The organism is Pseudomonas lalkuanensis, from assembly GCF_008807375.1.
Classification (GTDB): Bacteria; Pseudomonadota; Gammaproteobacteria; order Pseudomonadales; family Pseudomonadaceae; genus Metapseudomonas; species Metapseudomonas lalkuanensis.
In genome coordinates this window covers 5,516,294-5,746,979 of the sequence record NZ_CP043311.1, presented here as the reverse complement: position 1 = coordinate 5,746,979, position 230,686 = coordinate 5,516,294, and the positions used below count along the sequence as shown (strand labels likewise).

The window sequence follows — 230,686 nt, the reverse complement described above, 5'->3', positions numbered from 1 at the left end:
CCGCTTTCGTTTGAGTGCTTCGCTTGAAAGTTTGCAAGGTGCGTATCAGCAGGAGCTCGATGGCAATGCAGAGCTTAAGCAAGCGCTAACCACTCTACAGAATGAGTCGAAGAAAACTGAGGCTCTGCTGCTGGACTCTCGTTCAGAATCCGAGGGGCGCGCGCAGCAGCTTAGCCAGTGCAAGGACGAACTGGCGCTTTTGAAGAAGGATATTGATGCGCGCGAAAAAATGATGCAGGAAACTTCGTTCGAGTTACAGCGCGCTCGTGCTTTATTGCATGAAACAATGGAAGAGGCGGATAAGCTGCGGAGCAGATTGACACGAGTCGGCTTGAGCAGAAGTTGGAGATATACCCGATTCCTTAGGAGAATATTAGGGAAGAAGGGGTGATGGAATGAACTACGGTGTGGGTCAAATGCGCGAATATATACGTAAAAAACGGATAGAGAAAAGTGGGCTATTTGATCCGCATTTCTATGTTTCGACATACACAGATGTCGTCGAAAGTAATCTTGATCCACTTTCTCATTATTACTATATAGGGTGGAAGGAGGGGCGTAGGCCAAACCACTACTTCGACACGAAGTGGTATTTGGCAAGATATCCGGATGTAGCGCGCACCGGCGTGAACCCGCTTTATCACTATGCAATGTATGGGATAAAAGAAGGACGATACCCCTCTGGCGAATTTACAGGACGAAAAGCACCGAAAGCGCATGAGTTGGCCGCCCATAGACCTGCATTTCAGAGGCGCTCCACTGGGGACGTCAGTTGTGTTGTAGCGGCACCAGCGGTCGCTAAGCGAGATGAGCTTGCAAGCGGCACCGCGGCTCTTCCAATCGCTGGCAAGAACATGGCCATTTATGTCCATGTTGCCAATGCAGATGACCTGGCTCTTGTGATGCCGCTTCTGGTCGATCAGTCCGATCAATACCGCATCTATCTTTCCGCCGACAGTACCCACTACTCGGCTGTCGTTGAGGGCGCGAAGAAGATATACACGGACATCAGGGTGTCCGAGTTGGCACAAGGGCGGAACTGGTGGAGCTTGTTGCTGCCTCTGCTGAAGGCGGACCGGATGGAGTTCTTCTGCTGCCTGAGTACCCAGCAGCTCCGCACATGGCAGGATCAGGGCCTCAGTCGCTCGCATCAGGAGCGGCTGATCGCCCTCAGCTTCCAGGGGTTGATCGGTTCCAAGGCAGTGCTTTCGAACGTCGTGGATGCCTTTGCGCAAAACCCCGATGTCTGGCTCATTGGCTCTGCGCTGTTCCACCGACCCATGGCCGCCGCAAGGGGCTTTGATCCCGCGGCTGCTCATCCGATTCTGGATCGATACTCTTCCAGCCTGGCGGGTGACTGGGGTTATTTTGCGAACCATATGTTCTGGGCGCGAATCGGCTTGCTGGAGGCGCTTGCGGAGCTATTCAAGGGCGTATCCGAGGCTTCGGATCTGGAAGTCGCGGGTGCAGTAAGCCTGCTGCCATTGTTGTCGGGGAAAAGAGTCGCGCTGCTTCACGCGTTCGATCGCTCGACCCGGGCTCATGGGATAGAGATACCGCAATCTGGCGATGTCCCGTATACGAGCAGCTTGAAGAACACCATCATTCAAGAAATGAACTTGGGGCAGGACTACGACAGACTTTTGTCGAGCTCCATGGTTGATCGGGAGTTCTATCGAACCCAGTGCGACCAGAGCCAGTTCGAAAATTATGATGCGGTACTCCACTATCTCCGATTCGGTGCGCATCTGGGGCTGGACCCCTGCAAGAGTTTTTCTACTCGGAAGTACCTCTGGCGTTATCCGGATGTCGCACGAGCTGGGGTGAACCCCTTGGTTCACTACATAAAGTATGGAGCGAACCGTCAGGCTTCTCCCGTCTTGTCCAGCTCCCGGGGTGATGGTCGATATCGAGTCTTCGTGTCTTGCTGGTTGAAGAACAAGGAGTCGATACACGACGGGCTACTGGAACTCTCCGAAAGGTTACTGGCCGATGGAGTGAGGACGACCTTTGTCACCAATGCTGCGACCTTGCTTTCGGAGCCAGGGGTCGAGGCGCTGTCGACGGATTTCCTGATTTCCAACCTGTACCCCAAGTTGTCTTCCTGCAACGTCAGTTTTCCCGATTGGTTGACAGAGATTGTCGAGATGACGAGGTGTTGGGAAGAGGTAATGATGACGTCGGAAGGTGCGCGGGCAGACGTTGGCATCGAGGCACGAGTCAGATCCGCTTACGCTTTCTGGAAAGTGCTGTTTGAAGAGTTCAAGCCGCGGATGATGCTTATCTGGGGCAGTACCGCGCCGCTGAGCAAGCTCCACTATAGGCTCTGCCTGGATCTTTCCATTCCTTCGTTGATTGTTGAGCGCGGACATTTCCCTGGAACCATTTCGATTGACCTGCTTGCTCAGTTTGGGCGAGGCGGAATCAATCTCCGACCTCACTCCGCCCTGCTCGCCAACGTCAATTGTTCGGAGAGTGACATTCATCACTATGCCGAGTGGGTGCGCAAGAATCAGGAGTCGCCCTATTCGAGCAAGAACTGCAAGGAGAACGTAGAGGAACTACTGTCTACCTTCCGTGCCGAGCAACGGAAAATCGTCCTGTTCATTGGCGTCAACGATCTGGGTTCGGGCACAGCTTATGCGGGACGGGCGGGAGTGGAGGAACACTCAAAACTGTTCAGTTCCTCCTTGCAGGCGTTCCATGCGGTCAGAGATGCGCTGCGCGCTATCGATCCAAAAGCGGTTCTCATGTTGAAGCCGCATCCGTCCGACAAGACGAACTATTCCGCTCTACTTTCGGATGGGGATGTCTTGGTGGACTCCCATAACATCAACCCGCTCATCGTCGCGGCCGATGTTTGTGTTTCCCTGTCCACTACGGCACTGGCCCGTTGCATGCTCGAAGCAAAGGCGACCTTGAATATCGGAATATCCGATATCAGCATGAAAGGTGCTGCCTATGAGTGCTCGAGCCTGACCGATATTCCTGTACAGCTCAGGGCCGCATTGCACGGAGAAGGGCTCGAGGAGCGTAGCCGGAAGGGCTTTGCGTTTATAAAATATATATTTGAAGAGCAGTTGGTTGGTGTCGACGAAACCACTCCTGCGAGACTCGGCATAAGAGATCTGAGTGAGTTCATCAGTGGCCGGATAGCGTCGAGCCCGGTCATGAGTAAAGTTGATGGGCGACTGCAGGGACGGCATCTGCTTCGCCGACTCTTCAATCCTGCCAATCCCATCTTCTACAAGGAAGACTACAGTACCGCTGGCTTGAAGCCCTCTCGTGGTGTGGATGTGGTCATTCCGGTGTACGGTGACGCTGCTATAACCAAGGCATGTATAGATAGTGTGCTCTTGGCCAGGGGGCAGGATGATTACCGAATAGTCGTGATCTTCGATGCCAGCCCTTATGAGGACGTCAAGGCCCTGCTGGAAGACTATCGTTCAACGGAAGGCGTTGTCGTGCTTTTCAATCCCGTTAACGTGGGATATCCCGCTACAGCCAACAGGGGGATGGCCTACTCGCAAGACAGGGACGTCATTCTGCTCAATAGCGATACGCTCGTTACCCCTGGGTGGGTAAGCAGGCTGCAGCGCCATGCGTATTCGTCGGACGAGGTTGCCACTGTTACGCCGTTCTCGAACAATGCGTCCATTTTTAGTCTTGCAGACTTCCCGCGAGGTGCGGAACTCCATGGCGGTCTCGAGGAAGTCGCGAGGGTGAATGAGGCACTGGTTTCTGCCGGCGGCGATACGATCGAAGTGCCAGTGGGGCACGGCTTCTGCATGTACGTGAAGCGCACCGCGGTACGGGAATTGGGCTTCTTCGACGAAATTCTATTTGGGCGGGGCTACAGCGAGGAAGTGGACTTTTGTCTGCGCGCCCGCAGTCTCGGCTTCAAGAACGTCTGCGCTACAGATGTGTATGTCGGCCATGTAGGTGGAGTGAGTTTCGCAGACACCGCCAATGCGCGGAAAGTGGCGGCTCGCAAGATAATCTCGGATAAATTCCCGGACTATTTTCCCGAGATCAAGAAGTTTGTGAGTGCGGACCCGTTCGCCAGCTACAGAAAGCTGGTTTGAAATAGCCATTTTTGACGTTGAGTATTCTTGGTCGTGTTATTTGATCTCCGGCCAGAAAAGGAGGAAGCTTGGTGATTCCCGATCGTAAAATGTTAACCGTGCTGGATTGCACGCTCCGTGATGGCGGCTATTACAATAACTGGGATTATCCGACCGGCCTGGTTCGTCGCTACCTGGAGGTCATGAAACGAGCGGGAATCGACTACGTGGAGCTTGGTCTGAGGACCGAATCTGCGGATTCATTCGCCGGACCGTATGCATTCACGGTCGATGAATGGATCAGGCACATTGGCGTTCCTGAGGGAGTGCGCGTAGGTGTGATGTGCAACGCCAAGGACCTCTTGAAAGGTGGCCCGGGTGCAGTACAGCGAATTTTTGCGAAAGCTGAAGACTCTCCTGTCGAGCTGGTGCGAATTGCTGCCCATTTTGCAGAGATTGATAACTGCACTGAAATTGTTCTGGCTCTGCACGCTCTGGGGTATCGAGTCGGTTTCAACTTCATGCAATCCAATGGTCGCTCTGCAGACGAGCTGAGCAGCAAGGCCAGGCTGCTCTCTGAGTGGCCCGTCGATGTGCTTTATTTCGCCGACTCCATGGGGAACATGTCGGCGAAGGACGTTGCATTTATAGTTGCTGCCCTGCGCGATGGGTGGGACAGGGAACTGGGCTTCCACGCTCACGATAATATGGGATGTGCCCTGAGCAACTGCATGGCCGCCATGGAACTGGGGGTAACCTGGATCGATGCGACGGTACTGGGGATGGGGCGCGGCGCGGGTAATGCCCGGATAGAGAATCTCTTGCTGGCCCTTGCCGAAAATGGAGGTCATGACGCTGACCTCAGTAGCTTGCTCAACCTGGTAGTCGAGGAGTTCCAGCCACTTCAGAAGAAGTACGGCTGGGGGCCCAACCTCTATTACCACCTGTCGGCAATGTACGGGGTGCACCCGACCTATGTTCAGGAGATGCTGAGCGACGACCGATACAAGCCCTCGACGATCATCACCGCACTCCGCCGGCTGGGTGAGTCGGGCGCTACAGGTTTCTCCCAGGACAGATTGCTGGACGCTACGCAAGAACAACGGGATTCCGTGCTGGGTACCTGGAGTCCTAAAGGATGGCTTCAAGGACGGGATGTCCTCATGATCGGTCCGGGCTCGGGGGTAAAACAGCACCTTGAGGGGCTGCTGCACTACATAAGTACGAAGAAGCCATACGTCATTTGCATCAACAGCAATGATTGGTTCCCTGTCGACAAGGTCGACGCGTGGGTTGCCTGCAACCGGCAGCGCCTGCTGCTGGACAGGGACTTTTACGCGAACAATCAGGGAACCCTGGTCGTGCCGGTCGGCTTGATCGACGAGGAAGAGCTTTCCGTGTGGAAAAACTGGAATATCCTCGACTATGGCATGGCCGTTCAGAAGGGCCATTTCGAAGTAGGTGAATTGACTGCCGTTCTACCTGCGGCCCTGTCGGCCATTTATGGTCTCGGGATATGCAGCGTGGCTGGTGCCAATAGAGTCCTGCTGGCCGGATTCGATGGCTACGAGTTGGGCGATCCCCGTCATAGCCAGATGGAAATGGCGTTGAAGTGCTACCGGGATTATCAGGATTCCATACCGCTGGTAGCTATTACGCCAACTTCTCTTTCACTGCCAGAAAAGTCTCCGTACGCACCGCGGATCTAGTTAATTCAATATATGATAGGCTCGGGGGCTACCACCCTCGGGCCTTTTTATCTCAGAGCCTATTTGAAATAATGATAACTTCGAACGGCAGCTCGCCAACCCACAGGAACTGCTTTGATCTGGTCCGGCATTTTGCGGCGTTTATGGTGCTGTTTAGCCATCACTTTGCATTGTCGGGAATGACAGAACCTTCTTTCATAGGGATGCATTCGCTGGGTGGACTGGCAGTTGTAATTTTCTTTTCGATATCTGGCTATCTGGTCACCAAGAGCTTCGTCCGCTCGGCCAACTTCTATGATTATCTGGAGAAGCGGGCGAGAAGGATATTCCCCGGCTTGATTGCCTGCTCTGCGGTAGTCGTATTCGTTGTCATACCTTTTTATGTGGAGCTGGGCTATTTCGATTATCTCAGCGAAGAAAGGACCTGGAAAACCTTCCTTTCTGCCTCCATGCTGCTGGGCATAAGGTATGCGGGTATTTTTTCTGATTTTATCTATAGCGGTACGATAAATGGCAGTCTCTGGACTTTGCCAATCGAGTTTCTGTGCTACCTGATTGTTGGGGTGGCACTTGTTTTTTCCAGAACTGTAAAGGCACCTCTCGCTCTTTTTGTGGTCAGCTTCGTAGGTATGCTGGTCGTTCGGGAGAGCTCCATAAGCTATACATTTTATGCGATTTCCCTCGAAAGGCTCATGATGTTCCTCCTAGTGTTTTCCTTGGGCGGTTTGCTTGCGCTTACCGAATCCATTTGGACGGGTAAGGCTAGCAGGATCTATTTGATACTCGCTTCTCTAGCTGTTCTCTTTGTTTTTAAAGGTCGGCCGGAAATGATGGTTCTTGGTAATATGGCGATCTGTGCCATTGTGATCGTCTTTTGCACATCCTTCTCTGAAAATCTGATTGCCGGGCGGTTCGATGTTTCATACGGGGTTTATATTTACGCCTTCCCTGTGCAGCAACTGGTGATAAATAATTTCCGCTACGGGCTTTATTCCGAAATGGCGCTTTCGGCGTTGTTCACTCTTGTCCTCGCGATTGCGTCCTGGTTGTTCGTCGAGAAGCCGATGCTCAAGCGGAGCAAGGGCTGAAGTGCAGGAAAATACTCAACGTGATTCTCAAGGCGTCATATTTTTGTTGCAGATTCGAGCTGCATGACTAGCGTTTTAATGAGGGGCCTGCGCAAGGTTTCGTCTGTGATGAGGAGCCTGTTCGGTCGTTTGCGCAGGAGCTTCTTTCAGCGCTGGCGAGCGCGTCAGTGGAAGAACAGGCATTCACGTATCTTCATATCCTGCTGGTTGAAATCGACTGAGTCTGTCCATGGTGCACTTGTTCAACTGGAGCGGAGTCTCGCGAGTAAAGGAATTCGGCTGACCTTTGTTACAGACGCCCCCGTTCTTGTGAGTTCTTTACGCCTGGATATCATTCGCTCAGGGTTCTTTGTCAGCTCTCCACGGCGCTATGACTCACCTGTCCCGGACAATGTGGCTCAATGGCTTTCGGGGATATTGAGCTATGAACGGTTCTGGCTCATGTCTTCCGGCAGGCCGTTGCCTGATCTGCAGCGGCATAGAGAGGCGATGAGCGATGGTTATCACTATTGGCTTGAAGTGCTGAGAGAAAGCCGGCCGGCGCTAATGTTGGTTTGGGGAAGCACGGCGCCACTGAGTCAGTTGCATTTGAAACTATGTGGCGAGCTATCGATCCCGGTGCTAGTACTCGAAAGGGGGCACTTCTCCGGAACGCTAATGCTGGATACGGTTGGCCAGTTTGCTTTCGGCGGCTTTGGGCTACAGCCTCAACGGGTGTTGTTCGGTAAGTCGCAAGGGCAAGGCGGATCATATCGCCACTATTCGGAGTGGGTTAGATCAAACACAGCGCTACCTTACGCATCGTATAACGTTGCTGCGCTGTCAGAACTCCGGGAAATGCTGGAAAGTACGAAAAAAAGAGTGATTCTCTTTATCGGGGTCAATGATCTTGGGACTGGCAGTCTTCTCTCTTCTTTTGGGCGTTGGCAAGAGAGTGACAATCCTTTCTCATCGACACGTGCGGGATTGAAGTCAGTCATAGACGCGATGAACGTGGTCGCCCCCAATGACATATTGCTTTTCAAGCCTCATCCATCCGATCGTGGAAATTATACTGACCTAGTCACAGGGAACGTCCATCTTGCCAAAGATGTAAACATTAATTTCCTGATAGAGAGTGCGGACGTTTGCGTTTCTCTTGCGACTACTGCCTTGGCCAGGGTACTGGCCAGCGACAAGCCGCTGGTCACGCTGGGCTTCACCGAACTGAGCCAGCGAGGTGTTGCCTATGAGTGTCGAGCGACGCAGGATGTGTCTGCCATGCTACGGGCTGCGCTCTGCCGTGACAATTTCCCGGAACGCATTACCAACGGGCATGCATACATTGGCTCTCTATTCGAGAATTACCTCATTGCAATCGACCAGAATGTTCCATGCCGGATTGATATGGAGGATCTGTGCGAGTTCATCGTCGAAAGGGTGAGACACTATGGGTAAAGTAATCCAAGGCATCGTCCCTGTGGGTTGCTGCCATGCCTCATGCATGGATAAACCTGAGGGGCAGATATGATTCAGAAAGGCATCGTTTGGCATCAGGGTAATGTGACCCGCCAAGAGCGAGAAGGATTATTGCAGCAGGTCGGCGTCACGATTTGGTTGACTGGTTTGAGCGCATCCGGCAAGTCGACACTGGCATTCGCTTTGGAGCGTCGATTGCTTTCGGCTGGAAGGGCATGCTTCACACTAGACGGTGACAATGTCCGCCACGGTCTGAACAGGAATTTGGGGTTTTCCATTCAGGACCGCTCCGAAAATATCAGAAGGGTGGCCGAAGTTGCTCGGTTGATGAACGAGGCAGGGCTGATAGTGGTGGTTGCGTTGATCTCGCCATTGCGTGCTGATCGGCTCATGGCAAAAGAGATCATTGGAGCGGAGTTCTTCAAGGAAGTGTACGTCAGCACTCCGCTCGAGGCCTGCGAGGCCAGGGATCCGAAAGGGCTCTATGGAAAAGCAAGGGCGGGAGAGCTTGCCGAGTTCACCGGGATATCTTCGCCCTACGAGTCTCCTTCTTCGCCAGATCTGATCATCAATACACTTGACGCGCATATTGATGATGCAGTCGAGCGGCTTTACGGGCTTATCAAGAGTTCCTGATTCGAGGTTTCTATACCTGGCCGGCGATTTGCGTGTTGAGAAACGACTCGATACTGGCCTGAATGACAATTTTCTTGTCGCTGAAATATGCCGGCCACTCATTGAACTCGCTCCACGCGCTGAGGAACACAAAGTCTAGCCCAGCCGCCGTGGCGCACTGATGATCGAAGCGGCTGTCCCCAATGAACAACGCCGGCTTCTGAATGTTTTGCCGTTCGATTTCTCTTTCCAGTATGACGTCTTTTGGCGTTGGGCTGCCAAAGATGCCGCCGTCGAAGTATTCCGTCAGACCGCGGGCCATGAAGACTTCTCGCAGCTCTACCTGATCGCCGCCCGAAACAATTAGCCAGCGGCTATCGGCAGTGATCTCGCGCAGCTTTTCGAGGCCGGGCGCGATGGAGCAGGTCAGGAGTCCATCGCGGACAAAGTTTGCGTAGTTTTCGAGGACGACGTCGAGTTCGTTGTCCCACGATGTTCTGTTCAGGATGTCACGGAAGAAGTACTCAAATTTCCGATAGCGAGAAATACCGCCATTTGCCACGTGGAATTCCACAAGCTTGGTGGCTGGGGCTTTTCCATAGTCCAGCGCCGCTCTGTAGAAGGCATCGGTCTTTATCCGATTGGAGTCCAATATGACCCCGTCGCAGTCGAAGACCAGGCACTCGTAATTTCTCAGAGTGGCATTCATGGGAGCTTACCTTCCTGAATTGCAGCTTCAGCGCGCAGCACGTCCTCGGGATTGTCCACGGCGATTGAGCTGGTGGACAATTCGATCATCCTTACTTCCCAGCCAAGTTCCAGGAAGCGAAGAATTTCGATGTCCTCTATGCTTTCCAGTGGCGTCTTTTTCGTTTGCGAGCTGAAAGCCTCGAGTGCTTTTCGGGGGAAGGCATAAACGCACACTTGGCGATGGCCAGCAATGAATCTGTCGTCTTTCGTTCCGGGAATTGTCGCGCGGGACATATAGAGCAGCCGCCCATCAGGACGGATTACAACTTTCGGTGTACTGGTACTGCGAAAGTGCTCTTCTTCCAGTATGGGGCAGAAACCGTTGAGCACATCACCCGGGAAATCATTGATCTTTTCGATAATTGATATTAGGTCTTGCGGATTGAAGAGGGGCTCGTCTCCCTGGACATTGATGAACACTTCAGAGTCAATCAATCTTGCGCATTCGGCTACCCGATCGGTACCAGTTAGACAGTCTTTTGATGTCATCAGGACCTGTATGCCATGTGCCTCGCAGACATCCTTGATTCTATCGTCGTCAGTTGCGACAAAAATCTTTTCCTGAGGGCAGGCCTTGGCACACTGATCATAGGTCCTTATGATCATCGGGATGCCGCATATCTCTATAAGTGGCTTTCCGGGAAGTCGACTGGATTCATACCGTGCCGGAATAATTACGCTGAAATTGTGCTCTTTCTTCAACTTGAAGCTCTCCGTCGTAGCAAGCTGATCATGGTACACCGGCCCCTGTCTGTGTGGCTACAGTGGCCACAGGGCGGCGCAATGATCGGCGTATGCTCTGAATCTCCGTATAAGTAGTGGCAATGTTCTACGGCACCTTTCGTCGGAAGACGAATTATTCGGACCTGTGGACTTGATTAGTGCATACGCTTTCGGTGCTCATGTATGCATTCCTGAATGCTGTTGGCCCATTGAAGAAGGGCTTGGTTTATCGGAGGTGTGCGGTTGTGCTTTAATAGGCGCCATATTTGAAGCGCACGACTGCCCAAGGTAACGCAGCTGGAAGGGCTGTTAGTTTCGTCAGATATTCTTGGTAAGGATGGGCCCCTGCTACACCCAAAGGTTCTCGCCAAGTGTTTCGTGCTCGAAAGATGAGTGCGCGCTCCTTTCGCTATTTTAAGGGGGCGTTCCGTTCTCTAAAGTCGGGCGCGCAGGGCTTTTGAGCGCGAAGGCAGTGTATGGTCCGGCTGTTATGGGACTTCATTTTACCTAGTTTTTCAGATTTTTCTGGCAGGACGATCTGCCGGCTGTTGGTCCAACTATCAGAGGAAGGGTATGAAAAAGGAACTAATGGCGGTGCTTGTTGCAGGCACCATGTTTAGTTTGCAAGGTTGTAACGATGAGTCAGCTTCGACCAAGGTCGGTACTGCCGCGCCGTCTCTAACCGAAGCCAGCGTAGTATCCGCGGTGGGAGCCACCGTGGTGAAGCGTATCGTCAAGCAGGGAGAGGCTTGCGCCATTAGTCGCTACAAGTTTTCTCGCGACACCGTTGGCATGACGCTGGAGTTCAGTTGCGGCCGCACCAATATTTCCTGGCACAAGGCCGAAGGGGAGTTGGCCAGCCAGGCTAAAGCTGGTCAGGAGCTCGCGCGACGCGCGCTTGCCGCCATGTCTGGCGCCGATGGCGCCGAAGTCGACGCGGCTCTCAACGGGGAAGTTTTCCGCCTCAAGAAACTGAACCAAGGCTTCAAGCTGAGCGGCTCCTGCAATTCCAACACCTGCCTGCTCACGCTCTCGGGCGAGGTCGAGCGGGAGCACGAGGCGGCGAAGAGCAGCAGCTAATCAACGCTTGAGTTTGATTCACGCATCTCGGCGGCAACTCATCTCAACCCTTGGGCTCCAGTTGGTTGAGGGGGGGGCTGCCCATTCGTTTCAGGGGCGCGCGCGATAGCCTGGCGTCGATGCGCTGATTCGATAATTGCGCTGGTCGTCCGCCGATGCTGAGGCGGTTTCTCCCGCAAGCGTCATTTCCCTCACCTTCCAATCGACAACTCGATGGATCGCACTAATCCGTCAGCGGCAAGTCTGGCAGCTGTCTCCCCTCCGCGTTGCTTCATTGCTCTGCTGCGCGGCATATGCAACATGAAAGTTGATTGGCCAGAAATAGGTTGAACACAACCGACTGGCGGCAGGTCTATCACCTCGCCGCAATTGACCAGCAGGAATGCGCAAGGGAATGTCGTTGGTGCTGATCAGCACCTCATTTTTCAACATGGTTGGCTGCAGCGATTCGACGGATCGTAAGATCGTGAAGCCTTCATCAGTCGCGAATGCACTGCCGCTGCAGTTCAAGACAGCGCCCGAGATGATCGATGACTTTGTCGACTATTCTACCGAAAACGGCAGTTTCGAACTGATATCGACTCACCCTTGCAGTTCCAGATTTCGCCAACAGTTGTGGCTGGAGAGAGCCCCGAGAATGTGCGGCGCGAGCTACGCAAAGCGGCGCTATATGGAGTCTATCGGACGTTCATCCACACAGATGTGGTGGCGGTAACGGTAAGAGTCGTGCCAATCGAGATGAATGCGAATATGACGTTGCCTTCCATCTTGGAGAGGAAATCGCGGTTACCCGTAGTCAGGCACTGAGCGCGGTTCGAGCGCTGCTGAGGGTCGAGGGTTTCTCCGAGCTGGTCGTTCCGAAAAAGGTCGGAACGGAGCATGTAGACAATTGGACCACGTCCTTCGAGCAACTCTTTTACAGGGACGATGGCCAAGAGGCGTTGTTCAAGGCGATCGGCGGCGCTGCGGGTGGGACATTGATAGGCAATATGTAAGTGCCTGCGCCGGGCTGGCAAGAAGCGGAAAGCCCGGCAATGCCTGTGTTCGCGTATGAGGCAGACCTTGATCCGTGGTGGTCGAGCGGGCAAGTGGGAGCTGAAGGGAAAATCGGTCCAGCTTGCTACGTGCTGCCGAACAATCGATCAAGTCAGGAGAGGCGGGGCATTCGTTTGCCAAATCCCCGCTTTGTTCGCTACGCAGCCTTCCTGCAGCGGCGGCTGCCTGTCTGCGCGTCATGATATCTAGAAGTGGATGGTGCCGGCACCAGGAATCGAACCCGGGACCTACTGATTACAAGTCAGTTGCTCTACCAGCTGAGCTATACCGGCCAGGAGGGGTCGCCATTATAGCGATTGAGTGTGGCGAGTAAACCTCTTCGATGCTTGTCGGTGCAGCTTCCGGAATCAGCGTGGCGGGGTTTATGCACAAAGGTGCTTCGTCCCGTCTCCTCCTGCCTGAGAATTTGTGCGCTGGGTCTCAGAATTTCGCAACCTCCTGTATTCCTTGGCTTTTCATTTGTCGCGCAAAAAATGAGCAGTCCCTGAATGGTGCGTACAGCAAGGCTTTCCGGGCGTTTGCCCAGATTTCATCAACAAAGTTATCCACAGGTTTTGTGGGTAAGTTCAGCGCTCGGCCAGGAGCAGGACGTTGCGTGGTGTGAGCTGAGGCGGGCAGAAGCTGCCGAGCGTCACCTGGTAGCCCTGTTCTTCGAGGAACAGGGCGCGGTCCAGTAGCAGCCAGAGCTCCAGGGGGCGGCGGAACAGGCTGCGGGGGAGTTCCAGGTTGCGCACCACGGCGAGGCGTTGCCAGCCCGCTGCTTCCAGTGCCTGCCAGTCGCGATTCGCCGGGACGGATAGCCCCTTGAGGGTGCAGAGATCGCGGCAGTAATCGGGGAATGGCTTGTCCAGCCAGCTGGTGGCGAGGGAGGGAATGGGCAAGTACTGGTCCTTGCCGGTCAGTTCTCTCTGCAGGAGGTCAAAGGCCAGTCGTCGTGCCATGGATTGGTCGCGCTGGCGGCGAACGCGGGCGCCGGCCGTGACGGTCTCGCTGAGCGGCAGGCGCAGGTCCGTCTGGTTGAGGTGCAGCGTGGAGCGCCTGGCTATTGCGGAAAGCGGTTGGTAGTCCGGGGTCCGGATGCGGTTGTAGCAGCAGGGCGCCACTGCCAGCTGGCGGCAGCCGGCGGCACTGGCCAGTTGCATCAGGCGCACGTGGAGGTCGCCACAGGCGTGCAGGGCCACCGCCGTGTGTTCGGCGGTGAGGTGGAGACCGGCGTCATCCGCCAGGGCATCCTGTTCGCGGTGCTGCGCCGTGAGGCCCAGGCGCTGGCTGAGTTGCTGGCCGCTGGCGACCAGTTGCGGATCGAGTTCGATGCAGGTCAGTGGCGTGCCGTCGTGGGCCAGGCGGCGTCCCAGATGTCCCTTGCCGGAGCACCAGTCCAGCCAGTGGGCGGGCGCCTGGCGAAAGCCGAGGCGGCTGGCGAAGGCGTCGATCTGCTGCCACTTGCGTCCGGGAACATCCACCGTGAATGCGTTGGGAATTGCATCCGTCCGCGTGGAGGGCAGTTCTTCAATCTGGCTGAGCCTGGAAGATTGCGCCGCAAGCTGTGGATAAGGTGCCGGGGCCTGCAGTCGTTCCGGGTGGTTGTGGATGGCGTCCGCCTCCGCCAGGCTGCGGCCGCGCAACCTGGCGGCCAGTTCGGCGTGCTCGCGCTCCCAGGGGAGTTCCAGCTCGGTAAAGGGTGTCGGGCGCCAGATGTCCTGATGCGCGCGCAGGAAATCGTCCAGGGCGGCGAAGCGTTCCCGCAGGAGCGGGCCTTGGAGGGGCGCAGGGCTGGTCATGTGGCGAGGCGGTGGGAATCAGGGGCGGCGATTATAGCGCCGCCACCTCCGCCCCTCATCCGGGGACGAGGAGCGGTAGCGGGCTCAGCGGCCCTGCAGGGCGTCTACCCGCAACTTGTGTTCCAGCAGGCGGAAGGCCCGAACCAGTACATAGGCGATCAGCAGATAGAACAGGCCTGCGGCGAAGAAGATTTCCACCGGCAGGTAGGTGCGGGCGATGATCGTACGGGCCATGCCGGTGAGTTCCAGCAGGGTTACGGTACTGGCCAGCGCGCTGGCCTTGATCATCAGGATCACTTCGTTGCTGTAGGCCGGCAGGCCGATGCGCGCCGCGCGCGGCAGGATGATGTAGACCAGTGCCTGGAAGCGCGACATGCCCAGGGCCCGCGCCGCTTCGATCTCGCCCGGCGGAACGGCCTGGATGGCCCCGCGCAGGATCTCGGCGATATAGGCCGCGGTGTGCATGGTCATGGTGATCACGGCGCACCAGAATGGGTCGCGCAGATAGGGCCAGAGCGGACCTTTGCGCACCGCGTCGAACTGCGCCAGGCCGTAGTAGACCAGGAACAGTTGCACCAGCAGCGGCGTGCCACGGAAGAAGAAGATGTAGCCGTAGGGCAGGGCACGTACGTACCAGTGGCGCGATGCGCGGGCGATGCCCATTGGGAGCGCCAGGATCAGGCCGGCGATCACTGCGATGGCCACCAGCTCCAGGGTGAGGATGGCGCCCTGGGCCAGTTGCGGCAGGTATTTGACGATGACTTCCCAGTTCATGCTGCGCTCCGCTTGAAGCCGCGGCCTGCGCGCTTCTCAAGCCAATGCATGCCGATCATCGCGAGGATGGTCAGGCCCAGGTAGATGAAGGCGGCCACCATGTAGAAGGTGAAGGGCTCCTTGCTGGCGGTCACGGCGATCTGCGAACGGCGCATGATTTCCTCAAGGCCGATCACGGAAACCAGCGCCGTGTCCTTCATCAGGATCATGAACAGGTTGCCGAGGCCCGGCAGGGCGATGCGCCACATCTGCGGCAGGATCACCCGCCAGAGAATGCGCCCGCTGGACAGGCCAAGGGCCATGCCCGCTTCGCGGTGTCCCTTGGGGATGGCCAGGATGGCGCCGCGGAAGACCTCGGTGGCATAGGAGCCGAAGCACAGGCCAAGGGCGATGGTGCCGGCGGCGAAGGCGTTCAGTTCCAGCGCGGGGTAGCCGAGCGACTCGCCCAGGCTGCGCATCAGGTTGACCGTGCCGAAGTAGATCAGCAGAACCCAGAGCAGCTCGGGAACGCCACGCACGATGGTGGAATAGGTGCCACCCAGCCACTGCAGCGGCTTGATGGAAGAAGTCCTGGCCAGGGCGCCGAGCAGACCGAGCACCAGACCCAATACCAGCGCGGACAGCGCCAGCTTGATGGTCATGAGGGTGCCCGCGGCCAGGGCCGGGCCGAATCCGTGAAGGTCTAGGGTCATGGGAGTTCAGGCGCCGGTGCCGCGCAGGGGCGGCACCGGACGGACAGGTCAGTAGATGCTGAAGGGGAAGTACTTGTCGTTGATCTTCTTGTAGGTGCCGTCGGCAACGATTTCCTTCAGCGCGGTGTTCAGCTTCTCGCGCAGCGGGTCACCCTTGCGCACGGCAATGGCGATCTTGTCGTTGTCGAATACCGGGTCGCCCTTGAACTCGAAGTCCTTGCCGGCGTCGCTCTTCAGCCATTCCCAGTTCACGAACTTGTCAGCCAGTACGCCGTCGAGGCGGCCGGAAGCCAGGTCGAGGTAGGCGTTTTCCTGGGTGTCGTAGAGCTTGATGTCGACAACGTCTTTCATGTTGTCTTCCAGCCAGGTGCCGGCGATGGTCGCGCGCTGGGCGCCGATCACCTTGCCTTTCAGGCTGTCCTTGTCGGTCTTGAAGTCGCTGCTTTTCGGAGCGATGTACTGCAGCTTGTTGGTGTAGTAGGGGTCGGTGAAATCGACGGCCTGCTTGCGCTCTTCGGTGATGGACATGGAGGCGACGAGGAAGTCGAACTTCTTGGCGTTCAGGGCGGGGATGATGCCGTCCCAGTCGGAGGTCACCACTTCGCACTCGACTTTCATCTTGGCGCAGAGGGCCTGGCCGATTTCCACGTCGAAGCCGCCGGCCTGGCCGCTGGCATCGATCAGGTTGAAGGGCGGGTAGGCGCCTTCGGTGCCGATCTTCAGCTTGTCGGCGGCAACGGCGCTGGTGCCGAAAGCGAGTGTGGCGGCCGCGGCCAGCAGAATCTTCTTGTAGTTCTTCATTGCGCTCTTGCTCCGTGTTTTAGCGATTGCTGGACATGAATTGTTTACAGCGCGCCGACTGCGGGTTGTCAAATACCTGCGCTGGCGGTCCCTGTTCTTCTACCAACCCTTGGTGAAGGAAAACCACTTCGCTGGAGACGTTCCGGGCGAAGTTCATTTCATGGGTGACCAGCAGCATGGTGCGGCCTTCCTCGGCCAGCGCGCGGATCACGTTAAGCACTTCTTGTACCATTTCCGGGTCCAGCGCCGAGGTGGGCTCGTCGAACAGGATCACCTTCGGCTGCATGGCCAGGGTGCGGGCGATGGCCGCACGTTGCTGCTGGCCGCCGGAAAGCTGGGTCGGATAGACGTGGCGCTTGTCGGCGATGCCGACCTTGGCCAGCAGGGCCTCGGCGATTTCGGTGGCTTCGGCCTTGCTCTGGCCGAGCACGCGGCGCGGCGCTTCGATGATGTTGTCGAGCACGGTCATGTGCGGCCAGAGGTTGAAGTTCTGGAATACGAAGCCGATCTCGCTGCGCATGCGATTGATCTGCTTGTTGTCGGCGGCAACCAGTTCACCGGTGCGGCTCTGCTTGAGCTTGAGCTCTTCGCCTGCGACCAGGATCTGGCCCTCGTGCGGGTTCTCCAGCAGGTTGATGCAGCGCAGGAAGGTGGACTTGCCGGAGCCGGACGACCCCAGGATGGAGATCACGTCACCGTCGTTGGCGGTGAGGGAGATGCCCTTGAGCACTTCTAGATCGCCGTAGCGTTTGTGCAGATTACGGATTTCAAGCGCTGGCGTGGCTTGGGCCATGGGGGGTCCTCTTATTGTTCGGGGGCACTCTGGCGGTGGGGCGGCCTTCCTGGCGACGGCCAACCTAGCATAGCCCCTTGCCCGGCGAAAGCCGACGGAGAGCCCTGAAATGGCCCTGCGGGCGCGGTTGTCGCATCGCTGCAGTTGCTTGTCGCGGTAGCTAAAAAGGCCCTGAGTCGGGCTGGAATGCCCGAATGCCGCGGTTTTGCACCGCTTTTTCTATTTTTTTCTTTGGAATCAATTGCTTAATTCGTGTTCAGGTGTTGGCCATCCTTTAACAGCGCGATTAAGGCGGAAGCGGGCAGCGGCCGGGCGAAGTAGTAGCCCTGGCCGAAATCGCAGTCCAGGGACTGGAGGATCTGCAGGTGCCGCTCCGTCTCGACCCCCTCGGCGACCGCCTCGATACCCAGGTTGCGCGCCAGGCTGAGGATGGTCTGGACGATCTGCAGGCCTTCCGGGCACTGGTCGAGCTGGGTCACGAAGGAGCGGTCGACTTTCAGGACGTCCAGGCGGAAGCGGTGCAGGTAGCTCAAGGAGGAGTAGCCGGTGCCGAAGTCATCGAGGCTGATGCGCACGCCCAGGTCGTGCAGTTGCTGGAGTACTGCGATGGTTCGTTCGGAGTCGGCCATGGAGACGCTCTCGGTGATCTCCAGGCGTACGCAAGCCGGAGCGATGCCGGTTTCGACGATGATGGCGCCCACCTGTGAAACCAGGTCGTGCTGGGCGAACTGCCGGGCGGAAAGATTGATGCTCACCGTCAGCGGGGCGGGACCGGGATATTCCTCGTGCCAGCACGCCATGCTGCGGCAGGCTTCGCGCAGCACCCACAGACCGAGTGGCAGGATCAGGCCGGTGTCCTCGGCGACCTGGATGAAGTCTCCCGGGTAGACCAGCTCGCCGCTCGGCTTCTGCCAGCGTACCAGTGCCTCGACGCCGGCGAGCCGGCCGCTGGCCAGATGCATGATGGGTTGGTAATGGAGCACGAACTCGCCGTTCTGCAGCGCATTGCGCAGCCGGGTTTCCAGGTTCAGGCGACCCACTGCCAGGTCATGCATGCTGTGGTCGAACAGCTCGAAGCGGTGCTTGCCGAGGGTCTTGGCGCGGTACATCGCGAGGTCCGCGTGGCGCAGGATCTCTTCGGCCGACTCGTAACCCAGATCGCTCGAGGCGATACCGATGCTGGCGCTGATGTAGAGCTGTTCGCCATTGACCAGGAAGGGCGGTTCCAGCGCATTCAGCAGGCGCTCGGCGACGCTCGCTGGCGCCTCGGAGTTGCCGATGCAATCCAGCAGGATGGTGAACTCATCGCCACCCATGCGCGCCAGGGTGTCGGTCTGACGCAGGCACATGCCAAGGCGAGTGGCGACCTGGACGATCAAGAGGTCGCCGGCCAGGTGGCCCAGGCTGTCGTTGACCAGCTTGAAACGGTCGAGGTCGATGAACAGCACCGCGAAGGCTGCCTCGCGATGCCGGTTGCAGCGGGCGACGGCGCGGGACAGGCGATCGGCGAAGAGGGCGCGGTTGGGCAGCCCGGTGAGCGGGTCGTGGAAGGCGTCTATCAGTTGCTCTTCCGCGCGCTTGCGTTCCACCACCCGGCCCATCTGCACGCCGATCTGCGCCATCAGGTGCAGCAGCTTGTCGTCGGGCTCCAGCACGTTGCTGGCGAAGAATTCCAGGGCTCCCACCACTTCGCTGCCCACCAGCACGGGAAAGGCTGCTGCTGCCCTGAGCCCCGCCTGCTCGGCAGCGTCGACGCGGCAGAATTCCGGGGTCTGGCTGATGTCGGAAATCCAGGCCGGGGCGCCGCTGGAAAGCACGCGGCCGGGCAGGCCCAAGCCTGGCGGGAACTCCATGGCTTCGGTCACTTGGCGAAAGTCGCGGAAGCGTTGCTCGTCGGCGTAATGCCAGATGCTCGCCGAGCGCAAATGTACCTCGCCATCGACGTGGTCTATCAAGTAGGCATGGCCGATCAGCCAGCCGGTGTACTGGCAGACGCTGGATACCGTGAAGCTCAGGCCGTCGGCCACCGATGCCGCGCCGTTGGCAGCGTCGGCGATGGATTCCAGCAATTGCAGCTGCAGCTGCTTTTCATAGAGCTCGCGCAGGCCGCGTTCGGCGATCTGCTCCGCTTCCAGGCGCGCCTGGTGTTCGCGCTGCAGGCGGCGGCGCAGCTTGTCGGCTTCCGGGTTGCGCGGTCCGCCATCCATCTTCGGTCAACCCTGGCGTTTGCCGTGGAAAGTGATGCGGCAACGGCATTCCGCATCGCCCTTGTGCATGCAGGAGAGGTGATCGACTCCCAGGGATTCGCCGAAGTGCACCGCGGCGCCCTCGATGAACCCGTGGGCGAGGGCGCAGAGGCGGCGTGGAGAGCGGTAGGTCATCATCAGTGCGCCGTCGGGTTCGTCGCGGAAGCCGAAGGTCGGGACATCCGCCCCCGGATAGATCATGCGGACTTCGGGATGGATGATCTGGTTGACGCTGAGGATGAACGAGCGCGTCGAGTCGTGAGTGTCGAAATAGGCCGGGTAGCGGATGGCCAGAGAAGGCATCGCCTCGCGGCCGAACCAGCGCAACACCTCGAAGGGAGGCATGTCGAGCAATTCGGAGGCGGCCGCAACGAGGCGGAAGATGAACTCGTCGGGATAACTGCCGAGCGCGGTGTAAACGCCGTCGAGGCCGGTGCGTTCCAGCAGGGAGTCCCAGGAATCTTCTCCCTGGTGCCGGACAACCACTTCTTCGAGCAGATTGAAGACGATTCCCTTCATGCCATCCCCCGGGGTTTCCTGCGGCCGTACCCTCTTCGGGGTCGCCTCGAGGCGCTTCGCAGTGAGGTTAGCAGTGCTGTCGGTATCGTGCCCGGCAGGGGAAAGATGAGCCGGAAAACAAAAAGCCCCAGCGCATGGCTGGGGCTCTTTGACGGTATTAGTGGTGCCCAGGGACGGAATCGAACCGCCGACACGGGGATTTTCAATCCCCTGCTCTACCGACTGAGCTACCTGGGCAACGGGGCGCTATTAAACGGATTTGCCGGCACCTCGTCAACACCCTTCCGAAAAAATTTTTAGTTTTTTCGGGCGCTTACGCGCCAGGGGGGACATAACCCTCGGCCTGGGCGTACTCCTCGCCTGAGAGGAACTTGTCCATTTCGGCCTGGAGGAACTTGCGGTCCTCGCCATTCATCATGTTCAGGCGACGCTCGTTGATCAGCATGGTCTGGTGGGCCTGCCACTCATCCCAGGCCTTCTTCGAGACATTGTTGAAGATGTCCTCGCCCTTGGCGCCCGGATACGGCGGACGCTCCAGGCCCGGCAGTTCCTCTTTGTACTTGCGGCACATCACGGTGCGGGTCATCGCGGTTCTCCTGCATTCAATACGTCAGCCGCGCGCTTGAGCAGCTTCTTCACCGGGGCGGCTAGCCCTAAGCGCGGCGGGGTGGCGAGGTTATACCAGAGCCAGTCGCCCTCGGCCACGAGGGGGGCGCTGCCTTCGACGGCGACCAGCCAGGGCTCGATGGCCAGCTGGAAATGGCTGAAGGTGTGGGTCAGCCCGGGAAGTTCGCGACGCTCGCCCAGGTGCAGCGAATGCTGCCTGGCAAGCGGGGCGAGGGCATTCAGGTCGTCCAGCTCCGGCAGGCTCCAGAGACCGCCCCAGAGGCCGCTCGAGGGCCGGCGGTAGAGCAGGATGGCGCCGTCGCGGCTGGCCAGCAGCGGCATCAGGGTGCGCTTCTGCGGCAGCGCCTTGCGTGGCTTCGGGACGGGGTAGGCGGTTTCCCGGCCCAGCGCGTGTGCGCGACATCCGTTCTGCAACGGGCACAGCAGGCAACTGGGTTTGCTGCGGGTGCAGAGGGTGGCGCCGAGATCCATCATCGCCTGGGTGTAATTGTTCACCCGGAGCTGCGGGGTGAAGCGCTCGGCCACGTCCCAGAGCTGCTTCGCCACCTTCGGCTCGCCCGGGTAGCCCTCCTGGGCGACATAGCGGGCCAGCACGCGCTTGACGTTGCCATCGAGGATGGGCGCGCGCAGCCCCATGGAGAGGCTGGCGATGGCGCCGGCGGTAGAGCGTCCGATGCCCGGCAGTTCCGCCAGCCTGTCCACATCGCGGGGGAATTCGCCGCCGAACTCGGCAACCACTTTCTTCGCGGTCTTCTGCAGGTTGCGGGCGCGGGTGTAGTAGCCGAGGCCGGTCCAGAGGTGCAGCACCTCGTCTTCCGGCGCGACGGCCAGGGCGTGAACGGTGGGCAGGGCGTCCATGAAACGGTCGAAGTAACCCAGGACGGTGCTGACCTGGGTCTGCTGCAGCATGATTTCGGACACCCAGACGCGATAGGGCGTGATGCCCTGCTGCCAGGGCAGGTCCTTGCGGCCATGGCTGTCGTACCAGTCGAGTACGGCGCCGGAGAATTGTTCAGGGGTCATCGTTTGAACAGCCCCTTGAGCGCATCCTTGAGTTCCGGGCTGACCTTGTCGCCGAGCTTCTCCTCGATCTTCTCGTTGAGCTTGTCGCCGGCCAGCTTGGCGGCCACCTTGCCCATGCCGTCCTTGTCCAGGCGACAGGCCTTGGCCCCCAGCTCCAGCGGGCCGCGGCAACGCAGCGGCCACTCGAGGCCGACATAGCGCTCGTTGACCTGGCAGGCCGGGTCCGGCATCGCGCTCTTGTCGCCTTCGATGACCACACCGAGGCGGTAGTCCAGGCCTAGCACGCGCAGGTCGACGGCGCCATCGCCCTTGACGCTGAGGCCGGGAATGCTGGCGCGCATGTCGGGGTTGGTGGCCACGCCGTTGTTGAAGGTGAGCGAGCCCTTGAGCTCCTGGAATGGTGTTTCGCTGCCGCCACGGGTGCTGGAGAGCGACTTGCGGTTGAGGGTGGCGATGCCCTGGCAGAGCTGCTGTTCGAGGTTGGCGTCGAGCAGCGCGCCATCGTTGAGGGCGAAGCTGGCGGTACCGTTGAGGCCGTCGACCCAGGCCTTCTGGCTGTTGCCGCTGCTGGTGACATCGGCGGTCATGTCCAGGAGGCCGCGCACCGGAGGCTTCTGCTCCTGGGCCTGGAGGAGTTTTTCCACTGGCACGTTGTTGATGCGCTTGTGCGCCTTGAGCAGCGGTACCGCCGGGCGCGCGTCGATCTGTGCGTTGGCCTGGAAGCTACCGCCGAACAGCCCGCCGCGCAGGTCTTCCAGGGTCAGCAGGCCGGCTTTGCCATTGGCCTTGAGGTTGACGTCATCCATGGGCAGCTTGTCGACCGTGAGCTGGCCGAAGTCCAGGGTGGCTTCCAGGTCGACCTTGCGCAGCTGGTCCACCGGCAGCACCGGGGCTTCGCTCCAGGCTGCCTGGGTCGGCGCGTTGGGCAGCGGCGTGGTGCCCTGGGTCGCAGCGGTCACGGCAGGCTTCACTTCGGCCTGGCGGGCGGTCTGGGCTTCCTGCTTGGCCTTGGACTTGGGCGGCAGATAGCGGTCGAGGTCGAGCTTGTCGCCCTTGAGCTGGACCCGCACGGCCTTCCTGGCGAAATCCGCCACGGCCAGGCGGCCGCTGAAGGTGCCGTCGTCGAGCTTGAGGTTCAGGCCTTCGAAGGCGAGGCTGTTGGCGCTGCCATTGAGCTTGGTGACCAGCTCGAACTTCTGCAGGGCGGTGGCGTCGCTCATGGGCGGCAGTTCGACACCGACGCTGGTGAGGAACTCGCGCAGGTTGAGCGGGGCGATGGACAGGCCGCCCTCCAGGCGCGGGTCCTTGTCCAGGTTGTGCACTTTCAGTTCACCCAGCGCGCGCAGCTGGTTACCGGAGAGTTTCAGACCGTTCCACTCCGCGACGTTGGCGGCCAGGTCGGCCAGCAGCTGGCCCTGGGCGTTGAAGGTCAGGGTCTTGCCCTTCAGGGGCTCGCCCGAGGCTTCGCCGTTCAGCTTGAGGTCTTCCAGCTGGTAGCGCTTGAGGGCGCGTTCGAAGCGCAGGTTGGCGGTGAGGTCGGTCTTGGCGCGCAGTACCGGCTGGTTGGTGCCGAAGAAGGCGCTGAGCTTGAGCGGAATGTTGGCGCCTTCGCGGATGGCGCCGGTGGTCAGCTCGATGCCTTCGGCGGAAAACTGCTTGCCGCTCTTGGCGTCGGTGTAATCGATACGGGCATTGCGCACGTTGAGGCTGTCGATATCCAGCTTGATCGGGCGTGCGGGTTCGTCGGCGGCGGGCGCCTGCTTGGCCTCTTCAGCCGGTGCCGGTGTGGCCGGTGTGCCGGTCTGGGCGGTTTCCGGGGCCTTGGCCGGGCGGCCGATGTCTTCCCAGTTGCCGCGGCCCTTGTCATCGCGCTGCAGGTCGAGGTTGAGGCCTTCGACGCGGATGTCGCTCATCTGCACTTCACGGCGCAGCAGCGGCAGGACGCGGACCGAGAGGCCGATCATGTCGAGGTTGGCGAAGGGCTTTGCCGGGGTGGCGGCGCTGGCCAGGGTCGCCTGGTGCAGTTCGAGGCCGAGCCAGGGGAACAGGCTCCAGCCGATATCACCGTTGAGGGTCAGTTCGAGGTTGGCCTTGTCGCGGGCCAGTTGCTGAATCTCGTCCTTGTAATCGTTCGGGTCGAACAGGTGGGTCAGGGCGAAGCCCGCCGCCACGATGATCAGCAACAGCCCGAGGAAGATGAGGCCCAGGATTTTGCCGAAGGCTTTCATTGGCCAGTCCTTGTGATGGATCGCGTGAATTGAAGGTGCCGAGTATAGCGCCGGGCCATCAGCGATGGCGTTCGGCGACGAGGGCCCGACTCCCGGGTCTGGGAACGTTGGATGGCGATTTGCGCCGTCGGTTCAGCGTGGGATGTGCGCTCGCTTCAGCGGCTTTCCAGCGGCAGGTGCAGGCGGGCGGCGAAGGCCTGGCTTTCCAGGTGGTCCTTCGGCGCGGCCAGGTGCAGCGGCTTGCCCGCATCCCGCGCCAGGCGGGCCACTTCCTCCACCAGGCGGCGGCCGACGCCACGATGACGGGTCACCTTGCGCACACAAAGGTGTGACAGCTGCCAATGCTGCTCGCCGCGCACCACAAGGGCCGCGCCCAGCAGGCGGTCGTTGAAGCGTCCCGCCACCAGCAGACCGTCGGCCAGGCCGCGCGCCACCAGTTCCGCCGCATTGGCGTAGGGCGGCAGCAGCCAGTCCGGGGCGTCGGCGTAGATCTTCGCCAGGTCGCCGCGATCCTGCTCGGAAGGGCTGTTCAGGGTCTCGACGATCACGGGCATGGGGGCTCCTGGAGGACATTGCGGTAGGGTCCGGCAGTGTAATCCCCGCCGACCGCCGTCGGTAGCGGCGCCCAGGGCCAGCGGCCTATAATGGCGCTCTTTTTCGTGAGCCTTTTGTGGAGCTGGTGATGGCCGAACGCACGGCATCCGTCGAACGCAATACCCTGGAAACCCAGATCAAGGTCTCGATCAACCTGGATGGCACTGGCAAGGCACGCTTCGATATCGGCGTACCTTTCCTCGAGCACATGCTCGACCAGATCGCCCGCCATGGCCTGATCGACCTGGACATCGAGTGCAAGGGCGATCTGCATATCGACGATCACCACACCGTGGAAGACGTCGGTATCACCCTCGGCCAGGCCTTCACCCAGGCCATTGGCGACAAGAAGGGCATCGTCCGCTACGGCCATTCCTACGTGCCGCTGGATGAAGCCCTGTCCCGCGTGGTCATCGACTTCTCCGGCCGCCCGGGCCTGCAGATGCACGTGCCGTTCACCCGCGCGGTGGTTGGCGGCTTCGACGTCGACCTGTTCCAGGAATTCTTCCAGGGCTTCGTCAACCACGCCCTGGTGACCCTGCACATCGACAACCTGCGTGGCCACAACACCCACCACCAGATCGAAACCGTGTTCAAGGCCTTCGGCCGCGCCCTGCGCATGGCCGTCGAACGTGATCCGCGCATGGCCGGCCAGATGCCCTCCACCAAGGGCGTGCTCTGATGCAGACGGTTGCAGTCATCGATTACGGCATGGGCAACCTGCACTCGGTTGCCAAGGCCCTTGAACACGTTGGCGCCGGCCGCGTCCTGGTCAGCAGTGACGCCAATGTGATCCGTGAAGCCGACCGCGTGGTGTTTCCCGGCGTCGGTGCGATTCGCGATTGCATGGCCGAGATCCGCCGCCTGGGCTTCGACAGCCTGGTGCGCGAAGTCAGCCAGGACCGCCCCTTCCTTGGCATTTGCGTGGGCATGCAGGCCCTGCTGGAGCACAGCGAGGAGAACGACGGCGTCGATTGCATCGGCCTGTTCCCCGGCCAGGTGCGCTTCTTCGGCAAGAACCTGATGGAGGACGGCGAGCACCTGAAGGTGCCGCACATGGGCTGGAACGAGGTGGAGCAGAGCGTTGCCCACCCGCTCTGGCACAACATCCCCGACCGGGCGCGCTTCTACTTCGTGCACAGCTACTACATCGAGGCCGGCAATCCGCAGCAGGTGGTCGGTCGCGGACATTACGGCAAGGACTTCGCCGCCGCGCTGGCCGACGGTTCGCGCTTCGCCGTGCAGTTCCACCCGGAAAAGAGCCACACCCACGGCCTGCAGCTGCTGCAGAACTTCGCCGTCTGGGACGGCCGCTGGTAAGCCCATGAGCCGCGTGAAGAAGGCTCCGAGTTTGCAGCTCGACGCCGCCCAGACCCAGGGCGCGGTGCTGGCGATCAAGCGTTTCATGGCGGATCGCTTCGAGCTGGAGCTGGGTTCCTTCGAGGCCGAGGAAGTACTCGACTTCTTCGCCCGGGAATTCGCGCCGCATTTCTACAACAAGGCGATCTTCGATGTGCAGGCGCACCTGAAAGACAGGTTCGAAAGCATCGAGAGCGACTTGTGGGCGCTCGAGAAAGACTGAGCGCCGAGCCGAATCCACTGACTTCGAACAGGTTGAACCGATGCTGATTATCCCCGCTATCGATCTGAAGGACGGCGCCTGCGTGCGTCTGCGCCAGGGCCGCATGGAAGACTCCACCGTATTCTCCGACGACCCGGTGAGCATGGCCGCCAAGTGGGTGGAAGGTGGTTGCCGCCGCCTGCACCTGGTGGACCTCAACGGCGCCTTCGAGGGCAAGCCGGTGAACGGCGAGGTGGTCACCGCCATCGCCAGGCGCTACCCGAACCTGCCGATCCAGATCGGTGGCGGCATCCGCTCGCTGGAAACCATCGAGCACTACGTCAAGGCCGGCGTCAGCTACGTGATCATCGGCACCAAGGCGGTGAAGGAACCCGAGTTCGTCACCGAGGCCTGCAAGGCCTTTCCGGGCAAGGTCATCGTCGGCCTGGATGCCAAGGACGGATTCGTCGCCACCGACGGCTGGGCCGAAGTGAGCAGCGTGCAGGCAGTTGACCTGGCGCGCCGCTTCGAGGCCGACGGCGTGTCCGCCATCGTCTACACCGACATCGCCAAGGACGGGATGATGCAGGGCTGCAACGTCGAAGCCACCGCCGCCCTGGCCGCCGCCAGCCGCATTCCGGTGATCGCTTCCGGCGGTATCCACAACCTCGGTGACATCGAGAAGCTGCTAGCCGCCAAGGCCCCCGGCATCATCGGCGCCATTACCGGCCGTGCCATCTATGAAGGCACCCTGGACGTCGCCGAGGCCCAGGCCTTCTGCGACAGCTACAAGGGTTAATCGACGGCAAACGGTGCGCGCGGCGCACCCTATGGGACACTGTTATGGCTCTCGCAAAACGCATCATCCCCTGCCTCGACGTGGACAACGGCCGCGTGGTCAAGGGCGTCAAGTTCGAGAACATCCGCGACGCCGGCGACCCGGTGGAAATCGCGCGTCGCTACGATGAGCAGGGCGCCGACGAGATCACCTTCCTCGACATCACTGCCAGCGTCGACGGCCGCGACACCACACTGCATACCGTGGAGCGCATGGCCAGCCAGGTGTTCATCCCGCTGACCGTGGGGGGCGGCGTGCGCACCGTGCAGGACATCCGCAACCTGCTCAATGCCGGCGCCGACAAGGTGTCGATCAATACGGCCGCAGTGTTCACGCCGGAGTTCGTTGGCGAGGCCGCGGCGCGTTTCGGTTCCCAGTGCATCGTGGTCGCCATCGACGCCAAGAAGGTGTCCGCCCCCGGGGAAACACCGCGCTGGGAAATTTTCACCCACGGCGGACGCAAACCCACCGGCCTCGACGCCGTGGCCTGGGCGAAGAAGATGGAAGACCTGGGTGCCGGTGAGATCCTGCTCACCAGCATGGACCAGGACGGCGTGAAGAGCGGCTACGACCTTGGCGTCACCCGCGCCATCAGCGAAACCGTCGGGATTCCGGTGATCGCCTCCGGTGGCGTCGGCAATCTCGAGCACCTGGCAGCCGGCATCCTCGAAGGCAAGGCCGACGCCGTTCTGGCGGCGAGCATCTTCCATTTCGGCGAATACACCGTGCCCGAGGCCAAGGCCTACCTCGCCAGCCGCGGAATCCTCGTGCGCTGAGCACGAATCTTGCCTAGCATTCGCCCAGGCTGCACACGTGACGGACTTCGCAGCCTGGGCTGCTGATGCCCGAGCCTCGCTCCCGCGAGGTTAAGCTCAGCGCATTTCCCATCTCTCCTGGAAGGTTAATCGCCTATGTCGAAACGCCTGCTGCTGGCGTTGGCCGGTACCCTGATGGTGCTTGCCGGTGCCGCCCGCGCCGAAGTGGATGAGAACTACAGCGTCGTTCTCCTGACCGAAAACTTCCCGCCCTACAACATGTCGATCAACGGGAAGAACTTTGCCCAGGAAGACAACATCGACGGTATCGCCGTCGACATCGTGCGTGAGATGTTCAAGCGCGCCGGGGTCAAGTACAGCCTGACCCTGCGCTTCCCCTGGGACCGGATCTACAAGCTGGCACTGGAAAAGCCGGGCTATGGCGTATTCGTCACCGCTCGCCTGCCCGAGCGCGAGCAGTCCTTCAAGTGGGTCGGCCCGATCGGCCCGGATGACTGGATCATGCTGGCCCGCGCCGACAGCCAGATCGCCCTCGGCAGCCTGGACGAGGCCCGCAAGTACAAGGTGGGCGCCTACAAGGGCGACGCCATCGCCGAATACCTGGCCCAGCAGAAGCTCGAGCCCATCACCGCCCTGCGCGACCAGGAGAACGCCAAGAAGCTGGAGAAGGGCCAGATCGACCTCTGGGCCACCGGCGACCCCGCCGGCCGTTACCTGGCCAAGCAGGAGGGTGTGGGCGGCCTGAAAACCGTATTGCGCTTCAACCAGGCGGAGCTGTTCCTGGCGCTGAACAAGGAGGTCCCCGACGAAGTGGTGAAGAAACTGCAGGGCGCGCTGGACCAGATGCGCGCCGAGGGCTTCGTCGAAGAGATCCTCAACAGCTACCTCTGATTGGTAGCCGCAAGACAGTAGAACCAGACCTCAGCGACCGGCCACAAGCCGGTCGCTTGCCATGGAAGGCAGGACGGGTCGAGTCGTACGTCCGTGGGTGGGGAGCCCACGCAAGGAAGCCGCTTAGCCACAACCACAACTCAAGCGAGCGGTATGACAATGCAGAAGTTGATCCAACGCGCCCTGACCCTGGGCCTGATGTTCCTCGCCTTCACGGCGCGTGCCGAATTGCCGGCGGACTACAAGGTGGTGTTGCTCACCGAGAACTTCCCGCCATTCAACATGGCGGTGGACGACAAGAACTTCGCCCGTGACGACGGCATCGACGGCATCAGCACCGATATCGTCCGCGAGATGTTCAAGCGTGCCGGCATCAACTACAGCCTGACCCTGCGCTTCCCCTGGGACCGCCTCTATCGCCTCACCCTCGACAAGCCCAGCTACGGCCTGTTCTCCACCACCTTCACCCCGGAGCGCCAGCCGCTGTTCAAGTGGGTCGGCCCCATTGCCAAGACCGAGTGGGTGCTGCTCGCCGCGCCGGGCAACAACCTGAGCGTCAAGGACCTGAAGAGCGCGTCCCAGTACCGCATCGGCGCCTACAAGAACGACGCCGTGAGCCAGCACCTGGAAAGCCAGGGCATGGCGCCGCAGAACGCCCTGCGTGACCAGGAGAACGTGAAGAAGCTGCTCAAGGGCCAGATCGACCTCTGGGCCACCACCGATCCGGTGGGCCGCTACCTGGCCAAGCAGGAAGGCGTGACCGGCCTGCAGACCGTGCTGCGCTTCAACAGCGCCGAGCTTTACCTGGCTTTCAACAAGGACACCCCGGACGAGGTCATCGAGCGTCTGCAGAAGGCCCTGGATGAGATGCGCAACGACGGTTACGTCGACGAGATCACCCAGAACTACCTGTAATCGGAGGGGCGCTCGCAGGTTGTGGTTGCGCTGAGCGAAACCCAACGATTCAGGCAGCCTGATGTTGGGCTTCGCCGGCTCAGGCCAGCGTGGCCCGCACCAACCTGCGGCAGGGCCTTGTCCTGCTTCGCGAATGAATTGGCTCCCATTGGGCAGGTGCTCATCTCATGGGAGCGAATTCATTCACCCCTACACGGTGTCCTTGCCGCCTAGCGGTAAACCCCCGCCTTGCCATGGGCCGCCATGGCCCGGTTGCCGCGCAAGGCGATCAGCATTTCCACGTCGATCAGCTCGAAGCCTTGCTGCTTCAGGCGCGGGAGTTCGCGTTCGAGCAACTCCAGGGTCGCCGGGTGCGGGTGGCCGATCATCAGCGCCGAGCCCTGCTTGCGGGCGAGCTTGCGGGCGGCGTCGAACTGGGCGGCCACGGCTGCCGGGCTCTGGTCGTCGTCAAGGAAAATGTCCCGCGAGAGGCTGGCCAGGCCGGCTTTCTGCGCCTCGGCGGCGGCGACGGTGGAAGCGCTGGTGCGGCTGTCGATGAAGAAACGGTGATCCCGCTGCAGGCGCTGCATCAGCCAGGCCATGGCCGGGCGCTGCTCGGTCATGCGGCTGCCCATGTGGTTGTTCAGGCCGCGCGCGTAGGGCACCTGGCGCAGGGCGGCGTCGAGGCGTCTTTCCAGCTCGGCGCTGGTTAATCCGGGGTGCCAGGCGTAAGGGCCGTTGGCCGGGTCCATGGGCAGGTGCAGCATCACCGTCTTGCCGGCGGCGTGGGCAGCTTCGGCCAGTTCGCGGGAGTGCGGCGCGTCCGGAAGGATGGACAGCGCCACCGGGCCGGGAAGGGCAAGGACGCGGCGATCACGGGTGGGATTCTGGCCCAGGTCGTCGATCACCAGGGCCAGGCGGGCGGGCTGGGCGGCCCAGGCGCTGGCTGCCGTCGCGCTCAGGCAGAGCGCCAGCAGCCAGGCCGTCCGGCGCATCCTCAGTTCTCGCGGGTGACGTTCAGGCCTTTCAGCAGGTTGAGGGCCTGACTCAGTTGGAAGTCGTCATCCTGCGGGCGCGGTTCCGCGGACTTCTTGCTCGCGCTCGGACGGTCGGCGCCGCCGTTGCCGTTGCCGAGGTGGCCGGCGAGGTCGGCTTCCTTGAAGGATTCGCCGTCCTGCTCGCGGGTGACCTTGGCGCGCGCCACCTCGATGTCCGGAACAATGCCCTGGGCCTGGATCGAACGGCCATTGGGGGTGTAGTAGAGCGCGGTGGTCAGCTTCAGGGCGCGGTCGTTGTTCAGCGGCAGCACGGTCTGCACGGAACCCTTGCCGAAGCTGTCGGTGCCCATCAGCACGCCGCGCTTGTGATCCTGCAGGGCGCCGGCGACGATCTCGGCCGCCGAAGCGCTGCCGCCGTTGATCAGCACCACCAGCGGCACACCTTCGCTGGCATCGGCCGGGTCGGCGGAGAAGCGCAGCTCGGAATTGGCGATGCGGCCCTTGGTGTAGACGATCAGGCCTTTCTTCAGGAAGTGGTCGGAAACCTCCACCGCCGACTGCAGCACGCCGCCGGGGTTGTTGCGCAGGTCGAGCACCAGGCCGGAGAGGCGGCCGTTGTTGTCCTTGCGCAGCTTGGCCAGGGCCTTGCCGACTTCTTCGCCGGTATTGACCTGGAACTGGGTGATGCGCACATAGCCATAGCCCTTCTCCAGGAGCTGGCTCTTCACGCTCTTGACCTTGATCGCCGCGCGAACCAGCTCGACATCGAACGGGCGGCCGCCGTCGCGCACCAGGGTCAGGGTGATCTTGCTGCCGGCCTTGCCGCGCATCTTGTCCACCGCATCCATCAGCGAAATGCCCTTGGTGGGCTGGCCGTCGATCTTGACGATCAGGTCGCCGGGCTGGATGCCGGCCTTGGACGCCGGGGTGTCATCGATGGGGGAAACCACCTTGATGAAGCCATCTTCGGCGCCGACTTCGATGCCGAGACCACCGAACTCGCCGCTGGTGCTTTCCTGCAGCTCCTGGAAGTCTTCCGGCTCCAGGTAGGCGGAGTGCGGGTCTAGGTTGCTGAGCATGCCCTTGATGGCATTCTCCAGCAGGGTCTTGTCGTCGACCGGCTCGACGTAGGCGGATTTGATGCGATCCAGGACCTCGGCGAAGGTGCGCAGCTCATCCAGCGGCAGCGGCGCCTTGCCGCTCACTGCCGTGGCGGGGAGGGTTGCCGGCTCCTCGGCGGCCAGCAGCTGCGGGGCGCCGCTGAGCAGCGCCAGAGCCATGGCCAGGGAAGTGAGGCGGGACAGATGCGGCATGCGAAACTCCTGCTAGATGAGATGGCGCCTATCCTTGCGCGCGGCACCATTGTGCCGGGTCTGTGGGGCGGCCCTGCTGGCGAATGGCGAAGTACAGCGCGGGCGTGTCCTGCCCGCCACTGTTGCCGACGGTGGCGATGGATTCACCCGCCTTCACGATATCGCCGGCACTTTTCAATAGACGTTGATTGTGTCCGTAGAGGCTCAGATAGCCGTTGCCATGGTCGAGAATGACCAGAAGCCCGGCGCCGCGCAACCAGTCAGCGAAAACCACGCGACCGCCGTGTACGGCCCGAACCGAGCTGCCTTCGGCGGCGCCGATCAGCACTCCATCCCATTTGGCGCGGGAGTCACCACCACGGGCCGAGCCGAAGCGTGCTACCACGCGGCCGTCCACCGGCCAGGGCAGTTGGCCACGGGCCTTGGCGAAGGGGCCGCCGAAATTGCCGCCGGCGCTGGACACCATCGGCCCGTTGGCGGGTCGCGCGGGGCTGCCGGCCGGGTGCTCGCGCAGCTGGCGCTGCTGTTCGGCGAGGGCGCGCTTGCGGGCTTCCTCGGCCGCCCGCGCCTCGCGCTCCTGGCGCGCCAGGGTTTCTTCGATGGTTTTCAGCACCTTGCCCAGTTCGGCCTGCTCCTGCTGACGGGCCTTGAGCTTCTTGTCGCGGTCGCTGAAGTCCTGGTTGAGCTTGGCCAGGGCCTGCTGGCGCTCCTTGCGCGCAGTCGCCAATTGTTCGCGGCGGCCTTCCAGGGCGGCCTTCTGCTCGTTGAGCTGGTCCTGCTGGGCAGTGATTTCCTGCTCGACGTTGGCCAGCTGGCGCAGGGTCTCGTTGAACGCCGAGAGCTGCTCCAGGCGGGCCTGGCTCAGGTAGTCGTAGTAGGTGAGGGTGCGGGCGAACTTCTCGGGGTGCTGCTGGTTGAGCAGCAGCTTGACGTATTCCTGCTGGCCGCTCTGGTAGGCGGCGCGAGCCTGGATGCCGATCAGCCGTTGCTGTTCAGCGCGCGCTTCCTGGAGTTTTTTTTTCTCTCCATCCAGGCGCTGGATTTCGCCTTCGCTGTCCTTGAGCTCCTGCTGCAGGTCCTTGACCTGCTGCTCGAGGTTGCCCATTTCGGTCTCGGTTTTCTTCAGGTCGGCCTGAACACCGGACTTTTCCTCCTGCAATTGCTTCAGGAGTTTCTTCAGCTCGCCAACGTCCCTGGCGGCCTGGTCCAGCTGCTGCTGGGTTTCGGCGCGCTGGTCGGCCATCACCGGGGTGATCAGGCTGGCGAGGATAACGAGGGCGAGGGTGCGAAACATGGGGCGTGGGGCACCAGGGGGGAGGACCGGCCTAGTATGCCCGTGGCGCCGGGCAAAAAAAACGCCCGGAACCAGGGGTTCGGGGCGTTTCCTGATGAGGCGCGCAGAATTTCCGCGCTCGGGCCGCGCCGTGGCGGCGGCCCGGGTCGATCATTGCAGCTCGACGATGGTCTTGCCGGTCATCTCGGCCGGCACCGGCAGGCCCATCAGGGTCAGCAGCGTCGGGGCCACGTCGGCCAGCACACCGCCTTCGCGGATCTTCGCCGGGCGCTTGCCTACATAGATGAAGGGCACCGGCTCGCAGGTGTGGGCGGTGTGCGCCTGGCCGGTCATTTCGTCTTCCATCTGCTCGACGTTGCCGTGGTCGGCGGTGATCAGCGCTTCGCCGCCCACCTTGTCCAGGGCTTCGACGATGCGGCCGACGCAGCCGTCCAGGCATTCCACGGCCTTGACCGCGGCTTCGAACACGCCGGTGTGGCCGACCATGTCGCCGTTGGCGTAGTTGACCACTATCACGTCGTAGCGCTGGTGGAGGATGGCGTCGACGATCTTGTCGGTCACCTCGGGGGCGCTCATTTCCGGCTGCAGGTCATAGGTGGCGACCTTGGGCGACGGGATCAGGATGCGTTCTTCGCCTTCGAAGGGCTCTTCGCGGCCGCCGGAGAAGAAGAAGGTCACGTGGGCGTATTTCTCGGTCTCGGCGATGCGCAGCTGGGTCTTGCCGTTCTTGGCCAGGTATTCGCCCAGCACGTTGTCCAGGGACTCGGGCTTGAACGCGCAGGGGGCGGGGATGCTTGCCGCGTACTGGGTCAGCATCACGTAGCCGGCGAGGTTCAGCTCGCGCTGGCGCGGGAATTCCTTGAAGCCCGGCTCGACGAAGGCGCGCGACAGCTCGCGGGCGCGGTCGGCGCGGAAGTTCATGAAGATCACGGCGTCGCCATCTTCCACCTTCACGGCATCGCCGATACGGGTGGCCTTGACGAACTCGTCGCTCTCGCCGCGCTCGTAGGCGGCAGCCAGGCCTTCGACGGCGGTGGCGGCGGTGAATTCGGCCTGGCCTTCGGTGATCAGGTTGTAGGCAGCTTCGACGCGGTCCCAGCGGTTGTCGCGGTCCATGGCGAAGTAGCGGCCGATCAGGCTGGCGACGCGGCCCTTGCCGAGGCGGGCGAAGGTTTCGTCCAGCAGCTTGATGGAAGGCTCGGCGCTCTTTGGCGGAGTATCGCGGCCGTCGAGGAAGGCGTGCAGGTAGATCTTCTCGGCGCCGCGCTGGGCAGCCAGTTCAGCCATGGCGACCAGGTGGTCCTGGTGGCTGTGCACGCCGCCGTCGGAAAGCAGGCCCATGAAGTGCACGGCCTTGCCGGCGGCCACGGCCTTGTCCACGGCGCTGGTGATCTCCGGGTTGGTGAAGAACTCACCATCGCGGATCGCCTTGGTCACGCGGGTGAAGTCCTGGTACACCACGCGACCTGCACCCAGGTTCATGTGGCCGACTTCGGAGTTGCCCATCTGGCCGTCCGGCAGGCCGACGTCCATGCCGCTGCCGGAAATCAGGCCGTGGGGCTGGGTGGCGCGCAGGCGGTCGTAGACCGGGGTACTGGCGGCGTGGATGGCGTTGTATTCGGGGCTGTCACTGTGACCGAAACCGTCCAGGATGATCAGGACCAGGGGTTTGGGCGTGGCTGTCATAGTGTCCGACTCGTCTGCGGCAATGGGTGGAAAGTTGCGGGCAAGGCCCCGGAAAAAAGACGCGGCATTCTACGGTCTGGTTCCGTCGGCGTCACCGCTGGACGGGGTTTGGCCGACCTGTGGGGCTGTGTATACTGGCCGGCATTTTACCGTCCCGGAAGCCGACGATGCTCGCTAAGCTGATTGAATTTGCCACTAACCACTATGTACTGAGTGGATCGTTCGTGGTGCTGCTGGCCCTGCTGCTGGCCCATGAACTGCGCCGTAGTGGCCGCGCCATTTCCACCCGCGAGCTGACCACCATGGTCAACGGCGGCCAGGCCGTGGTCCTGGACGTGCGCGCCACCAAGGACTTCTCCGGCGGCCATATCGTCGACGCCCTGAACATCCCCTACGAGAAGCTCGCCAGCCGCATCGCCGAGCTGGAGAAGCACAAGGACAAGGCCATCATCGTGGTCGATTCCATGGGCCAGCATGCCGGCACCGTCTGCCGTGACCTGCAGAAAGCCGGCTTCAACGCGCTCAAGCTGTCCGGTGGCATCGGCACCTGGCGTGGCGACAACCTGCCGCTGGTGAAGTGAGATGGCCGAAATCGTCGTCTATTCCAGCGCCTGGTGCCCCTACTGCATCCGTGCCAAGCACCTGCTGGACAGCAAGGGCGTGCGCTATGAAGAGATCAGCGTGGACGGCAACCCCGCAATTCGCGCCGAGATGACCCGCAAGGCCGGGCGCACCTCGGTGCCGCAGATCTGGATCGGCCAGGCCCACGTGGGCGGCTGTGACGACCTGTACGCCCTGGAACGCGCCGGCAAGCTCGACGCGCTGCTCCAGGCCAGCCCGCAAACGGAAACGCACTAGAACAAGGCAGAACCATGACCGAACAAGCAAGCAACGGCGAAAACCAGAATCCCCAGTTCTCCCTGCAGCGCATCTACGTGCGCGATCTGTCCTTCGAAGCGCCGAAGAGCCCGGAGATCTTCCGTCAGGAGTGGGCCCCGAGCGTTTCCCTGGACCTGAACACCCGCCAGAAGCAGCTGGACGGCGACTTCCACGAAGTGGTGCTGACCCTGTCCGTGACCGTGAAGAACGGTGAAGAAACCGCCTTCATCGCTGAAGTGCAGCAGGCCGGTATCTTCCTGATCAAGGGCCTGGACGCGGCTTCCATGAGCCACACCCTGGGCGCCTTCTGCCCGAACATCCTGTTCCCCTACGCCCGCGAAACCCTGGACAGCCTGGTTGTCCGTGGCTCCTTCCCGGCGCTGATGCTTTCCCCGGTCAACTTCGACGCCCTGTACGCCCAGGAACTGGCGCGCCTGCAGGCTGCCGGCGAAGCCCAGGCCTGAGTCATCCGGCCACAAAAAAGGCGCCCTTCGGGGCGCTTTTTTGTTGGGTTGGGATGTGTCCTACAAGAGAACCCCAGTGGAGCTGGGGACTCAGTCCAGGCTGAAAGCATGCTGCCGCCAGGCCTCGTACACCGCCACGGCCACGGTGTTGGAGAGGTTCAGGCTGCGGCAGTTGGGGCGCATTGGCAGGCGCAGGCGCTGCTCGGGCGGCAGGCTCTCGCGTACTTCCTGGGGCAGGCCACGGCTTTCCGGGCCAAAGAGGAAGGCATCGCCCTTTTCGAAGGCCACGTCATGGAACAGCCTGGTGCCCTTGGTGGTGAAGGCGAAGACCCGGGGATGGCCCAGGGCTTCCAGGCAGCTTTCCAGGTCGCTGTAGCGCTTGAGGGTGGCGTACTCGTGGTAGTCCAGGCCGGCCCGTCGCAAACGCTTGTCGTCCAGTTCGAATCCGAGGGGTTCGATGAGATGAAGGTGGCAGCCAGAATTGGCGCACAGCCTGATAATGTTGCCGGTATTCGGCGGAATTTCCGGTTGAAACAGGATGACGTGAAACATGGGTGGCCCCGAGCCCGAAGACGGGCGGCATTCTACTCCTGATGATGATCCGCGACCGAGCCTGTGGCCGCGCTTTTTGTTCTCCCTTGCGCTGTTCGGCCTGCTGGTGGGAATGATGATCGGCCGCCTGACGACGCCCGAGCCCGTGCATCTGGAGCAGATCGAGGTGCGCCAGGATGGCCTCGCACTCTGGTTCGACCAGGAGCCCGAGGTGCGCGCTGAAGAATTGGAAGGAGCCTACGCGCTGACGCTCGGCGCGGACGGACAGTCCGCCCGCGGGCAACTGACCCTCGGCACGGCGCCGGTGAGCTGGAAGGTGTTGCGCTCGACCCATGGCGTGATGGTGCGCTTCGTTGCTGCGCGGCCCCTGCACGGTGAATGGCACGGCGCCGCTGCGGATGGGCGCTGGCGGCTGGAAGTCAGCCTGCGCGCCGAATAAGAAAGGGGATTCCCCGGCCTGCCTGTACCAGGGCCCCCTGAAGGGTGGTCGCCCGCCGTTGCGGGTGACACGGTTCTGCACTGGGTCCTTATGGAGCCCGGCGGCCGGAAGCCAGCGCGCCTGTGAATAAAAGAGGGGATTCCCCGGCCTGCCTGTACCAAGGCCCCCTGAAGGGTGGTCGCCCGCCGTGACGGATGACGCGGTTCTGCGTGGGCTCTTCCCGGAGCCCGGCGACTGGAAGCCAGCGCGCCTGTGGATAAAAGAGGGGATTCCCCGGCCTGCCTGTACCAAGGCCCCCTGAAACCTGGTCGCCCGTGGGCGACGTTGTGCTGCATGCGGCTCTTCTGGAGCCGTGGCGGCTGGTGTTCAGCCTGCCTGTCATAAGAGCGGGGATTCCCTGGCCTGCCTGTACCAGGGCCCCCGAAACCACTGTTAGCTGGACTATTGCAGAGGCCGTGCCAATTTTTCACAGGGCGCCGGATCAGGTTCCTTCGATCGCCTGGAGGCCGCGTGGCTGGTGGCTTTGAGGGAGAAGGGGCGTGATTGGACAGGGCGCCAACGACGGGATTTCAGCGCTGCAAGTGTCTGGGGGCGGGCACTTTTTTGAGGCGTCGCTGTGATTCGGGCACCAGGGATGGTCCTTTTGCAGCGGGATCAAAATGCCTGGCAGATGCAGGAAGACCCCCGGGGCGGGCTCGGTGGCCGTCAGAGTGGAGATAGGCTTCGGTGGACTTGCAGATCCGCGGTCTATTCACCGTGAGCGAGAGGTGCTTTGGCGCACGGACGGCGGCGTGTTGGACAAATCACGAGTCGTGGCGTTGAAAACGGGGAAGGCGGGGCATTGCGCCCCGCCGGAAGGCATCAGGCTTCGTCGCCGTCATCCTCATCGCCGCCATCCACCTTCATGCCCAGTTCCTTGATCTTCCGGGTCAGGGTGTTGCGGCCCCAGCCCAGCAGCACGGCTGCATCCCGGCGGCGGCCGGCGGTGTGCTTGAGGGCGGTTTCGATCATGATCCGTTCGAAGGCCGGCACGGCGGTGTCGAGCAGCCCCGACTGGCCGCGTGCCAGCGAGTGGTCGGCCCACTGGCGCAGGGCCTGTTCCCAGTTGGTCACCGGGGCGGCGTCCTGGGGCTGGGTGAGCAGCTCCGGCGGCAGGTCGTCGACGTGCACCTCGCGCCCCGAGGCCATCACCGTGATCCAGCGGCAGGTGTTTTCCAGCTGGCGCACGTTGCCCGGCCAGGGCAGGTGCTTGAGGTAGTCCTCGGTCTCGCCTTTCAGCAGCTTGGGCTCCACCGCCAGTTCCTGGGCGGCGCGGGCGAGGAAGTGCCGGGCCAGCGTCGGGACGTCTTCGCGGCGGTCGGCCAGGCGCGGGATGTGGATGCGGATGACGTTGAGGCGGTGGAACAGGTCTTCGCGGAACTTGCCGGCCTGCACCAGGTTTTCCAGGTTCTGGTGGGTGGCGGCGATGATGCGTACGTCCACCTTCACCGGTGTGTGGCCGCCGACACGGTAGAACTCGCCATCGGCCAGCACGCGCAGCAGGCGGGTCTGGGTGTCCGCCGGCATGTCGCCGATCTCGTCGAGGAACAGGGTGCCGCCGTCGGCCTGCTCGAAGCGGCCGCGACGCTGGTTGGCCGCGCCGGTGAAAGCGCCCTTCTCATGGCCGAACAGCTCGGATTCCATCAGGTCCTTCGGGATCGCCGCCATGTTCAGGGCGATGAAGGGGGACGCGGCGCGCGGGCTGTGGCGGTGCAGTGCATGGGCGACCAGTTCCTTGCCGGTACCGGACTCGCCGTTGATCAGCACGGTGATGTTGGAGTGGCTGAGGCGGCCGATGGCGCGGAAGACCTCCTGCATGGCCGGTGCTTCGCCGATGATCTCCGGGGTGCGCGCCTGGCTCGGCGGGGCTTCCAGGCCTTGCTGTTCCTGGGCGTGCTGGTAGGCGCGCTTGACCAGGGAAACCGCCTCGTCGACGTCGAAGGGCTTGGGCAGGTACTCGAAGGCGCCGCCCTGGTAGGAGGCGACCGCGCTGTCCAGGTCGGAGTGGGCGGTCATGATGATGACCGGCAGGCGCGGATGCAGGTCGCGGATCTGCGCCAGCAGGTCGAGGCCACTGACGCCCGGCATGCGGATGTCCGAGATGATCACGTCCGGCTGCTGCCGGGAGAGGCGTCCAAGGAGGCTGTCAGCGCTCTCGAAGCTCTGCGTGTTCATGCCTTCCTGCTGCAGGGCCTTTTCCAGGACCCAGCGGATGGAACGGTCGTCGTCGACGATCCAGACGGTTTCACTACGGCTCATGACGAAGAGACTCCTTGTTCCAGCGGCAGGAAGATCGAGAAGACGGTGTGGCCGGGATGGCTCTCGCACTCGATCAGGCCCTGGTGCTGACTGATGATGTTCTGGGCGATGGCCAGCCCCAGTCCGGTACCGTCCGGACGGCCGCTGACCATGGGATAGAAGATGGTTTCCTGGAGCTCGGCCGGGATGCCCGGGCCGTTGTCGATGATTTCCACCTTGGTCACCAGGCGATGGCGTGTGTGCCCGATGGTGAATTGGCGCAGGGTGCGCGTGCGCAGGGTGATGCGGCCCAGGCGCAGGTCGTTCGGCCCGGCGAGGGCCTGCATGGCATTGCGCACGATATTGAGCACCGCCTGGATCATCTGTTCCTTGTCGATGAACACGTCAGGAATGCTCGGGTCGTAGTCGCGCACCAGATTGAGGCCGCCCTGGCTTTCCGCTTCCACCAGGCTGCAGACCCGCTCCAGCACTTCGTGGATGTTGGTCATGGCCAGCGACGGCAGCTTGTTCGAGCCGAGCATGCGGTCCACCAGGTTCCGCAGGCGGTCGGCCTCTTCGATGATGACGTTGGTGTAGTCCTTCAGGGACTCTTCCGGCAGTTCGCGGGAAAGTAGCTGCGCGGCACCACGGATGCCCCCGAGGGGGTTCTTGATCTCGTGGGCCAGGCCGCGCACCAGCAGTTTGGTGGTCTCCTGCTTGGACAGCTGAGCCTCTTCCTTGGTGATCCGCAGCAGGCGGTCACGGGGATGGACCTCCAGCAGCAGCAGGGTTTCGCCACGGTTGGGGATGGGCGTCACCGCGTAGTCGACGGTCAGCGCCTGCCCGGACAGTGAGGTCAGCATGGCTTCGCGCTTGGTGAAGGGGTGCGCCTGCTCCACCGCCTGGCGCAGGGAGGCCAGGGCCTCGGGCGATTCGGTGAACAGCTCGCTGATGAACTGGCCATGGCTGCGCTGGCCACTGACGGCCAGGAGCATTTCCGCCGCCGGGTTCATGTACTCGAGCCGCAGGTCGGCGTTGAGCAGGATCACCGCAGTGGTCAGGTTGTCGAGCAACAGTCGGTGCAGGGCGTCGTTGATGGTCATGGCTTCGGCGCTCGTGGCGATGACAGGAAAATGCAAGAAGCAAACCAAGGCCCTGAAAAGGCGCGGGAAAACAGGGTTTCCGCTGGTCGAAGCAGCTTTTCAGAGCAGATAGTTCGGCGCGGAACGAACCAAAATGGGGAGAGTATAGAAAGCGGTGCAGTGACTCGCACCGAAATGGTGCGTATTGGGCGAGTGGTCGGGCCGGCGGAGCGGAATGTCATCCCGCTCCGCCGGCCACCGGGGAGGTATCAGATGAACGGCAGGATGGCGATATCGTCGTCATCCTCGTCCTTGGGCTTGTCCTTCAGCGGGCATTCGGGGCGCACGCCGTAGTCGTCCTTCTTGCACGGCCGGGCCTGGCGCTTCTGCGACAGCGACATGCGCACGATATGCACCGGCTGGCCGGGGGTGCGTTCCACCACGCGGCCCTGCTCGTCGACGATTTCCACCGCCAGCTGATGGGTGCCGCGATCCAGGTTCTCCAGCGGGAATACCGGGCTGCGTCCCGGCGCGCCCACGGGCTGGCCATCCAGCAGCAATCGATAGTTGTGGTTGCCGCGCAGGCCGGGTTCGCTCATGGCGCTGACGATCAGGTTGCCTTCGCCGTCGCGGATGGTGGCATCGGGCTCGGGCACCAGGATGCGCAGCACCTGGTAGCCCTGCTCGCGGGGAATGGGCTTGGGGTAGAGCGGCGGCGGCTGGATATCCCTCGGCGCGTTCATCTCGTTGGGTGCGGGGGCGATTTCCAGGCGCTTGGCGTTGCCCGGCTTGGGCTGGTCGGTGAAGACGCGGTTACCTTCTTCATCGATGTAGGTGTAGACCTCGGCCAGCACGGGCTGGCCGAGGAGCAGCAGGGCGAGGAGCAGGAAACGGGTCATCGGTCAGTTGCTGGGCCGTGGCGTGGGGGCTGGCGGGCGCAGCGCCGGGCTGCTGGTGTTGACCCGCTGGACGGTAAAGGTAACGGGCGCGCTGCTCTGCACCACAGTGGTGCCAGCAAGGACATCGACTGCCAGGCTGTGCTCGCCACGGTCGGCGTTCACCACTTGCAGGCGCGGCACGTTGGCCGGTTGGCCGTAAGGCTCGCCGTCCAGGCGCAGGCGCAGGCTGTGGCCGGGCTGCAGGCGCGGCTCAAGGCGTACGCCGACACTGAAGGTGCCGTTGTTGGCGCGCATGGCTTCCTCGTCGGGGATGCCGGTCAGCTCCACCACCTGGTAGGACGCCACTTGCTCGGCGCTGGCCTCCGTGTCGGCCGGCTGGCTCTGCGGCTGCGCCTGGATCGCGTTGGTCGGCGGCAGCTCCACCTTCTCGCTGGCGGTGCCATCCGGGGGCTGGTTGGTGAACACCGTGTTGCCGTTGGCGTCGGTGTACTTGTAGATCTGCGCGGCGGCCGGCAGGGCGGCGGCAAGCAGCAGGCAACTGATGATGAGGCGCATGAGGGCGGTCTCCGGAAACCCATGCCAAGCCTTGCACCCGGATGGCGGGCTGGCAAGTCGGGCATTGTGCGACAGCGTCGGTATGGCCGGTGTGCGGTGCAACACGTTGGCACATTTCTACAGGGTGCGGCCGCTCGAATCTCGCTGGAGCGAACCCTCGGGAGCCCGCGCTGTCACTGTTGCCGCCGCTGAGTGCGAAGCCGGTGTCCCGCGTGAGTGGGGGGTGTGCCAGCTTTTGTATGATGCGATTCGCTTTCATCGTTCGTGGGTGCTCCTCCCGTGCCAATACCATCCTTTCCCGCCCTCCGCGTCCTGTTCCCGCTGCTGTTCTGTCTGCTCGTCGGCCTGCTCGTTCCCGCACAGGGCCAGGCGGCGCTGCCCAACCCGCTGGCGGCCAGCGCCTCGAGCAGCGAACAGGTCAGCAATGCCCAGCTCGAGCAGTCGCTCAACCAGGTGATCCGGACCCTGGAGAACGACCAGCAGCGCGCCGACCTGCTGAAGAAGCTGAAGCAGTTGCGCGATGTCACCGGCAAGGAGAAGGAAAGCGAAGGCGGAGTGATCGGTCTGATCGGCGATACCCTGGGCAGCCTGGAAAAGCAGTTCCAGGGCGACAACAGCCCCCTGGTGATCTGGAGCAACCAGTTCCGCCTGGCCCGCGCCGAAGTGGAAGAGCGCCTGCCCGGCTGGCGCGACTGGCCGGGGATCGTGTTCAACTTCGGCGTGGTCATCCTGCTCTGGGGCTGCCTGGCCAGCGCGCTGCTCTGGCTGGGGCGGCGCATGCGTGAGCGCTTCGGCCTGTCGGCGGAGCTGCCGCAGCATCCCAAGACCCGCGACCTGGTGCTCTTTGCCCTGCGCAAGCTGGGGCCCTGGCTGATCGCCTTCTTCATCACCCTCTACCTGTCGTTCGCGCTGCCCAGCTCCCTCGGCAAGACCCTGGCGATGGTGATGGCCTACGTGCTGGTCTGCGGCACCCTGTTCTCCGCGCTCTGCGTGATCTGCCTGTCGATGCTCAGCGGCCCGCACCGGATCCGTGCACTGGATATCCTGCGGCGCCAGGCATTCCGTCCGTTGTGGCTGATCGGCAGCCTGGCCGCCTTGGGCGAAGCAGCCCACGACCCGCGCCTGGTGGCCGGCCTGGGGGAGCACACGGCGCTCTGCCTGAGCACCCTGGCCAACGCCACTGCGGCGGTATTCACCGCGCTGTTCGTCCTGCGCTTCCGCCGCCCCATTGCCCACCTGATCCGCAACCAGCCGCTGGAGCGCCGCCTGAAGCGACGTGGACTGCACGAGCTGGTGGAGCTGGTCGGCTCCCTCTGGTTCGTGCCAGTGCTGCTGCTGGTGGGGACCTCGCTCTTCGCCACCTTCGTGTCCGCCGCCGACAGCAGCGTCGCCCTGCGCCGCGCCCTGGTCTGCGCAGCGTTGGCGGTGGTGGCGATGACGGTGATCGGCCTGCTCAGCCGGCGCTCCGGCCGCGGTGCCGAGGGGCATCGGCGCAGCGCTCCCTACGTCGAGCAGCTGCAGAGCTTCGGCCTCACCCTGGTGCACCTGTTCGTGGTGCTGTTCTTCGTCGAGGTGGGGTTGCGGGTCTGGGGCATGTCGCTGATCCGCTACGCCGAAGGCGAGGGCTCTGAAATCAGCATGAAGGTGGTCAGCTTCGGCACCACCCTGCTGGTGGCCTGGCTGGTCTGGATCCTCTCCGACACCGCGGTGCAACACAGCCTCGGTGTCAGCGGCAAGAGCCGGGCGAACACTCGCGCCCTGACCATGCTGCCGCTGATTCGTAACGTGCTGTTCGTGACCATCGCGGTGATCGCACTGATCGTCGCCCTGGCCAACATGGGTATGAACGTCACGCCGCTGCTGGCCGGCGCGGGGGTGATCGGCCTGGCGATCGGTTTTGGTGCGCAGTCCCTGGTGGCGGACCTGATCACCGGCCTGTTCATCATCATCGAGGACTCGCTGTCCATCGACGACTATGTGGATGTCGGCGGCCACCTGGGCACGGTGGAGGGGCTGACCATCCGTACCGTGCGCCTGCGCGACCTCGACGGCGTGGTGCACACCATCCCCTTCAGCGAGATCAAGAGCATCAAGAACTACTCGCGGCAGTTCGGCTACGCCATGTTCCGCTGGCCGGTGCCGGCGAGCATGCCGATCGACGACGCGGTGGCGCTGGTGCACGAGGTGGCCAAGGAGCTGCGCAGCGACCCGGAAGTGCGCCGCAGCCTCTGGTCGCCCCTGGAGCTGCAGGGGGTGGAGAGTTTCGACAACGGCCAGGCGATCCTGCGTTTCCGTTTCAAGACCGCGCCGATCAAGCAGTGGGAAGTGCAGCGGGCGTTCAACCTGCGCCTGCGCAGGCGCCTCGACCAGACCGGCCTGGAACTGGCGATGCCGCGCCTGAACGTCCAGCTCAGCCGGATGCGCCAGCCACGGACCGAACCGCCGGAAGGGCAGGGCGTGCCGGTGGATGGGGGGATTTGAGCGGAGCAGGCAGATATTTTTTTGTGGGAGCGAATTCATTCGCGAATGAATTCGCTCCCACAGGTTTGACGGGGTGCCGAAGCCGATCCCGGAATCGGTGCGCACAGCGCACCCTGTGGTCCAGGCCGAACGCCTTGCTGCCCCTGCGGGAAGAGCAGCCGCTACCACCGGCCCGGCAATAAAAAAGGCCTCCCGAAGGAGGCCTTAATGTTGAAGCTATTTATAGGTATTCGCGGATCAGACGCTGTAGTACAGGTCGTATTCCAGCGGGTGCACGAAGGTGCGCACCTTGATTTCTTCTTCGCTCTTCAGCTCGATGTAGGCATCGATGAAGTCGTCGGAGAACACGCCGCCCTTGGTCAGGAACGCGCGGCCCTTGTCCAGTTCTTCCAGAGCCTCTTTCAGGCTGCCGCAAACCTGCGGGATTTCCTTGGCCTCTTCCGGCGGCAGGTCATACAGGTTCTTGTCGGCGGCATCGCCGGGGTGGATCTTGTTCTGGATACCGTCCAGGCCGGCCATCAGCAGAGCTGCGAAGCACAGGTAGGGGTTGGCCGCCGGGTCCGGGAAGCGCGCTTCGATACGGCGGGCTTTCGGGCTGTTCACGTACGGGATACGGATGGAGGCGGAGCGGTTGCGGGCGGAGTAGGCCAGCATTACCGGAGCTTCGAAGCCGGGAACCAGACGCTTGTAGGAGTTGGTAGCCGGGTTGGTGAAGCCGTTCAGGGCCTTGCCGTGCTTGATGATGCCGCCGATGAAGTACAGGGCGGTGTCGGACAGGCCGGCATAGCCTTCGCCTGCGAAGGTGTTCTTGCCATCTTTGGAGATGGACATGTGAACGTGCATGCCCGAGCCGTTGTCGCCGTACAGGGGCTTCGGCATGAAGGTCACGGTCTTGCCGTAGGCGTCGGCAACGTTGTGCACGCAGTACTTCAGGGTCTGGACTTCGTCAGCCTTGGCAACGAGGGTGTTGAACTTCACACCGATCTCGTTCTGGCCGGCGGTGGCCACTTCGTGGTGGTGAACTTCTACCACCAGGCCCATTTCTTCCAGGGCGTTGCACATGGCAGTACGGATTTCGTGGTCGTGGTCGACCGGCGGTACCGGGAAGTAGCCGCCTTTCACGCCCGGACGGTGGCCCTTGTTGCCGCCTTCGATGTCGGCGTCGGTGTTCCAGGAAGCCTGCTCGGAGAAGATCTTGAACATGGAGCCGGAGATGTCGGACTTGAACTTCACTTCGTCGAAGATGAAGAACTCCGGCTCCGGACCTACGAATACGGTGTCACCGATACCGGTGGTCTTCAGGTATTCCTCGGCGCGACGGGCGATGGCGCGCGGGTCGCGGTCGTAGCCTTGCATGGTGCTCGGCTCGATGATGTCGCAGACCAGGATCAGGGTCGGCTCTTCGGTGAACGGGTCCAGAACGGCGGTAGCGTCGTCCGGCAGCAGGATCATGTCGGAGGCTTCGATGCCTTTCCAGCCTTCGATGGAGGAACCGTCGAACATCTTGCCGTGCTCGAAGAATTCGTCGTCGGCGTCACGGGCCGGCATGGTTACGTGCTGCTGCTTGCCTTTGGTATCGGTGAAGCGCAGATCAATCCACTTCACGTCGTGTTCTTTAATCAGTTGAAGCGACTTCGACATGTTGTCCTCCGGATGGAAAGGGGGCGGGAACCGTTAACCCCTCAAAGAATTCGTAGTGAAGCCGGGGCGGGATAGTCCGCCAGGGCGACCTGCCTCACAAGGGAGCAATTAGCGTGCCAGTGCCCCGTTATGGGCAGAAGCCCTAAAACTCGCGCCTGGCGGGGGCTTGGCCCTGATTGAGCGCAATTTTGCGCACCTTTTTCGTGCTCGCAGTGGTGCATGTGAACCATTTTGGTGCGATGCGGGCTTTGCTGAAGGAATTTGGTCAAAGCTTGAACAATTTCCGCTATAATCCGCGCCCCTCTTTTTCGGCCGCCGTCCACGCGCTGTTTTTCATGAAACTCATCGTCAAAGTCTTCCCGGAAATCACCATCAAGAGCCGGCCGGTGCGCAAGCATTTCATCCGTCAGCTCTCGAAGAACATCCGCGCGGTCCTGAAAGACCTGGACCCGGAACTCGAGGTGACCGGTGTCTGGGACAACCTTGAAGTCCAGACTCGCCAGACCGAGCCGAAGCTCCTGCGCGAAATGATCGAGCGGCTGACCTGCGTCCCCGGTATCACCCACTTCCTCGAAGTGCACGAGTACCCGCTGGGCGACTTCGACGACGTGCTGGAAAAGTGCAAGCTGCACTACGCCGACCAGATCCCCGGCAAGATTTTCGCCGTGCGCTGCAAGCGCGCCGGCAAGCATGAATTCACCTCGATGGAGCTGGAGCGCCACGTCGGCAGCCGCCTGCGCCAGGAGTGCAACGCCGCCGGCATTTCCCTGAAGAACCCGGAAGTGGAAGTACGGATGGAAGTGCGCGACCAGCGCCTGTTCGTCATCCACCACCAGCACGACGGCATCGGCGGTTACCCGCTGGGCTCCCTGGAGCAGACCCTGGTGCTGATGTCCGGTGGCTTCGACTCCACCGTCGCCGCCTATCAGATGATGCGCCGCGGCCTGATGACCCACTTCTGCTTCTTCAACCTCGGCGGCCGCGCCCACGAACTGGGCGTGATGGAAGTGGCCCACTACCTGTGGGAAAAATTCGGCCGTTCCCAGCGCGTGCTGTTCATCAGCGTGCCCTTCGAGGAAGTGGTCGGTGAAATCCTCAGCAAGGTCGACAACAGCCAGATGGGCGTGGTGCTCAAGCGCATGATGCTGCGCGCCTCCACCCACATGGCGCGCCGCCTGAACCTGGATGCGCTGGTCACCGGCGAAGCCATTTCCCAGGTGTCCAGCCAGACTCTGCCCAACCTCTCGGTGATCGACTCGGCCACCGACATGCTGGTGCTGCGCCCGCTGATCGCCAGCCACAAGCAGGACATCATCGACACCGCCACCCGCATCGGTACCGCCGAGTTCGCCAAGCACATGCCCGAGTACTGCGGCGTGATTTCGGTGAACCCGACCACCAGGGCCAAGCTCGGCCGTATCGAGCACGAGGAAGAGCAGTTCGACATGGCCATCCTCGAACGCGCCCTGGAACGTGCGCGCCTGGTGCCGATCGACCGTGTGATCGACGAGCTGGGCCAGGACCTCAAGGTGGAAGAAGTGAACGAAGCCCTGCCGGGCCAGATCGTTCTCGACATTCGCCATCCCGATGCCCAGGAAGACGATCCGCTGGAGTTGCCGGGCATCGAGGTGCAGGCCCTGCCGTTCTACGCGGTCAACAACCGTTTCAAGGAACTGGACGCCAACCGCCAGTACCTCCTGTATTGCGACAAGGGCGTGATGAGCCGCCTGCATGCCCGCCACTTGCTGAGCGAGGGGCACGCCAATGTGCGCGTTTATCGCCCGGCCTAAACAGCCAGGGCTGTTCGGCGGCAGCATCCGCCATCGCCCACCCGATTGCCGGCCCTGATTCGCACTTCATTCATATGCGCCGCCTAGAATTCGCGGCAAACCGAATCCTCTGATCGAGATACAAACGTGATCGAAAAACTCCGCAATATCGCCATCATCGCCCACGTCGACCATGGCAAGACCACCCTGGTGGACAAGCTCCTGAAGCTGTCCGGCACCCTCGACCGCAAAGAAGCGGAAAGCGAGCGCGTGATGGACTCCAACGACCAGGAAAAAGAGCGCGGCATCACCATCCTGGCGAAGAACACCGCCATCAAGTGGAATGGCTACAACATCAACATCGTGGACACCCCCGGCCACGCCGACTTCGGCGGTGAAGTGGAGCGCGTGATGTCCATGGTGGACTCCGTACTGCTGGTGGTGGACGCCCAGGACGGCCCCATGCCGCAGACCCGCTTCGTGACCCAGAAGGCCTTCAAGGCCGGCCTGCGTCCGATCGTGGTGGTGAACAAGATCGACCGTCCGGGCGCGCGTCCTGACTGGGTCATCGACCAGATCTTCGACCTGTTCGACAACCTCGGCGCCACCGACGAGCAGCTGGACTTCCCGATCGTCTACGCCAGCGCCCTGAACGGCATCGCCGGTCTGGACCACGAGAAGATGGACGACAACATGGACGCCCTGTTCCAGGCCATCATCGACCACGTGCCGGTTCCGGACGTCGACGTCGACGGCCCGTTCCAGATGCAGATCTCCCAGCTGGACTACAACAGCTTCCTCGGCGTGATCGGCATCGGCCGTATCGCCCGTGGCCGCGTCAAGTCCAACACCCAGGTAGTCGCCATCAGCGACGACGGCACCCGCCGCAACGGCCGTATCCTGAAGATCATGGGCCACTCGGGCCTGCAGCGCGTGGAAGTGTCCGAAGCCGAAGCCGGCGACATCGTCTGCGTATCCGGCATGGAAGAGCTGTTCATCTCCGACACCCTGTGCGACCCGCAGAACGTCGAAGCCCGTCCGCCGCTGACCGTTGACCAGCCGACCGTGAGCATGACCTTCCAGGTCAACGACTCGCCGTTCGCCGGCCGCGAAGGCAAGTTCGTCACCAGCCGCAACATCAAGGACCGTCTGGACAAGGAGCTGCTGCACAACGTTGCCCTGCGCGTCGAAGCCGGCGACTCCGCCGAGAAGTTCAAGGTGTCCGGCCGTGGTGAACTGCACCTGTCCGTACTGATCGAAACCATGCGCCGCGAAGGCTTCGAGCTGGCCGTGGGCCGCCCGGAAGTGGTGATCATCGAGAAGGACGGCGTCAAGCAGGAACCCTACGAGAACGTCACCATCGACATCGAGGAACAGCACCAGGGTCCGGTGATGGAGCAGATGGGTCTGCGCAAGGGCGACATGACCAACATGATCCCCGACGGCAAGGGCCGTATCCGCCTGGAATACATCATCCCGGCTCGCGGCCTGATCGGCTTCCGTAACGCCTTCCTGACCATGACCTCGGGTACCGGTATCCTGACCTCCACCTTCGACCACTACGGTCCGGTGAAGGCCGGTGACGTCGCTCACCGCCAGAACGGCGTACTGGTCTCCATGGCCACCGGCACCGCGCTGACCTACTCCCTGGAAACCCTGCAGGACCGCGGCAAGCTGTTCCTGTCCCCGGGCGACGAAGTCTACGAAGGCCAGCTGGCCGGCATCCACAGCCGCGACAACGACCTGGTGATCAACCCCACCAAGGCCAAGAAGCTCGACAACATGCGCGCTTCCGGCAAGGACGAAACCATCCAGCTGACCCCGGCGCTGAAGTTCACCCTGGAACAGGCTCTGGAATTCATCGACGAAGACGAGCTGGTGGAAGTGACTCCGAAGTCCATCCGCCTGCGCAAGAAGCTGCTCAACGAGAACGACCGCAAGCGCTACGAGCGCAGCAAGGTCTAACCTCGCGCAGTGAATTGAAAAGCCCCCGCCGGAGTGATCCGGCGGGGGCTTTTTGTTGGGCGCCCAGCCAGCCTCTGGGTCTTCGGTCCCGTACGAACTCTCCTTCACACAGGCAATAGCGAAATTTCCACTGCTGGCTAAGTTGCCGTCCTGCATACCCCCATACGGATGACTGCTTCCATTCGCATCGGTTTGAACCCAGTCGATTGCGAAGGACTGCCCGTTGCTCTTTTCTCGATTTATCGCCCCCGTTTTACTGCTGGTGACGTTCACGCCGTTGGTTGTACTGGCGGAAGTCTCGCCCGGCGACCGCGACCTGATCCGTGAGCGACAGGAGCGCCTGCTGCAGGAACAGCAGAAGCGCCTGGAAGAGCTCCAGCAACTACCCGGCAGGTCCTTCGAAAGCGCCACGGCGCAGATAGTAGAGGAGGGGCACTGCTTCGAGATCCGCCAGATCGATATCCAGGGCGCAACGCTTCTGGCGCAAGGCGAGCGAGATGAACTGCTGGCCTCCTTCATCGGCCACTGCCTCGGTGTCCCCCGGCTCAACGAACTGCTCAAACTGATCACCGGCCACTACCTGGATCGGGGCTACGTCACCACCCGCGCCTATCTGCCGCAGCAGGACCTCTCCACCGGCAGGCTCGAGATCATCGTCGTCGAGGGCAAGCTGGAAGGCCTCGACAGCTCCGAACTCGCCAGCGAACGCGAGCTGGCCATGACCTTCCCCGGCCGTACCGGCGAGGTGCTCAATCTGCGGGAGCTGGAGCAACTGGTTGACCATCTGAACCGCCTGCCATCCCGCCAGGCGCAGCTGGAGCTGGTGCCCGGCGAACAGGTCGGTGGCAGCCGCATGCACCTCAAGGGCACTCGCAGCAAGGCCTGGCGAGCCTCGGTCACGCGTAGCAACGATGGCGACATCAGCACTGGTGAGCAGCAGATGGGGCTCGGTCTGGATTGGGACAGCCCGCTGGGCCTGGCCGACCAGCTCAGCCTGCGGGCCAATAGCGATGCGGTCAGCGACCAGTGGCGCCACTCCGACAACCAGAGCCTCTACTACAGCCTGCCCTGGGGCTGGTGGACGTTCAGCTACAACTACAGCCAGAGCTACTACCGCACCCGCAATGACAGCTCCGGATTCGCCTTCGCCCTGGATGGCGACAGCAAGACCCACCAGCTGCGCGCCGAGCGCGTCCTGCACCGCGACAACCTGAGCAAGACGGCTTTCAACCTTGGCCTCAGCCATCTGCGCACCCGCAACTACATCGACAACGCCCTGGTTGACGTTTCCAGCACGCGACTCACTGAAAGTCAGCTGGGCTTCAACCATGGCCGTCGCATAGGTACTGCCTTCGTCAACCTGGATGCCGGCCTGCAGCGCGGAATCGGCGCGCTGGACGCTCAGGGATCGGGCGATCCCCATGGCAGCGAGCCGGTAGCTCGCTACACCAAGTACAGCCTCACCCTCAGCTACCTGCAGCCCTTCCAGCTCTGGGGCGAACACTTCAGTTTCGACAGCCTCGCCTACGGGCAGCGCAGCGAAGACGTGCTGTTCGGCCCCCAGCGCGTCAGCCTCGGCGGCCTCAGCTCGGTACGCGGGTTCAAGGACCAGTCCCTGTCCGGGGATAGCGGCGGCTATTGGCGCAATCAGTTGCGCTGGCGTCGGGCGATCACCTGGGAGCCGCTGCAGCCATGGTTCCACGAGTACGGCGCGGCACTGGCCTATGACCTGGGCGTGATCCATGGCAACCGGCACAACCCGCAGGCGCATGGGCGCATGAGTGGCGACGCCATCGAGCTGAACCTGCGCGGGCAGTACCTCGCCGCTTCGGTGACATTCGCCCGTTCGCTGGAGCGCCCCGACCTGATTGAACAGCGCGAGAGCCCGATCTATTTCCGTGTCGACGCCTTCTTCTAGCGAGTCGACCTACCAGACATTTCGCCCCGTTCCCGGACCTTTCCGAGCGGGCTTTGATTCAGCGTTGCGCGGTCGTGTAGCGGCCGCCCGAGAGGAAACACATGGACGTTCGCAGCCCCCTCAACCAATGCATCGCCCTGGCACTGGTCGGTATCCTGTTTCTCGATCCGATCGTTGCTGCCGCCGCCGAACTTGCGGTGGACAAGGCCGCCGGGGGCAACACGCAGCTGGGACAGGCCGGCAATGGCGTGCCGGTGGTCAACATCGCCACGCCCAACGGCAGTGGGCTGTCCCACAACAAATTCCGTGAGTACAACGTTGGCCATCAGGGCCTGATCCTCAATAACGCGACTAACAAGACCCAGTCCACCCAGTTGGGCGGGATCATCATTGGCAACCCAAACCTGCAGGGCCGTGCCGCCAGCACCATCCTCAACGAGGTCACCGGTGGCAACCGCAGCCGCCTGTCCGGCTATACCGAGGTCGCCGGCCAGTCAGCCCGGATAATTGTCGCCAACCCCCACGGCATCACCTGTAGCGGCTGCGGTTTCACCAACACCCCGCGCGCCACCCTGAGCACCGGTAAGCCCGTGGTCGACGCAGGACGGCTCGATCGATTCGAGGTGGACGGTGGTGACATTGCCATCGAAGGCGCTGGCCTCAACGCCAGCAATATCGACCAGTTCGACCTGATCACTCGCAGCGCCAAGCTCAATGCCGAACTTCATGCCCGGAACCTGGACATCGTCACCGGTCGTAATGATGTGAAGGCCGACAGCCTCGCGGCGACCGCGCGTGCTGACGATGGCAGTGCACAGCCCGGACTGGCCATCGACAGCTCCGCCCTGGGCGGCATGTACGCCGACGCCATTCGCCTGGTGGGTACCGAGGCGGGCGTTGGCGTGAGGCTGGCGGGCGACATGGCCGCCAGTGGTGGAGATATCAAGATCGACGCCAACGGCAAGCTGATCCTGGCGCAGGCAGCGGCCAGCGGCGATCTGCGTGTGAATGCCCAAAGCGCCGAACTCATCGGGAAGACCTATGCCGGCGGCAGCGCGACCCTGGTCACTCAAGGTGACCTGGAAAACCACCAGGGCCTCGCTGCCCGCAACGAGGTTCGCCTTTCCAGTGGTGGCCAGCTTGGCAACCAGGGCGTTATCGAGGCCGGAGTCAACCCGGACGGCAGCCGCAATGCCACAGGCGACCTGTATGCCTCGGCAAAGGCCTTGCGCAACAGCGGCAGTCTGGTGGCCAGTGGCAACCTCGACGTCAATGTCAGCCAGACCCTGGGCAACCAGGGCGGCACCCTCAGCGCCCAAGGCAATGCCCGTGTCTCTGCTGGCAAGCTGGACAACCGCCGGGGCCGGGTGCTGACCGGGGGCGACCTGGCGCTCAGCGCCGTCGAACTGGACAACCAGGCCGGGCTGTTGAACGGCGCCAGCCAGGTGCAGGCCCAGCTGGGCCAGCTGGACAACCGGGGTGGTGAGCTGTCCAGCCGAACCGGCGTCTCGCTGCAGGCCGGCAGCATCGACAATCGCAGCGGCAAGGTCATCGGCGAACAGACGCTGCAACTGCAAGCCAGTGGCGCGGTGAACAACCAGGGCGGCAGCCTTGGCGCCAACCAGCAACTGCAGGTCAAGGTCACCAGCCTCGATAACAGCCAGCAAGGCGATGTCAGCAGCCAGGGCGACCTCGATGTGCAGGTAGCGGGCAAACTCGACAACCACGACCAAGGCCGGATTGGCGCCAATGGCGCCGCCAGGGTTCAGGCGGGCTCCCTGGATAACCGCGCCGGTCAACTCACCAGTGGTTCGACCCTGGATTTGCAAACCGGTCTTGTGGATAACCGCAATTCAGGCCGGATCGCCAGCAATGGCAAGCTGACGGCCAGCATCGCCGGGCTGGACCAGCAGGACGGCGGCAAGCTGTACAGCAACTCCGAACTCGACCTGGACCTCAATGGCGGCACCCTGAGCAACAGCGGCGGCCTGCTCAACGCGCCCGGCCGGTTGTTGCTGAAGAACCCGGGTGATGTCCGCAACCAGGGCGGTGAAATCTCCAGCCAGCAGGCCTTCACCCTGGCCGCGCGTAGCCTCGACAACAGCAGCGGCAAGCTACTCAGCGCCCAGTCCCTGACCCTGCGCATCGACCAGACTCTTAAGAATATAAAGGGCCTGATTTCCGCCGCTGCACTCGATGTTCGCAGCGCCTCCCTGGATAACGGCGGTGGTCTGCTGACCGGCACCGGCGACCTGCTGTTGAGGGTTGGCAGCCAGGTAGGCAACCGTAGCGGTGAAATCTCCAGCGGTGGTGTCACCCGGCTGGAAGCCGCCAGCCTGGATAACCAGGGCGGCGACCTGCTGGGCGACAACGGCCTGGTGGTGTCCCTGAGCGGGGCCCTGGATAACCAGGGAGGCACGCTCGGCGCTGGGCACGACCTCGAACTGCAGGCTGCAAGCGTCGACAACCGTCGGGGCACACTGGTGGCGGAGGGAGCGCTGAACGCTCGGGTCAGCGGCCAGTTCGACAACCATGAGCAAGGACGACTGCTGGCACAGGGCTCCATGGCGATTCAGGCCAATCGGCTGGATAACCGCGCTGGCCAGGTCAGTGGCCAGGGTTCGGTCGCGATTGACACCAACCAGCTGAACAATGGCAGTGGCAGGCTTGCGGCGAACGGGCCGCTGGTGCTCCACACGGATCAGCTGGACAACCAGAGTGGCCGCATCACTGCCTCCGGTCCGCTGTCTCTTGAGGCCGAGGAGGTACAGAACGCTCAGGGCCGTATCGCCAGCCAGGGCGACCTGCGCGCGACGCTCGGGACCCTGGCGCAGCACGGAGGTGAACTGGTCGCCCAGGGATCACTCCAACTTCGCGCCCGTAGCCTGGACAACCGGCAGGGCGGCCTGGTGGGCAGCACGAAAGCGCTGAAACTCCAGGTTGGCGAAATCGACAACCGTGGCGGCGAGCTGTCCAGCCAGGCTCGCGTCAGCCTTGTCGGTCAGCGTCTCGACAACAGCGGCGGCAAGCTGTTGGCCGGCAACCAGCTGGCCCTTGCCGTGGATCGCCTGATCAACCAGACAAAGGGGCTGATCTTCGGCCGTCAGGCCACCAGCGTCGACGTCCACCGCCTGGACAACAGCGGTGGCACTCTGGGCAGCGCCACGTCCCTGGTCATTGCCCTGGCGCCCAAGGTCGGCGGGCTGGAAGGCGAACTGGTCAATCGCCAGGGCCTGATCAGCAGTGAGGGCACGCTGGCGCTCCAGGCCAGCCGGATCGACAACCAGGGGGGCGTCCTCTCCAGCGCCGCTGATCTCGGGCTGGTCAGCGCTGCCCAGCTGGACAACAAGGGCGGCTCCATCGTCAGCGACGGCAACCTCGCTGTGGCCAGCGCCAACCTCGACAACAGCGAGGCGGGAGTCCTCAGCGCCAAGGGCAACGCACGTATCGATACCGGGGCGTTGAACAACCGCCAGGGCGGCCAGCTCACCACCGCCGGCACCCTGGACCTGGATGCCGGCCAGGTCGACAACAGCGCCAATGGCCGCATTGCTGCCGGCCAGAGCCTGACCGCCAAGGTCACCGCCCTGGACCAGCACGATGGCGGCGAACTGTTCAGCAAGGCCGACCTCGACCTCGACCTGCAACAGGGCCTGTTGAACAACGACAACGGTGGCCTGATCAACAGTCCAGGTCAGCTCCTGCTGCGCAACCTGGCGCAGGTCAGCAACCGGGGCGGCGAAATCTCCAGCCAGCAGGGTTTTACCCTGGCGGCCCAGCAACTCGACAACAGCGGCGGCAAGCTGCTCAGCAATCAGGCGCTGGTGCTGCGCATCGCCCAGGCCCTGGACAATGCCAAGGGCGCAATCGCCGCGAAGGGGCTAGACGTTCGCGCGGCCAGCCTGGACAACACCGGGGGCCTGATCGACAGCCGCGACCCGCTAAGCCTGGTAGTGGCCGGTCATTTCGCCAACCAGGGCGGCATCGTTTCGGCTAACGGCAAGCTCGACCTGGAGGCGGCCAGCCTGGACAACCGCGCCGGCGAGATCGCCAGCAAGGGCGACGTCCTCGCCGCCGTGGGCAGCCTCGACCAGCGTGGTGGCTTGCTGATCGCCCAGGGCGGCATGCGCCTCGAAGGCCAGCGCCTCGACAACCGTGGCGAAGGTCTGGTCAGCGCCGCCAAGGGCCTGACACTCGACATCGACGACATCGACAACCGCGCCGGCGAGTTCTCCAGCCAGGAGACCGTCCAGATCAGCGGTCGGCAGCTCGACAATAGCGACGAAGGCCGCCTGTTGGCCGGCACTCGCCTGGGCCTTGCCGTCGATCGCGTGATCAACCGCAGCAAGGGCCTGATCTCCGGCAAGACCGGCTTCGAACTCGACGGCCTGAGCCTGGACAACAGCGGCGGCCGCCTGATCAGCCTGCAAACCGTGGATATCGCGCTGCAGGGCGCACTGAGCAACGGCCGGGGCCTGATCAGTAGCGAAGGTCGCCTCGAGCTCAGTGCCGGCAGCCTCGACAACAACGCTGGCAGCTTGTCCAGTGCAGGCGCCATGGCAATCACCAGCCGTGGCGCGCTCGGCAATGACAGCGGTCAATTGGTGACTGATGGCCCCCTGCTTTTGTCCAGCGCCAGCCTGAGCAACCGCCAGGGCGCGTTGTCCGCCAAGGGCCAGACTCAGCTCACCACCGGCGAACTCGACAACAGTCAGGGGCAACTGATCAGCGCCGACACCCTGACCCTGACCAGCGGGAAGCTTATCAACAACGGCGGTCGCATCGGCAGCGACAGCGCGCTCAGCGCCAGCGTCACCCGCCTGGAGCAGCAGGGGGGCCAGCTCTTCAGCAATGCCAGCCTCAGCCTCGACCTCCAGGGTGGCGACCTCGACAACCGTCAGGGCCTGATCAACGCCCCCGACCAACTGCTGCTGAAAAACCTGGGCAACGTGAACAACCAGGCCGGAGAAATCTCCAGCCAGCAGGCCTTCACCCTGGCCGCACGCAGCCTGGACAACACCAGTGGCAAACTGCTCAGCGTCCAGGCCCTGACCCTGCGCCTCGACCAGGTACTGGCCAACCTCAAGGGCCTGATCGTCGGCTCGCAGCTCGACATTCGCGCCGCCAGCCTGACCAACAGCGGCGGAACCCTGACCAGCCGTAGCGATACTCGGATAGATGCCAGCGGCACCCTCGTCAACGACGACAAGGGACTGATCAATGCGACCCAGCAGCTCAGGCTGAATGCCGGCACCCTCGACAACCGAGGCGGTTACCTGCTGGCCGGTAGCGCCCTCGACCTGCGCGCCCAAGGCATCGACAACCGCAATGGCGGCCTGATCAACAGTCAGGGCGGGCTCGACCTACAGGCAGGCAGGCTGGATTCCAGCGGCGGTGGCGAAGTCTCTGCCAAGGGCGCGCTGAACCTCGTTCTTGACCAGTTCATCCAGCACCAGGGCCGGTTGATCGGCGCATCCGGGCTCAGCCTCGACCTGAAGGGCGGCGACCTCGACAACCAGGGCGGCCTGATTCTCGCCCAAGGGCCGCTCAGCCTCTCGCGCCTGCGTGATCTGGCCAACCAGAATGGCGAGATCAGCAGCAGCCAAGGCTTCACGCTTGCCCTGCGCAATCTCGACAACAGCGGCGGCAAGCTGTTCAGCAGCGGTCAGCTCGGTCTGGCTGGTGCGGCTCTGAACAACCACGGTGGTTTGCTCTCGGGATGGCAGGGCCTCAGCGTCAGTGGCCAAAGCCTCGACAACCGCAACCTCGGCACCCTCTCCAGCCGCAGCGGCAATTTGACAGTCGACCTCAGGGGCGCCCTGCAGAACAGCGGTGAAGGCGCCCTGGCTAGTCAGGGCCGACTGAACGTCAAGACGGCCAGCCTGGACAACAGCGGCAAAGGCATTCTCTCCAGCGGGGGCGACCAGCAACTGGACGTCGCCGGGAGTCTGAACAACAGCGCGGGCGGGCAGATCGACAGCGGCGCCACGCTGACCCTGAAGGCCACCACCCTGAACAACACCGCCGGCAGCCTCCAGGCGCAACAGGCGCTGGATCTGGGCGCAACCGACCTCGATAACAGTAGCGGCACATTGGTCGGCAATGGCGCTGTCACCCTGGACCTGCTCGGCACCCTCGGCAACGCCAACGGCCAACTGGCCAGTGTGGGGCCGCTGCTGGTGCAGCGCGCAACCCGGGTCGACAACCAGGGCGGCCAGATCGTCAGCCAGGGTGCGCTCACCCTCAACAGCGGCAACCTGGACAACCGCAATCGCGGCACCCTCGCGGCCAATGGCACCTTGCTGCTGAGCACGACCGGCGCAGTGCTGAACGACAATGACGGTCTCATCTACAGCCGCGATGCTGGCGTGCATATTGAGTCCGCCAGCCTGGGTAACAGCCAGGGTGCCATCCAGGCCCAGGGCGACCTTGCAATCGTCACCGGAGACTTCTCCAACCTGGGTGGGCAAGCACTCAGCCAGGCGGGCAACCTGGATATCGCCGCCAGCAACCTGGACAACCGGGACGGAACCCTGGCCAGCCTGCAGGGCTGGATCAAGGCCCGTCTCGGCGGCTGGCTGAACAATGGCAGCCACGGTGGCAAGGGCGGTACGGTCCAGGGCCAATCCCTGGACCTGGCGGCCAGCGCCGTGGTCAACCAGGGCGGGCATCTCTCGGCAGTGGCGGGTAATGCGCTGCTGGTCACCACCAGCCTGGATAACAGCCAAGGCGGCCTCTATGCCAAGCAACTGCTCCAGGTCACTGGCAACAGCCTCACCAACGCCGGGCAAATTGCCGCCCAAAGCATTGATTTCAGCTTGGCCGGTGCCCTGAACAACCAGCACGGCATCATCGAGAGCGACACCAGCCTGACCCTGGGGGCTGCCTCACTGGACAACCAGGGCGGGCAGCTGCGCGCCCTGGGCGGCAGCGGTCGCACCCAGTTGAACGTGCAGGGTTCGCTGGATAACCGTAGCGGCATCCTGGAAACCGCCAACACCGACTTCGGCCTGGCCGCGGGGAGCTTCCAGAATGCGGGCGGCAAGCTGCTCCATGTTGGCAGCGGCGCCTTCGACATCTCCCTGCCCAATGTGGTCCACGCTGGCGGCAGCATCGTCACCAATGGCGGCCTGACCCTCAACGCCGACAGCTGGACCAACAGCACCGCCATCCAGGCCGGGCGCCTGACGGTGAACGTCGGTCAGTTCCACCAGACAGCCAGCGGCCAACTGCTGGCTGGCAAGGCCTTTACCGGCAGCGGCGACAACTGGACCAACGATGGCCTGATCGCCAGCGACGGCACGCTCAGCCTCAACCTCAGCGGCATCTACGGCGGCAGCGGGCGCGTGACCAGCCTGGGCGACCTCGACCTGAGCGCCACCCAACTGACCCTGCCCACACCCGGTCGCATCACCGGCGGCGGCAACACCAGCATTGCCGTGGTCGGTCAGCTGGACAACAGCGGCGTCATCACCTCCGCCGGCGGGCTCACCGTCAGCGCAGGGGCACTGAACAACTACGGGACGCTGGGTAGCGCGCAGCAACTGCGCCTGGTAACGCCGAACCTGCTCAACCAGAACGGCCTGATCTTCGGTGGCGGGGACATGGCGCTGCGGGTGGGCAACTTCACCAACCGCTACGCGGATGTGTACAGCCTGGGCGCACTGAGCATCGCGGCCAACGATGCTGGCGGCTACAGCACCCTGCTGGAAAACATCTCCGCGACAATCGAGAGCGCCGGGGACATGAGTCTGGCAGCTGCCAGCATCATCAACCGCAAGGATTTCTTCTCTGTATCCGAGCGACTGGTTGCAGGCTCCATCACTTTCCACTGCTACGACTGCAAGGGGCGGCATTACGACCTCGATTACTTCGTCAACGAAGAAATCGAGCGGACCGTGACTGCCGACTCCGCAGCCTCGACCATTGCAGCAGGCAACAACCTCAGCGTCTCTTCCAGCAACTTCAACAACCAACACAGCCTGGTTTCGGCCGCCGGCAACATTACGATCAACACCGGGACTTTCAACAATGAAGGCGCCGCAACGGAGAGCATCGTCCGCTCACGCACATTCCGTAAAACCGACGATACCGAGCCTTCATCGGTGTTCTACGGACTCATCAACGGGCAATTGGCGGAGTACAACCACTACAACTCGAAGTACGTGCATCAGTACACGAAGAAGATTGGAGGCCGGGATCCAGTCGAGATCATCCTCCGTACCGATCAGCAGGTAACCAGTACTCCCAATCCGAACTTCAATCCGAGCTTTGAGCACGGCATACCGGATCGCTTTTACAGCTACATCCTGGCCAGTTCTTCCGAGACCACTATCAACAGCGGCGTTGCGGCGAACGCCATCGTCCAGGCAGGCGGCAACGTTTCCATCAATGCGTCCAGCAGCCTGGGTAATGGCGTCAGCCGTAGTAACGTCACCCATGCGGGCGGTAGCAACAAGGTCTCCGACACCTCGGTCGGTTCTGGCACGGGCGGCACGGTCGTTCAGATCAAGGCCCAGTTACCACCGGATCTGGCCCAGCAGCAGGTCAACCCCCTGACCCTCCCTGGTTTCAGCATCCCCAGTGAACAGAATGGCCTGTTCCGCCTGAGCAGCATCGCCGCCAGTGATACCGACGCGACCCTGGCCGACCAGGGGCCGCAGAGCTGGAACATTGCCGGTGGCAGCATCGGCCTCGCCCAGCGTGAGCGCGACCTGACTGACACCCAAGCGCGCCATGCCCAGATCGACGAGCGGGGACCGGCACGCATCGGTACCGGCCAGATGGAGTTGGGTAACCGCCTGCTCATCGAAGGTGTCAACGTAGGAACCATCCGCGTGGAGACGGGTGGCGCGTCCACCGGCGTCGTAGTACCCGAGCGGACTGACGTGACCGGCACTCCCTCCCAGGGTGATGCCGTCACCGGTGTGCCGGGCGGCACCAGCAATCCACCCACCCAGACTGTAGATCGCGTCCAGGGGCTGCCGGCCACCAGTGGTCAATCTAAACCTCACAAGTACCTGGTCGAAACCAACCCGGAGCTCACTAGCCTCAAGCAATTCCTCAGCTCCGACTACCTGCTCGGCAATCTCGGCTACGACCCGGACCAGGCACAGAAACGCCTAGGCGATGGCCTCTACGAACAGCGCCTGGTGCGCGAGGCCATCGCCGCCCGCACCGGCCAGCGCTTCCTCGATGGCCTCACCTCTGACGAAGCGATGTTCCGCTACCTGATGGACAACGCCGTTGCCAGCAAGCAGCAGCTTGGCCTCAGCGTCGGCGTGAGCCTCTCTGCCGCCCAGGTGGCGGCCCTGACCCACGACATCGTCTGGCTCGAAGAGCACGAGGTGAATGGCGAGAAGGTGCTGGTCCCTGTGCTTTACCTGGCCCAGGCCAACAACCGCCTCGCCCCCAACGGCGCGCTCATCCAGGGCAAGGTCGTGGTGCTGATCTCCGGTGGTGAGCTGAGCAACCAGGGCACCCTGCGGGCCAGCAACAACCTCAGCGCCACCGCCGGCAACATCATCAACGGTGGCCTGATCGAAGCGGGCAACCGCCTCGATCTGCTGGCTACAGACAGCATCCGCAACGCCCAGGGCGGCATCATCTCCGGGCGCGATGTCAGCGCAACGGCGCTCACGGGAGACATCATCAATGAGCGTAGCCAGGGCTCCCTGCTGCATGCCGGGCCCAGTACGCGTCAAGACAGCGTCATGGACAACGCTGCCCGAATCGAGGCGGGCAACAATCTCAGCCTCTCGGCCGGACGCGACCTCGCCAACATTGGCAGCGTGCTGAGTGCCGGCGGTAATGCCAGCCTGAGTGCGGGGCGCGATCTGCTCATCGCCTCCGCCACCGAGGTGGATACCGCCGAAGGCCATGCCAAGAAGTCGCGCTGGACTGAAACCGACATCACCCAGCATCGCAGCGAGGTGCAGATTGGTGGCGACCTCAAGATCGAAGCCGGCCGCGATCTGGCGGTCATTGCCAGTCGTGTCGGCGTCGGTGGCGATGTCGACCTGGCCGCCGGGCGTGATCTCGATATCGCCTCAGCCGCTAACGAAAGCCACTACGAGTACCACTACAAGGGGGGTGGCAAGAAGCTCGATATCCAGAACGACCAGGTCCGCCAGCAGGGCAGTGAAATCACCGCCGGTGGTGGCCTGAGCCTGGTCAGCGGCAACGACCTGAGCATTACCGCCAGCCGCCTCGAAGCAGGCGATGAAGCCTACCTCTACGCCGGCAATGACCTCAGCTTGCTGGCGGCCGAAGACAGCGACTACTCGCTGTACGACAAGAAGAACAAGGGCAGCTTCGGCAGCAAGAAAACCCAGCGCGACGACGTCACCGACGTACGCAACATCGGTAGCGAAATCATCAGCGGCGGTGACCTCACCCTGGTCAGCGAAGGCGACCAGCGCTACCAGAAGGCCAAGCTGGAATCCGGCGCTGACCTCACCCTGGACAGCGGCGGTGTGATTGCCTTCGAAGCAGTGAAAGACCTGCACCAGGAGAGCCACGAGAAGAGCAAAAGTGACCTCGCCTGGACCTCCATGAAAGGCAAGGGCACCACCGACGAGACGGTGCGCCAAAGCGAGCTCGTCGCCCAAGGCGACCTCATCATCCAGGCCGTTGACGGCCTGAAGATCGACCTCAAGCACATCGACCAGCAGACGGTCAGCCAGACCATCGACGCCATGGTCCAGGCCGATCCGAACCTGGCCTGGATCAAGGAGCTGGAACAGCGCGGGGATGTGGACTGGCAGCGGGTGAAGGAGATTCACGACTCCTTCAAGTACAGCCATTCCGGGTTGGGCGCTGGGGCGCAACTGGCGATTGCCATTGTTATGGCGGCGACCGTGGGGCCGGCGGCCGGCGCGGCTGTAGGGGGAGGCACGGGCGGTGCGATAGTCGGAGCGGTCGCGGCCACTGCCGCGACCAAGGGCAGCGTCAGCGTCATCAACAACCAGGGCGATCTGGGCGCCGTGTTCAAGGACGTCACCTCCAAAGAGAGCCTGAAGGATTACGTCGTGGCCGGCGCCACGGCGGGGCTGACCTCAAGCCTCTTCGACAAGTTGTTCGGGACCCAGACCAACACCTTCACGGACAAGGTCAATAACGTCGATCTGGGGACGCTGGAAGGCGTCGGCAACTTCGCCGGCAACCAACTGGCCCAGAGTGGCACGGCGGCGGCGCTGAACAAGCTGATGGGGCGTGATGCTTCGTTCAGGGATGCCTTGCAGGGCGCGCTTTACAACACCCTGGCCGCAGCCGCCTTCAACGCCGTTGGCGACTTCACCGAAGACAAGTGGGTCGATGGCTCCCCGCAAAAGGTGGCTATCCACGCCATCGTCGGCGGCCTGCTCAGCGAAGCCACTGGAGGTGATTTCAAGACCGGCGCCATTGCAGCAGGTGCCAACGAAGCGTTGGTTGTACAGCTCGATGCACTGGTGAAGGGTGATCCGAACCTGCTGACCATGTCCTCGCAACTGGTTGGCCTTGTCGCGGCGGCGGCGGTGGATGGGGACATCGAGAAGGGCGCGTGGGTCGCGCAGAACGCGACGCAGTACAACCGGCAGTTGCATGCGACAGACAAGGAACTAGCCAAGGAACTCGCGGCGCGCAGCGATGGAAAATACACTGCTGAGCAGATCGAAGAGCAATTACGCCTTTCCAAGGTAAACGGCACAGATATTGGTCCTGGCACGGACATCGTAGTCAATAAGGAAAATATATATGACGCCGGAGGAAGCTGGGTGGAACTGGATGATGACCTGTATCTGCAACAGTTCGCCAAGCTCGATCTAGATATCGTCGCCTATATAAAGTCCGCTACTAGCACTTATAGTTGGGCAGCTTTCCCAATAGCCCCCAGTCAGGATTGGAGTAAGACACCTGGTGCTGGCAGTGAGTTGCGCGATCGTTTGACAGGATACGTATTGGATGAATCTGGTAGGTATAAGGTTGGAGTTGCAATTGAGGGAGTTAGTTATTTTCCTAGGTTTTTGCCATGCGCATCTGTCGAATGCATTGCAGTTGGCGCGAATATAGATTTTTCAAGTATTGAGACCTTGCGATATTTAAGAGCTGCTGATGCCAAGTCTCTTAGCGATCTAAGCAAGATATTGGGTGCTGGGGCAATAGTCACAAGCGGTGGGCTTGCCGCAGGTTTAGGGGTTGCTTCTAATATTCCTAGCCTTATGTCAGGTTACCTGAAAGGTGATTTGTCTGGGGCTGCCACCTCCGCAGCATTGAGTGTTGGTTTTGAGTCTTATGCAACTTCAAGAGGCGTCGCGCCGGAAGTTGCTGAAAAATTGGCAAATATATTATCCGTCATGGGGGCTTGGGATGGGTTGGTCGAAAATGGCCGGGAGTTATTTGAATGAGGCTTCTTGAGTTTCTTTGCCGGTACAAAAATTTTGTGGCTTTTTTGATGTGTTTAGGTAGTGCGATTAACTCTGTTAGATTTGTCGGTGAGTGGGACAATTTTTGTGGTGTTATTTCTGTTCAGATTTTTTTTGGTCAAGGATTTTATTGTTATATTGCAAAAAAAACTATTCGCTTGGCGCCTGGCGGGGTAAAGGTTGATCATCCGTGGGAAGTTAGGCTCTTAGTGGGTGGATTGGCACTACTGGTTTATTTGGGGATGTTTGCTTTTAATGGTTACGGCAGGGATTGGGGGTGATTGTTCGTGTGCGTCCGAAAAAAGTGAAAAAGGGGACAGATTTATCTTTCCCACTCTAATTTCAGACATCGCGGGATCGAAACGCGTAGGGAGGTGTATGCCAACCTCCCGGATCATCAGTCTGCCAGATGACTCAGGGAGGGATGTCGACCTGCCCAGGATGGGACGAGTACTGCTGCCCAACTATCTCCACCATATTGTGCAACACGGCCATTACCGTCAGGTCGTCTTTGCGGAAGATGCCCAGAGCTACCTGGCCGATCTTCGAGAGTTGAAGGATGTCTTTGGCGTCAAGGTATGGAGCGGCGGAAGCAGGGCAGGCTTGAATTAGAGTAGAGAAAATAAATCTGTCCCCTTTTTCAGAACCTAGCCAATATTGCTGCTCAAGACTCCCGGTTGGCTGCTGCGGTTAAAGGTAGCGGTACGACAAATCCAAATTTCTCAATAGGACGTGGTACCACTGCGGAGGCAGATCGGTTAGGGAAGATTTGGGTTGGAGATGGAACTCGTCCGATAAGTGGTGTTCCTGGTGGACTGATTAGTGCTGATGGCACTAGGGTTTATAGACCCCCGACTGCGAAACCAAATACACCTATTCAACTTAATCCGACCGGAGTGCAAGCAAACTTCCAAGAGCTGAGCAGCGGAAAGGTTGTTAGCAACGGTCACTTGAGTGTTACTGACTAAATGAAAGCTATTTTGAAATCAATAGATATGAATGGGCTTGTTGGGTTTGATGACTTTCAGCCGGAGGATGAGAAGGATTTTGGAGTCTGGTTGACAGTTCAAGTTGGGCCGGATGATCAAGATGGCGGGCATCTGTTTCAAATATTCATATGCACTCCAAATTGGCTTAAAAAAGAATGTTTGTCTCTTGGTGCTGTATGGGGGCGCCATATGTTGATTGTTTGCGAATATGATAGGGGTCTTATTGTAAAGAGTATTTCAAAATACATTGAAAGTTGCACTGGTGATGATTTTTGGGGGGGTGCTCAAAAAATTTCTCGTATAGGTGCGTGGGAATTCGAAGATTACCAACCGTAAGGGAAAAAGGGGACAGGGAAAAAGGGGGCGGCGGATTCAATCAGCGAAAAGGGGGCAGATTTATTTTTCCTACTCTAAACCTGACTGGTGGGACGAGATTGGAGTGCAGAAAATAAATCTGTCCCCTTCTTTTGAGAGCTGCTGATGCTAAAGCGGTGAGCGACTTGAGTAGGGTTATGGCTGCAGGTGCGGTGGTCACAAGTGGGGGAACTGCGTCTTTCATGGCAGGCGGATCCGCAACTATTGGGCTTATGGCAGGATATCTTAAAGGGGACTTTGTCGGATCTGCTACGTCTGCTGGATTAAGCGCTGGGTTCGAGAGCTATGCTGCATCTAAGGGTATTCCAGTGGACGTCGCGGGCAAAATAGCAAACTCACTTGCGGCTATGGGGGTGTGGGACTCTCTGGTGGAAAATGTACGAGAGGTATTTGCAAGTGGTGAGTAGGGTTGTTAGGTGGTTGCATTGTAAGAGTCAGGTTATTCTTGTTCTTATGGTTTCATTCTCGTTGGTTAATTTGTTGTCGCTGCTGGGGCGGTGGGAGGTGTTTTGGGGGGTGCTGCTTGGGCATTTATGGTTCGGGAACTGTGTTTATTCGTTCGTATGTGGTCGGGAGATTTTTTTTCGGCAGGGGCCAGGGTTGGAAGTGAATCAAACATATATGTAAGGGTTATGGTTGGTGGTTTTTCATTGTTTATATATATTATTTTGTTTTTCTTTAGGAAGTATTAATTCGGGGGGGAGAGGACTGGGGGGGAAAGGGGGCATGAGAAGAAAGGGGACAGATTCATTTTTCCTACTCTAAACCTGACTGGTAGGGCGAGATTAGAGTACAGAAAATAAATCTGTCCCCTTTTTTGCTTCGGGTTGCAGCGGAGGGGCTAGGGTTTAGACGAGTAGCAGAAACAGTTCATGGCGGTCAGTTGGTATACAGAAAAGGAAATTTATATATAACAAGAGACTTGGATGGTCACAACGGTGGCGCATGGAAAATGGCCACTTCCATAAAGGGCCTTTCGAGTAAGGATGCGCGCATGGGTACATATGATAGAAATCTTAATCGTATAGGTGACTAGCTTCATGGATAAAGTATTGAAAGATGAAAGGTGGAAAGTGGCCGGGAAAACAATCAGGCAGTTGATTGTTGAGTTGGAAACTTTTGAGGATAAGGATTTAGTGGTTGAAATGTCGGCTGATGGGGGGGTGAGTGGGAAGTCAATAAGTTTGGTTGGAAAGATAGATGGGAAATGCATGCTGATTCATATCGAATGAGAGCGGGAAAAGGGGACAGATTTATTTTTCCTACTCTAAACCTGACTGGTGGGGCGAGATTAGAGTGCAGAAAATAAATCTGTCCCCTTTTTTTGTTCTATTCCATATGTCATGGTGCCGCTGTCAGTAATGTACTTAATCAGATTCCTGGGTTTAATTCATTTGCAACTCTTCATGATCAGTGGATGATTTCTCTTGAAAAGACAAAGGGGACGGATATGACATTGTTTGAGAATATAGGAAGCATGCCGCCAGCTATTGTTGTGAATTACGGTGCCATCTATGAATGGTATCGTCCTGTTGTAGAGGGTTTGCCTGATGAAAATTCCAAAAAAAGGAAGTAAGAGTAGAGCGGTGGAGTTACTAAGCGTATTAGGGGTAGCAATGATCGTTTCGGGATGCCTATCCTATAGAGCATGGGAGCTTAGTAGGGATGATCTTGTAGGTAAGACATTCAATCCGGCAGTTTCTCTATATGTATGGCCGGAAAGAGGGCTATATATGAGGGGCTTTGGAAGCGAGAGGCGGGGGGTTGATAGGTCTGTGAAGGAGGGTGGGGATACTAGATACTACATAATATATTTGCAGTCTGGCGAAGGGATGCCAATTTGTATTTATTCAATACTGGTTTCTGCCAGTGGGTTGATTAGGTCTTGGCGGCGAGAAACTTCTGATAGGCGATCTTGCTATGTGCTCTAGATTATCTAAAGGGCAGGAAAAGGGGGCGGATTTATCTTTGCTACTATGGCGAAAGGGGGACAGATATATTTTTCCTACTCTAAACCTGACTGGTAGGGCGAGATTAGAGTACAGAAAATAAATCTGTCCCCTTTTCCGCGCTTTTTCGCGGCCTTTTCCGCTGGCAGTTGACGGGCAGCAGCCGCTTCGTGGACGAGATCAGAGTAAAAAGGGGCAGATCTATTTTTCCTACTCTAAAACTGTCCTCTTTTTTGTGGTAGAGGTGTTCATGTTGGAAAGAGTGCTTGCGATTAGTTTCGCTCTGTTGATTTCTGGATGCAGCACTGGTCCATATCTTCATCCTGAGGCGGTGACCGGCGTTCTCCGTTCAGCTAATCGGACCTGTCCTGGTGCTCTTGAGGCCAGATGGTATGGCGTTAAGGATCCTGCGCCTTTTTCGGGAGTGGTAGCTGCGGTTATTCACGCAAAACTACCAGGCACGCCGGAATGGGACCCTGCTACGGAATCAATTATCAGTGCAGTTGATACAAAGTTGATAATTAAATTCTGGCTATATCCGAACAGGGCTAAGCCTTTTTGGGCCTTAAGCACAGAAGACAAGGAAAAGACCAGGAAAGCGTACGATGAACAGCAAAGGGCCGCCGAGAGCCCTGCGGTTATCAGTGTGTCTTCACCCTACATTGTGCTTGTGTCGAGTTATGGGGAGCGGAGAAAAATTAAGATTGATATACCGGGCAGTTTCGATGCGAATAGTCAGGAAAATAAGGCTATTTCTGTGTCTCTATCGAATGGGGAGATTGATAATTTTTTGGTGATTTTTCCTGAATTTTTTGTGAATGGAGAGGTGTTCAATATTTCTCCTGTGAATTATAGGATTAAGGAGGATACGTATGTTCCAGTAATAAATTGCTGATGGCAGGTAACGAGGAAAAAAGGGACAGATTTATTTTTCCCACTCTAATTTCAGACATAGCGGGATCGAAACGCGTAGGGAGGTATGCCAACCTCCCGGATCATCAGTCTGCCAGATGACTCAGGGAGGGATGTCGACCTGCCCAGGATGGGACGAGTACTGCTGCCCAACTATCTTCACCATATTGTGCAACACGGCCATTACCGTCAGGTCGTCTTTGCGGAAGATGCCCAGAGCTACCTGGCCGATCTTCGAGAGTTGAAGGATGTCTTTGGCGTCAAGGTATGGAGCGGCGCAAGCAGGAGGGAAAAGGGGACAGATTTATTTTTCCTACTCTAAACCTGACTGGTAGGGCGAGATTAGAGTACAGAAAATAAATCTGTCCCCTTTTTTTGGACTTCAAAAAAATAAAGAGCGCCGACAAAACTGGTGGCCATGACCTGAGGGTGAAGTGAAATGTTTGAAAAAGTAAAGTTGGTAGACTCCAGGGATGCTTGTATTTGGCATGGGAATATTCTTAGAGCGCGCGGAAAATACCCATACGAAGAATTTGTTGATTTTATGGTTTTTGAGACCCTGTCTGAAGACAGACCCCATGGACTGATTGTTACCTCTGGATACAAGGCCGGTTTGATATTGGTGTACCTACCCAAAGAGAGTTCATCTTTAGACGGGGGGGTGGATAGAGAGTGGGTAGTGTCTAATTGGGATAAATGGATTTATCCTGATTGCAATGTTTCGGATGTTTATTTGATCGACAAATATGAGGCTACACCAATTATTTAATAGGAAGATGCAGCGACCGAAAAAGGGGACAGATTTATTTTTCCTACTCTAATCCTTTGAATAGAGAACACGTTCTTTTAAGTCTTCATGGAGGGAGAAACCTTGCCCAGGGTGGGGCGGGTCCTGTTGGCAAACTACCCGCATCACATTGTGCAGCGGGGCCACAACCGACAAGTCGTGTTTGCCGAGGACACTGATTTCGAGCGTTACCTGGCTGATCTACGCGAGTTGAAGGATGCCTTCGGGGTAAAGGTCTATGCGTTCTGCCTGATGACCAATCATGTGCACCTGCTGCTGGCTCCGAATGATTCGCTCGGTGGACTCAGCCAGTTGATGAAGACCTTGGCCGCTCGTACCACACGCTACCGCAATCGTTTGGAAGGTCGCTCCGGAACTGTGTGGGAAAGCCGCTACAAGTCGAGCATCGTGCAGTCCGATAGTTATCTGTTGGCCTGCAGTCGATATATCGAACTCAATCCTGTGCGTGCGTGCGTGCGTGCGTGCGTGCGTGCGTGCGTGCATGCATGGTGGCGGAGGCTGGGGATTATCCCTGGTCGAGCTACGCCCTCCGTATTGATGCCGCGCCTGGGCAGAACTGGTTGGACGAAGACCCGTGTTTCAAGGCGCTCGGCGTTACGGTTGAGGAGCGACGCCACCGGTATGCCGATTTTGTAAGGCAAGCGGTTCCTTCCGAGGAACTGAGCCTTATCCGAGAGGCCATTCAACGCGGCCAACTTACCGGGACCCGCCGTTTCGTGGATGAAGTCGAGCGTATTGCCGGAGTGCGGATTGAGCACTGGAAGCAGGGCAGACCGAAATTAGAGTAGGGAAAATATATCTGTCCCCTTTTTCCCTTTTTCCTCTTCCCGGGCGCTCCGGACTGCGATTGCGAGTCCCGGCGTGATTTCAGGGTAAGGGGTGAAGAAGCCGGGTCATTCCCAGCCTCCACCACCGGCACGGTGTCCGGCATAGGCGTCCACCAGATCGAGGAACGGGGACAGCAGAGGAAGTTCACAGTCAAGGTCGAGCCCCTGCGCGCGGAGGTCGCGCCTAACGCAAGTCAGTGACGGGGCCTGCCAACGTCCACAGAGCCGTCGCTTGAGGCGGCTCTGTTTGGCAGGGGCGCGATTCACCCCCGAACACCTCACGTTGATCGATCAATTGACGAACTTTTCACGGCTTCGCAGTCATATTCATCGCTTTGCGGCCAGATCGACTGGTCGGGGCTGAACCAGGCGGGTGTTTATGACGATCGGAGTGAAAGGCGCCGAGGATCGGCGATTCGACTGGGCCGGATTAGGCTGGCTCTTTCTCTTTTTCTGGTATTTCTCGGGTGTCACCCAGTTCCTCATCCAGGTAACCGGCACCAGCGGATTCAGCGGATTCCGCCAGGCGTTCCTGCTGAGCGGCCTGTGGCTGATCCCGGTACTGCTCTTCCCGGCGCGCACTCGAGCCATCGCTGCCGTCCTGGGGGCGCTGCTCTGGCTCGCCTCCTTGCCGGCCTTCGGTTACTTCCTGGTGTACAGCCAGGAGTTCTCCCAGAGCGTCATCTTCATCATGTTCGAATCGAACGTGGCGGAAGGCTCCGAGTACCTGACCCAGTACTTCGCCTGGTGGATGGTGCCGGCTTTCCTCGGCTATGCCCTGGGCGCCGTGCTGCTGTGGACTCGCCTGCGTCCGGTCCACCTGCCGCGCGGCAAGGCGATGCTCGCGAGCCTGGCGCTGCTGGCCGCGCTGGTGGGGTATCCGGCGGTGAAACAGGGCCTGGGCAACGAGACTTTCGAGGCGGCCCGCGACAGCTTCGAGAAACGCATGGAACCGGCCGTGCCCTGGCAGTTGCTGGTGGGCTACCGCCAGTACCGCCAGCAGTTGGCTGATATGCATGATCTTCTGGAAGGCAACGCCCGCATCGCGCCGCTGGCCAACTTCAAGGACGCCAACGCTGGCCTGCCGGCCACCCTGGTGCTGGTGATCGGCGAGTCCACCAACCGCCAGCGCATGAGCCTCTACGGCTACCCGCGCCAGACCACTCCGAACCTCGATCGTATCCGCGACCAGCTGGATGTCTTCGACAACGTCATCACCCCGCGCCCTTACACCATCGAGGCGCTGCAGCAGGTGCTGACCTTCGCCGACGAGCAGAACCCCAATCTCTACCTGACCAAGCCGTCGCTGCTGAACATGATGAAGCAGGCCGGCTACAAGACCTACTGGATCACCAACCAGCAGACCCTCACCAAGCGCAACACCATGCTCACCAACTTCTCCAAGCAGGCGGATGAGCAGTTCTACTTGAACAACAACCGCAACCAGAACGCGCGCCAGTACGACGACGATGTGCTGCCACCGTTCGAGAAGGTGCTGGCCGACCCGGCGCCGCGCAAGTTCATCGTGGTCCACCTGCTGGGCACCCACATGAGCTACCAGTATCGCTACCCGCCGGAGTACGACCGCTTCACCGACCGCCTGGGCGTGCCGGCCAACGTCACCGATGACCAGTTGCCCACCTACAACAGCTACGACAACGCGGTGCTGTTCAACGACCATGTGGTGTCGAGCCTGATCGAGAAGTTCTCCGGCAGCCGCGCCAACGGCTTCCTGCTCTATCTCTCCGACCATGGCGAAGCGGTGTTCGACCCGGAGCATCCCGACGTACTGGGGCGCAACGAGGCGGCGCCGACCGCGCCCATGTACACCATTCCCTTCATGCTCTGGCGTTCACCCCAGTGGCGCGCCGAGCACCCGCAGGAGCTGGGAGCCTGCCAGGACCGGCCCTACAGCAGTTCCAGCTTCATCCACACCTGGGCGGACCTGGCCGGGCTCAGCTTCGATGACTTCGACCCCAGCCGCAGCGTCGTCAACGCCGCCTTCCAGCCGCGCCCACTGCTGATCGGCGACCCCTACCAGCCCAAGGCGCTGATCGATTTCAGCCTGATCAAGCCCAAGACCAAGGCTTCCGACATGGAAGTGGTCAGTGGGGAACGTGAAGCCACTGGCAGAAAGGGGCCGCCGGGTTGACCGCCGGGGCGATTTTGTCTGTAGTTCGCCTTCGCCGAATTGCGGCATCAACGCCCCCCACTGCAAGGACACACCATGGCCGGAGCCAGCCTGCTGACCCTGATCGACGACATCGCGACCCTGCTCGATGACGTCTCGGTAATGACCAAAGTCGCCGCGAAAAAGACCGCAGGCGTGCTGGGCGATGACCTGGCGTTGAACGCCCAGCAGGTCAGCGGCGTTCGTGCCGAGCGCGAGCTGCCGGTGGTCTGGGCGGTGGCCAAGGGTTCGCTGGTGAACAAGGCGATCCTGGTGCCGGCAGCCCTGCTGATCAGCGCGCTCGCGCCCTGGGCGGTGATCCCGCTGCTGATGCTGGGCGGTGCTTTCCTCTGCTTCGAGGGCTTCGAGAAGCTGGCGCACAAGTGGCTGCACAGTCACGAAGAGGATGAGCAGGCCCACCAAGCGCTGGCAGAAGCCGTGGCCAACCCGGACGTGGATCTGGTGGCCATGGAGAAGGACAAGATCAAGGGCGCCATCCGTACTGACTTCATCCTCTCCGCCGAGATCATCGTCATCACCCTGGGCACCGTGTCCGATGCGGTGTTCGGCAAGCAGGTGGCGGTGCTCGTGGGCATCGCGCTGATCATGACCGTGGGCGTGTACGGGCTGGTGGCCGGCATCGTCAAGCTGGACGACCTCGGCTTCTATCTGGTGCGCCGGGCCAGTTCGACGGCCCGGGCCATCGGTCGCGGCATCCTCGCCGCTGCGCCCTGGATGATGAAGGGTCTTTCGGTGCTGGGCACCGCCGCCATGTTCCTGGTGGGCGGCAGCATCATCCTTCACGGCATTCCCGCCGCTCATCACCTGCTGGAGCCGATCTTGGCCGCTGCTGGCGGCCTCTCCTGGCTGGTGCAGATCCTGATCGACGGCGTGGCAGGCATCGTCTCCGGCGCGCTGGTGCTGGCCGGGGTGAGCCTGGTGCAGAAGGTGCTGGGCGCTGTCAGGGGCTGACTGATTGCTCCGGAACGCGCGGCGCCCCCTGCGGGTCGGTGAGACGTCGCTTTGAGGTCGATTGGGCTGCTGTGCGGCCCTTTGCGATTGAAAGTGCTCCCACAGGAGAAGCAACGGCTCGACGCTGCGCGGACTGCTCCCTCTGCCTCCGGGAGAGGGTCGGGGGGCGTCAGTCCTTGGGCTTGAAGGCGCAGTAGCCGGGGCGCGGGCCGATGCGCGGGTGGTTGCGGCAAGTTTCCGGGCGCTTGTCGTAGACGGTGCACAGCCGGCTCTTGCGGTCGAGGAAGTAGCAGTCGTTATTGCCCATGCGGGTGAGGGTGAAGATGCCCGACTTCTGGTTGAAGCGCTCTACCACGCCTTCCTTCATCAGCCTTTTCGCAATGTTCTTCGGCGGCTCGCCGCGCTCGAACTCGGCCACCAGTTCCAGGCGGATCAGGTCACTCAGACGCGTTTCGACCGGCATGGTGCAGCAGCTGGAAACGCATGCGTGGCACATGGTCTTTTCGTATTTGATCCAGGTGTCCGTCCGGTCGAGGTCGGCACCGACGATCATCATGGTCTTCATGGTCGGCGAGCAGGCTAGGGGAGAAGGGCGGGCATCATAGCGATGTCGGTGAAAAAGTGAACAGTTTCCCGTCGGGGAACATGAAATTTCCCTTTGTCCCTACGGATTTGTGCCGGTCTTGTGCTGAGCTGTAGGAATCTTCTGTGTCTGTGAGTCAGAGCTCAGGCGTCTCTATTGGGTCGATGCCGGATCTCTTGTAGCTTCTGGTTAATACCGGCCGCGAGGAATGCGGCCCACCTGCCCAACCATCCGAGTAATCGCTGCATGCAATGGATTTTCATGCTGATTGGCCTGGCCTTCGGGGCCGGGATTGATGAGAGCGTCACCGGTGCCCTGCTCGGCGGCCTGATGGGCCTGGGGCTGGGGCAGGCCATTCGCCTGCAATGGCTGGCGCGGGAGAACGCCGAGCTGCGCAAGTCGCTGGCCAGCTTCGCGGCCCGTTTCGACAAGGGCACCCAGGCCATCCATGAGCGCCTGCTCAAGGTGGAGCAGGGCGTCGCGCAGCCAGCCGAGGCGGGGCCTCCCGTCGCCGAACCGGATACGCCAGCGGCGCAGGCCGCGCCTGAACTGGTACCTGACGACAGCGATCTGGTCTGGGAACTGCCGGCCGATGTGCTGGCACAACCCACCGCCGCGGCTGAACCGGCCCCCGAGCCTGCCCCAGCCGCCGCTACAGCTGATGCCTGGGGCCAGGAAGCGCGACCCGAGACACCACGCCGCACGCCACCGATCCCCCCCAGGCCCCGCGAGCCCTCCCTGCTCGAACGGGGCTTCGCCGCCGCCCGCAACTGGCTGTTCGGTGGCAATACCGTGCTGCGCATCGGCGTCGTGCTGCTGTTCCTCGGCCTGGCCTTCCTGCTGCGTTACGCCACCGAAGGCATGGTGGTGCCGGTTGAGCTGCGGTACGCCGGGGTGGCGCTGGCCGCCATTGCGCTGCTGGGGCTCGGCTGGTGGCTGCGTCGGCGCAATCCCAGTTACGGCCTGATGCTCCAGGGCGCCGGGATCGCCGTGCTCTACCTGACGGTATTCGCGGCCATGCGCCTGCATCCGTTGCTCGACCCGAAGATGGCCTTCGGCCTGCTGGTGGCGGTGACCCTGTTTTCCGCGATCCTCGCGGTGGCGCAGGACGCCCTGGGCCTTGCGGCCGCAGCGGCGCTGGGCGGCTTTGCCGCGCCCATCCTCACCTCCAGCGGCAGCGGCGACCATGTGGCGCTGTTCAGCTACTTCGCGCTGCTCAATGCGGGCATCTTCGCCATCGCCTGGTTCAAGGCCTGGCGCCTGCTCAACCTGATCGGCTTCGTCGGCACCTTCGGCATCGGCTTCGCCTGGGGCCTGCGTTCCTATCGGCCGGAGCTCTTCGCCAGCACCGAGCCCTTCCTGGTGCTGTTTTTCCTGATGTACGTGGGCATCGGCCTGCTCTTCGCCCGGCGCAAGCTGGCCGAGGCGGCGGATGCGCCAGAGGAACGGGGCGAGCTGCTGCGCTGGTCGGCGCGCCAGGCGGACACGGTGGACGGCACCGTGCTGTTCGGTCCGCCGATCATCGGTTTCGGTCTGCAGGTGGCGCTGATCCGCCATATCGAGTTCGGCGCCGCCTTCAGCGCCCTCGCCCTCGGGCTGTTCTACATCGTCCTGGCGCGCATCCTGGCGGGCCGCACCGCCGGCCGCGCGTTGCTGCTGGTGGAAACCTGCCTGGCGCTGGGCGTGGTGTTCGGCAGCCTGGCGATTCCCCTGGGGCTGGACGCCCGCTGGACCTCCGCTGCCTGGGCGGTGGAAGGCGCCGGCATCTACTGGCTCGGCCTGCGCCAGGGCCGGCCTCTGGCGCGGGCATTCGCGTTGCTGCTGCAGTTCGGCGCGGCGGTGGCCTTCCTCGGTGGGCTGCGTGCGGGCAGCTACACGCTGCTGGATGGCTCACCCCTGGGCGCGCTGATGCTGGGTGCGGCGCTGCTGTTCGTGTTCTGGCAGCTGCGCCGGGCGCCTGCCGGGGCTGCCACGGAGCTGGAGCAGCGCAGCGCGCCGGTGTTCGCCTGTGCCGGGCTGGCCTTCCTCTACCTGATGGCACCGCTTTCCTTCGCAGCCGAAGGCACGTCCATCGCCTGGGCGCTGGCGGGGCTGGCGACGATTTTCGCCGGACTGCGTCTGCTCTCCCGCGCGTTCCTGTTCAGTGCCTTCGCCGTGCAATTGCTCGGTGGTGCGATCTTCCTGCTCGATCTGGATGGCTCCGGTCTGGGCAGCGGTGCCGTGCCGGGGTGGCGCGGGTTGCTGGTGGCTTCGCTCATCGGCCTGGCGCTGATTGCCGGAATGCTGCTGGCCGCCCGTCACCCGCTGGCACGTGCTGATGTGCGGCTGCTGCGGAGCCTGTCGCTGGTCCTGCTGGCGGGGCTGGCCTTCGTCAACCTGGCGGTGCTGTTCGTGCTGCCCTGGCGCACCGCTGGTGCGGTGTGGGCCGGAAGCGGTTTGCTGATCCTCTGGCTCAGCCTGTATTTGCAGCAGCGCGCAGCGTTCTGGTTCGGCCTGTTCCTGCAACTGCTGGCAGGCTTCAGCTTCCTCGCGGTGAGCCCTCTGTTGCTGGGCGAGTTGATTGGTGAAGGCCTGCGCCCGCTGGGCCATGCCGGTTTCTGGACGCCGGCGGTGCTGGCGCTGGCAGCCTTCATCGGTGCCTGGCGCCTGCAACGGGCGGCGCGAGCGGAGGCGGCCATGGGTGGGCTCAGCCTCGCGCACCTGGCGCAGCTGCTGCTGGCCTGGAGCGCCGGTTGGTGGGCCCTGGCCTGGCTGGCGGAGATCGGCCGCTTCGCAGCGCCCGAATTGCAGGTGCCGCTGGCTCTGCTGCTGGCGTCCGCCAGCGTCGCTTTCACCACCTGGCTGGCCGGCCGCGAACAATGGCGTGCCCTGGCGCTGCTGTGCCTGGTGCTGGCGCCGGCGGGCGTGGTGGCGCTGGCGGTGGCCTGGGAACCGCAGTACCACCCGGCGGCGAGCTTCGGCTGGGCCGGCTGGGGCGCGCTGTGCGGCGTGCACCTGCTGGCGCTGCGCAGGCTGGATGGGCTCCTGCCCGGCGGCGCGCGCAGCGCCTCCCATGTGCTGGGATGCTGGCTGCTGCTCGGCGTCCTGGCGCTGGAGCTCCGTTACCTGTTGATGCTGTTGTCCGAGCAGTACAACGCCTGGCGCTGGCTGGGCTGGGCGCTGCTGCCGAGCGCCTGGCTGTTGCTGGTGGCCTTGCGCCCACGCCTGCCCTGGCCGATGACGGCCTATCCACGGGAATACCGGCTGTGGGCCTCGCTTCCGCTGGCTTTGCTGATGCTGGCCTGGTTCTGGATCGCCAACGCCTGGAGCGATGGTGCCGCAGAGCCGCTGCCCTATCTGCCTCTGCTCAATCCGTTGGAGCTGGGCTTGCTGTTCGCGCTGCTGGGCGTCTACCTCTGGGTGCGCGACTGCCTGCCGCGGTTCGACCTGCCTGACGTGCCGGCCAGGCTGATCCAGGGCGTGGCGGGCGTGTCGCTGTTCGCCCTGGCCACGGCGGCGGTATTCCGTTGCGCGCATCACTGGGGCGGTGTGCCGTACCAACTGGAGGCGCAGCTGGATTCCATGCTGGTGCAGGCCGGTCTGTCCATTGTCTGGACCAGCATCGCCCTCGGCCTGATGGTCGTCGGCCATCTGCGCGCCTGGCGCCAGCTCTGGCTGGTGGGCGCGGTGCTGATCGCGCTGGTGGTGGCCAAGCTGTTCTTCGTCGAACTGGGCAACCGCGGTGGCCTGGAGCGCATCGTGTCTTTCATCGGCGTCGGCGTCCTGCTGCTGATCGTCGGCTACTTCGCACCCCTGCCGCCCAGGCGCGCGGAACCTGAACAGGAGCGGGTCAACGCATGATCGATTTGTCTTCCCTGGGCCGTCCCGGCCTGGCCTTGCTGGCTGGCCTGGGGCTGCTCTGCCAGCCGCTGCTCGCCGCCGAGCAGCCCGAGGATTTCACCACCCGCGTCGAACTGCGCGTGGAAGGCCAGGGGCCCTGGTATCGCATGGACATGCCCATGGCCCTGCACTTTGCCGCACGCCATGCCGACCTGCGCGACCTGCGGGTGTTCAACGCCGAGGGTGAGGCCCTGGCCTACGCCATGACCCGCAGCAGCGCCAGCGAACGTCGTGCCCGTCATGAACATTCCCTGCGCTGGTTCCCGCTGCATGGCTCCATCGAGGGCGCGGCGGGGTTGCCCAGTGTGCGGGTGGAACGCAGCACCACGGGGACGGTGGTGCAGGTTGTGCCGGAAAGCCCGGTTGCGGCTGGTGAGCAATTGCGCGGCTGGTTGCTGGACGCCAGTGGCGTGCAGGCGCCCCTGGAGAAGCTCAGCCTGGACTGGAACGGCGGTGGCGAAGGCTTCCAGCGATTCAGCATCGAGGCCAGCGATGATCTGCAGCATTGGGAGCCCTGGGGCGATGGCCAGGTGGCCCGGCTGTCCTTTGCCGATCAGCGCATCGATCAGCGCGAAGTGACCCTGCCGGGACGCCCGGCGCGCTATCTGCGCCTGCTCTGGCAGAGCCCGCGCCAGGCCCCGGAATTGACCGCCGTGAAGGTGGTGAGTGCCAGCCGCGAGAGCCTGCCGGCGTCGATGGCCTGGTCGGCACCGCTGGAGCCGGTCAGCAGCAAGGATGGCCAGTATGTCTGGGACCTGCCGCTGGGGCTGCCCATCGAGCGTTTGCGCATTGCCGTGGAGCGTCCCGGCAGCCTGTTGCCAATACAGGTGGAGGCGCGTCGCGATGGCGCGCCGCAATGGCAGCCGCTGGCGTCGGGCCTGCTCTACCGCCTGCCCCAGGACGGCAAGGACGTGGCCCAGGAGCAACTGGACCTGCCGGGCTGGATGGCGGTCAAGCAGCTGCGTCTGACGGTGGATCAGCGTGCCGGCGGCTTCGGCCAGCAGGTACCGCGCCTGGAGGTGGGCATGCATGTCACCCAGGTGGTGTTCCTCGCCCGTGGCAATCCGCCGTTCACCCTGGCGCTGGGCAATGCCGAAGCCAGCCGCACAGAACTGCCCCTGGCCACGCTGGTGCCGGGCTTCGACGCTTCCAGCCTGGAGAAGATGGGCCGCGCCGAGGCGGTGGTGATTCCGCCGCAGGTCGGCGAACACCCGGCGCAGCGGCAGACTGCCGGGCAGATCGTCTGGAAGCGCATCGGCCTCTGGGCGGTGCTGCTGTTGGGCGTCGGCCTGCTGGGCGTCATGGCGTTCAGCCTGCTGCGCAGGCCAGCCACGCGTTCCTGATGAGCGTCAAGGCTTGCAGGCGGAAGTGCTGGCATTTTGATGTATCTTTGTCCGGTCATTCCACGGGCCGCAGCAGACGGCCCACATTCAGGTCAGGACGGCCAGTGCCCAGCCTCGAGCAGTTCCATTCGCGCCCCGTTTCCTCGCTTGCCAAGCTTCCCGGAGCCCGGCGATGAACGCCTGCCTGGCCGGTGGCTGGAGCTTCAGCTGGCCTGTGGCGCTGACCCTTGCGGTCGGCATCGGGGTGATTCTCATGGCGCGCTGGGTCAGCCGCCAGCGCCACTTCCCCGGTCGCGAGAGCTTCATCGTCCTGCATGTCGGCATCTGCTGGTGGCTCGCCGCAGCGGGGCTGGAGCTTGCCGCACAAGGGCCGCAGTGCAAGGTGTTCTGGGCCAGCATGGCGTGGCCGGGAATCATTGGCGTGCCGACTTTCTGGGCGGTGTTCCTCTGGCAGTTCGTCAACAGCATCCGTGAACCCCTGACGCTGCGTGGCTTCCTGCTGCTGGGAATCGGCCCGCTGGTCGCCTCGGCCATGGCCCTGAGCAACCCCTGGCACCAGCTGTTCTACGGCCCCGGCACCCTGCCGGTGGACGGCAGCCCGGGCGCAGCGATCCGCTATGACCACGGCCCGCTGTTCAATGCCGTGGCCATCTACGTCTACGTCTTCATGATCTTCTGCCTGGCCGTGGTGACCCGCGCCGCCCTGGCCAGCCACGGCGTGCACCGGCGCCACTACCTGGCCTTCGTGCTGGTCACCTGCGTGCCCTGGAGCGCCAACCTGAGCTACGTGGTCTTTGGCTGGACCCTGTTCGGCTTCGACCCCACGCCATTCAGCTTCGCCTTCACCCTGGTGGCCTTCGCCTGCCTGATCCTCGGCGTGCGCCTGTTCGATCTGCTGCCGGTCGCACGCCACCTGCTGCTGGAGGAACTGCCCGACCCGGTGCTGGTGGTGGACCCGCAGCGCCGGGTGATCGACGCCAACCCCGCCGCCCTGGAGCTTGCCGGACAGTCTGCGGCCTGGCAGGGCACGACCCTGTCCAGATGGCCGGTCTACGGCGTGGAGCTGGACGCGATGCTGACGGCGGGGGAACGCGAGATGCTGTTGATCCCGGCCAGCTCATCGCGCTATTTCGAGGTGCGTTCCCGCGATATCGAGCGGGTGACCCGGAGCGGTACCTTCATCCTCGGACAGATGTTCTACCTGCGTGACATCACCGAGCGCCATTGCAGCGAACTCAAGCTGGCCGAGGCGCTGGCCACCAGCGAGGAGCGCCTGCGCACCATCACCCGCCTGCATGAACAGCTGCAGGAGCAGGCCCTGCGCGATCCACTGACCGGCCTCTATAACCGCCGTCACCTGGGTGAACTGTTCGCCCGCGAGCTGACCCGCTGCCAGCGCGAGCGCACACCCATTTCCCTGGCGCTGATCGACCTCGATCACTTCAAGCAGCTCAATGACCGTCACGGCCACCTGGTGGGTGACGACGTGCTGCGTGCCGTGGCCATCCACCTGACCGGCAACCTGCGTGGCAGCGATGCGGTGTTCCGCATCGGCGGCGAAGAATTCCTCCTGCTGCTGCCCGGCGCCGCTGGCGATGAGGCGTTCGCTCGCCTGCAGGCGCTATGCCAGGCGCTGGCCGGCCAGCCTCTGCCCACACGCGAGGGGCCGCTGTCGGTGACCCTTTCCGCCGGCCTGGCCGTCTGGCCGACCCAGGGGCAGACACTGGAGGAACTGATGCAGGTCGCAGACGCTGCGCTGTACGACGCCAAGCGCAACGGCCGGAACCAGGTGCGGCGATTGGCTGCTACAGGCGCCGACTGACGGCTGAACCAGTGGCCGACGCCAGCGTCAGATGAATTCGCAGCCCCTGACAGGCTGCCCTTACCGCTATTTCAGCGCCTTCCATCCCGCTGAGAGGCATTGCGATACGACTCGCGCTAAACTGCGCGCATTTTTCCACCCTCCGGAGCCATTTCATGTCCCGCGTTACCCTGAGTCGCTACCTGATCGAGCAGACCCGAAGCCATAACACTCCTGCCGATCTGCGCTTCCTCATCGAGGTCGTCGCGCGCGCCTGCAAGGAAATCAGCCATGCGGTGTCCAAGGGCGCGCTGGGCGGCGTGCTCGGCAGCATGGGCACCGAGAACGTGCAGGGCGAAGTGCAGAAGAAGCTGGACGTGATGTCCAACGAGATCCTGCTGGAGGCCAACGAGTGGGGCGGCCACCTGGCCGGCATGGCGTCCGAGGAAATGGACAACGCCTACCAGATCCCCGGCAAGTACCCCAAGGGTGCCTACCTGCTGGTATTCGACCCGCTGGACGGCTCCTCCAACATCGACGTCAACGTGTCGGTGGGCACCATCTTCTCGGTGTTGCGTTGCCCTGAGCAGTACCTCTCGCAGAACGACGCGCTCAACGAGCAGGCCTTCCTGCAGCCGGGCACCAGGCAGGTTGCCGCCGGTTACGCGATCTATGGTCCGCAGACCATGCTGCTGCTGACCCTGGGCGACGGCGTGAAGGGTTTCACCCTGGATCGCGAGCTGGGTTCCTTCGTGCTCACCCACGACAACATCCGCGTGCCGGAAACCACCGCCGAGTTCGCCATCAACATGTCCAACCAGCGTCACTGGGAAGCCCCGGTGAAGCGCTACGTCAGCGAGATGCTGGCCGGCAAGGAAGGCGCTCTGGGCAAGAACTACAACATGCGCTGGATCGCTTCCATGGTGGCCGACGTGCACCGCATCCTGACCCGCGGCGGCATCTTCATGTACCCCTGGGATGCCCGTGAGCCGGAGAAGCCCGGCAAGCTGCGCCTGATGTACGAAGCCAACCCGATGTCCTTCATCATCGAACAGGCCGGCGGCGCCTCCACCGATGGTCGTCAGCGCATCCTCGACATCCAGCCGAACTCTCTGCACCAGCGCGTGCCGGTCTTCCTCGGTTCCAAGGAAGAAGTCGCCCGCGTCACCGGTTACCACCTGGAGTAACCCATGCAGCCCTGGCAGCCGTTGCTCGACTGGTGGTTCGGACCTGAGGCCTCCGCCAGTCAGACCGCGGCGGCGCGCCACGGGCTGTGGTTCGGCAAGAAGGACCATCAGGATGCCGAAGCCCGCGAGTGCTTCGGTGGCCTGGTGGAGCAGGCCCTGGACGGCGGCCTCGCCGACTGGGCCGAACAGCCGGATGGCTGGCTGGCGCTGGTCGTGCTGCTGGACCAGCTGCCCCGCATGATCTTCCGCAACGACCCGCGAGGCTTCGCCGGCGATGCCCGCGCCCAGGCGCTCGTGGCCGAGGGCCTGGCTCGTGGCCTGGAACGGCATCTCAGCCCGATTCGCCAGGTGTTCATCTACCTGGTGCTGGAGCACGCCGAAGACCTGGCCAGCCAGGAGCGCGCACTGTATCGCTACCGCCTGCTGCTGGACGGCGCCGACGCCGCCGAGCGGTCGCTGTTCGAGAACTTCCTCGATTTCTCCGAGCGCCACCGGGTGGTCATCGCCCGCTTCGGTCGTTTTCCCCATCGCAACGCCGTTCTCGGTCGCCCTTCCAGCGACGAAGAAAGCGTTTTTCTGCGGGAACCCGGTTCGCGCTTCTAGAATCGAATGGAACAATCTTGCGACCCGCCCCCTCTGGCGGGTCGTATTCCATCCGCCAAGGAGTGCTTCATGTCGCTGCGTACCCTCGCCCTCTTGTCCTGCTGCCTGGTGCTGGCCGCCTGCAACAAGCTCAACCAGGAGAACTATTCCAAGCTCAAGTCCGGCATGACCAAGGCCGAGGTGGAGCAACTGCTCGGCAGCCCGACCGAGTGCTCCGGCGCCGTCGGCTTCACCAGCTGCACCTGGGGCGACGAGAAGACCTTCGTCAGCGTGCAGTACGCCGGCGAGAAGGTGTTGATGTTCTCCGGAAAGGGGCTCAAGTGAGGCGCGTAGCCGCGCTGTTGGCGGCCCTGGTGCTGGCCGGCTGCGCCAGCCATGGCGAGGGCCCGGTTCCGCCACGCACGGTGGAGGCGGTGGACCTCGCACGCTACCAGGGCACCTGGTACGAACTGGCGCGGTTGCCGATGTTCTTCCAGCGCGGCTGCGCCCAGTCCGAAGCCCATTACAACCTGCGGGACGACGGCAGCCTGGGCGTGCTGAACCGCTGCCGCACGCTGGATGGGAACTGGAAAGAAGCACACGGCAATGCCGTGCCCCAGGTTGACGGGCGCACCGACAAGCTCTGGGTGCGCTTCGACAACTGGTTTTCCCGGCTCCTGCCGGGCATCGCCAAAGGCGAGTACTGGGTGCTCTACGTGGACGACGACTATCGCACCGCCGTAGTGGGCAATCCGGATCGCAAGTATCTCTGGCTGCTGTCACGCACGCCGGTGGTCTCGGAGCGCACCCGCGAGCGGCTTATGGAAGTGGCGGAAGGGCAGGGCTATGACACGGACCTGCTGATCTGGCGCACGCCGGACAGCGCCCTCAACGATTCGGCGCAGCATCCGTAGGTTGGTGCCAAGCGCAGCACGGCCCAACATCTGCCTACCGGCAAATGTTGGGCTCCAGTGGCTCAGCCTCAACCTGTGGAAGTCGGAGTCCGGCGTTAGCGCAGGGCTTCCCGCAGCACCCCGGCAAACGCCTTCGCGGTCTCCGCTTCGGCCTCGTGCCGGCCATCGCGCACCACCCACGTGCCTGCCACCATCACATCGCGCACCTGGTGGTCGCCGCCGGCGAACAGCCAGCGGTTGAGCAGCGCGTCGCCCTCGGCAGTGGCGAGGTAGGGGTCATGGCCGTCCAGCACCAGCCAGTCCGCGCGCTTGCCTTCGGCGAGGGCGCCGACGGGCTGTCCAAGGGCCTGGGCGCCACCGGTCAGGGCAGCATCGAACAGGGTTCGGCCGACCTGCGGCTGATCGGCGCGATAGAGGCGGTTGCGACGCTGGTCGCGCAGGCGCTGGCCATATTCCAGCCAGCGCAATTCTTCCACCACGCTCACCGAGACGTGGCTGTCCGAACCTATGCCAAGGCGGCCGCCCCGGGCGAGGAAGTCCACCGCCGGGAAGATGCCGTCACCGAGGTTGGCTTCGGTGGTCAGGCAGAGACCGGCGACCGCGCCGCTGGTGGCCATGGCAGCGACTTCATCGGCCTCGGCGTGGGTGGCATGGACCAGGCACCAGCGTTCGTCCACCGGTGCGTGCTCGTAGAGCCATTGCAGGGGACGACGGCCGCTCCAGGCGAGGCAATCGTCCACCTCCTTCTGCTGTTCGGCGATGTGGATGTGGATGGGGCGGGCGCCCTGTTCCGCAGCCAGCACCGCATTCAGTTGCTCGGGGGTGACGGCGCGCAGCGAGTGGAAGCACAGGCCCAGTTGCTGGTTCGACCGGCGGGCGATTTCTCCGCGCAGGCGTTCCTGCAGTGCCAGGTAGCTGTCGGTGCTGTGGATGAAGCGCCGCTGCCCGTCATTGGGCGCCTGGCCGCCGAAGCCGGAATGGCTGTAGAGCACCGGTAGCAGGGTCAGGCCGATGCCGGCATCGTGGGCGGCCTGGCTGACTCGCAGGGAGAGTTCGGCCGGGTCGGCGTAGCGGCGGCCATCGGCATCGTGATGCACGTAGTGGAACTCGGCGACGCTGGTGTAGCCGGCCTTGAGCATCTCGATATAGAGCTGCCGGGCGATGATCTCCACCTGCTCCGGATCGAGCCGGCCAACCAGCCGGTACATCAGGTCGCGCCAGGTCCAGAAGCTGTCGTTGGGGTTGCCCGCCACTTCGGCAAGTCCGGCCATGGCGCGCTGGAAGGCGTGGGAGTGCAGGTTGGGCATGCCCGCCAGCACCGGCCCCTGGAGGCGTTCGGCGCCTTCTCCGCTGGCATCGGGCAGCACCTTTTCGATCAGGCCGTCGGAAGAAACTTCGAAGCGGACGTTGCGAGCCCAGCCTTGCGGCAGCAGGGCGCGTTCTGCGAAGAAAGCGGACATGATGAGGCACCGGGGGTGGGTTGTTTTATTTGTATATACATATACAGACGTTTGAGGGTAACGTAAACTCACGTCAGTCGCGCACTTGTCTGGAATTGTCGAATCCGGTACATGCCGGAGGCGGGCAGCCGGTTCGGGGCTACGCCTGTTTGCCATCCAGGGTCCTGCTTCATCGCCGACAAGGAGATTCCCGTGCCCAGTTCGCCCAATGCACCGTCTTCGCTGGCCGCCCAGATAGGGGAGGCCCCCGCGCCCCTTTATGCGCGCGTCAAACAGATGATCAGCCAGCAGATCCAGAGCGGTGCCTGGCCGCCGCACTATCGCGTGCCGTCCGAGAGCGAACTGGTCAACGAGCTGGGCTTCAGCCGCATGACCATCAACCGCGCCCTGCGCGAGCTGACCGCCGAAGGCCTGCTGGTGCGCATGCAGGGCGTGGGCACCTTCGTCGCCGAGCCCAAGGGCCAGTCGGCACTGTTCGAAGTGCACAACATCGCCGAAGAGATCGCCGCACGCGGCCATCGCCACCATTGCGTGGTGGTCAGCCTGGTGGACGAGGTGGCCGGCCCCGAGCGCGCCCTGGCACTGGACATGCGCGAAGGCCAGCGGGTGTTCCACTCGCGCATCGTGCATTTCGAGAACGATGTGCCGGTGCAGATCGAGGACCGCTACGTGAACCCCTCGGCCGCCCCGGACTACCTGAAGCAGGACTTCACCCGCCAGACGCCCTACGCCTACCTGTCCAGCGTGGCGCCGTTGACCGAGGGTGAGCATGTGGTCGAGGCCATCCTGGCCGACGCCGATGAATGCAAGCTACTGCAGATCGAGCGGGGCGAGCCCTGCCTGCTGATTCGCCGGCGCACCTGGTCCGGGCGCAATACCGTGACCAGCGCTCGCCTGCTCTACCCCGGTTCCCGCTACCGCCTCGAAGGACGTTTCGGTTCATGACCCAATCCCGCCTGCTGCGCGCCGCTGAGTACCCCCGTATGCCGTGGAAGAACGGCGCCGGTTCCACCCAGGAAATCGCTCGCGACGCAGGCGACGGTCTCGACGGCTTCGGCTGGCGCCTGTCCATCGCCGATGTCGGCGAGTCCGGCGGTTTCTCTGCCTTCACCGGCTACCAGCGGGTGATCACCGTCCTGGAAGGCGCCGGCATGCGCCTGGACGTGGATGGCCGGCGTTCCCGCGATCTCACCAGCCTGGACGCCTTCGCCTTCGATGGTGGCAGCGCGGTGCAGTGCGAGCTGATCGACGGGCCGATCCGCGATTTCAACCTCATCTACTCGCCCAAGCGCTACGCCGCTCGCCTGCAATGGCTACGGGTCGCGGGCGAGGCCGAATTCTTCTCGTCCGCCAGCACCCTGTTGTTGTTCGCTGCCGAAGGCGGAGTGAGCCTTGCCCACGAAGGCCAGGTGTCAGCCGTTCTGGGTCGGCACGACTGCCTGCACCTGGAGAGCGCCGGCGCCCTGGCCGGGGTGAAGCTGAGCGGCGCCGGCGCGGTCTGCCTGATCGAGCTGACGCCGCGCTGATTCCCAAGCCGGCTCCAACCTTGTAGGGGCGAATGAATTCGTCCCTACAGTAGTAGCCTCTCCTCCGCTCCGTAATCGGGCACATTGGCGCCACAGGGTCTACACCTAACCCTGTCGCCCGCCACGCCTACCGGAGCCACCCATGCCCCGCCACAGCGTTCTCGTTGCCATTGTCCTGTCCCTGGTCCTGCCTGCCTCGCTGGAGGCCGAAGCCGCCGAATGTCCCTATCCCAAGCCGGTGATGCTGGCTGGCCTGAACTGGGAAAGCGGCATGTTCACCACCGAAGTGCTGCGGGTGCTGCTGGAGAAAGGGTACGGCTGCAAGACCGACGTTCTGCCCGGCAACACCCTGACCATGGAAAACGCGCTGCGGCAGAACGATATCCAGGTGATCGCCGAGCAGTGGGCCGGGCGCAGTGAGCTGTGGCGCAAGGCCGAAGCGGCCGGTGAAGTCTTCGCCGTCGGCGAGCCGGTGAAGGGCGCCACCGAAGGCTGGTGGGTGCCGGAATACCTGGTGAAAGGGGATGGCGCTCCCGCCGCCGGACTGCGCTCGGTCAGCGACCTGCCGCACTTCAAGGCGCTGTTCAAGGACCCTGAGTCACCCGGCAAGGGCCGCTTCTACAACTGCCCCACCGGCTGGACCTGCGAAGGGGTCAACAGTCAGAAGCTAAAGGCCTATGGCCTGGAAGACAGCTACGTGAACTTCCGCACCGGCACCGGACCGGCGCTGGATGCGGCCATCAGCTCGGCGATTCGCCAGCAGCAGCCGATCCTCTTCTACTACTGGTCGCCCACTCCACTGATGGGGCGTTACAAGCTGGTGCAGCTGGAGGAGCCGCCCTTCGACCAGAAGGCCTGGGAAACCCTGATCGACCCCAGCAACCCGAAGCCCGTCGGCACCCGATCGTTGCCGGCGAAGATTTCCATCGGCGTGTCCCGTGATCTGCGTGAGAAGGCGCCGGCCCTGGTGCAGGCGTTTTCGAAGGTGGAAATCCCGCTGCCTCTGTTCAACGGCATCCTCGCGCGGATGTCCGAGGAGCACACCGATGCAGGTCCCGTGGCGGATGCCTTCTTCCGTGAGCACCGGGAAATCTGGTCGGCCTGGGTGCCTGCGGATGTCGCCCAACGCGTAGACGCCTCCTTGAAGTGACTGTTACCTAAGGCCCCAATCTGGGGCCTGAGTGCTTCGAAATCGGGCATTTTTCATTCTGGTAACAGATTGCGGCGTCGGCTCCGCTGGCACCGCATGGCTTCCCGATTCTCTCCACCCCCCGTTGCTGAAGGCTTTTCCGTGGATTCACCTCCGCGGCAAAGGAGTTGGCCCTTTGCTTGCTTATGCTTGTATGTACAAGTAGAGATGTGTTCAGACATTCAGCCCGACCTCAATCGCCAACGGAGAAAAGAGATGCCCGAAGAGCTATCGCCAACCTTAGCCTCCTCCCGCGGACCTGCATTGGCCCGGTTGCTGGGCTATAGCCTGATCGGGCTGGTCCTGTTCTTCGTGCCGTTCGAGATCGCCGGCCGTTCGACCATCCTGCTGGACCACGCCGCCACGGCGCTGCAGACGCATGCGCGACCCCTGGTGATCGGTCTTGCGCTGCTGTTCATGCTGTTTGGCGCGATCGAGCCCTGGTACAGCGGCAGTTGGCGCAACGGCACGACCCGGCTCGTGTTCAGCGTGTTGAAGGTGATTGGCCTACTGATCGGCGTGGCCTACCTGTTCCAGTTCGGTCCGGCAGCCATATATCAGCCTGGGATGCTGCCCTTCCTGTTCGACAAGCTGGTGCTCAGCCTGGCCCTGATCGTGCCATTGGGCGCGCTGTCGCTGGTGTTCCTGATCGGTTTCGGCCTGCTGGAGCTGATCGGAGTGCTGATGCAGCCGGTGATGCGGCCGATCTGGCGCACGCCGGGCAAGTCGGCGATCGATGCCGTCGCCTCCTTCGTTGGCAGCTACTCCGTCGGCCTGCTGATCACAGACCGCATGTATCAGCAGGGCCACTACAACGTACGTGAGGCGGCCATCATCGCCACCGGCTTCTCCACGGTTTCGGCCCCGTTCATGGTGATCATCGCCAAGACCCTGGGCCTGATGGACCAGTGGAACCTGTATTTCTGGGGCGCCATGGCCGTGACCTTCGCCGTGACTGCCGTCAGTGCGCGCATCTATCCGCTTTCCCGCTTGCCGTCCGAGCCCATTCCCGAGCCGCAGCTGCAGCCTGGTGTGGGCCGCCTGCGCAGTGCCTGGCAGGCCGGCATGGAGCAGGCGAGCGTCGCGCCGCCCCTTGTGGTCTCGCTGCGGGAAACCTTCGTCGATGGCTTGCGCATGACCGCCGCGATCCTGCCGAGCATCCTTGCCGTCGGCCTGCTGGGCCTGCTGGCAGCCAAATACACCCCGTTGTTCGACGCCGTCGGTGTCCTGCTCTACCCGGTCACCTGGCTGTTCGGCCTGAACGAGCCGATGGAAGTGGCCCGCGCGATTTCTGCCGGCCTGGCCGAAATGTTCCTGCCCGCCATGCTGCTGAAAGATGCCGACGTCGTGGTCAAGTTCGTCGCCGCCATCGTTTCGGTCAGCAGCGTGCTGTTCCTCTCTGCTTCGATTCCCTGCGTGCTCGCCACGCGGATTCCGCTGAGCCTGCGCGACCTGCTGGTGGTCTGGCTGCAGCGCACCATTCTCAGCCTGGTGTTCAGCATCCCGCTGGCTTACCTGGCGCAATTCATGGGGTGGCTCTGATCGCCGCCCCCGCTACTACCCTTTAATGAGGAGTCTGCCATGACCAAATTCCGTGACACCGAAATCCGCGCCCCGCGTGGCAACAAGCTGAACGCCAAGAGCTGGCTGACCGAAGCGCCGCTGCGCATGCTGATGAACAACCTCGACCCCGAGGTGGCGGAGAACCCGAAGGAACTGGTGGTTTACGGCGGCATCGGTCGCGCGGCGCGCAACTGGGAGTGCTACGACAAGATCGTCGAGACCCTGAAGGAACTGAACGAAGACGAAACCCTGCTGGTGCAGTCCGGCAAGCCGGTCGGCGTCTTCAAGACCCACGCCAACGCCCCGCGCGTGCTGATCGCCAACTCCAACCTGGTGCCGCATTGGGCGACCTGGGAACATTTCAACGAACTGGACGCCAAGGGCCTGGCCATGTACGGCCAGATGACCGCCGGCAGCTGGATCTACATCGGCAGCCAGGGCATCGTCCAGGGCACCTATGAAACCTTCGTCGAGGCGGGCCGCCAGCACTACAACGGCAACCTGACCGGTCGCTGGGTACTCACCGCCGGCCTCGGCGGCATGGGCGGCGCCCAGCCCCTGGCCGCCACCCTGGCCGGCGCCTGCTCGCTGAACATCGAATGCCAGCAGACCAGCATCGACTTCCGCCTGCGCAGCCGCTACGTCGACGAACAGGCCACCGACCTGGACGACGCCCTGGCGCGCATCGCCAAGTACACCAGCGAGGGTAAGGCGATCTCCATCGCGCTGCTGGGCAACGCCGCTGAAATCCTGCCGGAGCTGGTGCGCCGTGGCGTACGTCCGGACATGGTCACCGACCAGACCAGCGCCCACGACCCGTTGAACGGTTACCTGCCGATCGGCTGGACCTGGGAACAGTACCGCGACCGCGCGCAGACCGAGCCGGCTGCAGTGGTCAAGGCCGCCAAGCAGTCCATGGCCGTGCACGTGAAGGCCATGCTGGACTTCCAGAAGCAGGGCGTCCCGACCTTCGACTACGGCAACAACATCCGCCAGATGGCCAAGGAAGAAGGCGTGGCCAACGCCTTCGACTTCCCCGGCTTCGTTCCGGCCTACATCCGCCCGCTGTTCTGCCGCGGCATCGGTCCGTTCCGCTGGGCCGCCCTCTCGGGTGATCCGCAGGACATCTACAAGACCGACGCCAAGGTCAAGGAACTGATCCCGGACGACGCCCACCTGCACCGCTGGCTGGACATGGCTCGCGAGCGCATCAGCTTCCAGGGCCTGCCGGCACGTATCTGCTGGGTCGGCCTGGGCCTGCGCGCCAAGCTCGGCCTGGCCTTCAACGAAATGGTCCGCAGCGGAGAGCTGTCCGCGCCCATCGTCATCGGCCGCGACCACCTGGACTCCGGCTCGGTATCCAGCCCGAACCGCGAAACCGAAGCCATGCAGGACGGGTCCGACGCCGTTTCCGACTGGCCGCTGCTCAACGCCCTGCTGAACACCGCCAGCGGTGCCACCTGGGTGTCGCTGCACCACGGCGGCGGTGTGGGCATGGGCTTCTCCCAGCACTCGGGCATGGTGATCGTCTGCGACGGCACCGACGAAGCCGCCGCGCGCATCGCCCGCGTGCTGACCAACGACCCTGGCACCGGCGTGATGCGTCATGCCGATGCCGGTTACCAGATCGCCATAGACTGCGCGCGTGAGCAGGGCCTGAACCTGCCGATGATTGGCAAAGGAGTCTGAGTGTGAATTCGCTGAACCTGAAACCCGGAACCCTGACCCTGGCGCAGCTGCGCCAGGTCTTCCACGCCCCCGTGCGCGTGGCCCTGGATGCCAGCGCCGGCGCGGCCATCGACGCCAGCGTCGCCTGCGTCGAGAGCATCGTCGCCGAGGGCCGCACCGCCTACGGCATCAACACCGGATTCGGCCTCCTGGCCTCGACCCGCATCGCCCCGGCCGACCTGGAAAAGCTGCAGCGTTCGCTGGTGCTGTCCCACGCCGCCGGTGTGGGCGAGGCGCTGGACGACGCCATGGTCCGCCTGATCATGCTGCTCAAGGTGAACAGCCTGGCCCGCGGCTTCTCCGGCATTCGCCGCAAGGTGATCGACGCCCTGGTGGCGCTGATCAATGCCGAGGTCTATCCGCACATTCCGCTGAAGGGTTCGGTGGGCGCTTCCGGCGACCTGGCGCCCCTGGCGCATATGTCCCTGCTGCTGCTCGGCGAAAGCAAGGCCCGTCACAAGGGTGAGTGGCTGCCGGCCACCGAGGCCCTGGCCGTTGCTGGCCTGGAGCCGCTGACCCTGGCCGCCAAGGAGGGCCTGGCCCTGCTCAACGGCACCCAGGTTTCCACTGCCTACGCCCTGCGCGGCCTGTTCGAGGCCGAGGACCTTTTCGCCGGCGCCACTGTCTGCGGCGCCCTCAGCGTCGAAGCCATGCTCGGCTCGCGCGCGCCCTTCGATGCGCGCATCCACGCCGCCCGTGGCCAGCGCGGCCAGATCGACGCAGCCGCAGCCTATCGTGACCTGCTCACCGCCAGCAGCGAGATCGCCCTGTCCCACGAGAAGTGCGACAAGGTCCAGGACCCGTACTCCCTGCGCTGCCAACCGCAGGTCATGGGCGCCTGCCTGACCCAGTTGCGCCAGGCCGCCGAAGTGCTGGAGATCGAATCCAACGCGGTCTCCGACAACCCGCTGGTATTCGCCGAAGAAGGTGACGTGATCTCCGGCGGCAACTTCCACGCCGAGCCGGTGGCCATGGCCGCCGACAACATCGCCCTGGCCATCGCCGAGATCGGTTCGCTGTCCGAGCGCCGCATCTCGCTGATGATGGACATGCACATGTCCCAACTGCCGCCTTTCCTGGTGGAAAACGGCGGGGTCAACTCCGGCTTCATGATCGCCCAGGTCACCGCCGCCGCCCTGGCCAGCGACAACAAGGCCCTGGCCCATCCGGCCAGCGTCGACAGCCTGCCCACTTCCGCCAACCAGGAAGACCACGTGTCCATGGCGCCGAACGCCGGCAAGCGTCTCTGGGCCATGGCGGAAAACGTGCGCGGCATCCTCGCCATCGAATGGCTGGGCGCCTGCCAGGGCCTGGACTTCCGTACCGGCCTGAAGAGCTCGCCGAAGCTGGAAGAAGCCCGCGGCCTGCTGCGCGCCAAGGTCTCCTACTACCAGGAGGATCGCTTCTTTGCCCCGGATATCGAAACGGCAAGCGACCTGCTGGCCAGCGGCTGCCTGAACGCGCTGGTCCCGGCAAGGCTGCTGCCGAGCCTGTGAACCTGAAGTAGGGAGCGGGAGGGCGGGGTGCGAGCGTCCCGTCCAGGTCGGGAAGACCGCAACTGCGTGAGGTACCCGGGACGATCACGAGTCCTTCCGGTCGTCAGAACAACAATTGCCAGTCACTGGCACCGGAAGCCGGCACAACCGGCTTCTGTCGATGAACGAACTGCCTTAACCCCTTACCAAGTTTCAGGAGCGTCGGAACATGCAATTCAAGAAGCGAGTGTTGAGCCTCATGTGTGCGGCGGGTCTGCTGGCCGGAGCGGCTTCCGCCCAGGCGGCGGGCTGGTGCGAATCCGGCAAGCCGGTGAAGTTCGCCGGACTCAACTGGGAAAGCGGCATGCTGCTCACCGACGTGCTGCAACTGGTGCTGAAGAACGGTTACGGCTGCGAGACCGACAGCCTGCCGGGCAACTCCATCACCATGGAGCAGGCCCTGGGCAACAACGACATCCAGATCTTTGCCGAGGAATGGATAGGCCGCAGCGACGCCTGGAACAAGGCCGCCGCCGCCGGCAAGGTGGTGGGCGTGGGCGCACCGATCGTCGGCGCCACCGAAGGCTGGTACGTGCCGCGCTACGTGATCGAGGGCGATGCCAAGCGTGGTATCGAGGCCAAGGCGCCGCAGCTCAAGGCGATCGCTGACCTCGGCCAGTACGCCGAGCTGTTCCGTGACCCGGAAGAACCGGGCAAGGGGCGCTTCTACAACTGCCCGGCCGGCTGGACCTGCGAGCTGGACAACTCCGAAATGCTGAAGAGCTACGGCCTGGAAGAGAAGTTCACCAACTTCCGCCCCGGCACCGGCCCGGCCCTGGATGCGGCCGTGTTGTCGAGCTATCGCCGTGGCGAGCCTATCCTTTTCTATTACTGGTCGCCGACGCCGCTGATGGGCCAGGCGGAACTGGTCAAGCTGGAGGAGAAGCCCGGCGTGGACAAGAGCGTGACCATCCAGGTCGGCCTGTCCAAGACCTTCCATGACGAGGCCCCGGAGCTGGTGGCCGTGCTGGAGAAGGTCAATCTGCCGATCGACCTGCTCAACCAGAACCTGGCGAAGATGGCCAAGGAAAAGATGGATTCGGCCGACCTGGCCAAGGTCTTCCTCAAGGAGCATCCGGAAGTGTGGCGCGCCTGGGTCAGCGAAGACGCGGCGAAGAAGATCGAAGCCGCCCTCTGAGGCCGGGGACTTTCCCCATTCCTGGCCCCTCCTCCGCGGGGAGGAGAGGGCCCACCATCTGACCGGAGCGAGCCATGTTCCCTGAACGCTTCACTTTCTCCATCGCCGATTGGGTCAACAGCTGGGTCGACAGCCTGGTGACCAACTACGGCGACGTGTTCCGTCACATTTCCGACACCCTGCTCTACGCCATCGTCTACCTCGAAGGCCTGCTGCGCGCCACGCCCTGGTGGCTGGTGCTGATCGTGGTCGCCGGGATTGCCTGGCATGCCACCCGGCGCATCCTGCCGACGGTGGTGATCACCGGCCTCTTGTTCCTGGTGGGCGCCGTCGGCCTGTGGGACAAGCTGATGCAGACCGTCGCGCTGATGCTGGTGGCCACCTTCATCTCGGTGCTGATCGGCATTCCGCTGGGCATTCTCGCGGCCCGCAGCGACCGCCTGCGCGCAGTGCTGATGCCTCTGCTGGACATCATGCAGACCATGCCCAGCTTCGTGTACCTGATCCCGGTGCTGATGCTCTTCGGCCTGGGCAAGGTGCCGGCCATCTTCGCCACCGTGATCTATGCCGCGCCGCCGCTGATCCGTCTGACCGACCTCGGCATCCGCCAGGTTGACGGAGAGGTGATGGAAGCCATCAACGCCTTCGGCGCCAATCGCTGGCAGCAGCTGTTCGGCGTGCAGTTGCCGCTGGCCCTGCCGAGCATCATGGCCGGTATCAACCAGACCACCATGATGGCCCTGTCGATGGTGGTGATCGCCTCCATGATCGGCGCCCGTGGCCTTGGCGAAGACGTCCTGGTGGGCATCCAGACCCTCAACGTCGGCAAGGGCCTCGAAGCGGGCCTGGCCATCGTCATCCTGGCCGTGGTCTTCGACCGCATCACCCAGGCGTACGGCCGTTCGCGGCACGCAGCCAGCAAATGAGTGGCGAGAACATGAGCAAGATCGTCGTCAAGAACGTATTCAAGATCTTCGGCCAACGCGCTGATGAAGCCCTGGCAATGATCCAGCAAGGCAAGAGCAAGGCCGACGTACTGGCCAACACCGGCTGCGTGGTCGGGGTCAACGACCTGTCGCTGTCCATCGGCGCTGGCGAGATCTTCGTGATCATGGGCCTGTCCGGTTCCGGCAAATCCACCCTGGTGCGCCACTTCAACCGCCTGATCGACCCCACCAGCGGACAGATCCTGGTGGATGGCGAGGACATCCTGCGCTACGACATGGAACAACTGCGTGAATTCCGCCGCAGGAAGATCAGCATGGTGTTCCAGAGCTTCGGCCTGCTGCCGCACAAGACGGTGATCGACAACGTCGCCTACGGCCTCAAGGTGCGCGGCGAGGACAAGGCCCATTGCCTGGAGCGCGCCCAGCACTGGATCAACACCGTGGGCCTGAAGGGTTACGAGAAGTCCTACCCGCACCAGCTTTCCGGCGGCATGCGCCAGCGCGTCGGCCTGGCCCGGGCACTGGCCGCGGACACCGACATCATCCTCATGGACGAAGCCTTCAGCGCCCTCGACCCGCTGATCCGTGCCGACATGCAGGAACAGCTGCTGGAGCTGCAGAAGACCCTGCAGAAGACCATCGTGTTCATCACCCATGACCTCGACGAGGCCGTACGCATCGGCAACCGCATCGCCATCCTCAAGGACGGCCAGCTGATCCAGGTGGGGACGCCGAAGGAGATACTCCACCAGCCGGCGGACGACTACGTCGACCGCTTCGTGCAGCGCCGCGTGGCCAATCTGTAAGGGACAGCCGAGATGTCGTTACCCGAAAAAATCCTGCTGGGCGATTCGCCGCTGACCTGGCGCCAGGTGGTGGCGGTGGCCCGGCATGGCGCGCGCCTTGCGCTGACGCCGTCGGCCTGGGCGCGCATCGACAATGCCCGAGGCATCGTCGAGCGCATCGTTGCCCGTGGCGAGCGCGCCTACGGCATCAGCACCGGCCTCGGCGCCCTGAGCGAGGTGGTGCTGAGCGCCGAACAGTTCGCCGCGTTGTCGCGAAATACCCTGCTCAGCCATGCCTGCGGCGTCGGCCCGGTGCTGGCCGATGAGCAGACCCGAGCCATCATCTGCTGCGCCATCGCCAACTACAGCCAGGGCCGCTCCGGCCTGCAGCGGCAGGTGGTGGAAGCGCTCCTGGCGCTGCTGGATCGGGGCATCACCCCGCGCGTGCCGTCCCAGGGGTCGGTGGGCTACCTGACCCACATGGCCCATGTCGGCATCGCATTGCTGGGCGTTGGCGAGGTGAGTTATCGCGGCCAGGTGGTGCCCGCCGCCGAGGCCCTGGATGCCGAAGGCCTGGAACCGGTGCGACTGGGCGCCAAGGACGGGCTCTGCCTGGTCAACGGCCTGCCCTGCATGACCGGCCTGACCTGCCTCGCCCTGGACGACGCCGAGCGCCTGATGCGCTGGGCCGACGTGATCGGCGCCATGAGCTTCGAGGCCCTGCGCGGGCAGATCGCCGCCTTCGACCCGGACATCATCGCCCTCAAGCCGCACCCCGGAGTGCAGGCGGTGGGTGCCAACCTGCTGGCCCTGCTGGCCGGTAGCGAAGTGATCGCTGAAAGCCGCGGCATCCGCACCCAGGACGCCCTGAGCATCCGCTCCATCCCGCAGGTGCATGGCGCCTGCCGAGACCAGCTGGCCCATGCCGCGAAACAGGTGGATACCGAACTGGCCTCGGCCAACGACAACCCACTGCTGCTGGGCACGCCGGACGACTACAAGGTGGTGTCCCAGGCGAACCCTCATGGCGAATCGGTGGCCATGGCGGCGGACCTGCTGGCCATCGCCGTGGCCGAGTTGGGCGGCATCGCCGAGCGGCGCCTGGATCGCCTGGTGAATCCGCTGGTAAGCGGCCTGCCGGCTTTCCTGGTGAGCCAGCCCGGGGTCAACTCGGGAATGATGATCGCCCAGTACGTCGCCGCCGCCCTGGCCGGTGAGAACCGCCAGCTGGCGCAGCCGGCCGTTGTGGATAACTTCGTCACTTCCGGCCTGCAGGAAGATCACCTCAGCCTCGGCACCAGTGCTGCGCTCAAGCTGGGCCGGTCCGTGGAGAACTGCCGGCGCATCCTGGCCATCGAATACCTGTTGGCCGCCCAGGCCTTCGAATTCCACAAGCCCAAGGGGTTCGGTGCGGGCACCGGGGCCGCCTGGGAAGCCCTGCGTGAGCGGGTGCCGGCCTATGACCAGGATCGCTGGCTGGCGCCGGACATCGCCCGTGCCGCCGACCTGCTTGCTGACCGCTCGGCGCTGGACGGCATCACCGCGCGTATTGGAGGCCTGCAATGAAACACCTCTGGCACAACTGCCATGCCGTCACGATGCGAGGCGGCAAGTACTCGATCATCGAAGACGCTGTGCTGCTCACCTACGCCGGGCGCATCGAGTGGATCGGGCCGCGTGCCGAACTGCCGTCGATTCCCTATGACGTGGACGTCGACCTCAACGGCGCCTGGGTCACCCCGGGGCTGATCGACTGCCATACCCACCTGGTGTTCGGCGGCGACCGCAGCCGCGAGTTCGAGCAGCGCCTGGAGGGCGTCAGCTACGCCGAGATCGCCGCCCAGGGCGGCGGCATCGCCAGCACCGTGCGCGCCACCCGCGAGGCCAGCGAGGACGAGCTGCTGGAAAGCGCCACCCGCCGCGTCCGCCAGTTGCTGCGCGACGGCGTCACCACCCTGGAAGTGAAGTCCGGCTACGGCCTGGACCTGGCCAGCGAGCGCAAGATGCTGCGGGTCGCCCGGCGACTGGGTGAGACCCTGCCGGTCACCGTGCGCGCCACCTGCCTGGCCGCCCATGCCCTGCCGCCGGAATATGCCGGCCGTGCCGACGACTACATCGATCACATCTGCCGCGAGATGCTGCCGGCCCTGGCCAATGAGGGGTTGGTGGACGCGGTGGATGCCTTCTGCGAGCACCTGGCGTTTTCCCCGGCCCAGGTGGAACAGGTGTTCAAGGCGGCCCGCGAGCTGGGCCTGCCGGTGAAGCTGCATGCCGAGCAGCTGTCGTCCCTGCATGGCTCCAGCCTGGCGGCGCGCTATCAGGCGCTGTCGGCGGATCATCTGGAATACATGACCGAGGACGACGCCATCGCCATGGCCGCCTCGGGCACCGTCGCCGTGCTGCTGCCCGGCGCCTTCTTCCTGCTGCGGGAAACCCAGCTGCCGCCCATCGATGCCCTGCGCAAGCACGGCGTGGCGATGGCGGTGTCCACCGACCTCAACCCCGGCACCTCGCCCGCGCTTTCCTTGCGGATGATGCTGAACATGGCCTGCACCTCCTTCCGCCTGACCCCGGAAGAAGCGCTGGCCGGTGCCACATTGCACGCCGCGAAGGCGCTGGGCCTGGCCGACAGCCATGGCAGCCTGGAAGCGGGCAAGATGGCCGACTTCATCGCCTGGGACATCCAGCGCCCGGCGGAGCTCGCTTACTGGTTGGGTGGCGACCTGCCCAAGCGGGTGATTCGACACGGACAGGAGATCGACTGTGGATAACGTTCTCTCATTCAGCCGCGGCAGCGTGCCGCTGCTGATCAGCATGCCGCATCCCGGCACCCTGCTGACCCCGGCGGTGGAAGCCGGGATGGTGGAAGCCGGCTGGGACCTCACCGATACCGACTGGCACATTCCGCGCCTCTACGATTTCGCCGCCGAACTGGGGGCGAGCACCCTGGCGGCGCAGTATTCGCGCTATGTCATCGACCTCAACCGCCCGGCCGACGACAAGCCGCTCTATGCCACTGCCACCACCGGCCTGTACCCGTCGACCCTGTTCGATGGCGAACCGCTCTATCGCGAAGGCGAGGAACCCTCGGCGGCGGAGCGGGCGCGCTACCTCGCGGACATCTGGACTCCCTATCACCAGACCATCAGCGATGAGCTGGCGCGGATGAAGGCCGAGTTCGGCTACGCCATGCTGTTCGACGCCCACTCCATCCGCTCCTTCGTCCCCCGCCTGTTCGATGGCCGCCTGCCGGACTTCAATCTCGGCACTAACGCCGGCGCCAGTTGCGACCCGGGCCTGGCCGATGCCCTGGTGGCGGTTTGCGCCGAGGCGGAGGACTACAGCCACGTGCTCAATGGCCGCTTCAAGGGTGGCCATATCACCCGCCACTACGGCCAGCCCGACCAGCATATCCACGCCGTGCAGCTGGAACTGGCGCAATGCACCTACATGGACGAGCAGGTGCCCTTCGACTATCGCGAAGACCTCGCGGTGCCGACCCAGGCGGTGCTGATTCGCTTGCTGCAGGCGATGCTGGCCTGGGGGCAACAGCGCTACGGCCGCTGACCACCCTGACGGGCAACGGCGAGCGGTGCTGTTGCCTCAGAGGGCGCGGAGGAAGTCCAGCATCAGCGCGCTGACCTCCTCCGGCCGCTCCTGTTGAACCCAGTGCCCGGCGCCGTTGAGCAGGTGGCACCCCCGCAGGCCGGGCAGCGTTTTCGGGAACGCGGCGATCAACTGGGGAATCACCGGAAAGCCGAGCACCGAGTCCCGGGTTCCAGCCATGAACAGCGACGGCTGGCGGATGATGCAGCCGCGCCAGGGTGCCATCAGTTCAGCGGAGAGGCGCATGGTCCGGTACCAGTTCAGTCCGCCGCGAAAACCAGTGCGGCGGAACTCCCCCGTGTAGTGCGAAATGTCGTCTTCGGTTAGCCAGGTCGGCAGCCGCCTGGGTACTTCCATGTGGTCGAGGAAGCCCTGCCCGGGGAGGCGGCCAAAGGCCGGCACACCGTGCCAATCCCCGGAACCGCAATGGAGCAACCGCCTGATGGCGGCTTCGGTATCCTGCTCCAACTCGGCTTCCGCCACGCCGGGAGCCTGGAAGTACTGCAGGTAGTGATCATGGATACCTCGGTCTTCCAGCGCTTTCAGGATATCCGTGGGGTCGGGTGGCGCGAAGGGCACGCTCATGCCGATGACGGCGTGAAACAGGTCCGGTCTGGTAAGTGCAGCGCCCCAGGCCACTATGGCCCCCCAGTCATGGCCGGCAATCACCGCCTGTCTTTCCCCCAATACCCGGACCAGGTCCACCATGTCCCCGATCAGATGCAGCCGGGTGTAAGCCTCCACCTGCAGCGGCGCGTCGGTCCCGCCGTAGCCGCGCATGTCCGGGGCGACGACCCGGAATCCGGCGCTCGAGAGCGCCTCGATCTGGTGCCGCCAGGAGTACCAGAGCTCCGGAAACCCATGGCACAGCAGCACGAGTGGCCCGGCACCCTGCATGGCGATCCGCATGCGAATGCCATTGACGCTGAGGGTTTCCAGGTGCGGATTGGTCATGTTCGCGTCCGGTGCTCAGGTGAGCATTGCCATCAGCCGCGGCAGGTTTTCCACCCCCCGCTGTCGGGCATTCGCCAGCTTATGGAGCAGGGCATGTCGTTCCGTGTCCTCCGGGCGCAGATCGCGCACGACGGTGGTCATCAGAAACAGGCGTGATTTCCCCAGCCACTGGGTCAATCCCGGATCAGCGCGCCAGCGCACGAAGTTGTTCATGTAGCTCGCCCAGATCCTGATCCAGTCTTCGGGTAACCGGGGCGTGGGAACCGGTTCGCAATAGGCGTTCTTCTCGTGGTTGTCCGCCAAGTGGCATTCGATATAAGCGATCAGCGCTGCGGAAAAGACCGGCTGGTTGTTGCTGACCAGGGTCAGGTTGATCCGTTCGGCGTCGAATACCCGCACCGGGTCCCAGCCGTCGAGGCCCCTTGCGCTGCAGTCCACATGCAAGGCGCCGGTGGGTACGTCGAGGGTGCCCCGCTCGAGCTCGATTCGTCCCGGCGCGATCGCTTGCACATGGCCCAGGCGCACCTTGTGGCGAATGCCGCGCAGGGCGCCCAGTTCTGCTTGCGATACGGTCGCCCCGCGATAGGCCGTCGGTGTGACGGCAGGGTCGATGCGCAGGAGCTGGCCAGACTGCTCCAGCCGGTCGAACAGGTCGGGCAGGGACGTGGCGTCGGCGATGGCGTCGTACTGTGCCGCGACGCTCTGGACCACCTGTTCGAAATACTCCAGGCCGGGCTGAATGTTTGCGCGGTCCACCAGCCAGGCATCCTTGGGCATGATCCAGTAGATAGACTCCGGCGCCACGCCGTTCTGCAGCAACCACACGCAAGTATCGATGCCGGTCTTGCCCGAGCCAACCACCACGTAGGCCGGGCACGGCTGGCCGATTCGCGGCAGGTCATTGGGGGGCACGCAAGCCACCCCACTGGCGACCCGGTATTTCGGGGGGTGGGTGGAAGGCACCTGGGTCCGGGCGTGAGTGGCATCCACCAGTTTTCGCCGCACCTGCACCCGGTATTCCCGGCCACTGAGCAGGGAGACGAAGCGATGGTCGGACGTGCGGTCACCGATGTAGTCGCACATGGGGTAGTAGCGCACGCGCCCCGAACGCAGGAACTGCTGATTCATCACCTGCTCGTAGTAGCTGAGAATCTCTGTGCCGGAAGCCAGTTCGTACAGGCCATTGCCCAGTGCGGAAGCGTCCTTCCTGCCACTGCCGAGTTCGCGGGAGTTGACCCCGTAGCAGGCCGAGGGCTGGTGCAGTCGCACGAAGGGATAGGCATCGTTCCAGTGGCCGCCGGGTTGGGCGTGGCGGTCCACCATCAGCACAGTGGCGTCGGATTCGCTGAGCAGGGTGTCGACGAAGGCCATCGCCGCAGCGCCGGCGCCGATCACCAGATAGTCGGTTTCCAACAGGTCCGGGTGCATGGCGACTGTCCTCGCGAAAGTTGAAGCCCCCAACCTCCCAAGGCTAGTCCCGTGAACCCGGCACTCCAGATCAAGAGCTGATTGCGACGATAGCCAAGGGCTCTAGCGCTGCAGGCCGAGGTGGCGAATCACCACTTCCTCGGCGGCGACCCGCTCCCACACATCATCCAGCAGCTCGGCCGGATAGAAGGGCAGGGCGGCCAGCTCGTCGCGGCTGATCCAGGCCAGTTCCTTGATGTCGAACTCATCGCCTCCGAGTCCGCTCAGGTTGGCCAGGCTGAGTTCGCCGCGCCAGGCGTCGATCCGGTAGAACAGCTCCATGTGGAAGCGGCCCATGGCCGGTTCGGCGAATTCGCGGACGTAGACCAGCGGGCCGACGTCCACCGCAAGTCCCGTCTCCTCCATGAACTCGCGGCGCACGGTGTCGCGGGTGGATTCGTCTTTGACCGATTCGAAGCCGCCACCCGGCGGTATCCAGTAGGTGTCCTCGCCCACCTCGTGCCTGACCAGCAGGATGCGGCCATCACGCACCAGCAGGCCGGCGGCGCGGATGCGATGGGTGAGTGGCGTGCTCATTGCCAGTCCAGCCGGGCGAGTTTCCATTCGCCATCGTCCAGCCACCATTCCAGCTTCACCCCGTAGTGACGGGCGCTGTCGGGGATCAGCCCCTCGGCGCCGGTGAGGGCGACCTGGGCGTCGGTGTAGCCCTTTTCGCGATAGGTCGGGTCGAGGCGGTTGGCCTTGCCGAGGGCGAGCACGCTGACGTTCTTGTGGCGCATGAACAGCAGGGTCATGGTGCGTTTGGCCCAGTCGCGGTCGTTCTGTTGCTGGGCGATGAACTGCGGATGCAGCTGTTCCAGCACCGCGGCGGTCTTCTTCGCTTCGAGGTTGTCCTGCAGCTGTTGCACCGCCGCATCCAGCTCCGCAGCCGGGTCGTTCCGGCCACAACCGGCTAGGATTGCCAGAACGCAGAGCGTCGGCAGCGCGATCTTCCTGAGTAGCATGCTGAACTCCTTTTTCCTCGTTATGATGCCCGGCAGATTAGAAGGCCGGACTCGCCCAGGGGTCGACCTTACGCACAGTTTCGGGAGCCCAGAATGCAGACTTTGTATCCGGAGATAAAACCCTACGCCCGGCACGAGTTGGCGGTGGATGCGCCGCACGTGCTCTACGTGGACGAGAGCGGTACGCCGGAAGGCTTGCCGGTGGTGTTCATCCACGGCGGCCCGGGGGCCGGCTGCGACGCCATGAGCCGGCGCTTCTTCGATCCGAACCTGTACCGCATCGTCACCTTCGACCAGCGCGGCTGCGGCCGTTCCACGCCCCATGCGAGCCTGGAAAAGAACACCACCTGGGACCTGGTGGCCGACCTGGAACGCATCCGCCAGCATCTTGGGATCGACAAGTGGGTGCTGTTCGGCGGTTCCTGGGGTTCCACCCTGTCCCTGGCCTATGCGCAGGCGCACCCGGAGCGCGTGCTCGGGCTGATCCTGCGGGGCATCTTCCTGTGCCGCCCGGAGGACTTCCACTGGTTCTACCAGCAAGGCTGCAGCCGGATGTTCCCGGACTACTGGGAGGATTACCTGGCGCCGATCCCGGCCGAGGAACATGGCGACCTGATGCAGGCCTTCTACAAGCGCCTGACCGGCCCTGACCAGATTGCCCAGATGCATGCGGCCAAGGCCTGGTCCACCTGGGAGGGCCGCACAGCTACGCTGCGGCCGAGCGCGCCGGTGGTGGAGCGCTTCAGCGAGCCGATGCGCGCCCTGTCCATCGCCCGCATCGAGTGCCACTACTTCGTCAACAACGCCTTCCTCGAACCCAACCAGTTGCTCCGCGACATGCCGCGCATCGCCCACCTGCCGGGTGTGATCGTGCATGGCCGCTATGACGCCATCTGCCCGCTGGACAACGCCTGGGCCCTGCACAAGACCTGGCCGAACAGCGAGCTGCAGATCGTCCGGGACGCCGGCCACGCGGCCGCCGAGGCCGGCATCACCGACGCCCTGGTGCGCGCGTCCAACCAGATGGCTCGCCGCCTGCTGGAGCTGCCGCCCGAGGAAGACGCCTGATGAAGGCACTGCTGCAACGGGTCAGCGCTGCCCGTGTCGAAGTGGAAGGCGAGGTGGTCGGCGCTATCGACCAGGGCCTGCTGGTGCTGGTGGGCGTGGAGCCCCAGGACACCGAGGCCAGTGCCGACAAGCTGCTGCACAAGCTGGTCAACTACCGGGTCTTCGCCGATGCCGAGGGCAAGATGAACCTGTCCCTGGGCGCCGTCGGCGGCGGCCTGCTGCTGGTCTCCCAGTTCACCCTGGCCGCCGATACCAGGAGCGGCCTGCGCCCGAGCTTCTCCACCGCCGCGTCTCCGGCGCGTGGCGAGGAGCTGTTCGACTACCTGGTGGAACAGGCCCGTCTCAAGCATCCGCAGGTGGCCACCGGCCGCTTCGGCGCCAACATGCAGGTGCATCTGGTCAACGACGGGCCGGTCACTTTCCTGCTCGAAAGCTGAGCTGGCCCGATATCTGCTTCTTGCGACTCGCCATCCACGGAGATGCGGTTTAGCATGCGCGCCATGCCCCGTCGTTCGTGGGCTGGACAACAACAACGATCTGCCCCATTGGCAGGCTGTTGGAACGCTACCTGCGTTGCCGAGGCGTCGCCTCGACTGCCTCGTTAACGTTTTTCAACGGGCCGCCCCATTAGGAGAAAGAATGAAAAAGCTTCTCGCCTCTCTGCTGTTCGCCGCCAGCGCCCTGACCGGGCTGGCCCACGCCGGCATGGTCGATGATGCAGTCAAGCGCGGCACCCTGCGCGTCGGCATGGACCCGACCTACATGCCCTTTGAAATGACCAACAAGCGCGGTGAGATCATCGGCTTCGAAGTCGACCTGCTCAAAGCCATGTCCAAGGCCATGGGCGTGAAGCTGGAGCTGGTGTCCACCAGCTACGACGGCATCATCCCGGCCCTGCTGACCGACAAGTTCGACATGATCGGTTCCGGCATGACCCTGACCCAGGAGCGCAACCTGCGCATCAACTTCTCCGAACCCTTCATCGTGGTTGGCCAGACCCTGCTGATCCGCAAGGAACTGCAAGGCGAGATCAAGTCCTACAAGGACCTGAACGACGGCAAATACCGCATCACCTCCAAGATCGGCACCACCGGCGAAATGGTCGCCAAGAAGCTGATCGCCAAGGCCCAGTACCACGGCTTCGACAACGAGCAGGAAGCGGTGATGGACGTGGTCAACGGCAAGGCCGACGCCTTCATCTACGACGCCCCGTACAACGTGGTGGCGGTGAACAAGGCCGGCGCCGGCAAGCTGGTGTTCCTGGAAGAGCCCTTCACCTTCGAGCCCCTGGCCTTCGGCCTGAAGAAGGGTGACTACGACAGCCTGAACTGGATCAACAACTGGATGCACCAGATCCGCAACGACGGTACCTACGAGCGCATCCACGCCAAGTGGTTCAAGAAGACCGACTGGCTGAAAGAGATGGAATGAGCCCGCGCTGGCCTCAGGGCCGCGTTGGTTGCGACAGGCCCGGCCCACAAGGCCGGGCCTGCCTTTTGTTCCCCGCCATGAGCGAGATTTACCGTGACTAGAAAACATCGCCGCACCTGGCCCTGGCACATCCTGACCGGTCTGATCCTGGTCGTGATGGGCTGGGGACTCTGGTACTCCACTTCGCTGATTTCCTATGAATGGCGCTGGAACCGCGTGCCCCAGTACTTCGCCTATCAGGCGGAGGAAAGCCAGCGCGCCGCCGATTACGGCACCGTCAGCGCCATCGCCGATGCCGGCGACCATGCCCGCGTGACCCTGACCGCAGAGGGGGGCGGGGAACAGGTGCTGGAAGTGGCCCGTGACAGCCTGCAGGTGAGCCAGGGCGATGACGTTTCCGAAGGCGACCAGATCGGCGTGACCCGCCACTGGGCTGCCGGACCGCTGCTCTGGGGCCTCTGGACCACCCTGTGGATATCCGTGGTGTCCGGTGCATTCGGCCTGGTGATCGGCCTGTTCACCGGCCTCTGCCGTCTGTCCGGCAACCCCACGCTGCGCGACCTGTCCACCGTCTACGTCGAGCTGGTGCGTGGTACGCCGCTGCTGGTACAGATCTTCATCTTCTACTTCTTCATCGGCACCGTCCTGAACCTGTCCCGCGAGTTCGCCGGGGTGGCGGCGCTGGCGCTGTTCACCGGCGCCTACGTCGGCGAGATCGTCCGCGCGGGTGTGCAGTCCATCGCCCGTGGCCAGAACGAGGCGGCGCGCTCCCTGGGCCTGACCGCTGGCCAGTCCATGCGCCACGTGATCCTGCCGCAGGCCTTCAAGCGTGTGCTGCCGCCGCTGGCCGGGCAGTTCATCAGCCTGGTCAAGGACACCTCGCTGGTCTCGGTGATCGCCATCACCGAGCTGACCAAGAGCGGCCGCGAGGCGATCACGACTTCCTTCTCCACCTTCGAAATCTGGTTCTGCGTCGCCGCGCTCTACCTCGTCATCAACCTGCCGCTGTCGCAAATCGCCAGCCGTCTGGAACGGAGGCTCGGGAAAAGTGATTGAAGTCCGCAATCTGGTGAAAGTCTTCGATGCCCGCGGCCATGAAGTGCGGGCTGTGGATAACGTCTCCACGCAGGTCAAACGTGGCGAAGTGGTGGTGGTGATCGGTCCCTCGGGCTCCGGCAAGTCCACCTTCCTGCGTTGCCTGAACGGCCTTGAGGAGCTGGACTCCGGTTCGGTGAGCATCGACGGCGTCGACCTCGCCGATCCGAAGACCGATGTGAACGCCTACCGCCGCGAGGTGGGCATGGTGTTCCAGCACTTCAACCTGTTCCCGCACATGACCGTGCTGGAGAATCTCTGCCTGGCGCAGAAGATCGTCCGCAAGCGCGGCAAGGCCGAGCGCGAGGCCAAGGCCCAGGCGCTGCTGGCCAAGGTCGGCATCGCGCAGAAGGCCAACGAATACCCTTCGCGCCTGTCCGGCGGCCAGCAGCAGCGCGTGGCCATCGCCCGCGCCCTGTGCATGGAACCCAAGGTGATGCTGTTCGACGAGCCCACCTCGGCGCTGGACCCGGAAATGGTCGGCGAAGTGCTGGACGTGATGAAACAGCTCGCCCAGGAAGGCATGACCATGGTCTGCGTGACCCACGAAATGGGCTTTGCGCGTGAAGTGGCCGACCGGGTGCTGTTCTTCGATCACGGCAAACTGCTGGAAGACGCACCACCCGCGCAGTTCTTCGACAAGCCCCAGGACCCGCGCGCGCAGAGCTTCCTGCGGCAGGTGCTCTGATCTGACTCTTTGGGGCCGCTGCGCGGCCCTTGGCTTGGCACTTGTGGGTTGTGGCTGAGCGAAGCCCGACGCGGGCCGGTGAAACTGCTGACTGATCCGTTCTTGTGGGGGCGAATTTCTTCGCTAAGGGCAGTAACGCTGCCCGCTGCCCGCTGCCCGCTGCAGGCTCGAAGGGCACGCCTTCGGCCTGCCAAGCGATTGAAATCGCCCCCACAGGACTCAGTGCAGCGGCTTCGCCAGCTGCAGTTCGTTCTCTTCCAGCCAGTCCTGGGCCAGTTCGCGCAGCCGGGCGGCTTCGAACTGGTGCCAGGTCTCCAGCAGCACCGGGTACTCCATCAGCACGTGGCGGAAGCTGCGGGCGGGTTTGCGGCCCGCCAGGGCCTGTTCCAGGGCTGAATAGGCGTGGGGGTGGACCACCTCAACGAGAAACTCCTGCATCAGCCGCAGTTCGTCGCCCTGGCCCAGCGGCTCCACCAGCAGGAAACGCTCCGGCTCTTCGCGCAACAGGGTCTCCAGTTCGGGATCGGCGTCTTCTTCGGGAATCAGCAGGACCTTGCCGCTGAGCAGGTCGAGGTAGTGATCGAGTCCCTCGGTGTTGAGGGCGAAGGCGATCTGGTCGAGGTCGATGGTCAACGGGCGCATGGTGGGGCACTCGAAGGCAGGAGGCATGACCGGATCCTACCTCCAAGCCCTGTGGATTGTCAGATGCGGAAGCGGCTGACGGTCGCCTGCAATTCGTTGCCCAGGCGCGCCAGTTCGCTGCTGGAGGCGGCGGTCTCCTCGCTGGCGGACGCGGTCTGCTCGGAAATGTCGCGCACGTTGACCACGCTGCGGTTGATCTCGTCGGCAACCGCGCCCTGCTGCTCGGCGGCCGCCGCGATCTGCTGGTTCATCGCCTGGATGGTGGAAACCGCCTGGGCGATGGCGCTGAGTCGTCGCCCGGCGCGGCGGGTCAGTTCGACGGTGCTGTCGGTCAGGCTGCGGCTGGTGTCCATCAGGCTCGCGGCCCGCTGGGTGCCGTTCTGCAGGCCGTCGATCAGTTCCTCGATTTCTTTGGTGGACTGTTGCGTGCGCTGCGCAAGGCCCCGTACTTCGTCGGCCACCACGGCGAAGCCGCGCCCGGCCTCGCCCGCACGGGCGGCCTCGATGGCGGCGTTGAGGGCCAGCAGGTTGGTCTGCTCGGCCACCGACTTGATCACATCGAGCACGCTGCCGATCTTCTCGCTCTCCTGCTTGAGGCGGTCGACGGCGTCGTTGGAACGGCCTACCTCGGCGGCCAGCCGGTCCATCTGGGCGACGGCATCGTTGACCGCGGTCTCGCCTTCCTTCGCCTGGCGATCGGCTGCGCTGGCCGCTTCGGAGGCCTGTTCGGCGTTACGCGCGACTTCCTGCACGGTGGCGGCCATCTCGTTCATGGCGGTGGCGACCTGGTCGGTTTCCACTTTCTGGTTGTTGACCCCGGCGCTGGTCTGCCCGGTGACCGCCGAGAGCTGTTCGGCCGCGCTGGCGATCTGGATGACGCCGTCGCGAATCTGGCCGATCAGCTGGCGCAGGTTCAGGGTCATGCGCTGCATGCTGCCCTGCAGTTGGCCGAGTTCGTCGTTGCGGTCCGCATGCAGGTCTTCGCTGAGGTCGCCGGCGGCGATGCGCTCTGCAGCGCCCAGGGTGCGCTGCAGGGGGCGGACGATCTGCCGGGTGATGACCAGCGCGGCACCAATGCCGATGAGCAGCGCCAGAAGCAGGGTCGTCAGCAGCAGGCTGCGGGTGGTGCCGGTTTCGTGGTTGCGCTTGTCGGTCTGCCGTTCGACCAGCGAGCTACTGACCTGCATGAGCTTTTCGCCCAGGCCGCGCATGGTTTCCAGGTGGGTGCCGGTGCTGTCGGTGGCGCTGCGGAATTCGACGATCGCTGTGCGGTAGGCCTTCAGCGAGACGCCGACCTTGCCCAGGTCCGCGTCGTCGCTGCCGATGGTCTCGCCGAGCCTGGCCACTGCGGCGAGCGCACTGTCCACCGCCTTCAGGGCGGCTTCTTCCAGGTTCGGGTCGCTGCTGAAGGTGTAGCCGCGCACCTGGAAACGGGCCTGCTGCACGGACAGGCGGAGCTGGACGAGGGTGCGGTACTGCGCGAGGCGGGCGCTGTCGTCGAGGGTGATGTCGTCGAGGATGCGCTGTTCGATCTGGTCGATCACCGCCACCGCCTGGTCGGCACTTTCGCCCAGCCTGGCGCGCGCCGCCTCGCGGGCCTGGTAGGCCTGGACGAGCTGTGCAAAGGCGCTCTGGTAATCGCGGGTGGCACTGCCCTGCTCGGCGACGAGGGTGCGGTCCTGGGGGTCGAGAAGGACGCCGGAGAGGTGGCTGCCAAGGTCTTCCAGTGCCTTGAGGCTGTCGTTCACCGCAGCGGCGACGGCCGGGTCCTGCTTGATCTGGAACTGCATGCGGTTGATGCGCAGATCCTTGGTCAGTTCGCTCAAGCTTGCGCTTTCGCTCAACTTTTCACCGCGTTCGATGGTGCTGCTGAGCGCGAGCCAGCCGGTGAGGGTGATCAGGACGGTCAGCAGCAGGACCAGGCCGAAGCCTGTGGCCAGCTTGAGGTTGACGCTGATGTTGCTGAACCAGCGAAGCATGCGGAGCACTCCTTTGCGAGCATGGCGGGCGATGAGCCGCCACGAATACCCCTGCTATCGGCAGGGAAGTCGCACGCTTGAAGTCGCTTCGTCGTCTCAGAACAGCCGGGCGAGCAGGGCGGTGACCGCCGTTTCCACACGCAGGATGCGTTCGCCGAGTTGCACGGGCTGCAGGCCGGCTTCCTGCAGCTTTTCCACTTCGTAGGGAATCCAGCCGCCTTCCGGGCCGATGGCCAGGGTGATGGGCTCGTTCACCGCGCGTGGGCAGGGCGGATGGTTGCCGGGGTGGCCCACCAGCCCCAGGGTGCCCGCGGCGAGCTGCGGCAGGCGGTCCTCGACGAATGGCTTGAAGCGCTTTTCGATGACCACGTCAGGCAGGACGGTATCCCGCGCCTGTTCAAGGCCCAGGATCAACTGCTCGCGAATCGCCGCAGGTTCGAGGAAGGGGGTTTGCCAGAAGCTTTTTTCCACGCGGTAGCTGTTCAACAGCACCAGGCGCGGCACGCCCATGGCGGCCACCGTCTGGAACACACGGCGGAGCATCTTCGGCCTTGGCAGGGCCAGCAGCAGGGTGAGGGGCAGCTTGGCTGGCGGTGGCTGGTCGAAGCTCACTTCCAGCTCGGCGCAGGCAGCTTCGAGACTGAGCAGGCGTCCCTGGCCCATCTGGCCGCCGAGGCGGCCGACCCGCAGGCTGTCGCCTTCCTCGGCGCGATGGACTTCATGCAGGTGCCTGAGGCGCCGGCCTTCCAGGCGCACGCGGTCCGCCGCGATGAAGTCGGCGTCTTCGAGAAGGAGCAGGTTCACGGGCGGGTAGCGGGCGGCTGGTCGCCGGGCTCTTGGGTGTCGTCTTCCGGATGGTCGCCGCGCTTGCGGATCAGGCCACCGAAGAACACGCCGACCTCGAACAGCAGCCACATGGGCACGGCCAGCAGGGTCTGGGAGAAGATGTCCGGCGGGGTGAGGATCATGCCCACCACGAAGCAGCCGATGATCACGTAGGGACGGATGCGCTTGAGGTAGGCGACGTCGACCACGCCGATCCAGATCAGCAGCACCACCGCCACGGGGATCTCGAAGGCGACACCGAAGGCGAAGAACAGCGTCATCACGAAATCGAGGTAGCTGGTGATGTCGGTCATCATCGACACGCCTTCGGGCGTCACGCTGGCGAAGAAGTGGAAGATCAGCGGGAACACCAGGAAGTAGGCGAAGGCCATGCCGGCGTAGAACAGCACGATGCTCGATACCAGCAGCGGCAGGGCGATGCGCTTTTCGTGCTTGTACAGGCCGGGAGCGATGAAGCCCCAGACCTGGTGCAGGATCACCGGCATGGCGAGGAACAGCGCCACCACCATGGTCAGCTTGAACGGGGTGAGGAAGGGCGAGGCCACGTCGGTGGCGATCATGGTCGCGCCTTCCGGCAGGTACTGGCGCAGGGGCGCCGAGACCAGGGTGTAGATCTTCTGCGCGAAGTAGAACAGGCCAGCGAAGATCAGGAAGATCGCCGCCACGCAGCGCAACAGGCGTGTGCGCAGTTCGGTGAGGTGCGAGACCAGGGGCATTTCCTGGTCTTGTTCCGGCTTCTGGTCGCTCATGGGATGCGGGACGGCTGTTGCGGTTCGACGGGGGCCTGGGGCGCAGCCGGCGCTGCCGGGGTAGCCGCCGCGGAGGCGGGCGACTGGGCGGGCGCGGGTTGGGCGGTTGGGTTCTGAGCGGGCGCGGTGGCTGCGGTGGCCTGTGCCGGCACTGGGGGAACAGCGGGAGCTGCCTGACTGGCGGGTGCCTGGTTCGCGGGCGCAGCGGCCGGTGCAGCGCTTTCAGACTCGGAATCGGACAGCAGGGATTCGACTGTCGGAGGCACGATGCTCTCCTTGATCTGCTTCTCCAGCGCCATGATGTGTTCGTTATGCAGCTGGCGGCGGATCTCGTCGGCGCCGATCTCGCGCTCGACCTCGGTCTTGATCGCGTTGAAGCTGCGCTTGAGACGGCCAATCCACAGGCCGGCTGTGCGCGCCGCGCCAGGCAGCCGTTCAGGCCCGAGCACCAGGAGGGCGATCAGGCCGATCAGCAGCAGTTCACCGAAGCTGATACCGAACATGGGGCATCAGTCCTTGCGGGTCACCGGGTCCTGCACTTGCTGCGCCTGGCCGTCGATGGTGTGCGGCTGGTTCAGCGGGGTGCCGGATTGCTGGGCGGTGGTCTGCTCGGGGGCCTTGTCGGCTTCCTCGGTGTTCATGGCCTTGCGGAAGCCCTTGATGGCCTCGCCGACGTCGGAGCCGAGGTTCTTCAGGCGCTTGGTGCCGAAGACCAGCACGACGACGATGAGAATGACCAGCCAGTGTTTCCAGTCGAAGATGCCCATGGTGTGTTCCTCTTGATTGTCTTTGTCAGGCGGATGGCTGGCGGGCGGCCTTTTCGGCGTGCCCGGACAGGCCAAAGCGACGGTCCAGTTCATCGAGTACGGCCTGGGGGTGCTGGCCGAGGGCGGCGAGCATGACCAGGCTGTGGAACCAGAGGTCGGCGGTTTCGTAGATCAGGTCGCTGGCATCGCCGCTCGTGGCGGCATCCTTGGCGGCGAGTATGGTTTCCACCGCTTCTTCCCCGACCTTCTCCAGGATCTTGTTCAGGCCCTTGTGGTACAGGCTGGCGACGTAGGAACTGTCGGGCGCGGAGTTCTTGCGCTCTTCGAGCACCTCGGCCAGGCGGGCGAGAGTATCACTCATGGCTGTGTCCTGCGGCGTAGATGGCATGCGGGTCCTTGAGCACGGGGTCGACGGTCTTCCAGCCGCCATTCTCGTAGACGCGGTAGAAGCAGCTTTCGCGCCCAGTATGGCAGGCGATGCCGCCCAGCTGTTCGACCAGCAGGATGACGACGTCGGCGTCGCAGTCCAGGCGCAGTTCGTGGAGCTGCTGCACATGGCCGGATTCCTCGCCTTTGCGCCAGAGCTTGGCACGGGAGCGTGACCAGTAGATGGCGCGGTTCTCGGCAACGGTGAGGGCGAGGGCTTCGCGGTTCATCCAGGCCATCATCAGCACGCGGCCCGTCTTGTGGTCCTGGGCGATCGCCGGCACCAGGCCTTCGGCGTTCCAGTGAATCTCTTCCAGCCAGTCTTTCATCGTGTCATCCACAACTGGGCCGGCCCTGCAGGACCGGCACTCGAATCGAAATAGTGTGCCAGTGCCGCTCCGGGCTGGCTATCGGCGCAGCACCAGATATAGACCGCCGGCCAGCATCAGCCAGCTCGGCCAGGTTTCGGTGGTGGGCGCCAGGCCCTGGGTCGCGGCGCCGGCCACCAGCAGCGCACCGAGCAGGCGGGCCGGCCACTGGACGCTTGCCGGCTGCTCGATTTTCTGCGGCGCGCTGGCGGGCTTGGCCAGGCGTTCCAGGGTGTCGCGGGCGATCTGCGACAGGTGCGGCACCTGCTCGGCCTGCTGCTGCAGGTTGCGTAGCAGCTGCAGAGGGCTGACGCGCTCGCGCATCCAGCGTTCGAGGAATGGCTGGGCGGTGGTCCAGAGGTCCAGGTCCGGGTAGAGCTGGCGGCCCAGGCCTTCGATGTTCAGCAGGGTCTTCTGCAGCAGCACGAGCTGCGGCTGGACTTCCATGTTGAAGCGGCGGGCGGTCTGGAACAGGCGCAGCAGCAACTGGCCGAAGGAGATGTCCTTCAGCGGCTTCTCGAAGATGGGTTCGCAGACGGTGCGGATGGCCGCTTCGAAATCGTTGACCTTGGTTTCCGCCGGCACCCAGCCGGAATCGATGTGCAACTGGGCCACGCGGCGGTAGTCGCGCTTGAAGAAGGCGATCAGGTTGCGGGCGAGGTAGTTCTGGTCCTCGGGGGTGAGGCTGCCGATGATTCCGCAGTCGATGGCAATGTACTGCGGGTTCCAGGGCTGGCGGGTGGCCACGAAGATGTTGCCGGGGTGCATGTCGGCGTGGAAGAAGCTGTCGCGGAACACCTGGGTGAAGAAGATTTCCACGCCACGCTCGGCCAGCAGCTTCATGTCGGTGCGCTGGTCGGCAAGGGTGGCGAGGTCAGTCACCGGGATGCCGTAGATGCGTTCCATCACCAGCACCTTGGGACGGCACCAGTCCCAGTAGACCTGGGGGACGTAGAGCAGCGGCGAGCCGTCGAAGTTGCGTCGCAGCTGGCTGGCGTTGGCCGCCTCGCGCAGCAGGTCGAGCTCGTCGTAGATGGTCTTCTCGTAGTCGTCCACCACTTCCACCGGGCGCAGGCGTCGGGCGTCGGCGGACACGCGTTCGGCCAGGCGGGCGAGGAGGAACAGCCAGGCGAGGTCCTGGCGGATGATCGGCCGCAGGTTGGGGCGGATCACCTTCACCACCACTTCCTCGCCGCTCTTGAGCTGGGCAGCGTGGACCTGGGCCACCGAGGCCGAGGCCAGCGGCTCGACGTCGAAGCGGGCGAACACCTCGCTGACCTTGGCCCCCAGTTGTTCCTCGATACGCGCGACGGCCTTTTCCGGCGCGAACGGTGGTACCTGGTCCTGCAGTCGGGCCAGTTCGTCGGCGATGTCGGGTGGCATCAGGTCGCGGCGAGTGGAGAGCAGTTGGCCGAACTTGATGAAGATCGGGCCAAGGTCTTCCAGCGCCAGGCGCAGGCGCGCACCGCGGGATAGCGGCAGTTCCCTGCGTGGCAGCCAGCGCCAGGGCAGGGCGTAGCTCAGCGTGCGCAGCCACCAGGGCAGCGGCAGTTCGAGCAGCAGGTCATCGAGGCGGTAGCGGATGACGACCTGCTGGATGCGCAACAGGCGGCGGGCGGCGAGCAGCTTCATGCGTTGGGCTTGGTTCTCTGGTTCAGGCGCTCGACGCGGGCATCGAGGCGGTCGAGGGCGAGCTTGAGGCGGTCCAGTTCGGCGAAGCGCGCGTCGGCTTCGCGGCGACCCACCAGGGTGCGCGACTCTTCGGCCAGGTAGTCGGCGAAGTTCTGCCGCAGGTTGTCCAGCCCCTGTCCGGCCCAGCTGGCGCGGCTCTTCAGGTGGCCGGCGAGCAGTTGGGTGCCGACCGGGCCGAGCCAGCGCGACAGCTCGTATTCCCAGTCCAGCTCGAGGTCCTGGAGGATGGCTGCCAGTTCGAGCAATACGGCGCTGTCGCCTTCCAGAGAGACTGCCGGGCTGTGCAGGACAGCGGTTTTCTCCCGCGTGGTGGCCAGCTTCAGCAGGCTGCTGGCGGGTGCCCGCAGGCAGCAGTCGGCGGGGGCGGACCAGTGGGCGGAGAGCTTCAGGCCATCACCGCCGGGGAGCAGGAACAGGGTCAGAGCCGGGCTCTGGCAGTCCACCTCGATGACGCTGCCTTCCAGTGCGGACATGCGCGGCAACGCGGTGCTGTCCAGGGCCAGCACCCGGTTCAGGCCGAGCTCGATACCGGCCAGCAGCGCCTGGGTCAGCATCAGGGCTTGATGCCGCGATGCAGGGCGACGATGCCGCCGGTCATGTTGTGGTAAGTGACGCGTTCGAAGCCGGCTTCGGACATCATCGCCTTGAGAGTCTCCTGGTCCGGGTGCATGCGGATCGACTCGGCCAGGTAGCGGTAGCTGTCGGCGTCGTTGGTGATCAGCTTGCCCATCAGCGGCAGGAGGCTGAAGGAGTAGGCGTCATAGGCCTTGGACAGCAGGCCGCTGGTGGGTTTGGAGAACTCCAGCACCAACAGCCGGCCGCCCGGCTTGAGCACCCGCAGCATGGAACGAATGGCTTCGTCCTTGTGGGTGACGTTGCGCAGGCCGAAGGCGATGGTGACCACGTCGAAGTGATTGTCGGGGAAGGGCAGCTTCTCGGCGTCGGCCTGGACGAAGCTGACGTTGCCGGCCACGCCGCTGTCCAGCAGCTTGTCGCGGCCCACCTTGAGCATCGAGGCGTTGATGTCCGCCAGCACCACTTCGCCGGTCACGCCCACCAGGCGCGAGAACTGGCGGGTGAGGTCGCCGGTGCCGCCAGCGATGTCCAGCACACGGTTGCCCGGACGCACGCCGGACAGCTCGATGGTGAAACGCTTCCACAGGCGGTGGACGCCACCGGACATCAGGTCGTTCATCAGGTCGTACTTGGCCGCAACCGAGTGGAATACCTCGGCGACCTTGTCGGCCTTCTGGCTTTCGGGGACCTGCTGGTAACCGAAGTGGGTCGTGGGTTCGGCGTCGTTGCCTTTGCGCGGGTCGTTCATGTCGATGCCACCGGAATTGAATGGCGGCCATTCTAATGCCGGCGCCCGGCTTTGTCTTGGCGAGCGGGTGCTGCGGGGGGCGGCCAGGGCGCGTGCTGGCTGGTATAGTCGCGCGACCAAAGGCCGCAGTTCAGGAAACACCCATGTCGCGCATCCAAGTCGAACGTCCCCATGCCCTCGGTCTTGAAGCCGTCCGGGACAAAGCCGAGAAGCTGGCGCAGCGCCTGGCGCGCGAGTACGACGTGCGTTACCAGTGGCGTGGCGACACCCTGGAGTTCAAGCGCAGCGGCGCTGATGGTTCGATCGAGGTGAGTGACGCCAAGGTGCGTGTCGAGGTCAAGCTGGGCCTGCTGCTCTCGACCATGAGCGGCAGCATCAAGCGCGAGATCGAGAGGGCGCTGGACGAATACCTGGCCTGAGCCAGCCTGTTCCACAGGGCCGCTTCGCGAATGGATTCGCCCCCACTGCTACCCAGCCCGGACAGCCCGCCTCGCGGCTAGTATGCGGTTTCTAATTTTCCTCGCTACCTTGCGCACAAGTCCTGAAAAAGGACGAGTCATCTACCTTTCAGCGTGAGGTGCACCATGGCCAAAGTAGCCGTCAAGAAGAAAGTCGAGAAAGCCGAAAGCAAGTCCACCGTCATTGCCGACGTGAAGCTCTATGCCCGCAAGATCTGGCTGGCTGGCCTGGGTGCCTACGCCAAGGCCGGTGCCGAAGGCGTCGATTACTTCAAGGAGCTGGTGAAGGCCGGCGAAGGCGTTGAGAAGCAGGGCAAGAAGCTGGTGGACGAGCAGGTCGAAGCCGCCAACAGCCAGTTCGACAGCGTCAAGAACAGCGTTAGCGGCGTGAAGGAAAAGGTCGAAGTTCAGTTCGACAAGATCGAGAAGGCTTTCGACAACCGTGTGGCCAGCGCGCTCAATCGCATCGGTATTCCCTCGCGGCAGGACGTTGAGGCACTCTCTGCTAAGCTTGATGAGCTGAGCGCGTTGCTCGAGCACGTCGCGCGAACCAAATAAGGAGAGCAGGATGGCTGGCAAGAAGAAAACCGATAAAGACACCAACTCCTGGATCGGCGAGATCGAGAAATACTCGCGCCAGATCTGGCTGGCTGGCTTGGGGGCCTACTCGAAGATCAGCAACGACGGCTCCAAGCTGTTCGATACGCTGGTCAAGGATGGTGAGAAGGCCGAGAAGCAGGCCAAGACCGAAGTGGACAAGCAGGTAGACGCGGTCAAGTCGACTGTCGGCTCCCGCGTTGGATCGGCCAAGTCCAAGGTCGAAGAGGTCAAGGGCAAGGCGATCGGCAAGTGGAGCGAACTGGAAGAGGCTTTCGACAAGCGTCTGAACAGCGCCATTTCCCGTCTCGGCGTGCCCAGCCGCACCGAGGTGAAGGACCTGCAAGGAAAGGTGGATGCCCTGACCAAGCAGCTCGAGAAGCTCACCGGTGTGTCGGCCAAGTCGGTCAAGCCAGCAGCCAAGCCTGCCGCAAAACCGGCAGCCAAGGCCGCCGCCAAACCTGTTGCCAAGGTCGCCGCCGCCAAGCCGGCAGCCAAAGCCGCTGCTGCGAAGCCGGCGGCCAAGGCTGCTGCGAAACCGGCCGCCAAGCCGGCAGCCAAAGCCGCTGCTGCCAAGCCTGCAGCCAAGGCCGCTGCCAAACCGGCTGCAAAACCGGCTGCCAAGCCTGCTGCCGCGAAACCGGCCGCCGCCAAGCCCGCCGCAGCGAAACCCGCTGCCAAGCCGGCCGCCGCGGCCAAGCCTGCAGCAGCCAAGCCCGCCGCCGCGAAGAAGCCGGCAGTGAAGAAGCCCGCCGCGCCCAAGGCCGCCAAGCCTGCGGCACCGGCTCTGGCCGTCCCGGCAGCGCCTGCAGCATCGGCCGCTCCGGCACCCAGCGTGGCACCGACTCCGGCAGCACCGGCTACTCCGGCAACGCCGCCGGCCAGCCAGTCCTGATTGGTATCGGTATGACGAAAACGCCCGGCTTGTCCGGGCGTTTTCGTTTCAGGCGTCCAGATAACGTCTGGCGAGGCTTTCGGCAGCGTGCCGGGAGCCGGGGCGAAGGTGCGGGGCGACCAGCATCATCACCTGGTACACCACGAGGCGGATCTCGCCGCCGCTTCCCAGTACCCGCTGGTAGTCGAGCGAGAACAGCAGGGTCAGGGTGATCTGTTCCACCAGTTGGCCAAGGGACTCGGTATCGCTGACCAGTTGCTCCTCGGCCTTCAGCCTGGCCAGCAGGGCAGCCAGGGTCCGCTTGAGGTGGTTCAGCCAGTTGCGCATTCCCTTTGCCAACTTCGGCAGGCGACCGGCCAGGTTGGAGAGGTCCTGGAACAGGAAGCGGTATCGCGACAGCCGCTCGACGATCAGGTGCAGGAACAGCCAGTAGTCCTCGGCATCCAGTTGCGCGTCGGCCGGCGGGTCGAGCAGCGGCGCCAACTCCTCCTGGAAGCGCTCGAACAGCGCCATCACCAGAGGTTCCTTGCCGTGGAAGTGGTAGTAGAGGTTGCCGGGGCTGATGCCCAGTTCGGTGGCTATTTCCAGGGTGGTGACGTTGGGTTCGCCGTTGTGATTGAACAGTTCAAGTGCGCATTCGAGGATGCGGTCGCGGGTCTTCATCCAGGATACTGCCAGCCTTTCCGTAAAGAGGTGAAGGGCCGGCCGGGCGATCGCCGGGCCGGCCGCCGGGGTGTCAGCGCACGTGCACGTAGGTGCCGGGAGCGGCTTCCATCGCGGGGTAATCCTGGTTGCCCAGGGCTGTGATGGTTTCCCGTTGCTCGCCGGAGCGCTCCTGGATCCAGCCCAGCCATTGTGCCCACCAGCTGCCCTGTACGTGCCTGGCATCGTAGTACCAGGCACGGGGGTCGGAGGTGAGCTTGCCGTTCTCGTAGTAGTTGGCCTTGGGATTGCCCGGGGGATTGAGAATGCTCTGGATGTGGCCGCTGTTGGACAGCACGAAACGGCTGTCGCCGCCCAGCAGCAGGGCGGAGCGGTAGACGGCGTCCCAGGGGGTGATGTGGTCGTTGATGCCGGCCACGCTGAAGCTGTCCACCGTGACCTTCTGCAGGTCGATGGGTGTACCGCAGATTTCCAGCGCGCCGCTGCGGGTCAGCGGGTTGTGCTTGAAGAAATCCAGCATGTCGCCGTGCAGCGCGGCGGGCAGGCGGGTGTTGTCGTTGTTCCAGTAGAGGATGTCGAAGGCTGGGGGTTCGCGGCCCAGCAGGTAGTTGTTGACGAAGTAGTTCCACACCAGGTCGTTCGGGCGCATCCAGGCGAACACCTTGGCCATGTCCTTGCCCTCGAGCACGCCGGCCTGGTACGAGCGGCGCTTGGCGGCTTCGAGGGTCTGCTCATCGGCAAAGAGCGCGGCCGGGCTGTCCACCTGGCTGTCCAGCAGGCTGACGAGGTAGGTGGCGCTGGTGACCTTGCGCAGTTGCCGGCGCGACTGCAGGTGGCCCTGCAGGGCCGCGATGGTGAGGCCGCCGGCGCAGGCACCCGCCAGGTTGACTTCCTTGCTGCCGGTGATGGCACGGCAGGCTTCGAAGGCCTCTTCCAGTGCCTGCACATAGGTGGAGAGGCCCCATTCGCGGTGCCGCGCATCGGGGTTGCGCCAGCTCACCATGAACACCTGCAGGCCGTTCTTCAGGGCGTACTGGACGAAGCTCTTGTCGGGGCTCAGGTCGAATATGTAGTACTTGTTGATCTGCGGCGGAACCACCAGCAAGGGGCGCAGATACTGCTTTTCGCTCATTGGCTTGTACTGGATCAGCTCCAGCAGCTCATTGCGGAAGACCACGGCACCGGGGGTGTTGGCGAGGTTGCGGCCGATCTCGAAGGCTTGCTTGCTGACCTGGCTGGGCATGCCGTCGTTGTGCAGCAGATCGTCCACCAGATGGCTGAGGCCCTTTACCAGGCTGAGGCCACCGGTGTTGAACAGCTCCTTCACCGCCAACGGGTTGAGCAGGCTGTTGGTGGGTGAGAGGGCGTCGCTCAATTGGGCCAGGACGAAACGGGCCCGAGCACGGTCGTCGTCGCTCAGGTCGCTCTCATCGATCCAGCTGCTGAGCTGTTTCTGCCAGGCCAGGTAGACCTGCAGGCCACGGCGGTAGAAGGGGTTGTGCTGCCAGGACGGGTCGGCGAAGCGGCTGTCCTGTGGGCTGGGCTGGTACAGGGTATCGCCAAGCAGCGCGCGGCCGACCTGGCCGCCGAAGGCGAGCATGTGTCGCGCACTGTGCACCGGATGCCGCAGTCCTTGCAGCGCCAGGTTGCGTACCGTGGAAAACAGATCTTTGCCGCGAAGCCCCACGATGGCGTTCTGCGCATTCATGAAGGCGGCAGGTGCCGGCAAGGTGCCCGGGATTTGTTTTTCTCGCATGGGGCAACGCTCCGTATTCGGTCCGTGGTTCGGGAGGACTACAGCAAGGCTTGTACCACCAGGAGCCCGAAGGGCATTCCAGACTATCTCCAGCAAAATTCAAGTTGATGACAGCGCGCACCGGTCTGGTTCGGGCGTCATGCGGCCGCCCCACAAGGGAGCGGCAGGTTCTCAGCTACTGCGCAGCGGCACGGCCTGGGGGTGGATCACCGCGCGCTGACGTTCCTCGGCGAGGAACTTCATGATGATCGGTGCCACCGTTTCGGCACGGGTAACGAGGAACAGGTGACCGTCGTCGATCACGTGGAGTTCCGCATTCGGGATGCGCCAGGCGAGCAGGCGCATGTTCACCAGCGGGATGATCGGATCGTCGTCGCCGGCCAGCACCAGGGTCGGCTGGCGGATGCGATGCAGCCAGTGGATGCTGGTCCAGCCGAGCCCCGCGAACAGCTGCCAGTAGTAGCCCATCTTGCCGGAGGAGCGCACCTTGCTGGCGTGGGCCATGGCCAGGCCAGGGTCGCGGCGGAAGGCGCCGCCGTAGATGTCCGGGGCGATATGCACGCCGTAGGACGGCTGGATGTAGCGCCGCGGACTGGCCATGCGCCAGAGAACCTTGGGCTTGCCGGGCACCATGACGGCACCGGCCGAGGTGGCCGCGAGGATCAGTTTCTTGCAGCGCTCCGGGTAGTCATGGGCGAACTGCTGGGCCAGGGCGCCGCCCCAGGACACGCCAATGGCGTTGACCTGGCCGTAGTCCAGGTAATCCAGCATGCGCGCGGCGAGCTTGGCCAGGCCGGAGAAGCGGTAAGGCACGCTGGGGGTGGACGATCCGCCGACGCCGGGCACGTCGAAGGCGATCACTTCCAGGTCCGGATCCAGGGCCTGGACGAAGGGGAAGACCAGTTCGAGGTTGGCGCCGATGCCGTTGAAGATCAGCAGCGGCGTCATGTGCGACTGGCCGGGGCGGACGGCGGTTCGGATGGTCTGGCCATCCAGCTCGATGGTTCGGAATACGAAAGGTAGCGGCATGCGCGGAGCCCTATTGAAGAGAACACCGGAAGCAGCCGCCAGAGGCTGTTTCCGAATTCGCCAGGCAGCGCCTGGCTGGCGCCGCCGGCAAATGCCGGCGGCGCGCAGGGCACATCCCGGTGCCATGGGCAGTGTTGCGCAGGGCGCAGTCTGTCATCGCTCGTGCACGTAAGTGCCGGGCGAAGCTTCACCGGCCGGGAAGGCCTTGTTGCCCAGGGTGAAGTTGGCTTTCCTGGTCTTGCCTGAGCGATCGCCTATCCATTGCTGCCAGTGCAGCCACCAGGAATCGGCATGCTTGGTGGCGTTATCCAGCCAGGCCTTCGGGTCCTCCGGCATTTCACTGCTGGTGGAGAAGCGCGCCTTGGGGTTGCCCGGCGGGTTGAGGATGCTCTGGATGTGGCCGCTGTTGGACAGCACGAACTCGCATTTGCCACCCAGCAGCCGCGCCGAGCGGTAGCAGGCTTCCCAGGGGGTGATGTGGTCGGTGGTGCCGGCCACGCAGTAGAAGTCGCAGGTGACCTGTTTGAGGTCGATGGGCGTGCCACAGACTTCCAGCGCGTTGGGACGGGTCAGCGGGTTGGTCTTGAACATTTCCACCAGCTCGCCGTGCAGCGCGGCAGGCAGGCGTGTGGTGTCGTTGTTCCAGTAGAGGATGTCGAAGGCCGGCGGCTCGTTGCCCAGCAGGTAGTTGTTGACCCAGTAGTTCCAGATCAGGTCGTTGGGGCGCATCCAGGCGAATACCTTGGCCATGTCCTTGCCCTCCAGCACGCCGGCCTGGTAGGAGCGGCGCTTGGCGGCTTCGAGGGTCTGCTCATCGGCGAACAGGGCGACCTGGGTATCGAGGTTGAAGTCCAGCACGCTGACCATCTGGGTGAAGGCGTTGACCTTGTTCTCGCCGATCGCCTGGTAGTGGCCGAGCAGGGCGACGGTGGTGATGCCGCCGGAGCACGCGCCGAGGATGTTGAGGTCCTTGGCGCCGGTGATCTTCAGGATGACGTCGATGGTTTCCTTGAGGGCATCGATGTAGGTGGACAGGCCCCACTCGCGTTGCGCCTTGGTCGGGTTGCGCCAGCTGACGATGAAGGTCTGCAGGCCGTTGCGCAGGCAGAAGCGTGCCAGGCTCTTTTCCGGCGACAGGTCGAATACGTAGAACTTGTTGATCTGCGGCGGTACCACCAGCAGCGGGCGCTCGTGCACGCTTTCGGTGATGGGCTTGAACTGGATCAGCTCCAGCACGTCATTGCGGTAGACCACCGCGCCTTCGGTGGTGGCGAGGTTCTTGCCGACCTCGAAGGCGTCCATGTTCACCTGGCTCGGCATGCCGCCGTTGTTCACCAGGTCCTTGGCCAGATGAGAAAGGCCGTCCAGCAGGCTCTTGCCGCCGGTTTCGAAGAAGCGCTTCACCGCAGCCGGGTTGGCCATGCTGTTGGTGGGTGCCATGGCCTCGGTCATCAGGTTGATGACGAAATGACCGCGGCTGGTGTCCTGTTCGGAGAGATTGCTGTGCTCTATCCACTGGTGCAGTTCCTTGCGCCAGGCGAGGTAGGTCTGCAGGTAACGCTTGTACAGCGGGTTCTGGCTCCAGGCAGGGTCACTGAAACGGCGGTCGTCGGCTTCGGGTTGCAGGCCGGATTGGCCGAGCACCACGTTCTTCAGTTCCAGGCCGAAATGGGCGACGTGTTTTGCACTGTGGAAAGGTTGCTTGATGGCTTGCAACAGCACCATCCGCGCTGAAGACAGCAGATCCTTGCCACGGATACCTATCACCGGATTGAGGTTCAAGGTGTTGTCCGAGGCTTGGCGCTGCAGGTCTTCATTGTTCTTGTTGCTCATCTACGACGCTCCATTGTCCTGAGTCGAACAGCGCCCTGGCGAAGCAGTGCGCCGACACGCTCGGGTTACCGGGAAGGCGAAGCGAACTTCGCGAATTTCTCTGTATCTGGCTGTGCCAAATGCATGGAACTTGCCAGAAATTGGTTACCTGAGTTTGTCAGTTTGCGCAAGCCGACCGCAGAGAGTTCGCTGCAGCGGGAGTATGTCGCGAGCATTTAGAAAATGCGCCCTAACCTTGGGCGGCAAGGGCTGGAATGGGGCGCGGCCTGCACCGCTTCAGAGCATGAGCTTGACGACGGATTCATCCGGGTCGCGGGAGCGGCCGGCGGCTGCAAGCTCCTGCAGATAGTCGTTCCACAGCTCTTCCTGTCGGGTGGCGAGCTGGTAGAGGTAGTCCCAGGTGAAGAGGCCGCTGTCGTGGCCGTCGTCGAAGGTCAATTTCAGGGCATAGTTGCCGGCCGGTTCCAGCCTGGTCAGGCCTACGTTCAGCTTGCCGTACTGGAGGATGGGCTTGCCGTGGCCCTGTACCTCCGCCGAAGGCGAGTGCACGCGCAGGAATTCGGCGGAGAGGGTGTAGCTTTCCTGCGGACCGTACTTCAGGGTCAGGGTCCTGGAGGCCTTGTGCAGTTCGATACCGCTGGGGATGCGCATTTCAGGGGTCTCCAAACCGATACAGCCGGCAGTTGCCGGCTGTATCCAGTGTGCGCCTGTCAGAGGATGTAGCGCGACAGGTCTTCGTCCTGGGCCAACTCGCCGAGGTGGCCGTTGACGTAGGCCGCGTCGATGAGGATCGGCTTCTCGTCGTGCTGCGCGGCGAGATCGCCGGCGCTGAAGGACACTTCTTCCAGCAGTCGCTCGATCAGTGTGTGCAGGCGGCGGGCACCAATGTTCTCGGTCTTCTCGTTCACCTGCCAGGCGATTTCGGCCAGGCGCTTGATACCGTCCTGGGCGAACTCGATGTTCAGGCCTTCGGTCTTCAGCAGCGCGCTGTACTGCTCGGTCAGCGAGGCGTGGGGCTCGGTCAGGATGCGCTCGAAGTCTTCCGGCGACAGGGCTTTCAGCTCGACGCGGATCGGCAGGCGGCCCTGCAGTTCCGGCACCAGGTCGCTGGGCTTGGACAGGTGGAAGGCACCGGAGGCGATGAACAGGATGTGGTCGGTCTTCACCATGCCCAGCTTGGTGTTCACGGTGCAGCCTTCGATCAGCGGCAGCAGGTCGCGCTGCACACCTTCACGGGAGACGTCGGCGCCGCCGACGTTGCCGCGCTTGGCCACCTTGTCGATCTCGTCGATGAAGACGATGCCGTTCTGCTCAACCGCTTCCAGGGCGGCGGCCTTCAGTTCTTCCTCATTGACCAGGCGTGCGGCTTCTTCGTCGCGCACCAGCTTCATGGCTTCCTTGACCTTCAGCTTGCGGGATTTGCGCTTGCCCTTGCCAAGGTTGGAGAAGAGGTTCTGCAGCTGGTTGGTCATTTCCTCCATGCCGGGCGGGGCCATGATTTCCACGCCAGCCGGGGATTCGGCCACTTCGATGTCGATTTCCTTGTCGTCCAGCTGGCCCTCGCGCAGGCGTTTGCGGAACAGCTGGCGGGTGTTGGAGTCCTCGCGCGGTTGCTCGTCGCCAAAGCCGGTGCGGGCCTGGGGCAGCAGGGCGTCGAGGATGCGCTCCTCGGCGGCGTCTTCGGCGCGGTAGCGCACGCGGTGCATTTCCTGCTCGCGCATCATCTTCACGGCGGCGTCGGCGAGGTCGCGGATGATGGACTCGACGTCGCGGCCGACGTAGCCCACCTCGGTGAACTTGGTGGCTTCGACCTTGATGAAGGGCGCGTTCGCCAGCTTGGCCAGGCGACGTGCGATCTCGGTCTTGCCGACACCGGTCGGGCCGATCATCAGGATGTTCTTCGGCGTCACCTCGGCGCGCAGTTCGGCTGGCAGCTGCATGCGGCGCCAGCGGTTGCGCAGGGCGATGGCGACGGCGCGCTTGGCGTCGTCCTGGCCAACGATGTGGCGGTTGAGTTCGTGGACGATTTCGCGGGGCGTCATGGACATGAAAATGGCTCCAATGCGGGACGGCTGCCTCACTCGGCGCTGTCCAGCTCCTCGATGGTCAGGTTCTGGTTGGTGAACACGCAGATGGAGCCGGCGATGTTCAGGGCGGTCTCGGCCACTTCGCGGGCGGACAGTTCGGTGTGTTGCAGCAGCGCCAGGGCAGCGGCCTGGGCGAAACCGCCGCCGGAGCCCATGGCGATCAGGCCGTGCTCGGGTTCCACCACGTCACCGTTGCCGGTGATGATCAGCGAGGCATCCTTGTTGGCCACGGCGAGCATGGCTTCCAGGCGGCTCAGGGAACGGTCGGTACGCCAGTCCTTGGCCAGCTCGACGGCGGCGCGGACAAGATGGCCCTGGTGCTTTTCCAGCTGCCCTTCGAAGCGTTCGAAGAGGGTGAAGGCATCGGCGGTGGCACCGGCGAAGCCGGCCAGGACCTGGCCGTGGTAGAGGCGGCGGACCTTGCGGGCGTTGCTCTTCATGACGGTGTTGCCGAGGGAAACCTGGCCGTCGCCGCCCATGACGACTTTGCCGTTGCGGCGGACTGAAACGATGGTGGTCAAGGGGAGAGTCTCCACGCAGCGGGGCGGAATGCCCGAATGGAAACTCAGATGGGGGGCCGTGCCCGGCTTTTCAACCAGGCGCGGACGATTGGCCGACTGTTGAATAACTGCCTGCGTTGCCGGTGCTTCGTCAGAACCTGGCTCAAAATGCTCATTTACAGCTCGTAAACTCTGCTTTTTCGCCTGCTTCTGCCTCGCACCGGCTGCCTCGCCGACGTTATTTCAACGAGTCGCCCGCAGCTCAACGGCTCTGGCGCTGCTGTAACAGCAGATTGCTGAAACCGCTGCCGGCCAGCTGCTTCTGCGCCGAGGCGAGTTGCTCGCGGTTGGCGAAGGGGCCGACCAGCACGCGGTACCAGGTTTCCTCGCGGACGGTCCCGGATTCCACCTGGACGTTCTGGCCGAGCAGGATGATCTGTGCACGCACCCGGTCGGCGTCGTCACGCTTGCGGAACGAACCGGCCTGGAGGAAGAACTGGTTGGTGACCGGCGCCTTGGCCACTACCGGCGGCGGGGGCGGCGTTTCGCCATTCAGCGCTGCCTGGGCACGGGCGGCGTCGATCTTGGCGGCCTCTTCCGGGGTGACCGGTTTCTGTTCCGGCTGCGTGGGCGGCGTCTCCTTCGGCACGGCTTCCGGCGGCACTATGACTTCCGACTCCGGCAGCAGGGTGTAGAAGTCGTACTTGGGTTTCGCCGGTTCCTGTGGCGGCGGTGTCGTCGGCCTGGCCTGGACCTTGCCGGTATCACTGCCGGCCTTGCCGCTGGCGGCACCGTTCGCGGCCTGCTCGGGCTTGGTCCGGCGCACTTCGTCGCGGCCCGGTTCGAGCTGGTTGAGGAACACCACGAAGCCACCGATGACCAGTCCGATGGCCAACCAGACCCAGCCGGGCACCGGTTTCTTGGCCGGCGCCTGGTAGCGGCTGGCCCCGCGCTTGGGTGCAGGTTTCTTCTTCGCCATAGTCCGTTACATGCGTTCCAGGGTTTGCAGGCCGAGGAGTTCCAGGCCTTGCTTGAGGGTGCGGCCGGTCAGCGCGGCGAGGCGCAGGCGGCTCTGCTGGGTGGCCTGGTCCTCGGCGGTGAGGATCGGGCAGTTCTCGTAGAAGCTGGAGAACAGGCCGGCCAGGTCGTAGAGGTAGGCGCAGAGGATGTGCGGTACGCCCTTCTCGGCCACATTGCCCAGGGTGTCGGCGAACTGCGCCAGCTTGGCGGCCAGGGCCTGCTCCTGCTCGGCGGCAAGGATGATCTGGCCGTCGATTTCGGAGAAGTCCAAGCCCCGCTTGCGGAACACGCTGGCTACGCGGGTGTAGGCGTAGAGCAGGTAGGGCGCGGTGTTGCCTTCGAAGCTCAGCATCAGCTCGAAGTTGAAGCTGTAGTCACTGGTGCGGTGCTTGGACAGGTCGGCGTACTTCACCGCGCCGATGCCCACGGCGCGGGCGATCTGGCGCAGCTCGGCCTCGTCCAGCTCGGGGTTCTTGCCCTTCACCAGGTCATAGGCGCGCTGCTCGGCTTCGTCCAGCAGGTCGATCAGTTTCACGGTGCCGCCGTCGCGGGTCTTGAAGGGCTTGCCGTCAGCGCCGTTCATGGTGCCGAAGCCCATGTGCTCCATTTCGAAGCTCGGCGGCACGAAGCCGGCCAGGCGCGCGGCGGCGAACACCATCTGGAAGTGCAGGGCCTGGCGCTGGTCGACGAAGTACAGCGCGCGATCGGCCTTGAGCACATTGGCGCGGTAGCGGGTGGCGGCCAGGTCGGTGGTGGCGTAGAGGTAACCGCCACCGGCCTTCTGTACGATCAGCGGCAGGGGGTTGCCCTCGGCGTTCTTGAACTCGTCCATGAACACGCACAGGGCACCGTCGCTTTCGGTGAGCAGGCCCTTGGCGCGCAGGTCGGTGATCACATTGGCCAGGTCGTCGTTGTAGGCGCTTTCGCCCTTCACGTCCGCCATGGTGAGCTTCACGCCCAGGCGGTCGTACACGGCCTGGCAGTGGCTCAGGGAAATGTCGTTGAAGCGGGTCCAGAGTTTCAGGCAATCGGGGTCGCCCGCCTGCAGCTTGACCACCAGCTCGCGGGCGCGGTCGGCGAACTCGGAGGATTCGTCGAAGCGCTTCTTCGCGGCGCGATAGAAGGATTCCAGGTCGGACAGTTCGGCGTCGCTGCCTACCGGCTGTTCCTGCATGTAGGCCAGCAGCATGCCGAACTGGGTGCCCCAGTCGCCCACGTGGTTCTGGCGGATCACGGTGTCGCCGAGGAATTCCAGTACGCGTGCCACGCCGTCACCGATGATGGTGGAGCGCAGGTGGCCGACGTGCATTTCCTTGGCCAGGTTCGGTGCCGACAGGTCAATGACGACGCGTTGCTGCGGGCCGTTCTTGCGCACGCCAAGGTGAGCGTCAGCCAGCGCAGCTTCCAGGCGCTGGGCCAGGGCCTGGGTGTTCTGGAAGAAGTTGAGGAAGCCCGGGCCGGCGATTTCCACCTTGGCTACCTGCTCGTCCTGGGGCAGGGCGGCAATGAGCTTCTCGGCCAGGTCGCGCGGTTTCATGCCGGCAGGTTTGGCCAGCATCATGGCAATGTTGCTGGCGAAGTCGCCGTGGCTCTTGTCCTTGGTGTTTTCCACCTGGATGGCCGGGCTGAGGCCCTCGGGCAGCACGCCCTCGCTGGCGAGACGGGTCAGGGCTTGCTGGATCAGCTGGCGAATGGTGTCTTTCATCTTCTGCTCTTCCGGCCGGCCCGGAGAGGGCTGGCGCTGGTTGAAAACTGTGCATTATCGGCGGGCTGCGGCTGCAGCTTCAAGTTTTAAGCGGCGAGCTGCAAGGGACTTTCTGTGATATCGGCCGGGCGGCGGTGGTCAGAACAGGTCTATTGGATCGACATCCAGCGACCAGCGTACCGCGCGGCCTCCGGGCAACTGCTCCAGCGCCTGGCTCCAGGGCGTCAGCAGGCGATGCAGGGGCGCGCGGGCATTGGCTTGCAACAGGAGCTGGGCACGATAGCGGCCGGCGCGGCGTTCCATGGGGGCGGGGACCGGTCCCAGTAATTCGACTCCGTTGAGGCCCATTTCGGCCAGTTGTTGTTCGGCTTCGGTGCAGGCGCTGTCGAGGAAATCCTCCGCCTGGCCCGGCTTGTGTGCCTCGGCGCGCAACAGCGCGAGATGAGCGAAGGGCGGCAGGCCGGCTGCACGTCGCTCGGAAAGGGCCTGATCGGCAAAGGCGAAGTAGCCCTGTTCGGTGAGCTGCACCAGCAGGGGATGCTCGGCCAGGTGGGTCTGGATGATCACCTTGCCCGGCTCCTCGGCGCGACCGGCCCGGCCCGCGACCTGGACGATGAGCTGGGCCATGCGTTCGCTGGCGCGGAAGTCGGCTGAGAACAGGCCGCCGTCGGCGTCGAGGATGGCCACCAGGGTCACGCGGGGAAAATGGTGCCCCTTGGCGAGCATCTGGGTGCCGACCAGGATGCAGGGTTCGCCGCGCTGGATGGTGGAGAACAGCTTGTCCATCGCGTCCTTGCGCGAGGTGCTGTCGCGGTCTATGCGCAGAACCTGGGTCTTGGGGAACAGGATCGCCAGGCGCTCTTCGGCGCGCTCGGTGCCGGCACCCACCGGACGCAGGTCGACCCGGCTGCAGTCGGGGCAGCAGGATGGCTGGCGCTGGGTGTGACCGCAATGGTGGCAGCGCAGCTCGTTGAAGCGCTGGTGCAGGGTCATGCGCGCGTCACAGCGCGGGCACTGGCTGATCCAGCCGCAGTCATGGCACAGCAGGGTCGGCGCGAAGCCGCGTCGGTTGAGGAATACTAGTACCTGCTGGCCCGCCGCCAGGGTCTGGGCGATGGCCTGTTGCAGCGGCATCGATATGCCGGAGTCCAGCGGCAGGCTCTTCACATCCAGGCGCAGGAAGCGCGGTTGCTTGGCGCCACCGGCGCGCTGGGTCAGGCGCAACAGGCCGTAGCGGCCGGCGTGGGCATTCTGCAGGCTTTCCAGCGAGGGTGTGGCCGAGCCCAGCAGGATCGGGATGTTCTCCTGGCGGGCACGTACCAGGGCCAGGTCGCGGGCGTGGTAGCGCAGGCCTTCCTGCTGCTTATAAGAAGCGTCGTGTTCCTCGTCGATGATGATCAGCCCCGGATTCTTCAGCGGCGTGAAGAGTGCCGAGCGGGTGCCGATGACGATGTCGGCCTCGCCATCGCGGGCGGCGAGCCAGGCGTCCAGGCGCTCGCGGTCGTTCACCGCCGAGTGGAGCAGGGCGATCCGCGCGTTGAAACGGCGGGAGAAGCGTTCGAGGGTCTGCGGACCGAGGTTGATCTCGGGGATCAGTACCAGTGCCTGTTTGCCGGCTTCGAGGGTCTGGCGGATCAGTTGCAGGTAGACCTCGGTCTTGCCGCTGCCGGTAACCCCGGCCAGGAGCAGGGCATTGAAGCTGCCGAAGGAAGCATGCACCGCGTCGAAGGCGGCGCGCTGCTCGGGGTTGAGCGGCAGCTCCGGCTGAGCCAGCAATGGACCGTGGCGGTCGCTGGGGACGTGGCGGCGTACTTCGACGCGGGCCAGACCCTTTTCCAGGAGGATGTCGAGACTGTCCTTGTTCAGCTGCAGTTGGCTGAGCAATTGGTGCGCGACACCATGGGGATGCTGCGCCAGGGTGGCCAGGGCCTGGCGCTGCCGCGGTGCGCGGGCCAGGCGCGGGTCGTCGAGGCTGGCGCCCGGGGCGACATGCCAGAATCGCTCCTGCCGGGCCTCCGCCGGTTCTCCCTGGCGTAGCAGCACCGGCAGGGCCCAGCTCAGGGTGTCGCCGAGGCTGTGCTGGTAGTACTGGGCGGTCCACAGGCAGAGCTTGAAGAGCGAGGGCGGCAGTGGCGGGCGGCTATCCAGCAGTTCCAGTGCCGGTTTGAGCTTGTCCGCGGGCACATCGCTCTTGTCCGTCACTTCCACCAGCACGCCGATGATCTCGCGTCGGCCGAACGGCACACGCAGGCGAACCCCCGGCTGCAGGGCGGCGCGAGGCACGCCGGCAGGCGCCCGGTAGTCGAACAGGCGGCGTAGCGGCGAGGGCAGGGCTAGGCGCAGGATGGGTGCGTCGGGCAAGCGGGCGGTCCCTTCGGAAAAGGCGCGATCTTAACATGGCCCAGCGCGACGGCCGGTGCGGCTGGCGGCTTGCAACGCACCCTCACTCTGGTATCATCCGCCGCCTGTTTCCGTGCGGTGCTCGACATAGGGTCGGGTGGCGGCACGCCAGACCTGAGGATCATGCAATGAAACCGGAAATCCATCCCGAGTACGTAGCGATCGAAGCTACCTGCAGCTGCGGCAACGTCATCAAGACCCGCTCCACCATCGGCAAGAACATCAGCCTCGACGTATGCTCCGAGTGCCACCCGTTCTACACCGGTAAGCAGAAGGTTCTGGACACCGGCGGCCGTATCGATCGCTTCAAGCAGCGTTTTGGCGTGTTCGGCGCCAAGTAAGAGCCGACACAGCCCGGGAAGGCCTGATGGCCAAGTCCCCGCTGACGAGAAAGGCGCCTCTGACAGGCGCCTTTTTCTTTTTCTGGCTTTTGAGTTTCTCCCTTCATGCCGCCTGCCCGCTTTCGGGCAACCTTCCTACCTATAAAGTCCGAAAAGTCGTCGATGGCGACACCTTGCGTCTGGTCGATGGACGAAGCGTTCGTCTGATTGGCCTGAACGCGCCCGAGTTGGCTCGCAAGGGGCGGTCGGATGAGCCCTACGCCGTAGCGGCGCACCGACGTCTGACCGAACTGGTGAAATCCAGTGGCGGGCGCGTTGGGCTGCGTCTCGGGCGCGAACCGAAAGACCACTACGGTCGCACCCTGGCTCACCTTTATGACAGTAGCGGGCGCAATCTCGAGGAGCGCTTGCTCGCCGAGGGGCTGGCGTTTCACATTGCCATCGCGCCTAACGCCGCGCTCAGCGGATGCCATGCCATTGCGGAGCGGGAGGCACGTCGTGCCGGACGGGGACTTTGGCGTCGACCTCCGTTGCAATCGCCGTGGCAGCTGCGCCGGGGCGGTTTTGCGCTGGTGCAGGGGCGCGTCGCCAGGGTCGAACGCAACCGTGGCGGGGTCTGGCTGCAGCTGGACGGGCCCCTGGTACTGCGTGTCGAACTGAAGCATCTGCGCCAGTTCGATGCCGCCACGTTGCAGCGACTGGAGGGGCGGCGAATAGAAGCGCGAGGCTGGGTAATTGACCGTGCACGCAGGGGCGGCGTAAATACGAGGAATCCCCGCTGGATGCTCCCCCTTACCCACAATGGAATGCTCGAGGTGATTCGATGAGATCCCCTGCGCTGGTCTTGGCGCTGCTGTTCGGTTCTTCCCTGCTGGCCGGTTGCGCGGTGAACCCCGCGACCGGCAAGACCAATTTCGTGATGATGAGCGAGCAGCAGGAGCTGGATCTCGGTCGCCAGTACAACCAGGAAATCGCCAAGCAGAACCCGCCCTATGCGGACGAAAAGCTGCAGGCCTACGTGCAGGAAGTGGGGCAGCGCGTCGCCAGTCACAGCCACCGCAGCAATATTGCCTACCACTTCACCGTGGTCGACTCGCCGGACATCAACGCCTTCGCCCTGCCGGGCGGCTACATCTATATCCATCGCGGCCTGCTGGCCTACCTGAACTCGGAAGCGGAACTCGCTGCGGTGCTGGGGCACGAGGTGGGTCACGTCACCGCACGGCACAGCGTGCAGCAGCAGAGTCAGTCCACTGCGTGGAACATCCTGGGGCAGGCGGTCGCCATCGGTACCGGCGTTGGCGCTGCAGCCGACCTGACCAACGTGCTGGGCACGGCCTTCGTTCGTGGCTATGGGCGTGACATGGAGCTGGAGGCGGACGGTCTGGGCGCCCAGTACCTGGCGCGCAGTGGCTATGACCCGCAGGCCATGATCGAAGTCGTGAAGGTGCTGAAGAACCAGGAAGAGTTCGCCCGCGACCAGGCTCGTCGCAAGGGGCAGACGGAGGCGCCGTCGGGCTACCACGGCGTATTCGATAGCCACCCGGACAACGACACGCGGCTGCAGCAGGTGGTCGGCCCGGCGAAGGCGCTGGCTGGCGGCAATCAGGTGGTGAACCGGGATGTCTTCCTCAAGCACCTGGAGGGGCTGCCTTTCGGCGACTCGGCTGAAACCGGGGTGCGCCGGGGTCAGGACTTCTATCACGCCGAACTCGATTTCACCCTTCACTTCCCCGATGGCTGGGGGATGGTCAATCGCGCTGATGCAGTGATTACCCACAGCGCCAACCAGCAGGCCTTCATCGCCATGACCCTGGATGGGCGCAAGCCGAACCTGGCTCCGGCAGGCTATCTGCGGCAAAAGGCCGGTGGTCAGCGGTTGGCCATGGAAGAGTCCCTGCAGCAGGCCGGGCTGCAAGGCGCCACTGCGGTCTTGCCGGGAAATCCGGCGCGCCGGGTGGCGGCCATCTACAAGGACGACAAGGCCTATCTGTTCGTCGGTGCGATTCGCAATGGGGCGTCCCTGGAAAGCGAGGACGACAAGTTCCTCTCGGTGATCCGTAGCTTCCGTCCAATGAAGAAGGAGGAGCGGGTCTTGGCCCAGCCGTTGCGTCTGCACCTGATCCAGGCGAAGTCCGGCCAGACGATCGCAAGCCTGGCCCGGGAGAGCAAATTGCCGGGCGCGCAAGCGGACCTGGAAAATCGTATCCGATTGTTGAATAATTTGTATCCAATCGGCGAGCCAAAGCCCGGAGATTGGCTAAAAGTCGTACGTTAGAGGGGTTGACGCCGGGTGACTGAACGGTCTTGTTAGCCCCATGCATCTTGCGTATGCTCGCCCGTCACGTCTGTCACAAGCAAAAAGCGGAAATGCCAAAATGTCTGATCTGAAAACGGCCGCTCTCGAATACCATGCCCAGCCCCGTCCCGGGAAACTCAGCGTCGAGCTGACCAAGCCGACCGCCACCGCCCGCGACCTGTCGCTGGCCTACAGCCCGGGCGTCGCCGAGCCGGTGCGCGAAATCGCGCGTGATCCGGAACTGGCTTTCAAGTACACCGGCAAGGGCAACCTGGTAGCGGTCATTTCCGACGGCACCGCGATCCTCGGCCTGGGCAACCTCGGCCCGCTGGCTTCCAAGCCGGTGATGGAAGGCAAGGGCGTGCTGTTCAAGCGTTTCGCCGGTATCGACGTATTCGACATCGAAGTGGACGCCGAAAGCCCGCAGGCATTCATCGACACCGTCAAGCGCATTTCCATCACCTTCGGCGGCATCAACCTCGAAGACATCAAGGCACCCGAGTGCTTCGAGATCGAGCGCACCCTGATCGAACAGTGCGACATCCCGGTCTTCCACGATGACCAGCATGGCACCGCCATCGTGACGGCCGCCGGCATGCTCAACGCCCTGGAAATCGCTGGCAAATCCCTGGCCGAAGCCAAGATCGTCTGCCTCGGCGCTGGCGCTGCTGCCATTTCCTGCATGAAGCTGCTGGTGAGCATGGGCGCCAAGGTCGAGAACATCTTCATGATCGATCGCAAGGGTGTGATCCATGCCGGTCGTGACGACCTGAACCAGTACAAGGCCGTTTTCGCTCACGAGACCGACAAGCGCACCCTGTCCGAGGCCCTCGACGGCGCGGACGTGTTCGTGGGCCTGTCCGGTGCCAACCTGCTGAGCCCGGAAGACCTCAATCGCATGGCGCCCAACCCGATCGTATTCGCCTGCTCCAACCCGGATCCGGAAATCAAGCCGGAGCTGGCGCACGAGACCCGCAACGACGTGATCATGGCCACCGGTCGTTCCGACTACCCGAACCAGGTCAACAACGTGCTGGGCTTCCCCTTCATCTTCCGCGGTGCCCTGGACGTACGCGCCACCCGCATCAACGAAGAAATGAAGATCGCCGCTGCGCTGGCCCTGCGCGATCTGGCCAAGCTGCCGGTGCCGCAGGACGTCTGCGACGCCTACGGTGTGGCTTCCCTGGAGTTCGGCCGTGAGTACATCATTCCGAAGCCCATGGACAAGCGCCTGATCACCGTCGTATCCGATGCCGTGGCCAAGGCCGCCATCGAGTCCGGCGTGGCAACCCTGCCGTATCCGAAGCACTATCCGCTGAAGTCGGTGGATGAAGTGTTCAACGGCTAAGCCGAGACGCAATGAAAAAGCCCCGCAATCGCGGGGCTTTTTCTTTTTGGGCGACTGTTCCTCAGAAGAGGTCGATGGGGGCGGCCTCGTCAGCCGGGAGCGGACTGCCGGGAATGGCCAGGCCTGGTTCCAGCTCGCTCATGGGCGGGGGGGTGTCCTCGCTCTTGAACAGCTCGAAGAAGGCATCGGGCGTTCCCGGGCTGGCGGCGCGGCCACTCAGCGGGTCGATACGCAGCGTCAACAGTCCGGCAGGCTCCGGCTGGACGTGGGCGGGTTTGTCCTTGAGCGCGGCGCCCATGTAGTTCATCCAGATGGGGAGTGCGACAGTGCCGCCGTATTCGTGGCGACCCAGGCTTTCCGGCTGGTCGAAGCCGACCCAGACGGTGGTGACGTAGTCAGCGTTGTAGCCGGAGAACCAGCTGTCCTTCGACTCGTTGGTGGTGCCGGTCTTGCCGGCGATGTCGCTGCGTCCCATGGACAGTGCGCGGCGACCGGTGCCGCGCTTGATCACATCCTGCAGCATGCTGTTGAGGATGTAGGTCGTGCGCGGGTCGACGATGCGTTCGGCGACGGCTGGTGTCTGGCTCTGGGGGGCCGAGGCGTCGGTGGAGGCGAGCAGGGTGTCCGGTGCTCCGCTGCCTTGCGCGATTTCGTTGGGCTGCGCCTCGTTCGCCGGAACCCTTGGCGGATTGGCGACGAACAGGGTTTTGCCGTCTCGGCTTTCGATGCGCTCGATCAGATAGGGCTGGACCTTGTAGCCGCCGTTGGCGAAGGTGCTCCAGCCGCCGGCGATTTCCAGCGGAGTGAGGTTGGCTGTACCGAGCGCCAGGGACAGGTTGCGCGGCAGATCGTCCTTGTTGAAGCCGAAGCGGCTGACGTAGTTCAGCGCATAGTCGATGCCGATGGCCTGCAGCACGCGGATCGACACCAGGTTGCGCGACTTGTACAGGGCTTCACGCAGGCGGATCGGGCCGAGGAAGGTATTGTTGTCATTCTTCGGGCGCCAGGCTTCTTCCATGCCGGCCTCCTGGAAGACGATGGGGGCGTCGTTCACCAGGCTGGCGGCGGTGAAGCCGTTGTCCAGGGCGGCGGCATAAAGGAAGGGCTTGAAGCTGGACCCTGGCTGCCGCTTGGCCTGGGCCGCGCGGTTGTAGTTGCTTTGCTCGAATGAGAAGCCGCCGACCAGTGCGCGGATGGCACCATCGTTCGGGTCCAGGGAGACCAGGGCGCTCTGCGCAGCCGGCAGCTGGACGAAGCGCAGGCTGCCGTCGGTCTGGCGCTGCACGCGGACCAGGTCGCCGACCTGGCTGACGTCGGCTGGCTGTTGCGGGCGCGGACCCAGGCTGTTGGTGTTCAGGAACGGGCGGGCCCACTTCATGCTGTCCCAGCTCACGGCCTCTTCCTGGCCGCTGCGGGTCAGGACCAGGATGCCGCTCTTCTCCACCTGGGTGACGATGGCCGGCTCCAGGCCACCAAGGGATTTCTGCTTGGCCAGTTCCTGCAGCCAGGTTTCCTTGGTCATGCCGGGCAAGCGGGTTTCCGGACCACGATAGCCGTGGCGCTGGTCGTACTCGATCAGGCCCTCGCGCAGCGAGGTATTGGCAGCTTGCTGAAGGTCGCTGGGTACCGTTGTGGTGACGCGGAAACCTTCGGTGTAGGCGTCGCTGCCGTAGCGGCCGACCATTTCGGCGCGGGCCATCTCGGCGATGTATGGGGCAGCCAGTTCCGGAGTGGGGACGTGGTAGCTGGCGTCGATCGGCTCATTGATCGCTTGCTGGTAACGGGCCTGATCGATTCGGCCCAACTTGTACATGCGGCCGAGAATCCAGTCGCGGCGCTCCTTGCTGCGGGTCGGGTTGACCAGCGGATTGAAGCGCGACGGCGCTTTGGGCAGGCCGGCAATCATGGCCATCTGAGCCAGGCTGATTTCGCGAATCGACTTGCCGTAATAGACCTGTGCGGCGGCCTCGATACCGTATGCGCGGTTACCGAGGTAGATCTTGTTCACATAAAGTTCAAGAATTTCGTCTTTGCTGAGTTCCCGCTCAATTTGCAGTGCAAGCAATATTTCATTGATCTTGCGGGAGAAACTTCTTTCGCTGGTGAGGAAGTAGTTTTTCGCCACCTGCATGGTGATGGTGCTGCCGCCCGTCTGGATGTGCCCGGTCTTCAATAATTGCGTGGCAGCGCGCATCAGGCTGGTGAGGTCGACGCCATAATGGTTGGCGAAATTGTCGTCCTCGGCAGCCAGTAGAGCCTGGATGAAATCCGGCGGAATGTCGGCGAAACGGACCGGAGAGCGGCGCATTTCGCCGAATTCTGCGATCAGTTTGCCGTCGCTGCTGTAGACGCGAAGCGGGATCTGGAGCTGGATCCGGCGCAGCGAGTCGACCGATGGAAGGCTGGGGCTAAGATAGAGGTAGGCGCCGCTGAAACTGAGCAGCAGGCCACAGAAGACGGCAACGAAGGACCACCAGAATAACTTCAGCAGGCGCATCAAGGCTTGTGGATTTCCAGGCAAAAGAATGAGTTAAGCGGAAGGTAATGATAAAAGGCAAAAGCCGATCACATTATAAGCGTTTTTTTTCCGGGGGAGCCATTTGCGCTTCTGTCAAGACTGCTATTTAATGTGGAAAAACATAAATCGTCCGTAAGTCTCGGACGCTGATAGGAAATCGGTCGTGCTAGGGCTCTTCAATAAGAAAGCGAATTCGCTGTTGGGGATCGACATCAGCTCGACCTCAGTCAAGCTCCTTGAATTGAGTCGCTCGGGAAGCCGCTTCAAAGTGGAGTCCTATGCCGTCGAGCCGCTCCCACCAAACGCGGTTGTCGAAAAGAACATCGCGGAGCTGGAGGGCGTCGGGCAGGCACTTTCCCGAGTAATCAGCAAGGCGCGTACCGGCGTCAAGGCCGCGGCAGTGGCTGTGGCCGGTTCGGCCGTGATCACCAAGACCATCGAAATGGAAGCCGGGCTCTCCGAAGACGATCTGGAGAACCAGCTGAAGATCGAGGCCGACCAGTACATTCCCTATCCGCTGGAAGAAGTCGCCATCGACTTCGAGGTGCAAGGTGCCTCGGCACGCAACCCGGAGCGGGTCGATGTGCTGCTCGCAGCCTGCCGAAAGGAGAACGTCGAGGTGCGCGAGGCCGCGCTCGCCCTGGCCGGACTTTCCGCCAAGGTGGTCGACGTCGAGGCCTACGCGCTGGAGCGCGCCTATTCGCTGCTTTCGGCACAGCTGGGCGATGCTCATGACGAGCTGACCGTCGCAGTCGTCGACATTGGCGCCACCATGACGACCCTCAGCGTGCTGCACAACGGCCGCACCATCTATACCCGCGAACAGCTCTTCGGTGGTCGTCAACTGACCGAGGAGATCCAGCGTCGCTATGGTCTTTCCGTTGAAGAAGCTGGTCTCGCCAAGAAACAGGGCGGTCTTCCGGATGACTACGACAGCGAGGTTCTGCAACCGTTCAAGGATGCTGTAGTCCAGCAGGTTTCCCGTTCGCTGCAGTTCTTCTTCGCAGCCGGCCAGTTCAATGATGTGGATTACATCCTCCTGGCAGGCGGCACGGCTTCGATCCCGGATCTCGATCGCCTGATCCAGCAGAAGATCGGTACACCGACCTTGGTTGCCAATCCCTTCGCCGATATGGCGCTGAGCAGCAAGGTCAATGCTGGTGCGCTGGCTAGCGATGCGCCTGCCCTGATGATTGCGTGTGGCTTGGCGATGAGGAGTTTCGACTGATGGCGCGCATCAACCTACTCCCCTGGCGCGAGCAGCTTCGCGAGGAGCGCAAACAGCGTTTCCTGGTGGCGATGGGAGCCATTCTGGCCCTGGGCGCCGGCGCGGTATTTCTGGGTGACCAGTACCTGAACAGCGCCATCGAGAATCAGCAGGCGCGTAACGACTTCGTTCGCAAGGAAATTGCCGTCCTGGACGCCAGGATCAAGGAGATCAGTGAGCTGAAGACCCGTCGTCAGCAGCTGCTCGAGCGTATGAAGATCATCCAGGACCTGCAGGGCAACCGGCCGATCATCGGTCGTGTATTCGACCAGCTCGTGCGCACTCTGCCCGACGGCGTCTTCTTCACCGGTGTGAAAATGGCTGGCAAGAGCATCGCCATCGTCGGTGCCGCCGAGTCGAACAACCGGGTCTCCAACCTGATGCGCAACCTGGATGCTTCGGAATGGCTGGTGTCGCCCAATCTCACCGAGGTCAAGGCGGTGACCGCGGGGGCCGTCGATCAGGCCAACGTATTCCAGTTGACCGTGCAGCAGACGCAGCCAGGTTCCGAAGAGCAGAACGGCAAGAACGCTGCAGCCACTACAGGAGCCGCGAAATGAGTTTCTCCGACTCCCTTGAAAGCCTGCGCAAGATCGACCTTGCCGACCTGGACGTCAACAACCTGGGTTCCTGGCCCATTGCGGTCAAGGTCATCACTTGCGTGTTGCTGCTGATCCTCGTACTGGTGCTGGGGTACAACTTCCATCTCAAGGACCTCGAACTCCAGCTGGACTCGAAGCGTGCTGAAGAGGCGACCCTGAAGGAGCAGTTTGCCTCGAAGGCGTTCCAGGCCGCGAACCTCGAAGCCTACAAGGAACAGATGAAGGAGATGGAAACCTCCTTCGGTGCGCTGTTGCGTCAGTTGCCCAGCGACACCGAGGTGCCGGGCTTGCTGGAAGACATCACCCGTACCGGTCTGGGCAGCGGTCTCGAATTCGAAGAGATCAAGCTGCTGCCGGAAGTCACCCAGCAGTTCTACATCGAGCTGCCGATCCAGATATCCGTGGTGGGTGGCTATCACGACCTGGCGACCTTCGTCAGTGGCGTCGCCAGCCTGCCGCGGATCGTGACCCTGCATGATTTCGAGATCAAGCCGCTTTCCAATGAGAGTGGCTCCAAGCTGCGCATGTCGATTCTTGCCAAGACCTACCGCTACAACGACAAGGGGCTGCAGAAATGAGTAGTCCTCGCGCCCGCCTGGCGCTCTGTGCCCTGATGCTTCTCGGTCTGTCCGGCTGCGGTGTCGGTGACGACTTCAGCGACCTGCAGGCCTATATGGACGAGGTTCGCGCCCGTCCGAAGGGTTCCATCGAACCCTTGCCGAAATTTCAGCCATACGAAGCCTTCACCTACAGCGCGGCCGCATTGCGCAGTCCCTTCCAGCCGCCGATCAAGATCGATCTGGCCAAGCAACAGAAGGGTTCGAAGGATGTTCACCCGGATGAGACTCGGGTCAAACAGTTCCTCGAAGGGTTCAATATCGAGTCCTTCGAAATGGTGGGAACCCTGTCCAATGGTTCGGGGAGCTTTGCCTTGATCAGTGGCGCTGGAGGGGTGCATCGGGTCAAGGTGGGGGACTATCTGGGGCGCAACCATGGGAAGGTCGTCGGCATCGACGAGTCCAAGGTCGACGTGATCGAGATTGTCCCGGACGGGGAAGGCGGATGGCTGGAGCGTCCGCGGAGTCTCGCGCTCAGGGAGCGCTCTTGAGGGCGAGGTTAATCACCGATGAAGAATAATTACCGGTCTGCACAACGGAACCAGATGATGAAAAGCTCGCTATCGCGCCTTGGTATCACGCTATTGGCCGCCCTGATGTCACCTGCGCTGCTGGCGGCGAACCTGCAGGGGCTGGATGTTGCGGCCCTGCCGGGCGACAGGGTCGAACTCAAACTGGCCTTCGACGAGCCGGTGGTAGCTCCTCGCGGCTACACCATCGAGCAGCCAGCACGCATTGCTCTGGACCTGCCGGGCGTGTCCAACAAGCTGGGTTCGAAGAATCGGGAGCTGGGCGTGGGCAATGCCCGCAGCGTGACCGTGGTGGAAGCCAAGGACCGCACTCGCCTGATCATCAATCTGTCCACGCTCGTGCCCTACAGTACCCGCGTAGATGGCCGAAACCTCTATGTGCTGGTGGGGGACTCCGCATCTGCGCCGGCAGCCCCGCGTCAGGTTACTGCGGCCCCGGCGCCCGCCCCGGCCGCCGCACAACTGGCCGCCTCGCAGCCGGTCAAGAGCTACGCCCGTGCCGGTCGGAGCATCGAAAACATCGACTTCCAGCGTGGTGATCAGGGTGAGGGCAATGTGGTGATCACCTTGTCCGATCCCAGCGTCAGCCCGGACATCCAGGAGCAAGGCGGCAAGATCCGTCTGGCCTTCCCCAAGACCCAGTTGCCTGAGCCGCTGCGCGTTCGCCTGGACGTTAAGGACTTCGCTACGCCGGTGCAATTCGTAAGCGCGTCGGGTGCCGGCAACGACGCCAGCATCAGCATCGAACCCACCGGCTATTACGACTACCTGGCCTATCAGACCGACAACAAGCTGACCGTCAGCATCAAGCCGCTGACGCAGGAAGATGTGGAGAAGCGCAAGACCGAGCGTTTCGCCTATTCCGGCGAGAAGCTGTCGTTGAACTTCCAGGACATCGATGTGCGCTCGGTGCTGCAACTGATCGCCGACTTCACCGACCTCAACCTGGTGGCCTCGGATACCGTACAAGGCAACATCACCCTGCGCCTGCAGAACGTGCCCTGGGACCAGGCACTGGATCTGGTGCTGAAGACCAAAGGCCTGGACAAGCGCAAGGTAGGTAACGTGCTGCTGGTCGCGCCGGCTGATGAGATCGCCGCCCGTGAGCGCCAGGAGCTGGAGTCGCAGAAGCAGATTGCCGAACTGGCCCCTCTGCGCCGCGAGCTGATCCAGGTGAACTACGCCAAGGCTGCCGACATCGCCAAGCTGTTCCAATCCGTCACCAGCGGGGACCCGAGCGCTGCCGGTGCCGATGAGCGCGGTTCCATCACGGTAGACGACCGTACCAACAGCATCATCGCCTACCAGACCGAAGATAAGCTGGATGAGCTGCGTCGCATCGTTACCCAGCTGGATATCCCGGTTCGCCAGGTAATGATCGAAGCGCGTATCGTCGAAGCCAACGTCGATTACGACAAGGCCCTGGGCGTGAACTGGCGTGGTGCGAGCATCGGCGACAACAACTTCGTCGTTGGTGGCGGTGGTCTCGGTCGTCCGGCCGCCAACCAGGCGGGCAATGTCAACCTGGCCAACGCCCCCTTCGTCGATCTCGGCGCTGACAGCGCGACGTCCAGCATCGGCATCGGCTTCATTACCGACAACACCATCCTGGACCTCGAGCTGTCGGCGATGGAGAAGACCGGTAACGGCGAGATCGTATCGCAGCCCAAGGTGGTCACCTCCGACAAGGAAACCGCCAAGATCCTCAAAGGCCAGGAAGTGCCCTACCAGGAAGCCAGCTCCAGCGGTGCCACCAGCACCTCGTTCAAGGAGGCGGCCCTGTCCCTGGAAGTCACTCCCCAGATCACGCCTGACAACCGCATCATCATGGAAGTGAAGGTGACCAAGGATGCGCCGGACTTCGCCAACGCCCTGAACGGAGTACCGCCGATCAACAAGAACGAGGTCAACGCCAAGGTGCTGGTCAATGATGGTGAAACCATTGTCATAGGTGGGGTATTCTCCAACACCCAAACCAAGGCGGTGGACAAGGTGCCCTTCCTCGGCGACCTTCCCTTCCTCGGCCGCATGTTCCGTCGCGACGTGGTTCAGGACAAGAAAGCCGAGCTCCTGGTATTCCTCACTCCCCGCATCATGAACAATCAGGCCATTGCGGTGAGTCGCTGATATCGGTGCGTAATTTGATTCTGATCGGCCCGATGGGAGCTGGGAAAAGCACCATCGGGCGTTTGCTTGCCAAAGAACTGCGTCTTCCCTTCAAGGACTCCGATAAGGAAATCGAACAGCGCACCGGCGCGGATATCCCCTGGATATTCGATGTCGAGGGTGAGCAGGGCTTCCGTGATCGCGAACAGGCGATGATCGAGGAACTCTGCGGCCACGACGGCGTCGTGCTGGCGACCGGTGGCGGCGCGGTTCTGCGTCCGGCCAATCGTCAGGCATTGCGTGGCGGTGGTCGCGTCGTCTATCTGCACACGTCGGTGGAGCAGCAGATCGAGCGCACCTCGCGTGACCGCAATCGGCCGCTGTTGCGGTCGGCCGACCCGGGGAAAGTCCTGCGTGACCTGATGGCAATCCGCGATCCGCTTTACCGCGAGATCGCCGACATCATCATCGAAACCGACGAGCGGCCGCCGCGCATGGTGGTGCAAGAAATACTGGCGCGCCTACAGGCATTGCCGCCCCGTTAAAGCGCGGGCGGAACTGCGCTATCCTTTAGCCCTTTTTATGACGGGGGCCCCATGCGGACACTTCAGGTCGATCTTGGCGAGCGTAGCTATCCCATTCATATAGGTTCCGGCCTGCTGTCGCGGCCGGAGCTCTTCACGCCGCATATCGCCGGTAAGCAGGTGGCCATCGTCACCAACGAGACCGTGGCGCCCCTGTATCTCGAAACGCTGACCCGGACGCTGCAGGGCTACTCGGTTCTGCCGGTGGTGCTGCCCGATGGCGAGGCCCACAAGAACTGGGAAACCCTGCAGCTGATCTTCGACGCCCTGCTGGGGGCTCGTCATGATCGCCGTACTACCGTCATCGCCCTGGGTGGCGGAGTGATCGGTGACATGGCAGGCTTTGCCGCGGCCTGTTACCAGCGTGGTGTGGACTTCATCCAGGTGCCTACCACCCTGTTGTCCCAGGTGGATTCCTCGGTCGGTGGCAAGACCGGGATCAACCATCCGCTGGGCAAGAACATGGTGGGTGCCTTCTACCAGCCCAAGGCGGTGATCATCGATACCGATAGCCTGCGCACCCTGCCGGAGCGCGAGCTCTCCGCCGGCCTTGCGGAAGTGATCAAGTACGGCCTGATCTGCGATGAGCCCTTCCTGCCCTGGCTGGCCGAGAAGATGCCGGCCATGCGTGGTCTCGACGCCGGTGCCCTGACCGAAGCCATCGAGCGTTCCTGTGCGGCCAAGGCGCGCGTTGTCGGGGTGGACGAGCGCGAATCCGGTCTGCGCGCCATCCTCAATCTGGGCCATACCTTCGGCCACGCCATCGAGACCCAAATGGGCTACGGCGCCTGGCTACACGGCGAGGCGGTATCGGCGGGTACCGTCATGGCCCTCGAAATGTCCAGCCGCCTCGGCTGGATTTCAACCGACGAGCGCGACGCGGCGATTCGCCTGCTGCGCAGCGCCGGCTTGCCGGTCGTGCCGCCAGCGGACATGACTCCGGAACATTTCCTCCAGCACATGGCCGTAGACAAGAAGGTGCTCGACGGTCAATTGCGTCTGGTGCTGCTGCGCCGGATTGGCGAGGCCGTCGTGACTGCCGACTATCCGCGCGACGTGCTGGAGGCCACCCTGGCCGCTGACTATCGCGCCCTGGCCGACCAGCTTGGAGAGTAAGGAATTCCCATGAGCAGCCTGCACGCCGACGAGGCCTACCTCGGCCATTACCAGTTCACCCATGACCCGTTCGCGGCGCGGGTGCCTGGCTTCAAGTTCTTCCCGGCCCAGCGCAAGCCCGTGCTGGGGCAGCTTCACCATCTCGCCCGCTACAGCCAGCTGATGCTGGTGGTGAGCGGTCCCCACGGCAGCGGCAAGACGCTGTTGCGCCAGGCGCTGGTGGCCAGCACCAACAAACAGGCCGTGCAGAGTCTGGTGGTGTCGGCGCGCAATTCGGCTGAGGCCGGCGGCCTGCTGCGCCAGATCGCCCAGGGGCTGAACATCGCCCAGGCCGATGTGCGCTCCATCCTCGCCCAGGTTGCTCAACTGGCCCTGACCGGTCAGGAGGTGTACCTGCTGGTTGATGATGCCGAAGAGCTGGACGATGCCGCTCTCGGCAATCTGTTGGCCCTGGCCGAAGGTAACGTCGAGGCGCGCGCCCATGTCTTCCTGTTTGGCGAGGATTCCCTCCTCGCACGCCTCGATGCGCTGGCGGAAGGCGAGGAGCGTTTCCACGTCATCGAGCTTCAGCCCTACAGCCAGGAGGAAACTCGCGAGTACCTTGGCCAGCGACTCGAAGGCGCCGGACGTGGCGTCGAGCTGCTGAGTGATGAGCAGGTGGACGAAATCCATCTGCAGTCCGGCGGCTGGCCGGGGGCGATCAACCAGGTCGCACGCGATCTCATGATCGAAGCCATGCTTGCTGAGCGCGGGGCGTCGCGGAAATCCGCCGGCGGCTTCAGCCTGCCGAAGAAGCATCTGCTGGCCCTGGCAGTGGTCGGGGTGGGCGTGATCGCCGCCTGGATGATGCAGGGGCGCAATGAAGGTAGCGTCGAGCAGGCTCCCGCTACTGCCGAGCTGCCGTTGGGGCAGGCGCCAGCCGGTCAGGCTTCCAGCCAGGATGATTCGGGTGCTCCGGCCGTCGAGTTCGCAGGCTCCTCGCAGCCGCTGCCTTTGCCTCTGGTGGGGGAGGCCCAGCCGGTGATTCGCGAGCCGTTGGCCCAGGCCGCCGGCCAGGGCGAGCCGGAGGACGGCCCGGCGCCTGCCGAGGCTGCCAACGTGCCGCCTACGGTCACTACCATTGCGCCGCCCCAGGGCGCGACCGCCAGTCCGACGCCCGCTGTACCGGTGGAGCCCATCGTGCCGGTGCAACCGCTGCCCAAGCCGGCGCAACCCATTGCTCCCGCGCCGGCGGCGACCCAGGCTGCTACAGCCAAGCCAGCTGCACCCACTCCGGCCCCGGCGCCCAAGCCGGCTCCCGCGCCTGCCCAGGTCGCGGCCAAGCCTGCCGAGAAGCCTGCGCCGGCAACTGCGTCGGTCGCCCCGGCTGGCGTGGCGGGCAATGGCTGGTATCGTAGCCAGGCCGCCAGCCACTTCGCCCTGCAGGTGCTCGGCACCAGTTCGGAGAGCAGTGCAAAGGCCTTCGTGCAGCAGAATGGCGGGCAGTACCGCTACTTCAAGAAGCAGCACCAGGGCAAGGTGCTCTATGTCGTGACCTACGGCAGCTTCGCCAGTCGGACTGCGGCCCAGGCGGCAATCAAGTCTCTGCCGGCCAAGGTCCAGGCTGGCAAGCCCTGGCCCAAGACCTTCGCCAGCATCCAGCAGGAAATGGCTCGCTAGTTTTCCGCGAGCCTGATCCCCCGCCTTATGACCAGGTGGTCGCTAGCACGACCTCCTGGTTCATTCATTCATTTTTGCGACATCGACTTTCACTAGTTGGCCGCTAAGATTTGTGGTCGACCAATGGGCTATGTACAATGACCTCCCTTTGCCCTACGCAAAAGCTGGCGTCAAGTCCGGCGCGTATGGTAAGGAGTTGAATTACAAAGCAATTCTGCCTTTTTCTGAAGGCAACCCTGGTGAGAGTTCCCCTATGAAAGCAGGTCTGTACCATCCTGATGAATTCAAGGATAACTGCGGTTTCGGCTTGATCGCCCATATGCAGGGCGAGGCGAGCCACCATCTTCTTAAAACCGCCATCGAAGCCCTGACCTGCATGACCCACCGTGGCGGCATCAATGCCGACGGCAAGACCGGCGACGGTTGTGGTCTGTTGATCCAGAAGCCTGACCTTTTCCTGCGCGCCATCGCCAAGGAAACCTTCTCGGTCGAACTGCCGGCCCAGTACGCGGTCGGCATGGTCTTCTTCAACCAGGACCCGGTTCGCGCCGAAGCGGCTCGCGAAAACATGAATCGCGAAATCCTTGCCGCCGGCCTGCAGCTGATCGGCTGGCGCAAGGTCCCGGTGGACACCAGCGTCCTCGGCCGACTGGCCCTGGAACGCCTGCCGCAGATCGAGCAGGTGTTCATCGGTGGTGAAGGCCTTGGCGACCAGGACATGGCGGTCAAGCTGTTCAGCGCCCGTCGTCGTTCCTCCGTGGCCAACGCCGCGGATGCCGACCACTACATCTGCAGCTTCTCGAACAAGACCATCATCTACAAAGGCCTGATGATGCCGGCCGACCTGCAGCAGTTCTACCCGGACCTGGGTGACGAGCGCCTGCAGACCGCCATTTGCGTGTTCCACCAGCGTTTCTCCACCAACACCCTGCCGAAGTGGCCGCTGGCGCAGCCCTTCCGCTTCCTCGCCCACAACGGCGAGATCAACACCATCACTGGCAACCGCAACTGGGCGGTAGCCCGCCGCACCAAGTTCGCCAACGAGCAGCTGCCCGATATCGATGAGCTCGGCCCGCTGGTCAACCGCGTCGGTTCCGACTCTTCCAGCATGGATAACATGCTCGAGCTGATGGTCACCGGCGGCATCGACCTGTTCCGTGGCGTGCGCATGATCATCCCGCCGGCCTGGCAGAACATGGAAACCATGGATGCCGACCTGCGCGCCTTCTACGAATACAACTCCATGCACATGGAGCCCTGGGACGGTCCCGCCGGCGTCGTGCTCACCGACGGCCGCTACGCCGTCTGCCTGCTCGACCGCAACGGCCTGCGCCCGGCCCGCTGGGTTACCACCAAGAACGGCTACATCACCCTCGCGTCGGAAATCGGCGTGTGGGACTACAAGCCGGAAGACGTACTCGCCAAGGGCCGTGTCGGTCCTGGGCAGATCCTCGCGGTGGATACCGAAACCGGGCAGATCCTCAACACCAACGATATCGACAGCCGCCTGAAGTCGCGCCACCCGTACAAGCAGTGGCTGCGCCAGAGCGCCGTGCGCATCCAGGCCAAGCTGGACGACGACCACGGCGTGGCCAGCTACGACAGCGACCAGCTCAAGCAGTACATGAAGATGTTCCAGGTCACCTTCGAGGAGCGTGACCAGGTGCTGCGCCCGCTGGCCGAGCAGGGCCAGGAAGCCGTTGGCTCCATGGGCGACGACACTCCCATGGCCGTGCTGTCCCAGCGCGTACGTTCGCCGTTCGACTACTTCCGCCAGCAGTTCGCGCAGGTCACCAACCCGCCGATCGACCCGCTGCGCGAAGCCATCGTCATGTCCCTGGAGATCTGCCTTGGTGCCGAGCGCAACATCTTCAGCGAGTCGCCGGACCATGCCACCCGCGTGATCCTCAGCAGCCCGGTGATCTCCCCGGCCAAGTGGCGTGCCCTGATGTCCCTGGACCGCCCGGGCTTCGAGCGTCACATCATCGACCTGAACTACGATGAGAGCCTCGGTCTCGAAGCGGCCGTGCGCAACATGGCCGACCAGGCCGAAGAAGCCGTACGTTCCGGCAAGGTGCTGCTGGTCCTGACCGACCGCCACATCGCCCCCGGCAAGCTCCCGGCCCACGCCTCCCTGGCCGTTGGCGCCGTGCACCATCGCCTGGTGGAGAAGGGGCTGCGTTGCGACTGCAACATCCTGGTCGAGACCGCCACCGCCCGCGATCCGCACCACTTCGCCGTGCTGGTGGGCTTCGGCGCCTCCGCCGTGTACCCGTTCCTCGCCTATGAAGTGCTGGCTGACCTGATCCGCACCGGCGAAGTGCTGGGCGACCTGTACGAAGTCTTCAAGCACTACCGCAAGGGCATCTCCAAGGGCCTGCTGAAGATCCTGTCGAAGATGGGCATCTCCACCATCGCCTCCTACCGCGGCGCGCAGCTGTTCGAGGCTGTCGGCCTGTCCGAGGAAGTGGTCGACCTCAGCTTCCGTGGCGTCGCCAGCCGCATCAAGGGTGCGCGCTTCGTCGACATCGAGTCCGAGCAGAAGCTGCTGGCCAATGAGGCCTGGAACAACCGCAAGGCCATCCAGCAAGGTGGCCTGCTGAAGTTCGTCTACGGCGGCGAGTACCACGCGTACAACCCGGACGTGGTGAACACCCTGCAAGCCGCCGTGCAGCAGGGCAGCTACGAGAAATTCAAGGAATACACCGCGCTGGTGGACAACCGTCCGGTGTCGATGCTGCGCGACCTGCTCAAGGTCAAGACCGCCGACCAGCCGCTGCCGCTGGACGAGATCGAGCCGCTGGAGTCCATCTTCAAGCGCTTCGATGCCGCAGGTATCTCCCTCGGCGCGCTTTCCCCCGAAGCCCACGAGGCCCTGGCCGAAGCCATGAACCGACTGGGCGGCCGCTCCAACTCCGGTGAGGGCGGTGAAGACCCGGCGCGCTACGGCACCGTGAAGAGTTCCAAGATCAAGCAGGTGGCTACCGGCCGCTTTGGCGTCACCCCGGAATACCTGGTCAACGCCGAAGTGCTGCAGATCAAGGTCGCCCAGGGCGCCAAGCCCGGCGAAGGCGGCCAGCTGCCTGGTGGCAAGGTCAACGGCCTGATCGCCCGTCTGCGTTATGCAGTGCCCGGCGTCACCCTGATTTCGCCGCCGCCGCACCACGACATCTACTCCATCGAAGACCTCGCCCAGCTGATCTATGACCTCAAGCAGGTCAACCCTCAGGCGCTGGTTTCGGTGAAGCTGGTGGCTGAAGCCGGCGTCGGCACCATTGCCGCTGGCGTGGCCAAGGCCTATGCCGACCTGATCACCATCTCCGGCTATGACGGCGGTACCGGCGCATCCCCGCTGACCTCCATCAAGTACGCCGGCAGCCCGTGGGAACTGGGCCTGGCGGAAACCCACCAGACCCTGCGCGGCAACGACCTGCGCGGCAAGGTGCGCGTACAGACCGACGGCGGCCTGAAAACCGGCCTCGACGTCATCAAGGCGGCCATCCTCGGCGCCGAAAGCTTCGGCTTCGGTACCGCACCGATGATTGCCCTGGGTTGCAAATACCTGCGTATCTGCCACCTGAACAACTGCGCCACCGGCGTCGCTACCCAGAACGACAAGCTGCGCAAGGACCACTTCATCGGCACCGTCGAAATGGTGATGAACTTCTTCACCTACATCGCCGAAGAAACCCGTGAGTGGCTGGCCAAGCTGGGCGTCCGCAGCCTGAGCGAGCTGATCGGTCGCACCGACCTGCTGGAAATGCTGCCGGGCGACACCGAGAAACAGGGCTTCCTGGACCTCAGCCCGCTGCTCGGCAGCGACCACGTGCCGGCCGACAAGCCGCAGTTCTGTGAAGTCGAGAAGAACCCGCCCTTCGACCCGGGTCTCCTGGCCGAGAAGATGTGGGGTATCGCCAAGCCTGCCGTCGAAGGCAAGACCGGCGGCGTCTACGACCTGGAAATCTGCAACTGCGATCGCTCCATCGGCGCGCGCATTTCCGGTGAAATCGCCCGTCGCCACGGCAACCAGGGCATGAAGGACGCTCCGGTGACCTTCCGCTTCCGTGGTACCGCGGGCCAGAGCTTCGGCGTGTGGAACGCCGGTGGCCTGAACCTCTACCTCGAAGGCGACGCCAACGACTACGTGGGCAAGGGCATGACCGGTGGCAAGGTGGTGATCACCCCGCCGAAGGGCAGCCCGTTCAAGAGCCAGGAGTCGGCCATCGTCGGCAACACCTGCCTCTACGGCGCCACGGGCGGAAAGCTGTTCGCCGCAGGTACCGCAGGCGAGCGTTTCGCAGTGCGTAACTCCGGTGCCCACGCTGTGGTGGAAGGTACCGGCGATCACTGCTGCGAATACATGACCGGCGGTTTCGTCTGCGTTCTCGGCAAGACCGGCTACAACTTCGGTTCCGGCATGACCGGCGGCTTCGCCTACGTGCTGGACCAGGACAACAGCTTCGTCGACCGGGTCAACCACGAACTGGTGGAAATCCAGCGCATCAGCAACGAGTCCATGGAGGCCTACCGTAGCCACCTGCACGGCGTGCTGGTCGAATACGTGAAGGAAACCTCCAGCGACTGGGGCGCCCACCTGCTCGAGAACCTGGACGATTACCTGCGCAAGTTCTGGCTGGTCAAGCCGAAGGCCGCGAGCCTGGCTTCGCTGCTCTCCAGCACCCGTGCCAACCCGCAATAACAACAGCGCCTGAAGTGGTTTGATGAGGTTTTTTTAATGACTGAACGTCTGAACAACGACTTCCAGTTCATCGAGGTCGGGCGCAAGGATCCGAAGAAGAAACTGCTGCGCCAGCGCAAGAAGGAATTCGTCGAGATCCATGACCTGTTCAAGCCGCAGCAAGCGGCCGACCAGGCTCACCGCTGCCTCGGCTGCGGCAACCCGTATTGCGAGTGGAAGTGCCCGGTGCACAACTTCATTCCGAACTGGCTGAAGCTGGTATCGGAAGGCAACATCCTGGCCGCCGCCGAGCTGTCGCACCAGACCAACACCCTGCCGGAAGTCTGCGGCCGCGTGTGCCCGCAGGACCGCCTCTGCGAAGGCGCCTGCACCCTGAACGACGGCTTCGGTGCCGTGACCATCGGCTCGGTGGAGAAGTACATCACCGACACCGCCTTCGCCATGGGCTGGCGGCCGGACATGTCCAAGGTCAAGCCCACCGGCAAGCGCGTCGCCGTGATCGGTGCGGGCCCGGCGGGCCTGGGCTGCGCCGACGTACTGGTGCGTAATGGCGTGACCCCGGTGGTCTTCGACAAGAACCCGGAAATCGGCGGTCTGCTGACCTTCGGTATCCCCGAGTTCAAGCTCGAGAAGCATGTGCTGAGCCGTCGCCGTGAAGTGTTCACCGGCATGGGTGTCGAGTTCCGCCTGAACACCGAAGTGGGCAAGGACGTGACCATGGACCAACTGCTCGAGGAATTCGATGCGGTCTTCATGGGCATGGGTACCTACACCTACATGAAAGGCGGCTTCCCGGGCGAAGACCTCCCGGGCGTGCACGACGCGCTCGACTTCCTGATCGCCAACGTCAACCGCAACCTCGGTTTCGAGAAGTCCCCCGAGGACTTCGTCGACATGAAGGGCAAGCGCGTGGTGGTCCTGGGGGGTGGCGACACCGCGATGGACTGCAACCGCACTTCCATTCGCCAGGGCGCCAAGGCCGTGACCTGCGCCTACCGCCGTGACGAAGAGAACATGCCGGGTTCGCGCAAAGAGGTGAAGAACGCCAAGGAAGAGGGCGTGAAGTTCCTCTTCAACCGCCAGCCCATCGCCATCGTCGGCGAGGACAAGGTGGAAGGCGTGAAGGTGGTCGAGACCCGTCTCGGCGAGCCGGACGCCCGTGGCCGTCGCAGCCCCGAGCCGATTCCGGGCTCCGAGGAGATCATCCCGGCCGAGGCCGTGCTGATCGCCTTCGGTTTCCGCCCGAGCCCGGCTCCCTGGTTCGAGCAGTTCGAGATCAGCATCGACAACCAGGGCCGCGTGGTGGCACCCGCCCAGGCGCAGTTCAAGCACCAGACCAGCAACCCGAAGATCTTCGCCGGTGGCGACATGGTTCGTGGTTCCGATCTGGTGGTGACTGCGATCTTCGAAGGCCGTACGGCTGCCGAAGGCATCCTGGACTACCTGGGCGTTTAAGCTGCTGCGCTCGCTATGCTTTAAGCGCTGGGGGCGCAGCGACTAAATGTCGCGCAAGACAAAAGGCACGGCACCCGCCGTGCCTTTTGCATTGGGCTCTGCGAAAATGCCCGCACTTTTTTGCTGGAATCCTGCCATGACCGCTCTGAAGAACGACCGTTTCCTTCGCGCGCTGCTGAAGCAGCCAGTCGACGTCACCCCTGTCTGGATGATGCGCCAGGCCGGTCGCTATTTGCCGGAGTACCGCGCGACCCGCGCCAAGGCCGGCGACTTCATGAGCCTGTGCATGAACCCCGAGCTGGCCTGCGAAGTGACCCTGCAGCCGCTGGATCGTTACCCGCAACTGGACGCGGCGATCCTCTTCTCCGACATCCTCACCATCCCCGACGCCATGGGCCAGGGCCTGTTCTTCGAGTCCGGCGAAGGCCCGCGCTTCAAGAAGGTGGTGAACAACCAGGCCGATATCGACGCCCTGCCGATTCCCGACGCGGAGAAGGACCTGGGCTACGTGATGGACGCCGTGCGCACCATTCGTCTTGAGCTGAACGGCCGCGTGCCGCTGATCGGCTTCTCCGGCAGCCCCTGGACCCTGGCCACCTACATGGTCGAAGGTGGCTCCAGCCGTGACTTCCGCAAGTCCAAGGCGATGCTCTACGACAACCCGCAGGCCATGCACGCCCTGCTGGACAAGCTGGCCCAGTCGGTAACCGCCTACCTCAGCGGCCAGATCATGGCCGGCGCCCAGGCGGTGCAGATCTTCGACTCCTGGGGCGGCGCGCTGTCCGCGGCGGCCTATCAGGAGTTCTCCCTGGCCTACATGAAGAAGATCGTCGATGGCCTGATCCGCGAGCACGACGGTCGTCGTGTGCCGGTGATTCTCTTCACCAAGGGTGGTGGACTCTGGCTGGAATCCATGGCCGATACCGGTGCCGAAGCCCTGGGCCTGGACTGGACCTGCGACATCGGCAGCGCCCGCGCCCGCGTAGGCAGCAAGGTGGCGCTGCAGGGCAACATGGACCCCTCCGTGCTCTACGCCAACCCGGCTGCCATCCGCGCCGAGGTGGGCCGCATCCTCGCGGCGTACGGCAATGGCTCGGGCCATGTCTTCAACCTTGGCCATGGCATCACCCCGGAAGTCGACCCCGCCCACGCCGGCGCCTTCTTCGAGGCGGTGCACGAGCTGTCGGCGCAGTACCACGCCTGAGCAGCCTCCCGAACATGAAAAAGCCCGGCAATGCCGGGCTTTTTTGACTCAGAGAGCGTCGAACTTCTTCTCGATCTTGCGCTTTTCCAAGGTGTACTGGGCGAGGTCGATTTGCTTGGCGCCGAGTTGGTCATCCAGGGCTTGGATTTCCTTTTCCTTAAGCTTGTCGACATGCGCCTTGGTGGCCTGATAGTTGATGGCACGGGAGGCGTCGTAGCCGCTGATTGGGTCCCAGAGGATGGAGAGCGGCCAGAACAGAAGGTTGACCACGCCAAAACCGTATTCGCGCCCATAGAAGGACCCGCCGCCCGGCAGGAGGCCGAGCGCTGCACCCGTTCCAGGGTTCTTTTCGACCACAGCCAGACCTCGGGCTTCGTAATGATCAAGCTCGGCCTTCTGGGCAGAGTTGAGTCCGGTGGCACATCCTGTGCCCAGGCTGATGACGATGGCGGCGAGCAAAATGCGTGGTGACACGGGGGAACTCCTTTTATATGTTTTTCCTGGCCGCGTTCTCGCGCGGCGGCGAAGGCTACCACGCGTAATATCAATAGGCCATTATTCGTCGGGATTGCCTGAGAGCGGCAGGCGCGATACAACCCTGCTTCAGTCCATCGAAGGCAAAGGAGAAGGCGCATGCGGCGCGTGGTTTTCAATCAGAAGGGCGGAGTGGGCAAATCCAGCATTGCCTGCAACCTGGCGGCGGTGAGCGCTTCGCAGGGGTATCGCACCCTGCTGATCGACCTGGATGCCCAGGCCAACTCCACGCATTACCTCACCGGCCTGACCGGCGAGGAAATTCCGATGGGGATCGCCGATTTCTTCAAGCAGACCCTGTCGGCAACGGCCTTCCGCAAAGGCAAGGTGGATATCTACGAAACCCCCTACGAAAACCTGCACGTGGTGACCGCCACGGCCGAGCTGGCCGACCTGCAGCCCAAGCTGGAGGCCAAGCACAAGATCAACAAGCTGCGTAAGTTGCTGGAGGACCTGAGCGAGGACTACGACCGCATCTACCTGGATACGCCGCCGGCATTGAACTTCTATACGGTTTCCGCACTGATCGCTGCCGATCGCTGCCTGATTCCCTTCGACTGCGACAGCTTCTCGCGCAATGCGCTCTACGGCCTGCTGGCGGAGATCGAGGAACTCAAGGAGGACCACAACGAAGGCCTGGAAGTGGAAGGCATCGTGGTCAACCAGTTCCAGCCTCGGGCTTCGTTGCCCCAGCAACTGCTGGATGAGTTGGTGGAAGAAGGGCTGCCGGTACTGCCGGTGAACCTGATGATGTCGGTGAAGATGCGCGAGTCGCACCAGGCCTGCAAACCGCTGATTTATCTCGAACCCCGGCACAAGCTGACCCAGCAGTTCGTCGAGCTGCACGATCTGTTGGAAAGCTGAAGGGGACGATTGTGCGGAAGTCCCCATTCGCCCCTGCTTGCCGGGGGGCGAATGCGCTATTTGACCAGCAAAAGGTCGCAGGGCGGGGCTTGCAGGTAACGCAAGGCGAGGCTGCCCAGCAGGGCCTGGGATATCAGGCTGCGGCCATGGCTGCCGAGGGCCAGCAATTGCGGACGTCGCTCGGCGACAGCTTCGTCCAAGGCTCGGGGCAGGGCGCCGCGCACCACTTCCAGCTCCATCGCCGGAGTCTGGCCCGCAAGGCCGGACAGTTCGTCTTCCAGCAGTTTCCCCAGCAATTCCCGTTGAGTGGCGAGTAAGTCGGTCGCATTGCCGCTCTTCGTCAGCAGTCGGCTGCCCAGTTCCATCACGTTGATGGCGACCAGGCGGGCTTCCTGAGGTAACAGGGCGCAGGCATTGCGAAGGGCATCGCAGGCGCAGAGGGAGAAGTCCAGCGCCACGGCAGCCTCCTGGTAGGGCTCGTCCGCCTGTTCGCCCATCACCAGCAGCAGGGGAGCGCCCAGGTGGCGGGCGACCCGCTCCAGGGTGGTGCCGATGAACAGTTCCGGTGCGTTGTGGTGATGCCGGCCGATCACCAGCAGGTCGGCCTGGCTGTCGCCCATCTCTTCGAGGATCTGCTGGGCTGGGCGGCCTTTGCGCAGGAGCAGTTGGCAATCCTCCACACCCAATCGTGCCAGGTGCTCGCTGAAGTATTGCTGGGCGGCGTCGCGCAGGTTGTTCTGGACGGCGTTGGGGAGGTGATCTTCGAGGACATGCAGGACGGAGAGGCGTGTGCCGAGCTGGCGGTTGAGCTGGATGGCGCGGTGCAATGCGATGTCAGCCTCGCGGCTGAGGTCATGGGCAACCAGGATGTGCTTGAACATGGTGTGGACCTCCTCTGGAGGCCACACTCTGCGGCCCTTCGCCGCGCGGCAGATTGATCCAGCGCAAGGCCGCTCAATGTGCCCGCACCTGGTACAGCCCGCGGCTTTCGGCGACCACCTCTCCCTCGGCGTCCAATAGCTGCAGCTCCAGCCAGTAGTCGGCCTTGCCGCTGGCTTCGGCTTCGTTCTGGATGCGCGTGATCTCCGCCTGGTCGATGCGCGCGTCCACCGTGATGTCGCCCTTGGCCGGCCGGCGGAAGCGCAGGTTCATCTCCTTCACCACGGGGTAAAAGCGACGGGCGTCGAAACTGGTGAGAAACAGTGCGCCGCCGGGCATCTCGGCCAGCGTGAAGATCGCCCCGGCATACAGGGTACCGATGTGATTCTGGTTGCCTTGCAGCGGCATGCGAAGGCGCACGTGGCCGGGCTCCAGGACTTCGGCCTGCAGGCCGCTGCGTTTGACGAAGGCGATCTGTTCTTCGGTGAGCTGGCGAACCAGCTCCAGGGGCATGGACATGGCGGGCTCCGGTGTTGGGATTTCCAGAGCCTAGCCGGCGCGGCGAGCCCGGCAATGACCGGGATGGCCAGCGCGATTGACCGAAGCGATCAGATGCCCTGGGAACTGAGCCAGCCGATCAATTGGGGCAGTGGCAGGGCACCGCTCTGGCGGGCGACTTCCTTGCCGTCCTTGAACAGGATCAACGTCGGAATGGAGCGGATGCCCAGTTGCCCCGCGAGGTTGCGATTGGCTTCGCTGTCCAGCTTGCCCAGGCGGCAGCGGCCCTGGAGTTGGCTCGCAGCCTGCTGGTAGATCGGGGCGAAAGCCTTGCAGGGGCCGCACCAGTCCGCCCAGACGTCCACCAGAAGCGGCAGGTCGCCACGCAGTTGTTTGGCAAATCCGGCTTCGTTCAGGTCGAACGGGGCAGGGGGAAGCACGGCCCCCTTGCAGTGGCCGCAGCGCGGGGAATCGCCCAGGCGGGCCGCGGGAATGCGGTTCAGCCCGGCGCATTGGGCGCAGGGAATGAGCAGGGGATCGGTCATGGTCGGCTCCAGATCGGGACTAACCCTGATCTGGAGCCGGGACCGGCACAAATCAAGTCCCCGGCGCTTGGGAGCGGGAGGCCTCCAGGGCCTGGGCCAGGTCGGCGAGGATGTCGTCGATGTGCTCGATGCCGATGGACAGGCGCACCATGTCGCGGCTCACCCCCGCCCGTGCCAGTTCTTCTTCGTTGAGCTGGCGGTGAGTGGTGGAGGCCGGGTGGCAGGCCAGGGACTTGGCGTCGCCGATGTTCACCAGGCGCACCACCAGTTTCAGGGCATCGATGAAGCGCGTACCGGCTTCGATGCCGCCGAGGATGCCGAAGCTGAGGATGGAGGCCGGTTTGCCGCCGGTGTAGCGCTGCGCCAGGGCATGTTCAGGATGATCCGGCAGGCCGGCGTACTTCACCCACGCCACCTGCGGGTGCGCTTGCAGGAAACGGGCGACTTCGCGCGCGTTGCCGGTGTGACGCTCCATGCGCAGGGCAAGGGTCTCCAGGCCCTGGAGGATCAGGAACGCGTTGAACGGCGAGAGCGCCGCGCCCATGTTGCGCAGGGGCACAACGCGGCAGCGGCCGATGAAGGCTGCGGGACCGAAGGCTTCGGTGTAGGTGACGCCGTGGTAGGACGGGTCGGGGGTGTTGAGTAGTGGAAAGCGGTCCTTGTGCCGGGCCCAGGGGAACTGTCCGGAGTCGACAACGATGCCGCCAATGCTGGTGCCATGGCCACCAATGTACTTGGTCAGCGAATGCACCACGATGTCCGCACCGTGCTCGAAGGGTCGGCAGAGGATGGGCGTGGCCACGGTGTTGTCGACGATCAGCGGCACGCCGTGACGGTGGGCCGCCTCGGCCAGGGCTGCGAGGTCGACGATGTTGCCCGCCGGGTTGCCGATGGACTCGCAGAACACCGCCTTGGTGCGGTCGTCGATAAGCGCTTCCAGGGCGGCAATGTCGTCATGGGCGGCGAAGCGTACCTGGATGCCCGAACGCGGCAGGGTGTGGGCGAAGAGGTTGTAGGTGCCGCCATAGAGCTTGGCCACCGAGACGATGTTGTCGCCGGCTTCGGCGAGCGTCTGGATGGCATAGGTGATGGCCGCCATGCCCGAGGCGACCGCCAGGGCGCCAACGCCTCCTTCCAGCGCCGCGACACGCTTTTCCAGCACGTCGTTGGTGGGGTTCATGATCCGGCTGTAGATGTTGCCGGCCACCTTGAGATCGAACAGGTCCGCCCCGTGCTGGGTGTCATCGAAGGCGTAGGAGGTGGTCTGGTAGATCGGCACGGCCACGGCCTTGGTGGTCGGGTCAGGGCTGTAGCCGGCGTGTACGGCGAGGGTTTCCGGTTTCATGCAGTTGCGTTCCTTCGGCAGTTGGAGGCACGCAGCATGTGAAAACACACCGGCCCCGGTCAATCCGTCGAAAGGACTGACAGGGGCCGGGGCTAGAACCTTTGCTTCTGTACTTGGATCGTCGTCGTGTGATCAGGCCAGGGATTTGTAGATGTTGAAGGCGCTGATCAGGGTGATCAGGCAGCCGACGATGATCAGCAGGGTGCGCGGCGAAAGCCTCTTGCACAGCAGGGCGGCAAGGGGCGCGGCGAAGAGGCCGCCGAATACCAGGCCGGCGACCATCTTCCAGGTATCCGGCTGGCCGGCCAGGAGGATGAAGGAGGTGGCGCTGGAGATGGTCAGGAAGAACTCGGCGAAGTTCACCGAGCCGATGGTGGTGCGCGGGTCGGTGCCGGAGCCGATCAGGCTGCTGGTCACTACCGGGCCCCAGCCGCCACCGCCAGCTGCATCGACGAAGCCGCCGAACAAGGCCAGTTTGGCAACGTGCCTGGGCGCCTTGCGCTTGGCGACATGGCGGTAGGCCTTGCTCAGGATGTACAGGCCCATGAGCAGCAGGTAGGCGGAGATGAAGGGTTTGAGCGCCGCGCCATCGAACTGGGTGATCAGCACTGCACCGAGCACGGCACCGATGATTCCCGGCAGCAGCAGGCGCAGGAACAGGGACTTGTTGACGTTGCCGAGCTTCACGTGGGAGATGCCGGACAGACCGGTGGTGAAGACCTCTGCGATGTGCACGCTGGCGCTGGCTGCGGCGGGGGAGGCGCCGGCACTGAGCAGGAAGGTGGTGGCGGTGATGCCATAGGCCATGCCCAGGGCACCGTCGATGACCTGTGCGAAGAAGCCGACCGCCACGGCGCTCCAGAAGCCCTTGCTGGTCAGGGCGTTTTCGATGATCTCCAGGCCGCTGCCGCCGCCGTTGTCGAAGAACAGGCGCCAGGAGAGGAAACCGAGCAGACCCACCAGGATGAGGATCGCCGCCCACATGGCGGCCCGCAGGACCGGGTGGTCGTCAGGATGGGAAACGAAATCTTCGACTGGCGGAATCCCCAGCGCTTCGTGTTCGGTGTTGATCGAACTCTGGCTGAGGTCGAGGTCGCGAATCTTCATGCGGGCACAGCGCCTGACAGTGGGTGGTAGAACAGGCTGGAATAAGCAGGGGGCCGAAGATAATTCGCTTTTCTTAGATAGTCTAAGAAGATTTGTGCAGGTTTATATTCCATTTCGTGCGTACGGGCCTTCGCAGGCGGCCGGCGCTCATTCGACGTGGCTGTACCTCCAAGTTGCCTGGCAACTGTATTCCCGACCTGCGGTGGGCCTGGACTAGGCTGGGGTTTTCCATTTCGAGGAGAGGGCTGCCATGCGCATGCTGGGTGTACTGGGCGGGATGAGCTGGGAATCGACCGTAACCTATTACCAGTTGCTCAACCGCGGTGTGCGCGATCACCTGGGTGGTCTGCACTCCGCGCCGCTATTGCTGCATTCAGTGGACTTCGCGCCGATCGCTGCCCGGCAGAAGGCCGGCGAATGGGATGCCGCGGGCCAGGTGCTGGCTGAGGCCGCAAGGGGGCTCGAGGGAGCCGGTGCCACGGCGCTGCTGCTGGCGACCAACACGATGCACAAGGTGGCGGCAGCCATCGAGCAGGCTGTGGATATCCCGCTCCTGCACATTGGCGATGCCGTCGGCCAGGCGCTGCAGGGGCAAGGGGTTGAGCGCGCGGCGCTGCTTGGCACCCGCTTCACCATGCAGGAGGCCTTCTATCGCGAGCGTCTGGGCCAGCACTACGGCATCGAAGTGCTGGTGCCGGGTGCCCAGGCCATCAGCGAAATCGACCGGGTGATCTTCCAGGAACTGTGCGTCGGCCAGTTCCTGCCCGATGCACGTGCCTTCTACCTCGACCAGCTGGCGCAGCTGAAGGCGCAGGGTGCGCAGGCGGCGATACTTGGCTGCACCGAGATCGGGCTGCTGCTGGAAGGCTGCGAATCGCCGCTGCCGCTGGTGGACAGCGGCGAGCGGCATGTCGCGATGGGGCTGGAGTGGATGCTGGACTGCGCGCTTTGATTCGTAGGAGCCAGCTTGCTGGCGAAAAAAACCTGTTCGCTAGCAAGCTGGCTCCTACAGGGATCGCCGCTCAGGACGAGCAGCTGATTTCCAGATGCTTGCCCCATTCCGGCGGACGCTCGGCATAGCGTTCCATGCCTGGCTGCTCGTCGAAGGGACGGGACAGCACATCGTGCAACTGGCGCACCTCTGAGTAATCGCCTTGCTGGGCGGCCTCGATAGCGCGCTGGGCCAGGTAGTTGCGCAGGACATACCGGGGGTTCACGGCGTGCATGCGTGAGCGGCGCGCTTGCTGGTCGTCGCCCTCCAGCGCCGCGCGGGCCCGGTAGTCGGCAGCCCATGCATCGAAGCCGGCCAGGTCGACGAAATCTTCCCGCAGTTTGCGCAGTGCCTGCTCCGGCGCCTCATCTCCCAGGCGGCGGAAGAACTGGCTGTAGTCCACGGCGCTGCCCTGCATCAGCTGCAGCAGGCGCTGCACCAGCGCCTCGTCGGCATCCCCGGCGGAGGTGAAGCCCAGTCGCCGGCGCATCAGGTCCAGGTAGTGGGCCTGGTAGAGCGGCAGGAAGAGGTTGAGGGTCTCGCGCAATTGCTCGACTTCGACGTAAGGCGTCAGCGCCTGGGCCAGGGCGGCAAGGTTCCAGTGGGCGATGGGCACCTGGTTGCTGAAGCTGTAGCGGCCACTGTCGTCGGAATGGTTGCAGATGTGGTTGGCGTCGAAGTCGTCGAGGAATGCGTAGGGCCCGTAGTCGAAGGTGATGCCCAGGATCGACATGTTGTCGGTGTTCATCACGCCGTGGCAGAAGCCGTAGGCCTGCCAGAAGGCGATCAGTTCGGCATTGCGTTCCAGTACCTCGCGGAAGAAGGCCGCCCAGGGCTGCTCCTGTTCCAGGCAATGCGGGAAATGGCATGCCATGACGTGCCGGCCGATGGCTTCGAGCTGCTCGTGCTGGCGTGTGTAATAGAAGTATTCGAAATGGCCGAAGCGCACATGGCTCGGCGCCAGGCGCAGCAGCATGGCGCCGGTCTCGCGGGTTTCCCGGTACACCGGACTGGACGAGCCGGTCACGCACAAGGCGCGGCTGGTGGGAATGCCCAGGGCGTGCAGGTACTCGCTGGCGAGGAACTCGCGAATCGAGCTGCGCAGTACCGCGCGGCCATCACCCATGCGTGAGTAGGGCGTCTGCCCGGCGCCCTTGAGGTGCAGGTCCCAGTGCTCGCCGGCGTCGTTGAGCACCTCGCCCAGCAGCAGGCCGCGGCCGTCACCCAGACGCGGGTTGTACGCACCGAACTGGTGCCCGGAATAGACCATCGCCCGCGGCTCCGCCCCGGACCAGAGCTTGTGTCCGGAGAACAGCTCGGCGAACACCTGGGTATCCGCCTCGGCCGGGTCGAGGTCGAGCAGCGCCATGGCCGCCGGGCTGGCCACCACCAGGCGCGGCTCGGCGATGGGCTCGGGCAGCACCTCGGTGGAGAACGCGTCGCCCAGGCGGGCGAAGCGGTTGTCGAACTGCAGTTCGTCGAGTGTCTTCATGGCTTCAGCTTGTCATGCCGCCGGGGCGTTCGGAAGAACCTGGATGGCGTGGCTCATCGGGACTCCGGAACCGGCACCTTGTCCTTGACCGGTATCGATACGGCGTCGACTTCGTCCTCGGCGTGCTTCTCGATCCGGCGGGTGAGGGTAACGTCCATCTTCGGCACGCTGGAGGTGTTGATGTCGTGCTCCTTGAACAACTGGTCGATGCGCCGGTTCAGTTCGTCGGTAGCCAGGCCGCGATCGCCCAGTTCGCGCACGTAGATCTTCAGCTCATGCTCCAGGGTACTGGCGCCATAGGTCTTCAGTTGCACGGTAGGCGCCGGGTCGCGCAGCACGCGCGAGTTTTCCGTGGTGGCCTGCAGGAGCAGCTTGCGCACCAGTTCCAGGTCGAGATCGGAGCTGCGGTTGACGTTGTACACCAGCACGATGCGGGTGACGGTATCGGTCAGCGTCCAGTTGATCAGTTGGCTGGTGAGGAAGGTCTGGTTCGGCACGATCACTTCCTTGCGGTCGCTGTCGGTGATGTGCGTGGCGCGGATGCGGATGCGGTTGACCGTGCCGGTGACGGTACCGATGGTCACCAGGTCGCCGATGCGCACCGGGCGCTCGAACAGCAGGATCAGGCCGGAAATGAAGTTGGCGAAGATCGCCTGCATGCCGAAGCCGATACCCACCGATAGCGCGGCCACCAGCCATTGCAGCTTGTCCCAGCTGACCCCGAGGGTGGACAGCGCACTGACGAAACCGATGCCGGCGATGGCATAGGACAGCAAGGTAGTGGTGGCGTAGGCGCTGCCCTGGGCCAGCTTCAGCCGCGACAGCACCAGTACTTCCAGCAGACCCGGCAGGTTGCGCGCGAGCGCCGTGGTGATGCCGGCGATGATCAGCGCGCCGAGCACATCCAGCATGCTGATGGGGACCTGGGTGGTAGCGTCGCCGGTGCCCGTGGAGTACTGGTAGAGCGTCACTTGGTCGAGGTAGGCGAACACGCTGATCAGGTCGGCCCAGACCAGGTACAGGCAGGCAAGGAACACGCCCAGCAGCGCCAGGCGGATCAGGCGCAGTGACTGCTGGTTGACCTTCTCGATGTCCAGGGCCGGCTCTTCCACCACCACTTCCTCGCCCTCGGCGTTCTCCTTGGTCTGCGCCTGGCGCTTGGCGAGCACCCGCTGGTAGGCCAGGCGCCGTGCGGCTACGGCCAGGCCGCGGACGAAGGTGGCCTCCACCAGCAGCAGGAGAATCAGCAGGTAGAGCGTGGTGATCAGGCGGTCAGTGAGCTTGAGCGAGGTGTAGTAGTAGCCGAAGCCCACCGCCACGATCAGCGCCAGGGGCAGCAGGGTGAAGGCGACGCCGATCAGGAGGCGGAAGGGCGAGGTCTGCTCGCGCATCGGTTCGGCCAGCAGCAGGTTGCTCAGCACCAGGGTCATCAGGGCATAGCAGCTCAGCACCACGATCACGCCGATGATGTCGTCGGCCAGGGCGGCAGGCTGGTGCTCGGCCACGGTGACGATGGCCACCAGGGCCATGACCACGCCGCCTAGGCGGCGGATCTGGCTACGCAGGAAAGCGACCTGCGGGCGATCCCAGTGGAAGTGCAATTCGGCGATGCCGCCCGGGGCGAGGATGCGGTAGAGGGTGTAGAACACCATCCAGGCCTGGGCCATCTCCATCAGGGCTGCACCGAGCGTGGCGTTCTGGCCGCGTGCGTCGATCTGCAGGGCAAGGCCACAAAGCAGCAGGAACAGGCTGACGGGCAGGGCCAGCAACACGGTGAGGAACAGGGCCACGGGCGTGTGCACCTGGCTGTCACGCTTGAAGTGGCCGACGTCCTGGTTGATCTCGTTGAGCCTGGCGTAGATATAGCGGCGCTTCCATAGCAGACCGCCGATCAGCAGCAGTAGCGGCAGGAACAGCCAGGGCCGGTCCATCAGGCCTTCGCCCAGTTCGCGCACGCCCGAGCCCCAGGGCATCTCGGCCAGCTGGCGTTCCAGCATGTGCGGGGTGGATTTAAGCCAGTTGAAGTCCAGTGGCTTGTTGCTGGGAATCCAGAACATCTGCTCATCGAGGGTGTTGCGCAGGGTCTGGGAGGTTTCCTGCAACTGCTTCTGGTTGAGCTGCAGGGTGATGGATTCGTTGAGCAGGTTGTTCAGCTCGCGACTCAGGCGATCGAGCAGTTCGCTGCGGGTACTGATCAGGTCCGTGAGCATGGTGCGCAGTTCCGGGGTGATCTGCTCCGGCGGCTGGTCGGCAAGCAGTTCGTCGACATAGGCCTGGGGATTGCCCAGTTTGTCGCGCTGCTGGTTCAGCTCGAACTGGTAGAGGCGGATGTCGGCGATTTCGTCGGCCAGGTTCTTGTCCAGGTGCAGTTGCGGCAGCGCCTGCTTCTGCTGATAGAGGATCTTGGCCAGCAGCAGGCTGCCCTTGAGCACGCTGATCTGTTCTTCCAGGGCCTGGTCGGCCTGGCTGAGGCTGTCCAGTTGCTGGCGGGTCTGCAGGTTCTGCCGGGTCAGTTCGTTGAGGCGGTCGGTAGAGCGCAGCAGGTAGTCGGACATCTTCAGGTTGATGGCGCTTTCCTTCGCCACCAGGCTGTCCGGCGTGGTCTGATCGGCGTCTCGGGAGAGCTCGGCGACTGTCTGTTCCGAGCTTTCCCGGCGCATTTCGTTGATCAGCGACTGCAGGTCCAGGGTTTCCTGCTCCAGGCGGCGGATACGCTCCACGAGCAGGTCGCGACGGCTGTTGCCGAGGTCCTGCAGCAGGCTGTTACCGGCCAGTTCCTCGCGGCGCAGCTCGGTCTGGGCGGCGAGGGCGGCCTGCTCGGCGGTGAGCAGGGCGCGCTGCTCTTCGCTGATGGCCTTGCCGCTGTCCTTGCCGGTCTTGAGGATGGCGTTGATCTGCTGGATGCGGGTCTGGTTGGCGCTGATCTCGGCCTGGGCCCGCTCCGGACGGGTCTGGGAGGTGATGATCAGGCTGTTGGCCTCGGCCAGCGACTTCTGCCGCTCGGCCAGTTCGTTGCTGCGCTCATCCAGCAGCTTTTCCAGTTGGATGAGCTCGGATTTGCCGTAGCGCTCCTTCACCGGCACCGGCGGGCTGGTCTTCAGCCGCGCCAGCTCTCGCTGGGCCTCGCCGACCAGGCGCGGCGCATCGTTCAACTGGCGCTTGAGCGCCGCAAGGCTCTGCTCGCTCTCCTTCTGGTTGGCGACGAAGGTCTGGGTCTGTTCCTCGACCGAGGGCTTGGCCTGGGCCTCGCCTTCGGCAGGCTTGCTATCGGCTGGCGCAGTGGCGGGTTTGGGAACGCCAACGCCAACGCCGGTGGCAGGGGCGGCCTGCAGGTAGGCCGGAGTCAGGCACAGGCCCAGCAGGGCGGCGGCAATAAAGGTGCGCAAGGAAGCAATCATCGCGATCAGGCAGCTCGGGTTCAAATGCGGCTAATGATATGCCACGGCGGCCTTTGCGGGGCTGCCGGGCACGAGCGGTTGTGATCCGGGTTCGCGAATTGGCGAACCCCAGGTTTCCATGGCGGGGGCCTGAAGGTCCGGGAGGGCCGTCGCAGAGGGGGTTCCCTAGAGGAACAGCCCCGGGCGGCCCTGACCTTCGGGGAATTTGACGCCCACCTTGCGCACCTTGTTCCCCTCCATCAGAGCAACGGTCCAGGTCAGGCCGTTCCACTCCACCTGGTCGCCCACCACCGGTTCGCCGCCGATTTCGTGGGCAATGAAGCGGCCGAGAGGCTGTTGGCCATCCTGCTCGCCGAGCTTGAGGCCATAGAGCGAAGCCACGGCGGAGAGCTGGGCGTCGCCTTCCAGCACGAAATCACCGAAGAAGCGCAGGTCGAGGCCGCGTTGCGGTGCCTGGCTGAACAGCTTGCCGAGGGATGGAAGGTCATGCTCGTGGCCCACCACGCAGAGGATATCGCCGGCTTCCAGGGTGGTACTGCCCGAGGGGTGCAGCAACTCCCGGCCACGGAACAGTGCCGCGATACGGGTGCCTTCCGGCATCTTCAATTCGCGCAGGGCGGCGCCGATGCACCACTTTTCAGCACCCAGGCGGTAGACGAACAGCTCCCACTCGCTGGTGGGGTGCACTTCCAGGCCAGCGCGGGAGATGGGCGCGGGCTCCGGCGGTACGGTGACGCGCAGCAGCTTCGCGGCCCAGGGCAGGCTGGTGCCTTGCAGCACCAGGGACACCAGCACGATGAAGAAGGCCACGTTGAAGAACAGCTGGGCGTTGGGCAGGCCGGCCATCAGCGGGAATACCGCGAGGATGATGGGCACCGCGCCGCGCAGGCCGACCCAGGCGATGAAGGCCTTCTCGCGGTCATGGAAGGCGCGGAACGGCGCCAGGCCGAGAAAGATCGACAGCGGGCGGGCGATCACGATCATCCAGAGCGCCAGGCCCAGGGCCGGCAGGATGATTGGGAAGAGCTCATGGGGCGTCACCAGCAGGCCCAGCACCAGGAACATGCCGATCTGCGCCAGCCAGGTCAGGCCGTCGAGCATGTGTAGGATGCCGTGGCGGGAGCGGATCGGCCGGTTGCCGAGGAACAGGCCGAACAAGTAGACGGCGAGGATGCCGCTGCCGTGCACGGCGTTGGTCAGGGCGAATATCAGCAGGCCGCCGGCCACCACCAGCAGGGGGTAAAGGCCGTTGGCCAGGGTGAGGCGGTTGATCAGTTGCAGCATCAGCCAGCCGCCGGCGAAGCCCATCAGGGTGCCGACGCCGAATTGCTGGACGATGTGGACGACGAAGCTCCAGCTGAAACCGGATTGGCCGGTAGCGAGCATCTCGATCAGGGTTACCGTGAGGAACACGGCCATGGGGTCGTTGCTGCCCGACTCGATTTCCAGGGTGGCACTGACCCGTTCGTTGAGGCCGCGTCCGCCGAGCAGGCTGAACACCGCCGCCGCGTCGGTGGAGCCGACGATGGCACCGATCAGCAGGCCTTCCAGGGTGCTCAGGTTGAACAGCCAGGCCGCTGCGACGCCGGTGAGCCCAGCGGTGACCAGCACCCCGATGGTGGCCAGGGACAACGATGGCCAGAGCGCCACACGGAAGGTCGCCGCGCGGGTGCGCATGCCGCCGTCGAGCAGGATGATCGCCAGCGCCAGGTTGCCCACCAGGTAGGCTTGGGAATAGTTGTTGAAGACGATGCCGCCGGGGCCATCGCTGCCGGCGAGCATGCCGACCACGAGGAAGACCACCAGGATGGGGACACCGAAGCGCGATCCGAAGGCACTGACCAGGATGCTCATGCCTACCAGCACCGCGCCGATCAGGAACAGGCTATTGACGGTGGCGGCATCCACTGGCGGCTCCTTGCATTAGGGGGGATGGACTACGGGACATGCAGGGGGCGCATGCCGAGGAATTCTAACCTGCCGGTGGCAAGGCTCTGCAAGATTTCATGCAGGGTCCTTGCCAGCGACGGGAAGCCGTTGGGCAGGCGGAGTGGTTCGAGGTTCCGGGAAGGGGAGAAAGGACGATGAAGAAGCCATTGATGGCGTTTCGGGTGCTGTTATAGGCGTCTTCTCCGGAGCAATAAAAAAACCCCGCATGTGCGCGGGGCGTGAAGAACCCTGGAAAGGGCTAGAACCAGTTGTCCTGCATGGCCAGGCAGGTGTCGTCGCGGGCTTCCAGCAGTGCCAGTTCGTGGTGGCAGCCGGGCACTTCCCAGGTGAGGAAGTAGCGCGCGGCCTGCAGCTTGCCGCGGTAGAAGTCGGCGTCCGCCGCGTTTCCACGGGCCAGGCCCTGTTCCGCGCGGATCGCCTGTTCCAGCCAGCGCCAGCCGATGACGGTGTGACCGAACACCTTCAGGTACAGCGCCGAATTGGCCAGTGCTGCGTTGACCTTGCCCTGCATCAGGTCACCGAGCAGGGCCAGGGTGACGCTGGAAAGCCGTGCAACCAGTTGCTCCAGCGGCTGGCGCAAGGCGTTCAGCGACTCGTACGCGGTGGCGCGTTCGCAGCACTCGTTGATCAGCCGGGTCAGTTGCTTGAGGCCGGCGCCCTTGTTCTGCGTGAGCTTGCGGCCCAGCAGATCGAGGGACTGGATGCCGTGGGTGCCTTCGTGGATCGGGTTCAGGCGGTTGTCGCGGTAGTACTGTTCCACTGGGTATTCACGGGTGTAGCCGTGGCCACCGAGGATCTGGATCGCCAGTTCGTTGGCCTTGAGGCAGAACTCCGAAGGCCAGGATTTGACGATCGGGGTGAGCAGGTCGAGTAGTTCGTGGGCCTGCTGGCGCTCTTCTTCGGTGGCCAGCGTCTGGGTGTCATCGAACAGGCGCGCGGAGTAAAGGCCGAGATCGAAGGCGCCTTCCACGTAGGCCTTCTGGGTCAGCAGCATGCGGCGCACATCGGCGTGCTGGATGATCGATACCTGGGGGGCGGTCGGGTCCTTGCCGTCCGGCAGGCGGCCCTGAGGACGTTCGCGGGCGTATTCCAGGGAATAGAGGTAGCCGGCGTAGCCGAGCATTACCGCGCCCATGCCGACGCCGATGCGCGCCTCGTTCATCATCTGGAACATGTAGGACAGGCCGGCGTGGGGCTTGCCCACCAGATAGCCGACGCAGTCGCCGTTATCGCCGAAGTTCAGCGCAGTGGACGTGGTGCCGCGATAGCCCATCTTGTGGAACAGGCCAGCCAGGATCACGTCGTTGCGCTTGCCGAGGGAACCGTCGTCGTTGACCAGGAACTTGGGCACGATGAACAGCGAAATACCCTTCACTCCGGGCGGTGCGTCCGGCAGCTTGGCCAGCACCATGTGCACGATGTTCTCCGACAGCGGGTGGTCGCCGCCGGAAATGAAGATCTTGTTGCCCTTGATGCGGTAGGTGCCGTCGGCGGCCGGTTCGGCGCGGGTGCGGATATCCGACAGGGACGACCCGGCGTGGGGCTCGGTGAGGGCCATGGTGCCGAAGAAGCGGCCGTCGATCATCGGCTGCAGGAAGCGCTGCTTCTGTTCCTCGCTGCCGAAACTTTCGATCAGGTTGGCCGCGCCCATGGTCAGGAAAGGGTAGGCCGAGCTGCCGACGTTGGCCGACTGGAAATGCGCGAAGCAGGCCTGGGAAAGCAGGGTTGGCAGTTGCATGCCGCCTTGCTCGAAGCTGCGGGTGGCATTGAGGAAGCCGGCTTCGAGGAAGGCGTCGACTGCCGGCTTCACTTCCGGGATCAGGGTAGCGGCGCCATCCACGTACTCCGGTTCCTCTTCGTCGCCCTTGCGGTTGTGCGGGGCGAAGAATTTCTCGGCGATGCTGCGGGCGGTGCCCAGGGCTGCGTCGAAGGTTTCGCGGTTGTGCTCGGCGAAACGCTCGCGCTGGGTCAGGGCTTCGGCGTCCAGGACTTCGTAGAGCTCGAAGGCCAGGTTGCGGGAACTGAGCAGGGTCTCGGGCATGATGGCTCTCCGGTTGGATCAGCCGAGTCTAGATCGGTGAATTAAGGGCGCCTAGCAACATCCATGAGCGTGATAAAGCCGGTGAAGCCGCGGTGAACCCGGGACTGGTAGAATGCGCGCCTTGCGAGGACTCCCCATGAACTACCGCCATGCCTTCCACGCCGGCAACCATGCCGATGTGCTCAAACACTTCACCCTGGCCCGCCTGATCGCCCTGCTGTCGCGCAAGGAGGCGCCCTTTGCCTACCTGGACAGCCATGCCGGTGTGGGCCTCTACGACCTCCTGGGCGACCAGGCCAGTCGCACCGACGAATGGCGCGAAGGCATCGGCCGCCTGTGGGACCTGCCCGACCTGCCGGCGCCCATGGCGGATTACCTGAAGGTCGTTCGCGAGCTGAACCCGGACGGCAACCTGCGCTACTACCCCGGCTCGCCTGAGCTGGCGCGACGTCTGACGCGTCCCCAGGACCGGCTGCAGTTGAACGAAAAGCACCCCGAAGATGGCCTGCTGCTGAAAGACAACATGGCCGGTGATCGCCGCGTTGCCGTGCACCTGGGCGAGGGTTGGCACATTGCGCGGGCGCTGCTGCCGGTGCCGGAAAAGCGCGCACTGATGCTGATCGACCCGCCGTTCGAGAAGGCCGACGAACTGGAGCGCTGCGTCACCGCGCTGGGCGAAGCCATTGGCCGCATGCGCCAGACGGTGGTCGCCATCTGGTATCCGATCAAGGACCAGCGCCAGCTCAAGCGTTTCTACCAGGGCCTGCAGGCCAGCGGCGCCCCGAAGATGCTGCGGGCGGAATTGCGCGTGCATGCCGCCGATACGGCCGACTCCGGGCTGAACGGTTCCGGGCTGGCCATCGCCAACCCGCCGTGGGGCATCGAAGACGAGCTTCGCCAGACCCTGCCCTGGCTCGCCGAGCGCCTGGCACAGAGCAAGGGCGGCTGGCAGCTGGACTGGCTGATCGAGGAGTGATCCGGGCTCAGACGCGACCGGGCTGCGGTTCGATGTAATAGCTCAGTTGCCGGCGAGGGCTGAGGTACTCCAGGACCTCCAGCGGCAATTGCGCCGGACGCAGGCTGCGGGCGATGGACAGGCGTGGCTCCTGCGCAAGGTCCAGGATCAGCGCCTCCTGCTTGGGAATGGCGGGGTCATGGAGGATCAGCGTCGGTTTCAGCGGCTGGGCAGGGGGCACGCCCAGCACCAGGGCATAGCGGTCATCATCGAGCTGCACCAGGCTGCCGGGCGGATAGACGCCCATGGCGCGAATGAAGGCTTTCAGCGCCACTTCGTCGAAGCGCTGGCGCTGCTGCTTGAACATCAGCGCCAGGGCCTCGTGGGGACTCACGGCGCTGCGCGGGTCGAGCGGGTTGCACAGGTTGTCGAACTGGTTGGTGATGGCCACCAGCTTGCTCAGGCGGCCGATGCCCGCTTCCTTCAGGCCACGCGGGTAGCCGCTGCCATCGCAGTGCTCGTGGTGCTCATGGATGATCCGCAGCACTTCGTCATCGAGCATCAGGCGCTGCCCCATCTTCAGGCCGAAGTCGGTATGCAATTGCAGGAGCTGTTGTTCGGGCCTGGTCAGCGGCTCGCTTTTCAGCAGCACCTTGCTCGGGACTTCCATCTTGCCGATGTCATGCAGCAGTGCGCCGAGCCCCAGGCTGTGGCAGGCCTCGGTATCCAGGCCGAGCTGACGGCCCAGCAGCAGGGACAGCACGGTGACGTTCAGGGCGTGGAAGTAGCTGTCCTCGGCGGCCTTGCCGGTGATGCTGTGGAGGACCGCGCCCGGCTCGCCCAGAAGGGTTTCCACCAGTTCGCCGACGATGGCGCCGGCCTGCTTGACGGCCTCCTCCGGCCGGCTGCGCAAGGTCTGGTTGAGCGTCTTGACCTGCAGGCTGGCCTGGATGAAGCGCCGGTCCACTTCAGCTACGCGCTGGCGTAACAGGCGGAGCTTCTCGGTTCGGGCTTCGCGTGCGCGGGCGCCTGGATCTTCCACGACCGGCGGCGGTGGCGCCTCGGGAGCGGTGAGGGGCAGGGGTTCGCAATCGCTGCGGGCGGGGTCATAGCGCAGCCGCTGCAGCCCTAGGGCCTGCAGCGCGCGAACCTGCGCTTCGTCCTTGATCCTGAAGTTGCTGAAGGCGAAGTCGTGCTCCCACCAGCCCACTTCCAACTGGATGTAGAGGCCGATGCGGAGTTGTTCGGGCTGGATGTAATGGGGACGGGGCGGCATACCGAGTGACTGGTGGCTACTGGCCAGTGGAGTCTAATCCTTCGGCAACCGCCCTGCCTGCCCTTCTTCAGGCGGGCAGACACACTCCGGTGCCACCCAGGCCGCAATAGCCGCCGGGGTTCTTCGCCAGGTACTGCTGGTGATAGGCCTCGGCGTAATAGAAGGCAGGCGCTTCGCCGATTTCCGTGGTGATGGCGCCGAAGCCGGACTTTTCCAGCTCGGCCTGGAACATCGCCTGGCTGGCCCGGGCGGCGGCCAGCTGGGCCTCGTCGTAACAGTAGATCGCCGAGCGGTACTGGGTGCCGACGTCATTGCCCTGGCGCATGCCCTGGGTCGGGTTGTGGGCTTCCCAGAACACCTTCAGCAACTGCTCGAAGCTGGTTTCCCGCGGGTCGAACACCACCAGCACCACTTCGGTGTGCCCGGTCAGGCCGGAGCAGACTTCGTCATAGGTGGGGTTCGGGGTGAAACCGCCGGCGTACCCCACGGCGGTGGTCCAGACCCCCGGTTGTTGCCAGAAGCGCCGCTCGGCACCCCAGAAACAGCCCAGGCCGAACTGAGCCACTTGCAGGCCGGCGGGGAAGGGGCCTTGCAGTGGGCGGCCGTTGACATAATGGCTGTCGGGCACTGGCATCGGCGTTTCTCGGCCGGGCAGGGCCTGGGAGGCGCTGGGCAGCTCGAGTTTGTGGGCGAGTATTTGCGAACGCAGGACCATCAGCCATCTCCTCGGGAATGCAATGAATCCCGATGTTACCCCGATTGCGCGGTGGTTTTTCAACGGCTGTTCAGGTGCCCTTGCGGCAGGGGTAGCGGCCGAGGTTCTCGAACAGGTGCTTGCCGGAAATCGGCTTGTCGAAGAGGTAGCCCTGGCCGACATCGCAGTGCTGGCGGCGCAGGAAGCCGAGCTGCGCCGCGGTTTCGATGCCTTCGGCGACGACCTTGAGCTTGAGCTTGTGGGCCATGGCGATCACGGCCGAGGTGATCTCCTTGTCGTCCTGGTTCTCGGGAATGTCCTTGATGAAGCTGCGATCGATCTTGATCACGTCGATGGGGAATTTCTTCAGGTAGCTCAGCGAGGAGTAGCCGGTACCGAAATCGTCCATCGCCAGGGTCAGGCCCAGGCTCTTCAGGTTATTGAGCTGGTGACGGGTCTCGTCGGTGGCTTCCAGCAGCAGGCCCTCGGTGAGTTCCAGCTCCAGTCGCCTGGGCGGCAGCTGTTCCTCGTTGAGGATGGCGGCGATGGAGCCTACGAGGTCAGGGTCGCTGAACTGCTTGGGCGACAGGTTGATCGCCACTTGCAGGTCCCCGAGGCCGGCGGCGGTGAGGCGCTTGCTCATCCGGCAGGCTTCGCGGATCACCCATTTGCCGATGGGGATGATCATGCCGGTTTCTTCCGCCACGCTGATGAACTGGTCCGGGCTGATCATGCCCTTCTCCGGGTGGTGCCAGCGCAGCAGGGCTTCCATGCCGAGCAACTGGCCGCTCTTCAGGCACAGCTTGGGCTGATAGAAGACTTCCAGCTCGTTCTGGGCCAAGGCGCGGCGCAGGTTGTTCTCGACGAACAGCTTGTAGCTGGCTTCGGCGTTCAGTGCTTCGGTGAACAACTGGAGCTGGTGCTTGCCGTTGGCCTTGGCCTTGTGCAGCGCCAGGCCCGCGTGCTTCAACAGGGTCTGCGGGTCGCGCCCGTGCAGGGGGGCGCAGGCGAGGCCCAGGGAGCCGGTGACGCTGATCAGCTGGTTGTCGACGAACAGCGGCTTGTCCAGGGTCTGCAGGACCTGGGCGGCGATCTTCTGGCCGCTTTCCAGGTCGGCGCCGTCGAGCAGCACGGCGAATTCGTTGCTGGCAAAACGCGCCAGGACGCCATTGGGGGAGAGGCTGTTGCGCAGGCGCCGCGCCAGGCTGACCAGCAGTTTGTCGCCGGTCTGGTGGCCAAGGCTGTCGTTGATCCGCTTGAAGTTGTCGATATCCACCAGCAGCAGGCAGAGCGGGGTGTCGCGGTCGCTGTGGAAGCGCTCTTCGACGGTGCGGATGAAATAGGGGCGGTTGCCGAGGCCAGTGAGGTTGTCGGTGTAGGCCAGCTTCTCGATGCGCTGCTGCGCCAGCTTGCTCTGGGTGACGTCTTCGTAGATGCCGATGTAGTGGGTGAGCTCGCCGTGCTCGCCGAATACCTTGGAAATCGACAGCTGGCCCCAGTAAGGCTCGAGGTTCTTGCGCCGGCTGCGGAACTCGCCCTGCCAGCTGTTGCAGGCCGCCAGCCCCGAGCTGGTATCGAACAGCAGCTCGCTGAGGTTCTCCAGTGCCGGCAGGTCCGCCAGGCGCCGGCCGTGCACTTCATCGGCGCTGTACTGGGTGATGGCGGTGAAGCTCGGGTTGACGTACTCCACCAGTCCGTCGCGATCCACCAGCAGGAAGGCGCTGGCGCTCTGCTCAACGGCCCGCTGGAACAGATGCAGGGCATTGGTGGCGTGGCGTCGCTGCTGGTTCACCAGGACCTGGGCGAACTGGTCGGCCAGCTCGCCGGCGAAGGCGATCTCATCGGCCTGCCAGAGTCGGGATGTGCCGGTGTGTTCCAGGCAGAGCACGCCGACCACCTCGCCGCCGATGCGGATGCTGGCGTCGAGCAGGGCGGTGATGCCCTCGGGCTTGAGGTATCCCTGGGCGAGCTCGCTGGTGCGGGGGTCGTTCTGGGCATTGTGGGCGTCGATTGCGCGGCCGCTGTGCAGGGCTTCCAGGTAGCGCGGGAACGGGCTCATATCCATGGTGCCCGGGTGTTCGTGGTGGTCCTCGTTGCGGCGGAACAGGCTGACTGCCGCCAGTTGGCTGCCGTCGAGCATCCAGATGCTGGCGCGCGCCACGTCATAGGCCTCGCAGGCCGCCTGGGTGATGAGCCGCGCGGCTTCCTCGGCCGGATTGCTGGAGGTGTAGCGATGGCGTGCCAGACGCACGATCAGGCTCTGCTGGGCACGGGAGCGGATCAGGTGCTGCAGGTGGTCGTCCTTGGAGCGCTGGAAGAGTTCCAGTGAAGTACGCAGCTGGCTGTTCTGCGCCTCCAGGTCGAGGTTCTTCTGCCGTTCCTTGTATTCGGCGGGATCGTTCACCACCAGCAGGTAGCCGCGCAAGAGCTGGCGTCCATGCTGCTGGAAGGTCTCTCCGATTTCCTGCAGGCACAGCGGGCCGTCTGGGGCGTGCAAGGTGTACTGGATGGAGTAGTGCGGATGCCGCGCCAGTTGCAGCTGCACCTCGTCGTGCAGCCGGTAGCGGCTCTCCGGTTCCATCAGGCTGGCGTAGGGCGCGTCGATCAGGGCGCAGAGTTCGCTCGCAGGAAGGCCCAGGGTGCGTTCGCAGGTCGGATCGAGGAAAAGCATCGCCCAGCTGGCTTCATTGAGCCGCTCGAAACGCATCAGGCCCAGCCTCGACGGGACGGGCAACTGCGTCACTATCTCGGCCACCGTACGGCTGGCGGCATCGGGATGGCTCTTCATCGGGCGCTGGGCTTCCACTTCTCTGACCGGGAGAGGGTCCGGCCTACATCATCAAAGCATCGGGCAAGGGTGCATCATGATGATGGCACTGGCAAGCGCGCCGCGCGGTGCAATTGGCGAGCGGATGAGGGGCAGCAGGAACTGTGCGTAAGTGCACAGTCGCCTTGTGGAGGGGCTGTCGAACGGTCAAAAAAAACCCCGCCTCAGGGGGGCGGGGTTGAGGTACGAGCGTGGCGTGCTCGCGAATAGCAACGAGTTACAGCAGCATGGTGCGGATGTCCGCCAGTACGTCGCCGAGGCGCTTGGTGAAGCGCGCGGCGGCGGCGCCGTTGATCACGCGGTGATCGTAGGACAGCGACAGCGGCAGCATCAGGCGCGGCTGGAAAGCCTTGCCGTCCCATACCGGCTGCATGGCGGCCTTGGATACTCCCAGGATTGCCACTTCGGGCGCGTTGACGATCGGCGTGAAGCCGGTGCCGCCAATGTGGCCGAGGCTGGAGATGGTGAAGCAGGCGCCTTGCATGTCGTCCGCCGAGAGCTTCTTGGTCCGGGCTTTTTCAGCCAGGGCGGCGGCTTCGGCAGCCAGTTGCAGCAGGCTCTTCTGGTCGACGTTCTTGATTACCGGCACCAGCAGGCCGTCCGGAGTGTCCACGGCGAAGCCGATGTGCACGTACTTCTTGCGGATCAGCGCCTTGCCGCTGGGGGCCAGGGAGCTGTTGAAGTCCGGCAGTTCCCTGAGCAGGTAGGCGCAGGCTTTCAGCAGCAGCGGCAGGACGGTCAGCTTGACGCCGGCCTTCTCCGCCACGGCCTTCTGGGCTACGCGGAAGGCTTCCAGTTCGGTGATGTCGGCCGAATCGAACTGGGTCACGTGCGGGACGTTGAGCCAGCTGCGATGCAGGTTGGCGGCGCCGACCTGCATCAGGCGGGTCATCGCCACTTCTTCGATTTCACCGAACTTGCTGAAGTCCACGGCCGGGATCGGCGGGATGCCAGCGCCACCGGTGGCGCCGGCGGCAGCTGCTGCCGGGGCTTCCTTGGCCTTCTGCATCATGGCCTTGACGTGCGCCTGCACGTCTTCCTTCAGCACGCGGCCGTGCGGGCCGGTGGCCGGAACATCAGACAGCTCGACGCCGAACTCGCGGGCCAACTGGCGAACCGCCGGACCTGCGTGGACCTTGGCGCCGCTGGAGCGGGCCGGCACGCCGGTGGTGTTCGCGGCGGCGGCGGCCAGCGAGGCGATGGCCGAGACCTCGGCAGCAGCGACCGGATGGGCACCCTCGGGTATACGGTGTACCGACTGCGCAGCGGCGGCCGGAGCCGAAGCTGCTGCCGGGGCGGCGCCCGCAACCTTGAGCTTGAGGATCAGGTCACCGGTGCCGACTTCGGCGTCCAGCTTCACCTCGACGCTTTCCACCACGCCGGCAGCCGGCGAGGGGATTTCCATGCTGGCCTTGTCCGATTCCAGGGTGATCAGCGACTGCTCGGCTTCGACGCTATCGCCAGCCTTGACCAGGATCTCGATGACCTTGGCCTTGCCGGCCGAGCCGATGTCCGGAACCTTGACGTCCTGCACCGAGGCTGCGGCCGCCGGTGCGGGGGCAGCAGCCGGAGCAGCGGCAGCGGCCGGTGCGGCGGCGGGCGCAGCAGCCTGGGCCGGAGCCGGGGCTGCCGCAGCGGCGCCGGCAACGCGCAGTTTGAGGATCAGGGCGCCAGTACCGACGTCGGCGTCCAGCTTGACCTCGACGCTCTCCACCACGCCTGCGGCAGGGGAGGGGATCTCCATGCTGGCCTTGTCGGATTCCAGGGTGATCAGGGACTGCTCGGCTGCGACGGTGTCGCCGGCCTTGACCAGAATCTCGATGACCTTGGCGGTGCCGTCCGAGCCGATGTCCGGCACGAAGACTTCCTGCACGCTGGAACCGGTGGCCGCCGGGGCGGGGGCCTGAGCCGGTGCAGCGGCGGGCTTCTCTTCAGCCTTGGGCGCGGGTGCGGCAGCCTGCGCGGGCGCCGCGGCGGCGGCACCCTCGACTTCCAGCTCCAGCAGTTCGTCGCCTTCCTTGAGGCGGTCGCCCAGCTTGACCTTCAGGCTCTTGATCACGCCGGCCTTGGGGGCCGGGATTTCCATGCTGGCCTTGTCGGATTCCAGGGTCAGCAGGCTCTGATCGGCTTCGATGCGGTCGCCAACCTTGACGAACAGCTCGATCACTTCACCTTCGCCGCTGCCGATGTCGGGTACGCGAATCAGTTCACTCACAATGCGTCTCCTCAGCAGTCCAGCGGGTTGCGTTTTTCGGGATCGATGCCGAACTTGGCGATGGCTTCCGCCACGACCTTGGGTTCGATCTCGCCGCGGTCCGCCAGGGCTTCCAGGGCTGCCAGGACTACCCAGTTACGGTCCACTTCGAAGAAGTGGCGCAGCTTCTTGCGGCTGTCGCTGCGGCCGAAGCCGTCGGTGCCAAGGACCTTGTATTCCTTGCTCGGGACCCATTGGCGAATCTGGTCGGCAAACAGCTTCATGTAGTCGGTGGAGGCCACGACCGGGCCCTTGCGGCCGGTCAGGCACTGTTCGACGTAGCTCTGCTTCGGCTTCTGCTCCGGGTGCAGGCGGTTGTGGCGCTCGATCGCCAGGCCATCGCGGCGCAGCTCGTTGAAGCTGGTGACGCTCCAGACGTCGGCGCCGACGTTGAACTCGTCGCGGAGGATCTTCGCCGCTTCGATGACTTCGCGCAGGATGGTGCCCGAACCCAGCAGCTGCACGTGGTGCGCGGCTTCCTTCTTGTCCTCCTCCAGGAGGTACATGCCCTTGATGATGCCTTCCTCGGTGCCTGCCGGCAGGGCGGGCTGGGTGTAGGCCTCGTTCATCACGGTGATGTAGTAGAAGATGTTCTGCTGTTCTTCGGTCATCTGGCGGATGCCTTCACGCACGATCACCGCCAGCTCGTAGCCGAAGGTGGGGTCGTAGGTGCGGCAGTTCGGGATGGTGGCCGCCATGATGTGGCTGTGACCGTCCTCGTGCTGCAGGCCTTCGCCATTGAGGGTGGTGCGGCCGGCGGTGCCGCCGATCAGGAAACCACGGGCGCGGCTGTCGCCAGCCGCCCAGGCCAGGTCGCCGATACGCTGGAAGCCGAACATCGAATAGAAGATGTAGAACGGCAGCATCGGCTGGTTGTGGTTGCTGTAGGCGGTACCAGCAGCGATGAAGGACGACATGGCGCCCGCCTCGTTGATGCCTTCCTCGAGGATCTGGCCCTTCTTGTCCTCGCGGTAGAACATCACCTGGTCCTTGTCGACCGGCTCATAGAGCTGGCCCACGGACGAGTAGATGCCGAGCTGGCGGAACATGCCTTCCATACCGAAGGTACGGGCTTCGTCCGGGATGATCGGGACGATGCGCTGGCCGAGTTCCTTGTCCTTGACCAGCTGCGCCAGGATGCGCACGAAGGCCATGGTGGTGGAGATTTCACGGTCGCCCGAGCCGTCGAGGATGGCCTTGAGGGTTTCCAGCGGCGGGGTCGGGATGCTGAAGCTGTTGACGCGGCGCTGCGGCACGTAGCCACCCAGGGCGGCGCGGCGCTCGTGCAGGTACTTGTACTCGGCGCTGCCTTCCTGCGGGCGGAAGAACGGCAGCTTTTCCAGGTCTGCGTCGTTGACCGGGATATCGAAGCGGTCGCGGAACTGCTTCAGGCTCTCGACGTCGACCTTCTTGGTGTTGTGGGCGGTGTTCTTCGCTTCGCCCGCACCGGTGCCGTAACCCTTGATGGTCTTGGCCAGGATGACGGTGGGCTGGCCCTTGTGATTGACCGCCTGGTGGTAGGCCGCATAGACCTTGTAGGGGTCGTGGCCGCCACGGTTGAGCTTCCAGATCTCGTCGTCGGAAAGGTCCTTGACCATTTCCTTGAGTTCCGGGGTGTTGAAGAAGTTCTCACGGACGTACGCGCCGTCCTTGGCCTTGTAGTTCTGGTACTCGCCGTCGACCACTTCGTCCATGCGGCGTTGCAGGGCGCCATCGGTGTCCTTGGCGAACAGCGGGTCCCAGAAGCGGCCCCAGACCACCTTGTTGACGTTCCACTGGGCGCCGCGGAAGACGCCTTCCAGTTCCTGGATGATCTTGCCGTTGCCGCGGACCGGGCCGTCGAGGCGCTGCAGGTTGCAGTTGATGACGAAGATCAGGTTGTCCAGCTTTTCGCGGCCGGCCAGGGAAATGGCCCCGAGGGATTCCGGCTCGTCGCACTCGCCGTCACCCATGAAGCACCAGACCTTCTGCTTGCCGGCGGGGATGAAGCCGCGGCTTTCCAGGTACTTCATGAAGCGCGCCTGGTAGATGGCCTGGATCGGGCCGAGGCCCATGGAGACGGTGGGGAACTGCCAGAAGTCCGGCATCAGCCAGGGGTGCGGATAGGAGGACAGGCCCTTGCCGTCCACTTCCTGGCGGAAGTTGACCATCTGCTCTTCGGTAATGCGGCCTTCCATGAAGGCGCGGGCGTAGATGCCGGGGGAAGCATGACCCTGGTAGAAGATCAGGTCGCCGCCGTGTTCTTCGGTGGGAGCCTGGAAGAAGTAGTTGAAGCCGATGTCGTAGAGAGTTGCCGAGGAAGCGAAGCTGGAAATGTGACCGCCCAGATCCGGGTCGTTCAGGTTGGTGCGCATCACCATGGCCAGGGCGTTCCAGCGAACCATGGAGCGGATGCGGCGTTCCATGAACAGGTCGCCGGGCATGCGGGCTTCGTGGGTTACCGGAATCGAGTTGCGGTACGGGGTGGTGATGGCGTAGGGCAGTTGGGTGCCGCTGCGGGTGGCCAGCTCACCCATGCGGGTCAGCAGGTAATGCGCGCGGTCTTCGCCTTCTTTGTCGAGTACGGACTCCAGGGAATCCAGCCATTCCTGGGTTTCGACGGGATCGAGGTCTTGCATGGCTTGCTCCAGGGCGGAAAGGCTTCCAGAATCGGATGCCAGTGGTCACGGCCGGCCTTGTGGGGCGGTCGCGGCGAAATTCTTGTTACCGGGGGTAGAACCGGGCTCGTGTAGTTTTACTACAAATCGACGAAGGTTTCAGCACTCTGGATACAATCTTTCGTAGTAAAACTACAGACTGCGCGGCGCAGTCGGCTGAAAGCCCCGAGTTAGAGCTGTTCCGCCACCGCTGCGCCAGCTACGGGTCCAGCCTCGGCCCGCAGCCCAGAAAGGATAGACCATGAGCCTGCCGTCGCTGGCCGCCTTGCCGGCCAACCTTCAGCCCAGCGCCGATCGGGCGCTGTCTGCCTTCCGCACTGCCCTCTCCGATCAGGTCCAGGATTCCGCCGGTTGGTCCGACGAACGGCAGCAGTCGTTCGGTCGTGTCACCGCCGCCAGTGATTTCGTAGCAGAGCAGGCCCAGCGTGATCCGTCGATGCTGCTGGCGCTGGCCGCTTCCGGCGAACTGGAGCGGCCGCTGGCGCCCGGCGAGTTGCGCGCCCAGGTCGCGCAATTGCTGGTCGACTGCACGGAAGAGGATGACCTTGGCCGTCGCCTGCGCCGTTATCGCAATCGCCAGCAGCTGCGCATCATCTGGCGCGACCTGACCCGGCAGGCCGATCTTGCTGAAACCTGCCGCGACCTCTCCGATCTGGCTGATGCCTGCATCGACCTCGCCTACCACTGGCTCTATGGCCGCCATTGCGCCCAGTTCGGTACCCCGGTCGGCCATCGCTCCGGCCAGCCCCAGCATTTGGTCGTGCTGGGCATGGGCAAGCTGGGTGCCCATGAATTGAACCTGTCCTCGGACATCGACCTGATCTTCGGCTACCCCGAAGGCGGCGAGACCGAAGGCGCCAAGCGCGCCCTGGATAATCAAGAGTTCTTCACCCGCCTTGGCCAGCGGCTGATCAAGGCACTGGACGTCATCACCGTGGACGGGTTCGTCTTCCGCGTGGACATGCGCCTGCGTCCTTACGGCTCTTCGGGGCCGCTGGTATTCAGCTTCAACGCTCTGGAGCAGTACTACCAGGACCAGGGCCGCGACTGGGAGCGCTACGCCATGATCAAGGCGCGGGTAGTGGGTGGCGACCAGGCCGCCGGCGCCCAGCTTCTGCAGATGCTGCGTCCCTTCGTCTATCGCCGCTACCTGGACTTCTCCGCCATCGAGGCGCTGCGCTCGATGAAGCAACTGATCCAGCAGGAAGTACGACGCAAGGGCATGACCGAGAACGTCAAGCTCGGCTCCGGTGGCATTCGCGAGGTGGAGTTCATTGCCCAGGCCTTCCAGTTGATTCACGGTGGACGTGACCTCAGCCTGCAGCAGCGCCCTCTGCTTACCGTGCTGGATACCCTCGAAGGCCAGGGTTACCTGCCGCCGCCCGTGGTGGCGGAGCTGAAGGAAGGCTACGAATTCCTCCGCTACACCGAACACGCCCTGCAGGCCATCGCCGACCGCCAGACCCAGATGCTGCCGGACAATGACCTGGATCGCGCTCGCGTGGCCTTCATCATGGGCTTCGAGGACTGGGCGACCTTCCTTGAGCGCCTGATGTACTGGCGTGGACGCGTCGAATGGCACTTCCAGCAGGTGATCGCCGACCCGGATGAAGAAGAAGGAAGCGACGGCGAAAGCTGCATCGGTGGTGAATGGCTGCCGCTCTGGGAAGAGGCGCTGGACGAGGAGTCCGCCTGCCGCCAGCTCGGGGAAGCCGGTTTCGCCGAGCCGGCCGCCGCCTGGCGCCGCCTCACCGACCTGCGCAATGGCCCCCAGGTGCGCGCCATGCAGCGCCTTGGCCGCGAGCGGCTGGATGCCTTCATCCCGCGGCTGCTGAGCCTCACCGTTGAGCACGGTAACCCCGACCTGGTGCTGGAAAGGGTCCTGCCCATGGTGGAGAAGGTGGCGCGGCGCTCCGCCTACCTGGTGCTGCTGAGCGAGAACCCCGGAGCCCTGCAGCGCCTGATCGAGCTTTGCGCCGCCAGCCCCTGGATCGCCGAGCAGATCACCCGTTTCCCGCTGCTGCTGGACGAGCTGCTCAATGAGGGCCGCCTCTATCGCCCGCCGCTGGCGCCGGAACTGGCAGCCGAGTTGCGTGAGCGCCTGACGCGCATCCCCGAGGACGACCTGGAACAACAGATGGAGGCCCTGCGCCATTTCAAACTGGCCCACAGCCTTCGCGTAGCCGCCTCGGAAATCGCCGGCACCTTGCCCCTGATGAAGGTGAGCGACTACCTGACCTGGCTGGCCGAGGCCATCCTCGACCAGGTCCTGGCCCTGTCCTGGCGCCAGACCGTGGCCAGGTACGGAACGCCGAAGCGCGCCGATGGCAGCCTGTGCGACCCGGATTTCGTCATCGTCGGCTACGGCAAGGTGGGAGGCCTGGAGTTCGGTCACGGTTCGGACCTGGACCTGGTGTTCGTCCACGATGGCGATCCCCAGGCCGAAACCGATGGCGCCAAGCCCATCGATGGCGCGCAGTTCTTCACTCGCCTCGGGCAGCGCATCATTCACTTGCTGACCACACAGACCACGTCCGGCGCCCTGTATGAGGTGGACATGCGCCTGCGGCCGTCCGGGGCAGCGGGGTTGTTGGTCAGCTCCTTGGGCGCATTCCAGCGCTATCAGGAGAGCGAAGCATGGACCTGGGAACACCAGGCGCTGGTGCGTGCGCGGGTCCTGGTAGGTTCGCCGCGGGTCGCTGCCGCTTTCGAGCAGGTGCGCCTGGCTGTACTCGGCCGCGAGCGCGACCTGCCCACGCTGCGGGCCGAGGTAAGCGAGATGCGCGCCAAGATGCGCGGTAACCTCGGCACCCGCGAAACCGCTGCAGGCACCGCTGCGAATGCCTTCGAGGCCGCGGCGGCCTTCGATCTGAAGCAGGATGCGGGCGGTATCGTCGATATCGAATTTATGGTGCAATATGCGGCCCTGGCCTGGTCACGACAGCACCCCGAGCTGGTGCGTTACACCGATAACATCCGGATTCTGGATGGCCTGGAGCAGGCGAAACTGCTGTCCGGCGATGAAGTGCGCCTGCTGCAGGAAGCCTACAAAGCCTATCGTTCAGCGGCTCACCGCCAGGCCCTGCAGAAGCAGCCCGGTGTGGTGAGCGGGGACCAGTTCCTTGCGGAGCGCCAAGGCGTGATGCGGATCTGGCGCGAGTTGGGCCTGAACTGACTCGACTGGCTGAACCAATCGAATTCTTGAGGAGCTGGCAATATGTCGATGGCCGATCGTGATGGCGTGATCTGGTATGACGGCGAACTGGTGCCGTGGCGCGAAGCAACCACCCACGTCCTGACCCACACCCTGCATTACGGCATGGGCGTGTTCGAAGGCGTGCGCGCCTACAACACCCCGGACGGCACCGCCATTTTCCGCCTGCAGGCCCACACCGACCGCCTGTTCGATTCGGCTCACATCTTCAACATGGAGATTCCCTTCTCCAAGGAAGAGATCAACGAAGCCCAGCGCGCCGCGGTCCGTGAGAACGGCCTGGAAAGCGCCTACCTGCGCCCGATGGTGTTCTTCGGCAGCGAAGGCATGGGCCTGCGCGCCACCGGCCTGAAGGTCCATGTGATCGTCGCCGCCTGGCACTGGGGCGCCTACATGGGCGAAGAAGCCCTGGTGAACGGCATCAAGGTGCGCACCAGCTCCTACACCCGTCACCACGTCAACATCTCGATGACCCGCGCCAAGGCCAACGGCAACTACATCAACTCGATGCTGGCCCTGCAGGAAGCCATCTCCGGTGGCGCCGACGAGGCGATGCTGCTGGATCCGGAAGGCTACGTGGCCGAGGGTTCGGGCGAGAACATCTTCCTGGTCAAGGACGGCGTGGTCTACACCCCGGAAGTGACCTCCTGCCTGAACGGCATCACCCGTAGCACCATCCTGACCCTGGCCGGCGAGCTGGGCATCAAGGTGGTGGAAAAGCGCATCACCCGCGACGAGGTGTACATCGCCGACGAGGCCTTCTTCACCGGTACCGCCGCTGAAGTCACCCCGATCCGCGAAGTGGACGGCCGCAAGATCGGTATCGGCCGTCGTGGTCCGGTGACCGAGAAGCTGCAGAAGGCCTACTTCGACCTGGTGACCGGCAAGACTTCCGCTCACGCCGAGTGGCGTACCCTGGTCAAGTAAACCGACTGAGCTGGACGCGGCAAGCCGCAAGCTGCAAGTGGTACCCACTGCTTGGAGCTTGCGGCTTGTCGCTTGAGGCTTGAAGCTGCCCTTTATGAAGATTCTGATCGTAGGACCCTCCTGGGTCGGCGACATGGTGATGGCGCAGACACTCTTCCAGTGCCTGAAGACCCGCCATCCCGACTGCGAGATCGACGTGCTGGCCCCTGAATGGAGCCGGCCCATCCTCGAACGCATGCCTGAAGTGCGCCAGGCGCTGAGTTTCCCCATCGGCCATGGCGTGCTGGACATCGCGACCCGGCGCAAGATCGGCAAGTCCCTGGTGGGGCAGTACGATCAGGCAATCCTCCTGCCCAACTCGCTGAAATCGGCGCTGGTGCCCTGGTTTGCCGATATCCCCAGGCGCACCGGCTGGAAAGGCGAGATGCGCTACGGCCTGCTGAACGACATCCGTGTCCTCGACAAGCAGCGCTACCCGCTGATGATCGAGCGCTTCATGGCCCTGGCCTTCGAGCCTGAGGCGGAACTGCCCAAGCCCTATTCGCGGCCGGCGCTGCGGATCGACCCGGCCAGCCGTGAAGCGGCCCTGGCCAAGTTCGGCCTGGGGCTCGACCGTCCCGTGCTGGTGCTCTGCCCCGGGGCGGAGTTCGGTGAGGCCAAGCGCTGGCCCGCCGAGCACTATGCCAAGGTGGCCGAGCTGAAAATCCGCGCTGGCTGGCAGGTCTGGCTGTTCGGTTCGAAGAACGACCATCCCGGCGGCGAAGACATCCGCATGCGGCTGATTCCAGGTCTGCGCGAGGAAGCGGTGAACCTGGCCGGCGAGACCAGCCTGGCCGAAGCCATCGACCTGATGTCCTGTGCCAGCGCCGTGGTGTCCAACGACTCCGGGCTGATGCACGTGGCCGCTGCGCTGGGGCGCCCTCTGGTCGCCGTCTATGGTTCGACCTCGCCACAGTTCACCCCGCCGCTGGCCGAGCAGGTGGAGATCGTCCGCCTTGGCCTGGAATGCAGCCCCTGCTTCGAACGCACCTGCCGCTTCGGCCACTACAACTGCCTGCGCGAGCTCAAGCCGCGTCCGGTGGTAGAAGCGCTGGACCGCCTGGTGCCGGACCCGCTCGAACTGGTGGAGAGTCGCTGAGTGCGGGTACTGCTGATCAAGACCTCTTCCCTGGGCGATGTCATTCATACCCTGCCGGCGCTGACCGATGCGGCGCGGGCGATTCCCGGGATCCAGTTCGACTGGGTGGTCGAGGAAGGATTCGCCGAAATTCCCGCCTGGCACCCGGCCGTGGCCCACGTCATCCCGGTGGCCATCCGCCGCTGGCGCAAGAACCTCTGGCAGACCCTTCGCAGCGGTGAATGGCGTCGCTTCAAGCGCCGCCTGCGTGAAGCCCGCTACGACCTGGTGATCGATGCCCAGGGGCTGGTGAAAAGTGCCCTGCTGACGCGTTACACCAAGGCGCCGGTGGTCGGCCTGGATCGCGACTCCGCCCGTGAGCCGCTGGCCAGCCGCTTCTACGATCGCCGCTATCCCGTGGCGTGGGGGCAGCACGCCGTCGAGCGCGTGCGCCAACTGTTCGCCCAGGCCCTGGACTATCCGCTGCCGGAAGGGGTGGGCAACTACGGCCTGAACCGTGCGCAACTGGCCGATGCGCCGGGCGGCGCGCCCTACCTGCTGTTCCTCCATGGCACCACCTGGGACACCAAGCACTGGCCGGAGAAATACTGGCGCGAACTCGCCGAACGGGCCTGCGACCATGGCTGGCACGTCCGCCTGCCCTGGGGCAATCCGACGGAGAAGGCACGCGCCGAACGTATCGCCGAAGGCTTGGAAAAGGCCGCGGTACTCCCCAAGTTATCCTTGGCGGGAATGGCCAAGGTGGTTGCCGGTGCGCGCGCCTGCGTGGCGGTGGACACCGGTCTCGGTCATCTGGCAGCTGCGCTGGACGTGCCGACCCTCTCGCTCTACGGCCCGACCAACCCGGGCTTCACCGGGGCCTATGGGCGGTCGCAGATCCATTTGGGCAGCGACTTCCCCTGTGCGCCGTGCCTGAAGAAGACCTGCGCCTACAAGCCGACGGCGGAGGATCTCCGCCTGTTCGACCTGGAGCGCGAACAGCCGCTCTGCTTCACCCGGCTGAATCCGCAGCGCGTGGCGACCCAACTGGAAGCCCTGCTGCTGACCGAGGATATCCACTGATGCAACTGGCATTCGTGCTCTACAAGTACTTCCCCTTCGGCGGCCTGCAGCGCGATTTCATGCGAATCGCCCTGGAGTGCCAGCGCCGTGGGCATGCCATTCGCGTCTACACCATGATCTGGGAAGGCGACGTCCCGGAAGGTTTCGAAGTGCTGATCGCGCCGGTCAAGGCGCTGTTCAACCACAAGCGCAACGAGAAATTCACTGCCTGGGTCGAGGCCGACCTGGCGCACCGCCCGGTGGACCGGGTGATCGGCTTCAACAAGATGCCGGGCCTGGACGTCTACTACGCGGCCGACCCCTGCTTCGAAGACAAGGCGCAGACCCTGCGCAACGGCCTCTATCGCCGCTGGGGTCGCTACAAGCACTTCTCCGACTACGAGCGCGCGGTGTTCGCGCCCGAGTCGAAGACCGAAGTGCTGATGATTTCCGAGGTGCAGCAGCCGCTGTTCGTCAAGCATTACGCGACGCCGGCCAAGCGCTTCCATCTGCTGCCGCCAGGCATTGCCGCGGATCGCCGCGCCCCGGCCAATGCTGACGACATTCGCGCCGAGTTCCGCCGTGAGTTCAAGCTTGGCGACGACGACCTGCTGCTGGTGCAGATCGGCTCGGGCTTCAAGACCAAGGGCCTGGACCGCAGCCTCAAGGCCGTGGCCGCGCTGCCTCGCGAGCTGAAGAAGCGCACCCGGCTGATCGTCATCGGCCAGGACGATCCCAAGCCGTTCCTGCTGCAGATGAAGACCCTGGGCATCTCCGACCAGGTGGACATCCTCAAGGGTCGCAGCGATATTCCGCGCTTCCTGCTGGGCGCCGACCTGCTGATCCACCCGGCCTACAACGAGAACACCGGTACGGTGCTGCTCGAGGCGCTGGTGGCCGGCCTGCCGGTGCTGGTCACCGACGTCTGCGGCTACGCCCACTACATCGCCGAAGCCGACAGCGGCCGCGTACTGCCCAGCCCCTTCGAGCAGGATGCGCTCAACCAGATGCTGGCCGACATGCTCGCCGACGCGGCTGCCCGCGCGCGCTGGAGCACCAATGGCCTGGCCTTCGCCGACAACGCCGACCTCTACAGCATGCCGCAGCACGCGGCGGATGTGATCCTCGCGGAGCGCCCATGAAGCTTGTCCTGAAGCCCCCGTTCGAGCGCCTCTGGGCCGGCCGCGACGCCTTTGTCGAGGTGGAAGCCCTCAAGGGTCAGGTCTATCGCGAGCTGGAAGGGCGTCGCACCCTGCGCACCGAGGTGAACGGCGAGGGTTTCTTCGTCAAGATCCATCGCGGCATCGGCTGGGGCGAAATCGTCAAGAACCTGATCACCGCCAAGGCTCCGGTGCTGGGCGCCGGCCAGGAGTGGGCGGCGATCCAGCGCCTGCACGAAGCGGGCGTGCCCACCATGACCGCCGTCGCCTTCGGCGAACGCGGCAGCAATCCGGCCAGCCAGCACTCCTTCATCGTTACCGAAGAGCTGGCACCCACCATCAGTCTCGAGGACTTCTGCGTCGACTGGCCACGCAATCCGCCGCCGGCGCGCCTGAAGTGGGCGCTGATCGACGAGGTCGCGCGAATGACCGGCACCATGCACCGCGCCGGGGTCAATCACCGCGACTGCTACATCTGTCACTTCCTGCTGCACACGGCGCGGCCGGTCACCGCCGATGACTTCAAACTGTCGCTGATCGACCTGCATCGTGCGCAGACGCGCACCGCAACGCCCAGGCGCTGGCGCGACAAGGACCTGGCCGGGTTGTATTTCTCGGCGCTGAACATCGGCCTGACCCGTCGCGACAAGCTGCGCTTCCTCAAGGCCTACTTCCGCCAGCCGCTGCGTCAGGTGCTGAAGGACGAGAGCACCCTGCTGTCCTGGCTCGAGCAGAAGGCCGCGCGCTTGCTCTCGCGCTATGAGCGCAAGTACGCAGGGGGAGGAGAGGCGTGAGCCAATGGAAACTGGCAGAGGGGCTGGACGCCGGGGTTACCGAGCTGTTCGCCGACCTGGACAAGGTGTTCGCCCTGCAAGGTGACTGGATCACCGGCGATCCGCTGTCCGAAGTACTGCGGGTGGAGCACCGTGGGGTGCGCTACTACGTCAAGCGCTACTGGGCGGCGGGCAAGGGCCTGCGCCGCTGGCTCGGCCGGCCAAGGGTCAAGGCCGAATGGCAGAACCTCAAGCATTTCGCCAGATGGGGCATCCCCACCGCGCCTGTGGTGGGATGGGGGCAGGAGCGCCGTGGCGGGGCCTTCCATCGTGGCGCCCTGATCACCCAGGAACTCAAGGGCACAGTCGACCTGGCGGAAATGGCCAAACAGGGCGACCCGCGCCTGGCCGATCCGCGCTGGGTCGACAATGTCAGCCGGCAGCTGGCCAGGGCCACACGCTGCCTGCACCAGCACGGCTTCGCTCACAACGACCTGAAGTGGCGCAACCTGCTGGTGGATGAGTCGGGCGACCTGTTCCTGATCGATTGCCCGACCGGCACCTTCTGGTGGGGGCCGTTCCTGCATTACCGGGTGATCAAGGACCTGGCTTGCCTGGACAAGGTCGCCAAGTATCATCTCAGTCGCAGCCAGCGCCTGCGCTTCTACCTGCAATACCGGGATCAAACGCGTCTGCAAGGCAGCGACAAGCGCCAGGTGCGGCAGATCCTCAAGTTTTTCGAGGGACGCGAATGAGCGACTTCATCGCGACGGGGGATCGCGAGATCCTCGCCCGTCATGGACTGGACAGTTTCGAATCGCTCTGGGCATTGCGCCTGGACGCGGTGGACGAACCCAATACCGGCCGCGGCGGCTGGAGCAGCGTGTTCCGCCTGGATCTGGGCGAGGCCGCCTACTACCTCAAGCGCCAGAGCAACTTCCTCAGCCGCAGCGTGCTGAGGCCGTTCGGCGAACCCACCTTCGCTCGCGAGTTCCGCAATATTCGCCGCTACCAGGCACTGGGTGTTCCGGCCCTGCAGGCAGCCTTCTTCGGCACCCGGCAGGTCGACGGGGAACATCGTGCAATCCTGGTTTCCCGCGCCCTGGACGGCTGGCGCGAGCTGGCTGCCACGCTTGAACACTGGGGCGGGATGATCACCGCACAGCGCTCGGCGATCATCGATGCGGTGGCTGGCCTGGCGCGGCGTCTCCATGGCGCGGGACAGGTGCACGGCTGCTTCTATCCCAAGCATGTCTTCCTGCGGGAAACCCAATCCGGCTTCGAGGCCTGCCTGATCGACCTGGAGAAGACCCGGCCACTGCTGCTGGGGCGCCGGGATCGGGTCAAGGACCTGGAAACCCTGGTGCGCCGGGCCGATGCCTGGGGCGAAGCCGAAGTGCGCGAGCTACTGGCCGGCTATCTGCAGCGTCCGCGCGATTCGGCGGAGGTCAATGACTGGCTGGCGCGTCTGGCCAGCCGCCGCCGCGACAAGGAAAGCGCGCGATGACCCTGGCGGAACTGGCCTGCGCGGGACGCACCCCGCACCTTCCCATTCAGCTGGACGTGGCAGGTGGACTTGAGCTGCAGAGCCTGCTGCGGGTGCTGCCCGGGCAGCGCTACGTAGGCGTTGCCCTGTGGCAAGGGCGCAAGGTGCTGGCCAAGCTGCTGGTCGGCGGCAAGGCCGAGCGGCACTTCCAGCGTGAGCTTGCCGGCACTCGCGCCTTGCATGGGCAGGGCATCGATTCCCCTGCGTTGCTGGGCGAGGGGTATCAGGTGGGGCTGGGCGGCTGGTTGCTGTTCGAGTACCTGGACTCGGCGGAAAGCCTCTGGGACGCCTGGCGCAAGGTCGAGCGCGATATCCCGTTGTCCGACGGTCAGCAGGAAGTGCTGGGCGAGGCCCTTGGCGCCATCGCCCGGCTGCATCTGGCGGGGCTTGTGCAGGAAGACCTGCATCTGGACAACCTGCTTCGCCACGGTGGCAAGCTGCAGGTGATCGATGGCGGCGGTATCCGTGCCGAAACCCCCGGCAGTCCGCTGCCGCGCAGCAAGGTCATGGCCAACCTGGGTATCTTCTTCGCCCAGCTGCCGGCGGAACTGGATCCCTTCCTGGAAGAGCTGCTGGTGCAGTACCTGCTGGTCAATGGCGAGCACGCTCTGCCGCTGGAGGCGCTGGAAAAGGAAATCGCCCGGATGCGGCGCTGGCGCCTTGGCGACTACATGAAGAAGATCGCCCGCGATTGCAGCCTGTTCAGTGTGGCTGGCGGTGCGTTCGGCCTGCGCGCGGTTCGTCGCGAAGCTGAAGCGGGCCTGGAGGGATTGCTGCAGGCGCCGGATGCCGCGCTGGAGCAGGGGCGCGCACTGAAGGAGGGGGCGACTGCGACGGTGGCCGAAGTCACCCTCGATGGCCGCAAGCTGCTGGTCAAGCGCTACAACATCAAGGGGCTGGTGCACTGGCTGACGCGTTTCTGGCGTCCAAGCCGTGCCTGGCACAGCTGGCGCGAAGGCAATCGCCTCGAGTTCCTCGGCATTGCCACGCCGCGTCCGCTGGCCGTGATCGAGCGGCGTTTCCTCTGGCTGCGCAGCCGTGCCTACCTGATTACCGAATATCTCTCCGGGCAAGATATAATCGCCCGTTTTCGACCCTATCTGGACGACCCGGATGGGGCTGGTGCACCACCCGAAGCCGAACTCCAGGCCCTTGATCGCCTGTTCGCCGCGCTGATCCGCGAGCGCATCAGCCATGGCGATTTCAAGGGCTACAACCTTTTCTGGCAGGACGGCCGCTGGACCCTGATCGACCTCGATGCCGTTTGCCAGCATCGCAGCGAACGCAGCTTCGCCCGGGCCTATGCCCGCGATCGCGCACGCTTCCTGCGGAACTGGCCGGCCGAATCGGCGTTGCACCAGCTACTGGATAAACGTTTACCGCAGGTGCCGGGCACCTGCCCTGAAAGAGGCTAACCCCCGTGGCATTGACGATTCTCGGCCTTTCCGGCGCCCTCAGCCATGATCCCTCCGCCGCGCTCTACATCGACGGCAAGCTGATCGCGGCCGCCGAAGAAGAGCGCTTCGTGCGCGACAAGCACGCGAAGAATCGCATGCCCTACGAGTCGGCCAAGTTCTGCCTGGAACAGGCCGGCATCAAGCCGTCCGACGTCGACGTCGTGGCCATTCCCTTCGCCCCCATCAGCCTGTTCGGCAAGGCCCGCTGGCACTACGCCAAGCGCTACTGGTACGCCCCGGATCGCGCGCTCGACGCCATCCTCATGGGCAACCGTCGCTACAAGCGCTACCGCAAGAAGATCGTCTGGTGCCTGGAGCAACTGGGCTTCGACGCCAAGAAGGTGAAGATCGAGCCGGTTGAGCACCACCTGGCCCACGCTTCCAGCGCCTACCACTGCTCCGGCTTCAAGGAGAAGACCGCGATCCTCGGTATCGACGGCAAGGGCGAGTACGCCACCACCTTCTTCGGCTGGGGCGAGAACGGCAAGATCCACAAGATCAAGGAGTTCTACGATCCGGACTCCCTCGGCGGCCTCTACGGTGCGATCACCGAGTACCTGGGCTTCGAGATGCTCGATGGCGAGTTCAAGGTCATGGGCATGGCGCCCTACGGCGACGCCGCCAAGTACGATTTCTCGCGCCTGGCGAAGTTCGAGAACGGTGAGCTGATCATCAACACCGATTACGCCAACGTCATCGGATTCCGCCGCTACAAGGAAAACGGCAAGGGCTACTACTTCTCGCCCAAGCTGATCGAGTGGCTGGGCCCGAAACGCCAGGGCGACATCGCCGACGATCCCTACATCCATTACGCCGCCAGCATGCAGGCCCTGTTCGAGAAGCTGGCGCTGGAGATGATGGACTACTACCTCGGCGACATCATCCGCGAGACCGGCAAGATCGCCTTTGCCGGCGGCTGCGCACTGAACGTCAAGCTGAACCAGAAGATCATCGCCCGCCCGGAAGTGAAGGAGCTGTTCGTCCAGCCCGCTTCCGGTGATGCCGGCACTTCCGTGGGCGCCGCCGCCTTCGTATCGGTCAAGCGCGGCGTGCCGGTGGAGAAGATGGAACACGTCTACCTCGGCCCGTCCTTCTCCAACGAAGACGTGATCGCTGCCTGTGCCAAACACCCGCAGAAGCCGGTGTTCAAACGCATCGAGAACACGCCCCAGCGCATTGCCAAGATCATGGTCGACGGCAACCCCGTGGCCTGGTTCCAGGGCCGCATGGAGTTCGGTCCGCGCGCCCTCGGCGGCCGTTCCATCATCGGCTGCCCGAGCGCTGTCGGCGTGGCCGACCGCATCAACGAGCAGATCAAGTTCCGCGAGCGCTGGCGCCCCTTCTGCCCGTCGATGCTGGACACCGTCGCGCCGCAGATGCTCAAGGTCGATCACCCGTCGCCCTTCATGACCTTCACCTTCGAAGTCAACGAAGAGTGGAAGACCCGCGTGGCCGAAGTGGTGCACGAGGACGGCACTTCCCGCGCCCAGGTGCTGGAGCGTCGCCACAATCCGCGTTGGTATGACCTGATGAAGGAACTGGAAGTGCTCACCGGCAACGGCGTGTCCCTGAACACCTCGCTCAACCGTCGTGGCGAGCCGATGATCTGCTCGCCCACCGACGCGCTGAACATGTTCTACGGCTCGGACCTGCAGTACCTGATCATGGAAGACATCCTCGTCGTCAAGGAAGGCAAGGACTGGTATGACAATGTCGGCTAAGCCACTGCTTAGCGTCATCATTCCTACCTACAACTACGCGGGCGTGCTCCCGCGCGCCGTCGAGTCGGTGCTTTCCCAGGCCACCCCGGAGGTCGAACTCTGGGTCGTGGACGATGGCTCCACCGACGACACCCCGGCAGTTTTCACTGCCCTGAGCCAGCGTCATGGCGCCGCCTTCCAGGGCGTGCGCCAGGCCAACGCCGGCCCTTCTGCGGCTCGAAACAATGGAGTGCAACTGGCCCAGGGGCGCTACGTGCTGCTGCTGGATGCCGATGACGAATTGGCTCCCGGGGTACTTCCGGATCTTTGCGAGCGTCTGCGGCAACAGCCTGACGTCGGCCTGTGGCTGGCTGGCCATGTTGCGGTGCACCCCGACGGCCGGGAGCGCGAGCATCCCGCCAGCGCTGTGCCCGGCGACGCGCTCGATCGCCTCAGGGGCTACCTGCTGGACAAGCGGATTGCCCTCAGCCACGGCTCCTGCGTTTTCCTTCGCGAGCTGCTGCTGGAACGGCCTTATCCCGAACACCTGCGCCACAGCGAGGACATTCCGGTCTTCGCTTACTGCCTCACCCAGCGCCAGGTGGTAGTTCTCGATGCCATGCTGGCGCGCATCCACAAGCATCCCGGCAGCCTGCGGCATAACGCCGAGGCCGCTCGCAAGGTGGGCCTGGCGCTGGTGGACGAAGTCTTCGTCAAACTCCCGGCCAGCCTGCAATCGCTCAAGCCCGCCTATCGCGCCCAGCGTTGCCTGTCGCTGTTCCGCACCTGCCTGCTCGCTGGCGACCAGGACAGCGCCCGTGACTACTACCGCGAAGCGCTGCGGACGGATTGGCGAGTGCTTTTCAAACTGTCGTACAGCCGCAAGGCCCTGCGTTTGTGGCTGAAGCCCAAGAAGAACCCGGAATGAGCCAGCGCCGTATCAAGGTTCTGCAGCTGCAGAACTACTACAACGTCAATGCGTCCGACCTGGCCGAGCAGATCATCCAGGCCCTGCCGACCGACCGCTATGAGGTGACCACCGCTTTCCTGCGCGGACGTCCCGGCCCCGGCGAACCAGTGAGCAAGGCCGAGCGTTCGATCTACTTCGGCTATAGCAAGTCGGCGGTCAGTGGCCTGCGCCTGCGTGCCCTGTGGGCGCTGTACAAACATTGCCGGGCTGAAGGCTATGACGCGGTGATCACCCATCGCTTCAAGCCGGTGAACATGTTGATGCTGCTGAACCGCTGGCTGCGCATCCGCGCCTGCATTGGTGTCGCCCACGGCTTTGGTGAGTACGACCGTTCGTTTCGCTGCTGGGTAGCCCGCCAGTTGATGACGCCAGCCTGGCGCCTGGTCGGGGTCTCCCGCGCCGTGCGCGATTATCTGGTAGGCGCCGGTGCGGGTTTCACGCCTGCCAATACCCGGCAGATCAACAACGCCATCGATATCGCCCGCGCCGAAGGCCTGCAGCATCCACGCGACAAGGCGCGGGAAATGTTGGGCCTGCCGGCAGATGCCTTCGTGTTCGGTGCCATTGGCCGCCTGGTGCCGGTCAAGGGGCACATCCACTTGCTGCGGGCCTTCGCGGAGATCAAGGACGAGCACCCTGGTGCCCTGTTGGCGATCATCGGCGAAGGCCGCGCCCGCCCCGAGCTGGAAGCGGCAATCGCAGCGCTGGGCTTGAAAGAGCGGGCGCTGCTATTGGGTGCGAAAGATGATGCGCTGCAGTACGTGCGCGCCTTCGACGCTTTTGTCATGCCTTCCTTGAGCGAGGGCCTGCCTCTGGCCCTGCTGGAAGGTATGAGCGGTCACCTTCCGGTCATCGGCTCTGATATTCCCAGTCTCAAGCCGATCCTCGAGGATTGCGGCGGCCGTATCGCACCCGCCGGCCAACATGCCGCGTTGGCCGTGCACCTGCGCGATGTGCTGGCGCTGTCCGCCGACGAGCGAGCCGCCGAAGGCGCACGTGCTTACCAGTATCTTTGCCGTGCCCATTCGATCGACGATTTCCGCCGCCAGTACCGCGAATTGCTGGTGGAACTGCTGGAAGGTAAACGCAATGAGTGATTCGAAGGATCTGCCGCTGGTCAGCGTGGTCATTTCCTCCTACAACCACGCCGACTACATCGAAGCCGCCATCGAGAGCGTACTGGCCCAGACCTATCCGAATGTCGAACTGCTGGTGGTCGATGACGGCTCCCGTGACGACAGCGTCGCGCGAATTCGCCGTCTGCAGGAGATCCACGGCTTCGATTTCGTGGCCCAGGAGAATCAGGGGCTTGCCCGTACCCTGAACGAGACGATCGCCCGTTCGAAGGGCAGCCTGATCGCACCTTTCGGCTCAGACGACATCATGGTGCCCGAGCGATTGGCAATTCAGGTCGCCTACATGAAGGACAAACCCGAAGTAGGTATCTGCGCGGGCAATATCCAGCATATCGATGGTCAGGGGAACGCCCTGGGGAAGCGTGATCGGGCGCGGTCGTTCCGGCGCCTGGACTTCGACGACGTCTTCAATGCAGCCAAGGACGGCGCGCCCGCGCCGACTTTGCTGTTCAGGCGTGAAGCGTTGGAAACAGTGGGTGGGTTCGATCCAAGCATTCGCCTAGAGGACCTGCTCGTGGAGCTCAGCATCACGCGGGCGGGTTATTTCATCGACGTGTTGCCCGATGTGCTGGCCAAGTACCGCGTACACGGCACCAATACCTACAAGAACCGGCGTTTTATGATCGACATGGTCATGCAGACCTACGCACGGTTCTCCGATCATCCGGCCTACCCGGAAGTCTGCGCGAAGTTCATCAATTCGATGCTGCTCAAGTGCGCGCGTGACGACAAGCCGCTGGCGCGCGAGCTGCTTCGCCAGTTGCCGCTTCGCTACTGGAATGGCAAGACCCTGCGGGCGCTTGGTCGGCTGATGCTCGGTTAAGTTTCCGGCAGGATGCGGGACAGGTCGCGGCTAAAGCGGGCTGCTGCGGCGTCTCCGCAGGTGCTGGAGTAGCCTTTGATCCAGGCGGCGCGATGCAGCCGAAGCAGCCAGTTGCTGTCTTCCCTGTAGCGCAGAATATGCTGGAGGTTGCGGCTGCGCTTCCAGGTGGCCAGCGGTCGATTCTCGATCTTCATGTCAGACAGGTCGATCAGGCCGAGTTCGCCTTCGGGCAGCTTCAGCACGTTGCCCAGGTGCAGTGAGCGGAAGTAGATGCCCATCAGGTGGAGCTGGCCGAGAAAGGCCCCGAACTGTTCCACGTCCTTTTCCCGTGCCGAGTCATCGAGAGCTCTCCAGCGACTGCGCAAGGTGTCCCCCGGCAGCGGGCGATACTGCACGGCGTTGAGCTTTCGGCTCGGAATCAGCATCAGTTGCTTGATCACCGGCGCGGCAATACCCAGTTGCCGCAAGCGCTCCGCATTGCGGGCGAAGCGCTGGGCGGGGGGGGACCACAGTGAGGACGAAAGCAGTCGCTTGCGCCGATAGAGCTTGAGAAAGTCGCCATTCGACAGGCGTGCGACTTTCAGTCCGAAACCGTCTTCTTCGATGGTCTGGGCACCGAGCAGCAGTGAATCGAGCTGCGCCTCGTTCAGAGTCTTCATTGCTTATCCAGGGCTCGTTGACTGATGGACAAGGCGGCGACCAGCGAAAGCGGGATCCAGATCAGGAACCAGCTCTCGTTCGGGCGCGGGAGGAAGCTGCTGCCTTCTGTGAGGCCGGCGCCGATGCCGTAGACGAGCAGTGCCGACGCGACCTTGAAGCCTTTGTGCTTGCGCTGGCTGAAGCAGCGCCAGATGCCGAAGCCGTACATCATCAGCCAGAACAGCAATCCAACCAGGCCGAGTTCCAGTAATACGGCAAGTTCGACGTTGTGCGGATCGCTCATGCTCATGCCGAGACCTTCCGCGTGGAAGGTGAAACTGCTGCCGTAGCCGTAGCCGAGCCATAGGTGCTGCAACGCCTGACCAAGTGCATCGCCCCAGATCTGAGGGCGTAAGGAAAGGCCGCGCTGCAGCAGAAGGTCCGGGAATGCGAAGAAGCTCGCAGCGATGAGCACGACGCCAATCGCTGCAAGGTAGGCGGCCCGGCGTGGTGTCATGATCAGCATCCAGAGGTTCATCAGCGCGAGTGCCAGCAGCGGTGTGCGGGACCCAGTCGCCATCAGTGCCGCCAGGAGCGGCACAGCGCAGAGGATCGGAATCCAGTCCCGGCGCACGTCCCGGGTCAGCCAGACGGCAATCCAGTAGGCACAGAACATGCCGAATACGTGAGAGGTCAGCAGCGGGTTGCGCAGCGCCCCGACGCCGATCAGGCGCCATTCCAGGGGGGGCTCCATGAAATAGATAACCAGATTGACCAGCGCAGCCAGGGCAGCCAGCGCAGCCCCCGCTTTCAGTGCCTTGAGCAGCAGTTCCCGGTCTTCCAGGGCGATCAGGGTACAGCTGGCAAAGAGCATGAACACGTAGAGCGGCCGTTTGGCCAGTCCCCCGGGATCATCTTCGGTTCCCGACCAGGTCAGGCTGAGCAGGAGCCAGGCGGAGAGGGCCAGGAAGGCCAGCAGCATCGGTTCGCGGATCAGGTCGCTTAGCCTGCGTGGTTTGTGCACCAGCGCCAGTAGCGCGGGGAAGGCGACCAGGCCGTAGAAGACTTTGGTGTAGAGACTGCTGTTGGCAAGCCAGAACATTCCGGTGAGCAGAGCCAGGTAGCCCAGCACCAGCCAGCGACGTACGACGAATTGAGAAATGGAAGGCGCTGCGGGGCTGGAAAGCATGGGGATGGACTGCACTGTCTGGACCGGTAATACGCTGCAAAAGGCTGGCATTTTAGCATCCGCGGCGAGGGGGCGGCTGCTCTATGATAAGCTTTGCAACTTTTCGACAACGTCGACGCGTGAGCGCATGTCCGATCAGCAACCTGAAGCCTCCCGGCCCTCCAGCCTCAAGATCTACCTTCGTCTGCTGGGCTACGTCCGCCCCTATATCGGGATGTTCCTGGTCAGCATCATCGGTTACATCATCTTCGCCTCCACCCAGCCGATGCTGGCAGGCATCCTCAAGTATTTCGTCGATGGCCTGAGCAATCCGGACGCCGTCCTGTTCCCGGGCGTTCCCTACCTTCAGGACATGAAACTGCTGCTCGCGGTCCCATTGCTGATCATCCTGATCGCCGCGTGGCAGGGGCTCGGGTCGTACCTGGGCAATTACTTCCTGGCCAAGGTTTCGCTCGGACTGGTGCACGACTTGCGCCTGGCCCTGTTCGATAGTCTGCTCTCCTTGCCGAATCGCTATTTCGACAGCCATAACTCGGGACACCTGATCTCGCGCATCACCTTCAACGTGACCATGGTCACCGGCGCGGCGACCGATGCCATCAAGGTGGTGATTCGCGAAGGGCTCACCGTGGTCTTCCTGTTCGGCTACCTGCTGTGGATGAACTGGAAACTGACCCTGGTGATGGTCGCCATCCTGCCGCTGATCGCTCTGATGGTGAGCAGCGCCAGCAAGAAATTCCGCAAACAGAGCAAGAAGATCCAGGTGGCCATGGGCGATGTGACCCATGTGGCCTCCGAAACCATCCAGGGCTACCGCGTGGTTCGCAGCTTCGGCGGCGAGCCTTACGAATCCGGTCGCTTCAGGAACGCCAGCGAAGACAACACCCGCAAGCAACTGCGGATGACCAAGACCTCGGCTGTCTATACCCCGATGCTGCAACTGGTGATCTACTCCGCCATGGCAGCCCTGATGTTCCTCGTGCTTTTCCTGCGCGGTGATGCGAGTGCTGGCGACCTGGTCGCCTACATCACTGCCGCCGGCCTGCTGCCGAAGCCGATCCGCCAGCTTTCCGAAGTCAGCTCTACCGTGCAGCGCGGCGTCGCCGGTGCGGAAAGCATCTTCGAGCAACTCGACGAAGAGACCGAGGTGGATCGTGGCACCGTCGAGCGGGAGCGGGTAGGCGGCCGCCTCGAAGTCCGCAACCTCAGCTTCCAGTATCCCGGTACCGACAAGGCGGTGCTGCAGGACATCAGCTTCGAGGCCGCGCCCGGGCAGATGATCGCACTGGTCGGGCGTTCCGGCAGTGGCAAGTCCACGCTGGCCAACCTCATTCCGCGCTTTTACCACCATGAGCAGGGGCAGATCCTGCTGGATGGCGTCGACATCGAGGATTATCGCCTGCGTAACCTGCGCCGCCACATCGCCCTGGTGACCCAGCAGGTGACCCTGTTCAACGACTCGGTAGCCAACAATATCGCCTACGGCGATCTCGCCGGCGCGCCACGTGAGGATGTCGAGCGGGCGGCCGAGGCGGCCTACGCGAAGGAGTTCGTCGACAAGTTGCCGCAAGGCTTCGATACCGAGGTGGGTGAGAACGGCGTGCTGCTTTCCGGCGGCCAGCGCCAGCGCCTGGCGATCGCCCGCGCCCTGCTGAAGAACGCGCCGGTGCTGGTGCTGGACGAGGCCACCTCGGCCCTGGATACCGAGTCCGAACGGCACATCCAGGCTGCGCTGGACCGCGTGATGGATGGCCGTACCACCCTGGTCATCGCCCACCGCCTCTCCACCATCGAGAAGGCGGACCTGATCCTGGTCATGGATCAGGGCCGCATCGTCGAGCGCGGCACCCATGCCGAGCTGCTGGCCATGAACGGCTATTACGCCCGTCTGCATGCCAACCAGTTCGCCGAGGAGACCCAGCCGGAGGCGGGCTGAGCCGGGTGATCCAGCGGCCGCCGTTCGGGTGATTGCTTCCGCAAGTCGGTGCGTCACCGCGAACGGGGCCGGATGCACCCTGCGTCAGATCGAGCAGGTCAGTCCAACTGACCTGCTATGGTATGATCCGCGCCGATTTTGACGTCCGGAGACCCCATGAAGCTGTCCATGCCCCGATTCGATCAGGCCCCCGTTCTGGTGGTGGGCGACGTCATGCTTGACCGCTACTGGCATGGCGGCACTTCGCGCATTTCGCCCGAAGCGCCGGTGCCCGTGGTCAAGGTGGAGCAGATCGAGGACCGTCCCGGCGGTGCCGCAAACGTCGCGCTGAACATTGCCGCCCTCGGGGCGCCGGCCATGCTGGTGGGAATCACCGGTATCGACGAAGCTGCCGCAAGCCTCACCGACAGCCTCAACGCCGCTGGCGTGGATGTGCATTTCCAGCGACTTGCCGAGCAGCCGACCATCGTCAAGCTGCGCGTCATGAGCCGCCACCAGCAGCTGCTGCGCATGGACTTCGAGGAAGCCTTCGATACCAACGCCGAGGCGCTGGCCGCTGAGGTCGAGCGCTTGCTGCCACAGGCGAAGGTGCTGGTGCTGTCCGACTACGGCAAGGGCGCACTGAAGAACCACCAGGCACTGATCCAGGCCGCTCGCCGTCGCGGTGTTCCGGTGCTGGCCGACCCCAAGGGCAAGGATTTCAGCATCTATCGCGGTGCCAGCCTGATCACCCCTAACCTCAGCGAATTCGAATCCATCGTCGGCCGTTGCGCCGATGAGGCCGATCTGGTCGCCAAGGGCGCTGGCCTGATGCAGGAGCTGGAACTGGGCTCCCTGCTGGTGACCCGCGGCGAACACGGCATGACCCTGCTGCGTCCCGGCCATTCCCCGCTGCACCTGCCGGCCCGCGCCCGTGAAGTATTCGATGTCACCGGCGCCGGCGATACCGTGATTTCCACTCTCGCCGCCGCCCTGGCCACAGGCGAAGAACTGCCGCAGGCCGTGGCGTTGGCCAACCTCGCTGCCGGCATCGTGGTCGGCAAGCTCGGTACCGCCGCCATCAGCGCTCCGGAACTGCGCCGTGCCGTGCAGCGCGAGCAGGGTTCCGAGCGCGGTGTGCTGAGCCTCGACCAACTGCTGCTGGCCATCGAGGACGCCCGCGCCCATGGCGAGAAGATCGTCTTCACCAACGGCTGCTTCGACATCCTCCACGCCGGCCACGTGACCTACCTGGAACAGGCCCGCGCACAGGGCGACCGCCTCGTGCTGGCGGTCAATGACGATGCATCGGTAAGCCGCCTCAAGGGGCCGGGCCGCCCGATCAACAGCGTTGAGCGGCGCATGGCGGTGCTGGCGGGCCTCGGTGCCGTCGACTGGGTCGTCAGCTTCCATGAAGACACCCCGGAGCGCCTGCTCGGCCAGGTCAAACCCGATGTGCTGGTCAAGGGCGGCGACTATGGCATCGACCAGGTGGTCGGTGCCGACATCGTCCGTGCCCACGGCGGTGAAGTGCGCGTGCTGGGCCTGGTGGAGAACAGCTCCACCACAGCCATCGTCGAGAAGATCCGCAGCAAGTAACCTCCCTCACTGGCAGCGCTGCCAGTCGCGGGCGTCGGCCCGGTCATAGGCGACCGGGTCGATGCCGAACATCATCAAGGCATCCTCATCCTGCATGGAGTGCGATGCCGATGTTCCCCAACGCACAGGGCCGCGCCCTGGCCGTGCTCAATCGCGTGGCCCAGGCCCACTGGCCTGACCGCCTCAAACTGCGCAAGGTTTTCGAGAAGTTCCTCTACGGCGGCGTCCGCGCCGGCTTCATGCTGGCCGCGCGGCGGGTGCGCAAGGTGCCGCGCCAGTCCGGGGCGGATGAGCTGTTCGACCTGTCCCTGTCCGACGAACAGCGGATGCTGGTGGAGATGCTGGAAGCCTTCGCCAGGCAATCCCTGTGCCCGGCGGCCCATGACGCCGACGCTCGCTGCGCGGTGCCGGCTGCCTTGCTCAACCAGGGCCACGAACTCGGACTGGCCCACTATGGGGTTGGCGAGAACCTGGGTGGCCTGGCAGGCGAGCGCACGATCCTCACCAATGCGCTGATGGCCGAGGCCCTGGCCAAAGGCGATCTCAGTCTTGCCGCAGCGCTGCTGGCGCCGTTGTCGGCCGCCAATTGCATCCGCCGCTGGGCTTCTGCCGAGCAGCAGGCCGCCTGGCTGCCGGCCTTTGTCGGTGAGCAGCCGGCGCCGCCCATGGCCATTGCCGTCAACGAACCGGCCGTGCTGTTCGATCCCGGCAAGCTGGCCACCCGCGCGCGGCGCAAGGGAAGCAGCTTTGTGCTCACTGGCGAGAAGTGCCTGGTGCCGGGTGCCCTGGACGCCAGCCGCCTGATAGTGGCCGCGGAAACCGGTAGCGGGCCGGCGTTGTTCCTGGTCGAAGCGGGCAGCAAGGGGCTCGACCTGCGCCCGGAGCCGGCCATGGGCCTGAAGGCCTGCGGCACAGCGCGGATTCGCCTCAAGGGAGTGAAAGTTCCGGCGGCGAACCGCCTGGCCGCCGTCGACTTCGACTACCGGAGCTTCCTCGACCTCGGCCACCTGGCCTGGTGCGCGTTGGCGCTGGGCACCGCCCAGGCTGCACTGGACTACGTGATCGGCTACTGCAACGAACGTACGGCCTTCGGCGAACCCATCAGCCATCGCCAGGGCGTGGCCTTCATGGTCGCGGACATCGCCATCGAACTGGACGCCATGCGCCTGATGGTCTGGCGGGCCTGTGCCCGCGCCGATCGTGGCGAAGCGTTCGGGCGCGAGGCTTACCTGGCACGACTGCTCTGTGCCGAGAAGGCCATGAAGATCGGTACCGACACCGTGCAACTGCTCGGCGGACATGGTTTCACCCAGGAGCACCCGGCCGAGCGCTGGTACCGCGACCTGCGCGCCGTCGCCCTGATGAGCGGCGGCCTGCACTTGTGAGGAAGGCAGCATGAATCTGGAAATCCCGAAGAAATTCCGCGGCCTCAGCCATCAGGCCCATCAGGTCGCGCAACAGTACTTCCGCCCCTTGTCGCGCAAATACGACAAGGCCGAACACGCCTACCCCCGCGAACTGGACCTTCTGGCGGCCCTGCTGGACGGCATGAACGCCGGCTCCCCGGAGACCGTCGGTGCCGGCTCGGCGAGCAAGCGCGGCGCGGGGGCGGAGGAGGGGGTGCGTAACGGCGGCAACCTGTCCGCGCTGCTCGGCGTCATGGAGCTGTGCTGGGGCGATGTCGGCCTGCTCCTGGCCATGCCGCGCCAGGGGCTTGGCAATGCCGCCATCGCTGCGGTGGCCAATGAGGAACAGCTCGCGCGCCTGCGCGGCACCTGGGCGGCGATGGCCATCACCGAGCCCGGCTGCGGTTCCGACTCGGCGGCCATCCGCACCACGGCGGTGAAGGATGGCGACCATTACGTGCTCAATGGCGAGAAGATCTTCGTCACCTCCGGCGGGCGTGCCGACTCGGTGGTGGTCTGGGCCAGCCTGGATCGCAGCCTGGGGCGTGCGGCGATCAAGTCCTTCGTGGTGGAGAAGGGCACGCCCGGCATGAGCGTGACCCGACTGGAGAAGAAGCTCGGCATCAAGGCGTCGGACACCGTCTCCATCAGTTTCAACGACTGCCGGGTGCCGGCGGCCAACCTGTTGGGTAACGCCGAGATCGACGTGCAGAAAGGCTTTGCCGGGGTGATGGAAACCTTCGACAACACCCGCCCGCTGGTGGCCGGCATGGCGGTGGGAGTCGCCAAGGCCGCCCTGGACCGCACCCGCGAGCTGCTTTCCAAGGCCGGTTGCCGGTTCGACTACCGCAAGTCGTTGTTGGTCGTCAGCCATGCCGAGGCCACGCTCTATCGCCTGGAGGCGGAGTGGGAGGCTGCGCGCCTGCTGACCCTGAAGGCGGCCTGGATGGCCGACAACCGGCTGCCCAATTCCAAGGAGGCGTCCATCGCCAAGGCCAAGGCTGGACGCGTGGCCAACGAGGTCACCCTGAAATGCGTGGAACTGGCCGGTGCCCTGGGTTACGGCGAAGACGAGTTGCTGGAGAAGTGGGCGCGGGACTCGAAGATCCTCGACATCTTCGAAGGCACCCAGCAGATCCAGTTGCTGATCGTGGCGCGACGGCTGCTGGGCAAGAACTCCAGTGAACTGAAGTGATGCCGCAAGGCGGGAACACGCTTAATGGCGACGGGGCGACTTCTTGGGCGCCCCGGCTGTCAGCAGGCCAACTTTTTTCCCTGCGGGCGGGCCGTCCCTACCCGGGATAGCCAGTCCCGCCAGCGCACGCGCTCCTCGTGTACCAGCCAGCCATCCTGCTCGGCGAAACTCTCCGAGAGCCAGACGCCACGGGTGCTGGCCGACTTGAACTCGCCGTTGCGCAGGGTCAGCAGGTCGCCGGTGGGCAGGCCCTGATGCAGCGGTAGCAGGTAGATGTCGGGCCGGCGCCGCTCCAGGCTGGCCACCAGTTTGCCGTCCTGCAGCACTTCGTCCACGTGGAACAGGCTGATCTGGTGGCAATCCTTCGGCAGCTCCAGGCGCAGGTCGTAGACCAGTTGCAGGGAGGCGGTGGGCAGGTGCACGTAGGCCTCGGGCCGTTCCAGCAGCGTCAGCTTGCCGTTGGTCACCGGGCGTGCGGCGCCGGACAGCGGGCTGAGGCGGAAATGGTTGGTTTCGCGATAGCGCAGTTGCCGCTGGTAGGGAGTCGGCAGCCAGGTGTCGCCGAAACGCCCGGCGAGCCAGCCTTCCGGCGTCTCGATCAGGCATTCCTCGGCCACTTCCTGAATGGCAGTGAGCAGCGGCAGGTTCAACTCGTGGGCGGGGACGTAGCCGGAAATCAGCTTGAGAACGGTATCGCCGCGATCCTGGCGACGCTGCCGCACCAGCAGCCAGTAGTCGCGCCCCTGCAGCGCCAGGGTCAGCCGCACCGACACGCCGAGGTTCGCCAGTTCCACCGCGAAGCGCTGGTTGTCGTTCACCCTGACTGGGCGGCGCCTTTCCAGCATCTGGGTGAAGTTCAGCGGCAGCCCCAGGCTCTGGTAGCTCAGGGCGTCGGCGCTGGCTTCGACATGCAGCGGGAGGGTCTTGAACGCGCTGGGGTCCTTGCGGGCGAGGATTCGCGGCATGTCGGCTCCTGGGCCAGGGGTCGGCTAGTGGCGATGGGCTCCGATGACGGCGGCAGCCGTCGCGACATTATGGGACAGATGCAACGGATTGATGGTCCCGATTATCGCGCTGGTCACCCCGGGATGACCGAAGATCAGTTCGAAGCTGGCGCGGACCGGGTCCACGCCGGCGTCAAGGCAGGCATGACCGCTGGCCAGGCCTTTCTTGATCAGGATGCCCTTGTTCTGTTGCACCGCGAAGTCGAGTACCGGTTTCTCGCCCTGTTCATTGAGGTTGTAGGTGACCATGGCGCAATCCCCCTGTTCCAGGGCCAGCAGGCCGCCGTCCACGGTCTTGCCGGAGAGGCCGAAGGCGCGGATCTTGCCGGCCTGCCTGAGCTCGGCAAGGGTCTCGTAGACACCGCTGTCCCGCAGGATGGCCAGGTCGTTGCCATCGGAGTGCACCAGCACCAGGTCGATGAAGTCCGTTTCCAGGCGTTTCAGGCTGCGTTCGACGGAGAAGCGCGTATGTTCGGGGCTGAAGTCGAAACGGGAGAGGCCGCCCTCGAACTCTTCACCCACCTTGCTGACGATCACCCAGTCCTGGCGCTGGCCGCGTAGCAGCGGGCCGAGGCGCTCCTCGCTGCGGCCGTAGGCCGGCGCGGTGTCGATCAGGTTGATGCCGAGGTCGCGGGCCAGGGCCAGCAGCTGCCGGGCCTCGGCGTCGTCGGGAATGGTGAAGCCGCTGGGGTACTTCACGCCCTGGTCGCGGCCGAGTTTGACGGTTCCCAGTCCCAGCGGGGAAACCATCAGGCCGGTGCTGCCCAGGGGACGGTGCAGATCGAGCAGGTTGTTCATCCCAGCAGTTCCTCCCATACCGGTTGCGCCACCGTCGGGCGGGGCAGGGCAGGCAGAGGCGGATTGGCCGCCGGCCGCACGCCGTCGCGTTCGAAGGCGGCCAGCACGCGGTCGGCGAAATCCGGGGCCAGGGCCAGTTTGGTGGGCCAGCCCACCAGCAAGCGGTCCTGCTCGGCGAGGAAGGCATTGTCCGGACGAACCAGGCCGCTCTGGGCCGGTTCGGCACGGTCCACCCGCAGGGTCGCCCATTGTGCGGCAGAGAGGTCGATCCAGGGCAGCAATTGGCGTAACTCCTGTTCGGCGGCGGCAATCTGCTCGGCTTCGTTGCGGGCCACGCCGTCGGCCTCGGCAAGGTCACCTCCCAGGTACCACACCCATTGGCCGTCGGCGGCCGGGTGGCTGGTCACGGTGACGCGCGGCTTCGGCCCGCCACCCAGGCAATGGGCGTACAGCGGTTTCAGGCTGGGCGCCTTGACCATCACCATGTGCAGCGGGCGACGCTGCATGGCCGGTTGGCTGAGGCCCAGGGCTTCGAGCAGTGCCTGGTTGCCGGCGCCGGCGCTGAGCACGATGCGTTGCGCGCGGACTTCACGGCCGTCGATGACCAGACCGGCGAGTTGGCCGTCGTGCCGCAGGGGTATGACTTCACGGCCCGCGAGCAGGCTGTCGCCGGCGAGCTCCGCCAGGCGGGTGATCAGGCTGGGTACGTCCAGCACCAGCTCGGCCAGGCGATAGACCTTGCCCTTGAACTTCGGGTGTTGCAGTGCCGGCGGCAAGGCATCGCCCTTGACCTGGTCGACGCGGCCGCGTACCGCCTTGCTGGCGAAGAAACTGGTGAGGTTGCCGGCCAGGGTGCCGGGGGACCAGAGATAGTGGGCGTCGGAGAGCAAGCGCACGCCCCGGAGGTCCAGTTCACCGCTGCCGGCCAGGGCTTCGCGCCAGCGCCGCGGCATGTCGGCAATGGCTTCGGAGGCGCCGGTGAGGGCTCCGTGCAGGGCGTACTTGGCGCCACCGTGGATGATCCCCTGGGATTTGACGCTCTGTTCGCCGCCAAGGCTGGCCTTTTCCACCAGCAGGGTGGCAAAGCCTTGCTGGCGCAGGCGGGCATTGAGCCACAGGCCGGCGATACCGCCGCCCAGGATGAGCACATCAGTGGAAAGGGATTCGGCCATGGGTTGCAGGCGCCTCGAAAAAAACAGGGGCGCAGTATAGCGCCCCTGTTCGTGAAGCAGCGGGAAGAGCCGATTCAGTGGCCCGTGCTGCTGGAGAACAGCTGGATGACCACCACCCCCGAGACGATCATCCCCATGCCGAGCACGGCGGGGGCATCCAGCTTCTGCTGATAGAGCACCAGCGCGGCGACGCTCACCAGCACGATGCCGAGCCCGGCCCAGATGGCGTAGGCGATACCCACGGGGATACTGCGCACCACCAGGGTCAGCATCCAGAAGGCGATGGCGTAGCCGCCGATCACCAGGATCAGTGGCAGGGGCTTGTTGAAGCCGTCGATGGCCTTCATCGAGGTGGTGGCGACGACTTCAGCGGCAATGGCGATGGCGAGATAGATGTAGCCGGTCATGGTCGGTCCTCCTGTGCAATGGCGCGAATTCTAAGTTCTCTGCTGATGGGATAAAGTCATTTCCCATCTGGTTTTGAGATAGGTTGTCTGCCATGCAATGGAACCTGGAACAGATCCGCCTGTTCGTTGCGGTCGCGGAAGGTCAGTCCTTCTCGGCGGTCGCGCGCAGTCTGCGGCGCGCACAGTCGGCGGTGAGCAGTGGCATTGCCCTGCTCGAAGAGGACCTCGGGGTGCAGCTGTTCGACCGCAGCAGCGGTCGCCAGCCGCGCCTGACGGCGGCGGGCGTGGCCTTGCTGGAGGAAGCCCGGGAAGTCCTGCGGCAGTGCCAGCGCCTGGACGGCAAGGCCCTGGGGCTGGCCAAAGGTGAAGAGGCGCGCCTGCGCCTGGCCCAGGATGAAGCCATGCCTTATCAGCCCGTGCTGGCCAGCCTGGAGGCGCTGGGCAAGGCTTTTCCGCTGCTGGAGGTGCAACTGACCACCAGTGCCCAGGGCGAGGTGGCGCGCAAGCTGCTGGAGGGTCGCGCCGACCTTGGGCTGCTGTTCCACCATGAGCAGATGCCCGACGCCCTGGAGCGCCAGCGGCTGGGCACCATCGAGATGGTCACGGTCTGCGGCGCCAATCATTCCCTGGCCGCCATGGGGTGTGCCGATCGCCGCGAACTGGCGCGTCACCGGCAGATCCTCATGTCGCCCCAGGACAGCCGCTATCCCGGCGGCGAGCAGCTCGGCCCGCAGGTCTGGCGCGCGGACAGCTTTTACGTGATGGCGGAGTTGCTGATGCGTGGCCTGGGCTGGGCCTGGCTGCCGCGCCATGTGGCGCAGTACCCGGCCTATCAGGGACAGCTGGTGGAACTGCGCAGCGACTGGACGCCGCCTTCGCTGGTGGTGGAGCTGGTCTGTCGCCGCGACGAGGCGCTGGGGCCGGCGGCGCTCTGGCTGGCCGATAGCCTGGCGGAGCACCTGCAAGCCATGGGTTAGTGCGATCGACGGCGAGTCACGCTAAGCTCCGCGCCCATGAATCGCACCCTCTATACCCTGCTGTTCCATCTCGGCCTGCCGCTGGTGGCCCTGCGCCTGGCCTGGCGCGCCTGGCGTGCGCCGGCCTATGCGCGGCGCATCGGCGAGCGTTTTGCCTTTGGCCTGCCATCAGTCAAGCCTGACGGTATCTGGGTCCATGCCGTGTCTGTGGGCGAGAGCATCGCCGCAGCCCCCATGGTCCGCGCCCTGCTGGAACGCCATCCCGACCTGCCTATCACTATCACCTGCATGACACCGACCGGCTCGGAGCGCATCCGTGCCCTGTTCGGCGACCGGGTGCAGCACTGCTACCTGCCCTATGACCTGCCCTGGGCGGCCTCGCGCTTCCTTGACCGGGTGCGACCGAAGCTGGCCGTGATCATGGAAACCGAACTCTGGCCCAATCACATCCACCAGTGCGCCCGTCGTGGCATTCCGGTAGTGCTGGCCAATGCCCGCCTGTCCGAGCGGTCCGCGCGGGGGTATGCGCGTTTCGGCAAGCTCACCGCGCCCATGCTGGCCGAGCTGAGCTGGATCGCGGTGCAGACCGCGGCGGAAGCAGAACGCTTCCGTGCCCTGGGTGCGCGCCCGGAGTGCGTGGGCGTGACCGGCTCGATCAAGTACGACCTGCGCATCGACCCGGCGCTTCTGCAACGTGCCGCCGAACTGCGCGGCCAATGGGCTGCCGGGGCGCGGCCAGTGTGGATTGCCGCCAGTACCCATGCCGGCGAGGACGAAATCATGCTCGCCGCCCACAAGAGCCTGCTGGCGCAGCGGCCCGATGCCCTGCTGATCCTGGTGCCGCGCCATCCTGAGCGCTTCGGTCCGGTGTTCGAGCTGTGTCGCCGTGAAGGATTGGCGACCGTGCGCCGCTCGACCGGTGCCCCGGTGGCGGCATCCGACGCGGTGCTGGTGGGTGACACCATGGGCGAGCTGCTGTTCCTCTACGCGTTGGCGGACATCGCCTTCGTGGGGGGCAGCCTGGTCCCCAATGGTGGCCATAACCTGCTGGAGCCGGCGGCCCTGGGCAAGCCTGTGCTCAGCGGCCCGCACCTGTTCAACTTCCTCGAGATCGCCGCGCAGTTGCGGGAGGCCGGAGCGCTGACCGAGGTGGCAGACGCCGGAGAGTTGGCCGCGCAGGTTGGCGGGCTCTGGGCTGCGCCGGATCGCGCGGCGGCCATGAGTGATGCGGGCCTGGGCGTGCTCAAGGCCAATCAGGGGGCGCTGGAGCGGTTGCTGGGCGGGATTGCGCGGTTGCTGTGAGAAACACCCTGTGGGAGGGAATTCATTCGCCAATGAATTCGCTCCCACGCAAGGATGCCGGATAGCTAGAACGTCGGCGGGGTGATCACCCAGAGGATCAGCGCATCCTTCTCTCCGGGGTTGCCGTAGCGGTGCGGCTCCTGGCTGGAGAAGCTGAAGCTGTCGCCCTCCTGCAGGAGGAAATGGCGGTTGCCGACCCAGAGTTCGAATTCGCCACTCAGCACGTAGCCGGCTTCCTCGCCTTCGTGGCTGTAGCTTTCTTCACTGTAGGTACCCGGCGGGAAGCGCGAGTGGAGCATCTCCAGCTGGCGCAGCGGCTGCGGGCTGAGCAGTTCGTCGGTGATACCGTCCTCGTAGTGCAGGCTGGTGCGGGCGTTACGGCGTACGACGTAGCCACGGTCGGCTTCGCTGGTGGGCGCTTCGCTGGCGAAGAACCACTGGATGGTCACGCCCAGGCTGCGGGCGATGTTGAACAGCGCGGGGATGGAAGGATAGGCCAGGTTGCGTTCCAGCTGGCTGATGTAGCCGGCGGTGAGCTTGCTCTGCTCGGCCAGTTCGGTGAGGGTCAGGCCCCGGCGTTTGCGTAGCGCGCGGATGCGCGTTCCGAGGAACTGGCTCTCGGCGTTGGCGTTCGGCGATGGCAGGCTGGGGCTCATGGTTCCCTCCATGGGGACGCGGGATCGCGGCATTGTAGGGCAGCCGCGATCACCGGTGACACTCAGATATCCCAGGCGACCTTCAGTCCCTCGTAAATGGCTTCCTCCACCGAGCGCGGTGCCAGGCAGTCGCCGATGCGGCGGAACTCCACCAGGCCTTGCAGCGTGCTGCCCAGGTCGTCCACCGGCTGGTGGCCCTGGCAGAGCACCAGGGTGTCCACGTCTTCGAACAGCATCGGTTCGCCACAGGCGGAATGCATCATGTACACCGTGCTGTCATCGCAACCGTAGAGACGTGCGTAAGGCGTGATCGGGATGCCCAGCTTGTGCAGCTCACCGGCCATCTGGTCGCGCACATAGAGGGGCAGGCTTTCCCCGCAGTGGGTGCCGTTCACCGCGAGGCGCACCTGGTGGCCATTGCGCGCCAGGCGCTCGGCGATGCCGGGGGCGATCCAGTCGCCGCGCCAGTCGGTGACCAGCACCGAACGGCCCGGTTGCACCTCGTCACGCAGCACCTGCCAGGCATCCACCACCTGCAGCTCGCCGCCGCGCTCGAATGGTGGCCAGTAGGGCCTGGCGCCGGTGGCGAGGATGACCAGATCGGGGCGCTCGCGCTCCACCAGGGCGCGGTCGACACGGACATTGCGGACCACCTGCACGCCGGCCAGCTCCATTTCGCGCTGAAGGTTGGTGGCCGCGCCGCCGAACTCCGCGCGGCGAGGCAGCAGCTGTGCCAGCAGGACCTGGCCGCCGAGCTGGTTGCCGGCCTCATAGAGGGTCACTTCATGGCCACGCCGGGCCGCCACAGCCGCGGCCTTCATGCCGGCGGGGCCACCGCCCACCACCATCACGTGCTTGCGCTCGGTTGCCGGGTTGGATTGCGCATAGATCAGTTCGCGACCGGTTTCCGGGTGCTGGATGCAGGAAATGGGATAGCCGCGATGGAAGTGGCCGATGCACGCCTGGTTGCAGGCGATGCAGGCACGCACGTCGTCGCTGCGGCCGGTGGCGGCCTTGTTCGGCATCTGCGGGTCGCAGATCAGGGCGCGGGTCATGCCGCAGACATCCGCCTGGCCCCGGGCGAGGATGGCTTCGGCTTCCTGGGGCTGGTTGATCCGCCCGGTGACGAACAGCGGGATGTCCAGTCGCGCCTTGAAACTCCCGGCGGTGGGGGCGAGGTAAGCGGCTTCGATGGCCATGGGCGGGACGATATGGATGGCGCCGCCGACCGAGGCCGAGGTGCCGGCCACCAGGTGCAGGTAGTCGAGTTGCCCTTGCAGGGCGAGGGCGGCCGCGAGGGATTCGTCTTCGGTCAGGCCTTCCGGGTCGCGTTCGTCGGCGGAGATGCGCATCCCGACGATGAAGTCGTCCGGGCAGTTGGCGCGGACGGCCTGGATCACTTCGCGGATGAAGCGCAGGCGGGCGTCGAGGTCGCCGTTGTAACCGTCTTCACGGCGATTCACGCGAGGGTTGAGGAACTGCGCGGGCAGGTAGCCGTGGCTGGCGACGATTTCCACGCCGTCCAGTCCGGCTGCGCACAGGCGCCTGGCGGCGGCACCGTAGCCGGCGACGATCTCGTCGATCATCCCCTGATCCAGGGCACGCGGCATCACGCGGAAACGCTCGTTGGGCGAGGCCGAGGCGGACCAGGCCACCGTCAGCAGACCATCGCTGGATTCCATGATTTCACGGCCCGGGTGGAACACCTGGGAGAGCACCACCGTGCCTTCGGCATGGCAGGCGTCGGCCAGGCGGCGGTAGCCCTCGATGCAGGCATCGTCGGTGGCCATCAGCACATGGGAGGTGTAGCGCGCGCTGTCGTGCACCCCGGCCACCTGCAGCACGATCAGGCCGACCCCACCCCTGGCGCGGGCGCTGTGATAGGCGATGAGCTGCTCGTTGACCAGGTTGTCGGCGGGCATCGAGGTGTCGTGGCCGCTGGACATGATCCGGTTCTTCAGGCGTTTGCCGCGGATTTCCAGGGGCTCGAAAAGGTGCGGGAAGGTGGCGCTGGACATGGGAGGCTCCTGAGGACCTGAGGTCCCGCTTGTTTTTGTGAGCCCATGGAAGTTTACCTTAAGTAAAAAATCAACTTGTTTTTTTACTTTACCCGGGCTTAGCTTCCTGTCAGCCCGAGCCGGGCAGGCTTCATCACAACAACAAAGAGGAGAAGCACCATGCGGCAGTCTTTCGTCCCTCACCTGAGCAAGCGCCCTCATCCTTGTTCCGTTCCTGCTTCCAGCCACGCGGGCCGTCTGCTCGCCGGCTTGGCGCTCGCTTGTAGCCTGGGAAGCGTCCAGGCGGCTGACAGCATGGTGGTGGTGGGCTACGGCGGAGCAGGGCAAAAGGCCCTGAGCGACGCCTTTTTCAAACCCTTCGCCAAGGCCAGCGGAGCGCCGCTGGCGGAGGGCGAATACAACGGCGAGATGGCCCGGATCAAGGTGATGGCCGATACCGGCAGCGTCGACTGGGACCTGGTGGAGATCGAGGCGCCGGACCTGGTGCGTGGCTGCGAGGAAGGCCTGTTCGAGCGCCTGGACTGGCAGCGCATAGGCGGTGTCGACCAGTTGATCGCCGATGCGGCCCAGGAATGCGGGTCGGCCACCATGGTCTGGAGCGTGGCGCTGGCCTATGACGCCGGCAAGCTGGCGGAAGCGCCGAAGTCCTGGGCGGACTTCTGGGATGTGCAACGCTTCCCCGGCAAGCGCGGGCTGCGCAAGCGGGCGGTGTACAACCTGGAGTTCGCGCTGCTGGCCGATGGTGTCAAGCGCGAGGATGTCTACAAGGTGCTGGCTACGCCGGCAGGCGTGGAGCGGGCCTTTGCCAAGCTGGATCAGCTCAAGCCCCATATCCAGTGGTGGGAGGCGGGCGCCCAGCCCGTGCAATGGCTGGCGGCCGGCGACGTGACCATGACTTCGGTCTACAGCGGGCGCATCGCCGCGGCCCACCAGGAAGGCAACAAGTTCGCCGTGGTGTGGCCGGATAGCCTGTATGGCATGGACTACTGGGCGATCATCAAGGGCTCGAAACACGTCGACCGCGCCCACCAACTGATCGCCTTCATCAACCAGGCCGACAACCAGGCCGACTACGTCAAACGAATTCCCTACGGGCCGGTCAACCAGCAGACCTTCGAGCGCCTCGACCCGGCGCTGACCGGATGGCTGCCCAGCGCGCCGCAGAACATGGCCCAGGCGCTGCCGATGGATGTGGAGTTCTGGACTGACCACGGCGAAGACCTCGAGCAGCGCTTCAACGCCTGGGCGGCAAAGTAGGAGCGAATTCATTCGCGAGGCAGGCCCACGGCCCACGGCCTGCGTGGCCAGGGACCGCTTCGCGGCCATCGCGGAAATTCGCCCCCGCCAACCTATCCTGGCCCAATGAAAAAGCCCGGCAGTGACGCCGGGCTTTTTCATTGCAGTGGGACTCAGTATTCCGGGTCGCCGCGCAGGTTGGCTTCTGCCGCCTTGGCCAGATCCGGCGGGAGGAAGTCCTTGTCCGGGTCGTAGTCGGGCTTGAGGAAGCTGGCCAGGGCTTCCAGGTCGCCCGGACTCAGGGTCCCGGCGGCCTGCTTGAGGCGCAGGTTGTCGAGGATGTAGTCGTAGCGCGCGTTGTTGTAGTCGCGCACCGAACTGTACAGCTGGCGCTGGGCATCGAGCACGTCGACGATGTTGCGGGTACCGACCTGGTAGCCGATTTCGGTGGCTTCCAGGGCGCTCTGGTTGGAGATGATCGACTGCCGGCGCGCCTTCACCTGCTCCACGTCGGTGTTCACCGCACGGTGGAAATTGCGGGTGTTCTGCACCACGGTGCGGCGCAGGCTCTCGCGCTGTTGCTCGGTCTGGTTCAGGCGCTGGTAGGACTCGCGGACCTGGGAGCTGATCAGGCCGCCGCTGTAGATCGGGATGTTCAGCTGCAGGCCGATGCTGCGCTGCTCCACGTCGCCACTGAACGGATCCTGGCCGGGCAGGGTGGAACCGTTATTGCTGAAGCCGAGGCTGTCGTTGTCGCCCTTCTGGTAGCTGGCTACCGCATCGAGGGTCGGTGCGTGGCCGGCCTTGCGCTGACGCAGGGTCTCTTCGGCGGCATCGACGGCGTAGTTGGCAGCCTGCAGGTTCAGGTTCTGCTGGGCGGCGGTGTCGACCCAGGCCTTGGCGTCGTTGGGGGCGGGCACCACGACCGGCAGGGTGTGGAGGATGCCCTCGATCGAGGCGTACTCGCGGTTGGTCAGGGTCACCAGGGCCTGGAAGGCGTCTTCCACGTTGCGCTCGGCGATGATCCGGTTGGCGCGTGCGGTGTCATACCCGGCCTGGGCTTCCAGTACGTCGGTCTTGTCCGAGAGTCCCACATCGAAGCGTTCATTGGCCTGGTCGAGCTGGCGTTTGAACGCCGCTTCCTCGGCCTTGGTCGAGGCCAGGTTGTCCTGGGCGCGCAGCACGGCGAAGTAGGTCTCGGCGGTCTGCAGGATCAGGTTCTGCTGGGTTGCGGAGAAGTCCAGGGCAGCCTGCTCGGTGCTGGACTCGGCGGCCTTCAGCTGGAACCAGCGGTCGGCACGGAAGATCGGCTGGCTCAGGGTCGCCTGGTAGGCGATGCCGCTGCGCGAAAAGGTGTTGGAGGGGGCGTCCAGCTTGGTCCGGGTGTCGTTGGACGTGGCGCCGCCGTTGATTTGCGGCAGCAGGCCGGAACGCGCCTGGGGTACGGCCTCGCGCTGCGCTTCATAGTTGGCGCGGGCGGCGGCGAGGTCGGCGTTGTTGTCGACAGCGTCCTTGTAGACGGTCACGAGGTCCGTCTTGGCTGACAGGGGGGCATCTTCGGCCCAGGCGGTTCCGGCAAAGGCGGATGCCACGGCGATGGCCAGCGAGAGTCTGCGCAGCATGATCAATCCTGGATTCTGAGGTGTCGGGCAAGGCTACGGGGCCGCTGGGGGCGGGTCAAGACGCCCCATCGGCGGCCTGAGTGTAGTTTGCGGCAAGCTATGTTTCCTGCGTGCAACAATCGATTTTTATCGCCGGTGCTGCGTCACTTCCCGACGTGCTGGTCACGATATTCTGACCACCGGGTTGGTTTTCTCCGTCGAGCTTGTTTAGACTGCCCGGGTTCTTGTCGGGGTGCCTCGAATCGGAGGCTGAGATCGGATAGTTCCGGATCCCGTTGAACCTGATCAGGTTAAGGCCTGCGTAGGGAACAAGATGTGCCTCCCCAGCCCGCATTCAGGGAGGTTCCTCTCGGCGCCGGTCCCGGTGCACTCTGCCCTCAGGTTCGCTCCGACATCATCCCCAGGAGCCAGCCGATGACTGCAAAACAACAACGAAACCTGAGCGAAAGCGCCCAGGTCGACCAGCAATCCGTCCAGCCTTTCCCCCGTTCGCAGAAAGTCTATGTGCAGGGCTCCCGCCCGGACATCCGCGTGCCCATGCGCGAAATCAGCCTAGATGTGACCCCCACCGCCTTCGGCGGCGAGATCAATGCCCCGGTCACTGTCTATGACACCTCCGGTCCCTACACCGACCCGAGCGTCAGCATCGACGTGCGCAAGGGCCTGGCCGATGTGCGCTCGCCCTGGATCGACGACCGCAACGACACCGAGCGCCTGCCGGGCCTGACCTCCGAGTTCGGTCAGCGCCGCCTGGCCGATGCCGAACTGGCCGCCATGCGCTTCGCCCACGTGCGCAACCCGCGCCGCGCCAAGTCCGGCCAGAACGTCACGCAGATGCACTACGCGAAGAAGGGCATCATCACGCCCGAGATGGAATTCGTCGCCATCCGCGAGAACATGAAGCTGGCCGAAGCGCGCGAAGCCGGCCTGCTCAAGGAACAGCACGCCGGCCAAAGTTTCGGTGCCGCCATTCCGAAGGAAATCACCCCCGAATTCGTGCGCCAGGAAGTGGCCCGCGGCCGCGCCATCATCCCGGCCAACATCAACCACGTGGAACTGGAGCCGATGATCATCGGCCGCAACTTCCTGGTGAAGATCAACGGCAACATCGGCAACTCGGCGCTGGGCTCTTCCATCGAAGAAGAAGTCGCCAAGCTCACCTGGGGCATCCGCTGGGGCTCGGACACGGTGATGGACCTGTCCACCGGCAAGCACATCCATGAAACCCGCGAGTGGATCATCCGCAACTCGCCGGTACCGATCGGCACCGTGCCGGTCTACCAGGCCCTGGAAAAGGTCGGCGGCATCGCCGAAGACCTGACCTGGGAACTGTTCCGCGACACCCTGATCGAGCAGGCCGAGCAGGGCGTGGACTACTTCACCATCCACTCCGGCGTTCTGCTGCGCTACGTGCCGCTGACCGCCAAGCGCGTGACCGGCATCGTCTCCCGCGGTGGCTCGATCATGGCCAAGTGGTGCCTGGCCCACCACAAGGAGAATTTCCTCTACACCCACTTCGAGGAAATCTGCGAAATCATGAAGGCCTACGACGTCAGCTTCTCGCTGGGCGATGGCCTGCGTCCGGGCTCCATCGCCGACGCCAACGATGCCGCGCAGTTCGGTGAGCTGGAAACCCTCGGCGAGCTGACCAAGATCGCCTGGAAGCACGATGTGCAGACCATGATCGAAGGCCCCGGCCACGTGCCGATGCACCTGATCAAGGAAAACATGGACAAGCAGCTGGAATGCTGCGACGAGGCGCCTTTCTACACCCTCGGCCCGCTGACCACCGACATCGCGCCCGGCTACGACCACATCACCTCCGGCATCGGCGCCGCGATGATCGGCTGGTTCGGTTGCGCCATGCTCTGCTACGTGACCCCAAAGGAACATCTGGGCCTGCCGAACAAGGATGACGTGAAGACCGGCATCATCACCTACAAGATCGCCGCCCACGCCGCCGACCTGGCCAAGGGCCATCCGGGCGCGCAGATCCGCGACAACGCGCTGTCCAAGGCGCGCTTCGAGTTTCGCTGGGAAGACCAGTTCAACCTCGGCCTGGACCCGGACACCGCGCGTGCCTTCCATGACGAGACCCTGCCGAAGGAGTCGGCCAAGGTGGCGCACTTCTGCTCCATGTGCGGGCCGAAGTTCTGCTCCATGAAGATCACCCAGGAAGTGCGCGATTACGCCAAGGAGAACGGCCTGACTGACGAGCAGAAGGCCATCGAGGCCGGCTTCGCCGAGCAGTCCGGGCGTTTCAAGGAAGAAGGTTCGATGATCTACAAGCAGGTCTGACGACCCGCCGCTTGACCCCGGACAGGCCTGGCCCTGTCACACCACACCGCAAGCCGGGCCTCGTGCCCGGCTTTGCGGTTTGTGGCCAAACCATAACTACAGTCCTTCCAGGGCATCTGCCATCGTGAACACCCCGACCAGCTATTCGCCGTCCATCCCGGTCGCCTTCGACCAGCGCGTACTCGGCACGCGCGACCTGTTTTCCCTCTGGTTTTCCCTCGGCCTCGGCCTGATGGTGCTGCAGACCGGTGCGTTGCTGGCGCCGGGCCTCGGCACCAGCGATGCGCTGCTGGCCATCCTGCTCGGTACCGGCGTCGGCGTGCTGCTGCTGGGTTCGGCGGCGATGATCGGCAGCGATACCGGCCTTGCCGCCATGGCTTCGCTCAAGCTCAGTCTCGGCTCGGCCGGTGCGACCGTGCCGGCGCTCCTCAACCTGCTGCAACTGGTGGGCTGGGGCGCCTTCGAAATCATCGTGATGCGTGACGCCGCCAGCCTGCTGGTCGCCCGAGCCCTGGGCGACGACAGCCTGTGGGCCTCGCCGGTGCTCTGGACCCTGGCGTTCGGCGCCCTGGCCACCCTGCTGGCGGTGGCCGGCCCGCTCGCCTTCGTGCGCCGCATCCTGCGCCGCTGGGGGATCTGGCTGCTGCTGGGCGCCTGCGTCTGGCTGACCTGGGACCTGCTGAACCGCGCCGACTTCCCTGCGCTGATGGCGCGTGCCGGCGATGGCTCCATGTCGTTCGCCCTGGGCTTCGACATCGCCATCGCCATGCCGCTGTCCTGGCTGCCGCTGATCGCCGACTACTCGCGCTTCGGCCGTCGTGGCGGCGGCGTGTTCGTCGGTTCCGCACTGGGCTTCTTCATCGGCTGCCTGTGGCTGATGGGCCTCGGCGTGGCCTATACCCTGGCTTTTGCCGAGGGGAGCGACGCCAATGCCCTGCTGCTGGCCCTGGCCGGTGCCGGCATGGGTATCCCGCTGCTGCTGATCCTGCTGGACGAGTCGGAAAAGGCTTTCGCCGACATCCACTCGGCGGCGGTCTCCAGCGGCATCCTGCTGCCGTTGAAGGTGGAGCATCTGGCGTTGGCCATCGGCGCACTTTGCACCCTGATCGCCTGGTTCGCGCCGCTGGCCGAGTACCAGAACTTCCTGCTCCTGATCGGTTCGGTCTTCGCGCCGCTGTTCGGCGTGGTGCTGGTGGATCACTTCATCCTGCGTCGCCGCCGCGCGGAACTCGCGCCGCGCGTGGCGTTGCGCTGGGACACGCTGGTGGCCTGGGGCTGCGGCGTGGCGATCTACCACCTCCTGGCCAATCACTGGCCGGAACTGGGGGCGACCCTGCCGGCGCTGTTGGCGGCCGGCGTATTGCAGCTCCTGCTGGGATGCTTCAGCCGCGTCCGGGGAAATACTGGGGCTTCAGTATTCCGTTGAGTTGCGGGTAGGGGATGCGGATTTCCGGATGCCCGCTGGAGTAAGGCGCGATGCTGTACACGTCGTACTTCAGCAGCATGGCGCCGTAGCCCAGGCCCACGTTGGCGGTGCGCTCGAACGGCCAGGTCTTGATGAAGTCGGGGTCCTGGTCGAGCTTGTTGGTCGCCAGCCAGCGAAGGTGGGCCTGCTCGGCGACTTTCCAGAAGGCCTCTTCCTGGCCGGGAAGCAGCATGTCGCCAAGGCTCAGCGGCTTCTCCAGCTTGCGGTCGTAGTTGATGAAACCGCGCCCCGGCATGCCATGGGCACCACCGGTGAAGAGGTAGCTGGACAGTTCCACCAGCACCAGGTTGTCGTGCTGCTCCAGCACCTTCGCTTGCAGGTAGCTGCTCCAGCCCGGTTCGGCGCTGGCGAGGAAATCCTTCTCGTAGGACTCGAGCGATGCCGGCAGCGGCGAGCCGGGGGCGTCCTGGGTCATGCGTAGCAGGCGCTCGTTGATCAGCGCGTTGAGTTGCGGTTCGTCGGCGAAGCTGATGGTGTCGATGTTCACCAGCGGGCAGGTTTCGCCCTGGCAACCGGGTTTCAGGTGTTCCCAGGCATGGCGCTGCGGCTCCAGCCTGCCGCTGCCGCCGGGCAGCATCTGGCATGCGCTGAGGAGGGTGCCGAGGCAGGTGGCGGCGAGGAGTCTGGCAAGGTGCATCGGCTTCATCTTCGGGGACGGATTCCGGAAAAAGTGCAGGCTTCGACTGCCACCCGGGCCATGAGTTCGCGCTCCGCGGGCAGTCTTTCGTCGCGCATCTTCCCAGCCCGCGACCCATCTGCAAAGAGGCTGCGCCCCTCGCAACCAAGGGGTAGGATGCGCGGATCGAAGCCTTCCGCAACAGTGAGACCCTCCCATGACCGAAACCTTCAAGCCGGGCCCGGACGCCGTCGAAATCGTCGAGCGAGAAACCTGTTTCCAGGGTTTCTACCGCCTGGACCGTCTGAGCCTGCGTCATCGGCTGTTTTCCGGCGACATGGGGCCGGTCATCCATCGGGAACTCTTCGTCCGTCATGATGCTGTCTGCGTGCTTCCCTATGATCCCCAGCGGGATGCGGTGGTACTGATCGAGCAATTCCGCGTGGGCGCCTACGGCAAGAGCGAGAGCCCCTGGCTGCTGGAGCTGGTGGCCGGGCTGATCGACAAGGACGAGGAACCGGAGGATGTCGCCCGTCGGGAAGCCGTCGAAGAGGCCGATCTGCAGTTGACTTCGCTGTGGCCGATCACCACCTACTATCCTTCACCAGGGGGCTCCAACGAGCGTGTGCATCTGTACCTCGGGCGTTGCGACAGCAGCGGTGCAGGAGGCGTACACGGGCTGGCGGAGGAGGGCGAAGACATCCGCGTGCACCTGTTGCCGCTGGAAGACGCCCTGGCCCTCATGCGTGAAGGGCGGCTGGACAATGCCGCGACCATGCTGGCCCTGCAGTGGCTGGCGCTGAACCGTACCGAAGTCAGGGGGTTGTGGACGTGAATCTGTTGCGCGATCGCTACCGGGTCGACCTTGTAGGGCTGCAAGCAGCCTGCGAGGCGAACTACGCGCGCCTGATGCGTCTGCTTCCGCAGATGCGCGAGGTACGCGGCTCCCGGCGTGTCGCGCTGAGCCAGGGCGAGCGCCTGCTCGGCGTGCTGGCCCTGGAAGTGGTCGAAGCCTGCCCCTATACCACCACGCTGCAGGTGCGCCAGGAGCACAGCCTGCCCTGGCTGCCGTCGCCACAGCTGGAAGTGCGCGTCTACCATGACGCGCGCATGGCAGAGGTGGTCGGTGCCGAGAATGCACGGCGCTTCCGCAGTGTGTATTCCTATCCGAATGCCGACATGCACCAGCCCGACGAGAAAAGCCAGCTCAACCTCTTCCTCGGCGAGTGGTTGAGCCATTGCCTGGCTTGTGGCCACGAGCTGGAGCCGGTCGTCCTCTAGTTCCGCTTTCAACGACCTGCGACTGGTCGGCCCGGCGCGATCAGCAACCCTTAACTGTGAACCATTCCCGCTTCGCGGGTTTACCCGTTGCGCGCGCAGCAACCATAATCGGAACACCTTGCCCAAGGAGAAGGCCTTGCCCAATCCAGTCCTCCCCGCTGCTGACGAGTCGGTGCTGCTGGTGCAGTTGTCCGACAGCCATCTGTTCGCCGAGGCGGACGGCAAGCTATTGGGCATGGAAACCCGTGACAGCCTGCGCCGGGTGATCGACCAGGTGTTGCAGGAGCAGTCGGGCATCGATCTGGTGCTGGCTACCGGCGACCTTTCCCAGGACGGTTCGGTCGAGTCCTACGAAACTTTCCGCGAGTTGGTGGCGAACATCCCCGCGCCCGCCCGCTGGTTCCCCGGCAACCATGACGAAGTCCCGGTGATGCGCGATGTCTGCGCCGGCACATCGGCCCTGGAACCCATAGTCGATTTCCCTCACTGGCGGGTGGTGCTGTTGGATTCCACCATCGCCGGCGCCGTCCCCGGCCATTTCCCCGCCGAGCAACTTGCGCTGCTGGAGCAAGCCCTGGAAGGCGCCGGCGAGCGCCATGTTCTGGTCAGCTTCCATCACCATCCCGTTTCCATCGGCTGCGCCTGGATGGACCCGATCGGCATACGCAATCCCGAAAGCCTGTTCGCCGTGCTGGACCGTTATCCACAGGTGCGGGCCCTGCTATGGGGCCACGTCCACCAGGAGTTCGATCAGCTCCGCAACGGCGTCCGTCTGCTGGCATCGCCGTCCACCTGCGTGCAGTTCGCGCCGGGCAGCGAGGATTTTTGCGTGGGCAACGAAGCACCGGGTTATCGCTGGTTGCGCCTGGGGCGCGACGGCGCCATTGAAACCGGGGTTTCGCGGGTAACCGGAATCGCCTTCGAAGTGGATTACAGCGTCAAGGGTTATTGACCTTCGCGCCGTGGCACGGCAAGAAGTACAACTTTCCCTTGAACTGCCAGGAAGCCGCGTGTCCAGCTCGCAACCCAGTCTTCTCTATATCCACGGTTTCAACAGCTCGCCGTCGTCACTCAAGGCGCGCCAGCTCGGCGCGCTCATGCAGCGCCTGGGGCTGGCCGAGCGCCTGCGGGTTCCCGCCCTGCACCATCATCCGCGCCTGGCCATCGGCCAGCTTGAGGACGCCATCTTCGAGCTGGGGCGCCCGGTGCTGGTCGGCAGCTCCCTGGGCGGCTACTATGCGACCCACCTGGCCGAGCGCCACGGTCTTTCGGCCGTGCTGATCAACCCCGCGGTAGCCCCGCACCGGTTGTTCGATGGCCGGCTCGGCCCACAGAAGAACTACTACAGCGACGAAACCTGGGAGCTGACGGCGGAGCATGTGATGGCGCTGGCCGAACTGGAAGTGCCGCCACCACGGGACCCGGCCCGCTACCAGGTGTGGTTGCAGACGGCCGACGAGACCCTCGACTACCGCCAGGCGGAGCGCTACTACCGCGCTTGCGCCCTGCGCATCGAGGCCGGCGGCGACCACGGTTTCCAGAACTTCCCCGCCCATCTGCCCGCCTTGCTGGCCTTTGCCGGCTTTTCCGCGCAGCTGTGGCGTGACATCGACTTTTCCGACCTCTGACTGAAAGGGAATCCATGGCTACTTACAACGCGGATGCCATCGAAGTCCTCTCCGGCCTCGACCCGGTGCGCAAGCGCCCGGGCATGTACACCGACACCTCCCGACCCAACCACCTGGCCCAGGAAGTCATCGACAACAGCGTGGACGAGGCCCTGGCAGGCCACGCACGCAGCGTGCAGGTGATCCTCCATGAGGACAATTCGCTGCAGGTCATCGACGACGGTCGCGGCATGCCGGTGGATATCCACCCCGAGGAAGGGGTGCCCGGTGTCGAGCTGATCCTCACCAAGCTGCATGCCGGCGGCAAGTTCTCCAACAAGAACTACCAGTTCTCCGGCGGCCTCCACGGGGTGGGCATCTCGGTGGTGAACGCCCTCTCCACCCGCGTCGAAGTGCGGGTCAAGCGCGAGGGCAGCGAATACATGATGACCTTCGCCGACGGCTTCAAGGCCAGCGAACTTGAAGTCATCGGCGGCGTCGGCAAGCGCAACACCGGCACCAGCGTGCATTTCTGGCCGGACGCCAAGTATTTCGACTCCCACAAGTTCTCCGTCAGCCGCCTCAAGCACGTGCTCAAGGCCAAGGCCGTGCTCTGCCCGGGGCTGTCCGTCACCTTCGAGGACAAGGCCAGCGGCGAGCGCGTCGAGTGGCACTTCGAGGACGGCCTGCGTTCCTACCTGGTGGATGCCGTCAGCGAGTTCGAGCGCCTGCCGAGCGAGCCCTTCTGCGGCAGCCTCGCCGGCAACAAGGAAGCAGTGGACTGGGCGCTGCTCTGGCTGCCAGAGGGTGGCGACAGCGTCCAGGAAAGCTACGTCAACCTGATCCCGACCGCCCAGGGCGGCACCCATGTCAACGGCCTTCGCCAGGGCCTGCTGGATGCCATGCGCGAGTTCTGCGAGTTCCGCAATCTGCTGCCGCGCGGCGTCAAGCTGGCACCGGAAGACGTCTGGGAGCGCATCGCCTTCGTCCTCTCGATGAAACTGCAGGAACCGCAGTTCTCCGGTCAGACCAAGGAGCGCCTGTCCTCCCGCGAGGCGGCGGCATTCGTTTCCGGCGTGGTCAAGGACGCCTTCAGCCTCTGGCTCAACGCTCACCCGGACCTGGGCATGCAGCTGGCCGAACTGGCCATCAGCAACGCCGGTCGTCGTCTGAAAGCGAGCAAGAAGGTCGAGCGCAAGCGCATTACCCAGGGCCCGGCGCTGCCCGGCAAGCTGGCCGATTGCGCGGGCCAGGACCCGATGCGCTCGGAACTGTTCCTGGTGGAGGGCGACTCCGCTGGCGGTTCCGCCAAGCAGGCGCGAGACAAGGAGTTCCAGGCGATCATGCCGCTTCGCGGCAAGATCCTGAACACCTGGGAAGTGGACGGCGGCGAAGTGCTGGCCTCCCAGGAAGTGCATGACATCGCCGTCGCCATCGGCGTCGACCCGGGTGCTGCGGACATTTCCCAGCTGCGCTACGGCAAGATCTGCATCCTGGCCGACGCCGACTCCGACGGCCTGCACATCGCGACCCTGCTGTGCGCGCTGTTCGTCCGCCACTTCCGCTCCCTGGTGGAAGCCGGGCACGTTTACGTCGCCATGCCGCCGCTGTATCGCATCGACCTGGGCAAGGAAATTTTCTACGCCCTGGACGAAGCCGAGCGCGATGGCATCCTCGACCGCCTGGTGGCCGAGAAGAAGCGTGGCAAGCCCCAGGTCACCCGATTCAAGGGGCTGGGCGAGATGAACCCGCCACAGCTGCGCGAAACCACGATGGATCCGAACACCCGCCGTCTGGTCCAGCTGACGCTGGAAGAAGCCGACGGCACGGTGGAAATCATGGACATGCTGCTGGCGAAGAAGCGCGCCGGCGACCGCAAGTCCTGGCTGGAGTCCAAGGGCAACCTGGCCGAGGTCATGGTGTGAGGGGAGCGCTCATTCTCCTCGCTGCCCTGTTCTGTGCGCCGCTCTGGGCCGCCGACGACCCCGAGCAGTTGCGTCTGGCCGCGGAGTACCCGGTGGACGGGATGCATCAGGGCAACCTCTCCGGGCTGGCCCGCTGTGGGGAGGACCTGCTGGCGGTGTCCGACCGGGTGGATAACCAGCTGTACCGGCTCAAGCCCATCGGAGGCGTGCTCCAGGCGGAGGCCGAGGTGTTCCATGCGCCGCCGCCACCGCCGAGCAGCCTGCCCTGGGGTGTCCGTGCGCGCTCCTGGGCCATCAGCATGTTGCGGGGAAACGACCAGGATTTCGAAGGCATCAGCTGTGATGAGGCCGGAAATCGCTATCTGGTCAGCGAGGCCAATGCGGCGGTGCTGCAGCTGCCGGTGGCCGGTGACCCCAACTGGCTGCTGCTGCCGGACAACCTGATCCGCCAGGCCCGCGCCAGCGGCATGCTACTGCATTTCAACGCCCTGCTCGAGGGCATCGCCGTCGACCCCAAGGGCGAACGCCTGTGGCTTGCCGCCGAGCGTGAGCGCCGGGGCCTGATGGTGGTGCACAAGCAGCAATCCATCTGGCGCTGCACCGGCGGTTGCGTGATCTTCAGCGAAGCCGGCACCGAACCGCCGCCGGCCCCCATCGGCAGCGAGCAGCAGATGCCGCGCGACTTCTCCGATGTCGCCTTCTTCGAGGAAAAACTCTTCACCCTGGAGCGTTTGGCGCACCAGATCTGCCGGCGCAAGCCGAGCAGCGGCGAAGTGGAGCGCTGCTGGTCCTTCGCCGAGGAAGCCCTGGCCGATACCCGTCGCTACGGCGTGCCTTTCGGCGTGGCCGAGGCCTTGTGGGTGGACGCCGAAGGGGCCTGGGTAGGCCTCGACAACGGCGGCAAGGCTCGCGCCGATGGCGAGCGGCGGCCCATCGTCTGGCGCTTCACCGCGCCGGAAGGCGGCTGGGGCGCGAAATGACCACGCAGTCGCCTGGCAAGCGCGCGGGAAGGGTCATGCTGGTGCTCACCTGGGGCATCGGCCTGATCCTGGCCACGCGTTACTTCGGCGTCTGGGAGGACCGCCAGCACAATCCCAATCGCGCGCCCGAGTCGGTGCACGGCGACGGCTATGTCGAAGTGCGCCTGGCCAGCAGTCGCCAGGGGCATTACCTGCTGGATGGTCGCATCGACGGCCAGGCCGTGACCTTTCTGCTCGACACCGGCGCCACCCAGGTGGCGGTGCCGGCACGGGTCGCCGAGCGCCTTGGCCTGGTGCCCGGCGCCTCGGTCACCCTGAGTACTGCCAACGGCCGCGTCACCGGCCACCGCACCCAGCTGCAGGATCTGCGGCTGGGTGACATACGCCTGACCCAGGTGCCGGCGATCATAGTGCCGGGCATGGATGGCGAAGAGGTGCTGCTTGGCATGAGCGCCCTGAAACAACTCGAATTCACCCAGCGCGACGGCACCCTGGTGCTGCGCCAAGTCACTTCTCCGTGAGGCACGCATGAGCGAATCCCTCGATCTGAGCCTGGAAGGCGTTGAGCGCCGCTCCCTGGCCGATTTCACCGAACAGGCCTACCTCAACTATTCCATGTACGTGATCATGGACCGTGCCCTGCCGCACATCGGCGACGGCCTGAAGCCCGTACAGCGCCGTATCGTCTATGCCATGAGCGAACTGGGCCTGGATGCCGACGCCAAGCACAAGAAGTCGGCGCGTACCGTCGGCGACGTGCTCGGCAAGTTCCACCCGCACGGCGACTCCGCTTGCTATGAAGCCATGGTGCTGATGGCCCAGCCCTTCAGCTACCGCTACACGCTGGTGGACGGCCAGGGCAACTGGGGTGCGCCGGACGATCCCAAGTCCTTCGCCGCCATGCGTTACACCGAGGCGCGCCTGTCGCGTTACTCGGAAGTCCTGCTGTCCGAACTGGGCCAGGGCACCGTGGATTGGGTGCCGAACTTCGACGGCACCCTGAACGAGCCGGCAACCCTGCCGGCGCGCCTGCCGAACCTGTTGCTCAACGGCACCACCGGCATCGCCGTGGGCATGGCCACCGACGTTCCGCCGCACAACCTGCGGGAAGTGGCCGCCGCCTGCGTGCGACTGCTGGACGAGCCGAGCGCGACGGTGGAGCAGCTTTGCGAACATATCCTCGGCCCGGATTTCCCCACCGAGGCGGAAGTGATCACCCCGCGCGCCGAGCTGGTGAAGATCTACGAAACCGGCCGTGGCTCGGTGCGCATGCGTGCCGTGTACCGCGTGGAAGATGGTGACATCGTGGTCACCGCGTTGCCGCACCAGGTGTCCGGCTCCAAGGTGCTGGAGCAGATCGCCGGCCAGATGCAGGCCAAGAAGCTGCCGATGGTGGCGGACCTGCGCGACGAGTCGGACCACGAGAACCCCACCCGCATCGTCATCATTCCGCGCTCCAACCGTGTGGACGCCGACGAACTGATGCAGCACCTGTTCGCCACCACGGACCTCGAGTCCAGCTACCGGGTCAACACCAACGTCATCGGCCTGGACGGCAAGCCCCAGGTCAAGGACCTGCGCACCCTGCTCAGCGAGTGGCTGACCTACCGCATCGGCACCGTGCGCCGTCGCCTGCAGTTCCGCCTGGACAAGGTGGAGAAGCGCCTGCATCTGTTGGATGGTTTGCTGATCGCCTTCCTCAACCTGGATGAGGTGATCCACATCATCCGTACCGAGGACCAGCCCAAGCAGGTGCTGATGGAGCGCTTCGATCTCACCGAGATCCAGGCCGACTACATCCTCGACACCCGGCTGCGCCAGCTGGCGCGCCTGGAAGAAATGAAGATCCGTGGCGAGCAGGAGGAGCTGCTGAAGGAGCAGAAGAAACTGCAGGCGCTACTGGGCAGCGACACCAAGCTGAAGAAGCTGGTGCGCGAGGAGCTGATCAAGGACGCCGAAACCTACGGCGACGACCGTCGCTCCCCCATCGTCGCCCGCGCCGAGGCCCGTGCCCTGTCGGAAACCGAGCTGATGCCCACCGAGCCGGTTACCGTGGTGCTGTCCGAGAAGGGCTGGGTGCGTTGCGCCAAGGGCCACGATATCGACGCTACTGGCCTCTCCTACAAGGCCGGCGACGGCTTCAAGGCGGCGGCGCCGGGCCGTTCGAATCAATATGCGGTGTTCATCGACTCCACCGGCCGCAGCTATTCGCTGGCGGCGCACTCGCTGCCATCGGCTCGTGGCCAGGGCGAGCCGCTCACCGGCCGGCTGACGCCGCCGCCGGGGGCCAATTTCGACTGCGTGCTGCTCCCCGAGGATGACGCCACCTATGTCATCGCCTCGGACGCCGGTTACGGCTTCGTGGTCAAGGGCGCCGACCTGCAGGCCAAGAACAAGGCCGGCAAGACGCTCCTCAGCCTGCCGACCGGCGCCAAGGTGGTGCCGCCGCGCCTGGTGCAGAGCGTCGAGGACGACTGGCTGGCGGCGGTGACCACCGAGGGCCGCTTGCTGCTGTTCAAGGTCGCCGACCTGCCGCAGTTGGCCAAGGGCAAGGGCAACAAGATCATCGGTATTCCCGGTGATCGCGTTGCCAGTCGTGAGGAGTACCTCACTGATCTGGCGGTTCTACCGGCCGGTGCAACCCTCGTCCTGCAGGCTGGCAAGCGCACCCTGTCGCTCAAGGCGGATGACCTGGAGCACTACAAGGGTGAGCGCGGACGCCGTGGGAACAAGCTGCCACGCGGCTTCCAGCGAGTTGACGCGTTGCAGGTGGAACCGCTCTCCTGATGCTGGCGGCGGCGAATTGACGTGGGGCTATGGAGTCCTGCGTCACATTGACGGATGATATGTCCCCTTGCCGTTCCCTGATGATGGCAAGGACGAATGAATTCGACTGCAGGCTGCCCATGAGGCGGCCGTGGGTGAGATTGATGAGCGTGCGTTTTCCCCTGGCTTTGATGCTGGCGAGCCTCCTGGGCCTGGCCGGTTGTGTACATAGCCCACCGATTCCCATGTTTCAGCTGGATGCGGGCACCCCGGAGGTGCCGTCAAAGAAGGCTGGGATGCAAGTACTGCTCGGCCCGGTCACCGTGGCCGACTACCTTCAGCGTGAAACCCTTCTGCAACGCCAGGCCGACGGCAGCCTGACCGCTGCCCCGGACGGCCGCTGGGCCGGCAGCCTGGCGGCGGATATCGACCAGGTTCTCCTGCGCCAGCTGTCCTGGCGCCTGGATAGCCAACGCCTGGTGCTGGCCCCGGGCAATCCCGGCTTCACCCCGGAAGTACAGGTGCTGCTGACCATCAGTCGCCTCGACTCCGGCCCCCAGCGCCCGGCCGTGCTGGAGGCGCAATGGCGCCTGCTGGATCGTGCCGGTCAGCTGCGTGACAGCCGCCTGGTGCGCCTTGAGGAGCCCCACGCCGGAACTGCCGCCGATCAGGTGCGGGCCCAGAGCAAGCTGCTGCAGCAACTGGCCGAACAGCTGGCTGCTGCCGTGAAGCCCCTGGAAGGTCAGCCGGTTGCCGTCGAGGCGCCGCGCAAGCCGGCCGCTGCAAACCAGCCGGCCAAGGCCAAGGAGCCGCAGCCGCCGAAGATCCCGATGGCGGCGCCAGTACGAACCGATGTGGAAGTCTTCCGCTTCTGATCGCTGGATTGTGAAGAAGCCCGCTTGATGCGGGCTTTTTCATGTTCGTTCGCCAGGCATTCCCTTGTTTCGTCGGGTGGTGCCAAGCGCAGCGCGGCCCGACGATGGCTGTAGCGAAACATTCGCGATGCGGCCCGCAGGGCTACTGTGAGGTCACTGGTGGCAGCTTCGCTGTCCTTCGCGAATGAATTCGCTCACGGAAAGTGTCGGTGGAATGAAAAAGCCCGCATCTGCGGGCTTTTTCATTATTTTCGCATTCAATGTGCGCGAGCTTCATGCATCCGCGACAGTTGGCGTTCCAGCAGCGAAGGATAGGGCTCCAGCAGGCGTTCGACGCAGCAGGCGCCTTCCGGGCTGGTGATGGCGCGGATGCGCGCACGCTGACGAACCAGATCGTCCTCGGCGATGGCGCGCTCCACCAGCAGCAGGTTGCGGCTGTGCTGGCTCAGGGCCAGGGCGCTCTGGGTGCTGTCGTTGAGCAGCAGGTCGCCCTGGCTGAGGGCGGAGAGGTCTTCGCCGAGGGTCAGGCCGAGCTGCAGCTGCAGGGTGATGCCGCTGTCGGCGACTTCGATCTGCAGGGCGTGCCCCAGGGCGCGCATCAGCTCGCCACAGCAGATCGCGTGGGTCAGGTAGTCCTCGTCGCTGTCCTTGCTGTGGAAGAGCATCAGGCTGCTGCCGTCGTTCAGGGTCAGCAGCTGGCCGTGGTAGAGGCGGGCGGCCTGATCGAGGCAGTCGCGGTAGCGCTGCAGCAGGTCCATCAGGCGTGCACGCGGCAGGCGGCGCAGCTGGTCCTGGGCGCCCAGTTGGATGGCCAGCACGGCACTGTTCTGCGGTTCTTCCTGGGCAACGGGGGCCGGTTCGGCCTCGGCCATTTCCTCGCGCAGTTCGGAGAAGGGGTCTTCGTCATCTGGCGTGAACAGCTTGCTCGGCGACTCTTCTTCGCCGTCGAAGCTCTCGTCGCGCAGGTCGCGGACCTCGAAATGATCCGGATCGTCCTGCTCGTCCTCGATATAGTCCTCGTCGGCCTCGGCGTAGTCCTGCTCCGGGATCGGCTCGAGCTCAGGCTCGGGTTCCGGCTTTTCCGGTACCAGGCGCGCCTGGAGTTGGCGGGCCAGGTCGCCGATTTCGTCCTGGCGGCCGGCGCCGGGCGCGGGATCGTCCGGGTCGCGCAGCCAGACCCGCAGTTGCAGCAGGGGCGTGGAGATGTGCCGGCCCAGGCGCAGGCTCAGGGACAGGGTAAGGGCCAGCAGGATCAGGCTGAGCAGCCCCATGCTCTGCAGGCTGATGGTCATGGGCTGCTGGAATTGCTCCATATCCAGACTCAGGCGCAGGTGGCCGGCGATCACTTCCTGGAAGGTGATGGGCGTTGAATACAGGCCTTCGGCCTCGCCCAGCAGCCCCTGCTTGGGCCGCGAACCGGCTTCGGCAAGGATGCGGTTGTCCACGCTGTAGATGGCCGCGTGGGCCACCAGCGGGTTCTTCACGAGGTTGTTGAGCAGCACGTTGAGGCTGAGGATGTCGTTGGACACCAGCAACTCGGTGGCTGACGCGGCGGTCTGCGCGGTCAGGCTCTGGCCCAGGGCGTCGGCCTGCTGCTGCATGGCCTGCTTGAACTGCATGCCCATGACCCAGGCGTAGATCACCAGCGCCAGGGCTACGAGCAGCAGGCTGTGGCTGGCGATGCGCAAGGCGATCGGTACACGCCGCTGGCGCAGGGCATGGAAGATCAGCAGGAAGAAATTGTCGGGTTTGACAGGCGTGGGCCGGTTCACAGAGCGCGGCTCTTCTCGGACGAAATTGTGGCGCAGTATAGCGAGCGCCCCTTGCAGGGCAAAGCGCCGAGCATGCTGCGGGCGCCGTGAAAGTGGGTAGAATGTGCGCCTTTTCATGCGCTGAGTGAGGTGCGACTTGCGCGAGATTGTCCTGATCAACATCACTGGCGAGGATCGCCCCGGCCTGACCGCAGCCATTACCGGCGCGCTGGCCCAGGGTGGCGTGAACATCCTGGATATCGGCCAGGCGGTGATCCACGACACCCTGTCGTTCGGCATCCTGGTGGAAATCCCGGCGAACGCCGAGGCCTCGGCGGTGCTCAAGGACGTGCTGTTCACGGCCTACAAGCTGGACCAGCAGGTGCGCTTCACCCCGGTGCCCGAGGCGGATTACCAGCAGTGGGTCGACGGTCAGGGCAAGAGCCGCTACATCGTCACCCTGCTGACCCGCAAGGTCAGCGCCGAGCAGCTGCAGCGGGTGAGTTCCATCACGGCCAAGTACGGCCTCAATATCGACCATATCGACCGCCTGTCGGGTCGCATGCCGCTGGATATGCCGGCCGACCAGGGCAAGGGTTGCATCGAGTTCTCCGTACGGGGCGAACCGGCCGACCCGGTGGCCCTGCGCGCCGAGTTCCTCAGCGTGGCCCAGGAGCTGAACGTCGACATCGCCTTCCAGCGCGACTCGCTGTTCCGCCGCAACCGCCGCCTGGCGGTGTTCGACATGGACTCGACCCTGATCGAAGCCGAAGTTATCGACGAACTGGCCAAGGCTGCGGGCGTGGGCGACAAGGTCGCAGAGATCACCGAGCGCGCGATGCGTGGCGAGCTGGATTTTCGTGCCAGCTTCAAGGAGCGCCTGGGCCTGCTCAAGGGCTTGTCCGAGGAGGTCCTGGAAGAGATCGGCGCTTCCCTGCGACTCACCGAAGGGGCGGAAACCCTGTTCGCCGAGCTCAAGCGCCTGGGCTACAAGACCGCCATCCTTTCCGGCGGCTTCAGCTACTTCGCCAAGCAACTGCAGGCCAAGCTGGGTATCGAC

Annotated in this window: 185 protein-coding genes, 2 tRNA genes, 1 pseudogene and 1 riboswitch (2 of these 189 cut by a window edge); of the genes and pseudogenes, 109 read left to right on the top strand and 79 right to left on the bottom strand. The window is 63.9% G+C overall.

Going from position 1 to position 230,686, the window contains the following annotated elements; all coding sequences use genetic code 11:
- From FXN65_RS26410 to cysC, 6 genes are all read left to right on the top strand, one after another.
- Positions 1-391 carry the 3' end of a hypothetical protein gene (locus tag FXN65_RS26410; RefSeq protein ID WP_151138065.1) on the top strand. Its footprint begins 1,712 nt before the window's first position, so the window shows 391 of its 2,103 coding nt (coding positions 1,713-2,103); its start codon lies beyond the left edge, outside the window; it ends in the stop codon at positions 389-391.
- Between the two features lie 4 nt (positions 392-395).
- The gene (locus tag FXN65_RS26405) at positions 396-4,085 is read left to right on the top strand and encodes a glycosyltransferase family 2 protein (protein ID WP_151138063.1); all 3,690 of its coding nucleotides are present in this window, start codon (positions 396-398) and stop codon (positions 4,083-4,085) included.
- A gap of 71 nt (positions 4,086-4,156) precedes the next feature.
- Positions 4,157-5,773 (top strand): aldolase catalytic domain-containing protein, encoded by a 1,617-nt coding sequence (locus tag FXN65_RS26400; RefSeq protein WP_212632322.1) that lies wholly within the window; start codon positions 4,157-4,159, stop codon positions 5,771-5,773.
- A gap of 71 nt (positions 5,774-5,844) precedes the next feature.
- The gene (locus FXN65_RS26395; RefSeq protein WP_151138060.1) at positions 5,845-6,861 is read left to right on the top strand and encodes an acyltransferase family protein; all 1,017 of its coding nucleotides are present in this window, start codon (positions 5,845-5,847) and stop codon (positions 6,859-6,861) included.
- Between the two features lie 108 nt (positions 6,862-6,969).
- Positions 6,970-8,298 carry a hypothetical protein gene (locus FXN65_RS26390; RefSeq protein WP_151138057.1) on the top strand — a complete coding sequence of 443 codons (1,329 nt, stop codon included), beginning with the start codon at positions 6,970-6,972 and terminating at the stop codon, positions 8,296-8,298.
- 69 nt (positions 8,299-8,367) lie between these two features.
- Complete coding sequence (gene cysC, locus FXN65_RS26385) at positions 8,368-8,955, top strand: adenylyl-sulfate kinase (protein ID WP_151138055.1); 588 nt, start codon at positions 8,368-8,370, stop codon at positions 8,953-8,955.
- Between the two features lie 10 nt (positions 8,956-8,965).
- Here cysC and FXN65_RS26380 read toward each other — a convergent pair whose 3' ends face one another.
- A complete protein-coding gene (locus FXN65_RS26380) occupies positions 8,966-9,643 on the bottom strand; it encodes an HAD family hydrolase (RefSeq protein ID WP_151138052.1) in 678 nt (225 codons plus the stop codon).
- Complete coding sequence (locus FXN65_RS26375; protein ID WP_151138049.1) at positions 9,640-10,386, bottom strand: 3-deoxy-manno-octulosonate cytidylyltransferase; 747 nt, start codon at positions 10,384-10,386, stop codon at positions 9,640-9,642. The genes FXN65_RS26380 and FXN65_RS26375 overlap by 4 nt, the downstream gene beginning before the upstream one ends.
- A gap of 594 nt (positions 10,387-10,980) precedes the next feature.
- On the opposite strand from FXN65_RS26375, the gene FXN65_RS26370 reads away from it, so the two are divergent.
- Positions 10,981-11,487: a hypothetical protein gene (locus tag FXN65_RS26370; protein WP_151138047.1), complete on the top strand. Its 507-nt coding sequence runs from the start codon at positions 10,981-10,983 to the stop codon at positions 11,485-11,487.
- 1,252 nt (positions 11,488-12,739) lie between these two features.
- Here the strand turns inward: FXN65_RS26370 and FXN65_RS26360 are convergent.
- The 13 genes from FXN65_RS26360 to panM all read right to left on the bottom strand — a co-directional run bounded on the left by FXN65_RS26360 (position 12,740) and on the right by panM (position 24,581).
- Positions 12,740-12,815 (bottom strand) — tRNA-Thr (locus tag FXN65_RS26360).
- A 294-nt stretch (positions 12,816-13,109) separates the two neighbouring features.
- Entirely contained in the window at positions 13,110-14,324 is a 1,215-nt protein-coding gene (locus tag FXN65_RS26355; RefSeq protein ID WP_151138042.1) for a methyltransferase, read from the bottom strand.
- An 84-nt stretch (positions 14,325-14,408) separates the two neighbouring features.
- The gene (locus tag FXN65_RS26350) at positions 14,409-15,098 is read right to left on the bottom strand and encodes an ABC transporter permease (RefSeq protein WP_151138039.1); all 690 of its coding nucleotides are present in this window, start codon (positions 15,096-15,098) and stop codon (positions 14,409-14,411) included.
- A complete protein-coding gene (locus tag FXN65_RS26345; protein WP_151138037.1) occupies positions 15,095-15,790 on the bottom strand; it encodes an ABC transporter permease in 696 nt (231 codons plus the stop codon). Before FXN65_RS26345 ends, FXN65_RS26350 begins: the two co-directional genes overlap by 4 nt.
- A 48-nt stretch (positions 15,791-15,838) precedes the next feature.
- A complete protein-coding gene (locus FXN65_RS26340; RefSeq protein ID WP_151138034.1) occupies positions 15,839-16,591 on the bottom strand; it encodes an ABC transporter substrate-binding protein in 753 nt (250 codons plus the stop codon).
- Positions 16,592-16,610: 19 nt separating this feature from the next.
- On the bottom strand, positions 16,611-17,384 hold the full coding sequence (locus FXN65_RS26335; protein WP_151138031.1) for an ABC transporter ATP-binding protein: 774 nt from the start codon (positions 17,382-17,384) through the stop codon (positions 16,611-16,613).
- A 245-nt stretch (positions 17,385-17,629) separates the two neighbouring features.
- The gene (locus FXN65_RS26330) at positions 17,630-19,591 is read right to left on the bottom strand and encodes a putative bifunctional diguanylate cyclase/phosphodiesterase (RefSeq protein WP_151138029.1); all 1,962 of its coding nucleotides are present in this window, start codon (positions 19,589-19,591) and stop codon (positions 17,630-17,632) included.
- A 6-nt stretch (positions 19,592-19,597) separates the two neighbouring features.
- Positions 19,598-20,149 carry a heme NO-binding domain-containing protein gene (locus FXN65_RS26325; protein WP_151138026.1) on the bottom strand — a complete coding sequence of 184 codons (552 nt, stop codon included), beginning with the start codon at positions 20,147-20,149 and terminating at the stop codon, positions 19,598-19,600.
- Between the two features lie 161 nt (positions 20,150-20,310).
- Positions 20,311-20,386, bottom strand: a tRNA-Phe gene (locus tag FXN65_RS26320).
- 76 nt (positions 20,387-20,462) lie between these two features.
- Entirely contained in the window at positions 20,463-20,735 is a 273-nt protein-coding gene (locus FXN65_RS26315; protein WP_151138023.1) for an oxidative damage protection protein, read from the bottom strand.
- Complete coding sequence (mutY, locus tag FXN65_RS26310; RefSeq protein WP_151138021.1) at positions 20,732-21,799, bottom strand: A/G-specific adenine glycosylase; 1,068 nt, start codon at positions 21,797-21,799, stop codon at positions 20,732-20,734. The genes FXN65_RS26315 and mutY overlap by 4 nt, the downstream gene beginning before the upstream one ends.
- Positions 21,796-24,027, bottom strand: coding sequence for an AsmA family protein (locus tag FXN65_RS26305; RefSeq protein ID WP_151138019.1), 2,232 nt, complete (start codon positions 24,025-24,027; stop codon positions 21,796-21,798). Before FXN65_RS26305 ends, mutY begins: the two co-directional genes overlap by 4 nt.
- A 155-nt stretch (positions 24,028-24,182) precedes the next feature.
- Positions 24,183-24,581 carry an aspartate 1-decarboxylase autocleavage activator PanM gene (gene panM / locus FXN65_RS26300; protein ID WP_151138017.1) on the bottom strand — a complete coding sequence of 133 codons (399 nt, stop codon included), beginning with the start codon at positions 24,579-24,581 and terminating at the stop codon, positions 24,183-24,185.
- Between the two features lie 128 nt (positions 24,582-24,709).
- Between panM and hisB the strand changes: the two genes are divergently transcribed.
- The 7 genes from hisB (at position 24,710) to FXN65_RS26265 (ending at position 29,602) form a co-directional block, all read left to right on the top strand.
- On the top strand, positions 24,710-25,303 hold the full coding sequence (gene hisB / locus FXN65_RS26295; protein WP_044873053.1) for an imidazoleglycerol-phosphate dehydratase HisB: 594 nt from the start codon (positions 24,710-24,712) through the stop codon (positions 25,301-25,303).
- The gene (hisH, locus tag FXN65_RS26290) at positions 25,303-25,941 is read left to right on the top strand and encodes an imidazole glycerol phosphate synthase subunit HisH (RefSeq protein WP_151138014.1); all 639 of its coding nucleotides are present in this window, start codon (positions 25,303-25,305) and stop codon (positions 25,939-25,941) included. Before hisB ends, hisH begins: the two co-directional genes overlap by 1 nt.
- Positions 25,942-25,945: 4 nt before the next feature.
- Complete coding sequence (locus FXN65_RS26285) at positions 25,946-26,203, top strand: DUF2164 domain-containing protein (RefSeq protein ID WP_151138012.1); 258 nt, start codon at positions 25,946-25,948, stop codon at positions 26,201-26,203.
- 40 nt (positions 26,204-26,243) lie between these two features.
- On the top strand, positions 26,244-26,981 hold the full coding sequence (gene hisA / locus FXN65_RS26280; protein WP_003453369.1) for a 1-(5-phosphoribosyl)-5-[(5-phosphoribosylamino)methylideneamino]imidazole-4-carboxamide isomerase: 738 nt from the start codon (positions 26,244-26,246) through the stop codon (positions 26,979-26,981).
- Between the two features lie 44 nt (positions 26,982-27,025).
- Positions 27,026-27,796, top strand: coding sequence for an imidazole glycerol phosphate synthase subunit HisF (hisF, locus tag FXN65_RS26275; protein WP_077525689.1), 771 nt, complete (start codon positions 27,026-27,028; stop codon positions 27,794-27,796).
- Positions 27,797-27,931: 135 nt separating this feature from the next.
- On the top strand, positions 27,932-28,687 hold the full coding sequence (locus FXN65_RS26270) for a substrate-binding periplasmic protein (RefSeq protein ID WP_151138009.1): 756 nt from the start codon (positions 27,932-27,934) through the stop codon (positions 28,685-28,687).
- A gap of 159 nt (positions 28,688-28,846) precedes the next feature.
- Complete coding sequence (locus FXN65_RS26265) at positions 28,847-29,602, top strand: substrate-binding periplasmic protein (RefSeq protein ID WP_151138006.1); 756 nt, start codon at positions 28,847-28,849, stop codon at positions 29,600-29,602.
- A 209-nt stretch (positions 29,603-29,811) separates the two neighbouring features.
- Here FXN65_RS26265 and FXN65_RS26260 read toward each other — a convergent pair whose 3' ends face one another.
- From FXN65_RS26260 to gpmI, 4 genes are all read right to left on the bottom strand, one after another.
- Positions 29,812-30,576 (bottom strand): divergent polysaccharide deacetylase family protein, encoded by a 765-nt coding sequence (locus FXN65_RS26260; RefSeq protein WP_151138004.1) that lies wholly within the window; start codon positions 30,574-30,576, stop codon positions 29,812-29,814.
- Between the two features lie 2 nt (positions 30,577-30,578).
- A complete protein-coding gene (locus tag FXN65_RS26255) occupies positions 30,579-31,892 on the bottom strand; it encodes a S41 family peptidase (protein ID WP_151138001.1) in 1,314 nt (437 codons plus the stop codon).
- A gap of 28 nt (positions 31,893-31,920) precedes the next feature.
- A complete protein-coding gene (locus tag FXN65_RS26250; protein WP_151137998.1) occupies positions 31,921-33,186 on the bottom strand; it encodes a murein hydrolase activator EnvC family protein in 1,266 nt (421 codons plus the stop codon).
- Between the two features lie 150 nt (positions 33,187-33,336).
- On the bottom strand, positions 33,337-34,872 hold the full coding sequence (gpmI, locus tag FXN65_RS26245; RefSeq protein WP_151137995.1) for a 2,3-bisphosphoglycerate-independent phosphoglycerate mutase: 1,536 nt from the start codon (positions 34,870-34,872) through the stop codon (positions 33,337-33,339).
- 167 nt (positions 34,873-35,039) lie between these two features.
- Here gpmI and FXN65_RS26240 point away from each other — a divergent pair, with 167 nt between their 5' ends.
- The 3 genes from FXN65_RS26240 to secB are packed head-to-tail and all read left to right on the top strand — an operon-like array spanning position 35,040 to position 36,215.
- Complete coding sequence (locus FXN65_RS26240; RefSeq protein WP_151137993.1) at positions 35,040-35,453, top strand: rhodanese-like domain-containing protein; 414 nt, start codon at positions 35,040-35,042, stop codon at positions 35,451-35,453.
- 1 nt (position 35,454) lies between these two features.
- On the top strand, positions 35,455-35,730 hold the full coding sequence (grxC, locus tag FXN65_RS26235) for a glutaredoxin 3 (RefSeq protein WP_151137990.1): 276 nt from the start codon (positions 35,455-35,457) through the stop codon (positions 35,728-35,730).
- A gap of 14 nt (positions 35,731-35,744) precedes the next feature.
- Positions 35,745-36,215 (top strand): protein-export chaperone SecB, encoded by a 471-nt coding sequence (secB, locus tag FXN65_RS26230; protein WP_151137988.1) that lies wholly within the window; start codon positions 35,745-35,747, stop codon positions 36,213-36,215.
- 90 nt (positions 36,216-36,305) lie between these two features.
- Here the strand turns inward: secB and trmL are convergent, their stop codons facing one another.
- Entirely contained in the window at positions 36,306-36,767 is a 462-nt protein-coding gene (trmL, locus tag FXN65_RS26225) for a tRNA (uridine(34)/cytosine(34)/5-carboxymethylaminomethyluridine(34)-2'-O)-methyltransferase TrmL (protein ID WP_151137985.1), read from the bottom strand.
- Here trmL and FXN65_RS26220 point away from each other — a divergent pair.
- Positions 36,766-37,206 carry a hypothetical protein gene (locus FXN65_RS26220; protein WP_151137982.1) on the top strand — a complete coding sequence of 147 codons (441 nt, stop codon included), beginning with the start codon at positions 36,766-36,768 and terminating at the stop codon, positions 37,204-37,206. The two genes, trmL and FXN65_RS26220, sit on opposite strands and share 2 nt — an antisense overlap.
- A gap of 861 nt (positions 37,207-38,067) precedes the next feature.
- Here FXN65_RS26220 and ntrC read toward each other — a convergent pair.
- From ntrC to FXN65_RS26200, 4 genes are all read right to left on the bottom strand, one after another.
- The gene (gene ntrC / locus FXN65_RS26215; protein ID WP_151137980.1) at positions 38,068-39,504 is read right to left on the bottom strand and encodes a nitrogen regulation protein NR(I); all 1,437 of its coding nucleotides are present in this window, start codon (positions 39,502-39,504) and stop codon (positions 38,068-38,070) included.
- Positions 39,501-40,586: a nitrogen regulation protein NR(II) gene (gene glnL / locus FXN65_RS26210; RefSeq protein WP_151137977.1), complete on the bottom strand. Its 1,086-nt coding sequence runs from the start codon at positions 40,584-40,586 to the stop codon at positions 39,501-39,503. Before glnL ends, ntrC begins: the two co-directional genes overlap by 4 nt.
- A 248-nt stretch (positions 40,587-40,834) precedes the next feature.
- Complete coding sequence (locus tag FXN65_RS26205) at positions 40,835-41,464, bottom strand: DUF4124 domain-containing protein (RefSeq protein WP_151137974.1); 630 nt, start codon at positions 41,462-41,464, stop codon at positions 40,835-40,837.
- A gap of 3 nt (positions 41,465-41,467) precedes the next feature.
- The gene (locus tag FXN65_RS26200) at positions 41,468-42,019 is read right to left on the bottom strand and encodes a DUF4124 domain-containing protein (protein WP_151137972.1); all 552 of its coding nucleotides are present in this window, start codon (positions 42,017-42,019) and stop codon (positions 41,468-41,470) included.
- Between the two features lie 279 nt (positions 42,020-42,298).
- On the opposite strand from FXN65_RS26200, the gene FXN65_RS26195 reads away from it, so the two are divergent.
- The gene (locus FXN65_RS26195) at positions 42,299-44,500 is read left to right on the top strand and encodes a mechanosensitive ion channel domain-containing protein (protein ID WP_151137969.1); all 2,202 of its coding nucleotides are present in this window, start codon (positions 42,299-42,301) and stop codon (positions 44,498-44,500) included.
- 237 nt (positions 44,501-44,737) lie between these two features.
- On the opposite strand, the gene glnA is transcribed toward FXN65_RS26195, so the two are convergent.
- Entirely contained in the window at positions 44,738-46,141 is a 1,404-nt protein-coding gene (gene glnA / locus FXN65_RS26190; RefSeq protein ID WP_151137967.1) for a glutamate--ammonia ligase, read from the bottom strand.
- 335 nt (positions 46,142-46,476) lie between these two features.
- Here glnA and thiI point away from each other — a divergent pair, with 335 nt between their 5' ends.
- The 13 genes and pseudogenes from thiI (at position 46,477) to FXN65_RS26115 (ending at position 73,199) form a co-directional block, all read left to right on the top strand.
- Complete coding sequence (thiI, locus tag FXN65_RS26185; RefSeq protein ID WP_151137964.1) at positions 46,477-47,931, top strand: tRNA uracil 4-sulfurtransferase ThiI; 1,455 nt, start codon at positions 46,477-46,479, stop codon at positions 47,929-47,931.
- A gap of 126 nt (positions 47,932-48,057) precedes the next feature.
- A complete protein-coding gene (gene typA / locus FXN65_RS26180; protein ID WP_151137962.1) occupies positions 48,058-49,875 on the top strand; it encodes a translational GTPase TypA in 1,818 nt (605 codons plus the stop codon).
- 241 nt (positions 49,876-50,116) lie between these two features.
- Positions 50,117-51,793 carry a ShlB/FhaC/HecB family hemolysin secretion/activation protein gene (locus FXN65_RS26175; protein WP_226284445.1) on the top strand — a complete coding sequence of 559 codons (1,677 nt, stop codon included), beginning with the start codon at positions 50,117-50,119 and terminating at the stop codon, positions 51,791-51,793.
- A 101-nt stretch (positions 51,794-51,894) separates the two neighbouring features.
- A complete protein-coding gene (locus FXN65_RS28460; RefSeq protein WP_151137958.1) occupies positions 51,895-64,179 on the top strand; it encodes a two-partner secretion domain-containing protein in 12,285 nt (4,094 codons plus the stop codon).
- Entirely contained in the window at positions 64,176-64,478 is a 303-nt protein-coding gene (locus FXN65_RS26165; RefSeq protein WP_151137956.1) for a hypothetical protein, read from the top strand. The genes FXN65_RS28460 and FXN65_RS26165 overlap by 4 nt, the downstream gene beginning before the upstream one ends.
- A 687-nt stretch (positions 64,479-65,165) precedes the next feature.
- Entirely contained in the window at positions 65,166-65,522 is a 357-nt protein-coding gene (locus FXN65_RS26155; protein WP_151137953.1) for an immunity 8 family protein, read from the top strand.
- An 856-nt stretch (positions 65,523-66,378) separates the two neighbouring features.
- The gene (locus tag FXN65_RS28355) at positions 66,379-66,597 is read left to right on the top strand and encodes a toxin C-terminal domain-containing protein (RefSeq protein ID WP_342212756.1); all 219 of its coding nucleotides are present in this window, start codon (positions 66,379-66,381) and stop codon (positions 66,595-66,597) included.
- Between the two features lie 4 nt (positions 66,598-66,601).
- On the top strand, positions 66,602-66,793 hold the full coding sequence (locus FXN65_RS26145) for a hypothetical protein (RefSeq protein ID WP_151137950.1): 192 nt from the start codon (positions 66,602-66,604) through the stop codon (positions 66,791-66,793).
- 967 nt (positions 66,794-67,760) lie between these two features.
- The gene (locus FXN65_RS26140) at positions 67,761-68,405 is read left to right on the top strand and encodes a hypothetical protein (protein WP_151137947.1); all 645 of its coding nucleotides are present in this window, start codon (positions 67,761-67,763) and stop codon (positions 68,403-68,405) included.
- 456 nt (positions 68,406-68,861) lie between these two features.
- Entirely contained in the window at positions 68,862-69,191 is a 330-nt protein-coding gene (gene imm45, locus FXN65_RS26130) for an Imm45 family immunity protein (protein ID WP_151137944.1), read from the top strand.
- A 102-nt stretch (positions 69,192-69,293) separates the two neighbouring features.
- A pseudogene (locus FXN65_RS26125) lies at positions 69,294-70,018 on the top strand (transposase).
- Positions 70,019-70,436: 418 nt separating this feature from the next.
- A complete protein-coding gene (gene cptA, locus FXN65_RS26120; protein WP_151137942.1) occupies positions 70,437-72,209 on the top strand; it encodes a phosphoethanolamine transferase CptA in 1,773 nt (590 codons plus the stop codon).
- Positions 72,210-72,284: 75 nt separating this feature from the next.
- Positions 72,285-73,199 (top strand): DUF808 domain-containing protein, encoded by a 915-nt coding sequence (locus FXN65_RS26115; protein ID WP_151137939.1) that lies wholly within the window; start codon positions 72,285-72,287, stop codon positions 73,197-73,199.
- 169 nt (positions 73,200-73,368) lie between these two features.
- Here FXN65_RS26115 and FXN65_RS26110 read toward each other — a convergent pair whose 3' ends face one another.
- The gene (locus FXN65_RS26110; RefSeq protein ID WP_151137937.1) at positions 73,369-73,764 is read right to left on the bottom strand and encodes a YkgJ family cysteine cluster protein; all 396 of its coding nucleotides are present in this window, start codon (positions 73,762-73,764) and stop codon (positions 73,369-73,371) included.
- A 264-nt stretch (positions 73,765-74,028) separates the two neighbouring features.
- Here FXN65_RS26110 and FXN65_RS26105 point away from each other — a divergent pair, with 264 nt between their 5' ends.
- The 7 genes from FXN65_RS26105 to FXN65_RS26075 all read left to right on the top strand — a co-directional run bounded on the left by FXN65_RS26105 (position 74,029) and on the right by FXN65_RS26075 (position 83,488).
- Positions 74,029-77,622 carry a DUF2339 domain-containing protein gene (locus tag FXN65_RS26105; protein ID WP_151137934.1) on the top strand — a complete coding sequence of 1,198 codons (3,594 nt, stop codon included), beginning with the start codon at positions 74,029-74,031 and terminating at the stop codon, positions 77,620-77,622.
- The gene (locus FXN65_RS26100) at positions 77,619-79,004 is read left to right on the top strand and encodes a DUF3999 domain-containing protein (RefSeq protein WP_151137932.1); all 1,386 of its coding nucleotides are present in this window, start codon (positions 77,619-77,621) and stop codon (positions 79,002-79,004) included. The genes FXN65_RS26105 and FXN65_RS26100 overlap by 4 nt, the downstream gene beginning before the upstream one ends.
- 172 nt (positions 79,005-79,176) lie before the next feature.
- Positions 79,177-80,826: a histidine kinase N-terminal 7TM domain-containing diguanylate cyclase gene (locus FXN65_RS26095; protein WP_151137929.1), complete on the top strand. Its 1,650-nt coding sequence runs from the start codon at positions 79,177-79,179 to the stop codon at positions 80,824-80,826.
- 155 nt (positions 80,827-80,981) lie between these two features.
- A complete protein-coding gene (locus FXN65_RS26090; protein ID WP_151137926.1) occupies positions 80,982-81,992 on the top strand; it encodes a class 1 fructose-bisphosphatase in 1,011 nt (336 codons plus the stop codon).
- Positions 81,993-81,995: 3 nt separating this feature from the next.
- Positions 81,996-82,595: a DUF924 family protein gene (locus FXN65_RS26085; RefSeq protein WP_151137923.1), complete on the top strand. Its 600-nt coding sequence runs from the start codon at positions 81,996-81,998 to the stop codon at positions 82,593-82,595.
- A gap of 69 nt (positions 82,596-82,664) precedes the next feature.
- The gene (gene bamE, locus FXN65_RS26080) at positions 82,665-82,919 is read left to right on the top strand and encodes an outer membrane protein assembly factor BamE domain-containing protein (protein ID WP_151137921.1); all 255 of its coding nucleotides are present in this window, start codon (positions 82,665-82,667) and stop codon (positions 82,917-82,919) included.
- The gene (locus tag FXN65_RS26075; protein ID WP_151137918.1) at positions 82,916-83,488 is read left to right on the top strand and encodes a lipocalin family protein; all 573 of its coding nucleotides are present in this window, start codon (positions 82,916-82,918) and stop codon (positions 83,486-83,488) included. The genes bamE and FXN65_RS26075 overlap by 4 nt, the downstream gene beginning before the upstream one ends.
- Positions 83,489-83,583: 95 nt before the next feature.
- Here FXN65_RS26075 and FXN65_RS26070 read toward each other — a convergent pair whose 3' ends face one another.
- A complete protein-coding gene (locus tag FXN65_RS26070; RefSeq protein WP_151137916.1) occupies positions 83,584-84,948 on the bottom strand; it encodes a formimidoylglutamate deiminase in 1,365 nt (454 codons plus the stop codon).
- Positions 84,949-85,224: 276 nt separating this feature from the next.
- Between FXN65_RS26070 and hutC the strand changes: the two genes are divergently transcribed.
- From hutC to hutG, 12 genes are all read left to right on the top strand, one after another.
- Complete coding sequence (gene hutC / locus FXN65_RS26065) at positions 85,225-85,893, top strand: histidine utilization repressor (RefSeq protein WP_394351307.1); 669 nt, start codon at positions 85,225-85,227, stop codon at positions 85,891-85,893.
- The gene (locus FXN65_RS26060; protein ID WP_151137911.1) at positions 85,890-86,474 is read left to right on the top strand and encodes a HutD/Ves family protein; all 585 of its coding nucleotides are present in this window, start codon (positions 85,890-85,892) and stop codon (positions 86,472-86,474) included. The genes hutC and FXN65_RS26060 overlap by 4 nt, the downstream gene beginning before the upstream one ends.
- A gap of 142 nt (positions 86,475-86,616) precedes the next feature.
- On the top strand, positions 86,617-87,624 hold the full coding sequence (locus FXN65_RS26055) for an ABC transporter substrate-binding protein (RefSeq protein WP_151137909.1): 1,008 nt from the start codon (positions 86,617-86,619) through the stop codon (positions 87,622-87,624).
- Between the two features lie 255 nt (positions 87,625-87,879).
- On the top strand, positions 87,880-89,205 hold the full coding sequence (locus tag FXN65_RS26050) for a YjiH family protein (protein WP_151137906.1): 1,326 nt from the start codon (positions 87,880-87,882) through the stop codon (positions 89,203-89,205).
- Between the two features lie 39 nt (positions 89,206-89,244).
- Complete coding sequence (gene hutU / locus FXN65_RS26045) at positions 89,245-90,915, top strand: urocanate hydratase (protein ID WP_151137904.1); 1,671 nt, start codon at positions 89,245-89,247, stop codon at positions 90,913-90,915.
- Positions 90,912-92,450 (top strand): histidine ammonia-lyase, encoded by a 1,539-nt coding sequence (gene hutH, locus FXN65_RS26040; protein WP_244620779.1) that lies wholly within the window; start codon positions 90,912-90,914, stop codon positions 92,448-92,450. The genes hutU and hutH (FXN65_RS26040) overlap by 4 nt, the downstream gene beginning before the upstream one ends.
- Before the next feature lie 208 nt (positions 92,451-92,658).
- Positions 92,659-93,627 carry an ABC transporter substrate-binding protein gene (locus FXN65_RS26035; protein ID WP_151137899.1) on the top strand — a complete coding sequence of 323 codons (969 nt, stop codon included), beginning with the start codon at positions 92,659-92,661 and terminating at the stop codon, positions 93,625-93,627.
- A 74-nt stretch (positions 93,628-93,701) separates the two neighbouring features.
- Complete coding sequence (locus FXN65_RS26030; RefSeq protein WP_151137897.1) at positions 93,702-94,553, top strand: ABC transporter permease; 852 nt, start codon at positions 93,702-93,704, stop codon at positions 94,551-94,553.
- A complete protein-coding gene (locus FXN65_RS26025; RefSeq protein WP_151137894.1) occupies positions 94,550-95,380 on the top strand; it encodes a quaternary amine ABC transporter ATP-binding protein in 831 nt (276 codons plus the stop codon). The genes FXN65_RS26030 and FXN65_RS26025 overlap by 4 nt, the downstream gene beginning before the upstream one ends.
- A 12-nt stretch (positions 95,381-95,392) precedes the next feature.
- Entirely contained in the window at positions 95,393-96,925 is a 1,533-nt protein-coding gene (hutH, locus tag FXN65_RS26020; RefSeq protein WP_151137892.1) for a histidine ammonia-lyase, read from the top strand.
- On the top strand, positions 96,922-98,130 hold the full coding sequence (gene hutI, locus FXN65_RS26015; RefSeq protein WP_151137889.1) for an imidazolonepropionase: 1,209 nt from the start codon (positions 96,922-96,924) through the stop codon (positions 98,128-98,130). The genes hutH (FXN65_RS26020) and hutI overlap by 4 nt, the downstream gene beginning before the upstream one ends.
- Positions 98,123-98,926 carry an N-formylglutamate deformylase gene (hutG, locus tag FXN65_RS26010; RefSeq protein ID WP_151137887.1) on the top strand — a complete coding sequence of 268 codons (804 nt, stop codon included), beginning with the start codon at positions 98,123-98,125 and terminating at the stop codon, positions 98,924-98,926. Before hutI ends, hutG begins: the two co-directional genes overlap by 8 nt.
- Positions 98,927-98,962: 36 nt before the next feature.
- On the opposite strand, the gene FXN65_RS26005 is transcribed toward hutG, so the two are convergent.
- From FXN65_RS26005 to FXN65_RS25990, 4 genes are all read right to left on the bottom strand, one after another.
- The gene (locus FXN65_RS26005; RefSeq protein WP_151137884.1) at positions 98,963-99,919 is read right to left on the bottom strand and encodes an alpha/beta fold hydrolase; all 957 of its coding nucleotides are present in this window, start codon (positions 99,917-99,919) and stop codon (positions 98,963-98,965) included.
- A gap of 15 nt (positions 99,920-99,934) precedes the next feature.
- Positions 99,935-101,347 carry an NAD(P)/FAD-dependent oxidoreductase gene (locus FXN65_RS26000; protein ID WP_151137881.1) on the bottom strand — a complete coding sequence of 471 codons (1,413 nt, stop codon included), beginning with the start codon at positions 101,345-101,347 and terminating at the stop codon, positions 99,935-99,937.
- Positions 101,348-101,449: 102 nt separating this feature from the next.
- On the bottom strand, positions 101,450-101,923 hold the full coding sequence (locus tag FXN65_RS25995) for an NUDIX domain-containing protein (RefSeq protein ID WP_151137878.1): 474 nt from the start codon (positions 101,921-101,923) through the stop codon (positions 101,450-101,452).
- A complete protein-coding gene (locus tag FXN65_RS25990) occupies positions 101,920-102,351 on the bottom strand; it encodes a hypothetical protein (protein WP_151137876.1) in 432 nt (143 codons plus the stop codon). The genes FXN65_RS25995 and FXN65_RS25990 overlap by 4 nt, the downstream gene beginning before the upstream one ends.
- A gap of 93 nt (positions 102,352-102,444) precedes the next feature.
- On the opposite strand from FXN65_RS25990, the gene pip reads away from it, so the two are divergent.
- The 5 genes from pip to FXN65_RS25965 all read left to right on the top strand — a co-directional run bounded on the left by pip (position 102,445) and on the right by FXN65_RS25965 (position 106,633).
- Entirely contained in the window at positions 102,445-103,419 is a 975-nt protein-coding gene (gene pip, locus FXN65_RS25985; RefSeq protein WP_151137873.1) for a prolyl aminopeptidase, read from the top strand.
- Positions 103,419-103,856 carry a D-aminoacyl-tRNA deacylase gene (gene dtd / locus FXN65_RS25980; protein ID WP_151137871.1) on the top strand — a complete coding sequence of 146 codons (438 nt, stop codon included), beginning with the start codon at positions 103,419-103,421 and terminating at the stop codon, positions 103,854-103,856. The genes pip and dtd overlap by 1 nt, the downstream gene beginning before the upstream one ends.
- A gap of 202 nt (positions 103,857-104,058) precedes the next feature.
- Positions 104,059-104,850 carry a transporter substrate-binding domain-containing protein gene (locus FXN65_RS25975; protein WP_151137868.1) on the top strand — a complete coding sequence of 264 codons (792 nt, stop codon included), beginning with the start codon at positions 104,059-104,061 and terminating at the stop codon, positions 104,848-104,850.
- A 93-nt stretch (positions 104,851-104,943) separates the two neighbouring features.
- Positions 104,944-105,906: an amino acid ABC transporter permease gene (locus FXN65_RS25970; RefSeq protein ID WP_151137866.1), complete on the top strand. Its 963-nt coding sequence runs from the start codon at positions 104,944-104,946 to the stop codon at positions 105,904-105,906.
- A complete protein-coding gene (locus FXN65_RS25965) occupies positions 105,899-106,633 on the top strand; it encodes an amino acid ABC transporter ATP-binding protein (protein ID WP_151137863.1) in 735 nt (244 codons plus the stop codon). Before FXN65_RS25970 ends, FXN65_RS25965 begins: the two co-directional genes overlap by 8 nt.
- Positions 106,634-106,852: 219 nt before the next feature.
- Here FXN65_RS25965 and FXN65_RS25960 read toward each other — a convergent pair whose 3' ends face one another.
- From FXN65_RS25960 to ubiE, 11 genes are all read right to left on the bottom strand, one after another.
- On the bottom strand, positions 106,853-107,275 hold the full coding sequence (locus tag FXN65_RS25960; protein WP_151138975.1) for a UPF0158 family protein: 423 nt from the start codon (positions 107,273-107,275) through the stop codon (positions 106,853-106,855).
- Between the two features lie 59 nt (positions 107,276-107,334).
- On the bottom strand, positions 107,335-109,254 hold the full coding sequence (locus FXN65_RS25955) for a methyl-accepting chemotaxis protein (RefSeq protein ID WP_151137862.1): 1,920 nt from the start codon (positions 109,252-109,254) through the stop codon (positions 107,335-107,337).
- A gap of 96 nt (positions 109,255-109,350) precedes the next feature.
- A complete protein-coding gene (locus tag FXN65_RS25950) occupies positions 109,351-110,058 on the bottom strand; it encodes a 16S rRNA (uracil(1498)-N(3))-methyltransferase (protein ID WP_151137859.1) in 708 nt (235 codons plus the stop codon).
- Entirely contained in the window at positions 110,055-110,849 is a 795-nt protein-coding gene (tatC, locus tag FXN65_RS25945) for a twin-arginine translocase subunit TatC (RefSeq protein WP_151137856.1), read from the bottom strand. Before tatC ends, FXN65_RS25950 begins: the two co-directional genes overlap by 4 nt.
- Positions 110,846-111,352, bottom strand: coding sequence for a Sec-independent protein translocase protein TatB (gene tatB, locus FXN65_RS25940; protein ID WP_151137854.1), 507 nt, complete (start codon positions 111,350-111,352; stop codon positions 110,846-110,848). The genes tatC and tatB overlap by 4 nt, the downstream gene beginning before the upstream one ends.
- 6 nt (positions 111,353-111,358) lie before the next feature.
- Positions 111,359-111,616, bottom strand: a complete 258-nt coding sequence (locus FXN65_RS25935; RefSeq protein ID WP_151137852.1) for a twin-arginine translocase TatA/TatE family subunit — start codon at positions 111,614-111,616, stop codon at positions 111,359-111,361.
- Positions 111,617-111,641: 25 nt separating this feature from the next.
- Positions 111,642-111,977, bottom strand: a complete 336-nt coding sequence (locus FXN65_RS25930) for a phosphoribosyl-ATP diphosphatase (protein WP_151137849.1) — start codon at positions 111,975-111,977, stop codon at positions 111,642-111,644.
- Positions 111,970-112,371, bottom strand: a complete 402-nt coding sequence (gene hisI, locus FXN65_RS25925) for a phosphoribosyl-AMP cyclohydrolase (RefSeq protein WP_151137847.1) — start codon at positions 112,369-112,371, stop codon at positions 111,970-111,972. Before hisI ends, FXN65_RS25930 begins: the two co-directional genes overlap by 8 nt.
- A gap of 78 nt (positions 112,372-112,449) precedes the next feature.
- Positions 112,450-114,042 carry a ubiquinone biosynthesis regulatory protein kinase UbiB gene (gene ubiB / locus FXN65_RS25920; protein ID WP_151137844.1) on the bottom strand — a complete coding sequence of 531 codons (1,593 nt, stop codon included), beginning with the start codon at positions 114,040-114,042 and terminating at the stop codon, positions 112,450-112,452.
- Positions 114,039-114,656 carry a ubiquinone biosynthesis accessory factor UbiJ gene (locus FXN65_RS25915; RefSeq protein WP_151137842.1) on the bottom strand — a complete coding sequence of 206 codons (618 nt, stop codon included), beginning with the start codon at positions 114,654-114,656 and terminating at the stop codon, positions 114,039-114,041. Before FXN65_RS25915 ends, ubiB begins: the two co-directional genes overlap by 4 nt.
- On the bottom strand, positions 114,656-115,426 hold the full coding sequence (gene ubiE / locus FXN65_RS25910) for a bifunctional demethylmenaquinone methyltransferase/2-methoxy-6-polyprenyl-1,4-benzoquinol methylase UbiE (RefSeq protein ID WP_151137839.1): 771 nt from the start codon (positions 115,424-115,426) through the stop codon (positions 114,656-114,658). The genes FXN65_RS25915 and ubiE overlap by 1 nt, the downstream gene beginning before the upstream one ends.
- Positions 115,427-115,569: 143 nt before the next feature.
- On the opposite strand from ubiE, the gene FXN65_RS25905 reads away from it, so the two are divergent.
- The 3 genes from FXN65_RS25905 to FXN65_RS25895 all read left to right on the top strand — a co-directional run bounded on the left by FXN65_RS25905 (position 115,570) and on the right by FXN65_RS25895 (position 117,376).
- Positions 115,570-115,845: a polyhydroxyalkanoic acid system family protein gene (locus FXN65_RS25905; RefSeq protein ID WP_151137837.1), complete on the top strand. Its 276-nt coding sequence runs from the start codon at positions 115,570-115,572 to the stop codon at positions 115,843-115,845.
- A 165-nt stretch (positions 115,846-116,010) separates the two neighbouring features.
- Positions 116,011-116,442 (top strand): phasin family protein, encoded by a 432-nt coding sequence (locus tag FXN65_RS25900; protein ID WP_151137834.1) that lies wholly within the window; start codon positions 116,011-116,013, stop codon positions 116,440-116,442.
- Positions 116,443-116,452: 10 nt separating this feature from the next.
- Positions 116,453-117,376 (top strand): phasin family protein, encoded by a 924-nt coding sequence (locus tag FXN65_RS25895; protein ID WP_151137831.1) that lies wholly within the window; start codon positions 116,453-116,455, stop codon positions 117,374-117,376.
- Between the two features lie 48 nt (positions 117,377-117,424).
- On the opposite strand, the gene FXN65_RS25890 is transcribed toward FXN65_RS25895, so the two are convergent.
- From FXN65_RS25890 to FXN65_RS25845, 10 genes are all read right to left on the bottom strand, one after another.
- Positions 117,425-118,039 (bottom strand): TetR/AcrR family transcriptional regulator, encoded by a 615-nt coding sequence (locus FXN65_RS25890; RefSeq protein WP_151137828.1) that lies wholly within the window; start codon positions 118,037-118,039, stop codon positions 117,425-117,427.
- Between the two features lie 73 nt (positions 118,040-118,112).
- Complete coding sequence (gene phaC / locus FXN65_RS25885) at positions 118,113-119,795, bottom strand: class II poly(R)-hydroxyalkanoic acid synthase (protein WP_151137826.1); 1,683 nt, start codon at positions 119,793-119,795, stop codon at positions 118,113-118,115.
- A 171-nt stretch (positions 119,796-119,966) separates the two neighbouring features.
- Positions 119,967-120,824: a poly(3-hydroxyalkanoate) depolymerase gene (gene phaZ, locus FXN65_RS25880; RefSeq protein ID WP_151137824.1), complete on the bottom strand. Its 858-nt coding sequence runs from the start codon at positions 120,822-120,824 to the stop codon at positions 119,967-119,969.
- Positions 120,825-120,977: 153 nt separating this feature from the next.
- Complete coding sequence (gene phaC / locus FXN65_RS25875) at positions 120,978-122,657, bottom strand: class II poly(R)-hydroxyalkanoic acid synthase (RefSeq protein ID WP_151137821.1); 1,680 nt, start codon at positions 122,655-122,657, stop codon at positions 120,978-120,980.
- 276 nt (positions 122,658-122,933) lie between these two features.
- Entirely contained in the window at positions 122,934-123,308 is a 375-nt protein-coding gene (locus FXN65_RS25870) for a gamma-butyrobetaine hydroxylase-like domain-containing protein (RefSeq protein ID WP_151137818.1), read from the bottom strand.
- A 59-nt stretch (positions 123,309-123,367) separates the two neighbouring features.
- On the bottom strand, positions 123,368-124,705 hold the full coding sequence (gene hslU / locus FXN65_RS25865) for an ATP-dependent protease ATPase subunit HslU (RefSeq protein WP_151137814.1): 1,338 nt from the start codon (positions 124,703-124,705) through the stop codon (positions 123,368-123,370).
- Between the two features lie 29 nt (positions 124,706-124,734).
- The gene (gene hslV, locus FXN65_RS25860; RefSeq protein ID WP_044870821.1) at positions 124,735-125,265 is read right to left on the bottom strand and encodes an ATP-dependent protease subunit HslV; all 531 of its coding nucleotides are present in this window, start codon (positions 125,263-125,265) and stop codon (positions 124,735-124,737) included.
- Between the two features lie 241 nt (positions 125,266-125,506).
- Positions 125,507-126,223: an SPOR domain-containing protein gene (locus tag FXN65_RS25855; protein WP_151137813.1), complete on the bottom strand. Its 717-nt coding sequence runs from the start codon at positions 126,221-126,223 to the stop codon at positions 125,507-125,509.
- Between the two features lie 6 nt (positions 126,224-126,229).
- On the bottom strand, positions 126,230-127,969 hold the full coding sequence (gene argS / locus FXN65_RS25850; RefSeq protein WP_151137810.1) for an arginine--tRNA ligase: 1,740 nt from the start codon (positions 127,967-127,969) through the stop codon (positions 126,230-126,232).
- Positions 127,970-128,107: 138 nt separating this feature from the next.
- Positions 128,108-130,330, bottom strand: a complete 2,223-nt coding sequence (locus FXN65_RS25845; RefSeq protein WP_151137807.1) for a primosomal protein N' — start codon at positions 130,328-130,330, stop codon at positions 128,108-128,110.
- 167 nt (positions 130,331-130,497) lie between these two features.
- Between FXN65_RS25845 and rpmE the strand changes: the two genes are divergently transcribed.
- From rpmE to FXN65_RS25825, 4 genes are all read left to right on the top strand, one after another.
- Positions 130,498-130,710, top strand: a complete 213-nt coding sequence (gene rpmE, locus FXN65_RS25840; protein WP_016495128.1) for a 50S ribosomal protein L31 — start codon at positions 130,498-130,500, stop codon at positions 130,708-130,710.
- Positions 130,711-130,736: 26 nt separating this feature from the next.
- On the top strand, positions 130,737-131,537 hold the full coding sequence (locus FXN65_RS25835; protein WP_151137805.1) for a thermonuclease family protein: 801 nt from the start codon (positions 130,737-130,739) through the stop codon (positions 131,535-131,537).
- Complete coding sequence (locus FXN65_RS25830; protein ID WP_151137802.1) at positions 131,534-132,988, top strand: M48 family metalloprotease; 1,455 nt, start codon at positions 131,534-131,536, stop codon at positions 132,986-132,988. The genes FXN65_RS25835 and FXN65_RS25830 overlap by 4 nt, the downstream gene beginning before the upstream one ends.
- Before the next feature lie 100 nt (positions 132,989-133,088).
- Positions 133,089-134,357: a malic enzyme-like NAD(P)-binding protein gene (locus FXN65_RS25825; RefSeq protein ID WP_151137799.1), complete on the top strand. Its 1,269-nt coding sequence runs from the start codon at positions 133,089-133,091 to the stop codon at positions 134,355-134,357.
- Between the two features lie 61 nt (positions 134,358-134,418).
- Here the strand turns inward: FXN65_RS25825 and FXN65_RS25820 are convergent, their stop codons facing one another.
- Positions 134,419-136,857 (bottom strand): penicillin-binding protein 1A, encoded by a 2,439-nt coding sequence (locus FXN65_RS25820; RefSeq protein ID WP_151137796.1) that lies wholly within the window; start codon positions 136,855-136,857, stop codon positions 134,419-134,421.
- 181 nt (positions 136,858-137,038) lie between these two features.
- Between FXN65_RS25820 and FXN65_RS25815 the strand changes: the two genes are divergently transcribed.
- From FXN65_RS25815 to hemE, 11 genes are all read left to right on the top strand, one after another.
- Positions 137,039-138,103: a pilus assembly protein PilM gene (locus FXN65_RS25815; protein WP_151137793.1), complete on the top strand. Its 1,065-nt coding sequence runs from the start codon at positions 137,039-137,041 to the stop codon at positions 138,101-138,103.
- On the top strand, positions 138,103-138,702 hold the full coding sequence (locus FXN65_RS25810; protein WP_151137791.1) for a PilN domain-containing protein: 600 nt from the start codon (positions 138,103-138,105) through the stop codon (positions 138,700-138,702). Before FXN65_RS25815 ends, FXN65_RS25810 begins: the two co-directional genes overlap by 1 nt.
- Complete coding sequence (pilO, locus tag FXN65_RS25805) at positions 138,699-139,322, top strand: type 4a pilus biogenesis protein PilO (protein ID WP_151137788.1); 624 nt, start codon at positions 138,699-138,701, stop codon at positions 139,320-139,322. The genes FXN65_RS25810 and pilO overlap by 4 nt, the downstream gene beginning before the upstream one ends.
- Positions 139,319-139,852 carry a type 4a pilus biogenesis lipoprotein PilP gene (pilP, locus tag FXN65_RS25800; RefSeq protein WP_151137785.1) on the top strand — a complete coding sequence of 178 codons (534 nt, stop codon included), beginning with the start codon at positions 139,319-139,321 and terminating at the stop codon, positions 139,850-139,852. The genes pilO and pilP overlap by 4 nt, the downstream gene beginning before the upstream one ends.
- 57 nt (positions 139,853-139,909) lie before the next feature.
- On the top strand, positions 139,910-142,018 hold the full coding sequence (gene pilQ, locus FXN65_RS25795) for a type IV pilus secretin PilQ (RefSeq protein ID WP_151137783.1): 2,109 nt from the start codon (positions 139,910-139,912) through the stop codon (positions 142,016-142,018).
- Positions 142,019-142,023: 5 nt separating this feature from the next.
- Positions 142,024-142,542: a shikimate kinase AroK gene (aroK, locus tag FXN65_RS25790; RefSeq protein WP_151137780.1), complete on the top strand. Its 519-nt coding sequence runs from the start codon at positions 142,024-142,026 to the stop codon at positions 142,540-142,542.
- 51 nt (positions 142,543-142,593) lie between these two features.
- On the top strand, positions 142,594-143,697 hold the full coding sequence (aroB, locus tag FXN65_RS25785; RefSeq protein ID WP_151137777.1) for a 3-dehydroquinate synthase: 1,104 nt from the start codon (positions 142,594-142,596) through the stop codon (positions 143,695-143,697).
- Between the two features lie 9 nt (positions 143,698-143,706).
- Positions 143,707-145,356, top strand: coding sequence for an SPOR domain-containing protein (locus FXN65_RS25780; RefSeq protein ID WP_151137774.1), 1,650 nt, complete (start codon positions 143,707-143,709; stop codon positions 145,354-145,356).
- A 253-nt stretch (positions 145,357-145,609) separates the two neighbouring features.
- The gene (gltB, locus tag FXN65_RS25775) at positions 145,610-150,055 is read left to right on the top strand and encodes a glutamate synthase large subunit (protein ID WP_151137772.1); all 4,446 of its coding nucleotides are present in this window, start codon (positions 145,610-145,612) and stop codon (positions 150,053-150,055) included.
- 36 nt (positions 150,056-150,091) lie between these two features.
- Positions 150,092-151,510 carry an FAD-dependent oxidoreductase gene (locus FXN65_RS25770; protein ID WP_151137769.1) on the top strand — a complete coding sequence of 473 codons (1,419 nt, stop codon included), beginning with the start codon at positions 150,092-150,094 and terminating at the stop codon, positions 151,508-151,510.
- Between the two features lie 136 nt (positions 151,511-151,646).
- Positions 151,647-152,714 (top strand): uroporphyrinogen decarboxylase, encoded by a 1,068-nt coding sequence (hemE, locus tag FXN65_RS25765; protein WP_151137766.1) that lies wholly within the window; start codon positions 151,647-151,649, stop codon positions 152,712-152,714.
- 48 nt (positions 152,715-152,762) lie between these two features.
- Here the strand turns inward: hemE and FXN65_RS25760 are convergent, their stop codons facing one another.
- Entirely contained in the window at positions 152,763-153,188 is a 426-nt protein-coding gene (locus FXN65_RS25760) for a hypothetical protein (protein WP_151137763.1), read from the bottom strand.
- A 159-nt stretch (positions 153,189-153,347) separates the two neighbouring features.
- On the opposite strand from FXN65_RS25760, the gene FXN65_RS25755 reads away from it, so the two are divergent.
- Positions 153,348-154,112: a ParA family protein gene (locus tag FXN65_RS25755; RefSeq protein WP_151137760.1), complete on the top strand. Its 765-nt coding sequence runs from the start codon at positions 153,348-153,350 to the stop codon at positions 154,110-154,112.
- 56 nt (positions 154,113-154,168) lie between these two features.
- Here the strand turns inward: FXN65_RS25755 and FXN65_RS25750 are convergent, their stop codons facing one another.
- From FXN65_RS25750 to FXN65_RS25730, 5 genes are all read right to left on the bottom strand, one after another.
- Positions 154,169-154,993: a universal stress protein gene (locus tag FXN65_RS25750; RefSeq protein WP_151137758.1), complete on the bottom strand. Its 825-nt coding sequence runs from the start codon at positions 154,991-154,993 to the stop codon at positions 154,169-154,171.
- A 73-nt stretch (positions 154,994-155,066) separates the two neighbouring features.
- Entirely contained in the window at positions 155,067-155,510 is a 444-nt protein-coding gene (locus FXN65_RS25745) for a PaaI family thioesterase (protein ID WP_151137755.1), read from the bottom strand.
- Between the two features lie 89 nt (positions 155,511-155,599).
- Positions 155,600-156,034, bottom strand: a complete 435-nt coding sequence (gene trxC, locus FXN65_RS25740) for a thioredoxin TrxC (protein ID WP_151137753.1) — start codon at positions 156,032-156,034, stop codon at positions 155,600-155,602.
- Positions 156,035-156,086: 52 nt separating this feature from the next.
- Positions 156,087-157,379, bottom strand: a complete 1,293-nt coding sequence (locus tag FXN65_RS25735) for a bifunctional O-acetylhomoserine aminocarboxypropyltransferase/cysteine synthase (RefSeq protein WP_151137750.1) — start codon at positions 157,377-157,379, stop codon at positions 156,087-156,089.
- Between the two features lie 132 nt (positions 157,380-157,511).
- Positions 157,512-158,486: a sulfite exporter TauE/SafE family protein gene (locus FXN65_RS25730; protein ID WP_151137747.1), complete on the bottom strand. Its 975-nt coding sequence runs from the start codon at positions 158,484-158,486 to the stop codon at positions 157,512-157,514.
- 250 nt (positions 158,487-158,736) lie between these two features.
- Here FXN65_RS25730 and FXN65_RS25725 point away from each other — a divergent pair, with 250 nt between their 5' ends.
- A complete protein-coding gene (locus FXN65_RS25725; RefSeq protein WP_178119400.1) occupies positions 158,737-159,438 on the top strand; it encodes an aspartate/glutamate racemase family protein in 702 nt (233 codons plus the stop codon).
- A gap of 70 nt (positions 159,439-159,508) precedes the next feature.
- On the opposite strand, the gene selO is transcribed toward FXN65_RS25725, so the two are convergent.
- The 4 genes from selO to FXN65_RS25705 all read right to left on the bottom strand — a co-directional run bounded on the left by selO (position 159,509) and on the right by FXN65_RS25705 (position 168,358).
- Entirely contained in the window at positions 159,509-160,969 is a 1,461-nt protein-coding gene (gene selO, locus FXN65_RS25720) for a protein adenylyltransferase SelO (RefSeq protein ID WP_151137745.1), read from the bottom strand.
- A 53-nt stretch (positions 160,970-161,022) separates the two neighbouring features.
- A complete protein-coding gene (gene mscK, locus FXN65_RS25715) occupies positions 161,023-164,367 on the bottom strand; it encodes a mechanosensitive channel MscK (RefSeq protein WP_178119399.1) in 3,345 nt (1,114 codons plus the stop codon).
- A 165-nt stretch (positions 164,368-164,532) separates the two neighbouring features.
- Positions 164,533-166,275, bottom strand: a complete 1,743-nt coding sequence (locus FXN65_RS25710; RefSeq protein WP_151137742.1) for a potassium/proton antiporter — start codon at positions 166,273-166,275, stop codon at positions 164,533-164,535.
- 280 nt (positions 166,276-166,555) lie between these two features.
- A complete protein-coding gene (locus FXN65_RS25705; protein ID WP_151137740.1) occupies positions 166,556-168,358 on the bottom strand; it encodes an acyl-CoA dehydrogenase in 1,803 nt (600 codons plus the stop codon).
- 136 nt (positions 168,359-168,494) lie between these two features.
- Here FXN65_RS25705 and FXN65_RS25700 point away from each other — a divergent pair, with 136 nt between their 5' ends.
- A complete protein-coding gene (locus FXN65_RS25700) occupies positions 168,495-169,334 on the top strand; it encodes a 23S rRNA (adenine(2030)-N(6))-methyltransferase RlmJ (RefSeq protein WP_151137737.1) in 840 nt (279 codons plus the stop codon).
- Between the two features lie 7 nt (positions 169,335-169,341).
- On the opposite strand, the gene FXN65_RS25695 is transcribed toward FXN65_RS25700, so the two are convergent.
- The 5 genes from FXN65_RS25695 to aceE form a co-directional block, all read right to left on the bottom strand.
- Positions 169,342-170,589 carry an HD-GYP domain-containing protein gene (locus FXN65_RS25695; RefSeq protein WP_151137735.1) on the bottom strand — a complete coding sequence of 416 codons (1,248 nt, stop codon included), beginning with the start codon at positions 170,587-170,589 and terminating at the stop codon, positions 169,342-169,344.
- Between the two features lie 67 nt (positions 170,590-170,656).
- Positions 170,657-171,304 (bottom strand): peptide-methionine (S)-S-oxide reductase MsrA, encoded by a 648-nt coding sequence (gene msrA / locus FXN65_RS25690; protein ID WP_151137732.1) that lies wholly within the window; start codon positions 171,302-171,304, stop codon positions 170,657-170,659.
- Positions 171,305-171,374: 70 nt separating this feature from the next.
- Positions 171,375-174,071 carry a sensor domain-containing protein gene (locus FXN65_RS25685; RefSeq protein ID WP_151137730.1) on the bottom strand — a complete coding sequence of 899 codons (2,697 nt, stop codon included), beginning with the start codon at positions 174,069-174,071 and terminating at the stop codon, positions 171,375-171,377.
- Between the two features lie 256 nt (positions 174,072-174,327).
- Positions 174,328-176,325, bottom strand: coding sequence for a dihydrolipoyllysine-residue acetyltransferase (gene aceF / locus FXN65_RS25680; protein WP_151137727.1), 1,998 nt, complete (start codon positions 176,323-176,325; stop codon positions 174,328-174,330).
- Positions 176,326-176,336: 11 nt separating this feature from the next.
- Positions 176,337-178,982, bottom strand: coding sequence for a pyruvate dehydrogenase (acetyl-transferring), homodimeric type (gene aceE / locus FXN65_RS25675; protein WP_151137725.1), 2,646 nt, complete (start codon positions 178,980-178,982; stop codon positions 176,337-176,339).
- A gap of 280 nt (positions 178,983-179,262) precedes the next feature.
- Between aceE and glnE the strand changes: the two genes are divergently transcribed.
- The 13 genes from glnE to FXN65_RS25610 all read left to right on the top strand — a co-directional run bounded on the left by glnE (position 179,263) and on the right by FXN65_RS25610 (position 194,906).
- Complete coding sequence (gene glnE / locus FXN65_RS25670) at positions 179,263-182,196, top strand: bifunctional [glutamate--ammonia ligase]-adenylyl-L-tyrosine phosphorylase/[glutamate--ammonia-ligase] adenylyltransferase (RefSeq protein WP_151137722.1); 2,934 nt, start codon at positions 179,263-179,265, stop codon at positions 182,194-182,196.
- Between the two features lie 42 nt (positions 182,197-182,238).
- Entirely contained in the window at positions 182,239-183,162 is a 924-nt protein-coding gene (locus tag FXN65_RS25665) for a branched-chain amino acid transaminase (protein WP_151137720.1), read from the top strand.
- Between the two features lie 94 nt (positions 183,163-183,256).
- On the top strand, positions 183,257-184,300 hold the full coding sequence (gene waaF, locus FXN65_RS25660) for a lipopolysaccharide heptosyltransferase II (RefSeq protein WP_151137717.1): 1,044 nt from the start codon (positions 183,257-183,259) through the stop codon (positions 184,298-184,300).
- Positions 184,301-185,362 carry a lipopolysaccharide heptosyltransferase I gene (waaC, locus tag FXN65_RS25655; protein ID WP_151137715.1) on the top strand — a complete coding sequence of 354 codons (1,062 nt, stop codon included), beginning with the start codon at positions 184,301-184,303 and terminating at the stop codon, positions 185,360-185,362.
- Positions 185,362-186,483 carry a glycosyltransferase family 4 protein gene (locus tag FXN65_RS25650; RefSeq protein ID WP_151137712.1) on the top strand — a complete coding sequence of 374 codons (1,122 nt, stop codon included), beginning with the start codon at positions 185,362-185,364 and terminating at the stop codon, positions 186,481-186,483. Before waaC ends, FXN65_RS25650 begins: the two co-directional genes overlap by 1 nt.
- Complete coding sequence (gene rfaP, locus FXN65_RS25645) at positions 186,480-187,295, top strand: lipopolysaccharide core heptose(I) kinase RfaP (protein WP_151137710.1); 816 nt, start codon at positions 186,480-186,482, stop codon at positions 187,293-187,295. The genes FXN65_RS25650 and rfaP overlap by 4 nt, the downstream gene beginning before the upstream one ends.
- Entirely contained in the window at positions 187,292-188,029 is a 738-nt protein-coding gene (locus tag FXN65_RS25640; protein WP_151137707.1) for a lipopolysaccharide kinase InaA family protein, read from the top strand. Before rfaP ends, FXN65_RS25640 begins: the two co-directional genes overlap by 4 nt.
- Entirely contained in the window at positions 188,026-188,781 is a 756-nt protein-coding gene (locus FXN65_RS25635) for a lipopolysaccharide kinase InaA family protein (protein WP_151137705.1), read from the top strand. The genes FXN65_RS25640 and FXN65_RS25635 overlap by 4 nt, the downstream gene beginning before the upstream one ends.
- Positions 188,778-190,235: a lipopolysaccharide kinase InaA family protein gene (locus tag FXN65_RS25630; RefSeq protein ID WP_151137702.1), complete on the top strand. Its 1,458-nt coding sequence runs from the start codon at positions 188,778-188,780 to the stop codon at positions 190,233-190,235. The genes FXN65_RS25635 and FXN65_RS25630 overlap by 4 nt, the downstream gene beginning before the upstream one ends.
- A 5-nt stretch (positions 190,236-190,240) precedes the next feature.
- On the top strand, positions 190,241-191,998 hold the full coding sequence (locus FXN65_RS25625) for a carbamoyltransferase family protein (protein ID WP_151137699.1): 1,758 nt from the start codon (positions 190,241-190,243) through the stop codon (positions 191,996-191,998).
- The gene (locus FXN65_RS25620; protein ID WP_151137697.1) at positions 191,988-192,905 is read left to right on the top strand and encodes a glycosyltransferase family 2 protein; all 918 of its coding nucleotides are present in this window, start codon (positions 191,988-191,990) and stop codon (positions 192,903-192,905) included. The genes FXN65_RS25625 and FXN65_RS25620 overlap by 11 nt, the downstream gene beginning before the upstream one ends.
- Positions 192,902-194,044, top strand: a complete 1,143-nt coding sequence (locus FXN65_RS25615; protein ID WP_151137695.1) for a glycosyltransferase — start codon at positions 192,902-192,904, stop codon at positions 194,042-194,044. The genes FXN65_RS25620 and FXN65_RS25615 overlap by 4 nt, the downstream gene beginning before the upstream one ends.
- Positions 194,037-194,906 (top strand): glycosyltransferase, encoded by an 870-nt coding sequence (locus FXN65_RS25610; protein WP_151137692.1) that lies wholly within the window; start codon positions 194,037-194,039, stop codon positions 194,904-194,906. Before FXN65_RS25615 ends, FXN65_RS25610 begins: the two co-directional genes overlap by 8 nt.
- On the opposite strand, the gene FXN65_RS25605 is transcribed toward FXN65_RS25610, so the two are convergent.
- Both FXN65_RS25605 and FXN65_RS25600 read right to left on the bottom strand, forming a co-directional pair.
- A complete protein-coding gene (locus FXN65_RS25605; RefSeq protein ID WP_151137690.1) occupies positions 194,903-195,565 on the bottom strand; it encodes a lipopolysaccharide kinase InaA family protein in 663 nt (220 codons plus the stop codon). The genes FXN65_RS25610 and FXN65_RS25605 overlap by 4 nt on opposite strands.
- On the bottom strand, positions 195,562-196,677 hold the full coding sequence (locus FXN65_RS25600; protein WP_244620698.1) for an O-antigen ligase family protein: 1,116 nt from the start codon (positions 196,675-196,677) through the stop codon (positions 195,562-195,564). Before FXN65_RS25600 ends, FXN65_RS25605 begins: the two co-directional genes overlap by 4 nt.
- A 184-nt stretch (positions 196,678-196,861) precedes the next feature.
- Here FXN65_RS25600 and msbA point away from each other — a divergent pair, with 184 nt between their 5' ends.
- The 4 genes from msbA (at position 196,862) to FXN65_RS25580 (ending at position 202,849) form a co-directional block, all read left to right on the top strand.
- Complete coding sequence (gene msbA, locus FXN65_RS25595) at positions 196,862-198,670, top strand: lipid A export permease/ATP-binding protein MsbA (protein WP_151137685.1); 1,809 nt, start codon at positions 196,862-196,864, stop codon at positions 198,668-198,670.
- Between the two features lie 156 nt (positions 198,671-198,826).
- Entirely contained in the window at positions 198,827-200,248 is a 1,422-nt protein-coding gene (gene hldE, locus FXN65_RS25590) for a bifunctional D-glycero-beta-D-manno-heptose-7-phosphate kinase/D-glycero-beta-D-manno-heptose 1-phosphate adenylyltransferase HldE (RefSeq protein WP_151137682.1), read from the top strand.
- 104 nt (positions 200,249-200,352) lie between these two features.
- Entirely contained in the window at positions 200,353-201,633 is a 1,281-nt protein-coding gene (locus tag FXN65_RS25585) for an acyl-CoA dehydrogenase family protein (protein WP_151137680.1), read from the top strand.
- 10 nt (positions 201,634-201,643) lie between these two features.
- A complete protein-coding gene (locus tag FXN65_RS25580; protein ID WP_151137677.1) occupies positions 201,644-202,849 on the top strand; it encodes an acyl-CoA dehydrogenase family protein in 1,206 nt (401 codons plus the stop codon).
- 59 nt (positions 202,850-202,908) lie between these two features.
- Here FXN65_RS25580 and FXN65_RS25575 read toward each other — a convergent pair whose 3' ends face one another.
- From FXN65_RS25575 to FXN65_RS25560, 4 genes are all read right to left on the bottom strand, one after another.
- A complete protein-coding gene (locus FXN65_RS25575; RefSeq protein WP_151137675.1) occupies positions 202,909-203,814 on the bottom strand; it encodes a metal ABC transporter ATPase in 906 nt (301 codons plus the stop codon).
- A gap of 24 nt (positions 203,815-203,838) precedes the next feature.
- A complete protein-coding gene (locus FXN65_RS25570) occupies positions 203,839-204,651 on the bottom strand; it encodes an aldo/keto reductase (RefSeq protein ID WP_151137673.1) in 813 nt (270 codons plus the stop codon).
- Positions 204,648-205,823, bottom strand: coding sequence for an NAD(P)/FAD-dependent oxidoreductase (locus tag FXN65_RS25565; RefSeq protein WP_151137670.1), 1,176 nt, complete (start codon positions 205,821-205,823; stop codon positions 204,648-204,650). Before FXN65_RS25565 ends, FXN65_RS25570 begins: the two co-directional genes overlap by 4 nt.
- A gap of 74 nt (positions 205,824-205,897) precedes the next feature.
- Positions 205,898-206,230 carry a DMT family transporter gene (locus FXN65_RS25560; protein WP_151137667.1) on the bottom strand — a complete coding sequence of 111 codons (333 nt, stop codon included), beginning with the start codon at positions 206,228-206,230 and terminating at the stop codon, positions 205,898-205,900.
- Between the two features lie 92 nt (positions 206,231-206,322).
- Here FXN65_RS25560 and FXN65_RS25555 point away from each other — a divergent pair, with 92 nt between their 5' ends.
- The gene (locus tag FXN65_RS25555) at positions 206,323-207,207 is read left to right on the top strand and encodes a LysR family transcriptional regulator (protein WP_151137665.1); all 885 of its coding nucleotides are present in this window, start codon (positions 206,323-206,325) and stop codon (positions 207,205-207,207) included.
- A 36-nt stretch (positions 207,208-207,243) separates the two neighbouring features.
- Complete coding sequence (waaA, locus tag FXN65_RS25550) at positions 207,244-208,509, top strand: lipid IV(A) 3-deoxy-D-manno-octulosonic acid transferase (protein ID WP_151137663.1); 1,266 nt, start codon at positions 207,244-207,246, stop codon at positions 208,507-208,509.
- Between the two features lie 65 nt (positions 208,510-208,574).
- Here the strand turns inward: waaA and FXN65_RS25545 are convergent, their stop codons facing one another.
- Complete coding sequence (locus tag FXN65_RS25545; protein WP_394351261.1) at positions 208,575-209,198, bottom strand: cupin domain-containing protein; 624 nt, start codon at positions 209,196-209,198, stop codon at positions 208,575-208,577.
- Between the two features lie 29 nt (positions 209,199-209,227).
- Complete coding sequence (locus FXN65_RS25540) at positions 209,228-211,183, bottom strand: oxidoreductase (protein ID WP_151137658.1); 1,956 nt, start codon at positions 211,181-211,183, stop codon at positions 209,228-209,230.
- A gap of 159 nt (positions 211,184-211,342) precedes the next feature.
- Here FXN65_RS25540 and FXN65_RS25535 point away from each other — a divergent pair, with 159 nt between their 5' ends.
- Positions 211,343-212,440 (top strand): ABC transporter substrate-binding protein, encoded by a 1,098-nt coding sequence (locus FXN65_RS25535; protein ID WP_244620697.1) that lies wholly within the window; start codon positions 211,343-211,345, stop codon positions 212,438-212,440.
- Positions 212,441-212,592: 152 nt separating this feature from the next.
- Here FXN65_RS25535 and FXN65_RS25530 read toward each other — a convergent pair whose 3' ends face one another.
- Complete coding sequence (locus FXN65_RS25530) at positions 212,593-214,041, bottom strand: TolC family outer membrane protein (protein ID WP_151137656.1); 1,449 nt, start codon at positions 214,039-214,041, stop codon at positions 212,593-212,595.
- 218 nt (positions 214,042-214,259) lie between these two features.
- Positions 214,260-214,366: riboswitch (TPP riboswitch) on the top strand.
- Between the two features lie 89 nt (positions 214,367-214,455).
- Here FXN65_RS25530 and thiC point away from each other — a divergent pair.
- Together thiC and cytX are read left to right on the top strand one after the other, a co-directional pair.
- On the top strand, positions 214,456-216,339 hold the full coding sequence (gene thiC / locus FXN65_RS25525) for a phosphomethylpyrimidine synthase ThiC (RefSeq protein WP_151137653.1): 1,884 nt from the start codon (positions 214,456-214,458) through the stop codon (positions 216,337-216,339).
- Positions 216,340-216,463: 124 nt separating this feature from the next.
- Complete coding sequence (gene cytX, locus FXN65_RS25520; protein WP_394351260.1) at positions 216,464-217,765, top strand: putative hydroxymethylpyrimidine transporter CytX; 1,302 nt, start codon at positions 216,464-216,466, stop codon at positions 217,763-217,765.
- Here cytX and FXN65_RS25515 read toward each other — a convergent pair.
- On the bottom strand, positions 217,722-218,462 hold the full coding sequence (locus FXN65_RS25515; RefSeq protein WP_151137651.1) for a DUF3298 and DUF4163 domain-containing protein: 741 nt from the start codon (positions 218,460-218,462) through the stop codon (positions 217,722-217,724). The genes cytX and FXN65_RS25515 overlap by 44 nt on opposite strands.
- A 196-nt stretch (positions 218,463-218,658) precedes the next feature.
- Here FXN65_RS25515 and FXN65_RS25510 point away from each other — a divergent pair, with 196 nt between their 5' ends.
- The 9 genes from FXN65_RS25510 (at position 218,659) to FXN65_RS25470 (ending at position 227,875) form a co-directional block, all read left to right on the top strand.
- Positions 218,659-219,276: an NUDIX domain-containing protein gene (locus FXN65_RS25510; protein WP_151137649.1), complete on the top strand. Its 618-nt coding sequence runs from the start codon at positions 218,659-218,661 to the stop codon at positions 219,274-219,276.
- Positions 219,267-219,722 carry a DUF1249 domain-containing protein gene (locus FXN65_RS25505; RefSeq protein ID WP_120654217.1) on the top strand — a complete coding sequence of 152 codons (456 nt, stop codon included), beginning with the start codon at positions 219,267-219,269 and terminating at the stop codon, positions 219,720-219,722. Before FXN65_RS25510 ends, FXN65_RS25505 begins: the two co-directional genes overlap by 10 nt.
- Before the next feature lie 136 nt (positions 219,723-219,858).
- A complete protein-coding gene (gene cpdA / locus FXN65_RS25500) occupies positions 219,859-220,674 on the top strand; it encodes a 3',5'-cyclic-AMP phosphodiesterase (RefSeq protein ID WP_151137645.1) in 816 nt (271 codons plus the stop codon).
- 58 nt (positions 220,675-220,732) lie between these two features.
- Positions 220,733-221,350, top strand: a complete 618-nt coding sequence (locus FXN65_RS25495) for a YqiA/YcfP family alpha/beta fold hydrolase (RefSeq protein ID WP_151137643.1) — start codon at positions 220,733-220,735, stop codon at positions 221,348-221,350.
- Positions 221,351-221,364: 14 nt separating this feature from the next.
- On the top strand, positions 221,365-223,254 hold the full coding sequence (gene parE / locus FXN65_RS25490) for a DNA topoisomerase IV subunit B (protein WP_151137640.1): 1,890 nt from the start codon (positions 221,365-221,367) through the stop codon (positions 223,252-223,254).
- Entirely contained in the window at positions 223,251-224,234 is a 984-nt protein-coding gene (locus FXN65_RS25485) for an esterase-like activity of phytase family protein (RefSeq protein ID WP_226282876.1), read from the top strand. The genes parE and FXN65_RS25485 overlap by 4 nt, the downstream gene beginning before the upstream one ends.
- Positions 224,231-224,755, top strand: coding sequence for a retropepsin-like aspartic protease family protein (locus FXN65_RS25480; RefSeq protein WP_151137639.1), 525 nt, complete (start codon positions 224,231-224,233; stop codon positions 224,753-224,755). The genes FXN65_RS25485 and FXN65_RS25480 overlap by 4 nt, the downstream gene beginning before the upstream one ends.
- A 7-nt stretch (positions 224,756-224,762) precedes the next feature.
- A complete protein-coding gene (gene parC / locus FXN65_RS25475; protein WP_151137637.1) occupies positions 224,763-227,021 on the top strand; it encodes a DNA topoisomerase IV subunit A in 2,259 nt (752 codons plus the stop codon).
- 140 nt (positions 227,022-227,161) lie between these two features.
- A complete protein-coding gene (locus tag FXN65_RS25470; protein WP_151138963.1) occupies positions 227,162-227,875 on the top strand; it encodes a PqiC family protein in 714 nt (237 codons plus the stop codon).
- A 257-nt stretch (positions 227,876-228,132) separates the two neighbouring features.
- Here FXN65_RS25470 and FXN65_RS25465 read toward each other — a convergent pair whose 3' ends face one another.
- Entirely contained in the window at positions 228,133-229,647 is a 1,515-nt protein-coding gene (locus FXN65_RS25465) for an AhpA/YtjB family protein (RefSeq protein WP_151137635.1), read from the bottom strand.
- Between the two features lie 136 nt (positions 229,648-229,783).
- Between FXN65_RS25465 and serB the strand changes: the two genes are divergently transcribed.
- On the top strand, positions 229,784-230,686 hold the 5' portion of the coding sequence (gene serB / locus FXN65_RS25460; protein WP_151137633.1) for a phosphoserine phosphatase SerB. 312 nt of this gene lie beyond the right edge of the window; 903 of the gene's 1,215 nt are visible here — the first part of the coding sequence; its start codon is at positions 229,784-229,786; the stop codon falls past the right edge of the window.

What these genes read in the sequence shown, in the direction of transcription:
- FXN65_RS26405 (WP_151138063.1), top strand. Translation starts at nt 396, where the DNA reads ATGAACTACGGTGTGGGTCAAATGCGCGAATATATACGTAAAAAACGG.
- FXN65_RS26395 (WP_151138060.1), top strand. Translation starts at nt 5,845, where the DNA reads ATGATAACTTCGAACGGCAGCTCGCCAACCCACAGGAACTGCTTTGAT.
- FXN65_RS26390 (WP_151138057.1), top strand. Translation starts at nt 6,970, where the DNA reads ATGAGGAGCCTGTTCGGTCGTTTGCGCAGGAGCTTCTTTCAGCGCTGG.
- cysC (WP_151138055.1), top strand. Translation starts at nt 8,368, where the DNA reads ATGATTCAGAAAGGCATCGTTTGGCATCAGGGTAATGTGACCCGCCAA.
- FXN65_RS26380 (WP_151138052.1), bottom strand. Translation starts at nt 9,643, where the DNA reads ATGAATGCCACTCTGAGAAATTACGAGTGCCTGGTCTTCGACTGCGAC.
- FXN65_RS26370 (WP_151138047.1), top strand. Translation starts at nt 10,981, where the DNA reads ATGAAAAAGGAACTAATGGCGGTGCTTGTTGCAGGCACCATGTTTAGT.
- FXN65_RS26355 (WP_151138042.1), bottom strand. Translation starts at nt 14,324, where the DNA reads ATGACCAGCCCTGCGCCCCTCCAAGGCCCGCTCCTGCGGGAACGCTTC.
- FXN65_RS26350 (WP_151138039.1), bottom strand. Translation starts at nt 15,098, where the DNA reads ATGAACTGGGAAGTCATCGTCAAATACCTGCCGCAACTGGCCCAGGGC.
- FXN65_RS26345 (WP_151138037.1), bottom strand. Translation starts at nt 15,790, where the DNA reads ATGACCCTAGACCTTCACGGATTCGGCCCGGCCCTGGCCGCGGGCACC.
- FXN65_RS26340 (WP_151138034.1), bottom strand. Translation starts at nt 16,591, where the DNA reads ATGAAGAACTACAAGAAGATTCTGCTGGCCGCGGCCGCCACACTCGCT.
- FXN65_RS26335 (WP_151138031.1), bottom strand. Translation starts at nt 17,384, where the DNA reads ATGGCCCAAGCCACGCCAGCGCTTGAAATCCGTAATCTGCACAAACGC.
- FXN65_RS26330 (WP_151138029.1), bottom strand. Translation starts at nt 19,591, where the DNA reads ATGGATGGCGGACCGCGCAACCCGGAAGCCGACAAGCTGCGCCGCCGC.
- FXN65_RS26325 (WP_151138026.1), bottom strand. Translation starts at nt 20,149, where the DNA reads ATGAAGGGAATCGTCTTCAATCTGCTCGAAGAAGTGGTTGTCCGGCAC.
- FXN65_RS26315 (WP_151138023.1), bottom strand. Translation starts at nt 20,735, where the DNA reads ATGACCCGCACCGTGATGTGCCGCAAGTACAAAGAGGAACTGCCGGGC.
- mutY (WP_151138021.1), bottom strand. Translation starts at nt 21,799, where the DNA reads ATGACCCCTGAACAATTCTCCGGCGCCGTACTCGACTGGTACGACAGC.
- FXN65_RS26305 (WP_151138019.1), bottom strand. Translation starts at nt 24,027, where the DNA reads ATGAAAGCCTTCGGCAAAATCCTGGGCCTCATCTTCCTCGGGCTGTTG.
- panM (WP_151138017.1), bottom strand. Translation starts at nt 24,581, where the DNA reads ATGCCCGTGATCGTCGAGACCCTGAACAGCCCTTCCGAGCAGGATCGC.
- hisB (WP_044873053.1), top strand. Translation starts at nt 24,710, where the DNA reads ATGGCCGAACGCACGGCATCCGTCGAACGCAATACCCTGGAAACCCAG.
- hisH (WP_151138014.1), top strand. Translation starts at nt 25,303, where the DNA reads ATGCAGACGGTTGCAGTCATCGATTACGGCATGGGCAACCTGCACTCG.
- FXN65_RS26285 (WP_151138012.1), top strand. Translation starts at nt 25,946, where the DNA reads ATGAGCCGCGTGAAGAAGGCTCCGAGTTTGCAGCTCGACGCCGCCCAG.
- hisA (WP_003453369.1), top strand. Translation starts at nt 26,244, where the DNA reads ATGCTGATTATCCCCGCTATCGATCTGAAGGACGGCGCCTGCGTGCGT.
- hisF (WP_077525689.1), top strand. Translation starts at nt 27,026, where the DNA reads ATGGCTCTCGCAAAACGCATCATCCCCTGCCTCGACGTGGACAACGGC.
- FXN65_RS26270 (WP_151138009.1), top strand. Translation starts at nt 27,932, where the DNA reads ATGTCGAAACGCCTGCTGCTGGCGTTGGCCGGTACCCTGATGGTGCTT.
- FXN65_RS26265 (WP_151138006.1), top strand. Translation starts at nt 28,847, where the DNA reads ATGCAGAAGTTGATCCAACGCGCCCTGACCCTGGGCCTGATGTTCCTC.
- FXN65_RS26260 (WP_151138004.1), bottom strand. Translation starts at nt 30,576, where the DNA reads ATGCGCCGGACGGCCTGGCTGCTGGCGCTCTGCCTGAGCGCGACGGCA.
- FXN65_RS26255 (WP_151138001.1), bottom strand. Translation starts at nt 31,892, where the DNA reads ATGCCGCATCTGTCCCGCCTCACTTCCCTGGCCATGGCTCTGGCGCTG.
- FXN65_RS26250 (WP_151137998.1), bottom strand. Translation starts at nt 33,186, where the DNA reads ATGTTTCGCACCCTCGCCCTCGTTATCCTCGCCAGCCTGATCACCCCG.
- gpmI (WP_151137995.1), bottom strand. Translation starts at nt 34,872, where the DNA reads ATGACAGCCACGCCCAAACCCCTGGTCCTGATCATCCTGGACGGTTTC.
- FXN65_RS26240 (WP_151137993.1), top strand. Translation starts at nt 35,040, where the DNA reads ATGCTCGCTAAGCTGATTGAATTTGCCACTAACCACTATGTACTGAGT.
- grxC (WP_151137990.1), top strand. Translation starts at nt 35,455, where the DNA reads ATGGCCGAAATCGTCGTCTATTCCAGCGCCTGGTGCCCCTACTGCATC.
- secB (WP_151137988.1), top strand. Translation starts at nt 35,745, where the DNA reads ATGACCGAACAAGCAAGCAACGGCGAAAACCAGAATCCCCAGTTCTCC.
- FXN65_RS26220 (WP_151137982.1), top strand. Translation starts at nt 36,766, where the DNA reads ATGGGTGGCCCCGAGCCCGAAGACGGGCGGCATTCTACTCCTGATGAT.
- trmL (WP_151137985.1), bottom strand. Translation starts at nt 36,767, where the DNA reads ATGTTTCACGTCATCCTGTTTCAACCGGAAATTCCGCCGAATACCGGC.
- ntrC (WP_151137980.1), bottom strand. Translation starts at nt 39,504, where the DNA reads ATGAGCCGTAGTGAAACCGTCTGGATCGTCGACGACGACCGTTCCATC.
- glnL (WP_151137977.1), bottom strand. Translation starts at nt 40,586, where the DNA reads ATGACCATCAACGACGCCCTGCACCGACTGTTGCTCGACAACCTGACC.
- FXN65_RS26205 (WP_151137974.1), bottom strand. Translation starts at nt 41,464, where the DNA reads ATGACCCGTTTCCTGCTCCTCGCCCTGCTGCTCCTCGGCCAGCCCGTG.
- FXN65_RS26200 (WP_151137972.1), bottom strand. Translation starts at nt 42,019, where the DNA reads ATGCGCCTCATCATCAGTTGCCTGCTGCTTGCCGCCGCCCTGCCGGCC.
- glnA (WP_151137967.1), bottom strand. Translation starts at nt 46,141, where the DNA reads ATGTCGAAGTCGCTTCAACTGATTAAAGAACACGACGTGAAGTGGATT.
- thiI (WP_151137964.1), top strand. Translation starts at nt 46,477, where the DNA reads ATGAAACTCATCGTCAAAGTCTTCCCGGAAATCACCATCAAGAGCCGG.
- FXN65_RS28460 (WP_151137958.1), top strand. Translation starts at nt 51,895, where the DNA reads ATGGACGTTCGCAGCCCCCTCAACCAATGCATCGCCCTGGCACTGGTC.
- FXN65_RS26165 (WP_151137956.1), top strand. Translation starts at nt 64,176, where the DNA reads ATGAGGCTTCTTGAGTTTCTTTGCCGGTACAAAAATTTTGTGGCTTTT.
- FXN65_RS26155 (WP_151137953.1), top strand. Translation starts at nt 65,166, where the DNA reads ATGAAAGCTATTTTGAAATCAATAGATATGAATGGGCTTGTTGGGTTT.
- FXN65_RS26145 (WP_151137950.1), top strand. Translation starts at nt 66,602, where the DNA reads ATGGATAAAGTATTGAAAGATGAAAGGTGGAAAGTGGCCGGGAAAACA.
- FXN65_RS26140 (WP_151137947.1), top strand. Translation starts at nt 67,761, where the DNA reads ATGTTGGAAAGAGTGCTTGCGATTAGTTTCGCTCTGTTGATTTCTGGA.
- imm45 (WP_151137944.1), top strand. Translation starts at nt 68,862, where the DNA reads ATGTTTGAAAAAGTAAAGTTGGTAGACTCCAGGGATGCTTGTATTTGG.
- cptA (WP_151137942.1), top strand. Translation starts at nt 70,437, where the DNA reads ATGACGATCGGAGTGAAAGGCGCCGAGGATCGGCGATTCGACTGGGCC.
- FXN65_RS26115 (WP_151137939.1), top strand. Translation starts at nt 72,285, where the DNA reads ATGGCCGGAGCCAGCCTGCTGACCCTGATCGACGACATCGCGACCCTG.
- FXN65_RS26110 (WP_151137937.1), bottom strand. Translation starts at nt 73,764, where the DNA reads ATGAAGACCATGATGATCGTCGGTGCCGACCTCGACCGGACGGACACC.
- FXN65_RS26105 (WP_151137934.1), top strand. Translation starts at nt 74,029, where the DNA reads ATGCAATGGATTTTCATGCTGATTGGCCTGGCCTTCGGGGCCGGGATT.
- FXN65_RS26100 (WP_151137932.1), top strand. Translation starts at nt 77,619, where the DNA reads ATGATCGATTTGTCTTCCCTGGGCCGTCCCGGCCTGGCCTTGCTGGCT.
- FXN65_RS26095 (WP_151137929.1), top strand. Translation starts at nt 79,177, where the DNA reads ATGAACGCCTGCCTGGCCGGTGGCTGGAGCTTCAGCTGGCCTGTGGCG.
- FXN65_RS26090 (WP_151137926.1), top strand. Translation starts at nt 80,982, where the DNA reads ATGTCCCGCGTTACCCTGAGTCGCTACCTGATCGAGCAGACCCGAAGC.
- FXN65_RS26085 (WP_151137923.1), top strand. Translation starts at nt 81,996, where the DNA reads ATGCAGCCCTGGCAGCCGTTGCTCGACTGGTGGTTCGGACCTGAGGCC.
- bamE (WP_151137921.1), top strand. Translation starts at nt 82,665, where the DNA reads ATGTCGCTGCGTACCCTCGCCCTCTTGTCCTGCTGCCTGGTGCTGGCC.
- FXN65_RS26070 (WP_151137916.1), bottom strand. Translation starts at nt 84,948, where the DNA reads ATGTCCGCTTTCTTCGCAGAACGCGCCCTGCTGCCGCAAGGCTGGGCT.
- hutC (WP_394351307.1), top strand. Translation starts at nt 85,225, where the DNA reads ATGATCAGCCAGCAGATCCAGAGCGGTGCCTGGCCGCCGCACTATCGC.
- FXN65_RS26060 (WP_151137911.1), top strand. Translation starts at nt 85,890, where the DNA reads ATGACCCAATCCCGCCTGCTGCGCGCCGCTGAGTACCCCCGTATGCCG.
- FXN65_RS26055 (WP_151137909.1), top strand. Translation starts at nt 86,617, where the DNA reads ATGCCCCGCCACAGCGTTCTCGTTGCCATTGTCCTGTCCCTGGTCCTG.
- FXN65_RS26050 (WP_151137906.1), top strand. Translation starts at nt 87,880, where the DNA reads ATGCCCGAAGAGCTATCGCCAACCTTAGCCTCCTCCCGCGGACCTGCA.
- hutU (WP_151137904.1), top strand. Translation starts at nt 89,245, where the DNA reads ATGACCAAATTCCGTGACACCGAAATCCGCGCCCCGCGTGGCAACAAG.
- FXN65_RS26035 (WP_151137899.1), top strand. Translation starts at nt 92,659, where the DNA reads ATGCAATTCAAGAAGCGAGTGTTGAGCCTCATGTGTGCGGCGGGTCTG.
- FXN65_RS26030 (WP_151137897.1), top strand. Translation starts at nt 93,702, where the DNA reads ATGTTCCCTGAACGCTTCACTTTCTCCATCGCCGATTGGGTCAACAGC.
- FXN65_RS26025 (WP_151137894.1), top strand. Translation starts at nt 94,550, where the DNA reads ATGAGTGGCGAGAACATGAGCAAGATCGTCGTCAAGAACGTATTCAAG.
- hutH (WP_151137892.1), top strand. Translation starts at nt 95,393, where the DNA reads ATGTCGTTACCCGAAAAAATCCTGCTGGGCGATTCGCCGCTGACCTGG.
- hutI (WP_151137889.1), top strand. Translation starts at nt 96,922, where the DNA reads ATGAAACACCTCTGGCACAACTGCCATGCCGTCACGATGCGAGGCGGC.
- FXN65_RS26005 (WP_151137884.1), bottom strand. Translation starts at nt 99,919, where the DNA reads ATGACCAATCCGCACCTGGAAACCCTCAGCGTCAATGGCATTCGCATG.
- FXN65_RS26000 (WP_151137881.1), bottom strand. Translation starts at nt 101,347, where the DNA reads ATGCACCCGGACCTGTTGGAAACCGACTATCTGGTGATCGGCGCCGGC.
- FXN65_RS25995 (WP_151137878.1), bottom strand. Translation starts at nt 101,923, where the DNA reads ATGAGCACGCCACTCACCCATCGCATCCGCGCCGCCGGCCTGCTGGTG.
- FXN65_RS25990 (WP_151137876.1), bottom strand. Translation starts at nt 102,351, where the DNA reads ATGCTACTCAGGAAGATCGCGCTGCCGACGCTCTGCGTTCTGGCAATC.
- pip (WP_151137873.1), top strand. Translation starts at nt 102,445, where the DNA reads ATGCAGACTTTGTATCCGGAGATAAAACCCTACGCCCGGCACGAGTTG.
- dtd (WP_151137871.1), top strand. Translation starts at nt 103,419, where the DNA reads ATGAAGGCACTGCTGCAACGGGTCAGCGCTGCCCGTGTCGAAGTGGAA.
- FXN65_RS25975 (WP_151137868.1), top strand. Translation starts at nt 104,059, where the DNA reads ATGAAAAAGCTTCTCGCCTCTCTGCTGTTCGCCGCCAGCGCCCTGACC.
- FXN65_RS25960 (WP_151138975.1), bottom strand. Translation starts at nt 107,275, where the DNA reads ATGCGCCCGTTGACCATCGACCTCGACCAGATCGCCTTCGCCCTCAAC.
- FXN65_RS25955 (WP_151137862.1), bottom strand. Translation starts at nt 109,254, where the DNA reads ATGCTTCGCTGGTTCAGCAACATCAGCGTCAACCTCAAGCTGGCCACA.
- tatC (WP_151137856.1), bottom strand. Translation starts at nt 110,849, where the DNA reads ATGAGCGACCAGAAGCCGGAACAAGACCAGGAAATGCCCCTGGTCTCG.
- tatB (WP_151137854.1), bottom strand. Translation starts at nt 111,352, where the DNA reads ATGTTCGGTATCAGCTTCGGTGAACTGCTGCTGATCGGCCTGATCGCC.
- FXN65_RS25935 (WP_151137852.1), bottom strand. Translation starts at nt 111,616, where the DNA reads ATGGGCATCTTCGACTGGAAACACTGGCTGGTCATTCTCATCGTCGTC.
- FXN65_RS25930 (WP_151137849.1), bottom strand. Translation starts at nt 111,977, where the DNA reads ATGAGTGATACTCTCGCCCGCCTGGCCGAGGTGCTCGAAGAGCGCAAG.
- hisI (WP_151137847.1), bottom strand. Translation starts at nt 112,371, where the DNA reads ATGAAAGACTGGCTGGAAGAGATTCACTGGAACGCCGAAGGCCTGGTG.
- ubiB (WP_151137844.1), bottom strand. Translation starts at nt 114,042, where the DNA reads ATGAAGCTGCTCGCCGCCCGCCGCCTGTTGCGCATCCAGCAGGTCGTC.
- FXN65_RS25915 (WP_151137842.1), bottom strand. Translation starts at nt 114,656, where the DNA reads ATGCTGACCCAGGCGCTGCTGGCCGGTATCGAGCTCGGCCTGAACCGG.
- ubiE (WP_151137839.1), bottom strand. Translation starts at nt 115,426, where the DNA reads ATGAACGACCCGCGCAAAGGCAACGACGCCGAACCCACGACCCACTTC.
- FXN65_RS25905 (WP_151137837.1), top strand. Translation starts at nt 115,570, where the DNA reads ATGTCGCGCATCCAAGTCGAACGTCCCCATGCCCTCGGTCTTGAAGCC.
- FXN65_RS25900 (WP_151137834.1), top strand. Translation starts at nt 116,011, where the DNA reads ATGGCCAAAGTAGCCGTCAAGAAGAAAGTCGAGAAAGCCGAAAGCAAG.
- FXN65_RS25895 (WP_151137831.1), top strand. Translation starts at nt 116,453, where the DNA reads ATGGCTGGCAAGAAGAAAACCGATAAAGACACCAACTCCTGGATCGGC.
- FXN65_RS25890 (WP_151137828.1), bottom strand. Translation starts at nt 118,039, where the DNA reads ATGAAGACCCGCGACCGCATCCTCGAATGCGCACTTGAACTGTTCAAT.
- phaC (WP_151137826.1), bottom strand. Translation starts at nt 119,795, where the DNA reads ATGCGAGAAAAACAAATCCCGGGCACCTTGCCGGCACCTGCCGCCTTC.
- phaZ (WP_151137824.1), bottom strand. Translation starts at nt 120,824, where the DNA reads ATGCCGCTACCTTTCGTATTCCGAACCATCGAGCTGGATGGCCAGACC.
- phaC (WP_151137821.1), bottom strand. Translation starts at nt 122,657, where the DNA reads ATGAGCAACAAGAACAATGAAGACCTGCAGCGCCAAGCCTCGGACAAC.
- FXN65_RS25870 (WP_151137818.1), bottom strand. Translation starts at nt 123,308, where the DNA reads ATGCGCATCCCCAGCGGTATCGAACTGCACAAGGCCTCCAGGACCCTG.
- hslU (WP_151137814.1), bottom strand. Translation starts at nt 124,705, where the DNA reads ATGTCCATGACGCCCCGCGAAATCGTCCACGAACTCAACCGCCACATC.
- FXN65_RS25855 (WP_151137813.1), bottom strand. Translation starts at nt 126,223, where the DNA reads ATGGCGAAGAAGAAACCTGCACCCAAGCGCGGGGCCAGCCGCTACCAG.
- argS (WP_151137810.1), bottom strand. Translation starts at nt 127,969, where the DNA reads ATGAAAGACACCATTCGCCAGCTGATCCAGCAAGCCCTGACCCGTCTC.
- rpmE (WP_016495128.1), top strand. Translation starts at nt 130,498, where the DNA reads ATGAAACCGGAAATCCATCCCGAGTACGTAGCGATCGAAGCTACCTGC.
- FXN65_RS25835 (WP_151137805.1), top strand. Translation starts at nt 130,737, where the DNA reads ATGGCCAAGTCCCCGCTGACGAGAAAGGCGCCTCTGACAGGCGCCTTT.
- FXN65_RS25830 (WP_151137802.1), top strand. Translation starts at nt 131,534, where the DNA reads ATGAGATCCCCTGCGCTGGTCTTGGCGCTGCTGTTCGGTTCTTCCCTG.
- FXN65_RS25825 (WP_151137799.1), top strand. Translation starts at nt 133,089, where the DNA reads ATGTCTGATCTGAAAACGGCCGCTCTCGAATACCATGCCCAGCCCCGT.
- FXN65_RS25810 (WP_151137791.1), top strand. Translation starts at nt 138,103, where the DNA reads ATGGCGCGCATCAACCTACTCCCCTGGCGCGAGCAGCTTCGCGAGGAG.
- pilO (WP_151137788.1), top strand. Translation starts at nt 138,699, where the DNA reads ATGAGTTTCTCCGACTCCCTTGAAAGCCTGCGCAAGATCGACCTTGCC.
- pilP (WP_151137785.1), top strand. Translation starts at nt 139,319, where the DNA reads ATGAGTAGTCCTCGCGCCCGCCTGGCGCTCTGTGCCCTGATGCTTCTC.
- pilQ (WP_151137783.1), top strand. Translation starts at nt 139,910, where the DNA reads ATGAAAAGCTCGCTATCGCGCCTTGGTATCACGCTATTGGCCGCCCTG.
- aroB (WP_151137777.1), top strand. Translation starts at nt 142,594, where the DNA reads ATGCGGACACTTCAGGTCGATCTTGGCGAGCGTAGCTATCCCATTCAT.
- FXN65_RS25780 (WP_151137774.1), top strand. Translation starts at nt 143,707, where the DNA reads ATGAGCAGCCTGCACGCCGACGAGGCCTACCTCGGCCATTACCAGTTC.
- gltB (WP_151137772.1), top strand. Translation starts at nt 145,610, where the DNA reads ATGAAAGCAGGTCTGTACCATCCTGATGAATTCAAGGATAACTGCGGT.
- FXN65_RS25770 (WP_151137769.1), top strand. Translation starts at nt 150,092, where the DNA reads ATGACTGAACGTCTGAACAACGACTTCCAGTTCATCGAGGTCGGGCGC.
- hemE (WP_151137766.1), top strand. Translation starts at nt 151,647, where the DNA reads ATGACCGCTCTGAAGAACGACCGTTTCCTTCGCGCGCTGCTGAAGCAG.
- FXN65_RS25755 (WP_151137760.1), top strand. Translation starts at nt 153,348, where the DNA reads ATGCGGCGCGTGGTTTTCAATCAGAAGGGCGGAGTGGGCAAATCCAGC.
- FXN65_RS25750 (WP_151137758.1), bottom strand. Translation starts at nt 154,993, where the DNA reads ATGTTCAAGCACATCCTGGTTGCCCATGACCTCAGCCGCGAGGCTGAC.
- FXN65_RS25745 (WP_151137755.1), bottom strand. Translation starts at nt 155,510, where the DNA reads ATGTCCATGCCCCTGGAGCTGGTTCGCCAGCTCACCGAAGAACAGATC.
- trxC (WP_151137753.1), bottom strand. Translation starts at nt 156,034, where the DNA reads ATGACCGATCCCCTGCTCATTCCCTGCGCCCAATGCGCCGGGCTGAAC.
- FXN65_RS25735 (WP_151137750.1), bottom strand. Translation starts at nt 157,379, where the DNA reads ATGAAACCGGAAACCCTCGCCGTACACGCCGGCTACAGCCCTGACCCG.
- FXN65_RS25730 (WP_151137747.1), bottom strand. Translation starts at nt 158,486, where the DNA reads ATGAAGATTCGCGACCTCGACCTCAGCCAGAGTTCGATCAACACCGAA.
- FXN65_RS25725 (WP_178119400.1), top strand. Translation starts at nt 158,737, where the DNA reads ATGCGCATGCTGGGTGTACTGGGCGGGATGAGCTGGGAATCGACCGTA.
- selO (WP_151137745.1), bottom strand. Translation starts at nt 160,969, where the DNA reads ATGAAGACACTCGACGAACTGCAGTTCGACAACCGCTTCGCCCGCCTG.
- mscK (WP_178119399.1), bottom strand. Translation starts at nt 164,367, where the DNA reads ATGATTGCTTCCTTGCGCACCTTTATTGCCGCCGCCCTGCTGGGCCTG.
- FXN65_RS25705 (WP_151137740.1), bottom strand. Translation starts at nt 168,358, where the DNA reads ATGCCCGAGACCCTGCTCAGTTCCCGCAACCTGGCCTTCGAGCTCTAC.
- FXN65_RS25700 (WP_151137737.1), top strand. Translation starts at nt 168,495, where the DNA reads ATGAACTACCGCCATGCCTTCCACGCCGGCAACCATGCCGATGTGCTC.
- FXN65_RS25695 (WP_151137735.1), bottom strand. Translation starts at nt 170,589, where the DNA reads ATGCCGCCCCGTCCCCATTACATCCAGCCCGAACAACTCCGCATCGGC.
- msrA (WP_151137732.1), bottom strand. Translation starts at nt 171,304, where the DNA reads ATGGTCCTGCGTTCGCAAATACTCGCCCACAAACTCGAGCTGCCCAGC.
- FXN65_RS25685 (WP_151137730.1), bottom strand. Translation starts at nt 174,071, where the DNA reads ATGAAGAGCCATCCCGATGCCGCCAGCCGTACGGTGGCCGAGATAGTG.
- aceE (WP_151137725.1), bottom strand. Translation starts at nt 178,982, where the DNA reads ATGCAAGACCTCGATCCCGTCGAAACCCAGGAATGGCTGGATTCCCTG.
- glnE (WP_151137722.1), top strand. Translation starts at nt 179,263, where the DNA reads ATGAGCCTGCCGTCGCTGGCCGCCTTGCCGGCCAACCTTCAGCCCAGC.
- FXN65_RS25665 (WP_151137720.1), top strand. Translation starts at nt 182,239, where the DNA reads ATGTCGATGGCCGATCGTGATGGCGTGATCTGGTATGACGGCGAACTG.
- waaF (WP_151137717.1), top strand. Translation starts at nt 183,257, where the DNA reads ATGAAGATTCTGATCGTAGGACCCTCCTGGGTCGGCGACATGGTGATG.
- FXN65_RS25650 (WP_151137712.1), top strand. Translation starts at nt 185,362, where the DNA reads ATGCAACTGGCATTCGTGCTCTACAAGTACTTCCCCTTCGGCGGCCTG.
- rfaP (WP_151137710.1), top strand. Translation starts at nt 186,480, where the DNA reads ATGAAGCTTGTCCTGAAGCCCCCGTTCGAGCGCCTCTGGGCCGGCCGC.
- FXN65_RS25635 (WP_151137705.1), top strand. Translation starts at nt 188,026, where the DNA reads ATGAGCGACTTCATCGCGACGGGGGATCGCGAGATCCTCGCCCGTCAT.
- FXN65_RS25630 (WP_151137702.1), top strand. Translation starts at nt 188,778, where the DNA reads ATGACCCTGGCGGAACTGGCCTGCGCGGGACGCACCCCGCACCTTCCC.
- FXN65_RS25620 (WP_151137697.1), top strand. Translation starts at nt 191,988, where the DNA reads ATGTCGGCTAAGCCACTGCTTAGCGTCATCATTCCTACCTACAACTAC.
- FXN65_RS25615 (WP_151137695.1), top strand. Translation starts at nt 192,902, where the DNA reads ATGAGCCAGCGCCGTATCAAGGTTCTGCAGCTGCAGAACTACTACAAC.
- FXN65_RS25610 (WP_151137692.1), top strand. Translation starts at nt 194,037, where the DNA reads ATGAGTGATTCGAAGGATCTGCCGCTGGTCAGCGTGGTCATTTCCTCC.
- FXN65_RS25605 (WP_151137690.1), bottom strand. Translation starts at nt 195,565, where the DNA reads ATGAAGACTCTGAACGAGGCGCAGCTCGATTCACTGCTGCTCGGTGCC.
- msbA (WP_151137685.1), top strand. Translation starts at nt 196,862, where the DNA reads ATGTCCGATCAGCAACCTGAAGCCTCCCGGCCCTCCAGCCTCAAGATC.
- hldE (WP_151137682.1), top strand. Translation starts at nt 198,827, where the DNA reads ATGAAGCTGTCCATGCCCCGATTCGATCAGGCCCCCGTTCTGGTGGTG.
- FXN65_RS25585 (WP_151137680.1), top strand. Translation starts at nt 200,353, where the DNA reads ATGCCGATGTTCCCCAACGCACAGGGCCGCGCCCTGGCCGTGCTCAAT.
- FXN65_RS25580 (WP_151137677.1), top strand. Translation starts at nt 201,644, where the DNA reads ATGAATCTGGAAATCCCGAAGAAATTCCGCGGCCTCAGCCATCAGGCC.
- FXN65_RS25575 (WP_151137675.1), bottom strand. Translation starts at nt 203,814, where the DNA reads ATGCCGCGAATCCTCGCCCGCAAGGACCCCAGCGCGTTCAAGACCCTC.
- FXN65_RS25570 (WP_151137673.1), bottom strand. Translation starts at nt 204,651, where the DNA reads ATGAACAACCTGCTCGATCTGCACCGTCCCCTGGGCAGCACCGGCCTG.
- FXN65_RS25565 (WP_151137670.1), bottom strand. Translation starts at nt 205,823, where the DNA reads ATGGCCGAATCCCTTTCCACTGATGTGCTCATCCTGGGCGGCGGTATC.
- FXN65_RS25560 (WP_151137667.1), bottom strand. Translation starts at nt 206,230, where the DNA reads ATGACCGGCTACATCTATCTCGCCATCGCCATTGCCGCTGAAGTCGTC.
- FXN65_RS25555 (WP_151137665.1), top strand. Translation starts at nt 206,323, where the DNA reads ATGCAATGGAACCTGGAACAGATCCGCCTGTTCGTTGCGGTCGCGGAA.
- waaA (WP_151137663.1), top strand. Translation starts at nt 207,244, where the DNA reads ATGAATCGCACCCTCTATACCCTGCTGTTCCATCTCGGCCTGCCGCTG.
- FXN65_RS25545 (WP_394351261.1), bottom strand. Translation starts at nt 209,198, where the DNA reads ATGCCGCGATCCCGCGTCCCCATGGAGGGAACCATGAGCCCCAGCCTG.
- FXN65_RS25540 (WP_151137658.1), bottom strand. Translation starts at nt 211,183, where the DNA reads ATGTCCAGCGCCACCTTCCCGCACCTTTTCGAGCCCCTGGAAATCCGC.
- FXN65_RS25535 (WP_244620697.1), top strand. Translation starts at nt 211,343, where the DNA reads ATGCGGCAGTCTTTCGTCCCTCACCTGAGCAAGCGCCCTCATCCTTGT.
- FXN65_RS25530 (WP_151137656.1), bottom strand. Translation starts at nt 214,041, where the DNA reads ATGCTGCGCAGACTCTCGCTGGCCATCGCCGTGGCATCCGCCTTTGCC.
- thiC (WP_151137653.1), top strand. Translation starts at nt 214,456, where the DNA reads ATGACTGCAAAACAACAACGAAACCTGAGCGAAAGCGCCCAGGTCGAC.
- FXN65_RS25515 (WP_151137651.1), bottom strand. Translation starts at nt 218,462, where the DNA reads ATGCACCTTGCCAGACTCCTCGCCGCCACCTGCCTCGGCACCCTCCTC.
- FXN65_RS25510 (WP_151137649.1), top strand. Translation starts at nt 218,659, where the DNA reads ATGACCGAAACCTTCAAGCCGGGCCCGGACGCCGTCGAAATCGTCGAG.
- parE (WP_151137640.1), top strand. Translation starts at nt 221,365, where the DNA reads ATGGCTACTTACAACGCGGATGCCATCGAAGTCCTCTCCGGCCTCGAC.
- FXN65_RS25480 (WP_151137639.1), top strand. Translation starts at nt 224,231, where the DNA reads ATGACCACGCAGTCGCCTGGCAAGCGCGCGGGAAGGGTCATGCTGGTG.
- parC (WP_151137637.1), top strand. Translation starts at nt 224,763, where the DNA reads ATGAGCGAATCCCTCGATCTGAGCCTGGAAGGCGTTGAGCGCCGCTCC.